211 protein-coding genes, 2 tRNA genes and 1 riboswitch (2 of these 214 only partly in view) are annotated in these 230686 nt (G+C 41.2%); of the genes, 110 read left to right on the top strand and 103 right to left on the bottom strand.

Translation table 11 applies throughout. The features are described from left to right. Together ACEQZT_RS12950 and ACEQZT_RS12955 are read left to right on the top strand one after the other, a co-directional pair. Nucleotides 1-204 carry the 3' portion of a hypothetical protein gene (locus ACEQZT_RS12950; RefSeq protein WP_370089869.1) on the top strand. Its footprint begins 303 nt before the window's first position, so the window shows 204 of its 507 coding nt (coding positions 304-507); the start codon falls outside the window, past its left edge; it ends in the stop codon at nt 202-204. Then, the gene (locus ACEQZT_RS12955) at nt 197-352 is read left to right on the top strand and encodes an Arc family DNA-binding protein (RefSeq protein ID WP_370089870.1); all 156 of its coding nucleotides are present in this window, start codon (nt 197-199) and stop codon (nt 350-352) included. Before ACEQZT_RS12950 ends, ACEQZT_RS12955 begins: the two co-directional genes overlap by 8 nt. Nucleotides 353-391: 39 nt before the next feature. Here ACEQZT_RS12955 and ACEQZT_RS12960 read toward each other — a convergent pair whose 3' ends face one another. Then, entirely contained in the window at nt 392-2890 is a 2499-nt protein-coding gene (locus tag ACEQZT_RS12960; protein WP_370089871.1) for a M14 family metallopeptidase, read from the bottom strand. Nucleotides 2891-3014: 124 nt separating this feature from the next. On the opposite strand from ACEQZT_RS12960, the gene ACEQZT_RS12965 reads away from it, so the two are divergent. Further along, entirely contained in the window at nt 3015-5231 is a 2217-nt protein-coding gene (locus ACEQZT_RS12965; RefSeq protein ID WP_370089872.1) for an ATP-binding protein, read from the top strand. Here ACEQZT_RS12965 and ACEQZT_RS12970 read toward each other — a convergent pair. Further along, nucleotides 5228-6301 (bottom strand): 2Fe-2S iron-sulfur cluster-binding protein, encoded by a 1074-nt coding sequence (locus ACEQZT_RS12970; protein WP_370089873.1) that lies wholly within the window; start codon nt 6299-6301, stop codon nt 5228-5230. The two genes, ACEQZT_RS12965 and ACEQZT_RS12970, sit on opposite strands and share 4 nt — an antisense overlap. Before the next feature lie 132 nt (nt 6302-6433). Between ACEQZT_RS12970 and purB the strand changes: the two genes are divergently transcribed. Beyond that, the gene (purB, locus tag ACEQZT_RS12975) at nt 6434-7777 is read left to right on the top strand and encodes an adenylosuccinate lyase (protein WP_370089874.1); all 1344 of its coding nucleotides are present in this window, start codon (nt 6434-6436) and stop codon (nt 7775-7777) included. Here the strand turns inward: purB and ACEQZT_RS12980 are convergent. From ACEQZT_RS12980 to ACEQZT_RS12995, 4 genes are read right to left on the bottom strand one after another with little or no spacing between them, the layout of a single operon-like run. After that, nucleotides 7774-8697 carry an aspartate carbamoyltransferase catalytic subunit gene (locus tag ACEQZT_RS12980; RefSeq protein ID WP_370089875.1) on the bottom strand — a complete coding sequence of 308 codons (924 nt, stop codon included), beginning with the start codon at nt 8695-8697 and terminating at the stop codon, nt 7774-7776. The two genes, purB and ACEQZT_RS12980, sit on opposite strands and share 4 nt — an antisense overlap. Next, nucleotides 8694-9236, bottom strand: a complete 543-nt coding sequence (gene pyrR, locus ACEQZT_RS12985; protein WP_370089876.1) for a bifunctional pyr operon transcriptional regulator/uracil phosphoribosyltransferase PyrR — start codon at nt 9234-9236, stop codon at nt 8694-8696. The genes ACEQZT_RS12980 and pyrR overlap by 4 nt, the downstream gene beginning before the upstream one ends. A gap of 34 nt (nt 9237-9270) precedes the next feature. Next, nucleotides 9271-10839: a hypothetical protein gene (locus ACEQZT_RS12990; RefSeq protein WP_370089877.1), complete on the bottom strand. Its 1569-nt coding sequence runs from the start codon at nt 10837-10839 to the stop codon at nt 9271-9273. A gap of 33 nt (nt 10840-10872) precedes the next feature. Continuing rightward, nucleotides 10873-11280 (bottom strand): EVE domain-containing protein, encoded by a 408-nt coding sequence (locus ACEQZT_RS12995; RefSeq protein ID WP_370089878.1) that lies wholly within the window; start codon nt 11278-11280, stop codon nt 10873-10875. Between the two features lie 281 nt (nt 11281-11561). Here ACEQZT_RS12995 and ACEQZT_RS13000 point away from each other — a divergent pair, with 281 nt between their 5' ends. Together ACEQZT_RS13000 and ACEQZT_RS13005 are read left to right on the top strand one after the other, a co-directional pair. Beyond that, nucleotides 11562-12395 carry a glycosyltransferase family 9 protein gene (locus ACEQZT_RS13000; protein ID WP_370089879.1) on the top strand — a complete coding sequence of 278 codons (834 nt, stop codon included), beginning with the start codon at nt 11562-11564 and terminating at the stop codon, nt 12393-12395. After that, a complete protein-coding gene (locus tag ACEQZT_RS13005) occupies nt 12396-12881 on the top strand; it encodes a histidine phosphatase family protein (RefSeq protein ID WP_370089880.1) in 486 nt (161 codons plus the stop codon). Here ACEQZT_RS13005 and hslU read toward each other — a convergent pair. The 3 genes from hslU to lon are packed head-to-tail and all read right to left on the bottom strand — an operon-like array spanning nt 12878 to nt 17717. Continuing rightward, the gene (gene hslU, locus ACEQZT_RS13010) at nt 12878-14263 is read right to left on the bottom strand and encodes an ATP-dependent protease ATPase subunit HslU (protein WP_370089881.1); all 1386 of its coding nucleotides are present in this window, start codon (nt 14261-14263) and stop codon (nt 12878-12880) included. The genes ACEQZT_RS13005 and hslU overlap by 4 nt on opposite strands. Continuing rightward, nucleotides 14260-15252, bottom strand: a complete 993-nt coding sequence (porQ, locus tag ACEQZT_RS13015) for a type IX secretion system protein PorQ (RefSeq protein WP_370089882.1) — start codon at nt 15250-15252, stop codon at nt 14260-14262. The genes hslU and porQ overlap by 4 nt, the downstream gene beginning before the upstream one ends. Continuing rightward, nucleotides 15249-17717, bottom strand: a complete 2469-nt coding sequence (lon, locus tag ACEQZT_RS13020) for an endopeptidase La (RefSeq protein ID WP_370090365.1) — start codon at nt 17715-17717, stop codon at nt 15249-15251. Before lon ends, porQ begins: the two co-directional genes overlap by 4 nt. Before the next feature lie 145 nt (nt 17718-17862). Here lon and ACEQZT_RS13025 point away from each other — a divergent pair, with 145 nt between their 5' ends. Then, complete coding sequence (locus ACEQZT_RS13025) at nt 17863-19860, top strand: OmpA family protein (protein WP_370089883.1); 1998 nt, start codon at nt 17863-17865, stop codon at nt 19858-19860. Here ACEQZT_RS13025 and rseP read toward each other — a convergent pair. Together rseP and ACEQZT_RS13035 are read right to left on the bottom strand one after the other, a co-directional pair. Further along, nucleotides 19857-21176, bottom strand: coding sequence for an RIP metalloprotease RseP (gene rseP / locus ACEQZT_RS13030; RefSeq protein WP_370089884.1), 1320 nt, complete (start codon nt 21174-21176; stop codon nt 19857-19859). The two genes, ACEQZT_RS13025 and rseP, sit on opposite strands and share 4 nt — an antisense overlap. Beyond that, nucleotides 21177-22331, bottom strand: a complete 1155-nt coding sequence (locus tag ACEQZT_RS13035; RefSeq protein ID WP_370089885.1) for a 1-deoxy-D-xylulose-5-phosphate reductoisomerase — start codon at nt 22329-22331, stop codon at nt 21177-21179. A gap of 132 nt (nt 22332-22463) precedes the next feature. On the opposite strand from ACEQZT_RS13035, the gene ACEQZT_RS13040 reads away from it, so the two are divergent. Continuing rightward, nucleotides 22464-23894 carry a trypsin-like peptidase domain-containing protein gene (locus ACEQZT_RS13040; protein ID WP_370089886.1) on the top strand — a complete coding sequence of 477 codons (1431 nt, stop codon included), beginning with the start codon at nt 22464-22466 and terminating at the stop codon, nt 23892-23894. Here ACEQZT_RS13040 and dnaA read toward each other — a convergent pair. Continuing rightward, on the bottom strand, nt 23891-25279 hold the full coding sequence (dnaA, locus tag ACEQZT_RS13045) for a chromosomal replication initiator protein DnaA (RefSeq protein ID WP_370089887.1): 1389 nt from the start codon (nt 25277-25279) through the stop codon (nt 23891-23893). The two genes, ACEQZT_RS13040 and dnaA, sit on opposite strands and share 4 nt — an antisense overlap. Nucleotides 25280-25522: 243 nt before the next feature. On the opposite strand from dnaA, the gene ACEQZT_RS13050 reads away from it, so the two are divergent. Genes ACEQZT_RS13050 through ACEQZT_RS13060 form a run of 3 tightly spaced genes read left to right on the top strand, consistent with a single transcriptional unit; the run spans nt 25523 to nt 32645 of the window. After that, nucleotides 25523-26398 (top strand): methylmalonyl-CoA mutase family protein, encoded by an 876-nt coding sequence (locus ACEQZT_RS13050; RefSeq protein ID WP_370089888.1) that lies wholly within the window; start codon nt 25523-25525, stop codon nt 26396-26398. Beyond that, nucleotides 26395-28395 carry a methylmalonyl-CoA mutase gene (gene scpA, locus ACEQZT_RS13055; protein ID WP_370089889.1) on the top strand — a complete coding sequence of 667 codons (2001 nt, stop codon included), beginning with the start codon at nt 26395-26397 and terminating at the stop codon, nt 28393-28395. The genes ACEQZT_RS13050 and scpA overlap by 4 nt, the downstream gene beginning before the upstream one ends. Nucleotides 28396-28445: 50 nt before the next feature. Further along, nucleotides 28446-32645, top strand: coding sequence for a CHAT domain-containing protein (locus ACEQZT_RS13060; protein ID WP_370089890.1), 4200 nt, complete (start codon nt 28446-28448; stop codon nt 32643-32645). 418 nt (nt 32646-33063) lie between these two features. On the opposite strand, the gene ACEQZT_RS13065 is transcribed toward ACEQZT_RS13060, so the two are convergent. Both ACEQZT_RS13065 and ACEQZT_RS13070 read right to left on the bottom strand, forming a co-directional pair. Next, nucleotides 33064-34002: a hypothetical protein gene (locus tag ACEQZT_RS13065; protein WP_370089891.1), complete on the bottom strand. Its 939-nt coding sequence runs from the start codon at nt 34000-34002 to the stop codon at nt 33064-33066. Nucleotides 34003-34037: 35 nt separating this feature from the next. Further along, the gene (locus tag ACEQZT_RS13070) at nt 34038-35285 is read right to left on the bottom strand and encodes a CHASE2 domain-containing protein (protein WP_370089892.1); all 1248 of its coding nucleotides are present in this window, start codon (nt 35283-35285) and stop codon (nt 34038-34040) included. A gap of 137 nt (nt 35286-35422) precedes the next feature. On the opposite strand from ACEQZT_RS13070, the gene meaB reads away from it, so the two are divergent. Further along, on the top strand, nt 35423-36415 hold the full coding sequence (gene meaB, locus ACEQZT_RS13075; RefSeq protein WP_370089893.1) for a methylmalonyl Co-A mutase-associated GTPase MeaB: 993 nt from the start codon (nt 35423-35425) through the stop codon (nt 36413-36415). Here meaB and ACEQZT_RS13080 read toward each other — a convergent pair. Next, complete coding sequence (locus ACEQZT_RS13080) at nt 36412-38259, bottom strand: TonB-dependent receptor plug domain-containing protein (RefSeq protein WP_370089894.1); 1848 nt, start codon at nt 38257-38259, stop codon at nt 36412-36414. The two genes, meaB and ACEQZT_RS13080, sit on opposite strands and share 4 nt — an antisense overlap. Before the next feature lie 76 nt (nt 38260-38335). Beyond that, a riboswitch (cobalamin riboswitch) is annotated at nt 38336-38554 on the bottom strand. 18 nt (nt 38555-38572) lie between these two features. Between ACEQZT_RS13080 and ACEQZT_RS13085 the strand changes: the two genes are divergently transcribed. The 3 genes from ACEQZT_RS13085 to ACEQZT_RS13095 are packed head-to-tail and all read left to right on the top strand — an operon-like array spanning nt 38573 to nt 41447. Beyond that, nucleotides 38573-39658 (top strand): ABC transporter substrate-binding protein, encoded by a 1086-nt coding sequence (locus ACEQZT_RS13085; protein WP_370089895.1) that lies wholly within the window; start codon nt 38573-38575, stop codon nt 39656-39658. After that, entirely contained in the window at nt 39655-40710 is a 1056-nt protein-coding gene (locus tag ACEQZT_RS13090; protein WP_370089896.1) for an iron chelate uptake ABC transporter family permease subunit, read from the top strand. Before ACEQZT_RS13085 ends, ACEQZT_RS13090 begins: the two co-directional genes overlap by 4 nt. Further along, nucleotides 40710-41447, top strand: a complete 738-nt coding sequence (locus ACEQZT_RS13095; RefSeq protein WP_370089897.1) for an ABC transporter ATP-binding protein — start codon at nt 40710-40712, stop codon at nt 41445-41447. Before ACEQZT_RS13090 ends, ACEQZT_RS13095 begins: the two co-directional genes overlap by 1 nt. Before the next feature lie 246 nt (nt 41448-41693). On the opposite strand, the gene ACEQZT_RS13100 is transcribed toward ACEQZT_RS13095, so the two are convergent. Both ACEQZT_RS13100 and ACEQZT_RS13105 read right to left on the bottom strand, forming a co-directional pair. Then, complete coding sequence (locus ACEQZT_RS13100; RefSeq protein WP_370089898.1) at nt 41694-47096, bottom strand: cadherin domain-containing protein; 5403 nt, start codon at nt 47094-47096, stop codon at nt 41694-41696. Between the two features lie 112 nt (nt 47097-47208). Further along, complete coding sequence (locus ACEQZT_RS13105; protein ID WP_370089899.1) at nt 47209-47559, bottom strand: hypothetical protein; 351 nt, start codon at nt 47557-47559, stop codon at nt 47209-47211. Nucleotides 47560-47675: 116 nt separating this feature from the next. Between ACEQZT_RS13105 and ACEQZT_RS13110 the strand changes: the two genes are divergently transcribed. The 7 genes from ACEQZT_RS13110 to ACEQZT_RS13140 all read left to right on the top strand — a co-directional run bounded on the left by ACEQZT_RS13110 (nt 47676) and on the right by ACEQZT_RS13140 (nt 53895). Then, nucleotides 47676-49007, top strand: a complete 1332-nt coding sequence (locus ACEQZT_RS13110; protein ID WP_370089900.1) for an NAD(P)/FAD-dependent oxidoreductase — start codon at nt 47676-47678, stop codon at nt 49005-49007. A 102-nt stretch (nt 49008-49109) separates the two neighbouring features. Next, nucleotides 49110-50663 carry a 4Fe-4S binding protein gene (locus ACEQZT_RS13115; RefSeq protein ID WP_370089901.1) on the top strand — a complete coding sequence of 518 codons (1554 nt, stop codon included), beginning with the start codon at nt 49110-49112 and terminating at the stop codon, nt 50661-50663. A gap of 2 nt (nt 50664-50665) precedes the next feature. After that, the gene (locus tag ACEQZT_RS13120) at nt 50666-51331 is read left to right on the top strand and encodes a DM13 domain-containing protein (RefSeq protein ID WP_370089902.1); all 666 of its coding nucleotides are present in this window, start codon (nt 50666-50668) and stop codon (nt 51329-51331) included. Then, the gene (locus ACEQZT_RS13125; protein ID WP_370089903.1) at nt 51315-52199 is read left to right on the top strand and encodes a hypothetical protein; all 885 of its coding nucleotides are present in this window, start codon (nt 51315-51317) and stop codon (nt 52197-52199) included. Before ACEQZT_RS13120 ends, ACEQZT_RS13125 begins: the two co-directional genes overlap by 17 nt. A 46-nt stretch (nt 52200-52245) precedes the next feature. Next, a complete protein-coding gene (locus ACEQZT_RS13130; protein WP_370089904.1) occupies nt 52246-52569 on the top strand; it encodes a TfoX/Sxy family protein in 324 nt (107 codons plus the stop codon). Nucleotides 52570-52599: 30 nt separating this feature from the next. Beyond that, nucleotides 52600-53394: a DUF6597 domain-containing transcriptional factor gene (locus tag ACEQZT_RS13135; protein ID WP_370089905.1), complete on the top strand. Its 795-nt coding sequence runs from the start codon at nt 52600-52602 to the stop codon at nt 53392-53394. Nucleotides 53395-53451: 57 nt separating this feature from the next. Continuing rightward, nucleotides 53452-53895, top strand: a complete 444-nt coding sequence (locus ACEQZT_RS13140) for a DUF6265 family protein (protein ID WP_370089906.1) — start codon at nt 53452-53454, stop codon at nt 53893-53895. Here the strand turns inward: ACEQZT_RS13140 and ACEQZT_RS13145 are convergent. After that, nucleotides 53892-54674: a J domain-containing protein gene (locus ACEQZT_RS13145; protein WP_370089907.1), complete on the bottom strand. Its 783-nt coding sequence runs from the start codon at nt 54672-54674 to the stop codon at nt 53892-53894. The two genes, ACEQZT_RS13140 and ACEQZT_RS13145, sit on opposite strands and share 4 nt — an antisense overlap. Nucleotides 54675-54777: 103 nt before the next feature. Between ACEQZT_RS13145 and ACEQZT_RS13150 the strand changes: the two genes are divergently transcribed. Genes ACEQZT_RS13150 through ACEQZT_RS13180 form a run of 7 tightly spaced genes read left to right on the top strand, consistent with a single transcriptional unit; the run spans nt 54778 to nt 59909 of the window. Then, nucleotides 54778-55470: a glycosyltransferase family 2 protein gene (locus ACEQZT_RS13150; protein WP_370089908.1), complete on the top strand. Its 693-nt coding sequence runs from the start codon at nt 54778-54780 to the stop codon at nt 55468-55470. Between the two features lie 3 nt (nt 55471-55473). After that, nucleotides 55474-56931 carry a cellulose synthase family protein gene (locus tag ACEQZT_RS13155; RefSeq protein WP_370089909.1) on the top strand — a complete coding sequence of 486 codons (1458 nt, stop codon included), beginning with the start codon at nt 55474-55476 and terminating at the stop codon, nt 56929-56931. Then, entirely contained in the window at nt 56924-58225 is a 1302-nt protein-coding gene (locus ACEQZT_RS13160) for a glycosyltransferase 87 family protein (protein WP_370089910.1), read from the top strand. The genes ACEQZT_RS13155 and ACEQZT_RS13160 overlap by 8 nt, the downstream gene beginning before the upstream one ends. A 9-nt stretch (nt 58226-58234) precedes the next feature. After that, nucleotides 58235-58465 carry a hypothetical protein gene (locus ACEQZT_RS13165; RefSeq protein WP_370089911.1) on the top strand — a complete coding sequence of 77 codons (231 nt, stop codon included), beginning with the start codon at nt 58235-58237 and terminating at the stop codon, nt 58463-58465. Then, nucleotides 58450-58761 carry a type II toxin-antitoxin system RelE/ParE family toxin gene (locus tag ACEQZT_RS13170; protein ID WP_370089912.1) on the top strand — a complete coding sequence of 104 codons (312 nt, stop codon included), beginning with the start codon at nt 58450-58452 and terminating at the stop codon, nt 58759-58761. The genes ACEQZT_RS13165 and ACEQZT_RS13170 overlap by 16 nt, the downstream gene beginning before the upstream one ends. Continuing rightward, nucleotides 58758-59249 (top strand): rhodanese-like domain-containing protein, encoded by a 492-nt coding sequence (locus ACEQZT_RS13175; RefSeq protein ID WP_370089913.1) that lies wholly within the window; start codon nt 58758-58760, stop codon nt 59247-59249. The genes ACEQZT_RS13170 and ACEQZT_RS13175 overlap by 4 nt, the downstream gene beginning before the upstream one ends. A 15-nt stretch (nt 59250-59264) precedes the next feature. Beyond that, a complete protein-coding gene (locus ACEQZT_RS13180; RefSeq protein WP_370089914.1) occupies nt 59265-59909 on the top strand; it encodes a TIGR04282 family arsenosugar biosynthesis glycosyltransferase in 645 nt (214 codons plus the stop codon). A gap of 17 nt (nt 59910-59926) precedes the next feature. On the opposite strand, the gene ACEQZT_RS13185 is transcribed toward ACEQZT_RS13180, so the two are convergent. From ACEQZT_RS13185 to ACEQZT_RS13195, 3 genes are all read right to left on the bottom strand, one after another. Next, the gene (locus ACEQZT_RS13185) at nt 59927-62587 is read right to left on the bottom strand and encodes an FtsX-like permease family protein (RefSeq protein ID WP_370089915.1); all 2661 of its coding nucleotides are present in this window, start codon (nt 62585-62587) and stop codon (nt 59927-59929) included. Further along, entirely contained in the window at nt 62584-62919 is a 336-nt protein-coding gene (locus ACEQZT_RS13190; RefSeq protein ID WP_370089916.1) for a PadR family transcriptional regulator, read from the bottom strand. The genes ACEQZT_RS13185 and ACEQZT_RS13190 overlap by 4 nt, the downstream gene beginning before the upstream one ends. 77 nt (nt 62920-62996) lie before the next feature. Then, a complete protein-coding gene (locus ACEQZT_RS13195) occupies nt 62997-63677 on the bottom strand; it encodes a Crp/Fnr family transcriptional regulator (protein ID WP_370089917.1) in 681 nt (226 codons plus the stop codon). 75 nt (nt 63678-63752) lie between these two features. Between ACEQZT_RS13195 and ACEQZT_RS13200 the strand changes: the two genes are divergently transcribed. The 5 genes from ACEQZT_RS13200 to ACEQZT_RS13220 are packed head-to-tail and all read left to right on the top strand — an operon-like array spanning nt 63753 to nt 66791. Continuing rightward, nucleotides 63753-64283 carry a CopD family protein gene (locus ACEQZT_RS13200; protein ID WP_370089918.1) on the top strand — a complete coding sequence of 177 codons (531 nt, stop codon included), beginning with the start codon at nt 63753-63755 and terminating at the stop codon, nt 64281-64283. A 1-nt stretch (nt 64284) separates the two neighbouring features. Beyond that, nucleotides 64285-64902 (top strand): SCO family protein, encoded by a 618-nt coding sequence (locus ACEQZT_RS13205; protein WP_370089919.1) that lies wholly within the window; start codon nt 64285-64287, stop codon nt 64900-64902. Then, complete coding sequence (locus ACEQZT_RS13210; RefSeq protein ID WP_370089920.1) at nt 64886-65347, top strand: cytochrome c; 462 nt, start codon at nt 64886-64888, stop codon at nt 65345-65347. Before ACEQZT_RS13205 ends, ACEQZT_RS13210 begins: the two co-directional genes overlap by 17 nt. Further along, a complete protein-coding gene (locus ACEQZT_RS13215; protein WP_370089921.1) occupies nt 65347-65904 on the top strand; it encodes a porin family protein in 558 nt (185 codons plus the stop codon). Before ACEQZT_RS13210 ends, ACEQZT_RS13215 begins: the two co-directional genes overlap by 1 nt. Further along, a complete protein-coding gene (locus ACEQZT_RS13220; protein WP_370089922.1) occupies nt 65901-66791 on the top strand; it encodes a PorP/SprF family type IX secretion system membrane protein in 891 nt (296 codons plus the stop codon). The genes ACEQZT_RS13215 and ACEQZT_RS13220 overlap by 4 nt, the downstream gene beginning before the upstream one ends. On the opposite strand, the gene ACEQZT_RS13225 is transcribed toward ACEQZT_RS13220, so the two are convergent. The 5 genes from ACEQZT_RS13225 to ACEQZT_RS13245 are packed head-to-tail and all read right to left on the bottom strand — an operon-like array spanning nt 66788 to nt 70044. Next, a complete protein-coding gene (locus tag ACEQZT_RS13225; protein ID WP_370089923.1) occupies nt 66788-67189 on the bottom strand; it encodes a hypothetical protein in 402 nt (133 codons plus the stop codon). The genes ACEQZT_RS13220 and ACEQZT_RS13225 overlap by 4 nt on opposite strands. A gap of 23 nt (nt 67190-67212) precedes the next feature. Next, nucleotides 67213-67650: a hypothetical protein gene (locus ACEQZT_RS13230; protein ID WP_370089924.1), complete on the bottom strand. Its 438-nt coding sequence runs from the start codon at nt 67648-67650 to the stop codon at nt 67213-67215. Between the two features lie 2 nt (nt 67651-67652). After that, nucleotides 67653-68897, bottom strand: coding sequence for an ABC transporter permease (locus ACEQZT_RS13235; protein ID WP_370089925.1), 1245 nt, complete (start codon nt 68895-68897; stop codon nt 67653-67655). Next, on the bottom strand, nt 68894-69520 hold the full coding sequence (locus ACEQZT_RS13240) for an ABC transporter ATP-binding protein (RefSeq protein WP_370089926.1): 627 nt from the start codon (nt 69518-69520) through the stop codon (nt 68894-68896). The genes ACEQZT_RS13235 and ACEQZT_RS13240 overlap by 4 nt, the downstream gene beginning before the upstream one ends. Then, nucleotides 69520-70044: a DinB family protein gene (locus ACEQZT_RS13245; RefSeq protein WP_370089927.1), complete on the bottom strand. Its 525-nt coding sequence runs from the start codon at nt 70042-70044 to the stop codon at nt 69520-69522. The genes ACEQZT_RS13240 and ACEQZT_RS13245 overlap by 1 nt, the downstream gene beginning before the upstream one ends. Before the next feature lie 270 nt (nt 70045-70314). Between ACEQZT_RS13245 and ACEQZT_RS13250 the strand changes: the two genes are divergently transcribed. Genes ACEQZT_RS13250 through ACEQZT_RS13260 form a run of 3 tightly spaced genes read left to right on the top strand, consistent with a single transcriptional unit; the run spans nt 70315 to nt 72961 of the window. Next, nucleotides 70315-71559 (top strand): cation:proton antiporter, encoded by a 1245-nt coding sequence (locus tag ACEQZT_RS13250; RefSeq protein WP_370089928.1) that lies wholly within the window; start codon nt 70315-70317, stop codon nt 71557-71559. 44 nt (nt 71560-71603) lie between these two features. Next, entirely contained in the window at nt 71604-72662 is a 1059-nt protein-coding gene (locus ACEQZT_RS13255) for a glutaminyl-peptide cyclotransferase (RefSeq protein WP_370089929.1), read from the top strand. Between the two features lie 2 nt (nt 72663-72664). Then, nucleotides 72665-72961 carry an SCP2 sterol-binding domain-containing protein gene (locus tag ACEQZT_RS13260; protein ID WP_370089930.1) on the top strand — a complete coding sequence of 99 codons (297 nt, stop codon included), beginning with the start codon at nt 72665-72667 and terminating at the stop codon, nt 72959-72961. Between the two features lie 2 nt (nt 72962-72963). Here the strand turns inward: ACEQZT_RS13260 and ACEQZT_RS13265 are convergent, their stop codons facing one another. The 3 genes from ACEQZT_RS13265 to ACEQZT_RS13275 are packed head-to-tail and all read right to left on the bottom strand — an operon-like array spanning nt 72964 to nt 79702. Beyond that, nucleotides 72964-73644 (bottom strand): phosphatase PAP2 family protein, encoded by a 681-nt coding sequence (locus ACEQZT_RS13265; protein WP_370089931.1) that lies wholly within the window; start codon nt 73642-73644, stop codon nt 72964-72966. Nucleotides 73645-73647: 3 nt separating this feature from the next. Further along, a complete protein-coding gene (locus tag ACEQZT_RS13270; RefSeq protein ID WP_370089932.1) occupies nt 73648-78621 on the bottom strand; it encodes a C25 family cysteine peptidase in 4974 nt (1657 codons plus the stop codon). Next, nucleotides 78608-79702: a hypothetical protein gene (locus ACEQZT_RS13275; RefSeq protein WP_370089933.1), complete on the bottom strand. Its 1095-nt coding sequence runs from the start codon at nt 79700-79702 to the stop codon at nt 78608-78610. Before ACEQZT_RS13275 ends, ACEQZT_RS13270 begins: the two co-directional genes overlap by 14 nt. Before the next feature lie 259 nt (nt 79703-79961). Between ACEQZT_RS13275 and ACEQZT_RS13280 the strand changes: the two genes are divergently transcribed. Together ACEQZT_RS13280 and ACEQZT_RS13285 are read left to right on the top strand one after the other, a co-directional pair. Next, nucleotides 79962-80309, top strand: a complete 348-nt coding sequence (locus ACEQZT_RS13280) for a PadR family transcriptional regulator (protein ID WP_370089934.1) — start codon at nt 79962-79964, stop codon at nt 80307-80309. A gap of 48 nt (nt 80310-80357) precedes the next feature. Further along, a complete protein-coding gene (locus ACEQZT_RS13285) occupies nt 80358-82787 on the top strand; it encodes a PspC domain-containing protein (RefSeq protein WP_370089935.1) in 2430 nt (809 codons plus the stop codon). An 85-nt stretch (nt 82788-82872) separates the two neighbouring features. Here ACEQZT_RS13285 and ACEQZT_RS13290 read toward each other — a convergent pair whose 3' ends face one another. Both ACEQZT_RS13290 and ACEQZT_RS13295 read right to left on the bottom strand, forming a co-directional pair. Further along, nucleotides 82873-83157 carry a putative quinol monooxygenase gene (locus ACEQZT_RS13290; protein ID WP_370089936.1) on the bottom strand — a complete coding sequence of 95 codons (285 nt, stop codon included), beginning with the start codon at nt 83155-83157 and terminating at the stop codon, nt 82873-82875. Between the two features lie 3 nt (nt 83158-83160). Next, complete coding sequence (locus ACEQZT_RS13295; RefSeq protein ID WP_370089937.1) at nt 83161-83937, bottom strand: S-adenosyl-l-methionine hydroxide adenosyltransferase family protein; 777 nt, start codon at nt 83935-83937, stop codon at nt 83161-83163. Between the two features lie 75 nt (nt 83938-84012). On the opposite strand from ACEQZT_RS13295, the gene ACEQZT_RS13300 reads away from it, so the two are divergent. From ACEQZT_RS13300 to ACEQZT_RS13310, 3 genes are read left to right on the top strand one after another with little or no spacing between them, the layout of a single operon-like run. Continuing rightward, nucleotides 84013-84975, top strand: a complete 963-nt coding sequence (locus ACEQZT_RS13300) for a PhoH family protein (RefSeq protein WP_370089938.1) — start codon at nt 84013-84015, stop codon at nt 84973-84975. After that, nucleotides 84956-85381 carry a GNAT family N-acetyltransferase gene (locus ACEQZT_RS13305; protein ID WP_370089939.1) on the top strand — a complete coding sequence of 142 codons (426 nt, stop codon included), beginning with the start codon at nt 84956-84958 and terminating at the stop codon, nt 85379-85381. The genes ACEQZT_RS13300 and ACEQZT_RS13305 overlap by 20 nt, the downstream gene beginning before the upstream one ends. Before the next feature lie 52 nt (nt 85382-85433). Beyond that, nucleotides 85434-87605, top strand: coding sequence for a ComEC/Rec2 family competence protein (locus ACEQZT_RS13310; RefSeq protein ID WP_370089940.1), 2172 nt, complete (start codon nt 85434-85436; stop codon nt 87603-87605). A gap of 105 nt (nt 87606-87710) precedes the next feature. Here the strand turns inward: ACEQZT_RS13310 and ACEQZT_RS13315 are convergent, their stop codons facing one another. The 10 genes from ACEQZT_RS13315 to ACEQZT_RS13360 all read right to left on the bottom strand — a co-directional run bounded on the left by ACEQZT_RS13315 (nt 87711) and on the right by ACEQZT_RS13360 (nt 99831). Further along, on the bottom strand, nt 87711-88673 hold the full coding sequence (locus ACEQZT_RS13315; protein ID WP_370089941.1) for a ketoacyl-ACP synthase III: 963 nt from the start codon (nt 88671-88673) through the stop codon (nt 87711-87713). Between the two features lie 100 nt (nt 88674-88773). Then, on the bottom strand, nt 88774-90795 hold the full coding sequence (gene uvrB / locus ACEQZT_RS13320; RefSeq protein ID WP_370089942.1) for an excinuclease ABC subunit UvrB: 2022 nt from the start codon (nt 90793-90795) through the stop codon (nt 88774-88776). A 3-nt stretch (nt 90796-90798) separates the two neighbouring features. Further along, a complete protein-coding gene (gene aroE, locus ACEQZT_RS13325; protein ID WP_370089943.1) occupies nt 90799-91536 on the bottom strand; it encodes a shikimate dehydrogenase in 738 nt (245 codons plus the stop codon). Between the two features lie 24 nt (nt 91537-91560). Next, the gene (locus ACEQZT_RS13330; protein ID WP_370089944.1) at nt 91561-92439 is read right to left on the bottom strand and encodes a DUF368 domain-containing protein; all 879 of its coding nucleotides are present in this window, start codon (nt 92437-92439) and stop codon (nt 91561-91563) included. A gap of 72 nt (nt 92440-92511) precedes the next feature. Further along, nucleotides 92512-93267 carry a phosphosulfolactate synthase gene (locus tag ACEQZT_RS13335; RefSeq protein ID WP_370089945.1) on the bottom strand — a complete coding sequence of 252 codons (756 nt, stop codon included), beginning with the start codon at nt 93265-93267 and terminating at the stop codon, nt 92512-92514. Nucleotides 93268-93333: 66 nt separating this feature from the next. Further along, nucleotides 93334-94737 carry a tetratricopeptide repeat protein gene (locus ACEQZT_RS13340; protein ID WP_370089946.1) on the bottom strand — a complete coding sequence of 468 codons (1404 nt, stop codon included), beginning with the start codon at nt 94735-94737 and terminating at the stop codon, nt 93334-93336. Nucleotides 94738-94832: 95 nt separating this feature from the next. Next, nucleotides 94833-95552 carry a tyrosine-protein phosphatase gene (locus ACEQZT_RS13345; protein ID WP_370089947.1) on the bottom strand — a complete coding sequence of 240 codons (720 nt, stop codon included), beginning with the start codon at nt 95550-95552 and terminating at the stop codon, nt 94833-94835. Beyond that, nucleotides 95552-97900, bottom strand: coding sequence for a GumC family protein (locus tag ACEQZT_RS13350; protein ID WP_370089948.1), 2349 nt, complete (start codon nt 97898-97900; stop codon nt 95552-95554). Before ACEQZT_RS13350 ends, ACEQZT_RS13345 begins: the two co-directional genes overlap by 1 nt. A gap of 29 nt (nt 97901-97929) precedes the next feature. Next, on the bottom strand, nt 97930-98682 hold the full coding sequence (locus ACEQZT_RS13355) for a polysaccharide biosynthesis/export family protein (protein WP_370089949.1): 753 nt from the start codon (nt 98680-98682) through the stop codon (nt 97930-97932). Nucleotides 98683-98721: 39 nt separating this feature from the next. Beyond that, complete coding sequence (locus tag ACEQZT_RS13360) at nt 98722-99831, bottom strand: glycosyltransferase family 4 protein (protein WP_370089950.1); 1110 nt, start codon at nt 99829-99831, stop codon at nt 98722-98724. A gap of 66 nt (nt 99832-99897) precedes the next feature. Here ACEQZT_RS13360 and hflX point away from each other — a divergent pair, with 66 nt between their 5' ends. From hflX to ACEQZT_RS13415, 11 genes are all read left to right on the top strand, one after another. Further along, on the top strand, nt 99898-101022 hold the full coding sequence (hflX, locus tag ACEQZT_RS13365) for a GTPase HflX (RefSeq protein ID WP_370089951.1): 1125 nt from the start codon (nt 99898-99900) through the stop codon (nt 101020-101022). A 315-nt stretch (nt 101023-101337) separates the two neighbouring features. Then, a tRNA-Arg gene (locus ACEQZT_RS13370) sits at nt 101338-101409 on the top strand. A gap of 234 nt (nt 101410-101643) precedes the next feature. Beyond that, the gene (locus tag ACEQZT_RS13375; protein ID WP_370089952.1) at nt 101644-102567 is read left to right on the top strand and encodes a DUF4382 domain-containing protein; all 924 of its coding nucleotides are present in this window, start codon (nt 101644-101646) and stop codon (nt 102565-102567) included. Nucleotides 102568-102648: 81 nt separating this feature from the next. Next, nucleotides 102649-105039: a hybrid sensor histidine kinase/response regulator gene (locus ACEQZT_RS13380; RefSeq protein ID WP_370089953.1), complete on the top strand. Its 2391-nt coding sequence runs from the start codon at nt 102649-102651 to the stop codon at nt 105037-105039. Continuing rightward, nucleotides 105039-106397: a sigma-54-dependent transcriptional regulator gene (locus ACEQZT_RS13385; RefSeq protein ID WP_370089954.1), complete on the top strand. Its 1359-nt coding sequence runs from the start codon at nt 105039-105041 to the stop codon at nt 106395-106397. The genes ACEQZT_RS13380 and ACEQZT_RS13385 overlap by 1 nt, the downstream gene beginning before the upstream one ends. Before the next feature lie 124 nt (nt 106398-106521). Next, entirely contained in the window at nt 106522-107025 is a 504-nt protein-coding gene (locus ACEQZT_RS13390) for a hypothetical protein (RefSeq protein ID WP_370089955.1), read from the top strand. Nucleotides 107026-107036: 11 nt separating this feature from the next. Continuing rightward, a complete protein-coding gene (locus ACEQZT_RS13395) occupies nt 107037-107201 on the top strand; it encodes a hypothetical protein (protein WP_370089956.1) in 165 nt (54 codons plus the stop codon). Between the two features lie 12 nt (nt 107202-107213). Further along, on the top strand, nt 107214-108119 hold the full coding sequence (locus tag ACEQZT_RS13400; protein WP_370089957.1) for a hypothetical protein: 906 nt from the start codon (nt 107214-107216) through the stop codon (nt 108117-108119). Between the two features lie 90 nt (nt 108120-108209). Continuing rightward, nucleotides 108210-108812 (top strand): porin family protein, encoded by a 603-nt coding sequence (locus ACEQZT_RS13405; RefSeq protein WP_370089958.1) that lies wholly within the window; start codon nt 108210-108212, stop codon nt 108810-108812. 121 nt (nt 108813-108933) lie between these two features. Beyond that, nucleotides 108934-109263, top strand: coding sequence for a PadR family transcriptional regulator (locus ACEQZT_RS13410; RefSeq protein WP_370089959.1), 330 nt, complete (start codon nt 108934-108936; stop codon nt 109261-109263). After that, the gene (locus tag ACEQZT_RS13415; RefSeq protein ID WP_370089960.1) at nt 109253-111901 is read left to right on the top strand and encodes an ABC transporter permease; all 2649 of its coding nucleotides are present in this window, start codon (nt 109253-109255) and stop codon (nt 111899-111901) included. The genes ACEQZT_RS13410 and ACEQZT_RS13415 overlap by 11 nt, the downstream gene beginning before the upstream one ends. Here ACEQZT_RS13415 and ACEQZT_RS13420 read toward each other — a convergent pair whose 3' ends face one another. After that, a complete protein-coding gene (locus tag ACEQZT_RS13420; RefSeq protein WP_370089961.1) occupies nt 111902-112720 on the bottom strand; it encodes a sterol desaturase family protein in 819 nt (272 codons plus the stop codon). Between the two features lie 56 nt (nt 112721-112776). Then, nucleotides 112777-114231 (bottom strand): asparagine--tRNA ligase, encoded by a 1455-nt coding sequence (gene asnS / locus ACEQZT_RS13425; protein WP_370089962.1) that lies wholly within the window; start codon nt 114229-114231, stop codon nt 112777-112779. Nucleotides 114232-114379: 148 nt separating this feature from the next. Here asnS and rpoN point away from each other — a divergent pair, with 148 nt between their 5' ends. Both rpoN and ACEQZT_RS13435 read left to right on the top strand, forming a co-directional pair. After that, nucleotides 114380-115813, top strand: coding sequence for an RNA polymerase factor sigma-54 (gene rpoN, locus ACEQZT_RS13430; RefSeq protein WP_370089963.1), 1434 nt, complete (start codon nt 114380-114382; stop codon nt 115811-115813). An 8-nt stretch (nt 115814-115821) separates the two neighbouring features. Then, on the top strand, nt 115822-116424 hold the full coding sequence (locus ACEQZT_RS13435) for a hypothetical protein (RefSeq protein ID WP_370089964.1): 603 nt from the start codon (nt 115822-115824) through the stop codon (nt 116422-116424). On the opposite strand, the gene ACEQZT_RS13440 is transcribed toward ACEQZT_RS13435, so the two are convergent. Next, nucleotides 116421-117134, bottom strand: coding sequence for an outer membrane beta-barrel protein (locus tag ACEQZT_RS13440; protein WP_370089965.1), 714 nt, complete (start codon nt 117132-117134; stop codon nt 116421-116423). The genes ACEQZT_RS13435 and ACEQZT_RS13440 overlap by 4 nt on opposite strands. A gap of 162 nt (nt 117135-117296) precedes the next feature. Between ACEQZT_RS13440 and ACEQZT_RS13445 the strand changes: the two genes are divergently transcribed. Both ACEQZT_RS13445 and ACEQZT_RS13450 read left to right on the top strand, forming a co-directional pair. Then, nucleotides 117297-117370 (top strand) — tRNA-Arg (locus ACEQZT_RS13445). Nucleotides 117371-117627: 257 nt separating this feature from the next. After that, a complete protein-coding gene (locus ACEQZT_RS13450; RefSeq protein ID WP_370089966.1) occupies nt 117628-118872 on the top strand; it encodes a site-specific integrase in 1245 nt (414 codons plus the stop codon). On the opposite strand, the gene ACEQZT_RS13455 is transcribed toward ACEQZT_RS13450, so the two are convergent. Then, nucleotides 118862-119056 (bottom strand): hypothetical protein, encoded by a 195-nt coding sequence (locus ACEQZT_RS13455; RefSeq protein WP_370089967.1) that lies wholly within the window; start codon nt 119054-119056, stop codon nt 118862-118864. The genes ACEQZT_RS13450 and ACEQZT_RS13455 overlap by 11 nt on opposite strands. 146 nt (nt 119057-119202) lie before the next feature. On the opposite strand from ACEQZT_RS13455, the gene ACEQZT_RS13460 reads away from it, so the two are divergent. From ACEQZT_RS13460 to ACEQZT_RS13470, 3 genes are read left to right on the top strand one after another with little or no spacing between them, the layout of a single operon-like run. Further along, the gene (locus ACEQZT_RS13460; protein WP_370089968.1) at nt 119203-119976 is read left to right on the top strand and encodes a hypothetical protein; all 774 of its coding nucleotides are present in this window, start codon (nt 119203-119205) and stop codon (nt 119974-119976) included. A 7-nt stretch (nt 119977-119983) separates the two neighbouring features. Further along, nucleotides 119984-120607, top strand: a complete 624-nt coding sequence (locus ACEQZT_RS13465) for a DUF5675 family protein (protein WP_370089969.1) — start codon at nt 119984-119986, stop codon at nt 120605-120607. After that, complete coding sequence (locus ACEQZT_RS13470; RefSeq protein WP_370089970.1) at nt 120600-120803, top strand: hypothetical protein; 204 nt, start codon at nt 120600-120602, stop codon at nt 120801-120803. The genes ACEQZT_RS13465 and ACEQZT_RS13470 overlap by 8 nt, the downstream gene beginning before the upstream one ends. A 387-nt stretch (nt 120804-121190) precedes the next feature. Here the strand turns inward: ACEQZT_RS13470 and ACEQZT_RS13475 are convergent, their stop codons facing one another. Continuing rightward, complete coding sequence (locus tag ACEQZT_RS13475; RefSeq protein WP_370089971.1) at nt 121191-121613, bottom strand: GIY-YIG nuclease family protein; 423 nt, start codon at nt 121611-121613, stop codon at nt 121191-121193. A 387-nt stretch (nt 121614-122000) separates the two neighbouring features. Between ACEQZT_RS13475 and ACEQZT_RS13480 the strand changes: the two genes are divergently transcribed. The 6 genes from ACEQZT_RS13480 (at nt 122001) to ACEQZT_RS13505 (ending at nt 126233) form a co-directional block, all read left to right on the top strand. Further along, a complete protein-coding gene (locus ACEQZT_RS13480; protein ID WP_370089972.1) occupies nt 122001-122132 on the top strand; it encodes a hypothetical protein in 132 nt (43 codons plus the stop codon). Nucleotides 122133-122580: 448 nt separating this feature from the next. After that, complete coding sequence (locus ACEQZT_RS13485; RefSeq protein ID WP_370089973.1) at nt 122581-123678, top strand: ImmA/IrrE family metallo-endopeptidase; 1098 nt, start codon at nt 122581-122583, stop codon at nt 123676-123678. Beyond that, nucleotides 123678-124112, top strand: coding sequence for a hypothetical protein (locus ACEQZT_RS13490; protein ID WP_370089974.1), 435 nt, complete (start codon nt 123678-123680; stop codon nt 124110-124112). The genes ACEQZT_RS13485 and ACEQZT_RS13490 overlap by 1 nt, the downstream gene beginning before the upstream one ends. Nucleotides 124113-124392: 280 nt before the next feature. Continuing rightward, nucleotides 124393-124674 (top strand): multiubiquitin domain-containing protein, encoded by a 282-nt coding sequence (locus tag ACEQZT_RS13495; protein WP_370089975.1) that lies wholly within the window; start codon nt 124393-124395, stop codon nt 124672-124674. After that, nucleotides 124649-125845 carry a ThiF family adenylyltransferase gene (locus ACEQZT_RS13500; protein ID WP_370089976.1) on the top strand — a complete coding sequence of 399 codons (1197 nt, stop codon included), beginning with the start codon at nt 124649-124651 and terminating at the stop codon, nt 125843-125845. The genes ACEQZT_RS13495 and ACEQZT_RS13500 overlap by 26 nt, the downstream gene beginning before the upstream one ends. Next, a complete protein-coding gene (locus tag ACEQZT_RS13505; protein ID WP_370089977.1) occupies nt 125808-126233 on the top strand; it encodes a DUF6527 family protein in 426 nt (141 codons plus the stop codon). Before ACEQZT_RS13500 ends, ACEQZT_RS13505 begins: the two co-directional genes overlap by 38 nt. 95 nt (nt 126234-126328) lie before the next feature. On the opposite strand, the gene ACEQZT_RS13510 is transcribed toward ACEQZT_RS13505, so the two are convergent. The 32 genes from ACEQZT_RS13510 to ACEQZT_RS13665 form a co-directional block, all read right to left on the bottom strand. After that, complete coding sequence (locus ACEQZT_RS13510) at nt 126329-126925, bottom strand: mobile mystery protein B (protein ID WP_370089978.1); 597 nt, start codon at nt 126923-126925, stop codon at nt 126329-126331. Further along, nucleotides 126916-127374 (bottom strand): mobile mystery protein A, encoded by a 459-nt coding sequence (locus ACEQZT_RS13515; protein ID WP_370089979.1) that lies wholly within the window; start codon nt 127372-127374, stop codon nt 126916-126918. Before ACEQZT_RS13515 ends, ACEQZT_RS13510 begins: the two co-directional genes overlap by 10 nt. A 158-nt stretch (nt 127375-127532) precedes the next feature. Then, nucleotides 127533-128180: an ATPase gene (locus ACEQZT_RS13520; protein ID WP_370089980.1), complete on the bottom strand. Its 648-nt coding sequence runs from the start codon at nt 128178-128180 to the stop codon at nt 127533-127535. Nucleotides 128181-128246: 66 nt separating this feature from the next. Further along, the gene (locus ACEQZT_RS13525) at nt 128247-128645 is read right to left on the bottom strand and encodes a hypothetical protein (RefSeq protein WP_370089981.1); all 399 of its coding nucleotides are present in this window, start codon (nt 128643-128645) and stop codon (nt 128247-128249) included. Nucleotides 128646-128716: 71 nt separating this feature from the next. Then, nucleotides 128717-128989, bottom strand: a complete 273-nt coding sequence (locus ACEQZT_RS13530) for a helix-turn-helix domain-containing protein (RefSeq protein WP_370089982.1) — start codon at nt 128987-128989, stop codon at nt 128717-128719. Nucleotides 128990-129077: 88 nt separating this feature from the next. Continuing rightward, complete coding sequence (locus ACEQZT_RS13535) at nt 129078-129899, bottom strand: RteC domain-containing protein (protein ID WP_370089983.1); 822 nt, start codon at nt 129897-129899, stop codon at nt 129078-129080. A gap of 128 nt (nt 129900-130027) precedes the next feature. Beyond that, on the bottom strand, nt 130028-130915 hold the full coding sequence (locus ACEQZT_RS13540) for a cation diffusion facilitator family transporter (RefSeq protein ID WP_370089984.1): 888 nt from the start codon (nt 130913-130915) through the stop codon (nt 130028-130030). 21 nt (nt 130916-130936) lie between these two features. Continuing rightward, the gene (locus ACEQZT_RS13545) at nt 130937-132133 is read right to left on the bottom strand and encodes an efflux RND transporter periplasmic adaptor subunit (RefSeq protein WP_370089985.1); all 1197 of its coding nucleotides are present in this window, start codon (nt 132131-132133) and stop codon (nt 130937-130939) included. Nucleotides 132134-132144: 11 nt separating this feature from the next. Next, nucleotides 132145-136521: a CusA/CzcA family heavy metal efflux RND transporter gene (locus ACEQZT_RS13550; RefSeq protein WP_370089986.1), complete on the bottom strand. Its 4377-nt coding sequence runs from the start codon at nt 136519-136521 to the stop codon at nt 132145-132147. A 116-nt stretch (nt 136522-136637) separates the two neighbouring features. After that, nucleotides 136638-137036 carry a hypothetical protein gene (locus tag ACEQZT_RS13555; protein ID WP_370089987.1) on the bottom strand — a complete coding sequence of 133 codons (399 nt, stop codon included), beginning with the start codon at nt 137034-137036 and terminating at the stop codon, nt 136638-136640. Between the two features lie 46 nt (nt 137037-137082). Then, nucleotides 137083-137484, bottom strand: coding sequence for a Fur family transcriptional regulator (locus tag ACEQZT_RS13560; RefSeq protein WP_370089988.1), 402 nt, complete (start codon nt 137482-137484; stop codon nt 137083-137085). A 9-nt stretch (nt 137485-137493) separates the two neighbouring features. Beyond that, a complete protein-coding gene (locus ACEQZT_RS13565; RefSeq protein WP_370089989.1) occupies nt 137494-137706 on the bottom strand; it encodes a GDCCVxC domain-containing (seleno)protein in 213 nt (70 codons plus the stop codon). Nucleotides 137707-137710: 4 nt separating this feature from the next. Then, complete coding sequence (gene merTP / locus ACEQZT_RS13570) at nt 137711-138322, bottom strand: mercuric transport protein MerTP (protein WP_370089990.1); 612 nt, start codon at nt 138320-138322, stop codon at nt 137711-137713. A gap of 41 nt (nt 138323-138363) precedes the next feature. Next, nucleotides 138364-138567, bottom strand: coding sequence for a hypothetical protein (locus tag ACEQZT_RS13575; protein WP_370089991.1), 204 nt, complete (start codon nt 138565-138567; stop codon nt 138364-138366). Nucleotides 138568-138599: 32 nt separating this feature from the next. Then, the gene (locus tag ACEQZT_RS13580) at nt 138600-138992 is read right to left on the bottom strand and encodes a metal-sensing transcriptional repressor (protein ID WP_370089992.1); all 393 of its coding nucleotides are present in this window, start codon (nt 138990-138992) and stop codon (nt 138600-138602) included. Continuing rightward, nucleotides 138989-139360, bottom strand: a complete 372-nt coding sequence (locus ACEQZT_RS13585) for an ArsR/SmtB family transcription factor (protein ID WP_370089993.1) — start codon at nt 139358-139360, stop codon at nt 138989-138991. The genes ACEQZT_RS13580 and ACEQZT_RS13585 overlap by 4 nt, the downstream gene beginning before the upstream one ends. A gap of 86 nt (nt 139361-139446) precedes the next feature. After that, a complete protein-coding gene (locus ACEQZT_RS13590; protein WP_370089994.1) occupies nt 139447-140676 on the bottom strand; it encodes an exo-alpha-sialidase in 1230 nt (409 codons plus the stop codon). Then, nucleotides 140673-141140, bottom strand: coding sequence for a TlpA family protein disulfide reductase (locus ACEQZT_RS13595; RefSeq protein ID WP_370089995.1), 468 nt, complete (start codon nt 141138-141140; stop codon nt 140673-140675). The genes ACEQZT_RS13590 and ACEQZT_RS13595 overlap by 4 nt, the downstream gene beginning before the upstream one ends. Next, complete coding sequence (locus ACEQZT_RS13600) at nt 141137-141721, bottom strand: DUF2911 domain-containing protein (protein WP_370089996.1); 585 nt, start codon at nt 141719-141721, stop codon at nt 141137-141139. The genes ACEQZT_RS13595 and ACEQZT_RS13600 overlap by 4 nt, the downstream gene beginning before the upstream one ends. Nucleotides 141722-141729: 8 nt before the next feature. After that, nucleotides 141730-144216, bottom strand: a complete 2487-nt coding sequence (locus ACEQZT_RS13605) for a heavy metal translocating P-type ATPase (RefSeq protein ID WP_370089997.1) — start codon at nt 144214-144216, stop codon at nt 141730-141732. Between the two features lie 71 nt (nt 144217-144287). Next, nucleotides 144288-144848, bottom strand: coding sequence for an AraC family transcriptional regulator (locus ACEQZT_RS13610; RefSeq protein WP_370089998.1), 561 nt, complete (start codon nt 144846-144848; stop codon nt 144288-144290). A gap of 14 nt (nt 144849-144862) precedes the next feature. Beyond that, the gene (locus ACEQZT_RS13615) at nt 144863-147160 is read right to left on the bottom strand and encodes a multicopper oxidase domain-containing protein (protein ID WP_370090366.1); all 2298 of its coding nucleotides are present in this window, start codon (nt 147158-147160) and stop codon (nt 144863-144865) included. 91 nt (nt 147161-147251) lie between these two features. Next, a complete protein-coding gene (locus ACEQZT_RS13620) occupies nt 147252-147746 on the bottom strand; it encodes a nuclear transport factor 2 family protein (protein ID WP_370089999.1) in 495 nt (164 codons plus the stop codon). Nucleotides 147747-147764: 18 nt separating this feature from the next. Then, a complete protein-coding gene (locus ACEQZT_RS13625; RefSeq protein WP_370090000.1) occupies nt 147765-148208 on the bottom strand; it encodes a heme-binding domain-containing protein in 444 nt (147 codons plus the stop codon). Nucleotides 148209-148210: 2 nt separating this feature from the next. Continuing rightward, a complete protein-coding gene (locus ACEQZT_RS13630) occupies nt 148211-148780 on the bottom strand; it encodes a DUF3347 domain-containing protein (protein WP_370090001.1) in 570 nt (189 codons plus the stop codon). Between the two features lie 32 nt (nt 148781-148812). After that, a complete protein-coding gene (locus ACEQZT_RS13635) occupies nt 148813-150618 on the bottom strand; it encodes an efflux RND transporter periplasmic adaptor subunit (protein ID WP_370090002.1) in 1806 nt (601 codons plus the stop codon). A 1-nt stretch (nt 150619) separates the two neighbouring features. Beyond that, a complete protein-coding gene (locus ACEQZT_RS13640; RefSeq protein ID WP_370090003.1) occupies nt 150620-151843 on the bottom strand; it encodes a TolC family protein in 1224 nt (407 codons plus the stop codon). Continuing rightward, nucleotides 151840-155652, bottom strand: coding sequence for an efflux RND transporter permease subunit (locus ACEQZT_RS13645; RefSeq protein WP_370090004.1), 3813 nt, complete (start codon nt 155650-155652; stop codon nt 151840-151842). The genes ACEQZT_RS13640 and ACEQZT_RS13645 overlap by 4 nt, the downstream gene beginning before the upstream one ends. Nucleotides 155653-155741: 89 nt before the next feature. Then, nucleotides 155742-156158, bottom strand: a complete 417-nt coding sequence (locus ACEQZT_RS13650; protein ID WP_370090005.1) for a hypothetical protein — start codon at nt 156156-156158, stop codon at nt 155742-155744. 266 nt (nt 156159-156424) lie between these two features. Then, nucleotides 156425-156760 (bottom strand): hypothetical protein, encoded by a 336-nt coding sequence (locus tag ACEQZT_RS13655; protein ID WP_370090006.1) that lies wholly within the window; start codon nt 156758-156760, stop codon nt 156425-156427. A 128-nt stretch (nt 156761-156888) separates the two neighbouring features. Then, nucleotides 156889-157542 carry a response regulator gene (locus tag ACEQZT_RS13660; protein WP_370090007.1) on the bottom strand — a complete coding sequence of 218 codons (654 nt, stop codon included), beginning with the start codon at nt 157540-157542 and terminating at the stop codon, nt 156889-156891. Continuing rightward, nucleotides 157529-158887: a response regulator gene (locus tag ACEQZT_RS13665; protein WP_370090008.1), complete on the bottom strand. Its 1359-nt coding sequence runs from the start codon at nt 158885-158887 to the stop codon at nt 157529-157531. The genes ACEQZT_RS13660 and ACEQZT_RS13665 overlap by 14 nt, the downstream gene beginning before the upstream one ends. Before the next feature lie 87 nt (nt 158888-158974). Here ACEQZT_RS13665 and ACEQZT_RS13670 point away from each other — a divergent pair, with 87 nt between their 5' ends. Next, the gene (locus ACEQZT_RS13670) at nt 158975-159571 is read left to right on the top strand and encodes a LuxR C-terminal-related transcriptional regulator (RefSeq protein ID WP_370090009.1); all 597 of its coding nucleotides are present in this window, start codon (nt 158975-158977) and stop codon (nt 159569-159571) included. Here ACEQZT_RS13670 and ACEQZT_RS13675 read toward each other — a convergent pair. Beyond that, nucleotides 159555-162812 (bottom strand): PAS domain S-box protein, encoded by a 3258-nt coding sequence (locus ACEQZT_RS13675; protein WP_370090010.1) that lies wholly within the window; start codon nt 162810-162812, stop codon nt 159555-159557. The genes ACEQZT_RS13670 and ACEQZT_RS13675 overlap by 17 nt on opposite strands. A gap of 346 nt (nt 162813-163158) precedes the next feature. Here ACEQZT_RS13675 and ACEQZT_RS13680 point away from each other — a divergent pair, with 346 nt between their 5' ends. The 4 genes from ACEQZT_RS13680 (at nt 163159) to ACEQZT_RS13695 (ending at nt 167296) form a co-directional block, all read left to right on the top strand. Next, entirely contained in the window at nt 163159-164184 is a 1026-nt protein-coding gene (locus tag ACEQZT_RS13680; protein WP_370090011.1) for a Fe(3+) ABC transporter substrate-binding protein, read from the top strand. Beyond that, complete coding sequence (locus ACEQZT_RS13685) at nt 164165-165739, top strand: ABC transporter permease (RefSeq protein WP_370090012.1); 1575 nt, start codon at nt 164165-164167, stop codon at nt 165737-165739. The genes ACEQZT_RS13680 and ACEQZT_RS13685 overlap by 20 nt, the downstream gene beginning before the upstream one ends. Before the next feature lie 2 nt (nt 165740-165741). Then, a complete protein-coding gene (locus ACEQZT_RS13690; protein WP_370090013.1) occupies nt 165742-166746 on the top strand; it encodes an ABC transporter ATP-binding protein in 1005 nt (334 codons plus the stop codon). Between the two features lie 361 nt (nt 166747-167107). Beyond that, nucleotides 167108-167296 (top strand): PspC domain-containing protein, encoded by a 189-nt coding sequence (locus ACEQZT_RS13695; RefSeq protein WP_372530161.1) that lies wholly within the window; start codon nt 167108-167110, stop codon nt 167294-167296. On the opposite strand, the gene ACEQZT_RS13700 is transcribed toward ACEQZT_RS13695, so the two are convergent. The 7 genes from ACEQZT_RS13700 to carB form a co-directional block, all read right to left on the bottom strand. Continuing rightward, nucleotides 167293-168432, bottom strand: coding sequence for a formimidoylglutamase (locus ACEQZT_RS13700; protein WP_370090015.1), 1140 nt, complete (start codon nt 168430-168432; stop codon nt 167293-167295). The two genes, ACEQZT_RS13695 and ACEQZT_RS13700, sit on opposite strands and share 4 nt — an antisense overlap. 48 nt (nt 168433-168480) lie before the next feature. Next, nucleotides 168481-168816: a hypothetical protein gene (locus tag ACEQZT_RS13705; protein WP_370090016.1), complete on the bottom strand. Its 336-nt coding sequence runs from the start codon at nt 168814-168816 to the stop codon at nt 168481-168483. 157 nt (nt 168817-168973) lie between these two features. Further along, nucleotides 168974-169312 (bottom strand): hypothetical protein, encoded by a 339-nt coding sequence (locus ACEQZT_RS13710; RefSeq protein WP_370090017.1) that lies wholly within the window; start codon nt 169310-169312, stop codon nt 168974-168976. Nucleotides 169313-169483: 171 nt separating this feature from the next. Beyond that, the gene (gene nqrF, locus ACEQZT_RS13715; protein ID WP_370090018.1) at nt 169484-170779 is read right to left on the bottom strand and encodes an NADH:ubiquinone reductase (Na(+)-transporting) subunit F; all 1296 of its coding nucleotides are present in this window, start codon (nt 170777-170779) and stop codon (nt 169484-169486) included. Nucleotides 170780-170905: 126 nt separating this feature from the next. Then, complete coding sequence (gene accD / locus ACEQZT_RS13720) at nt 170906-171745, bottom strand: acetyl-CoA carboxylase, carboxyltransferase subunit beta (RefSeq protein ID WP_370090019.1); 840 nt, start codon at nt 171743-171745, stop codon at nt 170906-170908. A gap of 92 nt (nt 171746-171837) precedes the next feature. Beyond that, nucleotides 171838-172086 (bottom strand): DUF4834 family protein, encoded by a 249-nt coding sequence (locus ACEQZT_RS13725; RefSeq protein ID WP_370090020.1) that lies wholly within the window; start codon nt 172084-172086, stop codon nt 171838-171840. Nucleotides 172087-172097: 11 nt separating this feature from the next. After that, on the bottom strand, nt 172098-174914 hold the full coding sequence (carB, locus tag ACEQZT_RS13730; RefSeq protein ID WP_370090021.1) for a carbamoyl-phosphate synthase large subunit: 2817 nt from the start codon (nt 174912-174914) through the stop codon (nt 172098-172100). Nucleotides 174915-175076: 162 nt separating this feature from the next. Between carB and pcaF the strand changes: the two genes are divergently transcribed. Genes pcaF through paaZ form a run of 4 tightly spaced genes read left to right on the top strand, consistent with a single transcriptional unit; the run spans nt 175077 to nt 179633 of the window. Continuing rightward, a complete protein-coding gene (gene pcaF / locus ACEQZT_RS13735) occupies nt 175077-176282 on the top strand; it encodes a 3-oxoadipyl-CoA thiolase (RefSeq protein ID WP_370090022.1) in 1206 nt (401 codons plus the stop codon). A 1-nt stretch (nt 176283) separates the two neighbouring features. Then, nucleotides 176284-176877 carry a transferase hexapeptide repeat family protein gene (locus ACEQZT_RS13740; RefSeq protein WP_370090023.1) on the top strand — a complete coding sequence of 198 codons (594 nt, stop codon included), beginning with the start codon at nt 176284-176286 and terminating at the stop codon, nt 176875-176877. A 32-nt stretch (nt 176878-176909) separates the two neighbouring features. Further along, on the top strand, nt 176910-177527 hold the full coding sequence (locus tag ACEQZT_RS13745) for a deoxynucleoside kinase (RefSeq protein ID WP_370090367.1): 618 nt from the start codon (nt 176910-176912) through the stop codon (nt 177525-177527). A 54-nt stretch (nt 177528-177581) separates the two neighbouring features. Then, complete coding sequence (gene paaZ, locus ACEQZT_RS13750) at nt 177582-179633, top strand: phenylacetic acid degradation bifunctional protein PaaZ (protein ID WP_370090024.1); 2052 nt, start codon at nt 177582-177584, stop codon at nt 179631-179633. A gap of 102 nt (nt 179634-179735) precedes the next feature. Here paaZ and ACEQZT_RS13755 read toward each other — a convergent pair whose 3' ends face one another. From ACEQZT_RS13755 to ACEQZT_RS13765, 3 genes are all read right to left on the bottom strand, one after another. Next, entirely contained in the window at nt 179736-180416 is a 681-nt protein-coding gene (locus ACEQZT_RS13755) for a response regulator (RefSeq protein WP_370090025.1), read from the bottom strand. Next, nucleotides 180409-181200, bottom strand: a complete 792-nt coding sequence (locus tag ACEQZT_RS13760; RefSeq protein ID WP_372530162.1) for a sensor histidine kinase — start codon at nt 181198-181200, stop codon at nt 180409-180411. The genes ACEQZT_RS13755 and ACEQZT_RS13760 overlap by 8 nt, the downstream gene beginning before the upstream one ends. Nucleotides 181201-181845: 645 nt before the next feature. Beyond that, the gene (locus ACEQZT_RS13765) at nt 181846-182355 is read right to left on the bottom strand and encodes a hypothetical protein (RefSeq protein WP_370090027.1); all 510 of its coding nucleotides are present in this window, start codon (nt 182353-182355) and stop codon (nt 181846-181848) included. 252 nt (nt 182356-182607) lie between these two features. Here ACEQZT_RS13765 and ACEQZT_RS13770 point away from each other — a divergent pair, with 252 nt between their 5' ends. The 6 genes from ACEQZT_RS13770 (at nt 182608) to ACEQZT_RS13795 (ending at nt 187877) form a co-directional block, all read left to right on the top strand. Continuing rightward, entirely contained in the window at nt 182608-182883 is a 276-nt protein-coding gene (locus tag ACEQZT_RS13770) for a hypothetical protein (RefSeq protein WP_370090028.1), read from the top strand. Nucleotides 182884-183348: 465 nt separating this feature from the next. Further along, nucleotides 183349-183663 carry a hypothetical protein gene (locus ACEQZT_RS13775; protein WP_370090029.1) on the top strand — a complete coding sequence of 105 codons (315 nt, stop codon included), beginning with the start codon at nt 183349-183351 and terminating at the stop codon, nt 183661-183663. 77 nt (nt 183664-183740) lie between these two features. Then, the gene (locus tag ACEQZT_RS13780) at nt 183741-184502 is read left to right on the top strand and encodes an enoyl-CoA hydratase/isomerase family protein (protein WP_370090030.1); all 762 of its coding nucleotides are present in this window, start codon (nt 183741-183743) and stop codon (nt 184500-184502) included. 42 nt (nt 184503-184544) lie between these two features. After that, a complete protein-coding gene (locus ACEQZT_RS13785; RefSeq protein WP_370090031.1) occupies nt 184545-185333 on the top strand; it encodes a hypothetical protein in 789 nt (262 codons plus the stop codon). A gap of 72 nt (nt 185334-185405) precedes the next feature. Further along, on the top strand, nt 185406-187475 hold the full coding sequence (locus ACEQZT_RS13790; RefSeq protein ID WP_370090032.1) for a transketolase C-terminal domain-containing protein: 2070 nt from the start codon (nt 185406-185408) through the stop codon (nt 187473-187475). 9 nt (nt 187476-187484) lie between these two features. Then, nucleotides 187485-187877 (top strand): hypothetical protein, encoded by a 393-nt coding sequence (locus tag ACEQZT_RS13795; protein ID WP_370090033.1) that lies wholly within the window; start codon nt 187485-187487, stop codon nt 187875-187877. A 1444-nt stretch (nt 187878-189321) separates the two neighbouring features. Here the strand turns inward: ACEQZT_RS13795 and ACEQZT_RS13800 are convergent. The 4 genes from ACEQZT_RS13800 to ACEQZT_RS13815 form a co-directional block, all read right to left on the bottom strand. Then, a complete protein-coding gene (locus ACEQZT_RS13800) occupies nt 189322-189657 on the bottom strand; it encodes a hypothetical protein (RefSeq protein ID WP_370090035.1) in 336 nt (111 codons plus the stop codon). Nucleotides 189658-189700: 43 nt separating this feature from the next. Next, on the bottom strand, nt 189701-189952 hold the full coding sequence (locus tag ACEQZT_RS13805; protein ID WP_372530163.1) for a hypothetical protein: 252 nt from the start codon (nt 189950-189952) through the stop codon (nt 189701-189703). Nucleotides 189953-190017: 65 nt separating this feature from the next. After that, the gene (locus tag ACEQZT_RS13810) at nt 190018-191142 is read right to left on the bottom strand and encodes a histidinol-phosphate transaminase (RefSeq protein WP_370090037.1); all 1125 of its coding nucleotides are present in this window, start codon (nt 191140-191142) and stop codon (nt 190018-190020) included. Nucleotides 191143-191150: 8 nt separating this feature from the next. Next, the gene (locus ACEQZT_RS13815; RefSeq protein WP_370090038.1) at nt 191151-192425 is read right to left on the bottom strand and encodes a hypothetical protein; all 1275 of its coding nucleotides are present in this window, start codon (nt 192423-192425) and stop codon (nt 191151-191153) included. Between the two features lie 75 nt (nt 192426-192500). On the opposite strand from ACEQZT_RS13815, the gene ACEQZT_RS13820 reads away from it, so the two are divergent. From ACEQZT_RS13820 to ACEQZT_RS13865, 10 genes are all read left to right on the top strand, one after another. Further along, nucleotides 192501-193325, top strand: a complete 825-nt coding sequence (locus ACEQZT_RS13820) for a DUF3667 domain-containing protein (RefSeq protein WP_370090039.1) — start codon at nt 192501-192503, stop codon at nt 193323-193325. A 3-nt stretch (nt 193326-193328) separates the two neighbouring features. After that, a complete protein-coding gene (locus tag ACEQZT_RS13825) occupies nt 193329-193682 on the top strand; it encodes an arsenate reductase family protein (RefSeq protein WP_370090040.1) in 354 nt (117 codons plus the stop codon). Nucleotides 193683-193712: 30 nt separating this feature from the next. Then, nucleotides 193713-194285 carry a hypothetical protein gene (locus tag ACEQZT_RS13830; RefSeq protein WP_370090041.1) on the top strand — a complete coding sequence of 191 codons (573 nt, stop codon included), beginning with the start codon at nt 193713-193715 and terminating at the stop codon, nt 194283-194285. Between the two features lie 175 nt (nt 194286-194460). Next, nucleotides 194461-195303, top strand: a complete 843-nt coding sequence (locus tag ACEQZT_RS13835; RefSeq protein ID WP_370090042.1) for a hypothetical protein — start codon at nt 194461-194463, stop codon at nt 195301-195303. Between the two features lie 23 nt (nt 195304-195326). Next, entirely contained in the window at nt 195327-196331 is a 1005-nt protein-coding gene (locus ACEQZT_RS13840) for a helix-turn-helix transcriptional regulator (RefSeq protein WP_372530164.1), read from the top strand. 3 nt (nt 196332-196334) lie between these two features. After that, nucleotides 196335-196823: a DUF4440 domain-containing protein gene (locus ACEQZT_RS13845; RefSeq protein WP_370090044.1), complete on the top strand. Its 489-nt coding sequence runs from the start codon at nt 196335-196337 to the stop codon at nt 196821-196823. Nucleotides 196824-196911: 88 nt separating this feature from the next. After that, a complete protein-coding gene (locus tag ACEQZT_RS13850) occupies nt 196912-197538 on the top strand; it encodes a GyrI-like domain-containing protein (protein WP_370090045.1) in 627 nt (208 codons plus the stop codon). A gap of 7 nt (nt 197539-197545) precedes the next feature. After that, nucleotides 197546-197914 carry a VOC family protein gene (locus ACEQZT_RS13855; RefSeq protein WP_370090046.1) on the top strand — a complete coding sequence of 123 codons (369 nt, stop codon included), beginning with the start codon at nt 197546-197548 and terminating at the stop codon, nt 197912-197914. Beyond that, nucleotides 197911-198270, top strand: a complete 360-nt coding sequence (locus ACEQZT_RS13860) for a DUF1801 domain-containing protein (protein ID WP_370090047.1) — start codon at nt 197911-197913, stop codon at nt 198268-198270. The genes ACEQZT_RS13855 and ACEQZT_RS13860 overlap by 4 nt, the downstream gene beginning before the upstream one ends. A gap of 139 nt (nt 198271-198409) precedes the next feature. After that, nucleotides 198410-200161: a tetratricopeptide repeat protein gene (locus ACEQZT_RS13865; protein ID WP_370090048.1), complete on the top strand. Its 1752-nt coding sequence runs from the start codon at nt 198410-198412 to the stop codon at nt 200159-200161. A 2-nt stretch (nt 200162-200163) separates the two neighbouring features. On the opposite strand, the gene lpdA is transcribed toward ACEQZT_RS13865, so the two are convergent. The 3 genes from lpdA to ACEQZT_RS13880 are packed head-to-tail and all read right to left on the bottom strand — an operon-like array spanning nt 200164 to nt 205912. Next, entirely contained in the window at nt 200164-201558 is a 1395-nt protein-coding gene (gene lpdA / locus ACEQZT_RS13870) for a dihydrolipoyl dehydrogenase (RefSeq protein WP_370090049.1), read from the bottom strand. A gap of 38 nt (nt 201559-201596) precedes the next feature. Then, on the bottom strand, nt 201597-203156 hold the full coding sequence (gene odhB, locus ACEQZT_RS13875) for a 2-oxoglutarate dehydrogenase complex dihydrolipoyllysine-residue succinyltransferase (RefSeq protein ID WP_370090050.1): 1560 nt from the start codon (nt 203154-203156) through the stop codon (nt 201597-201599). A 41-nt stretch (nt 203157-203197) separates the two neighbouring features. Then, nucleotides 203198-205912, bottom strand: a complete 2715-nt coding sequence (locus ACEQZT_RS13880) for a 2-oxoglutarate dehydrogenase E1 component (RefSeq protein ID WP_370090051.1) — start codon at nt 205910-205912, stop codon at nt 203198-203200. Nucleotides 205913-206210: 298 nt separating this feature from the next. Between ACEQZT_RS13880 and ACEQZT_RS13885 the strand changes: the two genes are divergently transcribed. The 13 genes from ACEQZT_RS13885 (at nt 206211) to ACEQZT_RS13945 (ending at nt 218117) form a co-directional block, all read left to right on the top strand. Continuing rightward, nucleotides 206211-206873 (top strand): 30S ribosomal protein S16, encoded by a 663-nt coding sequence (locus ACEQZT_RS13885; RefSeq protein ID WP_370090052.1) that lies wholly within the window; start codon nt 206211-206213, stop codon nt 206871-206873. Nucleotides 206874-206879: 6 nt separating this feature from the next. Next, nucleotides 206880-207401 carry a ribosome maturation factor RimM gene (gene rimM, locus ACEQZT_RS13890; RefSeq protein WP_370090053.1) on the top strand — a complete coding sequence of 174 codons (522 nt, stop codon included), beginning with the start codon at nt 206880-206882 and terminating at the stop codon, nt 207399-207401. Between the two features lie 9 nt (nt 207402-207410). Further along, nucleotides 207411-208085, top strand: a complete 675-nt coding sequence (trmD, locus tag ACEQZT_RS13895; RefSeq protein WP_370090054.1) for a tRNA (guanosine(37)-N1)-methyltransferase TrmD — start codon at nt 207411-207413, stop codon at nt 208083-208085. A gap of 88 nt (nt 208086-208173) precedes the next feature. Continuing rightward, nucleotides 208174-209025, top strand: coding sequence for a hypothetical protein (locus tag ACEQZT_RS13900; RefSeq protein WP_370090055.1), 852 nt, complete (start codon nt 208174-208176; stop codon nt 209023-209025). 143 nt (nt 209026-209168) lie between these two features. Further along, the gene (locus tag ACEQZT_RS13905) at nt 209169-209714 is read left to right on the top strand and encodes a hypothetical protein (RefSeq protein ID WP_370090056.1); all 546 of its coding nucleotides are present in this window, start codon (nt 209169-209171) and stop codon (nt 209712-209714) included. 149 nt (nt 209715-209863) lie between these two features. Beyond that, a complete protein-coding gene (locus tag ACEQZT_RS13910; protein ID WP_370090057.1) occupies nt 209864-210343 on the top strand; it encodes a hypothetical protein in 480 nt (159 codons plus the stop codon). Then, nucleotides 210336-211106 carry a sensor histidine kinase gene (locus tag ACEQZT_RS13915; protein ID WP_370090058.1) on the top strand — a complete coding sequence of 257 codons (771 nt, stop codon included), beginning with the start codon at nt 210336-210338 and terminating at the stop codon, nt 211104-211106. Before ACEQZT_RS13910 ends, ACEQZT_RS13915 begins: the two co-directional genes overlap by 8 nt. Continuing rightward, entirely contained in the window at nt 211103-211720 is a 618-nt protein-coding gene (locus ACEQZT_RS13920; protein WP_370090059.1) for a response regulator, read from the top strand. The genes ACEQZT_RS13915 and ACEQZT_RS13920 overlap by 4 nt, the downstream gene beginning before the upstream one ends. Before the next feature lie 75 nt (nt 211721-211795). Next, the gene (gene rplS / locus ACEQZT_RS13925) at nt 211796-212161 is read left to right on the top strand and encodes a 50S ribosomal protein L19 (RefSeq protein WP_370090060.1); all 366 of its coding nucleotides are present in this window, start codon (nt 211796-211798) and stop codon (nt 212159-212161) included. A 62-nt stretch (nt 212162-212223) separates the two neighbouring features. Continuing rightward, the gene (dapF, locus tag ACEQZT_RS13930; protein WP_370090061.1) at nt 212224-212994 is read left to right on the top strand and encodes a diaminopimelate epimerase; all 771 of its coding nucleotides are present in this window, start codon (nt 212224-212226) and stop codon (nt 212992-212994) included. 110 nt (nt 212995-213104) lie between these two features. After that, a complete protein-coding gene (gene secA / locus ACEQZT_RS13935) occupies nt 213105-216458 on the top strand; it encodes a preprotein translocase subunit SecA (RefSeq protein ID WP_370090062.1) in 3354 nt (1117 codons plus the stop codon). Next, nucleotides 216440-216934 (top strand): SPOR domain-containing protein, encoded by a 495-nt coding sequence (locus ACEQZT_RS13940; protein ID WP_370090063.1) that lies wholly within the window; start codon nt 216440-216442, stop codon nt 216932-216934. Before secA ends, ACEQZT_RS13940 begins: the two co-directional genes overlap by 19 nt. Then, on the top strand, nt 216927-218117 hold the full coding sequence (locus tag ACEQZT_RS13945) for a M20 family metallopeptidase (RefSeq protein ID WP_370090064.1): 1191 nt from the start codon (nt 216927-216929) through the stop codon (nt 218115-218117). Before ACEQZT_RS13940 ends, ACEQZT_RS13945 begins: the two co-directional genes overlap by 8 nt. 2 nt (nt 218118-218119) lie before the next feature. On the opposite strand, the gene ACEQZT_RS13950 is transcribed toward ACEQZT_RS13945, so the two are convergent. Beyond that, on the bottom strand, nt 218120-219289 hold the full coding sequence (locus ACEQZT_RS13950) for a porin (protein ID WP_370090065.1): 1170 nt from the start codon (nt 219287-219289) through the stop codon (nt 218120-218122). A gap of 225 nt (nt 219290-219514) precedes the next feature. On the opposite strand from ACEQZT_RS13950, the gene ACEQZT_RS13955 reads away from it, so the two are divergent. Genes ACEQZT_RS13955 through ACEQZT_RS13970 form a run of 4 tightly spaced genes read left to right on the top strand, consistent with a single transcriptional unit; the run spans nt 219515 to nt 223140 of the window. Beyond that, the gene (locus tag ACEQZT_RS13955; RefSeq protein WP_370090066.1) at nt 219515-221230 is read left to right on the top strand and encodes a Na/Pi cotransporter family protein; all 1716 of its coding nucleotides are present in this window, start codon (nt 219515-219517) and stop codon (nt 221228-221230) included. A gap of 29 nt (nt 221231-221259) precedes the next feature. Next, nucleotides 221260-222402: a Na/Pi symporter gene (locus ACEQZT_RS13960; protein ID WP_370090067.1), complete on the top strand. Its 1143-nt coding sequence runs from the start codon at nt 221260-221262 to the stop codon at nt 222400-222402. 23 nt (nt 222403-222425) lie between these two features. After that, nucleotides 222426-222785 carry a hypothetical protein gene (locus ACEQZT_RS13965; protein WP_370090068.1) on the top strand — a complete coding sequence of 120 codons (360 nt, stop codon included), beginning with the start codon at nt 222426-222428 and terminating at the stop codon, nt 222783-222785. Then, nucleotides 222763-223140, top strand: a complete 378-nt coding sequence (locus ACEQZT_RS13970; protein ID WP_370090069.1) for a hypothetical protein — start codon at nt 222763-222765, stop codon at nt 223138-223140. The genes ACEQZT_RS13965 and ACEQZT_RS13970 overlap by 23 nt, the downstream gene beginning before the upstream one ends. Here ACEQZT_RS13970 and ACEQZT_RS13975 read toward each other — a convergent pair. The 6 genes from ACEQZT_RS13975 to panC form a co-directional block, all read right to left on the bottom strand. Beyond that, nucleotides 223137-224051 carry a helix-turn-helix domain-containing protein gene (locus ACEQZT_RS13975; RefSeq protein ID WP_370090070.1) on the bottom strand — a complete coding sequence of 305 codons (915 nt, stop codon included), beginning with the start codon at nt 224049-224051 and terminating at the stop codon, nt 223137-223139. The genes ACEQZT_RS13970 and ACEQZT_RS13975 overlap by 4 nt on opposite strands. Before the next feature lie 114 nt (nt 224052-224165). Further along, the gene (locus ACEQZT_RS13980; protein ID WP_370090071.1) at nt 224166-225305 is read right to left on the bottom strand and encodes an acyl-CoA dehydrogenase; all 1140 of its coding nucleotides are present in this window, start codon (nt 225303-225305) and stop codon (nt 224166-224168) included. 120 nt (nt 225306-225425) lie between these two features. Further along, entirely contained in the window at nt 225426-226118 is a 693-nt protein-coding gene (locus ACEQZT_RS13985) for a zinc metallopeptidase (protein ID WP_370090072.1), read from the bottom strand. Between the two features lie 101 nt (nt 226119-226219). After that, nucleotides 226220-227206, bottom strand: coding sequence for a lysylphosphatidylglycerol synthase transmembrane domain-containing protein (locus tag ACEQZT_RS13990; protein WP_370090073.1), 987 nt, complete (start codon nt 227204-227206; stop codon nt 226220-226222). 5 nt (nt 227207-227211) lie between these two features. Beyond that, nucleotides 227212-227562: an aspartate 1-decarboxylase gene (gene panD / locus ACEQZT_RS13995; protein ID WP_370090074.1), complete on the bottom strand. Its 351-nt coding sequence runs from the start codon at nt 227560-227562 to the stop codon at nt 227212-227214. A gap of 7 nt (nt 227563-227569) precedes the next feature. Continuing rightward, on the bottom strand, nt 227570-228421 hold the full coding sequence (panC, locus tag ACEQZT_RS14000) for a pantoate--beta-alanine ligase (RefSeq protein ID WP_370090075.1): 852 nt from the start codon (nt 228419-228421) through the stop codon (nt 227570-227572). Between the two features lie 113 nt (nt 228422-228534). Here panC and ACEQZT_RS14005 point away from each other — a divergent pair, with 113 nt between their 5' ends. Together ACEQZT_RS14005 and ACEQZT_RS14010 are read left to right on the top strand one after the other, a co-directional pair. After that, a complete protein-coding gene (locus ACEQZT_RS14005; RefSeq protein ID WP_370090076.1) occupies nt 228535-229344 on the top strand; it encodes a glycogen/starch synthase in 810 nt (269 codons plus the stop codon). Beyond that, nucleotides 229337-230686, top strand: partial view of a DUF4270 family protein gene (locus tag ACEQZT_RS14010; protein WP_370090077.1) — the 5' portion only. 15 nt of this gene lie beyond the right edge of the window; 1350 of the gene's 1365 nt are visible here — the first part of the coding sequence; its start codon is at nt 229337-229339; its stop codon lies off the right edge, out of view. Before ACEQZT_RS14005 ends, ACEQZT_RS14010 begins: the two co-directional genes overlap by 8 nt.

Consider the following 230686-nt stretch of genomic DNA (forward strand, 5'->3'; position numbering starts at 1 on the left):
CGTCAATACAGCCCAATCATGGAATATGGTGGCTGGGGCTATCGAATCAGCATTAGAAATGGTAAAGCATTGAATGTGGTAGGAAATACCGGACTTCAGCTCGTTACCAAAAATGACAAACGAATTTTACTGGGAACTCAAAAATCAGATGAATTGGAGAGAGCTGTGCGGAGGTTGAAAGAAAACTGGGGAATAGATGGCTAAGAAAAAACCATTTGCGCTTAGGCTAAACGAAGAAACCATGAAGGCTTTGGAAAAATGGGCTGCAGACGAATTTCGCTCAACCAATGGACAGATCGAGTGGATTATCCATAAGGCACTGAAAGAGAATGGAAGATTGAAAAAGGAGTAACAAGCGATCCTGCTCACAGACCGCTTGCTCCATTAAATTTTATTGTCCCACAAAAAACATTGCATTCACCATTAAGAGCTTCCCGTTTTGCCAGAAAGAACGAAACAGCGGATTATCGACAATATGAATAATCTGCCCCCTACCCTTATTCTCCACTCCAAACACCAGTGATTCAGCCATGTCTTCTTTAGCATACTGACCGGCAAATCCACTTAGCAAATCTTCTTTATTAACCACAATGCCCACATTGTTTCCATCAAGATATGCCACCTTGTTTGAACCCGTTTTCAGCGTGTAGTAGGTATCTCCATACCCAAATGCTAATGGGTGAGTTTTATCCATTTTCACTTTGTAAATAGCCCCCGGAGCAAACCCTTTAATGAACTCTCGCTCCTGCTCCTCGTATGGCACAAGCCTTGCGGCCTCTTCTCGCTCCTTATCATTTTTCTCAGCAGCCTTCTTTGCATCCTCATCCACATATGCAGTAAGTGAGGAGTAGTCGCTATCCTTTAGTTTATTCAAGGCACCTTCAACAGCTATCAGCCTGCCTCCCGCAGAAACCCACTCGATAAGCTTCTTCATTTCACGCTCACCAAAATTCCCATACCATCCACTCTGCATGATAATAACATTATAATCGGACAGATCAACCCTTCCAAAGTAATCAGATCCTAAAATGGTAACGGGATAATCAAGTTCCTGCTCCATAAAATGCCAGGTGGCACCAAAAGCCAGCGATGAGGTGCCCTCACCTCCAATCAGCGCAATTTTTGGTCTCTCAAGGTATCGAACATCGGAAGACCCAACATCTGGTCCTCCATCCATAAATCCACTTTGAATAACAGCCAGTGATCTCTCGTATTCATTTGCCATCTCTGTAATCCTATCTTCAAAACCTTGAAGATTTTTGTTATCGCGCTTAGCAATAATCAGACTTCCTCGATCAAAAGATTCGCCCTTATAATTCATAGACTTTTGAGTAAACCTCACCTTCACACCCTCTTTCAATAGGGCAGCAAGAAATCGTGCGTCATCCATGCTGTTCCACTTGCTGATAAAAGCATAAGCTTTCTCTGGAGCGCTCGCTACTTGAAAAGGTTTGGGATTCTCCTGACTCACAGAAATTGATTGCTCTGAAGCATAGGCTTGAATTCCATAAGCATACGGCACACCCCATGCTGTGATGTCGTATGTAACCGAATCAACCAACTTTGTTTTAGGCTCAAACAAAATGTGAGCAAGCGTAGCTTTAGGTTGATTGGTGGTGACTACCAGGTCATTGGAAGAAATAGAAAAGTCAGTAGTCCTGCCTGTGGCATAGTCATACCCCTTCATCTTTCCGGTAGCTCTTCCATACCTAATACCCTGATCATCAAGCCAGGATTTAAGTGCATTAAACTTATCATCATTCCCGTCATACTTTAGTACAAATGTCTTGTACTTCAATGCTGAATTATCTCCAAAAAATCGTGAAAACTGATTCAGCAGACGTTCAGAGTGCTGAACGGCAATTTCGACCGTAGACAATCCTGTTGTATAATGGTGAGCTATTCGATCTTTCAGCGTGAGGGAGTCGCCCTCTTGCTTTATAATACCAAGCCCTGCACGTCCATGACCAGCCTGCTCATAGGTCATACCAATAGCACCACTATAGGTCGGGTAGGTATCTCCATAGCTCGGATAGAGCAGGTCAAAAAACTGCTTCGTGAAGTAAAACCAGTTGTTCTCATCGAAATATTTGGCGTGATTTCTACCAATTTCGGTTTGGAAATTTCTTTGAAACTCCGTGATCAACTCGTGATACGGCTGTGCGGCAGGCGCAAAATAGTATGGAGAGTTTATACCTTGCTCATGAAAATCAACGTGGATTTGAGGCAACCACTGGTTATACACCTTAATTCGACTTTTGGTCTCTATTTGTGTTTGCCATGCCCAATCCCTGTTCAAATCAAACAAATAGTGGTTTGGGCGACCCCCTGGCCATGGCTCATTATGCTCCAGCGCATTTGGATCAGGGTTGTATGGCTGGCTTGCATTCTGCCAAAAGAAATTGACATATCTATCCCTTCCATCCGGATTGATACATGGATCAATGACTACTACTACTTTTTCAAGCCAGTCACTTTTGTCGGAACCATTCCTGATTAACTCATAGATAGTAGCCATAGAGGCCTCCGTAGATGAAGATTCATTTCCATGCACGTTGTAGCTGAGCCACACAATTGGAATATTAGTGGATGGCGTCCCCTCCTCTATTCCGGCTCTTTTGAGATTGTCAAGCCTGATATTCTCTAAGTTTTCCAGATTTTCTTTGGACGAAACAAAGGCGAGAAGAAGTGGGCGATCCTCATACGTTTTTCCGTATTGAATAAGGGTTACTTTTTCTGATTTTTCGGATAAATGAGTGTAGTAGTCCACGACCTGATGATGTCGAGAGAATTTTTCACCTAATTCATACCCTAAAAATTCCTTGGGACTTTGAATCTGCGCTGAAAGAAAAACAGGGAAGGTGAGTAGGATGCTATAAAATATTTTCATTGCTTTTTGTTTAACGTCACCAAAATAAACCGCAATTCAAATCCATCAAACATAAAAGTGTTGGACGGTCATTTCCTACCCTTTTACCAATAGATTATATTTGGAATACCAGCTTTACAAAACCATGAAGAGAACTTTTCTAATCGCCTCATTTCTATTCGCTACCTGGACAGGTTTTGGCCAAAGCAATGCTATTGATAGTCTTAAAGCTGAGATTTCAAAAGCGGAATCGGATACAGCCAAAATCACACTATATATTTCTCTGGCCTATGAGCTGACAGATTCTGCACAACTGGCAGCCGCCAAATCTGCGTATGAGCTGGGGAAGAAGGTTGATGACCCAAACTATGTGGGTAGATCTCAGGCAGTACTGGGGTTATTCTACTCCTATTTCGATCTTGATTCTGGAATCACGCTTATTTCTCAAGGCATTGATACCTACCTTCAAAATGAATTGACTGAGAAAGCTTCAAATGCAGCCTGGATTAAAGGGCTGCTCTATGAATCCTCTAATCGATTAGACTCTGCGATTCAGTCACACCTTTTTGCGCTCAAGATTGCCGGCGATGAAGACTACAAAGAGAAAGGTCAAGCCAGTAGCTCACTTGCTAGCATATATAATATTCGAGGGGAAAATGTTCTTTCTCTACAATACTCAATGCAAGCCTTGGATGCCTATTCAAAAGGCGATATGCGAAAAGAGGTCGGGCAAACCCACAACCTAATTGGAATCATTTATGATCAAAAGGGACTCTACTCAAAAGCGCTGGATCACTACCTACAGGCACGTGATATTGCCATTCAGACCAAGGATATCAATGGAGAAATTTTGATCAGCAACAATATGGGCGTCATCTATGACAACATGAATGACCTTGAAAAATCAATGGAGTATTATGGAGATGCCCTCGAGAAAGCTCGCATTCAAAATCTGGAAGATAGCGAGGCTACACTCCTCAACAATCTATCCTACATCCACCTGAAAAGGGGTGACACTTCCAGAGCTATTAATTTCTTGCGGAAATCATTGGAAATTGATCTTTCGGACAATTATCCATGCTTTGAAAGCTACCCACTGGAAGGAATGGGGGCTATTTATATAGCACAAGACAAGCTTGATTCAGGTGAGTACTTTTTGAAAAAAGCTTTAAAAACAGGTATAGAATGTGAAGACGCTGCTATCCTAGCAGCTGTATATCGCGGATTGGGCGTGCTCTATTCCAAAAGAAATCAAAATGAAAACAGTCTGAATGCGCTGCAAATGGCACTCTCTATTAGTGAAAAATCCAACCTTCAGACAGACACCAAGGAGTCGCTACATGAGCTATACAAATTCTTTAAAAGCCGTGGAAATACTGAAATGGCCATGAAGCATCTGGAGAAATACCAGACGCTTGTTGACTCTATTTATGAAGCCAAGAACGTGGAAAAAGCTACTCAACTTGCTGCAGAATATGAATTCCGCAAGCAGGTGGCTCAGATGGAGCAGGAAAGATTAGAGGCTGAACAAAAGTACGCTGAAGAAATTGAAGCTAAGTCGAAACAAAACAGGCTTGTGCTACTTGCACTGATACTTTTCTTTTTGCTGGCGCTTACCTTGGGCAGATCATATTTCTTAATTCAAAAGCAGAATAAAAAGCTAAAGTGGCTAAATGATGAGAAGAATAAACTCATGGGTATCGTGGCACATGATCTCCGAAATCCGCTTAACCTGATTGTTGGATTGATGCCGCTCTTTGAGGATGCCATCAAAGACAGCACGGATGCCAACTTGAAAAAGTATGTTGAGCTGTTAGAGGCCTCATCTGACAGAATGCGGAACATGATCGATCGTGTGCTAGACATCAGCGCCATTGAAAATATGAAAGTGAATCTTAAAGTAGAAAAGACCGATCTTTCATCACTGACATATCAATCCATTCACAATTTTGATATCATAGCTGCCCAAAAGCAGATTAAAATCGTGGACAACATTGATAAATCCACGGAACGCTTTTCTAATGTTGATCCAAACTATCTGGTGCAGGTGATCGACAATCTGCTATCAAATGCGATCAAATTTTCTGAGCGAGGAAAAGAAATTGAAATCTCATTAATATCTAATGAATCCACTCACAAGATCGTGGTAAGAGATCATGGACCGGGAATTTCAGAAGAAGAGCAAAAGAGCTTATTTCAGTCATTTAAAACGCTAAGCTCAAAACCTACAGCGCAGGAGCGTTCAACAGGTTTAGGCCTCTCCATTGCCCATAAATTTATTGCAGCTATGGGTGGCACGATTGAATGTGAAAGTAAACTTGGAGAAGGGACAACCTTCAGTTTGGTATTCAAGAAAGCTTAACCCATCTCTACACGAACACGATCCGTAATTGGCTTACCGATACATGTAAGTACATAACCCTCATCTAGTTCGTCCTGAGAAAGTCCTTCAGCTTCATCTATACTAATTTGACCTTCTACACACTTTCCTCGACAGGCGGTACATAGACCACTCTGACACGAATATGGCATGTCCAGATCATTATCCAGAGCAGTGTCTAGGATAGAAGCAGTTTTCTTAACCGTGATTGAGTATTCTTCACCATCCAGCAATATTGTAACCTCACTTTCAGACGCTCCTTCTTTGTCAATGATTTCGGAAGGTGAAGTCTTTCCAGCTTCAAAACTCTCCATCCGAACATTTGTCTCAGGGAATCCAGCTTTATTAAGTCCTGAGGATACAACATCCATCATAGGCTGAGGACCGCATATATAGAATTCGGTGTTTTTATCACAGTTGGTTTCCTTGCAAATCTCTGCGATCATCTCATGTGTAGGTCTGCCACTATATCTTGTATCTCCCTCTTCTAAAATGTGTATAGCCTGAAATCTGTCAGTGTGTTTAGCTTCTAACCCGGCAATCAACTCTTTAAAAATGACAAATTCCTCTCGCCGGTTTCCATAGACCAAAGTAGTCTTACTATTTGGCTCCTTTAGTAGAATCGATCTGATGATGGACATGAGAGGCGTAATTCCACTTCCTCCTCCAAAGAATACAGCGTGTCTGTTATTATCAGCTTTAAACTCCGTGGTGAACATCCCCATCGGCTCCATGATCTCGAGTTGATCTCCTGCCTTAGCATTATCATTCAGATCATTGGACATGGCCCCACCTTCTACCCTTTTCACGGTTACAGCAGGATGCTCATCTTCGAATGGAGTAGTACAAAGTGAATAAGCTCTTCTAATCTTCTTGCCATTCACTTCTTTGATGATCGTGATAAATTGACCAGGCTCGTATTCAAAAGAATCCGGCTTTTCAAAAACAAGATTTACCGCATCTTTTGCCACATTTACCACCTCTTTGATGGTTAAGGTTTGATACCTGTCGTCTTTCTTGCTCTTTTTCTTTTTGAATAATGAAAATGCCATATTGTCAATTTTAAGGGCGCAAAGATAGTTCGCTCATGGAGGTAAGGCAAGTAAACTTTCCTTTGAACTCTTCTTTCCTCAAGTAAACATGATGAGGTACTTTTGTGTTCGATTTTCATCAAGCATAAATCCATGAATTTTAATCCACTTGAAGGGATATCTCCAATAGATGGCAGATACAGATCAAAAGTTTCTCAACTAGCCGACTACTTCTCGGAAAAGGCACTTATTCAATATCGGGTAAAGGTTGAGATACTTTATTTTATTGCTTTATATGAAAGCGGGATACCTCAGCTTGAAAAATACGATCCTGAAAACAATGACGCACTCCAAAATATCTATGAGAGCTTTTCGCTTGATGATGCCGATGCAATAAAAGAGATAGAAAAGACCACCAATCATGACGTGAAGGCTGTGGAATACTTCATCAAGGAAAAATTTGATGGTCTAGGCCTTTCTCAATTCAAAGAATTTATCCACTTCGGGCTTACATCACAGGATATTAATAATACTTCTATCCCGCTATCACTGAAAGATGCTTTGGAGCAATCATTCCTGCCAAAACTAAATGCGTTGGTGGTAGAGCTTGAAGCCAAGGCCAACCTTTGGTCAGCAATTCCTATGCTTGCCAAAACTCACGGGCAACCTGCATCTCCTACCAGACTCGGTAAAGAAATCATGGTTTTTGTGGTGAGATTGAAGGAACAACTAGAACTTTTAAAGCAAATCCCATATGCAGCAAAATTTGGAGGTGCCACTGGTAATTTCAATGCACACAATGTGGCCTACCCATCTCACGACTGGCACTCTTTTGGAGATAAGTTCGTGTCTGAGAAACTACGCCTCAAAAGAAGCCACCCCACTACTCAGATTGAACACTACGATCATATTGCCGCACTTTTTGACGGACTGAAGCGGATCAATACAATCCTTATTGACTTTAGTAGAGATATATGGCAATACATCTCAATGAACTACTTCACCCAGACAATTGCAAAGAATGAGGTGGGCTCATCTGCAATGCCACACAAGGTCAATCCTATTGATTTTGAAAATGCTGAAGGAAATCTGGGAATTGCCAACGCACTTTTCGAACACCTAAGTTCAAAGCTACCTATCTCAAGACTACAGCGAGACCTTACAGATTCTACGGTTCTTAGAAACATCGGTGTGCCGATTGCTCATTCATTTATCTCATTGCTATCGCTTGAAAAAGGTCTGTCAAAAATCAATGCCAATGAAGCTGCAATCAAGGCAGATCTGGAGGATAACTGGGCAGTGGTTGCAGAAGCGATTCAGACAATTCTGAGAAGAGAAGGGTATCCCAAACCATATGAAGCACTCAAGTCATTGACCAGAACCAACGAAGCGATTACTGAGAGTTCTATTCAGTCTTTCATTGAAAGCTTGGATGTTTCTGAGAAAATTAAAAGTGAGTTGAAAGCAATAACTCCTTTTAATTACACCGGGAGCTAAGCCACTCCCGCTAGCAGGTACAAAACAGCCATTCGGATCGCTACACCATTTTCTACCTGCTGGAGAATGATTGCATGCTCTGAGTCAGCAACATCACTTGTGATTTCCACTCCTCGGTTTATCGGGCCCGGGTGCATGATGGTTATCTCCTTTTTTAAGGAGTCGAGTAACTCCCTATTGATTCCGAAGTATTGAGAATATTCTCTTAAGGAAGGAAAATATTTCATTTGCTGCCGCTCCAGCTGGATCCTAAGAACATTTGCAATATCACACCACTCCAGAGCCTTCCTGATATTTGTTTCCACCTTCACTCCCATCTCCCCGATATGCTTTGGCAACAAGGTGGCGGGTCCACAGACCATGACCTCAGCTCCCAATGTTTGTAGTGCGAAGATATTTGAAAGAGCCACTCTTGAATGGAGAATATCCCCAACGATAACCACCTTTTTACCTTCCACCTGACCTAATTTTTCCTGAATGGAGAAAGTATCAAGCAAGGCTTGCGTAGGGTGCTCGTGTGTGCCATCCCCTGCATTGATAATATTCGCATCAATGTGTTTGGAGAGAAAGTGTGGTGCGCCGGGACTTGAGTGCCGCATAACAACCATATCCACTTTCATTGCCAATATGTTGTTTACTGTATCCAGCAATGTTTCGCCCTTCTTCACGGAACTTCCTGATGCGGAAAAGTTGATCACATCTGCCGAAAGTCTTTTCTCTGCCAATTCAAAGGAGAGCTTTGTTCTTGTGGAGTTTTCAAAGAAGATGTTTGCTACCGTTACATCTCTCAATGATGGCACCTTCTTGATCGGACGGTTGATTACTTCTTTGAAATTAGTTGCAGTTTGAAAAATGAGCTCTATATCCTCTCGGTCGAGGTTCTTAATTCCTAGGAGGTGTTTGGTTTTCAGTTGACTCATTCTTTTTTTGTAATTAGCCAAATATGATCTTCTTCCTGATTTTCATCCAACTCTACCAATACTTTCTGCGACTGAATCGTATTTACCTTCCGCCCCACATAGTTTGCCTCTACCGGAATATGTCTGCTATAAAGTCGATCGATCAGCACCAGTAATTCCACTTTTGCAGGTCTGCCAAACGTGTTCATTGCGTCAAGAGCTGCGCGGACTGTTCGTCCTGTAAATAGTACATCATCTACCAGAATTACATTTTTATTTTCAATCAAAAATGGGATTTTCGTCTGGCTTGGCGTGATGGGTTCGTCCCGTCTTCTAAAATCATCTCTGTGGAATGTTGTATCCAAATAACCTAGATGAATCTCCTTGCCAACAAGCTTTTCCAATCGAGCTTTTATCCGTTCAGCTAGAAAAATTCCTCGCGGCTGCATCCCAATAATGACCGATTGGGAAAAATCTTCATGTACTTCAATGAGTTGTTGACACAATCGACTGATTGTGACTTTGAGTAGTGGGCTATCAAAAAGCAGTCGCTTTTGCATAGGTTATTGTTCCCACAAAGGTAATGCGTTCAACTTAATTAGGCTGGCGATTTAAGTTGTATTGGATTTTATTGATGTAAAAAACTTTTCTGGTTGTTTTGCCTCCTACACCACTTTCATTCTTGATATTCTGCTCCCCATAAGCAAAAAGAGTTTCACCATACCACTTTTTCAATCCTTCCACATTGGGATCTTTAGTTTTCAACTCGTCAGTTTCATATGAGAGTTTTACAGGATTGAATGTTCTCCCCTCTACTACCTCATTCTTTTCTACTACTTTGGATCGAATCTCATTTTCCTCCACATACATCAAAATCACTCGATCTCCCGATGCACTCACGACAACATTCTCCTCAAGCGAATAGGTCTGAATATCATCAATTTTGAATGTCTGATCCCAAAGAATATTACAGTTTGGATCGAATCCTAAGACAACAGCGTGAGTATATTTATAACCAAGAAAGTAGGGATTACCTCTCGAAAAACCTGGTGTATATCCGGGTCCTCCGTAAGGACTAAAGCTATTTCCGGTAGTGGAATAATTGTATCTAGGATAGTATGCTTCAGCAATCATTATGTACTCCCCGTCTCTCTCGAGGATTTCATGCACAAGCAGTCTATAATTGAATTTTTTCACTTTGCCACGAGCTCTTTTTTTCTCAATTCTATTTTTTATGCGTTGCTCTCTTTTTGGCTTCATGTGCCCGAAGAAATTATTCAAATCAGCAAAAGCAAAGTACTTATTGAACTGCTGCTGCCCGTTGATGAATTTACTCAGGTAAAAACCTTGACTGTATTGCAGTGACTTCCTGGAGTGTGTGCCTGCCAGGTATTGAAGTCCGCCAGCAAACGTGGTACTTGCGGCATCTAAAAGACTTTTTCTCTCTCCGGGATTTACAAGATTGTCCTGAATGATATCTCCTTTATCCGTGAACGTCCGCACTCTGACTGTATATTTTTTATTACGCATCTTTTCAGACATAATGACGCTGAAAAGCTTAGACTCCTCGTCTACCACAAGATCTAAAATATCATTCTTGTTGTCATAGAATCCCGGAACAACCCGTGGAATCCTATCATTGATGTTGTAGGTGATTACAACTGGACGAAAGTTTGCATACCCGGCCAATAGGATGGTTTCACCCACCGATTCAAAATGGGTGATTTCAATCGGGAAAACTGTTGTTATTTCATAGGCAATATGATCAGTAGATTTGGCCGATAGCTGATAGACGATAAGATCCTCACTCCGATATCTGTTTTTGCTAAAAAGAAGATAAAACTTACCATCGAAATACTCATAGCCCAAAATTGAGCCATCAGCAGGTATCACTAGGGTTTGAGACCATTTGATTTGAAGAGCAGTGTCAATCATATGAAGCTTCCATTGATAGCCGCCTCCCTTTGCAGGCTCTAACGTTTCCTCTGCTACCAAAATTCCATCCAGCCCGCCTTCAACCACAAAGAATTCAGATCCATCTCTATTCTTTTCGAATTCTATTCGGTTTGGCTGCATGATAACAGCACTTGTGTCCCTGTCCTTTTTCTTTTGGCTAAAGGATATTGCAGGTATCAACGAAAGGATGATGAGTAATTTATACATGGTCTTCATACAACAATTACGAGACGAAGCTCCCTATCGTTCGCTCATTTCTAAAATGATGTCAAATTCTTCTTTCTTGACTACTTGAACTGAAAGTCTGGAATATCGAACCAACTGCATTTCGCTCAGCCGATCATCTGCCTTCACTTCAGCTAAGGTAACTGGTCGTTTTAGCTTTCTAACAGGCACTACATCCATCACATACCACCTATGATCGTCTGTTGTAGGATCTTTATAATATTCCTTTACTACCTCTGCAATGCCTACAATCGACTTCTCATTCACACTATGATAGAACAGACACAAATCCCCAACCTTCATCTGTTTGATATTGTTTCGAGCCTTGAAATTTCTAACTCCATCCCAATGATCTCTACCAAGTTTCACCAGATCATCCCATGAGTATGTGTTGGGTTCACTTTTAATCAGCCAATAATTCATAATCGTCAGTTTTAGTTAAAACTAATAAAAGCCTGAATTGCTTTTCTCGAAAGAAAGATCAATTTCTTAACATAAATGACTTTTAAACAATATTCATTTAGATCACTTTTACTGAAATGAAAGTCTTAATCATATGCTTTTCTTCCTTTAGCAAAATCCTTTTTTGCACACCTGTTATAAGGGCACTAAAGACGGAACTAGATTCAGAGGTTCACATTATCACAAAAAGCAAGCATCTCTCTCTCTTAAATGGTAATCCCTATCTGGATAAGATTCATGAAATGAAAGGTACCAAACAGACTTTAAGGAATCTAAAAGCGGAGCATTTTGACCTGGTTATTGATTTGCAGAACAATCTGAAAGCAAAAAGGATTAAACTTCATTTGAACAAAAAAGCCTATTCGGTGAAGAAGCTGAATTTCAAACAATGGCTGTTTGTAAACTTCAAAATCAATCTATTGCCGAAATCTCATGTGGTGGATCGATTTCTAGATGTAATCAAACCCCTGGGAACATCTAGCGATAATTTGGGTCTGGATTTTTTCATTCCGGAACGCGATGAGGTTGATAAAGACTGGCTTCCCGAAACGCACGCACAGGGGTATGCTGCAGTGGTTCTCTCTGCAAGGTATAAGACTCGCCAATTGCCCACTGATCGCTTAATAGAGCTTTGTGACCGAATAAATAAACCGATCATATTGATTGGAGGACATGAAGATGTAAATACGGCAAATGAAATAGAGGCCTTTTTTAAACACGGCTCAGCGCATGAGGAAAAGGAAATCGAAGAACTAAACAAAAAGGCAGTCATATTTAATGCATGCGGAAAATTCAATTTCAATCAATTAGCCTCACTGATAAAATCCGCCAATTGGGTATTTACCCACGATAACGATATGATGCATGTAGCCGCTGCTTTTAAGAAACAGATTTATTCAATCTGGGGTAGCACCTCACCAGCCTTTGGTGAATATCCATACAGAACGAAGTTTGTGATTTTTGAGAATAATAAACTTAGCTGCAGACCCTGTTCTAAAAGAGGATTTAGCAAGTGTCCAAAGGGACATTTTAAATGCATGAATGATTTAACTTTTGACTTCTATTTACCCGACTAAATGAAGACTCTTTACCTCATCCGGCACGCCAAGTCATCCTGGGCTTTTGATCTTAGCGATCACGATCGCCCCTTGGGCAAGCGCGGGAGGAAGGATGTAATAAAAATGGGGCAACATTTGGCAGCAAATCAGCTGAAGCCCGAGGTACTAATTTCCAGCACTGCGAGTAGAGCTTTCTACACTGCACTCCATCTGTGTGATCAAATAGGCATAGATGAAGGTCAGATACGCTTAGACAAGAGTCTCTACCATGCCGGAGCATCAGATATCTTGGAGGTAATAAAAGCAGCTCCAAACTGCGATAGACTAGCTGTTTTTGGTCACAATCCAGGATTTACGAGTGTTGCAAATGCGCTAGCAAACCTAAACTTTGACAATGTGCCCACCTGTGGGGTAGTGGGCATCAATTTCAATGTCAAATACTGGAAGGATGTACAGTTTGGCAAAGGAATGCTTTCCTTCTTCTACTTTCCGAAAGAGATTTAAAGAATATATCTGCTCAAATCTTTATCCTTCACTAACCCTGCTAGTTTCTCCTCTACCATTTTCTTATCAATCACGATTTTGGCATTCGGACCAATGGTGTCCGGAATGTCAAACAAGATTTCATTCAACAGCTTGCTCATGACCGTATGCAGTCTTCTAGCTCCAATGTTCTCAACTTCTTCATTGATCTGAAAAGCCATTTCAGCAATTTCCTCAAGGGCCTCATCTTGAAAGGTTAATTCTACTTCTTCAGCAGCAACCAATGCTTCATATTGTTTCGTTAGTGCATTTTTCGGTTCAGTCAAGATTCTTAAGAAATCAGCTTTGGTCAGGTTATCCAGTTCTACCCTGATCGGGAAACGTCCCTGTAGCTCCGGGATCAGATCAGATGGCTTACTAAAATGAAAAGCGCCTGCCGCTACGAAAAGAATGTGATCGGTATTGATGATTCCATACTTTGTGTTTACGGCACTACCTTCAACTATAGGCAGCAAGTCCCTTTGTACTCCTTCCCTGCTCACATCTGGCCCTTTGCCTCCATCGCCACCCTTTGCGATTTTGTCTACCTCATCAATGAAAATGATGCCTGTATTTTCAGCTTTGAAGATAGCTTCTTCTTTCACCTCATCCATGTCGATCATCTTAGAGGCTTCCTCCTCCAAAAGAATCTTTCGGGCTTCAGAGATGGTGACTTTTCTCTTCTTTTTCTTCTTTGGCATCATGTTGCCAATCATCTCCTGAATATTGATCATTGAAGCCTCATCCATTCCTCCACCAATCACTCCCATATTTCCACCCGGAGTTTGGGTTACATCTATTTCAATCTTACGATCATCCAGTTCGCCATTTCGGATTTTTTCTCTGAAACGAGCTCTGGTTTGTTCATTTAACTCAACTTCATTTTCCGGCTCATCACTTCCTATTTTTGTCGCATAGGCATTAGGACTTCCCTTAAGAGGCGGAATCAAGGCATCAAGAATAATACCCTCGACTACCTCAGCAGCCTTCTCCTTCACCTCTTCTTTTTTCGCAACCTTGACCATGTTCACAGCTTGCTCCACCAGATCACGCACCATGCTTTCCACATCTCTCCCTACGTATCCAACCTCGGTGAATTTAGACGCTTCAACTTTCGTAAAAGGTGCATCTGCAATCTTTGCCAGCCTCCGGGCTATCTCTGTTTTTCCAACCCCGGTTGATCCAATTAAGAGAATATTGTTAGGCACAATCTCTCCTTGAATCTCCTCCTTTACATTCATCCGTCTCCATCGGTTTCTAAGTGCAATTGCGACATTCCGCTTTGCATCTTTTTGTCCGATGATGTATTTATCCAACTCACCGACTATCTGTTTGGGGGTCAAATCGTTTTTTATCGTACTCATAAAATCTTCTTAAAATCGTTCAAATCTGTTCGCAGGCTAATGAAACTACTTCCTCCTGCTGCATGATAGGTAGCCCTTGAAAATCGAAGTTCAATTCGCTTCACCTTCACCATTAATCCATAGGATAAACCAGCACCTCCTCCAGTGTCCTCAAGTCTCAACTCTTGTTTTCGCTTATGATTATAGCCAATCAATACATGAAAATTATCACTCAATAACAGTTCAGCTCCTATATTTATTCGTTTCCACACCCGATCTATTGCACCGGTAGATCGCCCACCTGAGGTTTCCTCTTCTTCTGAATTCTCTTCAGTCAGAGAGTTTGAAGTTAGTGTAAATCTCAAAGGCATATACTGAGGTTTAAATGTTGTCCCCAATTTCACATCAAAAGGAATGGTTGGGGAGCTAAAAGCCGAGTATTCTGAAATTCGGCCACCTATGTTCTCAAAAACCATCGCAGCTGTCCAGTTTTTATTGATCCTGAATACACCTCCAATGTCCATTAAAATGGCTGTAGACCCATAACTTTCAATGGATGAGTGTGCCAGCTTCAAATTGGCACCCAAAGTAAATGGACCAACCTGATGTGCTTTTCCAAGCGTTATCGTGTAATCCTGAGCTCGAAACTCACCAAGCTGATTACCCGTCTCATCCGTAAGATTAAAAGCCCCATAGTTGATATAATTAATCCCTGAAGCAAACGTGCCCATATTTTTCAAATTGAATGTGTATGCTCCCGAATAGACGAACACATCTGCAAAATATGGATTGAAATGAAAGAAAATATTGCTTGTCTCCACCGAATCCAATGTGGCGGGATTTTCGAAAAACTGAGAGATATCGCCATCGGCAAGGGAAATAGTGGTTCCTCCTAGTGCCGCTGCTCTTGGATTTGAGGTCAGGTTTAACGACTGATACCCTGACTGCCCTCCAATTTGACACCATCCTAAAAATGGAGATAGAACTGCTATGAGTGCTAAAAATTTCAATCTTTCTTTTCTTCTGGAAGGATGAATTCGATTGGGTTGCTGACCTTTTGTTTGGTTAACGCTATTTCCAGTACTTCAGGTACATACTCCACGAAGTGGATTTTCAAGCCCTTTAGGTATTTAGGATTAATCTCTTCCAAATCCTTCTCATTTCGCTTGCACATCATTATTTCCTTAATGCCGGCTCTACGTGCTGCAAGAATTTTTTCTTTGATACCACCTACAGGCAATACTTTTCCTCGTAGGGTGATTTCACCAGTCATTGCCAACTGCTTTTTCACTTTTCTCTGCGTGAATACTGAAGCCAAGGACGTAAGCATGGTGATCCCCGCCGAAGGGCCATCTTTTGGAATAGCTCCAGCTGGTACGTGTACATGCAAATCGTAATTATCAAATACACGATGATCTATGCCAAGCATCTCAGAATGGGAGCGTAAATATGATAGAGCTGCCACGGCAGATTCTTTCATCACGTCCCCTAATTGTCCAGAAAGCGTAAGTTTTCCCTTTCCTCTGCTTAGAGAAGACTCGATAAATAAAATATCCCCGCCAGATGGGGTCCACGCAAGACCTGTAACCACACCGGGCACAGAATTATCCTCATAGTTGTCTTTGTCAAAAATCTCTGGCCCTAGTATTTCTCTAACTCGTATATCTGTGATCTTTGAATCATACTCCTCCTCCATAGCAACCGATTTTGCTATTGAGCGGATTACAGCAGCCACCTTTCGCTCAAGGCTCCTCACTCCAGATTCCCTGGTGTAATCGTTGATTAGCTTACTGATGGCCGATTTATCGAAAGTAATGTCAGTTGCCTTCAGGCCGTGTTCTTTTCGTTGTTTTGGAATCAAATGCTTCTTTGCTATTTCCACTTTTTCTTCCAAAGTATAGCCCGTGATATCTATGATCTCCATCCTGTCTCTAAGGGCTGGCTGGATAGTATCAAGTGAGTTTGCTGTTGCAATAAATAACACCTTGGAAAGGTCATAATCAACCTCCAGATAGTTATCCTTAAATGTTGCGTTTTGCTCCGGATCTAACACTTCCAACAATGCTGAAGATGGGTCCCCTCTGAAGTCAGAACTCACCTTATCAATTTCATCCAGAATGAATACGGGATTTGAGGACTTAGCCCGATTCAAATTTTGAATAATCTTACCTGGCATAGCTCCAATGTAGGTTTTTCTATGCCCTCTTACTTCAGCCTCATCATGCACCCCTCCTAGTGACATACGTACATACTTACGATTAAGGGCATCTGCTATTGATTTCCCCAGGGAAGTTTTACCAACTCCCGGAGGGCCATAGAGACACAAAATTGGGCCCTTCAGGTCTTTTTTAAGCTTTCTGACAGCCAGGTATTCTATAATTCGCTCCTTAACCTTTTCTAACCCAAAGTGATCTCTATCCAGCACTTTTCGAGCATTCTTTAAATCAAAGTTGTCTTCAGTAACTTCATTCCAAGGCAAGTCTACTAGCAGCTCAGCGTAGCTCATCGCCACAGGAAACTCTGCTGCTGCAGGATTCATTCGCAAGATTTTATCCAGCTCTTTATCAAAATGCTCCTTTACCTCCTCAGGCCATGCTTTTTTTTCACCTCTTTTTCTTAATGCCTCCACTTCCTGATCCGGGCCATCTTGGCCCAACTCATCTTGAAGGATTCTGATCTGCTGACGCAAAAAGTAATCTCGCTGCTGCTGGTCGATATCGGTATGTACTTTCTCTTGAATTTCCTGCTTCAGTTCCAGCATCTGAAGATCCTTGAGCATGAACTGCAATAGTTTTTCAGCACGTTCCTTCGGGTCTTCCATTTCAAGCAACATCTGCTTATCGCTCACCTCAGCATTTACATTGGAAGAGAGAAAGTGAGTTAAGAAATTGAAGCTGTCAATATTATCTACAGCCACTCTTGCCTCCTTCGGAATCTCAGGACTCAGGCTCATGATCTTGGTGGCTGTATCCTTCAATGACTGAATGATCGCTTTTTGCTCTTTTTTAAGAAGTGTATTTTTTAAATCCGGAAGAGTATTGAAAGTAACAATGTGATGTGGTTCTTCCTGAATCTGCTCTGAAATCTTAAATCGACTTTGCCCCTGAATAATGATTGTGGTATTACCATCCGGCAGCACAATCATTTTCAAAATTTTGGCAATGGTCCCTACCTCATATAAATCCTTAAATGAAGGTTCCTCGGTCTTTACATTCTTCTGAGCCACAACCCCGATAATTCGATCCCCTCGATAAGCCTTCTTAACTAGTCTGATGGACTTAGTTCTACCTACAGTAATAGGCAAAACCACCCCTGGAAAAAGTACGGTATTCCTGATTGGGAGAATGGGGAGATTCTCAGGGTAGTCAGACTCTGCCATCTGATTATCTTCTGGTGAGATAATTTGAATTAACTCTTCAGAGTCTTCGTCCACAAATTCAGGTATAAAAATTGATTTCAAATTAGCGTCATTCATAAATGCCAATGTGTCAGATAAATTGTACACATCCCTACGTTTATAGGAAAGGTACATAATTGTCAATCGCTATGCCAAAGTGGATGCAGAGGTTAAATAGTGCTAACTTTAAATTAATTTTAATTTTTACTGACGAATCGACAGCATGCGCCGTAATTTTCATCGCCATATTGGACTTTTCTTAGTTCTTGCCTCGCTTTGTGTTTCTGCACAAAGAGGGAGGAAAGAGGTGCAAATATTAGCCGATTCAATCCCTAAAGATGTGGTATTCAATGCGTATGAATTTAAGGGAATAAACAAGTACCCCGAATACTACAATAAGCAAAAACTGGAGCGGATCATCGATCTCGATAGAAACGAGCAATGGGAAGAATTATATGATGCATTAAAAGACTATGTAGGCAGATTTGGAATTCGAAACTTTTATAAAGACACCAAGCTTATCTGGCGACTTGCAAAAATGACAGAGCTGTTTGGCGATCCGGATGAAGCTATGACGCTTTATCGAATGGTACTTAGGCACCACTATCAGGGCATCAATATTGAGGAAATTGAGTTGTATTATGACTCACTCAACCGTCAAGCCGCTGAGCAATTTGTACCCATTGATTACTATTATGAGCTGGTAGAGCATCGAAAACTGATAGATACACTTCAGCCTCCAAGAGGCGTTTTGCTCAACATGGGAATGCTTGTGAATAGCGCCAGCGCCGACTATGGGCCTTCGCTTAATATTCACAATGACATTTTGGTCTTTACCTCAAAGCGAAAGAAGGTAGATGAGACCATTCGCTTTCGAGAAGATGAAGACTTGTATTACAGCCGAAAAGATCCTTATGGAACCTGGTCGAAAGCAAAGCCAATCACGAAACTCAATTCGCATTATAATGAAGGGTCCCCATGCCTAAGCGGAGATGGTAAGACCCTTGTTTTTTCCCGTTGCGATTCTCCGGAATCGTACGGTGACTGTGACCTCTTTATTGCAACCCTTCAAGAAGACAGCACCTGGACAAAACCTATGAATCTGGGTGTGACAGTAAATAGTATAGCGTGGGATTCTCACCCTGCTCTTTCTCATTCTGGCGATACAATCTTCTTCTCTTCTGATCGACTTGGCGGATTTGGGCTTGCTGATATTTACTACACTATACGAGATGAAAAAGGCCGATGGTCACCGGCTCAGAATATGGGGCCGGTAATCAATACAAGGCAAAATGACGTAAGCCCGTTCTACCACCCCGTGTATGAGGTTTTGTACTTCAGCTCAAATGGTCAGCTCTACAACTTCGGTGAGTTTGACATCTACAAAGCATATAATGTGAATGGATACTGGACAGAACCTCAAAATATTGGTCCTCTTGTAAATGGCAGAGGTAGTGAATTCTATTTCACAATCGATTCTAAATCTGAGCTTCTGTTCTATGCCCGATCTTCCACTCGAGACCTGAACAAGCAAGACATCTATTCCTTTCCCCTTCCAATGGAAGCCCAACCTGAGGCTACTACAACGGTGACAGGAACCCTGACCGACTCCCTGACTGGGGCCCCCTTCCAAGGGATTGTTTCCATCATCGATCTGGACAAAGGGCACGAGGTTGCACCCAAGTTTTTGAAGCAAGATGGATCTTTCGAGTTTGAATTGATCAATCAACGAAATTATTTGCTCATCCTACAGGGTGATGATTTCTTTAGAATTGAAGAAGTCTTCTACCTGGATGGACCGATGGAGCTCAACTCTGTAACTGAGCCCATTGCTTCAAAAATGAAGTTTGAGTCCATCGAATTTGATGTGGGGAAGGCGGAACTCAAGACAGAGATGTATGCTGACCTGAACAAGGTGGTGAATTTTCTGTACGACAACATTGATTTTAAGCTGCGAATTTCCGGACACACAGATTCCGTGGGTGATCCTGAGAAGAACCTACAACTATCAAAAGAACGGGCCCAAAACATCAGGGACTACATTGTAATTTTTGCCGGGATATTCGAGGGACGAGTACAAGCCGAAGGATTCGGAGATACAAAACCCATCGTGCAAAATGAGGTTACCGAAGCGGATAGAAAACTAAACCGACGTGTAGAGTTCGAAATTTATAGAGAAGTTCCCCCAACTGAAGAGTCAGGGGAAATCAAAGATTTTTAGAAAGGCAAAATGCTAATGGTGTCATTGATGATTACAAATGCCATCAATGAAAGTAAGATTACCATTCCAACCTTTTGAGCGTTTTCAAGGAATTTATCTGAAGGTTTTCTTCCTGTTACAATTTCCCAGGTCAAGAACATTACATGACCACCATCGAGTGCAGGAATGGGAAGGAAATTCATAAAGGCAAGTACCATAGATAGTAACCCAACAATTCTCCAGAAATTATTCCAGTCCCATGTGCCTCCAAAAAATGTAGCAATTCTAATTGGGCCTGAAAGTGATTTTCTTACATCCACATCTCCAGCAATCATTTTTTGAAAGCCTTTGATATTAAGCCACACTACAGCGAAAGCATTGTATGTTCCTTCTCCCACGGCCTCTCCGAAAGTGAAATCACGAGAAACGTAATCCAACTCACGGTTTTGATAGAATCCTATAGTTCCATCCTCACCTACTGCAATTTCAAGATTGATTTCTTCTCCGCCTCTCAATACTCCGAATGATGCTACTGCTCCTTTCAAATTATCAAGTGAAGAACTCAGTTCATCAAAGTACTGAATAGGCTGTCCGTTAATTGAGGTGATACGATCTTTAGCCTGAAGTCCTCCTTTTTCAGCATTGCTACCGGGAGCAACCGATTCCACGGAAAACGGCCATCTCGGAGCAATAACATTCACCCTATTTTTCTTATCGGCAAACTTGTCAATAAAATCATTTGGCATGTCTACCCGAACTTCTTTACCATCACGGAGAACTGTGTAGTAATTATCTGATCCCAGCAACAAATCAGGACTTAGCAAATCTGAAAACCGCTCATAATCCTGTCCATTAATAGAAAGTATTTTATCTCCGGTCTGAAAACCAAGTTGCTCTCCAAGGTCATAAGCAATGATTCCATGCTTATTGAGCTCTTCTTTAGGTAAATATGCTTCACCGTTCGCAAGGGCCAAACCTATGAAAATGATGATTCCGGTAATTACATTCACAATGATCCCCCCCATCATTACAATCAACCTTTGCCATGCCGGCTTAGCTCTAAACTCATATGGCTCAGGTTCGGCACTCATGTTTTTTGTATCCAATGACTCATCGATCATCCCGGTTATTTTCACGAAACCACCCAAAGGAATGGCTCCTATACTGTATTCCGTCTCTCCAAACTGCTTACCCCATATTTTAGGAGGGAATCCAATCGAAAATTTCTCCACACGCATGCCAAATGCTTTGGCTGCCACCATGTGACCCCACTCATGCACTCCTACTAAAATCGACAGCCCCAAAAGGAGCTGAGCTACCATTATTAATGTCTCCATTTATTTTATCAATTCGAGCGCTCTTGCTCTTGTTTCTTTATCAGTTTGAATAAAATCATCCAATTCAGGATTGCGAATATAGCTCACCTTTTTCAGGCAGTTTTCAATCACATCTGAAATCTCGAGGAATCCAACCTTATCTTCCAGGAATCCCTGAACAGCGATTTCGTTTGCAGCGTTCAAAATACAAGGCTGATTTCCACCTTCCTTGGCAACTTCAAATGCTAGACTTAGGTTACGAAAAGTTTTCATATCCGGTTGTTCGAATGTGAGTTCCGGATAGTCTAAAAAATTAAATCTTGGGAAATCTGCCTTCAGTCTTTGAGGATATGACATGGCAAACTGAATGGGTAAGCGCATATCCGGAAGTCCCATTTGAGCTTTCATAGATCCATCTTCAAACTGAACCAACGAGTGAATGATAGACTGTGGGTGAACCACCACTTCAATTTGGCTCAGAGAAACACCAAACAACCACTTAGCCTCGATTACCTCGAGCCCCTTGTTCATCATAGTAGCTGAGTCTATGGTGATCTTCGCACCCATATCCCAGTTTGGATGCTTCAACGCCTGCTCCTTGGTCACAGTGGCCAGAAGCTCACGATTTTTTCCTCTAAACGGGCCTCCTGAAGCAGTAAGGATCAGCTTTTCAATAGGATTATGAAATTCTCCTACAATGCACTGAAAAATTGCCGAATGCTCAGAGTCCACCGGCAAAATATTCACTCCTCGCTCTTGCGCAAGTCTGGTGATCATTTCACCTGCCACCACCAAGGTTTCCTTATTCGCAAGGGCGATGGTCTTTCCAGCATTTATCGCTTTAACGGTTGGCAAAAGGCCTGAATAGCCCACAAGCGCGGTTAGAACCATGTCTACAGATTCCATTTCAACAACCGAAGCAAGGGCATTTTGTCCAGCGTACACTTTTATATCATGAGGATCCAATGCATCAAAAACCTGCTGATAAAGTCCTTCATTGGCAATAACTACACAGTTTGGTTTTACATCCAATGCCTGAGTGATCAGTAAGTCTGAATTGTTTTGAGCCGTCAAAACTTCAACCTGAAAATGATCTGGATGCCGCTTTATCACATCCAGTGCCTGCGTTCCAATAGATCCTGTAGAGCCAAGAATGGCTATATTTCGTTTCTTCATTTCGTACTTTCTCCGCACCCTGCTACACATGGTGACCGGCAAAGGTAAGAGTTTGCATTTTTTAACAATCAGATGGAATAAAATTTGATCGCATTCGGTTTAATTTCAAGAGTTCGTTAAACCCCGATCCCAATGAAGACATTAAAAGTTATACTTATCGCTTTTTGTTCAGGTGCCCTTGGAGCATTGCTAATAGATCAGCTCTCTCCCCAACCCAGTAAAAATACTCCTCGAGAGGAGCAATTAAGCTATTCACAACCGAGCAATCCGGTTAGTCATGTGACCTATAATTCATCCATCCCGAACGAAAATTTTGTAGAAGCTTCAGAGAAAAGCACCGGAAGTGTGGTCTTTATTCAAACACTTAGTGAGGTAGAATACCGAACTGGCGGGTGGATGGACTGGTTTTTCGAACCACGATCATCTCAGCGTGTGGGTAGTGGATCTGGGGTCGTTTTTTCGAACGATGGATACATTGTGACCAACAACCATGTGATCATGGATGCTGACGAAATAACCGTGATTGCGGGTAAAAGAAGCTTTGAGGCAGAGTTAGTTGGTCGTGATCCCAGCACTGATCTGGCCGTGATTAAGATAAACTCAAACGAGCTTCCAGCCATTGAAAAAGGAAATTCAGAAAATGTTAAGGTGGGTGAATGGGTACTTGCCGTAGGAAATCCATTTAACCTGACCTCAACGGTAACCGCCGGAATTGTAAGTGCAAAAGGAAGAAACATCAACATTTTGCGTGACAAGTTTCCTATTGAGAGTTTCATTCAAACGGATGCGGCAATCAACCCGGGTAATAGCGGTGGTGCGCTGGTTAACTCTGAGGGTGAACTCATCGGCATAAACACAGCCATACTTTCCAGAACCGGATCATATGCAGGATACGGATTTGCCATTCCTGTCAACATTGTAAAGAAAGTCTTCAATGATTTAGTAAAGTATGGCGAGGTGCAAAAAGCATTTACAGGTGCTGATTTTATTGATGTTGACAGTGAATTAGCATCTCGAATTGGGGTGAGCGATCTTGATGGTGTGCTCGTGACTGAAGTGAAAAGTGGGAGTGCCGCAGATAAAGCGGGGCTGAAAAAGAGAGATGTGATTCGAAAAATCAATGGTCAGCAAATAAAAAGTAAAGCGAACCTTGAAGAGTTGATTGCAAGCAGCTACCCTGGCGATAAACTGAGTGTTCTAGCAGAAAGAGATGGTGAAATGATAAATAAGGAACTGGTACTCACAAATCGAGAAGGCACCACATCAATCATTATAAGAAATATTTATTATGCAGAAGAGCTGGATGCAAGCTTCGAGAGTGTATCTAAAGTGGAAAGAGACTTGCTGGGAATTAATAGCGGAGTGAAAGTGATTGACTACAAAAACAATGGTTTTTTTGCAGGACTTGGTATTCCCAAAGGATTCATAATCACACAAATCAACAATAAAGAAATCAACAAGCCTGAAGAGCTTGCTAAAATTCTTGAAAACATCAGAGGTAGATTTGATGTGATCGGGATGGATGAAAGAGGCAGAAAGGTCTATTTCCCTTTTAGACGCTAGGCTGTACGCATCTTCAGCTTTTTCTTCAGTTCGTCCACTGAGTAGCGAAACTTAGCGTCCGTATCCATCATGTCATTTACAGACTGTAAAGCATGGATTACGGTGCTATGATCTCGTCCACCAAAGTGGTAGCCTATAGATTTAAGGGAATGATTTGTATAATCTTTTGAGAAATACATGGCTACCTGACGTGCAATTACAATTTCCTTCTTTCGGGTCTTAGCTTTCAGGTCATCCTGGCCTACATGGAAATAATCCGAAACGGTCTTTTGGATATAATCTATACCTACTTCGGAATCAATCTCCTTAACTATGTTTTTCAGAACTTTCTTAGCCAGTTCAAGATCAACTTCGACACGCATTAGTGAAGCGTGAGCTATCAAAGAAACAATCACTCCCTCAAGTTCTCGGATGTTTGTATCCACAGTATAAGCGATATACTCAATCACTTCTTCAGGGATGTGAATACCATCCTCTTGTATCTTTCGCTGAATGATAGCCATTCGGGTCTCGAACGCAGGCTGCTGTAAATCTGCAGTTAGTCCCCATTTAAATCTGGAAACCAATCTTTCCTGCAGACCCTTCAAATCTTTAGGAGCGCAATCACTGGTCATAACGATTTGCTTCCCAGCCTGGTGCAAATGATTAAAAATGTGAAAGAAAATTTCCTGAGTTTTTTCTTTATCTCTTAAGAACTGAACATCATCCAAAATTAAGATGTCAACTTCTCTATAGTAAGAGATGAAGCTTTGTACGTTATTGTTCTTTAATGAATCAATGAACTGATTTGTGAATTTTTCAGAAGCTACATAAATAATCTTCTTCGAAGCATCCTCTTTCTTGATGAAATTTCCGATAGCCTGCACAAGGTGGGTCTTGCCCAATCCAACTCCCCCATAAATCATGAGTGGGTTGAATGAAGTAATGCCTGGCTTTTTTGCCACGGCATATCCAGCAGACCTTCCAAGTCTGTTGCAGTCACCTTCTATAAAGTTGTCGAAATTGTACGTTGGATTGAGATTGTTTTCATTCTTAAGATCATCAATAAATGCAGTATTGATACCCTTAGCATTACTTCCATTTCTATCAGCTAGGTTGTTGATTTTCAGCGAAGTGGGAGTTGTTTTTTTGCTTTCCTCATTTTCAACAACAACAGAATATTCCAATCTGGCATCATCCCCCATTTCCTTAGCAATGGCTTCCTTGAGAATATGCACGTAGTGCTCCTCTAACCATTCGTAGAAAAACTGACTAGGAACTTGAATAGTAAGAACGTTACCCTCTGTCTTTAAGGGTGTTATAGGATCAAACCAAGTACTAAAACTTTGATTAGGAATGCGCTCTTTTATGTACTCAAGGCAGTTTTTCCATACTAATTCATGCATTTTCGATTAGAGTTAAATAGTGGTTTATGTTGGCTTAGGTGACCCTTCTATTTTCGAAAGGGCATCAAATATGTTTCAATTTTTTTTCTTAAAAAAATGACTTTTAGCCTTGACTTTTTCAAATAGTTTCCTATGTTGAAATAAGGGCTATTTCGATTAAAAAAACTTTGAAAAATACAATTTTTCTTAACATACTTTTTCTGGCCTAATTTCGTGATTTCAAGCTCCCAACCAAAACATATTTTGAAAGATCTAGATCTAAGTATATTTCCAAGAGTCGATAAAAATCATTGGACTCAACTTGCTGAAAATCAATTGAAAGGAGAAGATCCAGGTGAAGCATTGAGGTGGGAAAGCGCTGGTATCTCACTTAATGGATACTATGATTCTTCCGACATCTCTGAGCTACAATATCTAACGGATTTCTTCTCCGCAATAGAGCCACATCGATGGAAGCTGTACGAGCAAATAGAGGTAATCAATGAAACAGAGGCTAATAAAAATGCACTCAAAGCACTTATGGGTGGTTGCGATGGAGTGATCCTCAACTTGAATGACACTCAGTCATTGGGTACTATCCTTAAAGATGTTGACCACAACATATGTGACATCTGTTTCATTTCAGAATCAGAGATAGAGGTGTCGGGATTTACAGGGTTCATCCTTGCGCCTAATGGCAATTGCGTTTCAGGTCTAGACGCCAATCCAATAGATCAAATCTGCAACTTGATTAAAAATCAAGACAAACAAAAGCATATTTATCGCAATGCCTTCCCTGACTTTTTCCTCGAAATTTCTACTGTAAGGGCATTGAGGTATTTGCTGACCACAAAAAATTTTAAGGAAGTTCAAATTCACACTCATGTCCCTATGCATGCTTCTGAGGAACATCAGTGGTTTCTAAACACCACCGCCGGGCTCGCCAGCATTTTAGGAGGATCACACTCAGTTGACTTTTCTACTGCTATTGGTGATCCGAGAATCAGCAGAAATACTGGCAATTTAATCCGGGAGGAAAGCGGGATTTCTGAGTATTCAGATCAATGTGGTGGATCATACTACGTTGAGGTGTTAACAGACAAAATCATAAAAAGTGTACTTGAAAAGCTGAGCAAATGAGTGAGAGAAAATATATACAGGATGGATTTTCAGCGGGTGCTGCTCCTTTTTTAAGGGGGCCGTACGCCACCATGTACACTTCTCGTCCGTGGACCATCCGGCAGTATGCAGGCTTCAGCACAGCAGAGGAATCAAATGCGTTCTATAGAAGAAACTTAGCCGCCGGACAAAAAGGGCTTTCTGTTGCGTTCGACCTGGCCACTCACCGAGGGTATGATAGTGATAATCCCAGGGTAAAAGGAGACGTAGGTAAAGCAGGTGTAGCGATTGATTCTGTTGAGGACATGAAAATCCTCTTCGATCAAATTCCGCTGGATAAAATGTCCGTTTCGATGACCATGAATGGTGCGGTTATTCCAATCATGGCATTTTTTATTGTTGCTGCTGAAGAGCAAGGTGTATCCCCAGAACAGCTGACCGGAACCATTCAAAACGACATTCTGAAGGAATTCATGGTTAGGAATACGTATATCTACCCTCCTGCTCAGTCGATGAGGATTATTGCGGACATCTTCAAGTTTACATCCTCCAACATGCCAAAGTTCAACTCTATAAGCATAAGTGGGTATCATATGCATGAAGCTGGTGCTACAGCGGAGTTGGAGATGGCATTCACACTGGCGGATGGGTTAGAATATGTGCGAACAGGTATTCAGGCAGGAATCAACATAGATTCTTTTGCCCCAAGGCTTTCTTTCTTTTGGGGAATAGGCATGAATTTCTTCACCGAAATTGCCAAAATGCGAGCTGCCAGAGTTTTATGGGCCAGAATTATCAAAGACTTTGATCCTAAAAATGAAAAGTCTATGGCACTGCGAACTCACAGTCAAACTTCAGGGTATAGCCTGACAGCTCAAGATCCTTATAATAATGTAGCCAGAACTACCATAGAGGCACTTGCTGCTGCGCTTGGTCACACGCAATCCCTTCACACCAATGCGCTGGATGAAGCCATCGCTTTACCAACCGATTTTTCAGCCAAGATTGCCAGAAACACGCAGATTTATCTTCAAAAAGAAACCAACATTACCCGTGTTGTGGACCCAATGGGTGGATCGAGACATGTAGAAAAGCTTACACATGATTTAATAGAATCGAGCTGGAAAATCATCCAGGAGGTAGAGGAAATGGGCGGAATGTCAAAAGCTATAGAGGCAGGATATCCGAAAATGAAGATTGAAGAGGCTGCTGCCCAAAAACAAGCTAGAATAGATTCCGGAGAGGAATCGATTATAGGTGTAAACAAGTTTATAACAGACGAAAAAACCGAAATTGAACTTCTGGAGGTTGACAATGATCAGGTTAGGAGAAAACAAATCGATCGGATCAATCAGATTAAAAGTGTGCGAAACGAAGCTGAAGTACAAAAAAGTTTAACGAATCTCGAAAATGGAGCTAGAGGCTCAGAAAATCTGCTTGAACTAGCCATTGAAGCTGCTAGAAATCGGGCAACTTTAGGAGAAATTTCACTAGCCATGGAAAATGTTTTTGGTAGATTTCAGGCCACAAACAGAACTATTTCAGGCGTGTACTCCTCTGCAATAAAAAACAACGAAGATTTTAAAAAGGCACTCGAGCTATCAGACAAGTTCGAAGAATTTGATGGTAGACGCCCTCGAATTATGATTGCTAAAATGGGCCAAGACGGACATGATCGTGGTGCCAAGGTGATAGCAACCTCATTCGCAGATTTAGGCTTTGATGTGGATATTGGACCTCTTTTTCAAACTCCTGAGGAAGTAGCTAAACAAGCAATTGAAAACGATGTACACATTGTTGGAGCTTCATCTCTTGCAGGTGGTCATAAAACACTGATTCCTGAGTTGATCGAAGAACTTAAAAATCAAGGGAGAGGCGATATTCTTGTGGTTGCTGGAGGCATTATCCCAGAAAACGATCATGAAGAACTGCTCTCAAAAGGTGTGACGGACATTTTTGGTCCTGGGACTATTATTTCGAAGGCGGCAATAAAAATTCTTAACAAGCTTATGAGCTAATAGTTCTTTCATTTTCAATAACTTTATTCATCAGAAGAATCCAATTGAAAATGAAAAACTTCCAATCCGCTATAGTGGTAATACTGATGCTATGTTTCAGTGTTACAAATGCCCAATATCAGAAATCAATAGACAAGGCTGACGACAAGTACGAGTCTGGAGATTACTCATCAGCACGAAAAGAAATTGCCAAGCTTAAGAAAAAAGCAACCAAAAGCCTCGGATACAACAATCCATACAATGCAATTGCGCTTGTAAAGGAAGCCAAAATCAATGTTGGCTTAGGTGAGCTGGTGAGCGTAATGAAGCCACTTGAAGAGGCCATTGCGATGAGCGAGCAAGTAAACGGTGCAGAAAGTGCAGAGCACGGCTTCATCTTAATGGAAGCTTCCGAGGTACTCATTACTTATGGTAATTTTTTACTGGCCGGACAGTATATTGATAAAGCTACAGAAGCATTTGAGGCTTCAGGCTCCCTCATAGAGGATATTAAGGCCAATTTGGATGTCCAAAGAGCTCAAGTACTTTCAGGGAAAGGTTTTTACAGAGATGCTGTAAAACTGGTGGACAAACAAACAGATTATTACCTGGGCAGAGCTCTCTCCCCAAGTGGAGATAAAGACCAGCAGGAAGAGCGAAAAGAAGAATTCGCCAAAATGATGATTGTGAAGGCAAACTCTTTGAGGCATATGGGTGATTATCAATCAGCCGACTCTGCCTTCATCACCAACTTGAAATGGGTGGATGATAATCTTAAGAAAAGCCATTTGCTCTGGTCACAAAATGCTTTCCTAAACGCAAAACTTTTGGAAGAAAATGGACTGGCTGTAGAAGCGCAAGCCAAACTATACGAAGATGCTTATGTGTGGGCCATTCGGAAGTATGACCTTTCTCACAATACAGTCATGACCATGCAAGCTAATCTGATGCGAGCCTACTATAGAAATGGGCAAAATGCCAGATTGAAAATTACGCAGGCCGACTTCAAAAAGTCATTAAAAGAATTTGACAAGACAAGTATTTTCAACCTGGCTGAAGACAAAATGGACTTGACTTTTGACCTGGCAGATCAGGACATCAAAAAGATGGAAAATAAAATCAATGCCATGCTTTCTAGTCCCACCATTCCTGAGTTTCATAGTGAGCGAGTGGAGTTACTTGAACTAGCTAAGCGAGTGGCCCTCTATGCCGGAAATCACAAAAACACAGAGTCTTACGACAATCAAATTCTGAAAATCAAAGAAAATCTACTTGGAAGTGACGCTCCGGAATATCACTTAACCAAAGTGAAACTTGCCAACTATTATGTAGACTTCACTGACAAGTTTGCAGAGGCTAATAAAATTTATCAGGAAAGTTTTCATGGAATAGTGGAGCCAGAAATCACCAAGGGTCATGTTGACTACCTGGAGATTATGAACCATCTGGCTAAATTTTATGAGGAAACAGACAACTACACTAAGGCATCCAGCATCCTCGATGAAGCCCTACTCGCTGCTCGTGTGAAATACGATAATCAGGATATTGAGTATGGTAAAGAGCTGGAGAAAATTGCCGGACTTCAGATCAACATTGGTGAGTACGATAAAGCCACCAAAAACCTTGAATCTGCCATTAAAATAATGGAGGATACCAAGACAGCTGAGGCCACTGCTTACCTTGCTTCTGCATTCATTACAAAAGCAAAGCTCCTCTCTATAAAAGGGGAGTATGATGAAGCTGAAGATCACATTTATGATTCTGAAGATTTAAGAAAAGCAGGAGCTCTTACTGCAGATGGAGGCGGGTTGAGTTACCGGGATGATTTAGGTGGGCTTTACACCAATATTGGTCGCTACTCAGATGCAGCCGAGCTGTTGACAGCATCTTTAAAGGAGAAGCGAAATCAATTTGGAAATACAAGCCGTCATTTGAATGAAACTCTTGTGCTCAATGCAAGACTTAATCTAATCCGAGGTGACTATACAGCAGCGGAGCAGCAGGCACGAAATGCAAATACAATCGCTATCAGCACATTCGGTGAAAGATCTTCTAAGGTTGTACCTTCCATGCTGCAACTAGCTGATGTGTACACCACCATTGGTGATTATGATAAAGCTGAGTCTTTGCTAAAAAATGCCATCCGAATACAAAAAGACAAATTTGGAGCGGAGCATGTTGATGTTGGTAAATCCACTTCAAAATTGGCGCTCGTATACTTCTACCAGGACAAGCCCCTCCCACAGATTCAATCACTCTTCCAGGAGGCTGAAGGAATCATTGGTAAAAAGCTTGGATCCAACAACCCAACGTATGCTGAGATCCTAAAAAACATGGCGATCGCAAACATAGCGGCTGGAAACTATTCGCTTGCATTTACTTACCTGAATCAGGCAGAAAACATCTGGAAAGCGAAAATTGGTAAAAGAAATAACATCAATGCTGCAACTGCACAGGTATTGAAAGGAGATATTTATTACAAGCAGAAAAACTACGCTGAAGCAGAAAACTACTATGAGAATGCTCAGAAGCAATATCAGAGAGTTTTTAATGATACGCACCCTGAATATGTAAAAGTGCAGTCCAAGCTTAGCAAGACTTATTTCATGCAGGCGAGGTATAAAGATTCACAGGATGAAATGGAGAAGGTACTTGCCAACTACAAGAATTTCATTCGCGAGTACTTCCCGGCATTGAGTGAGCGAGAAAAAGCAAAATTCTGGAATACCATCAAGGGAGATTATGAGTTTTATAACACGCTCATCATCAATAGAAATAGAAGTGCCAAATACATTGGAGAGCTTTATAATAATGCACTCCTTACCAAAGCACTTCTGCTAAACTCCTCCATTAAGGTTCGTCAGAGAATCATGAACAGCAACGATGAAGAGTTGATCAACATGTATAGCAAGTGGATCGATGATAAGGAGTTGTTAACAGCCGCGCTCTCTATGAGCACACAGGATCTTGCTGAAAATGGAATCAACCCTGTTCAGTTGGCCAACGATGTTGAGTTGCTCGAAAAAAATATCAGTTTAAAATCGGAGCTATTCTCCCAAAGTGCTGACAGCCGTCAGGTTGTTTGGGAAGATGTGAAAGGAGCCTTGGGTGAAAATGAGGTAGCAATTGAGATGGTTCGCTTCAGGGTGTTTGACCATACTTTCACTGACAAGGTGATGTACGCTCTTCTTTATGTTAAAGGTGACAAACGATCAGAGCCTAAGATGATTTTACTGGAGAATGGGGAAGAACTTGAAAACAAATTCTTAAAAACTTATAGAAACAGTATCAAATACAAAATCGGAGATAAATTCTCATATGACCAATTCTGGTTCCCGATTGAAAGAGAGATTGGAATTGTAGCCACAATATACCTATCTCCGGATGGAGTTTATAATCAAATCAACCTGGAGGCTATTCCTACACCGGATGGAAAGTATGTTTTAGATAATTCGAATATTATTCTGGTCAGCAACACCAAAGATTTGTTCATGAATAAGATCAAATCCAAGGTGGTGTCTGAAAAACAATACGCCATGATGTTTGGTAATCCTGAATTTTACGTGCAAACCGAGCCTGGTCAGCCATTACCTAGCTCTGGTTTAACAAGATCGACCGCTGAAGTTGTATCGCCTCTACCAGGTACCAAACAAGAGATTGAAGAATTAAATGACCTTTTGGATCGAAAGGGCTGGAGCATTGACAAATTCACAGAAGCAAAGGCAGACGAACCCTCCATTAAGCAGGTATCTAACCCACGAGTTTTCCATGTGGCCACCCACGGATTCTTCAAGGAGACACCTAAAGCCTCCGCTCTTGATCAGGAGTATAACGAAACAGCAGCTTATGAAAACCCATTATTGAAAACAGGATTGTTGTTGGCTGGTGCGGGAGACGTACTCAACCAAACACAGTTCAACTATAATGTGGATAATGGAATCCTGACGGCCTATGAGGCTATGAACCTAAACCTCGATCAGACGGACCTGGTTGTGCTCTCAGCATGTGAAACAGGTCTTGGTGAAGTCCAGGCCGGTGAGGGTGTGTACGGACTTCAACGAGCCTTCCTGGTGGCTGGTGCCAGAACGATTGTGATGTCACTCTTCAAAGTAAGCGATGAAGCCACTCAGCAGCTAATGGTGAAGTTTTACCGCAAGTGGATTGAGACGGGCAACAAGCGTCAGGCATTTATAGATGCGAAGAAAGAAATCCGAAATGAATACCGAGATCCTATCTACTGGGGACCATTCGTGATGATTGGATTGGATTAAGGTTTTAGAAATCGAATAGAATAAAAAGGGCACCTGATGGTGTCCTTTTTTGTGAGTAAACTCAATTCAAAATGATTTAAAACTTACTCTTTCACTGTCAACTCCTAATTTCAATACTCAGAACTACTATTAGGATTGAAATTAGAAATAGCCCAATTGTTAATTGAATATTTGAGAAGATAATACCTCCTTTTACTACGTTGACTAGGATGAGTGATACAATTGCGCTTCCAATTCCTATCAAATATTTCATCCCTTTTGAAAGTGGTTTAGTAGGCATAGCAAAAATTTAAATATGGTCCTGAAAGGCCAAGGTAATCTCAACGGATTGAAACATAGACTAGTCTTCGATTTCAAAAACAAAAAACCCTGATCCATGCGGATCAGGGTTTCTGAGAATTAGTTTCTATGAAGAGGCTTATTCAGTCTCTTTGTAAACTTTGATACCATTTCTTTCGATGATATCCTTCTTAAGAATTTTGAAGTCTTCTACTTCAGGATTCATTTTGATCGCCTCTTCGATAGCTGTTAAAGCATCTACAATCAGACCGTTTTCTTCGTAGAAAGAAGCATAGATCACTTTATTAAGCGGGCTATTCTCATCTACTTCAGCTTTTAGGCTGTTTAATCCTTCAGCATACTGAGATGGATTTTCAGGTCGCTTGATCGCGATATCTCCTGAAGTCACATCCTGATTTTCTTTTGCTTTCACGTTGATGATCCAAAGACCTTCTTCGTTTTGCATTTTACTGTCTGTGAAATTAAGCTCAATGGCATTTCCAGACACTTCTTTCTTCATGATCTCCTCATCGAAGATGTTTTTCACGGTAACGATGAACGTGTTTTCTTCCATTCCTTCAGGAGTATCCCAGTTCAAAATGGCATTGTCACCCAATACGCTGGCATCCTCCGCAGGAATCAATACCTGAATCTGCTCATCACCGGCAAGCGCTCTTGAAACCGCTCCAGTAGCATTCAGTCTGGCTCGGTAGTCAGGATTCTCTTTTTCGTTCATTTTATTAGCAAGGAATGTAGCATATCGGCTAGACACACTAGCAGATTTGGTATTCACCATTTTAGCTAAATCCTCAACTTTCTTCGTCCCCGGGGTTCTTACTTCCAAGGTTTTACCGGACTTGTGCATAAGCCCAATGTATGCACCCTGAGATGCAATCAATTCATCACCGTCGCTCAGTGTAGCTCCGGTTTTAAGAGCCACAGCAGTGGTAGCTCCGTCTTTTTTTACTTGGTTCTGACCCTTATTGGCCAAAACTCTGAATGTGTATCCCTGGCCGTTGGCAATGCCAAAACCAAAAACAAGCATAGTCGTGATAGCGATAGAAACAAACTTTCTCATAATAGTTCCAATAATATTTGGCGTTTTTCTAAAATTTATAATCGTGATACTTTAAATAATTCTTTTCTTCCTTCTCTGGATAGTGAATTTTTCACCACCCCATAAAATACTTCCAGACCATCGCCCGAAAGGGCTACTGCGAACAGTAGATATGTAAGATCCAATTTCATACTGAAGATATCCATGAAGTAAACCATAAGATAGATCAGTCCAACAAACTCAATTACCTGAATAACCTTGGTAATTCCGTCGTACCATTTTGGTAGTTTTTTGTAAATCCATGAGAACACCATGATGTTCAAAAAAAGTCCAATAAATCCTACCAATATTTTCTGCCAATCTTTCAGGTAGAAAATGTAATCCTCGTTCATGATCATGGAAACGATGTTCGCATGAATCACTCCTCCGTACATATCAGGGAATGCCCTTCCAATGTATACTTCATTCAATGGAGTGAAAAACTTATCCTCAAAATTTTCTCTGTCACCAAGGTATTCGCCCAAGAAACAGAAAATGACCACTTTATCTTTTATAATGTCAGGGTAGTAATTTCCCCCAAAAACATCTCCAACATCTAGCGCAAAATACTTGTTGCCAAATTTAGTCGCGCCATAGTCAAGCACGTTACCTCTATAGTTAATCACCTCCACTTCATTGCCTCGATCAACAAAAGCTTTGGCTTTTTCCGGTTCTACATATGATGCTAGTTTAACGGCAAACGCCTGATGAACAACCGAATCAGCGGTAGTGAGTGTTGGATTAAACTCCCTGCACATTTTCAAGTCCTCCTGTACATCTGCATCTGTAATTAGATTAGCAAATGCAGGTTCAGCATTGAATGTGAACCATGGCCAAGACATATGAACTGAATCAAATTCCTCAGTGTCAGGATTAAATAGAACTTTGGTAACCATAACCAAATTCTCTACCCTACTCAATGCATCCATAAGCATCATATCCCCAAGCGTATCTTCCTTTGGATAGTCAAAAAATGAATCTACTCCAATCACTGCTGGGCCATGTTGGCTTATGGAATCAATCATCATGGCAATACCTGCCCTGGATTCTAATCCCATATTTACCAAGACCACATTTTCGTCAGCAATTGGGTCATCGAGCAATTGCGAAAAATAGATGTCCGTAAACTCCATGTCCGCAAAGGCATCTCCAATTGGATCAAACATGTCAAAGACCTTGAAGGCTGATACTGATCCGATAAAGACCATCAAGCCTATGATAAAAAACGTTCCCAGGATTACATCCCGCCAGAATCTTCTAAACATTGTCTATTCGTTGGTGAGTTAGTCGGTTAAGATTATATATGCAATTAAAACATTTATCAGCAACGATCACAATCGATATATTAGAAGAATTCAATTTTTTCTTCAAATTACGCTATAAAAACTCTAATAATCGTCCTATGGATTCAACTTTTCGGCGAACAGGTAATATTCATCTACAAGACTTAATCGATGGTCTATTGAGCGGAAATAGGGCATTTTTGAGTAAAGCAATCACGCTTGTGGAAAGTAAAAGGTCTGATGATAAAAAACTCAGCGCTGAACTCATCGATCAAATTCTAAAGCCAACCAATAAAAGTTTTAGAATAGGAATAACCGGGGTGCCAGGTGTAGGTAAGAGTACCTTCATTGAAGCGTTTGGAAAAATGCTTACCGCAATAGGTAAAAAGGTGGCCGTATTGTCCGTCGATCCGAGTAGCAACCGAACCAAAGGAAGCATCCTCGGAGACAAGACACGAATGGACGAATTGTCGAAAGACCCGAATGCATTTATACGTCCCTCTGCCTCTGGATCAAGCCTGGGGGGTGTGGCTCATAACACGCGTGAAGCAATTTTACTTTGTGAAGCTGCAGGATTTGATGTGATAATCATTGAAACGGTGGGTGTAGGGCAAAGTGAGACCTTAGTGAAAGATATGGTTGATTACTTCCTACTACTAATGCTGGCAGGCGGTGGGGACGAACTTCAGGGGATAAAACGAGGCATCATGGAAATGGCCGATCATATTCTCATTAATAAAGCTGACAGAGACAACCTGAAAGCTGCAAAACGAGCCCGGGAAGATTATAAAAATGCAGTCCATCTGTTTCCACCAAATGAAGCAGCATGGGAGGTACCGGTAGGTTTGTGTTCAGCGATTGAAAAAACCGGAGTTAAAGAGACATGGGGGGAAATTGAAAAATTCTTATCACAAACTAAATCAAATGGTTGGTTTGATGAAAACAGAAAAAGACAAGCCCTGAAATGGTTTCATGAACGTATCCAGGCTCGATTGGAAGATCATTTTTATTCGAAACCCGAAATAAAGCAAGAGATAAAAAAAAGGGAGGAGTTGATCTCCTCCCAAAAATTATCAGTTCGTAAGGCTGTAGATGAATTATTTAAAGATTAAAAACTGTAATTCAGGCCGATATTATAATTGCGCCCTGCCACATTATACCCTGCAATCGCCACATAATCTTCATCAAGGATATTGTTCAATGATGCTGAGAATCTGAGACTATTGAGGGTGTAAGAAGCCTTGAAGTCTAGCAAACCAAATGCGTCTCCTGTCACTTGAACGGTTTGGAAGGTATTACTATCAAAATATTGAAGAGGTCGATCGCCGGTATATAGGTAGCTCAAGCGGGTTGACAGGTTTTCAACAGGACTTACAGAAATAGCAGTCCCAAACTTATGCTTTGGTATACGATATGCGGTTTCATTGCTTAACCTGCGAGTATAAGTGTAGTTGGCTGACCAGCTTATCTGATCTGTGATTGCATAACTGCCACTCACTTCAACCCCATCGGTTTCAATTTCTCCCTCTGCATTAGCATATTGGAATTCAGAATTGTATATGATCAGGTTTTCATCCTTTCGGTAGAAGTAGACAATATCTGATTTAAACTTATCACCTAGAAGTGAAAATCCACCTTCAGCCGATTGTGACTCCTCAGGATTGAGATCGGGATTTGCACCAAAAGGGCCGTAGAGTTGTGTCAATGATGGAGCAATAAAGGCAGTAGCATATGAGCCAAAAACCTTAACATCAACTGTTCCCGATTCGATCAGATAGGAAGGATTGAAATTCCAAACAAAATTTTGTCCATAATCGCTGTGAATGTTCAGCCTTCCTCCAAGTTGTACAGTGAGGTTAGCATTGTCATAAATAAACGTGGTGTATGGATCAAACATGCTGAAATCAAAAGTTTCGAAATCCGGCTGCTCACCATATTGAAAACGCTGGTAGTTTACCCCTCCTATTATTTTAATCTGATCAGAAAGATTTTGATTGACGACCACATCTGCCTGATGGTTTTTTGCATCATAATCTGAAATCCCAAAATCTGTTTCAAAAAAGCGATCAAGCTTGTTGATGAAAAATTTACCATGAATATTTCCATCATTCCATGTGTATGACGGTCGGATGCCTCCTCTCAGCTGGCTGTATTCAGAAAAATTAGTCTCTGAATCTGCAAATGCACTCGCGTCAAAATCAGAGGTAAAGTCATCATAAGAAATGGTGGCGCCAAGTGTAAATCGCTCAGTCAATTCAATATCGTACTTAGCCAGAAGGTTGAAACCCTCAAATCCATCATTATCAAAGTCACCATTCTCATTTTCATCTTTGGCAGCAGAAAAACCGTCTGACTTTTTGTATCCTCCGTTGAAGACAAACGAAGAATTGCCTGCTGTTCCTGAAAGATTGGCAGTGGACTGAAATGTATTGAAGCTGCCATAGTTTGCACCCACATTTCCACCTAGTTGATCACTTGAAGCCTTTTTAAGACTAATGTTGATCACACCCGCCGCAGCTCCTGTTCCATAAAGTGTGCTAAGACCTCCCTTAAGTACCTCGATGGATTCTACCTGTTCAAGATTCAATAATCTTAGATCATAGGTTTGATCAATACCTGAAGCATCATTAAATGGTACTCCATCGATCAAAATCAATGTGCTTTTACTTCTTGCCCCTCGAACAAAATAATCAACATTAGTTCCAAGCGGGCCAAAGTTTCCATCCATTTGAACCCCCGGAACTTCATTGAGAAGATCGGCAACAGACCTGGCGCTGCTCTGCTCAATATCCTTTCGTGTGGTTTTAAAAATGGATTTACCTGATTTTTCAACAGGAATTTCTGATTTGGTGCCTGTGATCACCACTTCATCCAGCTGGACGGTTTTGAGGGTGTCCTGTGCCTTGACAGTCCATCCCATGCATGCAAATGCAATGATTAAATGTAATTTTCTCATAGGAATTATTGATTACTATGAGCCTCGTAGAAAGAATGGAGCTAACCCCTTCCTCTGCTTTCACCCGAAGCTTAGAATTATTTAAAATGACCGTGGCAGGTCTCCTGGCTTGTCTGGTTTTGATTTCCTTCCCATCCGCCAGCAGCGAACAGTGGATTTTGATGTGATCAAAACATTCTTCAGACTTACAGTTGCGGGGACAGCTCCCGAATTTCACCATATGGCGATCACGAGATTCCCATTTTAATTCTCTCCGCCAGTTGGCGGATCAGAAACCATAGTCAGGCACAAAACTAAATAACATAACCAGTCGATGCGCTACTTTTGGCCCATGATCAGACTTGTTTTTGGAATTTTAATTGTTTTAAGTGCCTGTACTACCGAGAAAAAAGAGGAATCTTCGGTTTCTACGAATGAGGTGAAGTACGCAAAGGGCTTTCATTTTGAAGAAGAAGGAAGTAATAAATACTTGGTAATAGATGAGCCCTGGCCAAAAGCCAGTACACCTATTAAGTATGAACTTAATGCAAGTCCAAAGCGAATCGTTTGTACCTCCACTTCTCACCTTCCCTATTTTGAATTGCTGGGAGCAGAAGAACTGGTTATCGGCTTTCCAAACCTGAATTATATAAGCTCAGAGGTGTTTATCGAGCGAGGCAATGAAGGTTTGCTGACTGATCTTGGACCAGATGGAAATATCAATATAGAATTGTTGCTTGGTATAAATCCTGATGCAGTGGTGGCATTTGATATGGGAGGGGAATCCCTGACTTTAGACAAGATTGAGGAGTCGGGAATTCCGGTTTATTATAACTCTGATTTTTTGGAACAAAGTCCACTTGGGAGAGCCGAATGGATCAAGTTTTTTGGAGCCTTACTTGGCAGAGAAAAGGAAGCAGATTCTATTTTCTTAGCAATTGAAACTGAATATTTGAGATTGAAAAACCAGGCCTCTGCAACCGCAGATAGGCCAACCATATTGAGCGGTGTGGTATATGGCGACACGTGGTTTTTACCCGGTGGAAATAACTGGGCAGCTACTTTTTTCAATAATGCCGGAGGTGAGTATTTATGGGACGATGACACGACTTCAGGATGGCTGGAGCTTAGCTTTGAATCAATTTATGAAAAGGCCAATTCGGCAGATATGTGGATTGGCACCTCTACTTTAAACTCCATGAACGAAATGTTGGGGCAGGATGACCGATACACTGCTTTTGAGGCTTTTAAAAATGGCGATGTATACAACTACAACAAGAAAATAGGCCCCAATGGAGGTTATGATTTCTTTGAGTCAGGATACTCCAGACCGGATTTAGTATTGTCAGACCTGATCAAAATCCTGCATCCCGAATTGCTCCCTGAGTACGAAACTGTTTACTTTCAGAAGCTGAAATGATTGAATCACACTTAGATGAGTCTAGAAAGAAGTGGCGCTTAGTCTTTATTTGTTTAACGCTTGGACTATGTCTATGCTTCCTTCTTAGCATCTCGCTCGGTTCTGTCAATATTCCATTCGGATATATCATTCAGCATTTCTTTGGTGAGCCAGACAATCAGATTTGGTCCAATATCATCCAGAATTTCCGCATTCCTAAGGCACTCACATCCATACTGGCTGGGAGTGCTTTAGCTATTAGCGGACTGCAAATGCAAACCCTTTTCAGAAATCCGCTTGCCGGCCCTTTTATTCTGGGAATTAGCTCAGGAGCAGGACTTGGCGTTGCTCTTGTGATCTTTCTCGGGGTATGGCTGGGTGGATTCATAGGGATGTCTGGAATAGGCAGAAGCTGGCTGCTCGTAGGTGCTTCTGGAGTCGGATCATTTTTGGTGCTCTCAGTTGTGCTAATTGCATCATTCAGAATTCGATCAGGTGTTTCATTGCTCATTATTGGGTTAATGTTTGGTTCAGCGGTGAGCGCGCTTGTTAGTATACTCCAGTATTTCAGTCAGGCTGAAAATATTCAGGCGTATGTTATATGGTCATTCGGGAGTCTGGGAAGCCTTTCCTGGACAGAATTGCGGATTATGGCTCCAGTTATCTTTTTCTCTCTTATCCTTTCATTTTTGCTTTCAAAACCTCTGAATGCGCTTTTACTGGGAGAAAATTATGCGGAATCCCTTGGCTTGAATTTGAAAAAAGCTCGCATGCTCATTATTATCAACACAAGCTTGCTCGCAGGAACTGTTACCGCCTTTTGTGGACCAATCGCCTTTATCGGACTGGCAGTTCCACATATTGCCAGAATGCTTTTCAATACCGGCAATCACTTGCTGCTTACCCCATTGGTGATCTTGCTTGGAGCAACACTTTTACTCGCATTCGACATTCTAGCCCAACTGCCAGGCATGCAGGAAACGCTTCCAATCAATGCGGTTACGTCCTTGTTTGGGGCACCATTTGTTATCTGGCTGATTATGAGAAAATCCAACCTTAATTACCGATTCTGATGGAGTTGCTGAAAATTGATCGACTAAGTATTGGGTATGGCTCTGAAAAGATTTTAGCTGACGGGATTGATCTGACTATAGAAAAAAGTAATCTCATTGGTCTGGTGGGACAAAATGGCGTGGGTAAATCTACACTCATTCGAACGATCTGCGGGCTGCAATCCGCTATGAGTGGATCTATCCAAATTGACGGAATCGATCTCTCTCAGCTTTCACCCAAGGTAATTGCACAAAAAATAAGTGTAGTGCTAACTGGTAAGCCCGACTCACTCAACCTGTCCGTGTTAGAGCTTATTGCGCTTGGGAGGCATCCCTATTCCGGCTGGCTGGGCAATTTGAGCAAAAAAGATAAAGAGGTTATTGACAGAGCTATTTCTCAGATGGAGATTAACTACCTGGCAAAAAAACGATTATACGAACTTAGCGATGGACAGCTTCAGAAAGTGATGATTGCTAGGGCCTTAGCTCAAGACACTGAGTTGATCATACTAGATGAGCCTACCTCCCATTTAGATCTAAAAAATAAAATTGAGGTGCTTGATCTATTGAAAAAGATAGCTGATTCAGGAAAGGCAATCTTAATTTCAACTCACGAGATTCAGCTTTCAGCAAAAGTCTGTAATCAATTTTGGTGCATGGATTTTGGGAAGGATTTGCTAATTGGAAATCCTGTGGAGCTTATTAAGTCCGGTGAATTGCAGAATTATTTACATATCCCGCGAGAAATATTGACATAAAAAAGGGACCCTGGCGGGTCCCTAAATATGGGTGAGATAATCGTAACCTAACCTAACCGAATAGAAACGTGCCTTTGCACGCTAACCCACCCATTTCACCTAATCACCATTAATAGGTACGTAATAAACCAAAAAATGATTAGGAAGGTTTAAAGATTTTTTGTCTTGATTTTGACAAAATGACACACAAAACAAAAAAGCCCTTCTAAAACATCAGAAGGGCTAAAATTGATTATACTACTCCTCTTACTCCACTACTATTCTCTTGAAAATCTTATCCTGCTTGGTCTCAATGGTCAGAATATATATGCCTTTGCTCATGTTGGAAACATTCAGGTTCAGGGACATGCCTTTCTTGTATTCTAATCCATCCATCGTAGTACGACCGTTTAAGTCAATCATTTTCAAAACCGCTTTATCAATAGATTCATCCAATGTTACAATCATAAACTCTGAGGCCGGATTAGGATAGATTGAAACCATTGCCGCATTATCCCCCAATCCTAGCGGATCATCCACATCAATAATTGATATCGTTACCGTTTCGCTTATTTCTTCGCCATTCTGATCAGAAGAGGTAATGGTTATTTGGTAAGAAGATTTAGTCTCAAAATCAAAGATTTCGTTACTCAAAAGCTGATTACCCTCTAGTTTGAAACTTTGAGCATCCGCACCTGAAATCACATAGTCAAATGAATCTCCGCTATCCTCATCCTCGGTAGAAATTTCACCAATCAACGTCCCGGACTGTAGATTCTCCTCAATGCTATTCCCCGAAAGATTAAGTGCGGTTGGTGCATCATTTACATCTCGAACAACGATCGTAAAATCTTGTGATTCAGTAGTCATTCCGATTTCAGTGATGGAGACAGTAATTTCATAAATAGATTTAGCTTCAAAATTGAATGATTCGGCTGTTTGAAGCTCATTTCCGTCCTCACCACCAAGCTGAAAGCTGGCTGCATCCGTCCCAGAAAGAGCGTAAGTGTATGAACCTAGCGCATCCCCTTCCGGGATGATAACACCAACCGCTGATCCATTTGGCTGATTCTCATCTATTGAAGACCCGGATAGTAGTACACCCGTCAAAGGTTCATCAATATCATTGACGGTTATAGTAACATCTTCTTCATAGGTAAGACCGTCTTTGTCTGTTACGATCACGGTAAACGAATAACTGTCCTTGTTTTCGTAATCAATAGGCTCATTCGTATAGATATCGGTAAAACTCAAAACCTTAAAGCTTGCTGCATCTGCTCCGGTCAACTCTACAGTATGAAACTCTGAGGCATCCTCATCTGTCACAAGTACAACCGCAACAAAATATTCATTGCCTGGATTCTCGTCAAAAGAAGTTTCGGTAAGGACTATATCAGTCGGCGCTTCAGGTTCATCAGTGATAGTAATGGTGAAATCATCATCATCGGATGCTCCTCCACTATCGGTCACTCGTATGTTGATGCTGTAACTAGCCGATGATTCAAAATCGAAGCTTTGCAGCGCGATCAAGTTATCATCCACCACATCAAACAATGCAGCATCTGTCCCGGTAATTATATACGTGTAAGTGTCCGAAACATCTTCATCATTCGTTGTGATCTCTCCAATGACAGTTCCTGCCACGAGATTCTCTGCAATAGAAGCATTGCTCAATTCTACCACTCCAATAATGTCATTGGCATCCTCAATTGAGATTGTGAAATCGGTGGATACCATCTCAGTACCGTCTGTTGCGGTAATAGTAATCTCATACGAATTGTCATTTTCATAATTAAAAACAGCATTCGTTTGTAGCTCATCATTTGAGGCTCCACCAATCTTAAATGCACTCGCATCCGTGCCTGATATTGAATAGATAAATGGTCCTGTCAGATCATCTGATTCTACAGACAAAGCACCTACAAGTGTTCCTGTTGACTGATTTTCTGCCACTGAAGCATTAGAAAGGACAACTGACAAACTTTGATCCTCGATAGTGATGGTAAAGTCTTTGTCTAGAGATGCCCCATTTTCATCTGTTGCAGTGATCGTAATTTCATAGGTTGCCTTCGTTTCAAAATCAAATACCTCATCTGAAACTAAATAGTATACATCGTCCACCACTTCATAGTCAAAGCTGGCTCCATCTGTTCCTGCAACAGTAAAAGTCATGTCGTCATTCTCCGGATCTACTCCACTGATCACTCCTACAGTGGTACCAGCAGGCTGATTCTCAGCAATAGAACCGGAAGAAAGTGTAATTGTGGTAGGCCTAAGATTGGTTACTATTTCAACACTATTCCTTATCAAAGTAAGTCCGGGAACTGCACTATTAGTAACGGTAGCATGATAGAAAGCATCTATATCAGCATTTGCCCCAATGATCTCCAGTGTTGAGTTCGTTTCTCCATCAAAGACCTCATCGTCAAAATACCATTGATATACATTGCCAATAGCATCTCCGCTGATGGTAATGGTATAGTCATCTCCTTCATTTAGTAGCACAGTTTCTGTGTTATCTAAATTGGCTTGAGGGCTCACCGTCAGATTAGTTGCAGTTGGTAGGTTACCCACCAAATCGCTAAAATCCAATTCATTGTTTTCTATGGAAAAATCTATTAGACTGAGGCCTGAGTAATCCCTCAAGATGGTCATCTTATTATCATCTGCATACAGATGTGTCAGGTTGGTCAATAATGCCAGACTTGACGGGAGACCATAAGCAATGTCATTTCCACTCAAATCGATTTTAACAAGAGAAGGAATAGCCATTTCTTCTGCAGTAGCATCTGTTAGTAAATTTTCAGACAGGTCTATTTCCTGCAATGAAGAAAGCCCATTAATATCCTCTGGAATCCAGCCGGTAACGTTGTTGTTAGGTAGTTCTAATTTAATCACTCTACCATCTCCATCTACTGTCAGCCCATACCAGGATGAGAAATCAGCCGAGGTACCCCAATTGGTTGAATTAGTCCAACTGGAACCTCCATTGTTTCCATAAAAAGACATCAACGTTGCATAATCTGGCCTGGTGGTGTGATCTGTATTCGATACCGTCTCTGTCAGACTGTTGTTACTTTCATCTTCATCTCCAGCCAAAGTAAGCGACACTGTTACGGAATAGTCACCGTAGACAGACAGATCCACTGTGGTCGAAAAATTATGAGTGTAAGTGTCTCCAGCCATGATGGTAGAACTGATATTATCTGTGACAATATCTACTCCATCCACACTTAAGGTGAGCGAATAGGCGTTTTGGTCGTCGGTTCCATTGTTGGTGATCAGAGCGGAAATGCTTTCTGAGCTGCTGAGTGCTCCGTCAGAAGGAACATTTACTGCAGATACTTCCAACTCATCAACCGGTGGAATCACAATGTCATATATTGCAGTGAAAACACCATTTCCGTGCGTCCCTACAACCATCGTTCCGTCAGACTTGCCAACCATGTGCTCCACCACAACTTCTCCGATTCCTGTACCATCTTCCTGCGTCCAGACAGTAGAGGTGCCACTCAGTGAGGAAGTGGAATAAAGTCCGGTACTTGTACCTGCAAAATATTTAACTCCATCTCCCAAGATAGCCACCGTTCTAACCGATGGTCCATCTCCAGAGCCATCGCTGTTTTCTTCCAGCGATCCGCTTACATCAGCCCAAGTACTACCTGCATCTGAGGAATGCCAGACACTTTTAACACCGTAGTTCGAAAATGAGACAAGCAATTCATCATCATTTTCAGGATTTACTCCAATACCAGAAACATAGCCTGAAGGAAATGAAGCAGATGTAATCTCATTGAATGACTCTGTTCCGTGCGCATTAGTGACTTTAAATACTTTCCCTGTGCTGGTTCCTACATATACTGTTCCGACAGTACTCGTAAGTCCAAATTCACTGATCTTTCCGGAGGCTAGTACAATTGACTTCCAGCCTGTTGAAGTAGTACTTGTTGACGCCTGGGTATTTACATACAAAGTGCTAGTCCCACCCATGTACAGAATCTCATCATCATTTGGATCTAAATAAAGTGGAGCTATGAAAAGTGAACCAGAATATCCACTAGGTTTTACGTTGGTATAGCTATTGGGCGTTTGATCATTCGCATTGGAATATCCGATTCGGTATACCTGACCATTTTGAGCTGAAACAAAACGGACAGTGCCATCTGAATTGAAGGCATTGTAAGCTCCATCGCCGCTAAATTGATCTGTCCAGGTAGCGTCCGAATCAGTAGCAATAGAAAGCCAGGTGCTATTATCCTGAAAGCCAGCCATCACCTGATCGCCCGGCCCGGAAGATACAGCATACACCTGTGTGGTTAGGTAGCCGTTGTTCAATGGCGTCCAGGAAACCTGCTCGTCATTGGCATTCGTGGCAGTGATATCGCTTGTGTACTGAACACCACCGTCATTACCAGAAAGGGCTGCATTGCTAGACAAAAAAACAAACGAATGCTGGTCTGCATGATGATTGGTGTATTGTCCGTAAGAATTGATATTTGAAGGTGAGTATCCACCAATCCATGAAGTATTGGTTGTTGTAGCAAAACCATCCGTAGAACGGAAAAGACTGGTACCTCCAATGATTACGAAATCTTCATCAGTAGGGCTAACCTTAATCAATAGATCATAGCCTCCCTGAGAATCAAAATTACCGGTTGCTCCACCCAGTTGTGGGATTTGATCTGACCGATCTGTCCAGGTATCTGTTGATTCATTAAAGTGCCACAATTCATGGCCTGAAGCATGCGATCCTCCTTCTCCTAAAAGATAAAGGCTATTGCCATTTCCAGAAATGGCTAATTCTTTCCGTTCATACTGAACTGCTGACATGGAAGGTGTAATATCTGTCCATGTAATTGCATCATCTGTTTTGTACACTCCCAAGCCATCCAATACGGCATATATTGTTCCTGTAGAGGATATTACCACGTCAGTCCAGTAAGCAGCATTGGAACCACCTAGCTCAACACCGAAACTTGTACCTCCATTTGTGCTTAGGAAAATACCATCGTAAGTGGCTGCATACACATCTCCGTTGGTAGGGTCAACGGCTATTTCATTGATGAAATCAAAACGATTGTCAAAAGTAGACGGAGTATTGGAAGCAGTGGATGAAAGTAAGCTCCAGGTAACGCCATTATCTGTTGATTTATAGATTCCATTTCCATAATAGGTGGCTCCATTTCCACTTGCGCTGTTGCCTGCAAGTTCACCGGTTCCGTAGTACCAGATGTCTGGTGAATTTTGATCCTGAGCTATGCATGAAACACTTTGAAGCTCATTGCTACCTGTCGTTTTAGTCCAGGATACTCCTCCATCTGTGGACCTCCACATTCCCCCGGATACACCTCCAGCCAAAACAATATTTTCATTTCTTGAATCTACGGCTAATGCTCTTGTTCTTCCGCCCACATTGTGCGGCCCTCTGTTATACCATGCAGTTGTTATTTCCCCGAGAGCAAAAGGCTTAATTAAATCAGACTCCTGGCTCCTCATAAATTCAAGTTCTCTTAGCCGAATACCCGAGGGTACTTCTCCCGTGGAGGGATCTTTAGTTTTTAGAATCTCAAAGTCCAGTCGTTCATTCGGGCTGTCTTTTTGAATAGTGATCTGTTGAGCCTGTCCTAAAAACGAGAAGACAAGCAATAGAATAGTAATGATTTTGTTCATTTTAGTTTTAGTTGATTGACGGATAGATAGATGACGGGCAAAGCCCAAAATACCCTCCGATCAGCTATCTGTTAGCTCAATTTTGTTGTGGTTTTTGAAAGATGGTGGCTGTCTATTTTAGGATTCTGATCATTCTAAACATGGGTTGGTTAGCATTCAATGCTTCTATTTTTTGAATGATCGCAAGGCTGGAATTTTGATTAACTGCTTCATTGGAAAGTATTTCCAGCATTTCAATGGCATTGAACTCCACATTGAATCCAAAACCTGCTTTCTCCACAGACTTGATTTTTGCCATAAATCCCACTTCAGTCTTTTGAATCCACTCAAATTCAACAATCGCCTGATCAGGTGAAAGTTGAATGTTTTCAAAGTCAACTTCCTGATCGTTTGGAGCAGAGGGGCTGGGCTGCACTTTACATGCTATTGAGAATAAAAAGCAGAGTAAAACGGTTAATCTCATCTTCAATTTTAAAATTGCTAAACTATGTCAATGGCTTGACAATCCTTGGTTGTTCTGAGTAACTTCAAAGCCTCCAGTCACACAAAGACGTATTATTGACCTGTTAAACTCACTCAATGCAAAAAATAGTCATCATTGGAAATGGAATAGCCGGTATTACTGCAGCACGGCATATAAGAAAGCTATCCGATGATCAAATCACCGTTATTTCAGGAGAAACAGATCATTTTTTTTCCAGAACCGCGCTCATGTATATCTACATGGGTCACATGAAATATGAGAATACCAAGCCGTATGAAGACTGGTTTTGGGAGAAGAACAAGATCAATCTGAAAAGAGCGTGGGTAAAAACCATTGACTTTGATAAAAAAGGAATCTCTTTTGACTCGGGTGATTCAATGAGCTATGACAAGTTAATTCTGGCTACAGGAAGTCAGTCCAATAAATTTGGATGGCCCGGCCAGGATTTGGAGGGTGTGCAGGGACTGTATTCCTATCAGGATTTGGAGCTGATGGAAAAGAATACACAAAATGTAGAGAGAGCAGTCATAATTGGAGGTGGCCTGATCGGTGTGGAAATGGCTGAGATGCTTCACTCACGACACATTCCTGTGACTTACCTTATACGCGAAAATCATTTTTGGGACAATATGCTTCCGCAGGAAGAAGCCACTTTGATTGACAAACACCTATACAAGCATGGTATTGATTTGAGACAGGAAACCGAACTAGAAGAAATTTTAGATGATGGAAATGGAAGAGTAGAGGGAGTCAAAACGAAATCTGGAGAAGTCATTGATTGTCAGTTTGTGGGGCTCACTGTGGGAGTGCACCCTAACATCAGTTTGGTCAAAGACTCAAAAATCGAAACTGATAGAGGGATTTTGGTAGACAAGTATCTTCAAACCAGCTTACCTGATGTCTATGCTATTGGTGATTGTGCACAGTTAAAAAACCCTCCTCCTCACCGAAGAGCTATTGAAGCCGTTTGGTATGCCGGACGGATGATGGGCGAAACGGTAGCTAGAACGATAACCGGAACTAAAACTGAATACAAACCTGGCATCTGGTTCAACTCTGCAAAATTCTTCGATATCGAATATCAAAACTATGGGATTGTTCTTCCGCAGTGCCCTGAAGATGCTGCTTCATTTTATTGGGAGTGCGATGACGAAGAAAAGTGCATGAAAATCATTTATAAAAAGGAATCTCTGGAGGTGCAGGGTGTCAATCTTTTTGGTATCAGAAACCGGCATGAAGTCTGGGACCGGTGGTTGAACGAGAAACGAACATTAGACTACATCATCGGACATTTGCCAGAGGCAAACTTCGACCCGGAGTTTTTCAAACATTGGGAAGGTGAAATACAAATGAAGTTCAATGAGGTGTTTCCAGATAAGAAAGTGAGCGTCAGAAAAAAGGGACTTTTAGAAAGAATAATGGGATAACCTTAACCGCAGAGGGAACAGAGTTATGAACAGAGAATTGGGTAAAAAACATCCCCATACCCCCCTTCAAAGGGGGAATACATCTATACATTAAGCATCATTATGAAAGCAATCAGATATACAGGCCTTATTCTATTCCTCTTTTCCCTCGGGTTATTTTTGGGGAGCTTTTTCATGTCAAGTTTCACACTGACTGAAGATACTTTTAAAGAGATCGTGAAGGCAGAACATCAAGAGATTCTACAACCAGCACTCTCTAGTGTCATTGACAAGGAATATGCTCATAGCATTCCTTTTGTGAATGACATTCAAGGAGCCGTAGAAAAAGTAAATGAAGAAGCCAGAGCCAAACAGCAATGGGACAAAGTGATTTATGACGACTATGCAGGTTCCTTAACCAGAGCATCTGCCAAAGGCTATGTCCCAAACAATAAGCTTCTTGTATTCCTGCTAATTTACGTGGTTGGAGCACTGGGAGCTTTAATGTTTATTGTGCCTCAGATAAAATTGAGCGGCCCTCCGGGGATTAAAAACAATCATATTTTTCAGCATGCACTAAACAGTCGCGGCTGGATGGGAATTGTAACTGGTGCGCTTCTAATTGGATTCTATATCCTCCTTTACTTTTTCCCAGCCTACATCACCAACTGGATCATCATTGTTGATCCGCTTCAAAAACTGATCAACCCTTCAGCTACTTCAAGTCAATGGTTCCTGTACGGATTCCTGTACACGTTCGCGGTTTTAGTGATGGGCGTTCGTATGATTATCAAGTATCGTCATAGCAAGTACCAGATTTTCAGAACCTGCTCCGTCATGTTTTTTCAGCTGGCCTTTGCTTTTCTGCTTCCAGAAATTTTAGTGCGATTGAACCAGCCCTACTTTGATTTCAAAAACATGTGGCCCCTAGACTATGATTTCTTTGATGCCTGGCATATCAACACACTGACATCTTCAGGCGGAATTGGCATTTTCATGTTTGTATGGGGCATTACTCTTTTTGCGGTAGGTGTTCCGGTATTCGTTTACTTCTTTGGTAAGCGCTGGTATTGCTCATGGGTTTGCGGATGTGGGGGATTAGCGGAAACTGCAGGAGATCCATTCAGACATCTCTCAGATAAATCATTAAAAGCCTGGCAGATTGAACGCTACCTTGTGCATGCAGTTCTTGTTTTTGCAGTAATTATGACCATAGGTGTTCTTTATACGTTTATTACCGGTTCCAACACTATCTTAGGAATTGACACCTATACCTATTTACGAAAGCCTTACGGATTTGCAATTGGATCCATCTTTTCCGGAGTTGTTGGGACGGGCTTTTACCCATTGATGGGCAACCGGGTTTGGTGCAGATTTGGATGTCCACTGGCGGCCTATCTTGGGCTGGTACAGCGATTTAAATCCCGGTTCAGAATTACCACCAATGGTGGACAATGCATTTCATGTGGGAACTGCTCTACCTATTGTGAGATGGGGATTGACGTTCGTTGGTATGCGCAGAGAGGCCAAAATATTGTTCGTTCTTCGTGTGTGGGCTGTGGGGTATGCTCCGCCGTTTGTCCGCGAGGCGTCCTTAACCTCGAAAATCGAAACGAAGATGGGCGATTTAACCAACCTATTTTGCTCGGTAACGATAGTTTTACCGTAACTAAATAATCATGAAACGATTAATTCTTCTATTAACTCTTTCGGGCTGTGTTGGTCAGGACATAGTGTTGGATGAGGTACCTCCTGAGGTACGCATCACCAACGCCATTTCCCAAATGGAAATAAATACCTCGTGGCAATTTAAGTACATGTATTTGGATAATGTGGGTGCTGAAAGTACTCCTGATGAAATTACCTGGTCTACCTCAAATGCGGACATTGCTATTGTTAATCAGGATGGTCTGGCTACAGCTTTGGACTATGGTAATGTTGAGATCACTTTAACTGCAACCATGGATGAAGTGACTGTTGACACGACTATTGCCTTTGAAGTAACGGACAACCCTACCATGATGTCTCAAAGCACAAGAAGCGGAACAATAGCAACAACCAGCAGCTATGAACTGACTGGAGATTTTGAAATTTCGATGGATGGAAACGATCTCATTATCGAGTTTGAATCCAATTATGTAGCAGATCAAGGCTTACCAGGGCTTTATGTATACTTGACAAATAATCCGAACACACCGACAGACGGGTATGAAATTGGTGCTGTACAGGTCTTTTCAGGTGCTCATCAATATCGAATTCCTGACATTGATCTGTTTGACTATGATTACCTATTCTATTACTGCAAACCATTTAAAGTGAAAGTTGGCCATGGCGATATCGAATAACTTTAGAAAGACATCATTATTAATCTTACTTCTAAACCCTCTTCTATTAAGTGCCGGAGGTGGGTGGACCAAATCGAAAGGAACAGCCTATTATAAAGTTTCACAATGGTGGGTGGAAGCAGCAAAACACTACACAAGCAATGGTGGCATTGACCCTAACGCCACAACCGGGATTTTCAATTCTTCATTTTATGGCGAATATGGTATCACAGATAGAATTACTGGTATTGTATACTTCCCGTTTTTCAGCAGGACGTACCGAAATGAACAAGTGTCCGGTACTACTGGGATGGTCACTTCTCCGGGAGAATCAGTGAATTCCATAGGAGATACGGATATAGCAGTCAAGTATGGGATAAGTAAGCCTGGCAGCAAGTTTGTTTTATCAGGAACATTGCTTCTGGGTTTACCGCTAGGAAAAAATGATGGAGGAAGTGATGGCTCGCTTCAGACAGGAGATGGTGAATTCAACCAGATGGTTCGGTTTGATTTGAGTCGATCATTTTCAATAGGAAGCGTAAATGCGTATGGAAATGTTTATACGGCTTTTAACAACCGAACTCAAAATTTTTCGGATGAATTCCGAACAGGTGGAGAAGTAGGTGCATCATTCTTAAAAAGTAAGCTTTGGACTATTTTAAGGCTGGATGCAGTGGAGTCCCTCCAGAACGGACTGAGTTCAGCCGAAGGCAGTAGCGGAACGACGATTTTTGCTAATAATACTGAATTCGTTTCTTATACCTATGAAGTGGCTTATTACGCTACAGAAAAGCTTGGATTCTCAGCTTCTTATAGTGGAGCATTTAGTGCACGCCTGATTTTGGCGGCTCCCTCCTATTCTGTTGGGGTATTTCTGGATTTGAAATAATTTGTCCAATTCATAGGTATCTTCTCGTCTCATATTAAAAAAACTCATGGGACAAAAAGGAGATAAGCATACCAATGAAGCACAGCTTTCAGCAGAACTGATTCTAGAAAAGCTTTCATCAATCAATGGAATAACTTCGAAGAAAATGTTTGGTGGACATGGTATTTTTCATGAGGGCAAAATGTTTGGGATTATCGACTCAAAAGGGAAAGCTTTTTTAAGAACCAACGATGATAGTAAAACTGCCTTTATAGAAAAGGGTGCTGAGCAGCACTCTAAAATGCCTTATCATTCTATTCCTGACAGTATTCTGAATTCGGACAATCTCATTAAGTGGGTTGAAAAATCTATCAGGATTTCGAAACAATAGGTGTGAATTGTTGGAGAATTCTTATGTTGCATGATGCGCTATGAGAAACTTGATCCGTCAGACAGATTAAGGGAATTTGTTAAGGAATACTGGATTTATGAAAATGAGGAAAGTATCCCTACCGTGCAAAAGATCATTCCGGATGGATTTAGTGAGATCATCGTTCATTATGGAGATCCATACAAGATAAAGCTGAAGGATTCATGGCAAATTCAAGCTCCACTCCTTTTCTCAAATCAAATAAGCAAATACTTCTTTCTAGAAAATACCGGCACCACTGGTATGTTAGGCATAAAACTTCATCCTACTGCATTTTATGAAATTTTTCAGACAGGAATGGAGCACCTCACCGATCAGGTGCTTGCACTTGATTCTTTGGTGGATATCTCAGGCTTAAAATCGATTCAGCAAACAGAATCAATCGAGAGTATAGTTCAGCTTGCTGAAAACTGGTTGATAAGCTATCTGAATAATGTAGTTCCCCAAACTAAAATCAGAATATGTCTGGACACAATCTTCAGTTCTCATGGAATGGTAGATGTCAACGATCTGGCTAATAATGTACAGCTTAGTACACGCCAATTGGAACGTCAATTTAAAAAAGTGATAGGTCTTACCCCAAAGTTTTACTACCGCATCATTCGCTTCAATTACATCTTCGAAGTGATGAAGGAGCATAAGGATTCCTGGGTTCGAACCGCACTTCAATCTGGCTATTTTGATCAATCTCATTTCATAAAAAACTTCAAAGAATTTACCGGTGAAGAACCCTCTGCTTATGGTTTTGATGAGGTAAATCTGGCTAATTTTTTTCTTCAGAAATAGGTGTCGGTTTTTTACAATATTCCAAATCAGTCGCTTAGTATCATTGCTATAAAAAAGATGAAAAGAATAGCTCTACTACTACTCGTTTGTTTTGGTGCTCAGGTAGGATACACTCAATCCATGGCAGATTTTTCCTGGCTGGAAGGAAAATGGGAGCGCCACGATGTGAAACCCGGTACTTCTGCATTTGAGGTTTGGGAGAAAACAAAAAACGGATACTTTGGACAAGGGGTCTCGCTGAAAGGAGTGGATACCACGTTTGTGGAAAAGCTTAGTTTAATCGAAAAAGAAGGGAACTTATACTATGTGGCTGATGTGGCTCACAATCCAGAACCGACTTATTTTGAGATTACCTCTTATACAAAAAATGGATTTGTGAGTGAAAATCCACAGCATGATTTTCCTAAAAAAATTGAGTATATACTTGAAGGAGAAAGAATGACAGTCATTATTTCAGACGGTGATAAAAAAATGGGGTTTGTTTTTGAGAGAAAAGATTAAATCTCGGTGAGGATAAATAGCAACATAAAAAGGACAAAAAATCCTGGTACTAATCCACAGGAAAGTCGAAAATCCGTGTATTCTTTATTTCGAATTACAATAGCAGAAAATATCAATATGATAACAGAGAATGCATTTCTAAAGGCATATATGGATCCATTCACAATGTAGTCCTCTGATCCACTCATTGACTTAACCCTTACCGGAATATCAAACAGGCCAGAATATTTTATTACGACCTGATTTCGCTTGTCTTTCATAACCACATCGTAAAACGTGCCTGAAGTTGAAATATGAGTGCCTTCTTCTGTGATCAATGTAGTGGCAAATGGCTTATTCTTTATTTCTTTGATGCCCTCGATCTTTTGATCAGGCTGATAATAATAATCAACGGTTAAAATAATGGCTATTACAAAAAAGGCCTTATTGGCCATTCTTTGATACTTGTAAAAACGAGTTTTTAGCTTAACCAAATAAATAATTTTGTCTCGCTCTTGTTTGACCCTTTTGGCTCGGTACTCTTCTTTATATCGTTGATAAGGAGTTGCCTCCTTGATATCCGTTTTAACTGGAACACCACTTAAAAACAAGTCATAAAGATTTCTTGAGGTAGGATTTGAAAGCACCTCATATGCATCATTAATAATGACCATTTTGTCAGCTGCAGATAAATCGGCATTGATATCAGGGTGATACAACTTGACCAGCTTCCAATATGCTTTCTTTATTTCACTTTGTGTAGCTGAATTTGATACGCCTAGTACTTCGTAGTGATTCATGAAAGCATAAAACTAAAACCAGAATTTTATGTGACTGTCATTATTAAGTCATTTTTAGTCTCACCATAAACCTACCTTTGCGCCTCACTAAAGAAGCGCACATTTGAACAAGCCAGACATACGTGTAATTATTCCCGCATTTAACGAACAAAATGCCGTAGGTCTGGTCATCGATGAAATCCCCAAAGATTGGGTTGCTGAAATTATCGTGGTGGATAATGGCTCCACGGATGACACCTTTGAACAGGCCGTTTCAAGAGGTGCAACTACTCTAAAAGAGCCAACTCGAGGCTATGGAAATGCCTGCCTCAAGGGTATGGATCATATTGCTTCATCACCAACTAAACCGGATATCGTTGTTTTTCTGGATGGGGATCACTCCGACTACCCGGAACAATTAATTGACTTAGTAAATCCAATCATTGCCAATGAAGCCGACATGGTAATTGGCTCCAGGGCATTGGGACGGAAAGAAAAGGGTAGCATGACTCCCCAGCAGTTTTTTGGAAACTGGCTGGCTACCCGCCTCATTCAGCTTTTTTACCGAAAAAAGTACACAGACCTTGGGCCTTTCCGAGCTATCAGATATGAAAGCCTCTTGACAATTGGTATGAAAGATCGCACCTATGGCTGGACGGTAGAGATGCAATTAAAGGCAGCTAAGCTAAATTTGCGCACGAAAGATATTCCTGTGAATTATCGACAAAGAATAGGTGTTTCGAAAGTAAGTGGCACAGTCAGGGGTACTTTAGGTGCCGGATATAAAATTATCTATACAATCTTTAAATATCTATAAGAGGTGGAGTGGTTAGTGATCGTGCTTTATGGAGTCACACTATTGATTATTTGCCTTTTCAGTCTGGGTCAATTCAATCTTACCTGGCATTATTTACAAGCCAAAAAACTAAAAGAAGAAACCCCTGAAGAGCTCACCGAATATCCGATGGTTACGGTGCAACTTCCAATCTTCAATGAATTGTACGTGGTTGAGCGACTTATTGATGGAGTAACTAAAATTCAATACCCGAAAGACAAACTGGAAATTCAGGTATTGGATGACTCTACGGATGAGACTCTTCAGATCGCGGAGAAAAAAATAAATGAATATACTGCCAAAGGCTGGAATATCTCTCACATTAGAAGACCAGATCGTTTAGGTTACAAAGCAGGCGCTCTTGCTTACGGGCTTGAAAAAGCTAAAGGAGAATTCATCGCCATCTTTGATGCCGATTTTGTGCCCAACCCTCAGTTTTTGCTTCGCACCTTACCTAAATTCAAAACTGCAAAAGTGGGCATGGTGCAAACCAAATGGAGTCACCTGAATACTGATTATGGCTCACTCACCAAGATTCAGGCGTTCTGGCTGGATGCTCACTTCACTGTCGAACAAAAAGGTAGGGAACACGCCGGGAGCTTCATCAACTTCAACGGCACGGCCGGAGTATGGCGAAAGAAGTGCATTGAAGATGCCGGAGGATGGCAATATGATACTATTACGGAAGACTTAGACCTTAGCTATCGAGCTCAGCTTAAAGGGTGGAAGTTTGTTTATCGCGAAGAAATTGAGTCACCTGCTGAATTGCCAGTGCTAATTCCGGCCGTAAAATCACAACAGTATCGCTGGAATAAGGGAGCAGCAGAAACAGCTCGAAAGACATTGGGGAAAGTGCTTACTTCGAATATTGGTTGGAATCACAAAATACGAGCTGTATTTCATTTACTGAACAGTTCTGTATTTCTCCTGCTCCTTATCGCTGCAGTGCTAAGTATACCTATGCTTTACATCAAAGAGTATAATCCGGATTTAGCATTGGTTTTTGATCTGGGTAGCATTTTCATCATCGGATTTCTGGCCATGGGTTTCTTTTACTGGGTGGCAGCAAAAGCTACTCATCCGGAATATACCTTCCGTTACTTCATTAAAAATTTTCCAATCTTTTTGGCTTTTTCCATGGGGATGGCACTTCATAATTCTGTTGCAGTGGTGGAAGGGTATCTTGGAATAAAAACTCCTTTTGTCCGTACACCAAAATTCAATGTGCAATCCAAAGGTGATTCATGGAAAGGAAATCAATACCTCAGTAAGGTACTGACACCAGTGACTTTTATGGAAGGATTGCTTTCCATTTACTTCATCTATGGCATCTTTTCAGGCTTCAAGCTGGAGGATTACGGACTGATGCTTTTCCATGGAATGTTGGCCATTGGTTTTGCCTATGTTTTTATCTTGTCGGTGAAACCGATCAAGCATGCCTAGCCAGCACAAAACAGGACATTACACCTTCCTTTTTGTCTACATCTTAGCCATCTTCTCTATTGGCAACTGGATAGAAAGACACAATACGCTACCACTTTTGTTAGCCTATTCAAGTGCTTTTTTTGGATATGTTTTTCTCCTTCAAAAAACCAATGAATCAAGGCTCCTTTTTAGTGCGGGAATAGTCATCCGTATATTGCTATTCTTTAGCCTCCCCTCTCTTTCCGACGATTTGTTTCGATTTATTTGGGATGGGACATTGCTAAAAAATGGAATACACCCATTTAACGAATTACCTGGTTATTACCTAAATCAGAATATACCCGGATTAGATCATCAGCTTTACGACAAGCTTAACTCACCCAAATATTTCACCATCTACCCCCCTCTCAACCAATTCATTTTTTGGCTGAGCGCTGTAATAGGAAATGAAGATTGGCTGGTATCTGCCAATGTGATTCGCCTCATCTTGTATGCTGCAGATGTGGGATCGTTTTTCTTATTGAAAAAATTGTTGAAGCAATATCGCAAGTCTGAAAACCTGGCTTTCTGGTATTTTTTGAATCCGTTAGTAGTTCTGGAGTTTACGGGTAATCTTCATTTTGAAGGACTGGTTGTTTTCTTTCTCCTTGCCGGAATTTATTGCTATGAAAAGAACAAAAAGTGGCTATCTGCAACTGGGTTTGGGCTAGCGGTTGGCACCAAATTGTTGCCCTTGATTTTTCTTCCTTTTTTATTTTTAAAAGGAATCACACAAAAAAAATGGTCAATAGCAATCATTGCCGGAAGCATAGGATCATTAACCCTGATACCAATGTTGAGTGAAAGCTTTGTGAAAGGTATGATGGAGAGTCTGGATCTCTACTTTCGGTCTTTCGAATTCAACGCCAGCATATATTTCATAGCCCGTCAAATAGGCTATTGGATATATGGCTATAACAATATTGCATTGATCGGGCCTCTATCATCATTCGCTTCATTACTTACGATTCTTGCCATATCGCTGATTGGGACTAAGAGAAAGTGGTCAATTCCCAAAACCTTCCTGTTTATTCTAACTACTTACCTACTCTTCGCTACAACTGTTCACCCATGGTACATTCTGCCTTTGATTGTCCTTTGTACTCTATCGGGATTTTGGTATCCGATCGTTTGGTCCCTTTTGATCTTTCTGACGTATATCGGCTACACCAAAAATGGTTTTGAACTTCCCATGTATATCGTTGTTGTCGAGTATATGATTGTGTTCTCTACATTTTTAATAGAAATTCGTTTTAGCGATAGAAAAACTTAATTTTATAGTATGAATGCTGACGCGAAGCTTGAGTTGATTAATTCGATTGCAAAATCAAAAAACCATCTCTTACTGGAAGAAATTAGAAAGTTGATTGATCTTACAGATGGTAGCGAAGAATACGTGCTCTCAGAGTCCCAGCTTGCTGCACTGAAGGCTGCCGAAGAAGACGTCCAGTATGGCAAAACTTTATCTCAAGAAGAGGCAAAAGAAGCTACTCAGAAATGGTTCGAGAAATAATCTGGACTCAAAAAGCTCACCTTCAAAAATTGGAAATTTTTAGATATTGGAATGAGCAAAACGCTTCCGATTCGTTCAGTCGCAGTTTGGATGATGCAATCAATAAAGCCATTGATTTACTGTCAAAATTTCCAAAACTTGGAATTAAGACTCAAGTAAAAAATGTTCGAGTCAAGGTTGTCAAGAACTATTTACTCATTTATCGTATTGATGAAGAAATTTTATACATTCTTCTTTTCTGGGATAGCAGACAAAATCCTAATGATTTGAACAGGTTATTGAATTTATATCAATGAAAAAATACCTCCCACCATTTATTCTTTTTTTAGCGTCAGCACTTACCTCCTGCGGTCAAAAAACCTTTGATGAGAAGATGGAAAGCTTGTACAAAAAGACCGTTCCTCTTATTAAGGCCGATTCCCTTAAACCAAAATTATCTGAAGTGGTGATCCTGGATACCAGAGCCAGAGAAGAGTTTGAGGTAAGTCATATTTCTAGTGCCAGGTTAGTGGATTATGATGGTTTTGAAGTGGAACAGGTAAATGATATTCCGAAAGACAAGGAAGTAATTGTTTACTGCTCTGTTGGATACCGCAGTGAGCGTGTGGGGGAAAAGTTGCAAAAGGCCGGGTACACCAATGTTAAGAATTTATACGGCGGTATTTTTGGCTGGAAAAATGAAGGTAATGAGGTGGTCGGAATGAACAATCTGCCGACAGACAGTGTACATGTATACAACCGGCTATGGGGAAAGTGGCTATTTAAAGGAACTAAAGTTTACTAAAAGAAAGTATTTGACATGAGTGATAGCTTGCTAATGATTTTTGTGAAGAACCTGATACCCGGTATGGTAAAAACAAGGCTTGCGGAAGATATCGGGATTGACAAAGCGCTGGATGTGTACCAGGAGCTTGTACATCACACACACAAAATCACTAAAAAAATCGAAGTAGATAAGACGGTTTATTACTCAGAATATGTAGAGATAGAAGATATCTGGGACAATGGAGATTATAAACTCACCTCCCAAAAAGGATTCACACTTGGAGAGAAGATGTCCAATGCTTTTGATGAGGCTTTTGACTCTTACAACAAGGTGGTCATTATCGGCAGTGATTGTTATGATCTTTCATCTAAGCATATCAAACTAGCCTATGAAATGCTTGAGGAAAATGATGTGGTAGTTGGCCCTGCAAAAGATGGTGGATACTACCTACTTGGAATGAAAGAGTTTCTCCCCCAACTATTTAAAGACAAAGAGTACAGTACTGATACCGTTCTTCAGGAACTCCTACAGGAAGCTGAAGAATTGGAACTTTCAGTTTATAAACTCCCGGAACTCAACGATATCGACACATTGGAAGACCTGAAAGAGACTAACATCGAGTGGGAAAAGCTGGGTGCTGACGCTGAAATAGACATAGATGATGAAGAGGCCTATTAAAGCCTCTTCATGATTTCTTATTCATACCTCAAAGAATCTATCGGATTTGCGCCAGAGGCTTTCCATACCTTCGCTCCAATGGATGCCAGTGCAATGAGTACTGACATTATTCCTCCCAATACATATACCCACCAGGAAATTTCTGTTTGATATGCAAAGTCCTCCATCCACTTGCTGATGAAGTAGTAGGATATGGGTGTGGAAATAACAAAAGCCGCCAGAATTAAAAGAACAAACTCTTTGGATAAAATTCCACCAATTTGCAGGAGGGAAGCACCCAGTACTTTTCGTATACCCAGCTCTTTGGATTTCTGTACGATTGTAAATGATATGAGTCCAAACAAACCAAGACATGAAATCAATATGGCAATACCCGTCGCAGTAGAAGCCAGTTTTGAAGTCCTTTTCTCGGTTTTATAAAACTGCTCAATAGTTTCATCCATGAAGTAAACCTTCAATGCATTGTCAGGATATACCTCTGACCATTTATCCGTCAGTCTGTCAATCGTCGGTTTTAGCTGATCATCTATTGTCAGTTTCAGAGCAATGCATCTGGAATCTTCCTGATAATAGTACATCATTGGCTCAATCGGGTGATGAAGAGATCTAAAATGAAAATCTTCTACAACCCCTCTAATGGTGTATGGTTTTTCGCGAAACTCAAAGGTGGTACCAACAGCCACTTGCGGATCATCAAAACCCAAATCCCTCATGAATGTCTCATTTATCAACAAATGCGGAAGCGTATCATTGGGCAGTAGGTTTTGACCTGCCAGCAAGTCGATATCATAAAATCTGAGGTAGGTTGTATCCCCAGATTTTAGGTGGGCACTGGTCACCACCTCTCCCTGAGGTGATTGGTATTTTACTGTGGACGTAGAATAGCCATTCTGCACAGGTGGCGTATTTTGGAGACTATACTCTTTCACCTCAGGCATTTTGTTCAGCTCGTTGAGAATGAGATCCTGTTTTTGCATGCTCTCATAGTATGGAGTGTAGAAGTAGATCACGCCTTCCTCTTTGAAACCTAAATCCTTGTCAAGCATAAAAGAAATCTGCCAGGCTATAGCTAATGTCCCAACAATCAAAAGCTGAGAAAAAAGAAACTGAAAAAGAATCAGTGTTTTTCGTATAAATGAACCACCAGGATTATTCGAGGTGGATCCAGATCTCAATGCTCTTACTGGTCTAAATGACGAAATAACCCATGATGGATAAATTCCAGCAATAACACCGACCACCAATATCAGAACTACCAATACCAACCAAAACAATGGGTTACCATAATCAAGTGCTACTCCTTCCGGCAGAAATTCGTTGAAGTAAATAAATCCATAATGAGCAATTGGAATGGCTAGCACAACGGCAAAAAATGAAATCAGAATACTCTCCGTCAGAAATCTTCCTACCAGCTGTCTTCGAGGGCTTCCAAGGACTTTTCTTACACCTACTTCCTTAGATTTACTCGTTGACTGAGCTGTTTCTAAATTCACAAAATTGAAAATAGCGATGAGCAAAATGGCTATGGCAACCACGCTTAAAATAGTGAGTGTAGGAAGGTGAGCTGTGCTCCTTCCCCCATCAAAAATTCCTAATTCGGGGCTAAAATGAAGATCAGCTAAGTCTTGCAGTTTGTAACTCTGCACCCAATCTGCATCTTTCGTTTGCTCCGCCACATGAGCATCCAGCTCTTCCATCTGAAGTATAAGATCAGCTTTGCTCGTGTGTTCATTTCTTTTTACCCAAAGTTGAGATGAGCTATTGGTGCTCCCCCAATCATCGGATCCAAACCGTTCTTTTAGCCAGGATTTGTCAATGGTCGCATGGGAAATGAAATCAGTAAACTCAAAATCCGTGTTGTAGGCAGGTTGCTGAACAATCCCGGAAACAAAAAGATTGAGAGAATCCCGATAAATAAGCTCCCTACCCATCATTTCCTGCCAATCCTCACTTCCAAAATACTTCAATGCCTGATCGGTTGTCAAAACCACTCTGAATGGTTCATTTAGGGCCTCCTCGGGTGATCCCGCAAGCCATTGATATTGATTGATCACCTTAAAATAAGATGGTGTGGCCACAATAAAACCACCCTGTCCTTCAAACTCTTTTTTATCCCCGTCAGCCTCCGGAACGTCTACCTGTGCCCAGAAAGTGTGGAAATAAGCAACTTCATCTAAGCCTAAAACGGTCTCCTTTACATGCGGTCCAATAGGCACTGACACGCCTTTGTTTGTAGAAGTGAATGAGCCTGTATAGGAGGTGTACACTCTATGAATTTTTTCTCCTTCCGGTATCTCTGTATTGAAACTCAACTCAAACTTCACAATACTCAGAATAGCTAAAAATGCTCCAACTCCGATCGCCAGGCCGAGCACGTTGATGACAGCTGTTGTCTTGTTTTTTCGCAAATTTCTCCATGCAATCACCAGGTTGTGTCGCAAAAAAGTCATTGAAGTGTTTACCTTGTTATTTTTCATTTTAGTCCTTTTAAGTGCAAATGAGCGGAAGCTTCTGAATACAATCCACCAATAGAATAGACCAGCAAATCGCTTCCCTTTTTCTGCTATGTATTCATTGTATACCTCGTATAGATCGCCTTCCAACTCTTCCAATCGTTCGTCAGAACAGTAGAATCGAAAGATCTTTAAAGGAAGCTTCGGTGGCTGATTGGTACTCATCCTAGATTTTCAAATGCGATCTTGGGGATCTGATTTCTCATTCGGTTTCTCAATTCATTGGCTGTTTCCAACGATGCTTTACCAGCTTTGGAGATCGTGAATAGCCGCTTGCGTTTTCCTCCCCTTTCGCTCGACATCTCCCCCATTCTGGAATTCAATAGTCCTTTTTCTTCCAGACGATATACTGCCGCATGTACAGAGCTTATACTGACCTTCCTATCTGTTTGCTTGTTTAATTCCTGCTGAATAGCCACACTGTAGGCATTGTCATACAAAATGCCCACGGTCAACAGCACCAGCTCTTCAAACTCTCCAAGATTCGTTCCTTTCATTTTCTTGAAATATTAATTTCGTAAATGTAAGTATTATACAGGAAAAGAAAAGGAAGGTTACAAACCCTCCTCCTTTTTTATGCTAATTTCTCCAAATCCCGGATGAGAATTCTGCGCCTGTCAAAGTTGATCAGGTTCTTGTCGCGAAGTTCATTCATTACTGTGGTCACCGTCTGCCTGGAAGTACCGGTTAGGCTGGCGATATCCTTATGTGTCAGGTGATTTTTGATCATCATTTCAAACCCGACCTTTTGGCCTTTTTCTTCGGCTGTTTCACGTAGAAAATCCACGATTCTGGTGCGAGCGTCTTTAAATACGAGAGATTCAATTTTACGCTCCATCTTGCGCAACCTGAATCCTACAATCTTCAAAATTTTAAAACTAAGTTCCTTATTATCCAGCATCAAATCTTGGAGATCATCGATGGTCATTGCACAAACGCGAGTATCATTGTCCATGGCCTGAGCAAAATCCTGACGTTTCTCCTCCCCGGCCAGCGCAAGCTCCCCGAAAATTTCTCCTCGAGTAAGGATTGCTTTTACAATTTCCTTTCCATCCGGACCATATGTCCCAATCTTCACGCGACCATTCGATACCATATAGATATTCTCAGAGGACTGATCTTTGAAATAGATAAATTCATCTTTTTTGTAAAGCCCTGGAGTGTGCTTTTCCTCCATATGAGGAGTCTTCTTGGGGCACAGCACCTCAAATAGGTCCGTGTCTTCAAAATACCATAGATTTCTTTCGGCGCTCATGATCTTGTGAAGTAGGGATTATGCAAATTTGCAACAACCACGGGTTAACAACAATTATAACAAAAAAGCTCCCGGATGGATTATTTATATCTGAAAGCTCTCCATATCATATTCGTAATAACCTGGTTCGCCGGATTGTTTTATATCGTCCGGTTGTTCATTTATCACACCGAAGCACTTCAAAAGCATGAACCAGATCGATCCATACTATCGGATCAGCTTGCATTGATGAGTAAAAAACTCTGGTACATCATCACCTGGCCATCTGCTATTATTACGATTATATTGGGCACCTCTCTATTGATTTCGCAACCCTCCTGGCTGAAGATGCCATTCATGCATATCAAACTAGGTTTTGTTTTTCTCTTGATCCTGTATCATTTGGGTTGTCATGGCATATTCAGGCAGCTTCAAGCACGTAAAGCGAAATACACCTCCATGCAGTTGAGAATATTTAATGAAGCTGCCACGCTGATTCTTTTTGCAGTTGTATTTCTAATTGTACTGAAGAATGAGCTTAGTTGGGTATGGGGCACAATGGGACTTGTTAGTTTTGCAGTAATACTCATGATTGCAATTAAACTCTATAAAAGACTTAGATCTTAAAATGAAAAAATTACTTCTCCCGTTCATCATTTTTGTTGCTTGTGACCAACAATCTTCGTCAGAAAAGTTACCCTTCCTGGGCAACACCATTTATGAAGAAAATGACACCATATATCATACAGTTCAGGATTTTCAACTGGTGGATCAGGACAGCAGTATTGTCACCAACGAGACTTTTGCCAATCAGATTTATGTAGCAGATTTTTTCTTCACCTCTTGCCCTACCATTTGTCCTACCATGAAAGCTCAAATGCTAAGGGTATATGAAAAATTTGAAACCAATGATCAGGTAGCCATCCTTTCCCATACCATAGACCCCAACTATGATACAGTGGCACTATTGAGGGACTATGCCGAGCGATTAGGTGTGCGATCGGATAAATGGAAATTTGTGACCGGAGATCAGGATTATATTTATGACCTGGCCGAAAAGAGCTACATCTCTCTGGCTGATGAAGACGGAAATGCACCGGGCGGATTTGTTCATTCCGGAGCTTTTCTTTTAGTAGACAAGGATCGACGAATCAGAGGCTTTTATGATGGTACAGTGCCGGAGCAGGTGGATGTTTTGATGAATGACATTGAAAAACTTTTGAAAGAATATGAAGAACCTAACTAAAACTTTGCTGGCATTAGCTGCAATCCTACTTTTCTCTTGTGGAAGTGGTAGTGAAAAGAAAGAAACCTCTTCCACGCTTTCTTCCAGAGATCAAGTCAGGTTGAAACAATATCAGGTGCAGGGCGCGAAGGTTTACACCACTTACTGTGCTAACTGTCATCAGCAGGATGGCAAGGGCCTGGCTTCACTTTATCCACCGCTGGCAGGATCAGATTATTTGATGGAAGATATGGCCAGAGCTGCCTGCATCATCAAAAATGGCCAGAGCAAAGAAATAGTGGTGAATGGCGTGACCTACAACTCCATGATGCCGGGCAACCCCATTACTAATCTGGAAGTAGCCGAAGTACTCACATTCATCGCCAATGCGTGGGGCAATGAGGGCGGCTTGATTGGTGTGAAGGATGTAGATAAATGGTTGGAAGAATGTGAGGAGGGGTATTGATGAGAATTTTTGTTGCCCTTCTATTAACTGTTTCTTCGATATATGTTTTTGGCCAATCAAGAATTGGCTTAAAAACTGGACTAAATTTATCCAACCTTGGAGGCGATTCGAAAAACACCGATTTTAAGTTAGGATATAATTTCGGATTATATGGAGAACGTGAGATCAATGAAAACCTTTTCCTTAGACCCGAACTTTTCTTTTCATCGCAAGGAGCAAAAATTGAAGATTTAAGCTATAGATATTCCTATGTCAATCTTCCAGTTCTGTTGAAAATTCAGATTGATCCTAATTCTGCTTCATTATACATAGGTCCTCAATTTGGACTACTCTTCAATGCAGTTGCAAGAGACAATTCAGAAAAAGAAAATATAACGGCAGGTCTAAACAATGTTGACTTTTCAGGTACGATTGGATTGATTGCTCCTGTAAATGATGAATTCGCAATTGATTTTCGTTTCAATCATAGCTTTAGTTCTACCTCGTCAAAAATTAGCGATGATGATTTCATTCCTAACCTAGTGTTGTCTATTTCATTAAACTATACAATAAAATGAGGGTTCTAATCTTTAGCTTATTGGCCTTTATATCAATAAATGGAATAGCACAGTCTGTTGGAGCAATAAATACATATCACTATGATCTAAAAATCATAAATCCGTCTTTAATTGGCCTAGAAGAAAGCCCTTCTTTCAACATCATTTATAGGGATCAATGGTCAAACATATCAGGTAGCCCGAAAAGCATACTTCTCTCATATGAGCAAGGTATCAATTCATTAGGAGGTAATGTTGGGATTATGTTTTCAAGCATTAAGGCCGGAATTCATAGTCAAAATAAAGGAAGTTTTATTTTTTCAAAAGAAATCTTCCTTTCAAAAGACAGCTATCTCAATATAGGATCCAATCTTATTTTTCAGTCTGACAATGTATATTTTGATGATCTTCAGATTCTTAATCCAGATGATGAATTAATTGCTGGGGCAACCACCAATAATGATTTTAATATGGATGCTGGGGTCTCCTTTTCGAAGGATCAATTTGTCATTGGTATAGCTTTGCAAAATATCCTGAGAAATTCTTATGATGAATTTTCTCCTGCTAGAGATATTCAATTTTATAACCTATATGCCCATTATCATTGGGATTATTCAACCTCTATTGCCCTAAAACCATACGCTTTCTACCAAATCGTTGATACAGATAACTCCTGGAGGTTTGATGGAGGGCTAGATGTAGAGTTTTTTGATCTAATTACCATCGGCGGACGCATTAGAGTTTTTGATGAAGATCAATTCTACTACCTTATCGCAAGCCTTTCTGCAAAAGATTGGTTTAATGTTTATATGATCTTGTACGACCAGAGCATTCAAGAATTCAACTCTGGCAATACAGATTTCGGGAACAACTTTGAAATGGGTATGAGGGTGTTTATACCTGATTAATCTCCCAAAACCTCTTTTCCCTTAGCCAGAGACTTATTCATATCTTCTTTCACCTGCTGGATGGCTATTTTTTGATCTTCAAGGTATTGTCTGATTTCATCATCCGTTCCTTCAAATTCCGGCTCAAAATCTCGCATCCACTGCATCATCCCCTCATTAGCATCTCCAATCTGAGTAGCAATAGTGGTGAGCAAGGCTGCTCTGGCTGAATCTACAACTATAAGCGAATCGGCCTGAAGTAAAAGATCCTTTCTAATTCTTCGCAACTCCCCCATTTTTGGCATCACCTCATCATGGATCGTCATGACCTCATCTTTAAGCTGCTGAAGTTCTTCTTCCTGCGAAGGACCGCATGATACAATAAAGAATAATGTGGTTATTAATAATAGGTTTTTCATTTCAGTTGGTATCAGGTTTATGGTTAGTCAATTTTTACTTCAGCGTCTTTCAGGATATACATGAGTTGGTCATAGTCAGTATCATTCAGTTCCAATCGTCCGGTTACAGTCACAGGTTTAGCTGTATACTTCACTTCCTCTTTGAGATAGGCCTCTGCTACCGTCTCCGGTCCACTGCCACCGCAAAAGAAACAAGCTGCAATAGGAAGTGATGATATGATGATATGCTTTGGTTCGAACATCCCCTCAAAAGGAATAATGAACCCTTTTAATGAAACCGTCTTCCCACTCATTTTCTTTACATCATCACCAAACTTTGGCACATAGATCTCACCATACTCATCTTGTGATTTTTCGTACTTCACATCTGCCATGGTTTCCCAGTTCTTGCTGGAATCGGTAAATTGTGCAGAAGCAGCAACTGAAATCAAAAGAGCTAGAAGAAATATATTTTTTTTCATAGTTATGCTTTTGAGAGCGTTTCCGAGATATCTGACTTATACGCAAGAAATGCCGGAATGATGGAGGCAAAAATACCAACGGTAAGACTTCCCAGCATCACATAATATTCATCATCCACAAAAAACATTCCACTGCTCTGAATTTGTTCCATTGTGTTAGTCAAAATGCCAAACCCTAAATGTGCCAGACCAAATCCACACAGGCTTCCGATGATTGTGAGAACGATTCCTTCTGTAAGGATGAGCAGAAATATTTTTAATTGGCTGGCTCCCATAGAACGCATGATAGCCAACTCGTACTTTCGCTCTTTAAGTGAATTGATGAGTGCGATGAAAACACTGGTGGCACTCAGAATGATGATGACCAAACCAAGCACATTCACTACATCTACTCCTACTCCGATGATATTGAATAATCGAGCAGTTTCATAGGGTGGAGATGCTGCCTGAAGGTTGCTCGTGCCATTAACAATCCGTGGAAGCTGCACTGCTGCCATTGGTGAGCGGTATTTTATCAATAGAGCTGTGATATCTTCATTTGCTAGCTGTTCGTTTGTTACTTCTATTCCCAGACGATCCAACGATACTATCTCATGATGATCACCCCCCTCTTCATGATCATGTTCCTCATGACTTCCATGAACCGCCCAAACACTTTGAACAGAAACCAAAATCAATTGATCCATGACTGATCCAGTCGGTTCCATAATCCCAACTACTTTAAAGGGATGCTCTTCATGCCCGCCTGCCCCTTCAGACAATCCATGTGCACTCTCGAGTTCATCGCCTATCTTAATTCCCAGGTTTTTGGCAATGGTGGATCCAACTGTGGCTGTCATTTCGTCACCAAACCATGCTCCTTCAGCAAGAGTCGCTGCATATAAATCAGCATAAGCTTTTGATGTACCTACTATCCGATATCCCTGGTAACTGTCACCAAGCGAAAGTGGAATTGCCGATGCGATCAGTCTGTTTCTGGTTAGATTGTTTGCGTCCTGCAATGAGATATTTCCTGTAGGAAAATCGATGTGAAAAATGCTGGCGAGAATGATTTGCAACGGACTCCCCTTGGCTCCCACCACCAAATCTATGCCTTGTGCATTTTTATTAATCTCATTTTTTAAAAATGTGCTGGTAAGTAGAATCGACACAATAATTGCCACCCCAAAACCAAACAAAAGCACACTCAAAAGCGAGCTCAAGGGCTTAGCAAATACATTTTTGATACTCAGTGAAAATAAGTTCATAAGGCCAGCTGATTTTTAAATTCACTTTTCACACGATGATCATGCGTAGCAACTATCAATGTAGCACCCGTTTCCTCCGCCTGAGATTTGAGTAGATCAATTACTTTCTTGCAGTTTTCATCATCCAGACTGGCGGTTGGTTCATCGGCAAGTAGCAACTTCGGAGAATTGATCACTGCTCTTGCAATTGAAACCCGCTGCGCCTGTCCCTGACTTATCTGGTGAACTTTACGGTTGGCAAGCTCTTTGATCCCCAATTTTTCCAGCACTTCATCGGTGCGCTTTTTATTTATTTTCCTTTGCCCCAGATACTGTGACAATGTAAGGTTTTCTCTGACGGTGAGAGACCTTACCAGATGCGGCTTTTGGAATACAATGCCAATATGCTCCCCTCGAAACCGATCCAGGCTGGCATTTCCCATTTTGCTAAGGTTTTCGCCCGCTACTTCTAAAGATCCTTCCTTCGGAGGCATCAAGCCGCCAATAAGGTGGAGGAGTGTGGTTTTTCCACAGCCTGAATTACCTAAAATGATGGCATGATTTCCCTTTTCTACATTCCAGTCCGGATAGCTAATCATTGCTTTCTCGTCATACGAATGTCGCAACGCTTTTATTTGTAGCATTAAAGTCCCAATTGTTTTTTGATACGATTGATTTGATGCACGTGATGAATTTGGTGATAGATAAACGACTCAACAGCCCGCTCCAAATTCTGTCTACCACCCATCGGGTGCTTGTAAACAAGTCGATTGAGCCATTGTTCCGGGTATTCATCAACAAACTGCTGAATTCCCTTTCTGGTTTCAGTCCACTTCGATTTAATTTCTTCCAGCTCATAAGCTGGAGGATTAGAAATATAGGATGGCGCTCCCCACTTCAATGGGCTTCTCAACGCCTGGTTGGTAAGCCACATTCTGATAGCGTTTCCAACACCTGATTTATTCATTTTATCTCCTGCTTGCATCTTTTTTTGCATGTACTTTAGCGAAGCAGTTTCTGCATCATTCAAATGTGAAAAAACCTGAATAATGCTCCATCCATAGCTCTGATCACCCAATTTTTCAGCAGGGATTTTGTCAATAGACTCATAAATTCTCTCTGTTTCCGAATTGAGCCTTTGCAGCTTTTTGTTAATCGATTCTTTCACCAATATTCCTTTTTTGCTAAAAAATATAAAAAAAGTTATCTTCGTTCCTGTAAATCAGCCTTTTATAAAGGTATAACCCACCAAAATGAGCCCTTCAAATCAGGGTCGGTACTAAAAGAAGTACCAAATTATAAAGTATTCTACAATCGCCTGATGTATTCTTGTGATGGAGTGAATGCTAAAAAGTCTCTCTCATACGCTTGTATAATTGTTCGTACTGTTAGTTTTTAAAATTAATATTGCGTTGAATCACCTTTAAATTACACGGAAGTGAGTATTCTCGACATTATCGCCTTATTTATCTTCCTTTCGGGAGCATTTATTTTCATAAATACCTTCTATCTGAAGCTGCCATCATCCATCGGATTGATGATCATGGCACTCGTGCTTTCGGCTATTGTGTATTGTGTAGGTACTTTTTTCCCGGAGCTTCACCTGGCAGAACATGTCAAGGAATATGAATTTGAAGAGGTGCTATATCAAATAGTATTGAGCTTTATGCTCTTTTCAGGGGCATTAAATATTGACTTTAGGAAGCTGAGCAGTCAGCGAAGCTCGGTTCTTGTGCTGGCTATTGTTGGAGTACTTATTTCCACATTGGTGATAGGTACGGGAGTATATTTTATGCTGGATGCAATGAGTATCCACCTAGACTACCTGTATTGCCTGGTATTTGGCGCGCTCATTTCTCCTACTGATCCTATAGCAGTCACCAAAACAATCAAACGATTCAACCTTTCCAAGGAGCTCGAAATAAAGATTGCCGGCGAATCCCTATTCAATGATGGAATTGCCGTGGTACTGGCTCTAACCTTGTTAGATATTGCTCACGCTGGTGAGGATCACACTTTGACTCTTTTCGAAACGGTTTACATAGTGGTTGCGGATATCGGAGGTGGTATTTTCATAGGACTATTGCTTGGATACATCGGCTATCGATTACTTAAGTATGTAGACAATGACGCTGTTGAAGTTGAGGTATTAATAACCCTTGCTCTGGTTCTAGTTGGATCGCAGCTTGCTGACTTTATCCACGTTTCTGCTAAGCAAGCTGCCGTGGTAATGGGACTGGTAGTAGGGAATGAAGGAAAAAGTACGCATGTCGCTAGTGCCGCCGGTGATTACGTCTTTAAGTTTTGGAAGCTTCTGGAAGAGACCTTCAGTGCCATGCTTTTTGTACTCATTGGTTTGGAAATGCTAGTGCTGGATCTAAGGCTGGACTTCATTGCAGCAGGATTCTTCGCCATATGCATCGTTCTATTTGGGCGATGGACCAGCGTTTTCGTCCCAATAAAGATGATGTCTGTCAAGAAAGATTTTGCCCCAAATACCATTTCAGTACTCACCTGGGGTGCGCTCAGGGGTGGACTACCGATTGCTCTATCATTATCCCTTACTGATTTCCAGGGTAAAGATGTGATTGTAACCATGACCTACATTGTGGTAGTATGTTCGGTTCTTTATCAAGGACTAACAGTACCTACACTTATGCGTTCGAGCACATCAAAGTCCTAAGGCTTATAGACAATGATTTCAAGGGTATCTGCTAAATTTATGGCATGATAAGACTAAGCTATGTGTTTCTTGTCCTGCTTCTGATTTCATGCACAGACAGCAAGGAGGAAACAAAAAAACCATCATCTCCCAGAATCAGGAAATCGACAAGTGTCGAAAATCCTGCACAAAACCAAAATGTAACACGAGGAGAGCAAATCATTGTCGAGTTATCCTCAAGCGAGGATATCAATATCGATTCGGTTGAAGTGACAGTGGGGGATGTGACCAGCACATACTACCAGCAAACTTTCAATATAGACATTCCTACTCGCAAAGTAGGAACGTGGAGATTGCTGATCAAAGCTTATAGCGGGGAAAGCTCAGAAACACATTATCGAAAAGTGATAGTGCTTCCTGAAAATGCTCCAGAGGAGTTTACCTACACCATTGAAAACACCTACCCTCACGATACCGATGATTACACGCAAGGTTTGTTAATCAAGGATGGCATTTTATATGAAAGCACCGGGCAAAACGGTAAATCAACTTTCAAAAAGAAAAACCTGACAACAGGAGAAACTCTACAAGTAGTCAACCTTGCTTCTAATCTGTTCGGGGAAGGCTTGGCCTTGCTTAATAACGAATTTTATCAGCTGACCTGGACGTCCGGAAAAGGATTTGTTTACAACTTGAATATGGAGCAGATCCGTACATTCAATTATCAGGTACAGGGCTGGGGATTGACAACTCTAGGCAATGAATTGATTCTTACCGATGAGACCGAGAAACTTTATTTTATTGAGCCGCAAAGCTTTACTACTCAGCGAGAAATTGAAGCATACACCAACGAAGGCAAAATTGATTCTCTCAATGAGCTGGAGGTAATAGATGGACTGATTTATGCTAATGTCTACCAAGAAGATTTCATTGTTGTGATTGATCCGGAAACGGGGGAAGTGCTTCAAAAAATAGATTGCTCAGGAATGCTAACAGCTGAGGAAGCAGAGGAAGCCGATGTACTTAATGGCATAGCCTATGATTCAGATACAGGGCGTATTTATATCACTGGGAAATGGTGGCCAAAACTATTTGAAGTGACTTTTCAACCAAAAACCATATAACCATGACTTTAGAGGAAATAACCGCAAAAATTCAAAAACTCGCTGATAAACATAGCGGCCAGTTTAATGGTAAAGCGAATTTTAAATTTGATGAAGGAATCGTTCACCTGGATGATACCGTATCCCCAACACTGGTAATCAATGAGGAAAGAGAGGCCCCATTTGCAATAAAAATGTCTGCTGAAAATTTCAACCAAATTTTAACCGGCGACCTGAACGTGATGATGGCGTTTATGACTGGTAAACTGAAGATTGAAGGGGACAAGGGTGCTGCTATGAAACTGACGGCATTGTTTTAAGCTTACTCAATTTCTTCATCCAAATTCATATCTTCAAGGTCCTGATCAGGTGTTTTTGCTTGATCATGGTTCTCGTCATTTAGGTATTTTTCAAATGCCATGTAGAAAGAGGTGGCAATGATTACTCCCATGAGTGATCCGGCCATGATGTCAATTAAGAAATGTTGTGCCAGATATACCCGGGATATTGCTGCCAGACATCCCGCAATCAGGAGCAACATTGAGTAATTGTTGTTTTGAAGAATCAATGCAACAAATGTCGCCAACGCAAAAGCTGTCATTGCATGACCAGAAGGAAAAGAGTACTGACTTAGCAAATCAACTCCTTCAACAAATCTTAAAATCTCCTGATCTCTGAAAAATATACTTGGGCGAGGTGCGGTGGGAAAGAGCACCTGCTTAAAAAATAGTGAGGTAAGCCCTACACTAATCCCAATCAGCGACAGCACAATCCCAAATTTTCGCTTTAGAATCAAAAGTGCAATTGCAATCACAGAAAAGAAAATTCCGTCACCTGTGTGTGTCCAGTATTTGAAAAAAAAATCCCAAACAGGATTATGAAGACTATTGAGCCACAACACAAATGCGCCATGACTTTGATAAAAAAAGAAAATCATACTCAGGCCGAAAAGAACCAGGTATGGAATGTAAAAATGACTCGTGTTTTTTAGTCGATCTATCATTGCTTAACGCAAGATATACAGTTTACCAAATCCATGCTTAAATGCACGATCGGCACTGGTAGATCTCCGCTCGATGGCGTTTCCATTGGAGTTGACAAAGACCTTGTAGAAATACACTCCGTTGGCTAACTGGTCTCCATATTCGTCTCTACCATCCCACGCATACGTGGTGATGTTATTCCCAATTCTAATTGGCCCAATCTCGTCTTGGGTGATTTCACGAACAACCCTCCCCGAAACAGTCAGGATCTGAATTTTAATCTCATCAGGTATCTCGCTACCTGTTAGAGTAAAAACAAATCTGCAATTGGTAGAAAAAGGATTTGGATAAGGATAAAAGTGCGTGATGGTAGATTCATTGATTACCTCAAAATTGATTTCATAAGGCTCTGCACCCGCCTGATTTCCAGACTCGTCCTCTGCTTGCACTTGCATGGCGTGCATCCCATTTTCAAGTGGGCCGGGCAAATATTCTATTTGAAAATCCTGATTTTCTGAAGCCGGTGTATAGGTCAGCCGTGGATCAGAAAAGTTCACTCGCTGAAACTGGCTTCCCTCGTCAGGTAGCTTCAAAGAAATATTTATTCCGGTGGTATCCGTCTTCGAGGCAAATGGATTGTCATCCCTCATTTTCACAATGATGGTAGGATTGGGAGAAACTACATCCCCATCCAAAATATGATAACCATCGAACGTAATATCCAAAACTGGATTTGTTTCATCAGCCTGAACTTCTATCAAGTTTGTAAGGGTGATTCTGTTGTTGGAAGTATAAGCTTCATTTTCATTGGCCATCACTTCCACCACCAGACTATTAGATCCTGCTTTGTTGAATGATGGAAATGTTGTGGTAAATGATGTCGTATCATCAGCTAATGGGGCCGCTATCTTAAAACTTGATTCCAACAGGGATCCATCATTCTGATTTATCAATGTAGCCATAACGGAAAGTGAATCGGCAAAGTCCACATCGGAGATATTATAGAAATAAAAATCCCTGGTAATCTCGGCTCCCTCCAGAACAGATGTTACCCCCTTTCCATTGGGGAGAATCAGTCCCTCTGGAGGAAACTCATAGTTGACTTCCCAAAAATTTAGCTGAGATGGTGTCTGGTCAGTTTCATCATCAAACGAAAAAGAAAGCTCCAACTGCGGATAAAGAATAGGGTCTGTTCCGGCAATGTTAATCGTTTCTGCTCTCGCACGTGATTCCAGCGTGGTGAGGTTTCCATCTCTATCTACGCCATAAACATCTATGGCAATGTTATCATTTATTTCCTCGGTTATGTTGTACGAAAAAGCACTCCAACTCTTCGCCGGACCTATTCTTCTACTTCGTATTTCACCGCTGACGAATTTACCCGTCACATCATCCTGCAGATCTATACTTTGCTCTCGCCGTGGAGTAGCAGATTCATTATCAATAATGGTAGTGGCTGTACCTGGAGCATCTCCTTTTCTTCCAAGAAAAATTACTGGTTGTCCGTCTACTAAAGATGTAATAGTGGCGGTACTTACCCCAAGTGAATTAAGTGTTGCTTCCACATTTGCATCCCAATTCGAATAGTCCACATTTCCAATGTTGAACATTACAATCATATCCCCCACTCGCATATTGTCTACCAACACCTGGAATCGACGATCAGTACCTATCATATCAGATTCCTGAAATTGATAGATTCTCTGGGGTAGTCTCCCACAAACTTCCCTGTTAAATACGTCGATCTGGGTGGTCTCGATTGGGCGGTAAGGGTCGCCACTCTCCTTGTCAAAAGCGATTGCGTTGAAGGTGTTTGTTTCGCAAACCGGATCAATGGTGTTGGAAGTGATGAAAAAATCCAATCCTCCAATAATCGCCTGCATATCTTCATAAGTGAAGGTGGAATTATCCACACCAAAAGTGAAAATATCAATTGGGGTAATGGTCTCAATAAACTCCCATCGGTTAGTCAATTGATTGTAGCTCACCCCGGTTATACTTCCTTTTTCTGCTTGCTCAGGATCATATTGTCCCCATCCTTCTCCAATATTGTTTACCAGGGTAAAAGATGTTTCTACCCACTCGTTGGTTTCTTCAGGTAGTGGATTGGTAAGTTTTGTGCGCCAATAAATAGTGGATGAGTCTGGTAGGGAAAAAGCCGAAAAATCAAAGCTTTGTGAGGAAATCACTTCACTTGAGATTGTGAACTTTCTATTGTTAGGACCAGAAAAATCGGCCTGCGTATCTATCTCCAAATCAAAGCTCCGCTCGTCTTCCAATAAATCACTCGACTGCCAGATAAATTCCACCTCCGAACTTGCTAGAGTACTATTATCTATTGGGTAGAGATGGATGGTATTTCCACTGAAAATAGGAACAGTCAGCGTTGCTGAGTTATTCGTCTCATTGAGCTCCGGAGTATCATTCTGTGGGTCTAAAATGACCGTAAATAGGTTTTGACCATCATTATTTTTTGTAGGGTCATTGGGAATATAAAATGTGAGGGTATCCTGCCGTAGAGGTCTCAAAAACTCTTCCACGTAAGTTTCCTGACCTCCATCAGGGAAAGTGCGGTTTACCTGTACGATCAGAGAGTCTAAAACTGTTCTTCCGAAATTCTTTACTACCACATCCAGTTTAAAAGAATCCTGTGAGGCCAAAATCTCACCTCCATCAAGTGCAGAGGCGGACAGTACGTTACTATCAATTTGATAATCGGGATCATTAGCACCAAAAACCCTGTAGGCAGGGTCACCTTGAAGTGTCATTTGCTGAATCTGTGTGAGATTAATATCTGAAGAGCCATAACTATTCAGGTACCTTCTAGAAACCTCAAGCATGACATTACCCACAGTCTCACCTATAAAAACATCATCACCAAATCCAAGTGCATAGAACAAATCACTCCATCTTTTCAAAGTACTGGAAATAGCCACATCTGAGTGAGCTATAAAACCAATGGCGCCTAAATCGGGAGTGATCATCCAGTCTTCTCCAAAAGTAAAATTGGAGCCATAGATTTCTCCGGCTTTACACCCATTGACAAGGAAAATCGGATACTTACCCTTATTTGAAAATCCAAAAGATGGATTGCTAACTCGTCCAATTTCAATATCAGTGACTGTACCACTGGAATGGCCGAAGAAGGTGACATATCCCACTCCTTGGTTTATTCGGTCAGTCACATCTACATATTCTACTGCATCACTCGTTTCCTTACCCGTATTGAAAGCACGCCCACCGATGAAGTCGTTCTCCAATACACTTGTAAAGCCTTGCACAATACCGATGAAATTTGAAATCTCCGACTGATTGATTCCACCACTCAACTGCAAAAAGTCTTTTCGGAATAGGTTATCAAACGGTAAAGCCTCCATCTCAATGATTTTATTGAGGTATGCCGTGACATCAGCAGGTGTAAAGGCATTTAGCCTGCCAATGGGAATCCCGGGGAGGTTGGCGTCTACTCCATTTAATCCCATGACATACATCAGGTCACTTCCAGGAAGTCCGTAAGTCGGCACATTCAATTCCGTCTGCGCACCTCTATAGTAGTTGGTATTTAACGTGAATCCCTTTCCGATAATAAAGACATTACTTATCGGGTTTTGATTATTTGCATCCAATATAAAATTTGAAATGGCAAGTGGGGAGGGATCCCCATAGCTGTATAAATTGTACAAATCATCAATGTTACCTATCTGAACATTGAAAGAACCACCTGCTACTGATTCACGATAAGTCTTATAATTGTTTACAGGATCACCACTTTTTCTAAGATCCGAATGTGTGACGATCAGGTAGTCCTTACTGCTTAGGTTATAATTTGGTAAACTCACTGGCTCAATTGAACCCACAGTTTTCGGGGTGGTTACCGCCAGCACCTTATGCCCGCTTGTGACAGCCGGGATCACCGCTTCCACTCTGGTTGAAAAATTGGTAGTAGCAATTCTAATGGCGTTATAGGGATCGGTTATGTCAAAAATCCGAGTGCCAGATGCATTAGTAGTGCTTATTTGTAACCAGGCCTTTGCGGTAGAAGGATTACTGATTGTAAATACTTTATTCTCGTTTACCCCAAGCTGAATATCCTGCGGATACTGAAGTCTCATATATGCAACAGATAGTCGTTCACTAAATTCCGGATAGCCTTGAGCAGTCACACGAACCACAAACTCACCTCCACTACCAATGCTAGAGCTTGCAACCGAACCTGAATAGAATTCTTTACCCCACCCATCAAACTCCACATTTGCCATTAGACCTAATGAACTGGTATTTTGACCAATCCTGATTTCCGCATTATGATTCAGGCTGTTTCCTCCTATGATCACAGTCTCTAAAACCGGGTTGATCCCAGAAGACACATAGTTCTCGAGTGTAAAATTGAAGTCCTTAAAGGCGTTTTTGGATTGAAAGTTTCCGGTCCACCCCTCCCCATTATCATATTTACTCAAGCTAAAAGATGAGCCGGTTCCAAACCTCACTCCTGCCGCATAACTAGATGTAAAAAGCTGGATCGTGTCCTCGATATGATAGGCCTCTGGTGTTAATCCTGTAGTGTTTTTATCTGAGGAAAAAGCCATTCGTTTACCACTTTCGCTACCAAGCTTATAGGTCAGAAAATAGCTTGCAGTATCTGAGTAGAGATTATAAAATGTATGAGGTTGATCCCCCGGATCATATAATGGAGAATCACTAACACCATCATTTTTCATCCCATAGAATTCAAAATAATTGAGCGTCCCATCACCATTTGCATTCACATTCAGTGCCACCTCAGTGCCACGTCTAAATAGCTGCACTCTACTGGCCGGAACACTCGAAATGGGGAAGCCAATGGCCTGCAATTGTTCCTGGGTCACTCGGTAGAAGCCATCCTCACCCACCTTAATCTTATAATAAGACTGTGTGAAATCAATCCACTCATTACCTACCTGCCCAAAAGTGGTGAAGGAAACAAAAAACAAAAGCGCTATGATTCTATTTCTCCACATTGAAATCTACTTTGATTGAAAAAACATGTGAAAAAAGTCCTGGTGCTAAATCGCCAATATCAGTGAGTGCGTAATCAATTGTCAATTCATTGATGTTAACACCTAAACCGAGATTGGGCTGAAATGTCCATGATGAGGAGCCATCAAAATCCTTGATTTTTTGAAATTGATTGATCCCTATTCTGAGAAAGGCCAGCTTCTTATAATCAAACTCCGCCCCTGCCTTTGGGTCTATGGAAATCAGCCCTGTTCTGATCAGGGTATTTCGCTTTCCATCAAAAGTCATATCCAAATCCATGGATGCCATGGCTCCAAATTTATCCGTGATACTAAACTCCCTGGAACCACCAATTATCACCCGAGGAAGTGTGATTTCCACTGAATTGATGGGCACATCATTTCCGGTGAGAGCGTAAATTTCTTCTACCTCTGATGCATTATGAGACCATGCATTAAAAGTGCCCAGAATGTCTCTTGCTACCACCCCAAGTTTCCATTTATTTATTTCTTTCTGGGCACCTACATCAAACCCAAATCCCCATGCCTTGGAAAAATTACCAACTGTGCGATGGATTACTTTCAAGTTTCCACCAGCATCAATCCCTCCAAACACAGGAAGTTTTCTGGAGTAGGAAAGTAAAAAACCATAATCAGCAGAGGAGAAAAACTGGATGTTATCATAATTTATTGATCCATTCACATCAACCAGATATCGGGTGTCCGGGATATCATCTACTGAAAATCTGATTATAGAGAGCGCGATTTTACTTTCATCATCTACTGAAGTTGCAAATGCAACATAATCGTAATTTGCCAGTCCTCCGAAATAAGACGAGTGCATTAATGCTAGCTGGTGATCTGATTTTAGCTTATTTAGTCCTGCTGGATTCCAATAACCAGAAGTAACATCGTCAACGAAAGATACGGCTGTAAACCCCATCCCAAACGACCGGGCACTCACCCCAATATTCATAAACTCATTGCTATACTTAGGCGTATTGTCACGGGTTTGTGGTTCATCTTGTGCCAAAACAAAATGAAAAGAAAATGTAGCTAAAAGGATAAATACCAGATACCTCATACAATCAGAATCAAAGGCAATTTAGCCATAGCGGATGGATTGATATAGCGATCATTCGTTCAATAATAACTTATATACGACAAAGGAGTTAAAATTTCATTTCCATAACTTATCTAAGAATTCATGTAACTATATAAAGAATATCGCGGGTATCTCATAATTTTTCATCAAGTACTTGGCCATGCCAAGTACCTTTACGTATATAGCACCGAAACCTATCCATGTAAACAATGAAAAGTTTGACCCGAAATGAGAGTTTATGAATATTGAAAACACACAAGTTCAGATGAGAAAGGGTATCCTTGAATTTTGCATCCTCCACATTATTTCCCGAGGTGAAGTTTATGCCTCGGACATGTTGGAGGAGCTCACCTCAGCCAAAATTATGGTGGTGGAAGGAACCCTTTATCCTCTATTGACACGCTTACGAAAAGCAGGATTGGTAGACTATAAATGGGTAGAATCCAAATCAGGGCCGCCCAGAAAGTACTATACGCTGACAAAAGAAGGTGGGGATTTCCTCGATGGCCTGGATCAAACCTGGACTGAGCTTGTCGGTTCCACCAAAAAAATCATCGCTAATAAAAACACCAAGAAGAAAGCATAGATGAGCCCATGGGCAAATTGTATGTGATTCAACATAAAGACACAACACATGAAAAAGAATATAAGTATCAACATTGGCGGCATCATATTCCATATAGAAGAGGACGGATATGATAAACTCAAAAACTACCTCGATTCGGTCAATAAGTACTTTTCCTCTTTTGAAGACAGTAAAGAGATCATTGACGATATAGAAGGCCGAATTGCGGAAATCTTCCTTTCCAAACTCGACGATGGCAAACAGATTATCACCAAAGAAGATGTGAATGATTTGATCGCCACAATGGGAACAACCAAAGACTTTGAAGCTTCTATTGAAAGTGAACCGGAAGAAAAGCCTGAAGAGGAGCCAGAAAAAGACGAGAAAAAAGAAGAGGCTCCAAAAAGTGAATATGAAAAAGCTAAGCGACTATATCGAGACAATAAGCGCAAGGTAATCGGTGGGGTAGCTGCCGGCATTGCCAACTATTTTGGTATGGATCCGATTTGGGTTCGTCTGCTCATGCTGGCTTTCCTATTCAATATCTTCTTCTGGGGATTGAGTGGCTTCACTTTTCTTGCCTATATCATCCTATGGATAGCGGTACCTGCCAGCGACAAGTTGGATGATGACAAGGCAGTGAAAAAACTATTCCGAAGCACTGATGATCGTGTTCTGGGAGGTGTTTCAGGTGGTATCGCCTCTTATTTTGGTGTGGATGTAGTTGTGATCCGTGTAATTTTTGTAGTCTCCATTTTCCTAGGTGGTGCTGGTCTGCTAGTCTACCTGATCATGTGGATTATCACACCTGAAGCCAAGTCTATTACTGAGAAAATGCAGATGCAAGGAGAGCCTGTTACGATCTCAAACATTGAGGAGAACGTGAAAAAGAGCCTGAATGTAAAAGAAGGTGAAGAAAATGTCTTTGTGAAAATTCTTCTATTCCCATTCAGACTTGTGGCAATCATATTTAAGGCACTAGGTGAAATCCTGGGGCCACTTTTAAGGTTTGCAGTCGAGGCATTGCGAATCGCCTGTGGCGTATTCCTTGTATTCCTTGGCTTTGTATTGATGATTGCATTCACTATCTCATTAGCCGTTCTTTTAGGAGTAGGTGGAGCTATGGAAACCTGGGTTCACTTTGGAGACTTCCCAACACGTGAGCTATTCAGCTCAATGAGCACCATAGCAATGATATCTTCCTACATTGTAGGTCTGGTACCTTCTGTAGCCATCTTGCTTGTAGGTCTAATGATCATTCTGAAAAAGAAAGTAACGAGTGCCGTAGTTGCCTGGGGACTATTTGGAATATGGCTACTTGGCATGATAGGACTTGCGATATCTGTCCCTACTATCATACGAAACTACAGTGTGGAAAGTACCCATAAAGAGGAGCGTACTTTTGAAATTACTGAGGGGATAGCGGAGTTGAGACTCAATGAGCTCGATTGGGATAACTACAACAGTGTAGATCTTAAAATCAGAGGATATGAGGACACTACGGCTTTCTTGCTAGAGTTGGAAATCGACTCCAGAGGTAGCTCTCGAACCAATGCCCGTGAGAATGCCGAAGCGGTAGCATACAATGTAAAACAAGAGGGCAACATCATCTATTTTGATTCAGAAATTACTTTCGGTGATGCACCTTTTAGGTTTCAGGATGTATCTGCCACTTTTTATGTCCCTTATGGTAAGGTCTTCAAAATGGATTATGAGCTTAGGGAAATCCTGAGGAATACCCTATGGATTCACGATTATGATGCTGGAGACCTGGGTGATAACGAATGGGTGTTTGACAAAAGTGGCCTGAGATGTATTACCTGCTCTGACTCAAGCAGTAGTACTTATAAAAGGAAAAGTTATGGATCAGATAGTCAGGTGTATCAGTTTGAAGATTTTGATGAAGTACAATTGATCTCGCTTTTTGATTTTGAAATAATCAAAAGCGATTCCTATTCCGTGAGGTTGGAAGGTGATGATGAAGATCTGGATGAAGTATATCTGAGCCAAAATGGAGATGAACTGGAAATCAGATATGGCCGAAATAGCGACTGGTGGAAACGAAGAAAAAACAGGGATAAAGTACGTGTATTTATTGAAATGCCTGAGCTCCAGTATCTGAAGGCAACTGGCGCATGTGAAGGAGAAATAAGGAATTTCACAGATGATGATATTGAATTTGATATCCAAGGAGCATCAGAGGTTTGGGCTGATATTTCACCAAATTACCTGGAGGTAGACCTAACGGGTGCTTCTGAATTGATTTTGGTCGGAAGAGCAGAAAATTTGAAAGCGGAACTAAACGGAGCATCAGAGTTGGATGCTTTCAATTTTGAGGTGGACTATGCTGACATCAATGCGTCAGGAGCTTCTACGGTAAAAGTTTATGTAAGAAATGAATTGGAAGCGGATGCATCAGGTGCGAGCACGGTGAGGTATCGCGGAAATGCCCGAGTCTCTTCGGACAGCAACGGACTAAGCTCAATAAAAAAGGATTAAAAACATCTAAACTGGTCGCGAGTCAACTAACTGACTCTGTCATTTAGGTTTTGGTATCCCTCGCTTTTGGTCGGGCGAGGGATTTTTATTGTGGGTCCAGCGAATATGCCAATGGCTTCCCTCCAAACAAGACTTTAGTCTTTGCCCAGGTATCTTCAAAAAGCTCCGAGCGTCTGTATTTCTCCAGATCGTTCTCACTATCCCATTTACTGAATGTATAATAAACATGATCAAGCGATGCATCCTTACAAAGCTCAAGGTGATTGCACCCAGGAAAAGAAGCTATTTTCTCTTTTACAGTTTCAAACAAGCTCAAAAAATCATTCACTTTTTCAGGATCAAAATCCATCCGTACGATACGTATTAGCATAGCTTATCCATTGGAAAATTCAATAATAACCGGAGCATCCTCAGAGAGGCCAAGTAGCTCAGAAGCATTCCCCTTATTTATCCCTATCTGCAACTGGCCGGAAGAATTAAACAGCACAAAACAATCACCTGAGTCTACATCGCTAAAATAGCCGTGCGTACTTTGAAACTGCTCCCGACCGAACCTTATCAGATACCGAACTCCCGCTCCATTTATCTCCAAAATCTTATCAAACTCTGTCTTACTAATATTTGTGATCAAGTTTCCAAAGTGATCCACGCTCACCACATTTCCAGCTATCTCTCGCTTAGTCACCTTTAGCTGTCGGCCGTAAAGTTCGGTCATCTCACTGACCATCGTCCCCACATCCTTGAGTGACTTCCCATTGGCCAACTGCAGAGCTGTCTTTGCTAAAACATCCTTGGCAGGAAAGGTGGACTGCCCATTTTCCAACACGGCAATCTGATCCGGCCTTTTTTCTGAAATAAGGCTGAAAATCCCGGAATCAAACCCCACGAACAGGTGTCCATCCAATTCGATAGCAAGGGCCTTCGATTTTTCTTTCATAGAATCTACCGCAACAATGTGAACCGTTTTCTGAGGAAAATCCTTGTATACACTCCGGAGAACATTTGCGGCATGCGATATATCAAATGGCCGAATATTATGCGTAATATCCGCTATTGGCTGACTCGGAGATTCGGAGACAATGGCAGCCTTTACAGCAGCCACATAGTGATCCACCGTTCCAAAATCAGACATGAAGGTTATTAACGCCATTTGCGGGAATTACAGCTTACATTTGTTCTCACAAAGCTATAAATTTTACCTTCGAAGGATTAACAGAAATATCTATTGCTGGAAAAAATTATTACACTCGAAAATGTTTCGCTGGTTGATTTCCTTGGGATTGAAAATCAGAACATAAAAACCATTGCTACAGCGTTCCCAGATAGCAAAATTGTGAGCCGTGGCAATGAAATCAGAATTAAAGGATCCGCTCCGCAAATTCTCAAAATCAATGAAATCCTGAATTCTCTGCTAGCCCACTACCATGAGTATGGAAAAGTGACTGCCGAAAATGTAAAGGATTTTGTAGATAATGAAGAAAATACCATCCAGGCGGGTGGCAATTCTGCTGTTCTTGTGCATGGCACACGTGGCACACGAATCGTCCCAAAGACGGTTAATCAAAAGAAGCTAGTTGCTGCTGTAGAGAAGAATGATCTGGTATTCGCAATCGGTCCGGCAGGAACAGGTAAAACATACATTTCTGTAGCGCTTGCTGTCAAGGCACTGAAAAATAAAGAGGTCAAAAAAATTATCATCACTCGACCGGCCGTTGAGGCTGGTGAAAATCTGGGGTTTTTGCCCGGTGACCTCAAGGAGAAGATTGATCCGTACCTGAGACCGATTTATGATGCCCTGAGCGATATGATCCCTGCGGAAAAGCTGAGATACTATAAGGAAAATGGGATCGTGGAGATTGCCCCTCTGGCATACATGAGAGGACGTACACTCAATGATGCCTATGTGCTACTGGATGAGGCGCAAAACACCACTCCTATGCAGATCAAAATGTTTTTGACGAGGATGGGACCACAGTCCAAGGTGATCATTACCGGTGATCAGTCTCAAATTGACCTGCCGAAGAAACAGATTTCGGGACTTATCGAGACCATGAAGGTGCTGAAAGATGTCAAGGGAATCGGCTTTGTGCACCTGGATGATCGCGATGTGGTGCGACATAAGCTGGTGAAAGCAATCATAAAAGCATATAATAAGTATGACGTTCAGGGTGATACCAGCGACAAGTGAGGAGCTGAAAAAGAAATCATTTATAATTCGTGAGGAGGTCTTTGTGGTGGAGCAAAAGGTGGCAGCACATGAGGAATTTGATGAATTTGAAGATGAGTCTCATCACTTTGTAGCCCTGGATGAAAACGACAACCCCATAGGATCTGCACGCTGGAGGTATACCGAAAAAGGCATTAAGCTGGAGCGATTTACCGCCAAGAAAACCATGCGTGGCATGGGTCTGGGTACCGCCATCGTAAAAGCCGTGATGGAAGACATAGAACAGAAAGCTGAGAAAGGCACCTACCTCTACATGCACGCTCAGCTACCTGCCGTGCCGCTTTACCTCAAGTTTGGCTTCCAGACCAAAGGCGACCAGTTTGATGAGTGTGGAATTATGCATTATTTGATGTGGAGAAATTTGTAATACCGCTTTTTGCATTTTAAAGAAATGATTGCCATCTTTATTATGCAACGGTATGTATTTCTGGAACACATATCCTTTTGTGCGACTTACCATCGCATTAATCTTTGGTATCGCCTGTTTTGATCACTTCCCATCTCTTTGGGCAAATCCATTCTTAAAACTAGGCATCCTCATTCTACTCCTAGTTTCTTCGGTAATAAGCTCTCACAAGTTTGGATTTTATAAACTGAGAAGGCTAAATGGTTCCCTTGCTCTACTTATTATATTTTTTCTTGGAGGCTTCTATGTTAAAAACTCTTATCATAGTTATGAAAGCAGTCATTACCTAAACAACCATGAAGCTATCAAGGGATTTTCAGGAACGATCACCAGTCCAGTAAATGAAAGAACCAACCACTTCAGGTATGACTTTGAATTGGATCAGCTTGTCACAAATTCTGATTCCATTATCAAGTCTTCGGGGAAGGTTCATCTCTATATAAGGAAAGATTCTCTTGCTGAACCTTTAAACTATGGGGATCACCTCCATGTTCTTGGTAGATTTTATACTGTTCCTGGTCCTGACAATCCCAGTGAGTTCAACTACAAAAAGTATTTGGAAAGACAGGCAATCTATAGTCATGCTTTCGTCAAGTCAGAACATGTACAAGTAGCTTTCAATAATCCTCCTAGTCGATTCCTAAAATGGGCTTACCAGATTAGGGAGAAAGCTTCAGAAATCATTGACAAAAACATACCTACTCCGCGGGAAAATGGGATAGCCAAAGCGTTGCTGCTAGGTATCAAAGATCACCTGGACAATGATATCAAAAAGGCCTATTCTTCGGCTGGCGCGATGCATGTGCTGGCTGTGTCCGGCTTGCATGTCGGAATTATTTATTTACTCATCCAATTGGTTTTTGGAAAATTAAGACAATCAGGAAAATGGGGAAAGCGGCTCTTTGGAGTCATCAGTGTAACCATCATTTGGACATATGCAACAGTTACTGGGCTTAGTCCGTCGGTGTTAAGGGCCGCAACCATGTTTTCATTGGTGGCCATAAGTCAGGCATCTGCACGTGAAGGTAACATATACAATACCTTAGGTTTCGCTGCTTTTGTTCTTCTTTTATTTGATCCATATCTCATCTATTCCGTAGGTTTTCAGCTGTCATTTGCTGCCGTCATCGGGATTGTATACCTCCAGCCAAAGCTTTACAGATTGCTAGATTTTAAAAATTTAATTTTAGATAAAGCGTGGGCCATAACTTGCGTTTCAATCGCAGCACAGCTGGCTACATTCCCACTCTCTGCTTACTATTTCCATCAATTTCCCACTTACTTTCTGGTTTCTAACCTTGTTGTAATCCCAGCTTCATTTCTAATGCTGGTGGTTGGCGTCTCCATGCTTTTAATTGATCCAGTTTTCTCAATTATTGGTGAGGGGGTTGGTTATGTATTACATAAGTTCATGTGGCTTATCAATGAAGTAATCAGCTATGTGCATATACTTCCAGTAAGCCTTATTGAGTGGATTTACTTGGATCAGGCGGGGCTAATCCTGACTTACATGATCGTCCTTACATTTATTGCCGGACTTCATTATCGATCTTTCAAAACACTGGTAATTTCTACCTTTTTAGGAGTCCTCTTTATAGGGTGGATTACTTTTTCCAATGAGCAGCAATCTAGAAGGAATGAATTAGTGTTCTATGAAATATCAGAAAAGATGGCCATTGATCATATTGATGGACATCAGGCCAAACTTTACCTGGATAATTATGACCCTTCAGAACTGGAGCTTCTTTCGTTTCAAATCAACCCTCATCGGCTTTCTTCTCACCTCGCACCAATCAGTAAATCAATAAATACATTAGCAGAAAAGCAAAAGGAATCAATTGATGCTGTGAATTTTATACAAGTAGCCGGAAAGCGGATCATCGTTTTTGATTCAACAACATTTCATTTGGAATTCAAACAGCCGATCGAATCTGATTACATCCTCATTAACAATCAGGCTATCAAAAGCATGAAATGGCTGACGGAAAACTTTAATACCAATTTGGTGATCATCAGTAATCAAAATTCTAATTTCTATTCAAAAAGGATGAAGAGTCAGGCTAAAGAATTAGGGATGAGCATTCATTCGTTAAAGGAAGATGGGGCGTTGGTGATTCCTTTAAATAAAAGCATAAAAAAAGAGCGGACAATTCAGTCCGCTCTGTTCACCACCAATCCCGACTAGCATCGGGAAAAAACTTACTACCGCCTAGTAGTATCACAAATGTATATACAGATGGCTATCTGCCAAACATTATTCTGAAAAAAAAACAGACTATTTTTAATAAAATCACCACTTAAGGATGGCTCCCGCAAAGGTTAGTCCACCACCAAATCCAATAAGCAGCAATGTATCTCCCTTCTTAATTTTTCCATTCCTCTCAGCCTTGGCTATAGCCAATGGAATAGAGGCTGAGGATGTATTCCCAAACTCTGTAACACTCTCAGGTATACGATCCATAGGATAGTTCAAATCCTTCGCAATAGCTTCAATTATACGAAGATTGGCACTGTGCGGAACTATATAATCAATATCATCAAGTGTCAGTCCTGCTTTTTCCGCCAGCTCCCGAACTTTATTTGGAATATTGCCGACCGCCCATTTAAATACCGACCGCCCATTCTGAACGATCTTACTGTTCGGATTGATCCCTACACCATTGATGCTATTTTTCTTGTGGCTGAGGTAAAGGTCATGCCCCAAATCTCCATTTGTTCCAGAATTGAACGCCATAAAATGCTCCTGCTCATCTGGCTCCACCAAAGCAGCTCCTGCACCATCACCAAAGAGGATACAAGAGGTACGATCTTCCATGTCTGTAATTTTGGTCAGTGTTTCTGCTCCTATTACCAATACTTTTTTGTAAACCCCTGAATTCACAAATCCATGTGCCATTTGGAGTCCATAGACAAAGCCCGCACACGCAGCATAAATGTCATTGCACCCCGCATTTTTAATTCCCAGCTTGTACTGCACGCGAGATGCGGCGTTGGGCATGGGCTGATCAGGTGAAGTGGTGCACACCACGATGAAATCAACATCACTTACATCTTTGCCACTATTAGCCATCAGATTTTCCACTGCTTTTACGGAAAGGTCGCTGGTGTACTCTCCATCTTTGGAAAAGCGTCGGGTTTTAATTCCTGTCCTGGAAGTTATCCATTCATCATTGGTGTCAATGATTTCTTCGAAATAATGATTGTCTACGATTCTTTCAGGCACATAAGTGCCAAATGCGGTAATTTTTGACATAACAAATACGGGGGATTTAGGTTTGAAAAAGATTAATCTTTTGGGATTGTTGTCTATTTCAAAAGCAAGTTGAGGTAGAGGGAATTGAAATCCAAAGAAGCTACTTGTTTTCTTTTAGTAATTTTTCAACCTCTTGCAATTCATCCCTAAGTCTTGCTGCCTCCATGAAGTCAAGATCCCTGGCAGCCTTTTCCATCTTGCGTCGGGTTTCACCAGCAAGCTTGGTCAATTGACCCTTTGACATGTAGGAGACAACAGGATCGGCAGCCAGCGAATGCTCTTCTTCCATGTAGTATTTTTTGGCTCCTTTTTTCTTGTCAGCCACACCAGTCTGTCTCAGTATTTCTTCCTTGTTCTTCTTCAGAGAAATCGGTGTGATGCCGTGCTTTTCATTGTATTCCATCTGGATACTCCTACGCCTGTTGGTCTCATCTATCGCCAATTTCATAGAGCCCGTTACCTTATCGGCATACATAATCACCTTCCCCCTATCATTTCGGGCTGCCCGACCGATGGTCTGCACCAGTGACCGTTCGTTTCTTAAGTAACCCTCTTTATCTGCATCCAGAATAGCCACGAGCGATACCTCTGGCAAATCGAGACCTTCTCTTAGAAGATTTACTCCCACCAAAACATCGAAGATCCCAAGACGCAACTCACGTAAAATTTCTACACGATCCAGTGTATCCACTTCTGAGTGAATGTATCGGGTTTTAACTCCAGCATTTAAAAGATATTTGGTTAGCTCTTCAGCCATCCGTTTGGTCAGTGTAGTCACCAATACTCGATCTTCCAGTTCTATTCGCTGCTGAATCTCCTCCATCAAATCATCAATTTGATTCTGGCTTGGACGGACATCTATCACCGGGTCTAGTAGACCAGTAGGGCGGATAAGCTGTTCTATGATCACTCCCTCTGATTTCCTTAGTTCGTAATCCGCTGGTGTGGCGCTTACAAACACGACCTGATTAAGCATATCTTCAAATTCATTGAAAGTCAGCGGACGATTGTCCATCGCCGATGGCAACCTGAAACCGTAATCAACAAGGTTTACTTTTCGAGCTCTGTCTCCTCCCCACATTCCACGAACCTGGGGCACTGTAACATGACTTTCGTCAATGACCATGAGAAAATCATCAGGAAAATAATCCAGTAAGCAGAATGGACGACTTCCCGGGTTCCTTCTATCAAAGTATCTTGAATAATTTTCAACACCGGAGCAGTAGCCAATCTCCCTGATCATCTCCAGATCAAATTCAGTACGTTCCTTTAGCCTTTTCGCTTCTAGAAACCTTCTTTCATCCTCAAAAAACTGCACCTGCTCCACCATATCGTCCTGAATCTCTTTGATGGCCACCTGCAACTGATCCTTTCCCGTAACGAAAAGATTGGCTGGAAAAATGGTCACAATTCGTTCATCTGATTGCTTCTCCCCTGTTACTGGGTCTACTCTTTGAATAGATTCTATTTCATCGCCCCAGAAAATAAATCGGTAAGCAAAATCAGCATAGGCGACAAAGACATCAACCGTATCTCCCTTTACTCGAAAGGTTCCTCTTTTAAATTCTGCTTCCGTACGACTGTATAGAATATCCACCAGATCGAACAAAAACTTATTTCTGGGAATGGAGTCTCCTTCCTGAATCCGAATCACATTTTTGCCAAACTCCTCCGGGTTTCCGATACCATATATACATGAAACCGACGCTACCACTATCACATCCCTCCTACCAGAAAGAAGAGCTGATGTGGCACTCAAACGCAATTTTTCTATCTCATCGTTGATGGAAAGATCTTTCTCTATATAAACATTACTCGTAGGAAGGTATGCTTCCGGCTGATAGTAATCGTAATAAGAGATGAAATACTCGACTGCATTTTCCGGGAAGAATCGCTTAAACTCACCATAGAGTTGAGCTGCAAGTGTTTTATTATGGCTGAGGACAAGAGTAGGTCTCTGTACCTGGGCAATTACATTTGCAATGGTGAAAGTCTTACCAGAACCGGTAACTCCGAGCAGCGTCTGGGCAGGCTCTCCATTCTGGACTCCCTCCACCAATTGCTTGATCGCTTCAGGCTGATCGCCTGTAGGGCTATATTCAGATGTGAGTTTAAAATCCATTAACTAGCTGCTCCAGATTTCCCATGATTTTTCTGCCTGGAGCTCCAACATCTCCAATCCATTTTTAGTTTTGGCACCATTCAATTCCCCTTGCTTCATAAAAGCAGTTTGATCAGGATTGTAGATAAGATCATAGAGATAACACCCCTTTGTCAAACGCTTGTATGGCAGATCAGGCAAGGAATCATTGTTAGGAAACATCCCCAATGGAGTGGTGTTTATAATCAGCATAAACCTGCTTAAGATGTCAGGGTTGCTTTTTAGTTGATCGTAGGTGTAGTCGCCCCCCTTACTCGTTCTGCTCACTTGATTGTATGGAATATTGAGATCGGACAATGCTGCTTGAATTGCTTTGGATGCACCTCCTGATCCAAGAATAAGAGCTTCGCCTTTAAACTTACCAACCCAACCCTCTAGCGACTCTCGAAACGCCATATAATCTGTATTGTAACCGACGAGCTTACCACCTTGCTTGTGAATCACATTCGCAGCACCTACTTTAATGGAGCTCGTGTCAAGCTTGTCCAAATATTGGATTACCTTCTCCTTGTGCGGAACAGTCACATTTACACCTTGAAGTGTTGGATTCTTTAACCATAAGGCAGGAAATTCATTCAGGAATTCCATTTCAAAGAGATCGTAGGAATGATCTTTCAGTCCCAATTTTTTAAACTTCTTTTGAAAAAAATCCTGGGAATAACTGTGACCAACAGGGTATCCGATTAATCCGTACTTTTTCATGCGAAGGATAAAGTTACCTTGAAATTATTCTTTTGATTTTCCAAAACGCTCCAACATCACAACAATTATACTTCCTGCCACACAAAACAAAATGGCTAGCACGAATTGACTGGGTTGACCGGAAAGATTAGCGTAATCAGCAGGCAATAAATTTTTGAACGATTCACCAGCCACTTCTTTCCATGGCCATATTTTATTGAGTGACCCCAACATAAAACCGGCCAAAGCTGCCATTGTGATGTCTTTATATTTCTGTAACAGCCAGTGAATAAATTTTGAAAAAGAAAGCAAACCAACAACACATCCCAAACCAAAAACAACAATCACCACAAGGTTAAATGACTTCACGGCCTCAAGGACATATTCGTACTTTGCGAGTAGAATAAGAATAAATGACCCGGAGATGCCTGGCAAAATCATGGCACAAATGGCAATTGCTCCTGCTATAAACACAAACCATAAATGATCAGGGCTGGAGGTAGGGCTAAGTGATGTAATCAGGTAAGCAATGCCAGCTCCTAGCACTCCGAAAAGACAGGTTTTCCAATTGATCACTTTGGGGAAAACAAAAAAAGTAGAAGCTAGAATTAGCCCAAAAAAGAATGACCATAAGATGATTGGCTGATTCTCCAGCAGGTAACTAATAGCCTTAGCAAGGGTGAAGATACTTATTAGCACCCCGGAAAAAACACTGACTAGAAAAGCTCCATTTATATGACTCCAAAAGTCTTTGAACTGCCCCCTCAAAACGTACCTGAGTGCAGTATTATCCACCGACTTAATCGAATTGATCAGCTCTTCATAAATTCCTGTGATAATTGCAATGGTACCGCCTGAAACTCCCGGGATTACATCTGCACTACCCATAGCGAGTCCTTTCAATAAGAGTCGAAAGTTTATCATAGTGCGAACTTAATCACTTCACGTGAGTAACCACCCACACCTATTTCACAACCGGGATTTTATTAAAGTATCTTATAGGAAGTGGCTGAATGTATCCCCTCTCAGCCCTAGCCTAATTGTTTCAAGAGGGATTACTTCATTTGGAGCAATGTTTCCAAGGTTTACATTTGGCCCACTAAGCTTGATAAACCAAACTTGCTGAGCCTTTTGAGGAGCTTCCCAAAGAATTTTTTCTGAAGGTATTTTAGTTAGAATTTCTTCCACAAGACCTTGTCTCACCTCACCAGAATCACGGAAAAGGCCTACATTCCCACTCTCACGAGCTTCACCGATCACCTTCCATGCACCAGCCTCCAATTCAGTTTGCATTTGCTCTATCCATTTATATGGAGGGATGATTTTTGCAGCATCCTTCGATCCTACCTCACTAAGTACGGTCACTTGCTTTGCCAAAGTGCTGATGTACTCACACTTTATATCATGATCCATCTCAATAGACCCATCTGAAACCTCAGCGTACTCAAGACCAAACTCATCCAACACCTTCTGGTAGTCTGCAAACTGATCTCTGACAACAAATGCTTCAAACAATGTACCTCCAAAATAACATGGAATGCCAGCTTCTTTATAGAGAGCTATCTTTTCCTTCAGCTTTGGATACACAAAAGATGTAGCCCAGCCAAACTTTATAATATCTATGTAATCGCCGCTTGATTCGATTAAATCCTCAACCTCCCGTAAACTGAGGCCCTTATCCATCACCATGGTGTAGCCTTCATTTCTAGGTTTTGCAGTTCTTTCTGGGAGGTTATTTAAATGATAATTCATGAATGCTTGAGAGGTCTTTTTAAAAACAAGCCCCAAAAATCACAAATTATCCTTAGACGGCAAAGATTATTTGTTGTCCTGACGGAATTGATCAATAATTCTGTACAAAGCTTTTTGAGTAGGTAGGTTTGGAAAGAAATCGAAAAGCACCTCATGCCCTTCGAAATCAAGCATTAATGCAGTCTCTAGTCTATTGATTGCATTTTTATAGCTTCCAGATCCAATCAGATAGACCACTCCTCGATAATACATTTCTGCATTGTCAGGACACTCGTCTAGCCCAGTTTCAAGAACGGATATAGCCTGGGTATAATCTCCTTGCTCATAATATACCATGGACCAATCCAGCCAAATCCTCGGATCATCAGCATCCATTTCGCTGGCCTCACGATAGGCCTCCAAAGATGAAACCAGATTTCCGGTCTTGTATTCAGCGTCAGCTACTGCTTTCCAATAATTCACATTTTCAGAATCCAGTTTTAGAGCCTTATTGAGAAAATGGATTGCTTCGTACCACTTGTCTTGCAGGGCCAAGCATACTCCCACTCCATACCATGCCTCGTGATACATCTGATCCAGCTTGGTTGCTTTTTGATAGTATTTTATCGCCAGCTCCAATTGCTGAAGTTTTTCATATGCAGCACCTATGTGGCAGTATGTCTCAGGAGAAGCACCTTCCTGATCGTATGTTTTGAGGTAGGCTGCAAGCGCTCTATCAAACTTGCCTAGATTCATAAGGGCATTACCCATATTGAACCAAGCACTGCTAAATTCTTCGTCAATGGCGGTGGCATATTCATAAGCGTCTACCGCCTCTTCAAACTTGCTGAGCTTGTTGTAGACTATACCGAGATTGTACCAGGCATATTCAGAATAGGGATCCTGATCGATAAATTTTTGATAATAAGATAAACTGCTCTCCAGCTCTCCGGAAACATCCAAACAATAGGCAAGCTCATACAGTGCATTTTCATTTAGCATATTTATCTCAATGGCCATTTTATATTGCTTCGCAGCTTCCTTGTACTTGCCCATTCCTTGGTATGCCATCCCTATGCTAAAATACACTTCATCCTTCTCCTCTACATTCATTAATGCTGCCTCATAAGCTTCTACTGCTTCTTCAAACTCTGATAGCAGACAGTGAATTGCACCCTTTTGAAGTAGAAGTTCCGGATCGTTTGGTTGGATATTGAGCGTCTCTTCGAGCAAATCAATCGCATCATCAGATTTTTCCATTTTCACCAGCACATCAGATTTTTCAATCGTGATATCAATGGAAAAAGGGAATTGTTCTAGCGCAATATTGGCAGCTTTCAACGCTTGATTCAGTTTGTCATTCACACTGTAATAGCAAATGATCTGAATCATAGCTTCCTCATCAAAGAAATGATTCTCCCTGTTTTTAAGGAATGCTTCAAACTTTCTGATCAACTCTCTCTCTTCCTTGCGTTTATGTTCCTCTGCCATGCTAAAAGATTAAATTTCGGTGGTAATGATTAAAGGAATTTACTCGAAATTGGTCCTAAATTCCTCAGGAAATCGACGAAAAAGTTTTCCACATCCTACTGTAGAAGGTGATTTTTCAATTGATTTTCTTTAATTGATTTTTGTACTTCTTTTGATTTTAGTCCTTTGGCTAGAAATTCAAGATGACTGTATCTATGCAAATCCGAACCAAGAAAATCTACCATTTCTCTTTGTAATAATTGCTTCCCCAGCTTTTGAGGAATGGAGCCATAATAACCCCCAATCGACCCCAGCGTAACCTGCAACATCACACCCATACTTTTGAGTTCCTCTAGCCACTCCATTCTACCTTCTAAAAACTGATAACGCTCTGGGTGTGCTAATACAGGCTGATATCCTTTGGTTTTAAGATCAAACAAAACTGATTCAAAAAATGCAGGCTTGTTTATAAACGAAGATTCTACCAAAACATATTTGTCACCAAATGAAAGGATTGTATCGTCTGCTTTTACTTTTTTCATGAAAGCATCATCCACATAGTATTCAGCGGCTACCTCCATCTCCATTTCAAAATCCAAACTGGACACTGCCGCTTGCAGCTTTTCGAATCCATCCATAATGATTTGAGGAGTATTGGGATACCTAGGGTGAATATGTGGAGTGGTGATGACTTTCTTAAAACCAAGCTTCACCAACTCACGAAGCATCTCTATACTTTGCTCAATTGATTGCGAGCCATCATCAATATTATGAATAAGGTGCGAATGAATATCAACTTCCAGAGGAGCAAAGCTCTTCTTCCCAAAAAATCCCATTAGAACAGGTTTTTAATACTTGAGGCTACTTTTTTAGCTTTAGAAGATTCGTCTTCAGTATAATAACCGTAACCATAGCCATAACCATATCCATAACCAGGAGTAGAGTCTATTGAGTTCAGGATGGTAGTCATACTTGAAAATTGCCCTGTAGCTTTCAGATCATTCAACACTTTAACGAAGCTTCTTTTTGAATAATCAGCTCTTACAATGTACAGCTGTATATCACAATGTTTCATCACCAGCCTACCGTCTGTTACTAACCCAACCGGTGGTGTATCAAGTATCACCACATCATAACTCTTTTTCAACGTAGACAACAACTCGATAAACTCAGGCTGCAAAAGTAGCTCTGATGGATTTGGCGGTGTAGGGCCAGCCGACACAAAGTCCAGCCTTTCTATTTCTGTTTTTTGAACACTTCCTTTTACCGTACTTTTCCCCGACAAGATGGTACTCACACCATCCGAGCCGCTAGCTGCACCAAACGCGAGGTGTACCTTAGGTTTCCTCATGTCAATATCGACAACACAGACTTTTTGGCCTGTCATGGCCATGATTGCTCCCAAATTCGCTGCAACAAACGTTTTACCTTCTCCTGAAATAGTTGAGGTGACACTTATAGACTTTGAACCTTCCTTCGAATGAATGAAATCCATATTGGTTCGAATCGTCCTGAGAGCCTCACTCAAAGAGCTTTTGGAATCTCGTTTTACCACCAATGAAGTATGGTTTAGCGACTCATTTTTATAATGAGGGATCGCTCCTAACACTGGTACATTTACCAGTTTTTCAAGCTCGCGAACACCTGCAACTTTATTATGGGCAAGGTATCTAATCAACAAAAACACCACACTGATGATCACACCAATCATGAATGCCGCCCCCATAATTAGTGCTTTTTGAGGCTTAACAGAACTCTGAGGTAAAGACGCAGGTGAAAGAATCACATTTTTTGTTACCGTGCCTGCCCTGGTAATCTCCAACTCCATTTTGGATGTTTGAAGGGTGAGCATAAACTCCTCCTGTATGTCATAAAGCCTTCTATTCTTTCCATATTCTGTTCCCATGGAAGGCATCTGGGTGAGATTACTTTCTAATAGGTTTCGCCTTCTCACTACTTGAGAAACACGATCAGATAAAGACTGATCATAGGAATCAAGTAATTCTTCAAGCAGATTCTTAGATTTTTCCAGTTGAATATCTAATTGCTCAATTACATATGAAGACTCGTTATATGATGAAAGTTTTAATTCGCGCTGCTGTTGGAGCTCAGAATATTCCGTTATCGACTCGCCTAGCATTTTTGGTAGTTGCTCCAAAAGAAGAGGATTTACGGCAATGGCACCCTTCTCACTGACTTGTTTTCTTATAACCTTTAGGTCACCAACATTTTTTCTAAGTTGGTATCGCTGAGAATCCAGGGCGGCCAGTTGCTCAATCGTACGATTCAAATCGTCATTTAGGTTTGTAGTTCTGTTTTGAATCGTGAATTGCTCAAAATAATTTTCATACTGTGAGAGTTTTGCCTCAGTGCTTTCTATCTGTTCATTCAGAAACTCAATCTTCTGTTCAATAGCCAAATTTTTGACCTCTTTCGTGTAATCGAGGTATAAAGAATCAATTAAATCAACCAGATCTCGAGCCTTATACTTATTAAAGTCAGAAAAGGAAATCTTGATTGTTTTTGCATTGAAATTTTCAGGCAGCACCTGAAGGTTGGTTTGCAATGAATTAATCAGAGCATCTTTGCTACTTATGATGAAGAAATACTTACTATCATCTTCCGGGTTGAAATAGCTAGTCCGCTCAACCAACAAATTGAAGTTTTCGGTTTTAATCTCTTCAGCAAAAGAGTAATCTTTCTCAACCGTTCGCCCATTCACCTGATAACTAAGACTGAAAGAATCTTCAGCTCCAAACTGAATGTCAAATGGAATGTCGTAATAGTTAGGGTTGTGAATTTTGTATGACACAATAAAGGGCGAATTTCGATATCGCTCGTCTGTCAGGTACCTCCCATAAACATGGTAAGAAACGTCTATTTTGGCTGCCTCTACTACTCTGGATAAAAACAACTTGGACTTGATCAATTCAATCTCACCCGAAATCTCATTTCGCTCCTGATTGTTGACCACATCCGCAATCCCTAAAACATTTGCTTCACTTTCAAACTCAAGCTTAATGATCGATTCAGAGTTGTAAACTGGCTTTGTGTATCGAACGTAAACGTAGGCGAGAGCTGTGGTGAATATCACAAACCCAATCATCCAGAACTTGCTACGCTTCAGCACATACCAAAATCGCTCTAAGTCAAATGATTCTAAGAAATCATTCTCGGTATCCATTTTTTTTTGTGGTGAGTGATTGTTTTCCATTACAGGTTCTGAACTACAACTACTAAGGTAAGTACACTAGATAAGAGACTTAGCGCAGGAGAAACGTCTCTCAAAGTCTCCAGCCACGGCCTTCTCCAAGGCTCCACATATATGATATCCCCGGGAGCCACGAGCATGTTTGTAGATTTCATACCGCTGATCGTCCCCAGATTTATTTGATAAACATTGTCTCCTCTGATGAGTTTTATGTTTTGAGCTTTGGCTCCAAGATCAAGCCCTTCTGCTGCGGCCAGCACTTCCACAATGCTTGTATTCTCATTGGGAAGTGGCACTACCTTTCCTCCGGGTGCTCCCAATACAAAAACCCTACGATTGGTTATTCTAAGTTTCACAAATGACCCTTTATAAACAGCATCAAATTTTTCTGCCACTGCAAGCTCAGCTTCAAAAAGTGTCATGCCTGCCAGATTCATAGCCCCAATCATTGGAAAAATGATAGAACCATCCACCTGAATCACATATTGAAATCGATCTTTAAATTGCTGCTGCTGCTGAGCGGGGTTAGTCACCATTTCCAGATTTGGATCGATCAGTCTTTCACCTTCATTGGTAAAGACATCCAACAGCAAAGCATCGTTGGGTCTGAGCTTATAATTACTTTCCAACTCTCCAGTAGCATTAGATAAATCTTCCTCAGTGAAGTTTTTATCGAGCTTAAACATGATATCCTGCTTATAGGCTTTGCAGCTACTTAAAACAGCGATTAAAACAATTAATACTAAACGGTTCACAGATAAGTGTTTATAAGTCGTAAAAATAGAAGAAATAATCTATGAAGGCTTGATGATTCGATGTATAACTTGATCATATGCACGAATGACTATTTCCTCATCAAAAGTCTCCTCTACTAACTTACGAGAATTGGCCGCCATCTGCTCTCTCTCATCCTTATTTAGTGATAGAAATAGCTTTATCTTATCTACCATGCTTTTAGCATTTTGCACCTCGAAGAGGAATCCGTTATAACCATCCCTTACAACCTCTTTACAGCCCGGCACATCAGAGGCCAGCAGTGGTTTGCCCAATGCAGCCCCTTCCAATAAAGTTCGAGAGGTACCTTCCCTATATGAGGGAAGTACTACTGCATCGTGTTCATTTATGACATCTATGATTTTATCCGAATGAGACCTGTAGCTTAGCCATCCTTTTTCAATCCAAGAGTCCAGCTCTTTTCTTTCAATAGACCTGGTATGCCCATCATCAAATTTCCCAATTAAAGTAAAATCCACTCGCTCATCATCCTTAAAATAAGAGGCAGCCTCAGCATACTCCCGCACACCTTTTTCGACTATCAACCTTGAAATCATCAGAAACCTTACTTGATCTCTAGTTTCAATTGGCCCTGGTTTAAAGTGGGCTAGATCAATACCCGAGCCTGGAATGATATTCACTTTTTCATCATCAACCTTTATCATGGATGTGAACAGATTGCGATCATCCAAATTCTGAAAAAAAATGTGACCGCTGTATTTAAAAGCAATTCGATATAGCATCATAGCCATTTTACCGGCTATACCTTCCACAAGAAAAACTGTTCCCAATCCACTAACATTACAAATTACAGGCACTGATGAAAATTTGCCTGCTAGCGATGAGTAGATGTTTGACTTAATAGTAAATGTGAGCGCGATATCCGGCTTCTCATGTTTGAAATGCTTCAAAAGCCTTCTCATATACTTCAAATCCTTCACAGGATTGGATCCGGTGCTGTCAAGAGGTGTATTTATCCATGTCAGCCCCCACCCTACAATCTTGGATGTGTACTTATCTTCTGGAGCCAATACGATTACATCATCTCCTTTCGAAAGAAAGTGATGAACGAGACCTTTACGAAAATTGTAGATATTCCAGCACGTATTGGCAACAAACGCAATCTTCACTGTGTAAACTCTTTGTGTAGCAAACTTTTGTAAGCTATGGTTTATTAGCAAACTTTGCGACAAATTATGATCGAAACTGCAAAAAAGAATGAACGAGGTATTCTCGTAGCTGTTGGCTCCAAGTCTGAATCGGAGGAGCGAATGGAGGAGATGATGGATGAGCTGGAATTTCTATCTCAGACCCTTCAGATTGATATTTTAGGAAAAATCACTCAGCGTCTAGAGCACCCTGACACAAAAACTTTTGTAGGCAAAGGCAAGCTTGAAGAAATCAACTCGATCTGTAAAATGGACAAAATCGATGTAGTGGTTTTTGATGATGACCTTACACCATCGCAGCTAAGAAACCTGGAGCGAGAATTGAAAGTAAAGATTTATGATCGAAGCTTATTGATTCTTGACATCTTCTTAAAGCGCGCCAAAACAGCCCAAGCCAAAACACAAGTAGAGCTAGCGCGGTATCAATATTTACTACCTCGTCTTACCAGAATGTGGACTCACCTGGAAAGGCAAAGAGGGGGTACCGGAACCAGAGGTGGTGCAGGTGAAAAAGAAATCGAAACGGATAGAAGGATCATACGCGATCAGATCAACGTATTGAAAAAGAAGCTTGAAAAGATCGAAAAGCAATCAAATACGCAACGCAAATCACGCAGCGGAATTGTAAGGGTTGCATTGGTTGGATATACAAATGCAGGTAAATCAACTCTGATGAATCTTTTGAGTAAGGAGAAGATCTATGCAAAAGACGAACTCTTTGCAACGGTGGATTCAACTGTAAGAAAAGTGGTGCTTAATCACATTCCTTTTCTCCTTTCTGATACAGTAGGATTTATAAGAAAACTTCCACATTCTTTGATAGAATCATTCAAGTCTACTCTAGCCGAGGTAATGGAAGCGGATATTTTACTACACGTAATAGATGCTTCTAACCCATCTCATGACGATCACATTAAGGTAGTAGATGAAACACTAGCTGAAATTGGCGCCAATGATATCACAACAGTAAAAGTTTTTAACAAGATTGATAAAACGGATCAGCCGGTTCCAAACAATGGCAAAGGACTTTCGATTCAAATAAGTGCTAAATCGGGTCAGGGAATCCCCGAACTCAAAGAGCTTCTTTTTCAGGAAGTAAAGAAAGTACACATGAAAATATACCCACATTTCATGCAGCACGAGACATATTAAAGAATTTCTGACAAAATGACCTGTTTGTAAAATTCTGGAAGTCAAATGAACATTTGGAAAGAAATTTGAATTGAGGACTCCAAAAAAGGAGGTTTTATGGGAAAACTTGCTTTAGGATTATCGATTATCATTTTTATAGGAGCAGTTCTATTTCTCGCAATCATGACTTCAACTGGCATGATTGAGTCTAAAGATTTCAAACAGTTGAAAAAAATAGTAGTGCCTTCTAGTGACAGAAGGTTTAAAAAATCGAAAGAGGATCAAATACACTTATAGCTTCCTATCGCTAAATCATATTTTCTATTTTTGCTCTTTGGCCTCTTAGTTCAAGGGATAGAATAGGCGTTTCCTAAACGCTTGATCCAGGTTCGAGTCCTGGAGAGGCTACTTTCCCCTCAATCACAAGCTATTTCGAGCTATTCCTAGCTCTCACATTGGGCTTTCATTTCTGAAACTTTTCTCATAATCAATTACGTTTTCTCATTTTGAGAAAAAAATAAAAAAATCTAATTTTTATAACTATTTGATATTCAGTGATTTGTGTTTCTATATGCCCGATGGCATGGCCTTGGCAACTAAGGTTGGCAGGAATAAAATGTAAAACACTTAAAATTTAATATCATGAAAAAGTTAAGAATAACATCGAAATTATTAGGAATTGCGCTTTTAGCAGGCCTATTCGCATGTGGAGACGGAGGTTCAGAAGTGACTTCTAATGGTAAAGCAAGCATCTCCATGACTGATGCAGCAGTAGATGCTGAGAATGTGAGCAAAGTAATGCTATCTGTAAGTGAGGTTCAGGCAACTGCAAACGGACAGTCAAGAACAGTAGCTACTTTCAGCTCTCCAAAACAATTTAATTTGATGGCATATCAAAATGGTGAAACCTATTTCTTAGGTGAAGGAGACCTTGAAGCCGGATCATATTCAGACCTTAGATTCATTCTTTCTGGCGAATCTGATTCATATGTAGAGATGAAAGATGGTTCTACTAAAGAGCTAATCATTGAAAACGCAACTACAACTGGTTATCAGGTTAGCGGCGCATTTGATATTGCCGCAAACAGCACTACTAATCTTGTGGCAGACGTAGACTTGAGAAAAGCACTTGTTGCTCAATCTCAATCAGCATCTGAGACTTCATTTAAATTGAGATCTACAGCAAGACTTGTTGTGTCTGACTTGACTGGTGAAATCAAAGGTACTGTTGACGGTGAAATGGATGCATCAAGAAGATATGTGGTATATGCTTATTCTAAAGGTTCATTCTCTGCTTCTGAAGAAGCTGAGCCTGCAGAAGGAAGAACTAGGTATGAAGGATCTATCAACTCTGCAGTAGTAGCAAATGATGGGTCATATACTCTAGCATTTATGGAGGAAGGTGACTATGAAATTATCGTAGCTTCTTACTCTAACCAAGATAATGATGCAGACCTTGAGTTTGAAGGAAGAGTGTCTTCAGATCTAATGATAAACGGTTCATTATTCAATACAGTAAGCGTTACTTCAAACACTTCTGTTACAGCTAACATTATGCTGAAATAAGAATAAATTTCATAGGGGGCAGTTTTTTGCCCCCTTTTTTAGTTACCACAAACATTTCCACCTTTGTCCAAAAAAACATCTTTGAAAAGAAACAGATTCCCATATATACTGGGATCAATCCTTATAGTATTAACCGTTGGTGTGTCGCTTATCGGTTTTTTGGCGTATAAGAATATCAATCAAATCATTGGTACGCTTGAAAAGGAATCACAGCCTAACGTTAATCTCTTACTTCTCAATAACATTTCACTCGAGCTTCAGGAAGTGGAGCATACTGTTGAGCGATTCGTTTATACAGGCGAACAAATCCACATGGACAACTTCCGTGAAAGCATTGCCGCCTCTGTATCCATATTGGACACATTAAAGGCCGAAAATCAGGAGCCTCAGATTCTTTTTTTCATTGACTCACTGCGAAACCTTATACTCACCAAAGGAACCATCCTTAGCCAGGTTGCCAGCCTGGACTATGAATCGATGGAAGAGACTTTTGCTAACCTGAAAAATCAGCTGAATGACATTCAAACAAAACGCATTCTAGAGGATACAATCCTCAGGAAAAAAAGAGGTTTCCTGCAGAGTCTTTTTAGTAAGGAAGAGCCAATTATTACTTCAGATACCGTAGACATACTCGGATCTGATGAGTACAAAAGCATTGTCAATATGCAACTCGACTCTCTAGCCAGCCAATCTCAGCGAATGGCCTATGCGCAAAAACTTAAAGAATTTACCCTTCAAAGAGACCACCAGGACATTCAGGAAAAAATTGCAGGGCTCCTAACTGAAATGGAAAGGTGGGAGCTAAACAGAATCCGCTCCCAAACTTCAGATGCAAGTAGTATAGCTGCTAGCACCAACAAGTATGTTACCATGTTCGGTGTGGCAATTCCACTCCTGCTGCTAATTACACTTACGGTGTTAATCATCTACATTATGCGCACCAAAAAGCATCAGGAAGCCATGGATTCTTCCAGAAAAAGTGCGTTGAAACTGGCAAAGGAAAAAGAGCAATTCCTAGCCAACATGAGCCATGAAATTAGAACTCCGATGAACGCTATCGGAGGGTTTTCCAAAATTCTTCTGAAAAGTGATCTGGATTCAGAGCAGCGAGAATACCTATCAATCATTGATAAATCTACAGAGCACCTCACACACATTGTCAATGATGTGCTTGATTTCTCAAAGCTTCAAAGCGGTAAGATCAAACTTGAAACAAAACCTTTCAATCCTGCAGAGTTAGTTGAAGAGACCATAAAGCTCCTTGAGGATAAGGCAGATGAGAAGCATTTACGCTTGGAGTTTGAATCTCACGACTTACCTAAGATGGTAATTGGTGATCCATACAGGTTGAGGCAAATCCTGCTGAATCTTATTTACAATGGCATCAAATTCACTGAAAAGGGCGGAGTTTATGTGAGTGTGAAAAAGGAGAAAATGACCAAAAAAGGAGTTCAGTTGACTTTTGAAGTCATGGACACAGGAGTAGGAATTCCCGCTAGCTATCAAAAACACATCTTCAATGAATTTGAGCAAGTAAATAGGGACGATAAAAAGAAAGGAACCGGTCTGGGTCTCTCAATCACCAAGAAGCTCGTATCTATCCACAGAGGAAAAATCAAAGTAAACAGCACAGAGGGAAGAGGAACTACATTTTTCGTAACAATTCCATATTTACTGGCTGATGAAAAAGCAGTAGAAAAGAGCACAAGGTCTTCAAGTACACCTACTCTTTCCAATATGCATGTTTTGATTGCCGATGATGAAGAGTTTAACAGAAAGCTACTGATGACAATTTTCAAAGAGCATGACATCACCTACGACTTGGCAGAAGATGGCGCTGAAGCTTATGAGAAAATGACTGCTGTGAAGTATGATGTAGTCCTGATGGACTTTAGAATGCCCGAAATGAACGGTCCTGAAGTTGCAGAAAAGATCAAAAAAGAAGGGGGACTCAATAAAGACACAACAATTATTGGTCTGACCGCAACAGTATCTGATCAGGACATGGAGCTAGCTAAGCAATCAGGCATATTCAAAGTGATGAGAAAACCATTTGACACCAATGAACTTTTAGGTCTTATGCAAGGAACCAATACTTCTACCAATGAACCACTTGAACCTAATCAATCAGACAATATTGAGTTTGATCTGGAAGGTCTCAAAAAAATGGGCGATGAAGAGTTTGTAGCTGATATGGTTGAGACGTTCATTACTGGCACCAAAGCAAATCTGGAAGAGCTGGAGCAGCACTATCAAAACAAGCGATGGAAAGATGTTGCAGAAGTTCTTCACAAAATCATTGCACCAGCAAGGCATTTCAAAGCTACTGAGGTAGTAGATATGCTCAAAAAACAAGAATTGAATACGAGGAAGGGCAATCCAGTGACCTCAGCAGAATATGAAAAGCTGAAACAAACTACCCTCAATCTTGTTGAAGCTCTTCGATTACATTTACATCAAAACAAAAAATAATGAGTGAGCAGTCTTTCAAAATTTTTGTTGTAGAGGACGATGATTGGTATCGAAAATTACTCGTTCATACCTTAAGCTTAAATCCTGATCATCAAGTAAAGGCATTCCCGGACGGGGAGTCGATGCTAAAAGAACTAAAAGAAAAACCTCAGTTAGTTACCCTTGACTTTAGGCTGCCCGATTATAGCGGATCTGAGCTATTTGACAAGATTAAGTCTGTAGACCCAACGATTGAGGTTATTATCATTTCCGAGCAGCAGGATATTGAAACTGCTATCAGCCTTCTGAAAAAAGGGGCCTATGATTATCTCACAAAAACCGATGATATCAGGGATCGTTTGATTCATGTTTTAAACAAACTTGGAAAGAATAAGAAGCTTGAAGCTCGAGTAGAGTCACTTCAAGAGGAAGTAGAAAAGAAATACGAATTTCAGTCCAATATCATCGGCCAAAGTGCCGGCATCAAGCGCGTATTTAAGCTGATAGAAAAGTCCATAAACACCAACATCACAGTGATGATCACTGGTGAAACAGGGACAGGAAAGGAAGTGGTAGCTAAATCCATCCACTATAATGGAAAGCAAAAAACTAAGCCTTTTGTCCCAGTGAATATGAGTGCCATTCCTAAAGACCTGGTAGAAAGTGAGCTATTCGGTCATGAAAAGGGGTCCTTTACAGGAGCCACAGGCAAACACATCGGCAAATTTGAGCAGGCAAATGGTGGCACTCTGTTTCTAGATGAAATCGGTGAGATGGAAATTTCACTTCAGGCAAAATTGCTCAGAGCCTTGCAGGAAAGAGAGATTACCAGAGTAGGCGGATCATCACCTATCAAAGTAGACTGTAGGGTAATTGTAGCTACGCATAGAAATCTACAGCAAGAGGTCAAAAATGGAAACTTCCGAGAAGACCTGTACTACCGCTTATTTGGCCTGCCGATTGAGCTCCCTCCACTAAGGGAGCGAGACAAAGATGTCATCATTCTGGCAAAACATTTTGCAGTGAATTTTGCCAAAGAAAATGGACAAAGTCCTAAAGCATTCTCAAAGGAAGCCCTACAAAAGCTGATGAACTATTCTTTCCCAGGTAATATCCGAGAACTAAAATCTATTGTCGAGCTAGCGATGGTTATGTCTGATGGGGATGAGATAACACCCGATGACATCACTTTTGCCCAGAAAGACGTACTAGCTGATGTACTCACCGAAGAGATGAGCATGCGAGATTACCAAATGCGTATCATCCATCTTTATCTCAAGAAATACGATGATAACATCAAGCTTGTAGCCGAAAAGTTAGACATTGGTCAATCTACCATTTACAGGCTTTTAAAGGAAGAAAGTCAATCCTCTCAATAAGATATATTTTCTCAAAATGAGAAAATAAACTAAAAGCTGAAAATTATAACTTATTGATTTTCAGCTTTTTACTTTACAGGCATACCTATTGGTTATTCATAGTCGGAATAAAACAAATACGACTATGAAAATATATAAGTCAATAGCAATCCTAACACTGAGTGTTTTTCTGGCCGCACCGGCAATGGCGCAGCAGCTTAAAACCGGAACATCTTATAATACAGCCATCGGTGTGCGAGGGCTAGGAACCTCGGGATTGACAATTAAACATTTTACAGGAGCCAATAAAGCTCTGGAGGGTATTATCGGATTTTATCCCAATGCCTTCTCAGCCACTTTATTGGTAGAGCGATACGCACCGGCATTCGATGAACCCGGACTAAACTGGTACTATGGTATCGGCGGGCACATAGCCACACAGTCTGATGTGATTCGAAATGACGGTATTTACCGAAGAGAAACCTCTGAAGTAGGTTTTGGAGTAGATGGAATCTTCGGGATAGAATACAAAATACGAGAAGTACCTATAGCTATGAGTCTCGATTTCAAGCCATTCTTTGAAGTGGCCACAGATGGAGATGCATTCATCGCTCTAGACCCGGGCTTAGGTATCAAAGTAACCTTTTAATCAAATGAATCATGGAACTAATAGCAATAGCATACATCCTTTTAGGAATTACAGTCTGCAGCATCGCTCACCTGAGCAGCTATGGAGACACATATAAGGAACGAGTTCCAGTGATATTCAGACTATCGAGTCTTAAAAGGTGGATTAAATCAGTAATTAATAAAGTAAACATCTAAAAAATAAACGTTATGAAATCTAGCACTAAAAACATACTTGCAGTGGTGATAGGCCTGGCCATTACCATTGGGCTTGCAGCGATGTTTATATCGATGCAGGATGAGAAAGAAAAGCTCACTGTACAATCCGTGCAACTGGAGCAGGAACTACAGCAGAGAGATTCTGCCTACAATGAAATCATAGATATCATGTATGGGGTGGAAACAAAGATTGATAAAATCAAGCAGCGTGAAAACCTTCTATCAGATGTAAGCGGAGGAAACGATTTTTCTAAAGCAGATAAAAAACAAATGATAAAAGATATGAGCATGATCGACAGTCTGATCGTGGAGACAAACGAGACAGTAGCTCGATTGGTATCTAAACTTGACAATGCAAACATCAATCTTAACTCTTTTAAAAGCAGAGTAAATCAGCTCTCAAAAGAGCTTGAAGATCGCAAACTATCGATCGCATCTCTAAGAGATGAACTGAAAGCAAAAGATGTAGAGATAGCTGACTTGACTACAGATTTGAAATCATTAGAGTATACAGTGGAAACTCAGGAAGGAACTATTGAAACTCAAATGACTAAAATAAACATGCAGCAAGAAAAGCTAAACAAGGCATTTTTTGCAATCGGCTCTGAAAAGTCACTTGTGGAAGATGGACTTGTCTCTAAAGAAGGTGGATTCCTTTGGTTTGGCAAAACCAATGAGTTGGACCCTGACGCTGCAAAAGACAAATTCAGCGAGATAGATATCCGAACCACAAACAGACTGATTGTGGACGCTGAAAAAGTAGATCTGATCACGGAACACCCTAGTGACTCTTATGAGATCGTGAAGGATGGAAACATGATCAGGTACATAGACATCAAAAACCCGGACAAGTTCTGGGAAATTTCAAAATACCTGGTAGTAGCTGTAAAAAGCTAAGACCAGTTATGGGTTGTGGTGACTCAAGGGTTCGCGTCCTGCGAACCCTTATTTTAAAAACAATTTTAGAAGGAATAAAACAATACGATTATGAAAACGAAAGCAATATTCTTTAGCATACTATTACTAACATCCGGACTACTGATGGCACAGCGAAGTGGTATCAAAGGCGGGGTGAATTTTGCCAACCTTTATGTAGATGATGTAAGTGATGAGAACATGAAACTAGGTCTAAACCTTGGCTTGTGGCATCAGGCAGCAAATGGTGCATTTCAGGCTGAGCTAAACTACTCGAATAAAGGTGCACAGATTACCTACAACAACTTTGCGGGTGGTAGTGGTAAATACAGATACAACCTAAACTACCTGGAAATGCCTCTTCTTTTTGTAGGGCACGTAGGAGCACTTAATCTGCATGTCGGACCTTACATAGGTGTGTTGGTTGGAGCCAATATCAAAGATGTAGACTCTGACGGAACGGTAAATGGAGTAGCTTCTTTAGATAGAAATGACTTTAACACATTCGACTATGGCCTGGCCGGAGGTGTAGGTATCGATTTTGATGCTAGCCAGATCGGCGTAAGATATAACTATGGATTGAGGGAAATAGGCAAGTCAGGATCCTTTGCTGGTGAAGCCGCCAATAATGCAAAGAATTCAGTATTTCAACTTTATGTTGCTTTAGACTTCTAAGACTTGTTTTATTCCTCACCTAAAAAAGCTCGTCTGCCTTTGGCGGATGGGCTTTTTCATTTTAAGACAGTTTGTTATACAATTAGGAAACTAATTCAAGAAAGCAACGTATCACTTTTCCATGAAGCATACTCAGCTAGGTGAATTTGAAGAATTAGTACTTCTGGTTGTAGGATCACTCCATGAAAATGCCTACAGCATCTCAATAAAGAATGAACTGAAAGAAAAAACAAAGCGAAATCCAAGTATTGGTGCTCTTCATTCTGCACTAAATCGGCTGGAAAGGAAAGGATTCATTCATTCACATGAAGGTGGTGCTACTACAGAGAGAGGTGGGAGAAGGAAGCGATTCTATGAAATCACTGCTTTTGGTCGCAAGGCATTGGATCAATCCTACCAGCTGAGAACATCTCTTTATCACACCCTTCCCAAAACTAGCTATGCAGGCTAAAGGCACTAAAAACAAATATTGCCCTCCAAAGTGGCCAGACGCATTCCTCTGCTGGTTTTGTCATGAAGACCAGTTGGAAATACTGAGAGGAGATGTATACGAGCTATACGAAGAGCGCATTCAGCGCACCAAAAAATGGAAGGCCGATTTTCTATTTCTCATTGATATTCTAGGACTCTGCAGGCCCTTTGCTTTCAAAAAAAGACATCAAAACTCAAATCAAATTGCGATGATCAAGAATTATTTAAAAATCACCTACAGAAACTTTATCAAGCAAAAAGTTTACTCTACACTCAATGTAAGTGGACTTGCCATTGGTATAGCTTGCTCCATCCTCATCCTGATGTACATCAACGATGAACTGAGCTACGATAAATTTCACAGCAAATCCCACCGAACCTATCGGGTGGTTGAAAAATTTGAAAGCGAGGGTGTAGGTGAGCACTCAGCCTCTCTGCCATTTCCTTCCGGACCGGCACTTAAAAACGATTTTGAGCGACAGGTAGAACACATGGTCCGGTTTTTCAACTTCCAATCCCCATCTCTGGCGCTGGCAAACAAAGCTGCTGATAAAGGTTTTAACGAATCAAATATCTTCTTTGCGGATTCTACCTTCTTCGATGTTTTTGATTTTAAACTTATAGCCGGGAACAAAGAAACTGCTCTGGATGAGCCTAATTCCATCATCATCACACGATCGATGGCTAAAAAATATTTTGTCGAGGAAGATCCAATGGGCAAAACACTGGAGTTTCAGGGTAATAAAAATCTGTTGGTCACTGGTGTGATGGAAGACACACCCAAAAACGCTCATTTCCAAATAGATTTTGTTGTTTCGTTTTCCAGCTTGAAACAAAACTTTGGTGGCGGATACCCCACTACATGGTATTGGAATCCATGCTGGACCTACATAGTTCTGGAAGAAAATACGAGCAAAGAAGAATTTGAAGCCCAATTCCCGGATTTCGTCCAAAAGTACTTTCCTGATTTTGTTAAGGATGACATCACACTACAGCTTCAGCCAATTGAAGACATTCATCTGCATAGCAAACTTGACTATGAAATTGCTGCCAATAGTGACGTGAAGAATGTATACATCTTCGGCATGGTTGCCATTTTTGTGTTGCTCATTGCCTCTATAAACTTTATCAACTTAAGCACTGCCAGAGCAAACAAACGAGCTAAAGAGGTAGGGGTGAGAAAATCCTTGGGCAGTGCCAAATCACAACTCATCAATCAATTCATCATTGAGTCTATCCTTCTGACTTTTGTTTCACTTTTGGTTGCAGTGGCTATTGTGGCTTTGGTTTTACCTGCATTCAACCTGCTCACAGAAAAATCTGTTCCTCTTTCAGTTTTGTTAGAGCCTTTTTTCTTGTTTGGATTGATTGGTTCAGGACTTATCATTGGTTTGCTGTCTGGATTCTATCCTGCATTTGTGCTATCCTCCTTCAAAACAGTACTTGTCTTGAAAAACGGGCACCTAAAAACCAGCGGATTAAACTTCAGGAGAATTCTTGTAACGTCACAATTCTCCATATCTATCATGTTGATCATCGGAACAATCATCGTGCTGAACCAGCTGGATTTCCTTCAAAACAAAGATGCCGGATTCAATGATGAGAATGTCGTGATGGTTCCTGTGATACAATCCCCGATGGGTCATCACTACGAGAATTTTAAAACAACTGCTTTGCAAAGCCCATACATACGCTCTATGACGGCTGTCGAAGAAATAGTTGGAGCGAAATTTCAAGTAGGTAACTATCAGTTTGAAGGGATGGAAGAGTCTAAACCTTTTCCGCGATTCAATGTAAGACATGAGTTTATTTCCACAATGAACATACCCTTAGCTGCTGGAAGAGCATATGATCAAACCATACAAACAGATGATTCGCTAGCGCTTGTCATTAATGAAACCATGGCAAAAACGCTTGGGTGGAGTGCTGAGGAAGCTATCGGTAAACGCTTTAAGTTCAAGGGAGAATTTAGAGGTCAAATTGTTGGAGTGGTGCAAGACTACAACTTTGCCTCCAAGCATCATCCTATTGCCCCATTAGTGATTACGCTGAATACAAACCCTGGCGCATTCAACTTATTTATCAAATACGTGGCAGTAAAAATTGATGGTAGACAAACTCAAAATGCTGTTTCTGATTTAGAAAAAGCCTGGCTATCAGTCATGCCTGAGCGACCATTTGATTTCTTCTTCCTAGACGATCGATTGAATGATTCTTATAAATCTGAGCAAAAACTGAGTAGTGTAACATTGGTATTTTCTTTACTTGCTATCCTTGTAGCATGTCTGGGATTATTTGGTCTGGCAACATTCAGCGTAGAGCAACGCACCAAAGAAATTGGAGTGAGAAAAGTTCTGGGGATAAATACTTCTCAAATTATGGCGCTCCTTTCCAGGGAGTTTATGATACTAATCGGGGTTGCTTTTCTTATTGCCATTCCACTCTCCTATTATTTTTTAAACGAGTGGCTGAATGGATTCGCGTTTAGGATAAACATCGAGGTATGGCCATTTATCATAGCGGGAATCATCACATTCCTAATCTCCATTGTGACGGTGGCCTATCATGCAATGAAAGCATCGCTCATAAACCCAGTGGATACGCTGAAATATGAATGATCAGTAGTCGGTCTTTATACTCTTATTCAGAGGCAGCCCAAGCTGATAGCTGATGCTTTCATCTTTGGTTTCGTCGGCTACATCCAGACCATACTTGATTTTGCGAGGATCATCGTAGACGTATGTCCCAAAGATTCGATCCCACAAAGAAAAGATATTCCCGAAGTTGGTATCGGTCCATGGACGTTCAAAATGATGATGAAACTTGTGAACATTAGGAGTAATAAACATCAGACTTAGTGGCTTATCCAACCAAAGTGGCAATGAGATATTAGCATGTGAAATGTAGGTGAAGAAAATCGTGCAAATACGATAGAACACATAAAAAGAAACAGGAATACCGAAAACAATCACAGTCGCTATTGCAAAACACTCCCTCAGTAAATAATCCCCAGGGTGGTGTCGGGTTCCTGTAGTTGCATCTACTTTGGTGTCACTATGGTGAACCATGTGAAACTTCCACATCCACTTTACCCGGTGAAGCATATAATGCACCACATACTGTGCAATAAAATCCAGCGCCATTACTGCAATGAGCAGCTCAGTCCATAATGGCAATTCGACCATTTGCAGAATACCAATATTGGACTCACTCACCCAAAAGAAAACCCCAACTGTGGCAAGTCCTACGATGACATTGATCACTAAAGAAAAGGATAAAAAAATCAGGTTGATACCGTCGTGTTTCCACTTCTTGTAATCGTGACGAACCAGAGGTATGAGTGCCTCCAGAATCCACACAAAAAGCAAACAACCGGCAACCCAAATTAGCTTTTGGATGGCTGGCATATTCTCAAAAACAGACAGGAAATCCTCCATAGTATACTGGTTAAATCATTAACGAATATACAACAGAGGACTTGAAATGTTTGCTATTAGAACTCGCAGTTGCCCGGTGTACGTGGGAATGGGATTACGTCACGAATGTTACCCATACCAGTCACAAACTGTATCATTCGCTCAAATCCAAGACCGTATCCACTGTGGGGAACCGTTCCAAACCTTCTGGTATCCAGATACCAGGAAAGTTCCTCTTTCGGGATGTTCATTTCATCCATACGAGTCTCCAGATTGGATAGACGCTCCTCACGCTGAGAGCCTCCAACGATCTCTCCAATACCAGGGAAAAGTACATCCATGGCCGCTACGGTCTTATTGTCATCATTCTGGCGCATATAAAAAGCCTTGATGTTTTTCGGGTAGTTAAATAGTATCACAGGCTTTTTGAAATGTTTCTCCACCAAAAATCGCTCATGCTCCGATTGAAGATCTGCTCCCCATTCATCGATCAAATACTGAAATTTCTTCTTCTGATTCGGTTTCGACCTCTTCAGGATTTCAATGGCATCAGTATATGACAGCCGCTCAAAATCATTGTCCGCTACAAATTGAAGTCTTTCCAGGAGTGACATTTCACTTCGTTGATTTTGAGGTTTAGTCTTTTCCTCATCTTCGGCTCGTTTGTTTAAAAATGCCAAGTCATCCTGACAGTTGTCTAAAGCATGTTTCACCACATATTTCAGCATTTCCTCAGCCAAATCCATCGTATCATCCAGATCGTAAAATGCCATCTCTGGCTCTACCATCCAGAACTCTGCCAGGTGGCGAGTGGTGTTGCTGTTTTCGGCTCGAAAGGTAGGGCCAAAGGTGTAAATCTCAGATACAGCCAATGCCGCAAGCTCTCCTTCCAGCTGTCCTGAAACGGTCAGGTTTGTCTCCTTTTCGAAAAAGTCCTGCTTGTAGTCAACTTCTCCTTCGTCATTTTTAGGGACATTGTTGAGATCCAATGTGGTCACTCTGAAGGTCTCCCCTGCTCCCTCAGCATCGGATGCAGTGAGGATTGGAGTATGTAGATTTAAAAATCCTTTTTTATGAAAAAATGAATGAAGTGCATAAGCCATCTCATGACGCACCCTCAAAATAGCCCCGAAAGTATTTGTGCGAGGACGCAAATGAGCAATCTCTCTCAAAAACTCAAGCGAGTGTCTTTTTGGCTGAAGTGGATATACCTCCGGATCAGCTTCTCCAAGCACCTCTATTTTTTCTACCAAAACTTCAAAAGCCTGGCCAGCACCCTGAGATTCCGCTAGTTTCCCAATTACTGAAATACTTGCACCAGTGGTGATCTTTCGGAGTACCTTTTCGTCCGTCTTTGGCACATCTAAAACCAATTGCAAATTATTGATAGTAGAACCATCATTCAAGGCCACAAACGCTACATTTTTACTTTCACGTTTTGTCCTTACCCAACCTTTTACACATAATTCCTCTCCAGATTTTCCATCTGTAAGAATTTGCCTGATTTTTGTTCTTCTAATTTTATCCACCATCGTTAAATATTTGCGCCGCAAAAGTAACGAATGTGATATTTTTGACTCACATAGTGAGGCCTTTTGCTTTTAGGCTTGCCTATCAGAAAAGACTTTGCTAACTATAACACCTCAGAGGTGACTCTGAGAAAAAGATTAGGATTAAAGAATGCAAAAACTCTCTCTTACTCAATCGCTTCAGCAGAAACTGTCTCCACAGCAGATACAGTTTATTAAGCTCTTGCAAGTACCTACGGCAGAGTTGGAAGCACGTGTTGAGGAGGAGTTAGAGATAAACCCCGCACTGGAAGAAGGAAAAGAAGAGAGTCCTGATGATCAGGCGGATGATTATGAGGATGAATATGAGAGTGCCACCGAGGGAATCGAAGATTATCTTCAGGATGACTATGCCGGCTACAAAATGCAAGGTGATGGAAGAAACCCAGATGAGGAAGACAAAGAGTCACCTATCTCAATGGGGAAAACACTCCATGAGCATCTCATCTCACAGCTTGGCTATTTGAAACTTGATGAGCGACAGGAAATTTTAGGCCGACAGTTGATCGGAAGCATCGATTCTGATGGATACATTCGGAGAGAAATTGAGGCAATTGTGAATGATCTTGCATTCTCTCAGGGAGTGGAAACAGATGAAGAAGAGCTGGAAAGTCTGCTCTATAAAATTCAAACATTTGACCCGGCAGGTATTGGAGCAAGAAACCTTCAGGAGTGTCTGTCTCTTCAGTTGGAGAGGAAAGATGACGACAATGAAGTTGTTCAGATTGCACGAAGGATCATTGACAATTGCTTCAATGAGTTTTCAAAGAAGCATTACGATAAAATTTCCCGAAAGCTAGGGATCGAAGACGAAGACTTGCTAAGAGAGGCGATCTATCTAATTACCAAACTCAACCCGAAACCAGGCGGAACAGGTGACGAGGTGGCCAAGACTCAGTACGTGATTCCTGATTTTATTTTAGTCAATAATGACGACAAGCTTGAGCTCTCCCTCAATTCCCGAAATGCGCCACAGCTAAAGGTGAGTCGGTCTTACTCTGAGATGCTCCAGGCTTATGACAAGAGTGACAAAAAAGATAAAAAGCTTAAGGAGACAGTTTCCTTCATCAAGCAGAAACTGGACTCTGCCAAGTGGTTTATTGATGCGATCCGTCAGCGGCAAAATACACTTCTAAATACTATGCAGGCCATCATAGACTTCCAGTATGAGTATTTTCTGGAAGGTGATGAGAGTAAATTGAAACCTATGATTCTAAAGGATATCGCCGATAGAATCAACATGGATATCTCTACAGTTTCCAGGGTAGCCAGCAGTAAGTCAGTACAAACCGAATTTGGCGTTTTTCCTCTGAAATACTTCTTTTCAGAAGGTATTGCTACAGATTCAGGTGAGGATGTAAGCAGCCGGGAAGTAAAAAGTAAGCTAAAGTCATTTATCGATGAGGAGGACAAGTCCAAGCCTCTTTCGGACGAAAAACTAGAGAAAGCACTGAAGGAGTGCGGCTACAACATCGCTAGGAGGACCGTAGCGAAATATAGGGAACAGTTAAATATACCTGTGGCGCGCCTCAGAAAGGAACTTTGAGAATCATAATGAAGATAGTCTCGGTGGTGTTTCATCCACTGCTCATGGCCACCTACCTCAGCGCTGTGCTTTTTACCAAAGCACCTGAGCTTTTTCCCAGGGTGATGCCTCAACTAATACCACAATTTATTCTGGTCATATTCATTACCACATGCATCATGCCCGCTCTCAGCATCTTTCTCTTGCGGACATTTTCATACATCTCCAATCTGGAATTAACCACAAGAAGTGAGCGAATACGTCCTTTTATCTTTATTGCGCTGTACTATGCAGCCTCCTCGTATCTTTTCGGAGAAAAACTGGAAATGGGCCCGGTGTTTATGACAGTCATGATAGGTGTATCTGTCCTTATCGTTCTCTTACTGATTATTACTGCCTGGTTTAAAATTAGCATTCACGCAGCGGCTACCTGGAGCGGTGTTGGGTTTGTAAGTGCGTTAATACTGAGTATGGGAGTAAATCCCGGCTGGTACTTCTACTTTTTGATTTTGGCAGCTGGTATCACCAGCACTAGCAGATTGTATTTGGGCTATCACCAACCGAAAGAAGTGTGGTCAGGTGCTATACTTGGTTTTGTGTACAGCTTCCTGACCATCATTATTTTTCTTTAGAATCCGGTAACGTTGATGCCTACGGTGGTCAACACGGGGCTGGTTCCATCCTGGAATGAATCCTTGAATACATCTGATACAAATCTTTTGTAGAAGAAGTGAACTCCTCTAAAACCAAATCTTACCTGGTATCCGTATCTGAATGAGTTTAGATTATATTTTCCAGAAACTTTATCTCGAACCGTCTCTCCCTGATAATCATACTTCTGCTTGATGTGGCTGTTCAATCTCAACCCAACGATCCCACCCACACCAACAAATAAACCTTCGCCATCTTCGGTACCCATTGGATGAAACCTGAACTCTACAGGAATATCCAAATAAGTGGTTGCTAGTTTGTTTTTGCTAAATGCCAGGGTATCTGATAATGGAGAAATCAAAACCGGTTCTAAAGTTTGATTGGTGCCAGATCCAACAAGTCGATTGCTAATCAAAGTTGATGAATCTCCAAGACTCATTTTTTCCAAACCTAATCCCACTCCGTAGTTGAAAGACAACTTCCCGCTCAATGGCTTTCGCTTGGTATAGTACAGAGCTATTGACTTTGAAGACCATGTTTTGCGCTCAAGAGCACCTGGCATAGAAGACCACACATTAAATCCCACATCCACCATCAACTCTCCAGGAATGTCTGGACGCTTGAAGCCCCCATCCTGTGCACTAGCTGTCATTACCAAGAGTGTAAATAGCACCCCGTATACATATCTCATATTTCTTATCATGTTTCCTGCAAAGAAGTGGCTTTTTCTCTTTTTAAGTTCTTAATGAATGTTAAATGATGAAAGCCCCTGTTAGAAAAATTTCGGCAAAGATAGAATCATGGAGCAGTAACGAAAATTTTAAAGCATAATTGTTACTTTTGCGCTCCTGTTGGACTCGTAGCACAACTGGATAATGCACCTGGTTACGGCCCAGGAGATTGGGGGTTCGAATCCCTCCGAGTTCACTTTTAGAACATCAAATTGTTCATAACCCCTCATATTAAATGTATGAGGGGTTTTTTATTTAATAGCCTATCCAAACTATCTAAGTATTTTCATATTATTGGTGACCTATTCGGTTACCTCAATAATTGGTCACCGAATATCCTTTTATGCATCAAAAAGAGGTATATTGATGCTTTTTGAGTATATTTATATAGGGATCAAGGGTTCTGATCCACCCCAAATTGCTCAATAAAGTTCAATTTTAATCATTTCAATTATGCAACATACATTCAGTGTCCTATTCTGGTTACAAACGCAGAAAATCAGTAAAAAGAATGGTGAAGCTCCGATCTGGGCAAGGGTGACTGTGGATGGTAAAAGAGCTGAAATATCGACTGGAAAGAAGACGTCTCCTGAGAAATGGAACGTCAATTCAGGTCGGATTAGAGGGAATACGGAGGAGGCTAGAACTATAAATAGTCACTTGAACAAGATGATTGTTAAGCTAGAAAAGATCTTTGATCAATTAAATGAGAACAATCAGTACGTCTCATCTGCTACAATCAAGAATATATTCCTGGGCAAAACGAACAAACAACACTACTTACTTGAGTTATTCAGACATCACAACAATCAAATTGAAGCTCAAGTAGGAAAGCAGTATTCTGCTGGAACCCTGGAAAGATACAAGTGTGCTTATCGACAGGCAGAAGCATTCATAAAGCATCAATTTGGACAGGAGGATTTTGCTTTAAAGGATCTCAACTATTCATTCGCAGCTGAGTATGAAATGTATTTGAAAACAGTCAGGAACATTGGGCACAATACGGCCATCAAATACATCAAGCAAATGAAGAAGATCATCTTGATGGCAATCAAGAATGAGTGGTTAGAAAAGGATCCTTTTGCTCGATTCGAAATGACAATGAAAGAAGTGAAGAAGGGATACCTGACTAAAGAAGAGCTCAGCTCTCTATACAAGGGTGAGTTCGAGTTCCAAAGATTGGAGCAAGTCCGGGACATCTTCTTATTCTGCTGCTATACTGGCTTGTCATACTCCGATGTGAAGAAGCTTACCCGGGACAATATCTCTAAAGGCCTTGACGGTGAATATTGGATTTTTGTGGATCGAACCAAAACAGGCTCAGCTTCCAATGTACCTCTCCTACCCGTGGCTGATGAGATTGTGAAGAAGTATGAAAATCATCCGGAAGTTGTAAACTCCGGAAAGCTGTTGCCGGTGATATCCAATCAGAAAATGAATGCCTACTTGAAAGAAGTAGCTATCGTGTGTGGTATCAAAAAGCACATCACTTTTCACATGGCCAGACACACCTTTGCAACTACGGTGACTTTATCGAATGGAGTAGCCATTGAATCTGTGGGTAGTATGCTCGGCCATAAAAATTTAAAGACCACTCAGATTTATGCGAAAGTGGTTCAGGAAAAAGTGAGTGAGGACATGAAAGCTTTGAAGGATAAACTTGGCGCAAGTGGATTTGGAAAAGCTGTCAATCAATAAACTCTTCAATGAGTTTCTGATCAATTCCAGAATAAAGCGAAAACTCATGGATGGTCACCAGTTGGTGATCATCTTTTTTTAATTCTTCTTTAATTCGTTTAATAATTAGCCTACCGTAGCGCTCACTTTTGCCAGTGATGCGCTGAATATCCTTCGGGTAGATTATGATTCGTTTTAGCTTCATTTAGCGTCTTTCATACTCCATCTATGCTTTATCCATGAGGCATCTTCGGCAATAAGTGTCAGATGCTATCAAAGCCGGAATACGGTAGTTGTCATCTCTTTTTAAATATGCGTTTTTTCAGCCATTAACCAAATTTTTTACATGTTATGGCTCGACAAAAGGGTATCATTAAACTAAAGGGAACCATCGGGGATGTGTCCTTTTACAAATCAAAAGATGGCTATTTAGCCAGAGAAAAAGGTGGCGTGGACGGTGATCGAATCCGCAATGATCCGGCCTTCCAAAGGACCCGTGAAAACGGTTCAGAATTTGGACGTGCTGGTAAAGCCGGAAAGATCCTGAGAAACGCACTGCGGCTGCTTTTGCAGAACGCTTCTGACTCTAAAGTCACCAGTAGGTTGACTAAAGAGCTGCTTCGAATAATCAAAACCGACACGAACAGTGCACGGGGACAAAGGTCAATCGCCGAAGGTGATTTGAACCTCCTCGGTGGGTTTGATTTCAATGCTAATGGGAAGCTAGGTGCTACGATGTATGCGCCGTATCAATCGCAGATTGATAGAGCATCCGGGGCATGTGGCGTGACGATTCCAGATTTCATTCCAGGTAACACTATTGCCTTTCCTTCAGGTGCGACGCATATGAAGTTTTTGGTAGGTGCTGCCGGTGTTGATTTTGAAACTGAAACGTTTGAGTTTCAGCAAGAGGATAGCGGTGAATTGGTCATTGGACCGGATGTGGTCAACCAACTGGATTTGGCTGTGAACCTTTCTGCAGGTAGTGAGCTGGATATCTTCCTGGTATTGGGTATTGACTTCTTGCAAGAGGTGAACGGCGTGATGTATCCATTGAAAAATGGATCCTACAATCCACTGGCTATTGTGGGGATTGATCAATTCGTTCAAGCACCAGCGGAGTAAGTGACACATGGAAGTCATTCTGAAAAGAACCTACCATGAGAATGGAACTAATGGGAAGCTCTACTATGGGAAGCAGCTGGTCTGCTTCACCATAGAGCTTCCCTGGCTTCAAAACCGCAGGAATGTTTCCTGTATTCCTGAGGGATCTTATGAGATAAGAAAACGATTCACAAAGGCCCGGGGAAACCATTTGATCTTGGAACAGGTGCCTGACAGATCAGGCATTTTATTACATCCAGCCAACAATGCCCTGAAAGAACTGAAAGGATGCATTGCTCCAGTGAGCAAATTAGATGCTCCAGGAATCGGGTCTTTATCTCAAAAGGCTACAGAGAAACTTCAAACCCTCCTCTTTGAAGTTTTGGATCGTGACCAGGAGGTGATTCTAACTATTCAAAAGCAAATCGATATGAACGTTGTAGATAGAGTGAAGGCACCCACTCCTAAATTTTTTAAGGTGCTTAGAACTATTGGGTTAAGTCTGGCTGCAGCTGGTGGAGCAATCCTGGCATCTCCAATTGCACTACCTGCAGGTATTGTCACTGTTGGTGGCTACCTGGTGGCTGGTGGAACAGTACTCGGTGCTGTTAGTCAAACAGCAGTCGATGATAAATGTGAGGAAGATGAGTGATCATCAAATAGCATCAGGTACAAAAGCAGGGACTGTAGGTGGAACACTCTTAAGTGTGGTTATGAACATAGATGCCGGAGACATTCTTCGGACAGTGATTTTGGCCACCGTCGGAGCAATTGTAAGTTTCACAATTTCGGTACTTCTTAAGTGGCTGGTCAGATCCTCGAGGAGGAAAAGAGATACTGCAGAGTAAAAACCAAAGCCCTCAAAATAATGAGGGCTCATTTTTTGGGAAGTTATTTACTTGATGTGCCTGGCACCAGACGAACAACCTAATGTACATCCTCCTCTTATTACCCACAGGTAGATTTAATGCTTTGTCCTTGATAAACTCCAAACATTCCTCAAACTCCTGTTGATTCATTCTACCCAGGACACTTGTGATAACTGATGGATTCATGTGATTGAAAAAGCCTTCCATATAATTCATTTCTAAAAGAAAAAAAGAAAAAAAAGAAAGCTTGCTTGAGAAATGGCGTGGGTAAAATGCAAGGCTTTGGTTCAGCGAGGGATGTGCCGGCATTGCAATTTTAATTGGTGTGGCTGGGGGCGTGGAGCCACTTATTTTTGATTGACTTTTTTACTTCCGATTTACTACGTTCTTCTTTTTAATGAACTCATGGTTACCGGTACAGTTTACTGTGGTCTTGTCATAAGGAAATGAATCCTTGTATTCTATGTTTAAAGGTGGTTGATTCGAATTTATCAAAGCAGCTTCAACTCTTTCATTATTAGACTTATCAACAAAGGAGTAGCAAAAACAAATTTGTTCTCCTGATTTCAACTTTCTGCGCCAAACATCCCAATCTTCATGATTATTGATCCTTTTATTAAGGTCATCAGCTTTACCTATGTACAATAGTTGGATTAGAGTTACCGTTTTTCCTTTTTCATTGTATTTACAACGATAAACACCGTAAACACCGGGTTCGTTAGAAAGAGATTTGATATTAGGCTCTCGTCTGTAACCATTGAATTCTTGATTATAAGTCTTTTCAGCCATCGTGATAAGGATTTAGATTTCAATTATTGCGTATGGCACTCGCGTGAACAATGCCAGCAACCGTTAGTTTGGGTATAGTGCTTTTTAGCTTCGGCTACTGCTTGCCAGCAGTTAGAGAAATCACCTAGGTACTTTTTGTTTGAAGGCATCACATGGCAACCTGATTTGTGAACTTCATGATCGCCATTGTCATCGGTATTGTTGTTTACATAATAATCAGCCATAATTGATGTGAATTAAAGTAGAGCAACTAAGGTATCTGTAATAATACATAACATCAATACCCAAAACTGGGTAATTTGTATTGAATGCAGGTAAAAGAGCCTTCAGCTTGCGGACGGCCTATGCGCTGCGAGCCGTCAACGGAGCGAAGGTGGCCGGAACGCAGTGGAGGCACATCCTGAGTGGAGTGCGAGTGCGAAGGAAGCCTGCCAGAAAAAGACCGGACTGAAAGGAGGACGACTGGTGGTGTGGATCAGCTTTGGATTGAGGGAAGGTGGTGGGGCTGATCCTATCTGACTGAGCCCGCAGGCGAGCCTAAACACGGGCAGTGACTGGACTGGGAGCTGGACGGGCGGATGGATATTGAAGGAAGAGATCGAGGGTTCTGTGGGTGCTTGTGGGTGGATTCTCTCGATGCTTCCGAAATAGATTGGCTTAGAGGCCTGCTCCCAGAACAGGGAGAACTGCCGTGAGGAAGATGGCAGCCAAAGCAGATGGCATGACAGGCTGGCGATAGCCACTGAAAGCGAACCATGTGCTGAGGTACGAATGCTCATGGTGAGGCCTGGCGTGACAACTGCTGGCAACTGATGACGAACACCGCTTTACCTGCTTTTCGTATTTTTCACAACAAAATATTTTTAACTTCGTAAGACATTAATGTCACCTATTTATATTTTTTGTTTTTAGTGACATTTTTATTATCTTTGAATCTCAACGATGCAATCAAATACAAACTAATAATATGAACTCCGTAAGTCCCATAAAAACATTTGCCAGGAACCTATCATATTTGAGAGATTCCCAAAATATGACCCAGGCCGAGTTAGCGGAATTAATTGGAGCAAGTCCCAAAACTGTTCTTCGGTATGAGAGTGGATCTTTCAATCCCAAAATGGATTTAGTGGCTTCTCTTGCAGATGCGTTGAAAGTTAAAGTTGAAGATTTCTTTAACGAAGACCTAAAACGTGATTCATTATTCAATGTTGAGTTTGAAATAACTGGGGTGTCGAAGAAGAAATCTGGCTTTGAGTATCGAGAAGAGGATAAAATCTCAGCAGACCTAAAGGAGTCTATTAGAGAGATAACCATTGACCGCTTGGTCAAATTTCATGAACTTTTCGATCTATTAGATTATGACATCAAGTTTGCTAATCCTCTCGAAAATTTCAAAATAATTAAGACTCGTAAAGATGCCGAGAAAGCTGCAGGAAAGGTTAGAAGGAAATGGCAAATTGGTAAGACTCCTATTTTATCCGTTGTAAGTACACTAGAAAATCATGGCGTAAATGTCATAGATGTATCGGTACCGGAAGAATTTGAAGGATTGAGTGCCTATATCAATGATCTCCCAGTGATTGTACTCAACAATCAAGTCCATGAAAAGACTAGAAGGCGATTCACCGCACTTCATGAGCTAGGTCATTTGATTCTTGAAATCGATGATAGTCTAAGCTATCAGGATATTGAAAGGATCTGCGATGCTTTTGCCGCGTCTATGCTTCTACCAAGAGAGTTGTTAATTGTAGAATTAGGTCAGAAAAGAACTAAGATTTCAAGAAAGGAGCTTAAAGCTCTTAAGCAGAAATATGGAGTTTCTGTAAGATCATTGCTTGTTGGTGCAGCATACTCGGGTATAATAGACTGGGATGAATATCATGAAGTTAAAGATACCCTAGTTGACTTAGGCCAATATGAAGGAGAAGAAATCGCCAGTAAATACCAGCAGTTGGTATATCGTGGAATCACGGAGGGTCAGCTATCCCCTGGAAAAGCCAAATACTTTACTGGAATGAATAAAAGCGCCTTTGATAGTATTAAAAATAATTTGGAATTTGGCTGATGGAAGTTGTTGTTAACGATACCGAGCTTTTACGCAATTTTATTACCAGGGGTATATTGACCGACACCTGTGAATTCGACTATGTAGTTAGCTCGGCTATAATTGATAATAGTAACCTCATTGAAAAATTCATTCTAAAACGCTTCATCAGTTCAGGTAAAATCAGAATAGAGAAATTCGGTAATCTGACCTATTCTGATTTGTATCATTATACGAGTACCTATGGTACCGATCGATACACATACTATGAGTTCCATTCGATTGAAATTGCAAAAAAATATAACCTAAGATTGGTTACAGATAATAGTGCAATGAAGCAGTTAGCTCAATCGGAAAATGTCAAAATATTAACCCTCACTCAAGTTGAGGATATACTTATTAGAAAAATTAAAATTGAAGATGTAATCAAAATAAAAAAGCCAGACAACTTGTAATTACCTGGCTCTAAATCTTAGTGGACAAAGTCTAGGAAACTTTGACTTCATTTGATTTGTCGTGAAACAAATGTAGGAATCCCTCCTGAGATTTACAAGAGCAGTTATACAAGCGGTATTGGTGATGTATAACCTTAAATAACTGTAGATCCTTTTTCATTATACAATTTGTAAGCCTAAAAGAGCTGACAATTAGATTGTCAGAATAGGACTGCTATAGTATTGACCTAAGCTATGGTATGAAAACCTAGGTCATTTATAAACATAAATAAATATCAAGATGATAGATATAGTCAAAGAAGGTGCCTCAGGCACCAAAGACAAGGTCAAGGTGGCCTTGATAGTGAATGGTGAAGAGAAAGAATGGAATTCCAAGGAAATCAGCTTCGAAGAGGTTGTTATCCTGGCGTTCGATTCAATTTCTAATAATCCGAATATATGCTACACTGTAACCTATAAGAGAGGTCCCGGGCAAAACCGAGAAGGCTCGATGGTGAAAGGTGATGTAGTACGTGTGAAAAACAAAATGGTTTTCAATGTCACATCAACTGATAAGTCGTAGTAAGGATCTAAAACGCCTTCAGGATGAAGGCTTTGAAATCCAGGTAAGAGACGGTTACCTGATTGTGCATAGTATTCCCTATGTCAACAGTAACCGAGAGATTAAGTTGGGCAAGCTAATTGCCCAACTTTCTATTGCAAACGAGCAGGTATCAAAACCTGTGACTCATGTAATACATTTCATGGGAGAAATGCCATGCAACAAGGATGGTACGCCAATCCTAGGCATACAGCATGGCAATCCTAATACCAAGTTGTTTGATGATGTCACTATGAATTATTCATTCTCGAATAAGCCTAAAAATGGATATAGTGATCATTATCAGCAGGTGACAAGGTATGAGGAAATAATATCTGCTTCCGCAATATCAATGAAGCCAAATTTGACATCAAGGACTTTTAAAAAGATGCAAGAAGAGTACGCTGGCGCCTTTAAGTATTTCGATACGAATGCTAGCCGAGCTAATATTCTTCCATTTTTAAGACAGTTCAATGAACAACGGATTGGGATTGTTGGTGTTGGAGGAACTGGGTCGTATGTTCTAGATCTGATGGCTAAAGTACCTGTCAAAGAAATCCATTTATATGATGGAGATCTAATGAGACAGCACAATGCCTATCGGTCACCTGGAGCAGCTCGTGAAGATGAATTGGATGTTCCTAAGGTTGAATATTTTGGAGACATTTATTCGAGGATGCATACCGGAATAGTGCAGCATCCATATTTCATTGATGAGTCTAATCTTGCAGATCTAAAAGATAAGAGCATCGTATTTCTATGCGTCGATAATAACGACGTAAGAAAGCTGATTATCAATTATCTCAAGGAGCATGGTGTTACAGTCATTGATATTGGCCTGGGATTAAATAAGGTAAACAATTCCTTAATTGGTACAATTAGAGTCACAACAATTGATGCGACTCATAGCGATCATGTGGAAAAAAGAGTGCCTTTGGAAGAACCAGGTGAAAATGAGTACGCACCGAACATTCAGATAGTTGAACTGAATGCATTCGGAGCTGCCATGGCAATAATTAGGTGGAAAAAATTGCTTTCGTTCTATCAAGACTTGGAGCGGGAGTATAATGCTACCTATACGATCAATGTATCTCAACTTCAAAACGATGAATGTGATGTCGAAAGTGATGAAGACGATGAGATTGCAGCATGAGTTTTGTGAATTTGTACCGGGTAATTTAAAGCCCGGTACTCTTTACATTTCTATGGAATATGGAACAGCTGTACATCTGTGCGTTTGCGGCTGTGGGCAAAAGGTTGTAACACCTCTTTCTCCTACAGATTGGAAGCTGATTTATGACGGAGATACTGTTTCACTCGATCCATCAATTGGCAACTGGAGTTTTGATTGTCAATCGCATTATTGGATCAAAAAGAACCGTGTGATTTTCTCGAAAAAGTGGACCGATGATGAGATCAAAGAAAATAGAAAGTTTGACCAGGAAGTCAAGGCTGACTATTTCAATGATTCTAAAAGGGTTATTCCAAAAAGCGAATCCGGATTCTTTGAGTTTGTGAAGGATTTGTTCCGGAAAAAGTAAAGTTTTAGAGAGAAGGTGCAATTACGCCTTCTCTCTATTCATTATGCGGCATAATGTCTTACTAGGATGAAAATACGTTGAATGTATTGCTCATCTTAGCTTTTTGCGAACTCTATTAAGGGTAAAAACTTTCCATTATCGGCAAGCTTTACTGCTCTTAAATATTGCTCTCTCCCTTCATTATTGTCAGAGAGGTTGCTTGCGCCCCAGGAAAAGACTTCCTGACTAAATATTTTTTCAATGATCACATCTGCCATTAGCCTGCTGTGGCGGCCATTGCCATTAGAAAAACAGTGAATACTTACTAAGCGATGTTTAAATCGAATGGCTAGCTCCTTTGACTCAAAGGTCTTCTCACTATGCCAGAGGAGCACATCATCCAGTAGCATTCGTAGATCTACAGGCACTTGCCAGTAATCCGACCCCAAGTTCTTCTGTGTAGTTCGGAACTTTCCTGCCCATTTCCAGACGTGTCCAAACATTCGTTTGTGAATATCTAGTATGAATTTCTCGGTGAATATTTTTTCTGCCGTCAATGATCTAGCCATCAACCATTGTATGGCTTCCTCAATGTTTTGCTGTTCAAATTCATCCAGCTCCTTTTTTGTGGAAATGGAAGGAATAAGCAACCCCTCTAGTTCTTCTTCATCCAGAGGGGTTTGTCCTTTGATGTACTCTAGATTTAATCCCATAGAATTTTCGGCACCTCGCGTTTCAATTCATCCGCACGTTGTTCAATAGCCTTCCGGATTCGCTGCTCTGAGTTTTCTTGATCCTCGAGCTTCATAGTAGTAGAAGTTCTGGAAACAATTTTAGTCGCAAGTTCCCTAGCTTTCCGATCTATCAAATGATCCAAAGAGCCATCTTTAGGAACAAAGCCGTAAACCAAGTTCATGTCCAAAGCGATGGCTGCCTCTCGAAGTGATTTTAGTGTAATGGTTTCTTCTATTTCCCTCTGCTCGATCTCCGCTGCGCTTTGCTTCGTAATGGAAAGTTTGTTAGCCATTTGCTGCAAGGATATTCCCAATGCTGTACGAATGGCTTTAATCCATCCAATGGAAGGAATTGCCTCATCTTGCAGTGATTGAAATCCTTTCAATCTACGATCAAGTTGTTCTATTTGGAGCTGCTGCTTTTTCATATCGTAAGGTTATAGCCTGACAAAAATATGACAAATGTAAGGTTATAGCCTGACAAAAAGAAATATTAAGTCAGGTTATAGCCTGACTATTCGAACAAATTACCACTCAGGGCAGAAACAGGTCTATACTAAGTCCGTACCAACTCCTATCACACTCTTTACTTTCGTTTGTCAATGGTAGACCCATCAAAAGAAATTAGATTACATGTTTCTCTTAATCTACTCCTTACCCTGCTTCCATATAGCTTTTCAATTTCATCACTGTCCAGATTAGTAGTAATATGCGTAATCATCTTATGTGATATGAAATAGTCATAACGAGATAGCAGAATCTCAGTCATCACGTTACAATCATTCCCGTAGTATTTTAGGCTGTTTTCAACACCAAGATCATCAAAGCAGTAGTGTTTAGGAATCCAGACATCCGTTTTGAATTTGAAAGACCGGTCACTGTATTTTTCAATCACCTGGTAACCATTCTGAATGAAGTCATAAGAGATTTTCCGAGTAGCTATCATTAAATGCTGATCATCCTGAGAACGTATAAATCTCATGATATTCATGAGTGAAGTTTTACCACAACCTATCGGACCCATAAGGAGGATCCCTTTTGAAAGATCCATATCGAGGAGGTTAGCGTTTTCTTGGTCACGGAAAAAGTAGGTGAAGAGTTTGAAGATAATCGGATGATCCTCCCCGATCACTTTGAATTTTGGACCATATATTTTTTTGCCTGTTCCCTCCAGAAATGAAAGACATTCTTCGAAGTAGAATTTATTAGATTTATACGTAATGGTTTTGGGCATAATTAGGACTTATTCAAAAGGCCTTGATAGAGATTCCGAAACAAATCTGGAATAACGGCCATTGGGTTAAAGCGGCTGGTCATATTTTTTTTTCAAATTGGAATCATTGTTTACTTGTTTAGACTGTTTACTACTGTTTATATAAGGTCGCAATGCTGTTGCACTGGTTGTATCATAAGTTGTCTTGGTAGTTGTATCAAAAGTGAACATGTTCACTTTGCTTCCTTTGATCGGATCATGTGAAGGAAAGTATTCCAAATAGCCCCAGCTGTCGAGCTCCCTTAGGCACTTCGCATAGGTGTTGTTTGAACCAATTTTTGAAAGCTTCATAAGTTCTGATCTTGCTACCGAAAGTGGATTCCTAAACCTGTTGGAATTCCAAATTTGAAAGAGAGCCAGGTACAAACTGATGTGACTGGGATATAGCCTCTCATCAGCTTGTACTTTGGCAAACCAGTTATTCATGTGATGGATGTAGTTAACACCCCCCGACCGTCGGTCACCCCCCTCAAGGGGGGAATTCCCAGCGCTCATGGTTACGCATTATTGAATTTATTCTCCTCCAGTATTCTTAGGATGTCGTGATAATCGTAGTAGATAACTCCACCGATTTTAGTGTATGGAAGTGTCCCGTTTACCCTAAGATTCTGAAGAGTTCCTGGAGAGATCTTCAACATCTTTCTTAGTTCACTGGACCTTAACCATTGCTTATTTTGCGTACTATCTTCTGATAAGACTTGTCTGATGTCCTGGAGAAGCTCCATTTTAAATTCATGTAGATCGTCGGTTGTAATAATTGTTGCTGCCATCTTTTGATTGTTATTGATTTTCGATGGACAAAGCTGTTGTGGCTTGTATTGATTTATTCACAAGATGATCCCAAGTTGGGATAAATAATTATTGATTTTCAGTCCTGATCTTATCTAGTAGGCTGGTTTTCAATACATCTAATAGTGAATTGGGATTCTTTTTTAGTTTGATATCGGTATAAAGCCGATAGTAATTCCCAACATCAACATTCAAAGCTTTCTCCATTACTAAAAAGGAATGTTTGAGGTCTCCTTTTAGCTTTCCTGCGGCGTGGAGGGCGTAAATTAATTCTACCAGATCTGTTTTTGATCCATGCCAGTCCAGCGTTTTCTGAGAATCCCAACTTGGGTCCAAAGATGGATTCTTCAAAGTAAACTTCTGATCCTTCAGAAACTGCATGTATCTATCCGCAGCTATAAGACAGGAAAGAGTTGGATCAACCGGTGAGCTGAAGTCAGGATCACTCGGATACTCAAAGCTCCCGTGGAGCTTTGGACAGTAGTCACGATTAGTAAAGTACAGCTCATCCAAATGATCAGATTGCATGTTCATGTAGTTTCTAAACTCACAATGTTTAATCATAAATGAGGAGGCCTTCTCCATACACTCATTGATGTGTTGACCTTTGAGCTTCTTACTTCCCCTCGGGCGCTCTTTGTAGTAGTTCAGCACTTCTAAGTTGAAATGAAGCTCAGAAACGAATTTTGGCTTGATCGTTTTGAAGAAATGTATCTGTTGGTTTACTGTTTCAAGTGAAGCCTGAAAATAGAGTTGTCTGAGTGTCTTGGTTAGATCTTGGCAAAGAGTGATTTTGAGCGAGCATTTATCGATAGGTGATCTATTGTTATTATCTATTTCCAATAATCGATGCTCCAACTCACTGAGTAAGTCAAAACAAGGGTTTTTCAACGTGTTGGTGATTAGCTGTTTCCAGCACGTGAAATTATAAATCTGTCATATTATTTGAAATAAAACGGATAGATAAATGTGGGTTTGTGTGGATTTGTAACGTTTGAGTTCACTATTTACATAGTAAATTAACAATCCTCCAACCTACAATTTTCGTTCTGTCCTTCAAACTCAATCGTGATGTGGTTGATAGACTCATCTTTCAGTTTTGATCGGACTGTTTCTTTGAGCTCTGCTTGTTCAGATAGCTTGTAGTCCTTGTCTAGTTTTAGGTGAATTGTGAGAATATTATATTCCCCGTCCATTGACCAGGCATGACAATCATGCACATCAGTCACTTCAGACATGGTCCTTAGTTTTTCTCTAATCTCCTTGATGGATACTTCTTCTGGTATGCCCTGAAGAATGACTAACAAACTCTTTTTGAGATTTCTGTAAACGTTGTAAAGCACAAATATTGAAATGAGCACAGAAAGTAACGGATCAATAAAAGGTGCATCCACATACATCATAATAATACTGCCGATGAGCACAGCTACCCATCCCAAAACATCCTCTAATAAATGGAGTGACACGACTTTTTCATTGAGTGATTCCCCTTTTCGAAGTTTGAGTACCGCTGCTCCATTCACTACTATTCCCAGAATAGCGAGGTAGAGCATTCCCTGAACGTTTGTTTCCTCCGGGTTGAATAGTTGTGGAATTGCTTTAGTAAGAATAAAGATTGATCCTGCTACCAAAACGATAGAGTTAATGATGGCACCCAACAATGAGAATCGTTTGTACCCGTATGAGAATTTTTTGGTTCTTCCTTTCTTAGCCAGTTTTTGAAAATACCAAGAGAGACCCAAACTCAGGCTGTCTCCCAAGTCGTGCAACGCATCAGAAAGGATGGCTAAGCTATTGGTATATAGTCCTCCAATGACCTCAATGATGGTAAATGCCAGATTGAGAAAGAAGGCAACTTTTACATTGCCTTCTGAATGATTGTGTGAATGATCGTGATTATGTCCCATAAACTTTACGATTCTTTTAAATTAATGTCCATGACCACCTTCTTCCTCGGTGTTTTTAGCTTTTGCCAGCACAGTGAATGCTCCTTTTGTAACCAACTCTATGGAGGCAATATTGATAGATGAATCGATCAATGTTATCTGAGTAAAACCATCTTCACTAAAGCCTTTGTTTACTTCAACCATTTCAAAATCGAACATTGTTTCTCCATTTTCCATTCGCTTATTGCTAAGTGCGAAGAGGTAATGCTTGCCTCCATATCTTACGATTGATTCCTCAGGAACTGCCCATGTTTCATTGCTGCCTGTTTCGATTTTTGCAGACACATACATACCAGGCATCAAATCATCATCCTTTTCTTTCAAATGACCATGTACGGTGACTGACCGATCCTCACGAACACCACTTCCTACCAGAAACACCTCTGCTTCCCTCCATAGATCGGGAGTATTGGCCAATGCAAAACGAATTCTTTGACCTTCTTTGATCAGAGGAATATCGTTCTCATAAACTGTTAGTTCTACATGCAAGTCTTCTGTACTAGTCAGATCCATAATTACATCCTGAGGGTTGATGTATTTACCCACATTGGTGTAAACCTCCCTCACCTGACCAGTCACTGGCGCATAAATACTGACATAAGAAATCACCTTCCCTTCACCTATTTTGGAGGGATTAAATCCGATCATTTTTAGCCTTGCTTCCATGGCGTTTATTCTAGCTTCATTGGCGAAATAGGCGCTCTTGGCTTGTTGAAAGTTTTTCCCGGAGGCGACCTTCTCGTCGTACAGCTTCTGTTGTCTTTCAAATTCAGCTTTCAGATATTCCTGATTTGCCAGACCTTCCAGGTAATCCTGCTGAAACTGGATGAAATCAGGATTTTCAATGGTCACCAATAGTTGGCCTTTTTTCACTGAAGTTCCCGGAAGCATATCCGTGTATTTCACAAAACCTCCATAAGGCATGTTGATTGAGATATTGCTTTGCGGAGGCACATCAATGATTCCACTCACTCGCAGCTCCGAACCCATGACACGCTTTTCAATTGCTCCAATCTGAATATTAGCCTGTTCAAACTGAGCTTGCGTTAGCTCAATGCTACTTTCATCCTCGTGATGCTCTTCAGGTTGATCTACTGTTTTTGAACTGCATGAAACTACGATCATGCTCAATATGCTGATCGAAAATATGCTGATGATATATTGATATATAGTGTTCATTGTCTTTGTATTTATTGAATTCCGGAAATGAATTCGATTTGAATAATGGTCTGATTGTATTGATTGAGAATGTCCAGATAATTGAATCGTACGTCCAATGATCTGCTAAGCCCCTGGGTGTACTCCACATAACCTATGTCTCCACTTTGAAATCCTGCTTGCGCTTGCTTTAGAATAAGTGAAGCTTGCGGTAGAGCTGTTGATCTGTAATAACTCAGGCTATTTTGAAATTTGTAGTATTGCTGAAGTAGCGCTTGTAATCGTCCTTCCAATTCGTTGTTGACTGACTGAACAAGCGCCTCGCTTTCTTGCTTCTTTAATTCGATTGTCTTTATAGATGCAGCTTGCGATTTTGCCCCAAAAATAGGGATGGCAATGCCTACCTGAAATCCAGTAAATCGATCACTCGAAGTATAATTGACCGGATTGCCATTGATATCCTGATTAGGACCAATGAGTGACTGATTAAAATAACCAATCATCAGATCCGGCATCAACTTCGATTTTTCAACCGACTTTTCTCTTTCTGCCACCTCAATTTGTTGCCTAAACCAAGCCAATGTAGGATTGCTATCAACATTGGCGTCACCAATTAAGCCAGCTACATCCCTTTCAATAAGGCTATCTGCAGCCAGATCAATCAACTCGTCTGTATTCAGTAAGGTTTTTAAGGCTGTCTGATAAATCTCGATATCCGCCTTGTTTTGCTCCATCATCACTTTGATTTCTGCCACCTGAGATTCGGCAGTTGCCTTTTCAAGAAGGTTCGTTTCACCCGTCTCATACCTAAGATTTGCTGCTCGCGAAAAACTGCGATAGATACTATCCTGTTCAATTAGTAGCTTTCTCTTGTTCTTTTCCATAAGCAACCTATACCAGGTTGATTTTACCTGCTGAACCAATTCATTTCTGGTCATCGCTTCCCTCCATTCACTAGATTCAACTTTTGCATTGGCCAACTTGCTCTGGTTGGCGTAAACTGTGGGGAATGCTATCGACTGACTTACGTTGAATTGATTGTCATTATCAAAAACACTGTTGTATTGCCCATGCGTCAGGTTAAAATCAGTTTTCGGGAGATTCCAGCTGGCTCCCTTCAGTGCCTTTTCCTGTTGCGTTCTTAAGTCAGCAGCACGAAGGCTTGGATTGTTCTTGATGGCAGTCTCAATGGATTCCTCAAGTGTGTAATTCCTTGACTGCCTTTCTTGGGCTTGCACTCCATTCACTTGAAACATTAGCGCTCCCACCAACAAGATTGGTAATACAGCACCTGGTTTAACTCTCACTCCCTTCTCAAAATAGTAGTATAGGATAGGGAGTACAATCAATGTTAAAAATGTTGCAGTGATTAACCCACCAATCACAACAGTAGCCAGAGGCCTTTGAACCTCGGCTCCACCGGATTGTGATAGCGCCATTGGTAAAAAGCCAAGTGAGGCCACAGAAGCAGTCATAATCACCGGTCGCAATCGGGTTTTTGTTCCCTGGTAGATGCGATCAAATATATCTGTCACTCCTTCTTGCTTTAGGTGGTTGAATTCTGCGATAAGCACAATGCCATTAAGGACAGCAACCCCAAACAGTGCAATAAACCCAACCCCGGCAGAAATACTAAAGGGCATGCCTCTTAAATAAAGCGCCAAAATTCCACCAATGGCTGACAAGGGAATTGCGGTGAAAATCAGAACACCCTGCTTTACCGATTTGAATGTAAAATAGAGCAATACAAAGATGAGCAGAAGCGCTGATGGAACGGCTACAGCGAGTCTTTGTCGGGCTTCTATCAGATTTTCAAATTGACCTCCATAGGCAATGGAATAACCGGGAGCAAAGACCACAGACGCTTCAATTTTTTGCTTAAGCTCAGTAACCACACTTTCAACATCCTTATTTCGAACATTGAAGGCAACCAGGATTCTACGGCGAGTATCATCCCGCTGAATCTGGTAAGGCCCGTCCTTGATCTCCACGTTGGCCACCTGATAAAGAGGTATCTGGTGTCCATCTTTACGCGAGATGTAAAGGTTTCTAACTGATTCCACATCATTACGATTGGCCTTCTCCAGTCTCACTACCAGATCGAATCGTCGTTCATTTTCATAGACCAGACCAGCGGAAGCTCCGGCAAATGCCGCCTGCACAGATCGATTCACATCCAGAATACTCAAGCCGTATTTAGCCAACTGATCACGCTTATAGGTAATGACTATCTGAGGAATTCCAGTTACTTCTTCAATGTACAAATCCACCGCACCTTCAACCCCTGATGCAATGTTCCCAATTTGATCGGCGTATTCAGACAGATCGTTCAGATTTTCACCATAAATTTTGACTGCTACATCCTGCCGAACACCAGTCATGAGCTCGTTAAAGCGCATTTGAATGGGCTGTTGAAATCCGAAGGTTACACCTGGAATGATTTCGAGTGCTTCTGCCATTTTGTTGGCCAACTCCTCACGGTTAGAAGCACTAACCCACTCTTGCTTGTTCTTTAGAATGATCATGAGGTCTGCTGCTTCAATGGGCATTGGATCAGTGGGTATCTCTCCTGCTCCTATCTTGGACACAACCTGCTCTACCTCTGGAAATTGATCCAGAAGTATTTTCTCTGCCTGGGTAGTCGCTTTAGTAGTATTCTCCAATGAACTCCCTGTCATCACGCGCGTCTCCACAGCAAAATCTCCTTCTTCCAGTGTGGGAATAAATTCACCTCCCATATTTGAAAAAAGCCACAAGGCGCCTACAAACAGGCCTGCCGTCAGTCCAAGCAAAGGCAACCTTTTATGCATCACCCACCGAATGGTAGGATCGTACAATCGATGAAAGAAGTTCATGATACGGTCAGAGATGTTCTTTTTGTATTCTGTTTTCTTGCTGAGAAAGAGTGCAGACATCATCGGAACGTAGGTTAGTGACAAAATGAATGCACCGAGAATGGCGAAACTCACCGTTTGTGCCATGGGCCTGAACATTTTCCCTTCTGTGCCCACTAGTGCCAGAATCGGCAGATAAACGATAAGAATAATGATCTCACCAAAGGCCGCTGAGTTTCGAATTTTGCTGGCTGATTTATAGACCTCCATATCCATTTCATCCTGTGTTAATTTCCTCCCCAGCTTAAGCAACCCAAGATGGTGCAAGGTGGCTTCTACGATAATTACAGCCCCATCCACTATCAGCCCAAAATCTATAGCCCCCAGACTCATCAGGTTGCCAGAAACTCCAAAGAAATTCATCATTCCAAAGGCGAAAATGAGTGCCAAAGGAATAACGGAAGCCACGATCAGTCCTGCACGGAAATTGCCTAGCAGCAACAACAAAACGAAGATGACAATCAATGCTCCTTCGGCCAGATTTTTAGTCACGGTTCCTATCGCGGTATCTACAAGCTTAGTTCGATCCAGAAAGGGTTCGATTGTCACCCCTTCAGGCAAAGACTTACGGATTTGTTCGATCTTTCCCTTTACATTTTCTATGACTTCTGCTGAGTTTTCTCCCTTTAGCATCATGACAATTGCGCTGACTACTTCGCCTTCTCCATTCCGAGTAGTTGCTCCATAGCGCACTGCATTCCCCAATTGCACTTTAGCCACATCTTTAATCAGTACAGGAATACCGCTTTCATTTGTTCGAATATTGATCTTCCTGATATCATCAAGATTACCGACAAGGCCTTCTGTTCGAATGAAGTAGGCATTCAGATTCTTTTCAATATAAGCGCCACCGGTATTTTGATTGTTTTCCTGAAGGGCCTGAAATATATCAGCAATGGAAACATTCATGGCCTTTAACCGATCTGGCTTGATCGCTATTTCGAACTGTTTTAGATAACCTCCAAAACTGCTCACGTCTGCTACTCCAGGAGTACCCAGCAGTTGTCTCCTTACTATCCAGTCCTGTATCGTTCTTAACTCACGCGCATCATACTTCTCCTCATAACCAGGAGATGTACCAACCACATACTGATAGATTTCTCCCAAACCTGTTGTGATGGGAGCCATACCTGGCGTCCCCACTCCTGATGGAATTTGTGATTGTACTTCAGGCAAGCGTTCACTTACCTGTTGACGAGCCCAATAAACGTCAACATTTTCCTTAAAGACAATGGTAACAACCGACAATCCGAAGCGGGAAAATGACCTGATCTCATCTATATCAGGAATGGTCGCCATGGTGATTTCAATAGGAAATGTAATGAGCCGCTCTACTTCCTCAGCAGCTAAAGAGGGAGATGCGGTGATGACCTGAACCTGATTGTTCGTGATATCAGGAACAGCATCTATCGGTAATTGAGTGAGGGAATATCCTCCCCAAATGACCAGGCCAAGCGTAAGTAGGCCAATAATCAATTTATTTTTCACTGAAAAGTGAATGATTTTATCCAGCATTTTTATTTGGATTTAAAAATTCTAAATGATTTGAGGGTGGCATGTTGCCAAACATGTAGACACACACTGTGTGGGCTAAAAGCACACAGATTTGAAAAAATAAGTGTCTTGAAAAACTAGGCCTGAGGAGGCTGGATTAGCTTATCCAGATATTCTGAAGAAATTGAAAACTGATAGAAACTGCCTTTGGTCTGAAGAGAAAATGATTTGTTTCCTAATTCGATGTTTGAGAACGTGTATGTGAGATAAATAGGTGCATGATTGCACTGATGTTGGCCATGAAATGGCAGATCATCATCCTTATCATGGTCGTGATGGCCTTCACTGTTGTCGTCATGATGTACATAATCTTCGACCAAAAATTCAAAAAAGGAATCTCCATCAAACGCCTTATGCTCCTCAAAATGGGCAAAAAGGGCAGGAAGTTTCTCCAATTCGCAACACATGTCCATGTTTGGAGCAAAAATTTGCACCACAAAAATCATCGATAGTGATATGGACGTTAGACGATTCATCTGAGCAAATGTAATCATTTAGGCATGCAACCAATTTGCATTGTTTCTATGAGCAATTGGCGCAAGTGCCCTTGTAAACCATACTGGCGCTAGCTGCTTTAAAACCCGATGGGATGTGCGTTTGTGGAATCTTAGACTGAGTCAGGCAATATGTCTCACCACATTGAACACAGTGAAAGTGGATGTGTTGGTCTTGTGGTTCACATTCACAACCTTCTTCGCAAAGTGCGTACTTGACCGAACCGGTGCCGTCATCAATGCTGTGAATTAGCTTCTTGTCTTCAAATGTCTTCAGGGTTCGATAAAGGGTTGCCTTATCCGCTCTTTCAAACTTGGCTTCTAAATCACTGAGACTGATCGCTGCGCCCGATTCCACAAGCTTTTTGAGTACCAACATCCGCATGGCGGTTGGCTTGATGTCACGATCTTCAAGTTTTTGTTCGAGCATGTAGCTAAATTAGCAATTGCAAGTTCCATTTTGCATTGGTGGACACTTCTTGGTCCCATAACTGCAATACACGCAGCAATCTCCTTGCTTGGGTTTTACTACTTGATTACAATTCTCACAATCATAGAAGTACTGGCATGCATCCGTTGGCATGGTTTCCTCTTTCCGGTGACCACAATGAGGGCAAGTGATGGTTGACGCTAAAACTGCTTCTTTCTCCATGTTATTAATCTTTTGGCTTTTCAATCACTGTATATCCGGTTTTATTAATCACATCTATGATTGTTTGCTCTTCAAGCTTTGATGGCAAATACTCAATGGTAGCTGAACCCTCAGCATAGATGGCATCAACTGATTTTACACCGTCAAGAGCGCTTACTTCATGCTCAATATGACTTTCACATCCCGCACAAGTCATTCCCTTTACTTTCAGTACAATCTTGTGAGTTTTGGTCGTGTCTTGTTCAGCGAATGTAGATGCACCCAGATCACCTCCATTAGAGTAGAAAATATGTGCGTAGCTTGGAAACGAAAGCATTAACCCTGCAAACACCGTGATGATTCCTAAGAACCTTTTTGAGTGCCAAAAGGAAGGTTTCAGGTCCTCGTCACATGCACAGGCGATTTCTTCGGCAGTTCTGGGTCGTAGTTTCTGGTACCATGCAAACCCTAAAACTAAAAAAGTGACACCAACAAAAAAGGGTCTCGCAGGATCCAGCCAGGAAAAAGTGGAGGCAATGCCGCTAACACCAGCCAATAAGGCAAGCAAGGGAGTAATACAGCAAAGTGAACTTAACAAAGCTGCCAGAATACCGCTGGTCAAAAGGGAATTTTTCATTGTTCAGTCAAATAAAAAAAGGAGGGCTTGCCCCCTCCATGTTACTTTTTCTTACAGCATGCTGGTAATTCAGCCGCTTTCATATCATATGGGCATTCCGAAGTACCTGCCAAAGGGCAGTTAATTTTCGGACATTCAGAGGTTCCTTCCAAAGGACAAACATTTGAAGAGGAATTGAACCCGAAAGCAAGGCCGCCAATTGCGAGAATACTTACTGTGGCCAAAATCATTAGTTTATTTTTCATATCTATCTTTTTAATGAAACATGAACCAAAGATCAGTTACGGGGGGAGGGGGTATCCAATTTTTTTCGTGACAAATATTCCATTAGTTGCTTTTCAAGGAGTTTAGCCTCTCTGAGTTTAGAAGGAACATCTTCTGCGGCAATATCTGGAAATAATAATCTCAGAGATTCTATGGTATCCTCCTGCCCACAATTACCAGGACAACTTGATGCTGTAGATGAAATTTTTTCCGCTAAAGCTTTTCTGTACGAATCGTCAAGTAATTCATAGGTGGTTTTTGAAAGCATTGATTGAACCGCTTTTAGCTGGAGTAAAATGTTTTCTGCCTGATCTTCCTCGTCAATTTTATCATAGATATATCCCAATTGGCCCTGAGCAGTTCTGAGTGAATGTTTAATGCCCTTTATTAAATCAGCTGCTATCATGATAAAATGGTTTTAGATTGATTGGATAGAATTTGAAGAACAGGGAGTAATAATTGGGTGTTTTCAGGGATCATCGTGTAAAACACCGTTTGTCCCACCTTCTTATCTCGGACCATTCCTGCGTCTTTCAATTTTCTTAAATGTTGAGATACACCTCCCACAGAGATTCCTAAAATGTCGCTGAAATCGCAGGGGCACATTTCACCTTCTTTATGAAGTAGAAAAAGGATTTTCAACCGTGCTGCATTTCCTGCCAAGTTGAAAATTTTAGTAGTCAAATCGAGTTGCCCTTCCAGTCTGCTGAGGGTTCCCTTACATTCCTTGATTTGGACTGGATCGGCCAATACTCTGATACACGTAGTACTCATCTTTTAATATTTTAGTAATTGCTAAAACGTAAAGATAGAGAAATGGTTCAGTATTTAAGTAAATGCTAAAATATCTATGTGGTTAGCTAATTAAGCTTAACTCTCTTGATTAAGATAGATGTGGATTGTTCTTGAAGGTTAGTCCAAGCAAAATACAATGTTCCATCAACCATTTCCATTTGAGGAAATCCACTCCCTCTTGAGGCGCTGGTTTCGGAAACTATTACCGGATTACTCAAAGATCCATCCTTGGAAACATTTCTAAATTTTATAAGCGGTGTTTCGTCTTCTAAATCTAGCCAACTAACAATAGCAGTTTGACCATCAGCCATAACAATATCTACTCTTCCCACTGACACAGAATTGTCAACAATAATTGGTTCATTGAAAGATTCTCCCGAATCATCCATAAAAGCGACCTTCACTTTAGCAATTCCTTCTGCTGCAGTAAACCAAGCTGTAGCTGTAGTATTATCATTCGATGCGATTCTTGGGCCATTTACTGGGCATCCCGCAATCTTCCAGCCATCATCATTCACTGCTTTTGGCTCGGTCCAGCTATTGTCCACCCATCTTACAAATGACATGTCTCTCATTTCTTCATCAGATCGATCACGGTAGACGATCACCGGACCATTTGAAGTCATGGTGCCTCCTGTTTGACAGCAGTCGCATACTCGCGAATCAAGTTCTGCTTCCTGTTTAAGATTTCCAGTCATGTCGAGTGTTGAGGTTCGGATGGTCATCGCTCCACCACCTCCATGACCGCCCGAATCGTGATCTCCGCCTCCAGTATTTCGACCGTCTAGCCAGGCGAGCAGAAACGTACCGTCATTATTTGGTAGCAAGGTCACAAAACCATGCTCGGTAGGAGTCCCATCCTTATGAGGAATAACCGGTTCTGACCACTCCCCTCCGGCAGGTTTATAAACCACATTTACATCGTAGGAGTAAGTGCCTGATGAACTCTTTGCCAGGAAATGAGCAATCATGTTTCCTTGATTATCTACAGCCATCATAGGATAATCTGCCCAGTTGACAAACCAGTCGTTTCCTGATGCGATGACCTCAGGCTGTTGCCAATTATCATCTTTCAGAGCTGAATACTTTAAATCGATCCATCCGGAATCTCTTTTTTCCACCCATGACATGTACAAGAGATTATCACCACCCTTAACCAGATAGGGCAATGAAGCATTGCTCCCTGCAGGTGATTCAATGCTTTCAAGAGCGGTAGTTTCTTTCGTTTTTTCCGTACCCTGCTGGCACGATAAAAGAGCGATAGCGATGAAGGTTAGTAAGGTTAATGATTTCATTTCAGGTAGGTTTTAAGTTGTTCAATTTGATCAGGGCTGTCCCATTTTCGGGCACCCACCAATGTTTCTAATAGTTGACCGTCTTTGCCTATAACGAAAGTCGTCGGTAAAGAATAGACACCTAAAGATTCCACTGAAGTCTGAATTTGTGTGAAGGTGAGATCGAAAGGTCGTTTCTCCGTGAATTGACGAATCTTTTCCGGGGATTCATCTGATGCAAGTATGAGGACAAAATCATTCGGTAATTCAGTCTGCATCTTCACAAGGTCAGGCATTTCCCTGATACATGGAGTGCACCAGGTAGCCCAAAGGTTAAGAATGACCACTTTGTTTTTGAACTGCTCAGAATCGAAGGCTTCACCTTGCAGGTCTGTCAATTTAATTTTGCTGAGAAAGGTCTCCTTCGGAGGTTGGCATGAGAATAATCCGCTTAGAATTAATGATATGATCAATAGGTTTCTCATTTGTTCTCAAATCCAAATGAAACAGCCGTCTGATCCCATTTGATAGAGATTTGACCTTTGCCATCACTCATTTCTACCACTTCAAAAGTGAGTGACTCAGCTACCTCATCAAGTTTATGGGCAGGAACGGTGACCCTCACAACATCATTTGCTTGATCGTAATCATCGGCCAGGTGCATGTCCCAATCTTTGCTGATAATAACAGTCCATTCGCTCTCGCCGGGAATAGTAAAAAGCCCGTATTTACCAGCCGAAATACTCGTTTCATTGATCTTCACATCCTTATCAAAAGAAATGGTGGTGGCTTTATGAGCGCCTGTTGCCCAAACTGTACCATATCCAACCAATCCCCCGAAAATCATTCGACCTCTTTTGCTTGGAGATCCGTAATCAATGTGGACGTGATTAGATCCAATCATAGCCATAGCCGAAGTTCGAGGACTCAGTGGCTTTTTAGCCCCTTCCTCTTTTTTAGCATCATGCTGGTGTTGAGTGTGATCTTCAGTTTTCTCATCTTTCTTTTCACTGGTGCTGCACCCCATCAGGGCAAGCACGGCAATTGTGAACATTAGGTTTTTCATTTTCATATCTATCTTAATCTTAAACTATTGCCAATTACTGAAACGGAACTGAGGCTCATGGCTAATGCAGCGAGCATTGGGCTTAACAAAAGACCAAACACAGGGAAGAGAACGCCTGCTGCTATCGGTACTCCCAGCACATTGTAGATAAAAGCAAAGAACAAGTTCTGCTTAATGTTTCTCATCACATCCGTACTCAATTTTCGAGCCCTTACTATTCCATCCAACTCACCTTTAACTAATGTAAGACTTGCACTCTCGATAGCTACATCTGTTCCTGTTCCCATTGCAATTCCAACATTTGCCTGAGCCAGTGCAGGAGCATCATTGATTCCATCTCCGGCCATTGCAACTATTTTTCCCTCTTCCTGAAGAGCTTTCACTTTCTCGTACTTGTTTTCCGGTAAGAGATCGGCTTCATATCCATCGAGTCCAAGCTTGTCAGCAACCGCTTTGGCAGTGTTCTTATTATCACCTGTGAGCATAATCACTTCCAATCCTTGGTCTTGCAAATGCTTAATTGCTGAAGCCGATGATTCTTTAATAGGGTCAGCTACACTGATGAATCCAGCTATTTCATTTTCAATCACTACAAACATTACGGTTTGGCCTTCTAGCTGTCGTTGTTTTACATCTTCTTCATGCTCCTGCTCAAGAGTAAGGTTAAATTCTTCCAATAGCTTTTTGTTGCCAATGGCAATTTGGAGCCCATCCACTTTTCCTGTAATCCCTTTTCCTGTGATGGAATTAAAATCATCTACTTTTTGTGGCTTTAATCCCTTATTCTCAGCACCCTGAACGATAGCGTGTGCCAATGGATGTTCACTGCTTGATTCAAGAGAAGCGACATTTTTGAGAATCACATCTTCACCGTGTTTATCATTAATGGACTTCACATCCTGAAGTGATGGCTTGCCCTGTGTGATTGTGCCAGTTTTATCAATAACCAATGTGGTCACCTTGTGCATTTCCTCAATGGCCCTGGCATCTTTCACCAAAATCCCTTGCTTCGCGCCTTTCCCGGTTCCAACCATGATGGACATAGGAGTTGCCAAGCCTAATGCACAAGGGCAGGCTATGATGAGTACGGTAACTGCACTTGTAAAGGCATAAACCAGTTTTGGATCTGGTCCCCAAATCGCCCAAACTGCAAATGCAATGAGCGCTATTGTCACTACTATAGGAACGAAATAGCTGGATACTTTATCTGCAAGATTTTGGATAGGCGCTTTTGTTCTGCTGGCCTTATTGACCATTTCAATGATCTGTGAAAGCAACGTATCACTTCCCACTTTCTGCGCTTTCATCAGAAAGGTGCTTGTCCCATTGATGGTACCACCAATCACATTGTCACCTTCAGATTTTTCCACTGGAACGGGTTCACCAGTAATCATAGATTCGTCGATACTGCTTTTTCCTTCTGTGATCTCTCCATCCACCGGAATCTTTTCTCCTGGCTTAATCTTAATGATGTCATCCAGCTTCACATGCTCCAATGGAATGGTCATTTCTTCACCGTCTCTAATGATCGTTGCTTCTGGTGGCACCAAATTGAGCAGCTCCTTTATTGCAGAGTTGGTTTGGCTTCTTGCTTTAGCCTCTAGCAGTTGTCCTAACAAAATCAAGGTAAGAATGACTACAGCCGCTTCAAAATATAAATGAACAGCTCCTCCCTCAGATTTGAATTGGTCAGGGAAAATGTCAGGAAATAGTAATGCTACTATGCTGAACACATAAGCTGCACCTGCTCCCAATGTGATCAATGTCCACATGTTTGGAGAGCGATTGATGATGGATTTGTACCCCCGAACAAAGAAATTCCAGCAAGAGTAAAAGATGACTGGTGTGCTCAATGCAAATTGTACCCAACCCCATGCCCTTTCACTGGCTATTCCTGTGAGAGAAATGCCAATCATCTCACTCATTGCAATGAAGAAAACGGGAATTGTGAAAGCGACAGAAATCCAGAACTTGGTGAGCATCTTCTTGTATGCTTGATGTTCCTCAGAACCTTCCTCTGCGGAAGCCTTTTTACGTTCTAAATCCATCCCGCACTTTGGGCATGAGCCTGGATGGTCTTGCTCGATTTCAGGATGCATTGGGCAGGTGTAAATGGTTTTAGAACTTTCCTCTTTTTCCAAATCCATTCCGCATTTTGGACAATCGCCTGGCTTATCGTATTTCTTATCGCCCTCGCAGAGCATCGGGCAATAGTATTTGCCAGATCCTCCAGTATCTTTTTTCTTAGATTGAGCAGGGGCATGATGGTGGTGATCATGAGATCCGGGAAGATGAATATCATAGCGACCTCCATCCTTTTTCATGGCTTCTTTCAATTTCTCCAACGGCACATGTTCATCCATATGGACAACTGCTTCTTTTTTCTCTAAATCGACAGAAACATTGGAAATACCCTCAACCTCTTTGAGTGTTTTCTCTACATGACTCTTGCAACCATTGCAGGTCATTCCCGAAATTTGATACGTGTGTTTCATCTCATTATACATTTGATGAAACAAAGTTCGTAGGAGCAAAACTGAATCGATTTCATAATCATGGATTTGATTTACACAATTTTGTCGAGCGGTTTTCGATCCCTATTGATCATCGATTTGTACTCTGACATACTGAGCCCTGTTTCCTGTTTGAACTGGCCGGATAAGTGATTGATGCTTGAATAATCGAGCATAGCTGCAATCTGAGAAAAGGAATGGTTACCGTCTTGAATCAACTCTTTGACCTTCTCTAGTTTCAACCGTAAGAAGTATTTCTCAATGGTCAAGTGTTCTCTTTGAGAAAATACTTTGCTTAGCGAAGAGTAGTCCTTCCCCAATTCATCTGAAATCATAGTCGACAATTTGTGCTTTCTCTGCATCGGAAGCTTGTCAATGATGGATATGAGAAACACTTTTATCCGTTCGACAAGGATTTCTTCTTTACTTTCTATCAATTCAAAACCATGCGCTTCGATTGTTTTGGCAATTGCTTCAAGATCAACAGATTTTGGGTCAACCTCGAGTACGCCCAATTCAATAGAATGCACCTCCACACCTAAGGCCGTTAGCTCGTCATTGATCACTTTCTTGCAGCGATCACAAACCATGTTCTTTATGTGGAGAGTGCTCATAATTACAATCTTCTTTAAAACCTTATCGACAATCCTCCGCCACCACCAAAGCGATTGTCGTAGCTTCCCATCAAAGAGAAGTTTTTAGATAACAAATATTCCGCTCCGGCATTCCAGACGATTTCTTTTGTAAAGTCTGTATTATTTTCCAGCTTGTTGACCAAGCCGGCATCTAACTGATATTCATAATAACCAAATACTGAAAATCTTGGGAAGAGCATAAGCGATCTTCCGACACCAATTCTAGGTCTTAACTCATTATCAATTCGAATGTCCACATTGAACATATAAGGTGAATACCATCTGACACCCGCAATAGCAGTCGTCTTAATATCATTCAGGCTATTTCTGGTGGTGTTCTCCACATTTACCCCTCCAAATACACGTAGATAATCATAGAGGTAATATTCATAGGAGAATTCGGTCTCTATGTTTTCGTTCCAGCCATATTCTACACCAAGATTGAATTGGTTTCTGATATTGGACGTCACAAAGTTTAATGCACCTGTATGGGAGGCAATATCTGCCATGCCCCATGAGTAGAATCTGTTTGTCTCATGTACCAGTTTAGCAATAGGATATGGTTCCATGCGTGGGTCTTCGGGTGTGTCATAACTGACTACCCTGGCCATACCGCCCATCATGTGATAGAGGATATGACAATGGAAAAACCAGTCACCATATTCATTCCCATAAAACTCGATGGTAACTTTTTGCATCGGAGGCACATTCACTGTGTGCTTCAGCGGTGAGTATTCACCATTCTCATTGATCACTCTGAAGAAATGTCCGTGCAGGTGCATGGGGTGGTGCATCATGGTAAGGTTGTTGAACGTGATTCGAGTCACTTCACCTTCATTGATCTTGATCTTATCAGTTTCAGAAAGCGGAATCCCGTTCATGCTCCAGATATATCGGCTCATATTACCTGTGAGATTAAGCAACACCACTCTGACAGGCACATCTTTGTCATAAGTCGTAGCATTCGGTGATTTTAAATAATCGTAGTTGTACTCCGAAAACAAGCTCATATCCATTCCGTCCATGGGCTTACCTTCTGTATTAATCATGTCCATCTTGGCCATTCCGGACATCTTTTGCTCATCAGATTTCATTCCTTCCATACCAGAATGATCCATTTTTTCTGACCCCATCTTCATATCACCATCGCTCTTTGGCGTGTCTTTCATTTGCATGCCCCACTTGCTCATGAGTTCTTGAGGATCGTCTTTTTTAGGTCTAAATTTTAATGCTGGTGCACCCATACGCATATCCATCTTGGCCATTTTTTTCATCATGCCTATTTTATCCGGGCGAGACACCTCAGGAGCCTCCATTGCTTCGCCTTTCCCAAAATATGCGGAAGCTGTCCCGGAACCATCCTGCGCTGTGGTTCTAAATTCTATTTTTCCCTTTTCAGGGATGGTAATAATGAAATCATAGGTTTCTGCGATAGCAATGAAGGTTTTGTTGTGCTCCACCGGAACAACATTAAGGCCATCAGCCGATACAATCGTTGGGTTACCGCCTCCAAAAGTCATCCAAAAAGAGGTGGACGCAGCTCCATTAATTATTCTGAGCCTTACTTTTTCACCTGGTTTAAAATCCGGGTATTCTTGTGTTTGCTGTCCATTGACTAAGAATGCCGGGTAATAAATATCAGCGATATCAGCACTTTCCATTCTTTGTCTCCAAAAGTTGAGCTGTGCACCCAGTGCTCCTCGTGCAATGACCTCATTGAGTGGGGTGGCGGTACCTTTTCGCCAGTTGTACCATTCTGTGCCTCTTTTTAAAAAGCGCAATACGCTCATGGGATTTTCATTCGTCCAGTCGGATAGCACCATGACCAACTCCTTGTCGTATTCTAGTGATTCTTCTTTAGGCTCTATAACGATCGAACCATAAACACCACTCTGCTCCTGAAGCATGGTGTGTGAGTGGTACCAATAGGTTCCGGATTGCTTAATAGGAAACTCGTATTTCTGAGTCTCACCTGGGGGGATAGGTGGAGTAGTCAGGTAAGGGACTCCATCATAAAAGTTTGGTAGAAGCAGGCCATGCCAGTGCACCGAGGTTTCTTCCTCCAGTTCATTTTTCACATATATCACCGCATATTCACCTTCCGTAAAACGTAAAGTTGGGCCCGGTATGCTGCCGTTGATGGTCATGCCCATCACTTCCTTTCCTGCCTTCACCACTTTCTCGGCTCGAATGGTTAGGCTGTTCTCTCTGACCGGAAGGTTGTCTACATTCCCCTCAATTGATTTTTCTAAGAGGTCTTGTGCCTTTCCAAACATACTACTCATGAGCATAGTCACAATCAGTAAGATTTTTGGAAAGCCTTTTCTTTTCTTTTTATTTAAATACATTTTCACGGTCTTAGCAAAATTTAAAGTTTCATTATTATCTCACTGCCCTAGATGAACTGTGTGTTTTTATAATCTTCCAGCTACCATCGATCTTTTTAAGCACGGATGTGGCCGCAGCTTTTCTTTCCACTTTCCTGAATTCTTCTTTTAAGACAATGTTGTAGATGTACGATTCAGTGGTGAAAGCATAAGGCATATCCACGATAACGCTGATCTCATAGTCGCTGAAAGTGAACGACTCGAAATGTCCCAACTCAGGACCGATGTGATTAGCAATGTAATCCCGATAAGTACCTTCAATTTTACCTTGCTCTAATACTTCCGATTCTTCAGAAAAAAGTGCATAAGACTCAGTAACATCCAGGCTTTCAAGTGTTTCCTTATAGGTCTTCATTACTTTTTTGATAGCATTTTCTTCGGCTGTCAAATCAATGACTTGTTCCGGTTTTGTCTTAGCTGTTTCGCCCTGACTTGAAGTTGAACAAGATGCCAGAATAAGAATGGCTGATAGGTATGTTATGTTTTTCATCTGTGTAGGTAGTTTTAATTATTGGGTGTTGAGGTTTTCAAAAAATTGAATTAACTGCTCAGTTTCCTTTTCAGATAGTTTCGCTTCAGGATGCATCCAGAGATATTCTTGGAGAGGCATTTCTCCATCCCTCACTTGAGAAATCATGGAGCGAATTTTCTCTCTTTTCATACGTCCTGAGTAGTCCTGAAAGTCAGAGAAGTTTAGATCCTCTTTTCCTTCCCTAATGTGCTTTTGTAGAAACCAAGCAAATGGACGTACACGGCCATACCACGGATAATTGGTGTTATTGCTGTGGCAGTCATAGCAGGAGGCTTTCACTACCTGCTGTATATTCAATGAAGCCTCTACAATTTGGAAGAAATCCGTTTTTAGAATTTCATCACTTTGATTGATGGGTACAGGAATGAATTGTATTCCTGCACCCACTATCAAAATAATTAAAAGTGCTTTTTTAAGCATTTTTATAGCTTAATCACTTCCTCTACTTTTCCACATTTAAGCATGGAAGAGCCAAAAAGTGGATTTCGAACTTCCTCGTTAGCGCTCAGCCACATACCCCCTTTATTTCCATTGTACATAGGGCAATACTGGTGATATAGCGTTCTGTCTGTTCCAACAATTCCAGCCAAATCTTTAATATCCTTACTTAGCGCTTCAAAATGTTCACGCTGATGCGCAATCTCGCTCTCTGAAATATGCTCACCATGGTTCTTTGCCACCTCCACAATCTCCTTTAATTCGGCTTGCTTATCTGAATCGAATGTGGACAAATCCAATGAGCCTAATGCAGTGGCCAGGGTTCCGCCTGCTTTTGCGGCACCTTCCTGGTTATCATTGACCAACGCATCTTTTACTGCCAGATAGGCGTCAAGAACAGGCGTCAATGCATTTCCATTTTGCTCTTCAACGGCAGCTGTTTTCTCAACTTTGGCTATAGGTTCAGCTTTAGTCTCAGCTTTTTCTTCTGTTTTTGTGGGACCACAGCTAGCAATAAGTACAGCAAGTCCAAGTGTTAATAGTGTTATTTTCATCGTATTTAAGTTTAAAAGTTTATCTAATTAATTCATTTAAGTTCTTCTTCAACATTCCCGCAGGTGAGCATCGCATCCCCGAAATATGGGTTCAGGATTTTATCTGAATCACTGAGCCAGAATGCTCCCTTATTATCGAAGGCCATAGGGCAGTATTGGCGATAGCCGTCAACTTCTATCTGGAACTTTTTGAGTGTATGAAAAAGTTGATCGCTCAAGGGAGAAAGCATCATTCGAGCCATTTCGACATCTGTTTCATTCCTGATTGCATCAGTAGCTTTCTGCAGCACCGCCAGATCCTTCATCCATTCAATGTGGGCTTCTTCTTTGACCAATTTCATATCTACTTTATCAATTGCAGCCTGAAGACTCTTAGCTTCTCTGCCTGCCGTTTTTGCATCACTTTGAATGAGCGCATCTTTTACAGGTAAATAAGCCGTGAAGACAGCTTGTATTTGCTCCTTAAACTTAGGATTGCTTGTATAGGCCTGTTTAGATTCATTCACCTCCAATTGCTCACTCATTTGATGTTGCGAGTGATCTGGTTGTGAGGAACTTTGGTTCGTTCCTCCGTGATTATGACCTGTCATAGCTGCTCCACCTTCTGGAGACATCATACTTGGTTTACCCGCCAACTGCGCAGCAGCATCAATACTGAATGTTCCATTCACGGCAATTTCCTCTCCTTGCTCCAATCCAGCTTCAATGACGTATGCATTGCCTAATGCAGGTCCAAGTGTCACTTCACGCATCTTGAAATGCATACCCTGATCAGTAGATTGTTTCACATAAACCACGGATCGTTTACCGGTCCACATGACGGCCGATTTAGGAACTGTTATTTCATTCCCAGTACTACCCAATGCAGCTTTGACCTCCCCTGAAGCAAACATTTCTGGTTTAAGGTTCCTGTCCTCGTTATTGACAACTACTCTGGCTTTTGTCACACGAGTTTTAGAGTTGATCACTGGATCGATGTAATCAATCTTACCTTTGAAATTTTGTCCCGGTAATGAACTAATAGCGAACTGAATGGAATCTCCCTTCTTGATCCAGGAAAGATCGTTTTCATACACATCGAATAGGACCCAAACACGTGAAAGGTTTGCAATTTCATAAAGGATTTGGCCCCTGTTTACATAGTCTCCAAGGTTGACTTTTTTACTAATCACATAACCAGACTGATCTGCGAGAATGGGAAACTGATCCTTCACTTTACCAGTAGATATGATCTGGTCGATTTGATTTTCTGATAGTTTCCAGTTTTTCAGCTTTTCCCTTGCTGCTCGATATAAATTAGGCTGGCTTTCTCTGATTTTATAAGCCTCAAACAACTCCTCTTGAGCTGTCACCAATTGAGGTGAATACAGATTGGCAATCACACTTCCTTTACTGACCAATTCACCTGTGAAATTCACAGAAAGCTTTTCAATTCTTCCAGGAAAATGAGTGGACTGACTAAATATCAGGCGCTCGTCTTCCTGCACTTTGCCATTCAATCGAATCGTTTTCATAGCTGATTCGCTACCAACTTTTGCAGTGACTACATCGGCAAGTTGCATAGCAGTTGGTGACATGGTAATGGCCATTGGATCAATACCTTCTCCATTGTCATCCTCTAGTGGGATCAAATCCATTCCACAGATTGGGCAGCTACCCGGTTCGCCCTGACGAATTTGTGGGTGCATCGAACAAGTCCACACAGTCTCTCCATTGATAACTTCAGTGTGCGAATGATCTGTTTCGGAACTTCCACCATAAAAAGCCCTCCCAAGTAGCAAACCACCGGCAAGGGTCGCTACCATCACAATAATTAGTGTTCTTATAGAAATTTTCATTTTAATACTTTTTAGCTGTCAAATAGTTAAGCTGGGCTACTGCAGTGTGATAATTCATCAGAGCTGTAGCTTTCATTTTTTTGTACTTTAAGAGTTGCTGTTGTGTCCGCAATACCTCTTCGAATTCCTTTCCTGAGTTGCCGTAAGCAGAAAGTAAAAGATTAAGCACCTGTTGTATTTCGGCGATTTGCTCATCGTATAGTTGCAAAAGGTCCAGGTGTTTTTCACGATCAAAATCAGCCATTTCATATCCTGTTATGAGTTGATTGATCCGTTCTTCCTTTTGAAGCGAATAACTTTCTTGCATCAACTGAGCTTCCTTCTTTGCTGCCTTATACTTCCCTCTGAAAATTGGGATTCCAACAGTGACCATAGGCATGAAAGCGTTTCGTCCATTATCCGCAACTGCCATGTCTGTTCGCTCTCCTACAATCACATAATCAAGTCCGACTCCTAGCTTGGGTAAGCCCTGCTTTTCGGCCAGCTCCTCTTGTTTTTTGCTTGCTTCTAATCGAATATCCAGTTCGTCAAGTATTGGATTATTCGTCAAAAGAGAATCGCGATTGATCACGATGCTGGAGACCATAAGGGAATCAGCTACAATTACTTCTGCTTTCTCGTCTTGATTCAAAAGCTTATTGAATGACGTAACTAAAGGTTGCTTTTTCTTTTTTAGAATTTCCAGATTGGTCTGCGCATCTTTCAACATTAGATCCACCCTGAGCACATCGACCAATGTTCCTTCGCTATTTTCAAATCTGGTAGTGGCAATGGTCTTATAAGACTCCAGAATTTCAGCATTATCGCTTTCAAGCTCAATCCATTTTTCCAATTCATAAAGTGGATAATATGCTGTAGCGACCTGATAATAAAGCCTATTTCTGGCGTCCAAAAAGGTCTGATATTGTGCTTCTGCATTCAGGGTTGCTACATCACCACTTGCCTTCAATGTACCAAACCAAGGAAACATTTGAGTTAATGAAAATCTTGCTCGTTGCGGACCTACACGTGTTTCAACTGGCGAAATAAAGTATCCAAATGAAAAGGTTGGATCTTGCAAGCTGTTGGCCTGAGGGATTTTTTCCAATGCGGCTTCAAAGGTTTTGTATTTGGCCTGAAGTCCTGGATTATTTTCTGCAGCAATCTGAAAGTAATCTTCTAAAGTTTGAGCACCTCCTGGAAGTACCACACTCAATGTTATCAATATGATTAGATACTTTTTCATTGCTTTTTCAATTTTCGTTCTTCACGCATACAGTACAATACCGGTACCACGAAGTAGGTAATTGCCGCCACGGCCATACCCCCAAAAGCAGGTATCGCCATTGGAATCATAATATCAGATCCTCTTCCCGTTGAAGTAAGAATAGGCAGCAAGGCAATGATGGTGGTGGCAGAAGTCATCACAGCTGGTCTAATTCTTCGCAATCCCGCTTCTACTACTGCATTTCGTATTTCTGGGATTGTTTGTGTCCGATTCCGATTAAAACTTTGATCCAGGTAGGTACCCATTAATACCCCATCATCGGTAGCTATTCCAAACAATGCGATGAAGCCTACCCAGACAGCTACACTCAGGTTGATCGTTTTAATTTGAAAGAGGTCTTTAAAGTCAATTCCAAGTAGTGTGAAATTGAAAAACCAGTCCTGTCCATAGAGCCAGATCATAATAAAACCTCCACTAAACGCCATGGCAATTCCTGTAAACACCATGAGGGAAGTCGTAGTTGATTTGAATTGGAAATAGAGAATCAAGAAAACGATACCCAGTACCACGGGAACAATGATGGCTAATCTTTTCTCAGCTCGAACCTGGTTTTCATAGCTTCCAGAGAACTTGTAGCTGATTCCAGAAGGAACATCGAGCTCACCATTGTCAATTCGCTCCAGAATGGTTCGCTGCGCATCATTTACCACGTCCACCTCAGCATAGCCATCTCGTTTATCAAAGAGGACATATCCCACTAAAAACGTTTCCTCACTTTTGATGGCTTGCGGCCCTCTCACGTACTCAATTTCTACCAACTGCCCTAGAGGAATTTGCACTCCGGTTGGTGTCGGGATCAACACCTTGGCTAGTGATTCTGGATCATCACGAAGTTCGCGTGGATACCTCACTCTTACTGGAAATCTTTCTCGCCCCTCTACTGTAGTGGTAACCTTCATTCCGCCAATAGCAGTTTCTATGGTTTGCTGAACATCCTCAATGCTGAGTCCATATCGTGCGATTTGTTCTCTGTTGATGTTCAGATGCATGTAAGGTTTCCCGACTATTCGATCAGCAAATACAGCTTCTGTTTTTACAGAAGGAACTTGCTTGAGTATTTCCTCGAGCTGTAATCCAAAATCCTGAATGGTCTGCAGATCGGGACCATATACTTTGATTCCCATAGGTGCCCGCATACCTGTTTGTAGCATTACCAATCTTGTTTCGATAGGTTGGAGCTTAGGAGCAGAGGTTACACCTGGGATCTTCGTTACCTTGATGATTTCATTCCAGATATCATCCGGAGATTGTATTTCAGGTCGCCAGTTACGAAAGTATTTACCATTGTCATCTTCTATCAACTGGTCTTGTTTGATTCCCTTTTGTAAGGCATCCTCATTGCTTACAAACGACCCATCTTTCAATTCAAATCGTCCTTCATCCACTTTGAATCGTACACGGTGACCACTTTGATTGACCATGTACTCCGGCTTGTAGTTGATGACGTTTTCGTACATGGAAATGGGTGCTGGGTCAAGTGCAGATTCTACCCTTCCTAGTTTTCCGACAGTTAGATCCACCTCCGGAATATTTGTTAATAACATATCCAGCTGGCCAACTACTTTTCGATTGTACTCTATACCTGAATGCGGCATGGATGTTGGCATCAGAAGGAAACTTCCTTCATCCAGTGATGGCATAAATTCTTCTCCAACGCCAGGAAAGGTATGTGCTAGTGTAGACCAAACTTTGGTTGGTTGAATCTCCACTCCAATAGTATCAAAACCTTTGGCAAGAAATCCAAACACTGAATTGAATCCCAGCCAGATATTAGCAGCCAAAAGGATGAGTAGAGTGGGCAAGAGCATGAACTTTATCTTATTGTCCAGGCACCATTTAAGAATAGGCTTGTAGTAGTATTGAAGTAATGTGAATGCCCCAAGGATGACGCCAACAAGAAGGGATACAAAAAGAACGTTAGTAAATACACTGCTACTAGCGCCTAGAGGCAACCAATATTTTCCTAGCAGCCAAACCACTCCGATAACCGCCAGAATTAATTCAGCTTTATCAATTAGACTGCTGTACCATTTTTCAGAGCTTTCTTTCTTTTGATACCAGGTTTTGAAGAATACAATTGAACCAAAAAACACCAACATGATTCCACCCCAAATTTGTCCGAATATCAAGCCTCCAATCCCAATCAGGATCAATCCGATATTCACTATTTTCTGTACTCTCTCATTCTTGATTCTTGCTCCAAAGAACCAGTAGGCCAGTGTCGGTAAAATGAGGAGTGAAACAATTAAAGCAGCAACCAATGCAAAGGTTTTAGTAAAGGCCAAAGGCCCGAACAATTTGCCTTCCGCAGCTTGCATAGTGAAGACAGGAATAAAGCTGACAATGGTAGTAGAAACTGCAGTGAGTATCGCTGTAGCTACTTCCGCAGACCCATTGTAAATGGTCGTGATCAACTTCTGTTCTGCTGGAGCTTCGTCCAGATGTTTTATGATGTTTTCAGAGAGGATTATTCCCAGATCTACCATAGTACCAATGGCAATGGCAATTCCGGACAGGGCGACAATATTGGCATCCACGCCAAAATAGCGCATGGCAATGAACACCATGAGTACCGAAATAGGCAAAATACTTGAGATCAGAAATGAAGCTCTAAGATTATACACCATGACAATCACCACTAAAATGGAAATCAGTATTTCAAGAGAAAGTGCTTCCTCCAATGTGCCCAATGTCTCATAGATCAATTGTGATCGATCATAGAAAGGCACAATGGTTAATTGGCTCTCCGTCCCATCGGCAAGCGTCTTCTTTGGAAGACCTGGAGCTATTTCTTTGATTTTATCTTTGACATTGTTGATGACCTCTAATGGATTGGCACCATATCTGGCTACTACAACTCCACCTACTACTTCTGCACCGTCTTTATCCAATAATCCCCTTCGAGTGGCAGGACCAAGCGACACTATACCAACATCTTTTACTCGAATCGGCACATTGTCTTGCACGGCAACAACTGCTTTTTCCAGATCCTCCACTGACTTGATGTAGCCCAAGCCTCTAACCAGGTATTCGGCCTGATTTATTTCAATGGTTTTGGCTCCAACATCTTTATTGGATTGCTTCACAGCCGTCATCACTCGGTGAAGTGGAATATTGTAAGCCAAAAGGGCATCAGGATTTACGTCAATTTGATATTCCTGCACAAATCCACCGATGGAAGCTACTTCTGACACTCCTTCAGTGGCATTCAATCCATACTTCACATAGAAATCCTGAACGGTCCGAATCTCGTGAAGATCCCATCCTCCTGTAGGATTTCCATCACCATCTCTGCCTTCAATGGTGTACCAATACACCTGACCAAGTGCTGTAGCATCTGGTCCCAGTGTAGGTTGAACGTTCTCCGGAAGCAGTCCTGATGGAATGGAATTCAGTTTTTCGAGAATTCGTGATCTACTCCAGTAGAATTCAATATCTTCATTGAATATGATATAGATACTAGAGAACCCAAAAATAGAGGAGCTACGGATAGACTTTACTCCAGGTATACCCAAGAGGTAAGTAGTCAATGGATACGAAATTTGATCTTCAATATCCTGCGGTGACCGTCCCTGCCACTGAGTAAATACAATCTGTTGATTCTCCCCAATATCCGGAATGGCATCAACAGGGACAGGATCAGAAGGCAAAGCACCGACTTGCCATCCGAATGGAGCTGTCACTATACCCCAAGCAATGAAGCCAATGAGGATCAGAACGGTTACAAGCCTGTTTTCTAAGAAATATTTTATGATTCGATTGAGCATAATATGTTTTGAAATGAAACTGAAACATCAGTCCAAAATGGGTGTTGATTAACCCTCCTGACAATTTTTGTCAGGACATATTATGCGTATTATATTATGAAGACCTGGTGAAGGATCGATATGTCCTCCGTGACCAGAGGTGGGTCATACTCCGCGAGTTGTCCATTTTCCTCATCAACAGAAAAGAAATCAAGGTATGAGACTACAAATGCTGCGACAAACTCAAAACTGAGAGCAGTTTGTTCAACACTCGGCTTAAACTCATCCTCTACCTCAATGGTGAGGTATTCGTTTTCACAGCAAGGCGACTTATCCAGATAGGTTTTCCCATCTGACTTTCGTTCACACTCCTTATCCATATCTGCCATACCACAGTCAAGATGCTCATGTCCAATCATCAATTTAGCTTCTACTGCCAGACCCCCACAGAAGTGAGTTCCCACAGCAAAGCCCAGATGACTTGTTAGCATCAGGAGTGCAAGCGATATGGAAATAACCTTTTTCAACCTAACAAATATACGAAAAGCAAAAAGGAAGGATTTACAGAATTATGGAAGAGAGTTATATGATTTCTTTTCAAACCCAATTACAATCCATACTAATTGAGCCTAAATCACTCGGTTACCTATTCGGTTACCATAACAAGAGAATGATTTATAACTAATTGATAATCAATATATAAAAATGAAGGTTCATGTTCCTCCGAGTTCACAAAAAGGCTAGCGTTTGCTAGCCTTTTTTATTTCTGTGCATGGTAGCCCTAGCTATTTTCTTAAAAAACTGTCGCTAAAAGGCACTCTTTCACCATTTCCATTTGGTCAGCAGTATATTGTTTTTGCTGTGCACAAAGGCCAATGTATGTGTTTTGACTAATCCGTGAGATTTTAACATCCGACGTATCATCCTGATGATGATAATAGTTGGTTGTCTTTGTCAACTTGTCAATACCATGGACTTTGTCAAGAGATATGACTCGTTGCTCGCAATCCGGACTTTCTTTTGATTTGAATAGAAAAGATCTATCCGTGGTATCCAGAATGAACACGAAGCTGTCAGGAGCTAGTTCGCGTAGTGCGTTAACTTTTTGATGAGTATCAGATATTACCATAGTGGTGCTTTTAAATTAAAATAATCGGTGATTTTATTTTAACTCAGCATATCACTAAAGTAGACATCAAACAGGTTTAAATGACTTAAGGTAAATACGGCTCTTTAATTAGTAATTATACCTAATAATCAGACACTTATGAGACCAAGATTCATCGCCTTTTTTATCAATTCTGCCATATTTTTCGCATGCAGTTTCTTCATAATATTACCTCTATGAGCCTCAACGGTCCGCTCACTTATAAATAGCTTATCAGCTATTTCCTGACTTTTCAGTCCGTCAGATATGTCGTTTAATATCTCAAGCTCTCGCTTTGTGAGCTGGACGCTCTCTGACTTTTTCTTCTCCTTCTTGATCTCTTTGTAAGAGTTGAGTGCGGTATCAATAACCTCCCTGCTAAAGAATTTTCCTCCTTCTATCACTTTTTCGATGGCAATCAAAATCTCATCTGCCACACTATCCTTTACCACATAGCCCGCTATGTTAAAATTCAACCCTTCCATCACATACTCTTCGTCTTTGTACATACTCAGAATAATGATTCTAATATCAGGATACTTTTCTCCAATCACTTTAGATGCTTCAAGACCAGTCATTTCAGGCATGGAAATATCCATCAAAATGATATCTGGAGTGTTTCCCTCAGCCAGTGCGTCAATAGCTTTTGCCGCACGATCATATTCGCCAATGATATCAATGGACTCGTCCATGTCTATGATACTTTTTACGCCCTTGCGTACAAGCTCGTGATCTTCGACCAGAAATAGTTTAGTCTTTTTCATTGAATGGAATTTTAATGCTTATGAAAGTACCCGAACCTTTTGAGGTATCAATATTACACTCGGCATTTAAAACTTCAGCTCTGAACAAAATGTTTTGAATACCGTGATGAGAAGTGCCCTCAGTATAATCTCCAATCTCAAACCCAACGCCATCGTCTTCGATCGTCATTTGCAGGTGATCCTCAAATCCATAAAGCTGGATAGAAGCATTTTTGGCTTGGGAGTGTTTGATAATATTTGAAATATTTTCCTGTGATATTCTGTAAATATTCACCTTGTGTTTCATGTCGAGCTCCGGCAGATCTTCGGCATAAAATTCAAATTTAATATTGGAACTATTGCTGGCTTGATCTACAATTTTTCTGAGGCACACCTCAATTGGAAAATCGCTCAGTAAAGTCGGCAAAAGACCGTCCGTCACCTTCCTCATTTCATCCAGAAACTGATCTACCATATCCACAAGCTGCTTACCTGTTTCTCCCTTTTTCACCGATAATTTGATCATGTTGGCGATCTGTCCTACGCCATCGTGCAAGTCCCGAGCAATTCTCTCGCGCTCCTTCTCCTGCCCCTCAATAAAGGAAAGTAACCTCCGATTCTTTATATCTTCATTGGCCTCCCTAATCCTAACACGCTCGGTGATATCCTTAAAGAAAAAAAGCGTGTACTCCTCATCCAGAGACACGTTGTGAGAGTAGAAATCACCATAGACCCGATCGTCTCCCGCCAGCATCAGTTCTTTTTCCGAAGCGTCTTCCATCCCCACAATATCCGAATAGTCGCCTCCCTCTCCACATACAAAGTGGATGACTTCTTTGATGTTTCTATTGACAAGTTGGTCAAAAGATTTATCAACAATGTCCTCTACAACTGAGTTTGTGTACTTAATCGATCCCTCAGCATCTAGTAAAAAAATCGCCTTGTCTATGGAGTTGATGATAGCCTGAAAAAGCTCACTATTTTCTTTTATTTTTTTCTCCGCCTGTGCTTTAAAAAGCGCAACGTCGATATTAGAAAGTAGCTCAGCTTCATTAAATGGCTTGACTACATATCCGTATGGCAAGCTGAATTTTGCTTTTTCTATAGTCGGCTCATCTGTAAGAGCTGTCAAAAAGATAATTGGTATGTCCTGTCTCTGCTTGATTTCAAAGGCTGCATCGATCCCATCGGAATTGGTCTCCATCATGATATCCATCAAGATTAGATCAGGCTTTTCCTTTGACGCAACGTCTACAGCTTCTTTTCCAGAGTAGACGGAAACAACAGCGTGCCCACCCGATTCCAGTGCATGTTTAATGTGTTGGTTGACAATAAGTGAATCTTCAGCAACTAAAATTTTTCCCATAGTTAGTTTTGGACATTTAACAATTTATAAGATTTTGCCACATATTACAATACGAAATATGGCTGAGTGCTAAGAAACGGTCTAGAAATGAAAGAGCTATTTGTTATTTCAAAAAATCCATCGCTATCCAACTATATTTTCATGCTGGTGAAAGAAATCGTGCCCAATAGTTGCTCATTGGCTCCTGAGTTTTCGACCAATCTTGATTTGGTAATAGTTGACTCTGACACCACTTCACCACAGGAGGTAATTCAGTATGGGATTAAATCACCCATTGTACTGTATGCCAATGAAATCAAGCCATTGATCATTCAGTATACAACTATTCTCGACATAAACGGAATTATATCACTCAGTATGGAGGCAGATGACATTTTAAAAACTATGAGGTCTGCTTTTGAGAATGATATTTTTTACAATGAGGCAATGATCGCCATGCTTTTTTCAAATAAAGCAAATGACACGGCTGAGCGTATTTCGTCTCTTACTAGTCGGGAAAATGAGATTTTACAGTTGATGATGAAAGATATGACAAATGAGGAAATTGCTGAAAAGTTGGATTTGAGCGTACGAACTGTCAATGCTCACAAGGGTAATGTAATGCGAAAGATAGGCGCAAAAACCACCAGCGGTCTCATTCAAACGCTGCTGGACTACTCCCCAAACTTTAAAAGCTCACTGTAAAGCCATTATTTTCTGTTGTTACTATTTTGCCGTTTAGCTGTTTCACAAACGTTTTAACGAGCGAAACCCCTAATCCTGTGCTTCGCTGCAAAACATCTACCGGTATTTTAGCCCCATCATTTACCACCGTTAGAGAGTAAAGATCATCCTTTTTCTTAAAGATAATTTCGATCTTGCCCCCCTTGCGATTTACAAATCCGTGCTTAATAGCATTACCAACAAGCTCGCTCACCACCAAGCCAATAAGCAGGGCTTTTTCCACGTCTAGAATAATATTATCGGATTCAACTTTGATTTTGATACCCGTCGTTCCCTGAATAATCTGAAGCTTGCTGGAAATGCTTTTTAAATATTCCCCAATGTCTATCTCCGACACATTATCGAATGTATAGAGATTGTCATGAATGACAGACATGGCTTTTATTCTCAAGTTGATTTCTTCAAAAATGACTTTCGATTTATCATCTTCCAGCTCATAGGATTTTAATGCCAGGATTGATGAAATCAATTGCATATTGTTCTTTACCCGATGATGCACCTCCTTGATAAGCACGTTCTTCTCATCCAGCGAAGACTCGAGCTGCATTTGAAGCTTCTTATCGATTGTGATATCATAAATCACTCCTACCATACCACGAAGCTTGCCGTTATGATCACGAAGGATTCTTGTGAAAGATCGTAGGTACTTCACTTCATCCTGTATGTTTAGTCGCATTTCTCCCTCCAGAAAGTTTATTCCTGAACGAATCAAACGAAGACCCTCAGTTACAAACTCTTTGTCAGAGTCAACAAAGTTTGCCTGAAGTTCCTTGAGAGAAAGAGGCTCTTTGGTGTTGGTAAAAATGGCATACATCTGGTCTTCCCAAAAGATTTCATCTGTCTCTCTATCATATTCCCACACTCCAAGATTGGCTATCTCTGTGGCTAGCAAAATCCTGTCTGTAAGCCGCTTTATTTTCTGTTCTGCAAACTTCTGTTCGGTTATATCCTGTACCGTTCCGATCATTTTCACGACCTTCCCCCTCTCGTTCTTTATCATCTTACCGCGACCAGAGATCCACTTGATCTTACCTGTTCGTAAATGCTTTATTCTATAGATATGAAAAAAATCTTTCCCCTCCCTAATACATTTTTCAAGCTTAGTTGCGAACTCAGTAACGTCTTCCGGATGTATAAGCTCTTGAATAACTGAAATGTCTCTTTGATCTTTAGAAAAACCCATCATCGCCACCATTTCGTCAGATGGTTCAAAATCACCTGTCAACGTTTCATATTCGTAATTGGCGATTTTTGAAATCCGTTGGGACTCCAGCAACTTAAACTGACTCTCTTGCAGTTTTTGCTCCGCTGCTTTTAGATCGGTTACATCGAGCATTCCGGTAATGGATCTTTCAAAGTTTCCGTTTTCGTCATATTCGGCAACAGCAGAAAGAAGAACATTCATCAGCTCACCTGATTTTTTCCTATACTTATATTCTACATTCTTTACAGATCCTTCAGAAAAAAGCTTCTTGAGATTTCCTGCAACAGCACTCATAGAATCTTCTGATAGAAAGTCCACAGGAGTCTTCCCAATCACTTCATTTCGCTCATAGCCCATTTTCTCCAGCCAGAAATCACTCACACTTACGATCTCCAGTTTTTCATTGATGGAGTGCATCATCACCGGTGCTTTGTTGTAGATATTCCTATACTTCTTAAGCGATTTTTCCAGTGCCATCTCGATCTCTTTTCGGGTGTTGATGTTCTGCCAGGCTATAACAGCTCCGAAGGGTGTATCCAGCGGGGTAGCCCGCATGTTATACCAAATACCATCTCCTAGTTTCACTTCATGATCCAGCACCCTGATCTCCTGACTGAGAATAGACTCCAGGCCACTTCTTAAGAAATCACTATTATCAAGAAACTTAATGAAGTCAAATACTGACTTGCCAATACTCAGCTCAGAAAAAGACCGGTTCTTCACATATGCCTTCAGGTTTTTATTGATACTGATCACTATTCCACTTCCATCTACCACTAGTATAGCCTCATCCAAAGCATCCAGAACACCCTGCTTTAATGCCTCTTCCTGCTTGATCTTCTCTTCAGCTTCAATATTTTCAGTAATATCCTCTGTGATATAGACCACATTGTCCAGTTCATTTTTACTGTTGAACAATGGGTAATATTTGATTCTGTAGTGCCTGGAATCACCAGAGTGAGTTAGGGGAATTTTCGTAGTTACCTCACCACTTAGTCCACTGAAAGCACGATTGATCGTATCTATTTGGGATTGTTTAGTGAAGAGGTCATTCTCATGAATATTAAACTTACCTATATACTCATTTAGATCCACCTGCCAATACTCTTCACACTTTGAATTAGCAGCTATCAACAACCCATCTTTATTATAAATTGAAATGGCATAGGGAGCCTCGGTAATCATCTGCTTATACCGCTGTTCACTTTCTTTGAGCTGCAATCTGGCATTTTTCTGATCAGAAATGTCCAGCATCAGTCCCCTCAAAATACGGGGCTCACCGTCCATTTTAACTACCTCTACCAAATCACGAACCCAAATCAAACTACCGTTTTTATGAACTATTCGATATTCAAGCTGATAATTATCAACGTCAGAGGCCTTATGCCTTTCATATGCAATTACATGCTCTTTATCATCTTCATAGATTCGTGACTGCCAAAAACCCTCTTTCAACCATTCATTTTGAGGAAAACCAAAGAGTTCCTTCACTTTAGGACTGATATAGGAAAATGTCTGCGAACCAATATTGGTCTCCCACACAACAGCGTTTATATTCTCAATCAAAATTCGATAGCGATCAGCATCCTGTTGCTGCTTCTCACCTTCTGCAATTTTATCAGTAATGTCAGCAAAATTCGAAATTCCACCCACCAGTTCGTTCGCGTCGTTGTAGATAGGGGCAGCATTCACAGAAAACCACCGCCGATGGCCATTTACGATAGCTCCCTGAATGCGTGACGTGATTACTTTCTCATGATTCAGAACTGCATATAGTGAATGATCCTGCTTCCGAAGTGGTTTACAATCCTTACCAAATTGATCCCATTGGAATGATTCATAATGTACACCAACAAGATCCGATTCATTTTTAACACCAAGGAGTTTAAAGGAAGAGGCATTGGCATAAATGACAATTCCGGAAAGATCAACCTGGATCACACCAAATGGCATGCTTTCCAAAACATTTTTATGTGATATTTCTATTTGACTTTCCAAGAATTTTAGCTGGTAGTGAAAATTTTCGTCACTTATAAATTTATCAGAATAAGGTGAAAGTATCATGGACTCTCCAGACAGATTCAAATATTAAGCATTTTAACTAAACCAAATTCCACACTAACACGGGGTGTCATTCCTTGCTAAAGTTGGTCTATTTGTAATCGAAAGCGAAACAAAACATACAGATTAAAGGGTAGAGTTTATTTAGCTCCCCTCATAAGAGTACAGTGCGTTAAAGCAGTGTGATTAGGTGATTAGGTGCCTCCATCGAGGTACCTTTTTTTATGTTCAAAAACTTTATTTAGATCGATTCTAAATAGTACATTTGCCGAAAAACAAGACTATGCGATATATAAAACTATTATTACTCTTACTAACGATAGCCTGTACAGGCACTACAGAAAATAAAGAAGAATCAGGTTCAGAAGCAGTTTTGAACGTATACTCTCACAGACATTATGATGCTGATAAAGCTGCATTTGAAAGATTTACCGAAGAGACCGGAATAAAAATAAATCTGGTAAAAGCAGGTGCGGATGAGCTGATCAGCAGGTTGGAAATGGAAGGTGAGAACTCCCCCGCGGATGTGCTCATTACTGTAGATGCAGCTAAGCTAAATCGTGCGAAAGCTATGGGGCTACTTCAACCAGTTGAAGCCAAGACTAACAATGATGATAAGTTTATTGATAGTGATAAAACCTGGTATGCAATCACTTATAGAGCCAGAGTAATAGCTTACGATAAAGAAGATGTGGACGTAACAGAGCTTTCCACCTACGAAGACCTTGCTAATCCGAAATGGAACGATCGAATCCTTATCAGATCTTCGAGCAGTTCATACAATCAGTCTCTTATGTCATCAATTATTTATGAAAATGATGAAGAAACTGCTCGTCAGTGGGCATCTGGAATTGTAGAAAACATGGCTCGTGAGCCTAAAGGCGGAGACAGAGATCAGATTAAAGCAATCGCATCCGGAGTGGGTGATATTGCCGTTGTGAACACTTACTATGTTGGCTTGCTCTTAAACTCTGACAACCCTGAAGAAGTACAGGCAGGACAAAGAGTAGGAATTTACTTCCCAAATCAAGACGGACGAGGCGGCCACATCAACATCAGTGGCGTTGGTGTGACTAAAAATGCACCTAACAAAGCCAATGCAATCAAGTTCATTGAGTTCTTGACAAGTGAGGAAATTCAAAAGTTCTATGCCTCTACTTCATTTGAGTATCCCGTGAATAAAAATGTAGCTCCAGACTCAACAATTGCTGCATGGGGAGACTTTAAAATTGATAATCTGGACTATGCGAAAAATCCGGATCTTCTAGATCAGGCTATCAAAATATTTGATGAAGCTGGCTGGAATTAAAAGACCCAGGCACCTTTATTGGCGACTCGCTACTAATATCATCCTTGCAGTACTACTACTGCCTTTGATATTGGTGGCGAGTCGCTCCTTTATGCTGGACACCTCAAATCTGAGACACATTGCTACCAGCGTACTTCCACTTTACCTATGGAATACCTCCATCCTCGTTCTCGGCACTTCTATTCTCACCCTGATCATCGGTGTTGCCACAGCATGGTACGTCACAGTTTATGATTTTCCTTTCAGAAAACAATTTGAGTGGATATTAATCCTTCCACTCTCCATCCCCACATTTATCAATGCGATAGCATACGTAGGGTTAACAGACTATGCCGGACCAATTCGGATATTGATGAGATCGCTTGGAACTGATATTTACCTGGATGTAATGAATCATGCAGGAGCCATTTTTGTAATGAGCCTTGTGCTCTATCCGTACGTTTACGTTACCTCCCGATCGGCATTTCTACTCCAATCAGCCTCCCTAATTGAGGTTTCACGATCATTGGGACAACCGATGAGCAAAACATTCAGAAAGGTGGTGTTGCCTCTCGCCTGGCCAGCCATCTTTGCGGGGCTTATACTGGTCATCATGGAAGTCCTGAATGACTATGGAGTAGTTTCATATTTTGGCATCCCTACCTTCACTGCTGGCATTTTTCGGTCATGGCTTGCCTTAGGTGATTTATCAACGGCCATCTTCCTCTCTGTAATCGTGCTCATTTTTGTTGTCATCCTTTTGGTCGTTGAATTCAGAGCGAGCAGAAACAAAAAAATCACACATGATAAAGCTGAAAGAACTTTCACAAGGCTTAAACCATCTAGGAAATGGTTGATGTTTTTAGTGTGTTTAATGCCTGTACTATTCGGATTTCTAATCCCTGTGGCTCAGCTAAGCTGGTGGTTTGTACTTGCTTATTCACGTAACATCTGGACTCAACTAATTGAGTTGGCCGGAAACACTGCATTACTTGGTACCATATCCAGTTTAATCGTCGTATCCTTAGGAATAGTTCTTGCCTATACTTTTCGGTTAGTAAATAAAAGAGGATTCAGAAAGGTCATCTCTAAATTGCCCATGCTAGGGTACGCTATGCCTGGGGCTGTGATTGCTGTAGGTATCGTAGCATTTATTTTATATGTCAACCCTAACTGGATATATGCTGGAACAATTGCCCTCATTTTTGGGTATACTGTTCGGTTTTTTGCAGTGGGATATGGCTCTATAGAATCTGGTCTCGAGAAAATTCCATCGCAAATTGATGATGCGGCTGTTTCTCTGGGAAGCAATTCGTTTCGAAATCTTTTTAAGGTTCATCTACCTGTTCTCCGACCCGTACTGCTTGGAGCCTTGATCATGGTTTTTGTGGATGTAGCAAAAGAGCTTCCACTTACGTTGATACTTCGTCCCTTCAACTACGAGACACTAGCCACAAATGCTTTTCAATATGCCAAAGACGAGATGGCTCCAAGGGCAGCATCTCCAAGCTTGCTCATTATTTTTGCAAGCGCAATCCCCGTTTACTATCTAAATCGAATTTTGCACAGAAAGTGATATTGAGAGCAGAACATATCAGTAAAGAATTTGAAGGCAATCGAGTATTGAGAGATGTCTCGCTCCAGGTGCAAAAAGGGGAAATACTATCACTTACTGGTGAAAGTGGGTGCGGTAAAAGCACACTGCTACGCATCATTTCCGGATTGGAAATACCGGATAAAGGAGCCGTATACTTTGATGATAAGGAAATCACTTCCTGGAAACCAGAGAAACGGAAATTTGGGTTTGTGTTTCAAAACCTTTCTCTCTTTCCGCATCTCACGGTAAAAGACAACATTTTCTATGCGCTAAAAAGGAGTGATAAAGAGGCCGCTAAACTGGCGGAATTGCTTGAAATGACGGGGCTTGCCGGTCTGGACACCAGATACCCCCATGAGCTATCAGGTGGACAGCAGCAGCGAGTGGCGCTGGCCAGAGCATTGGCAATCAACCCGAGATTACTCATTCTGGATGAACCATTTAGCAGTCTGGATGAGCTATTAAAAGCAAAAATAAGAGAAGAGATTTTTGATTTGCTTCGATCATTGGAGATCACAACAATTCTAGTTAGTCATCAGGCATCAGATGCTTTCCTAATCGCAGACAAGCTAGTGGTGATGAAACATGGAGAGATTCAGCAAACAGGCACTCCCTCAGAAGTATATCAGCATCCTGTTTCGCCATATGTTTCAGAATTTTTTGGTGCGAGTGTAATACTAAACGCAAAATCAATTGATGATACAAAGGCTGAGACCCCTTTTGGTACGTTGAAAATCCAAAATGGGAATAAGAGCAAACTTCAGCTCTTCATCCGTCCGGAGAATATCGAAATTTCAACGCAATCGGATTTCAATCTTACTGGTGTGATCAGAAAAAAGGAATTTAAAGGGCCCCATGACGTGTTAAAAATAGGCACTTCAAGTTCTGAGGATCTGATAAGCCTGGAAACCGAACGGGTGACCCAAAATGTGGGCGATACCGTGTACCTAAAAGTTCCAGAGGAGAAAATTCAGATTTTTAAATAGTGTTCGCTCTTCCCTAATGGCTGTTCGATTTTGTACAAAAGCCCAATCAAATAATATTATAACTTACTGATAAACTGATTGTTACAATTATTGGCACGCACTTTGTAAAACTACAAGCATGGCGACCAACCGAACCAACATACGATTTAATCGCACTTTGCTCATACTGCTGGGCATCCTCCTAGCGTGTCTACTTACACTCAATGCAAAATCACTTTATTCTGCTGATTTGCTGAGTGACCCGACCAATACTTCGACAGTGGACAAAACCTCCCCCAAAACCTTTTTTGACAAAATCGAAGCGATCAACTTTAAGAGTTTTACGAAAAAAATTTCATCTTTAAAGTAAACTTTTATGGAAATGACAAAAAGGCTCTTTAGATCAAATGACAGAATGCTTGGTGGCGTATGTGCCGGAATCGCAGAATACCTGGGATGGGATCCAACACTTGTCAGAATCGCCTACATAATCCTTTCGATTGCAAGCATTGGATTTCCAGGAATGCTCGTCTATATAATCCTCTGGATTATAATGCCGCCTAGGTACTAGGCTTTGTTGTAAAAGTTCATCCAGCGATCAGGGAGCTCACCTTTCAGAGCCAAATCATAATCACTGTAGTTGCAGGCAATCATTCTATTCCGATTGAAAAGTCCTTCTGCTTCTGGATTTGGTACCTCCATCCACCAGCGCTCTGAGAGTTTGCTCTTATAAAAACGAATGGTTTCCGGGTCTCCCCCTAGGTGAACTTCGTACATGAGATAATCATTCGATTTAAAGTTTTTATCTCCCTTTCTATGGTAATATCCTTCAATGAAGTACCAAATCATGGTGCTTAATACAAAGGCAGTTTTTCGATCTTCAGAGTCGCGGGAAGCGTTGTAGTTGTAAAAGCCAACCGAACTCATTTTCTCATTCTGGCCAGCATACCAGGAAAGCTGGCAAGCTTCTTCTCCTGTAAGTCCATAAACCTTTGAGTTGCTCGCCCCAGGTGAATAATGCGCCTGCAACGCAGATAAATCAAATGACATCATATCGGCATCCCTTACCATCGGCTCAATGTCTTTTATATTTTCCTTTACTACACCAAGTCTCACAGACTCAAAAGATAGCTGCTCTAGTAACTCAATAGACTTTTGATTGGTGAGGTAGCTTTGATACGCCAGATGGTAATAGCTGAAAAGAAAGTTGGGGCTATGTTTAAATATCCGATTGACATGACTTTTGGAGGGAGCTCCATCGTCAGACAAATCAATTTCATTGTCAACATTCAGTACTGAGATTAATTTCTCTGTGGTTTCGTATGCATAATATTGACCAAGATCTAAATCATGACTCCCGCCGAAAAGCACAGGAATGATGCTCTTTTCCATCAAGTAAGCACATACTTCTTTGAGTCTTAAGTAAGTATCTTCAAGGGTGGGTCCATTCCTGAAATTGCCCAGATCTATTATTGCATAGTCGCCAAATCCTTTTTTAAGCTTATACATCTGCTTTCGGATCTCATCTGCTGATGATTGGTCAGCTTTTTCATCTTCACCACGGTATTCAGTTAGTCCGATTAAAGCGATATCCATGCCCTCATGATCAGGCATTTTATGTCTGTTTATGTAAATAGATGACTGGAATGATGTTGGGTCTGAATCTACATCAACCTCAGTGGGATTAAAAAAGAGTTTTAAGTCCATGAGGCTAAGATAGGTATAGTCACAAAATGAATACAGACAGTAGAATAACTATCTTATAGTCAATCCAAACGTCTCTGTATCATCACCAAGCTCAATAAGGATTGTGTAGGTCCCTGGACTAAAATCAATCAACTTATTTAGCTCAATGACCTCTGAGTTTATCAATACATCCAATGAATCATTTATGACAACCCTCACTCCATCCATATTCGATTTTCTAATTAGTGTCGCTTTTAGATCCTCCGTAAAAACAGGTTGACCACTCTCGTATGAAACAGACTTTTCAGAAAATACAACACTGGCGGATCGTTCCGTTACTTTTTTCTTTTTGGTCTCACCATTTGTCAATAAAACAACGACTAGAATAATAATGAACTTAAACATGACTGAATCTTTATTTGATTAATTGAGATCAAAATTAGATTCCACATCAAGCTTAGACAGGAGTGAAATACGGAATATGAATTATACGGGTATTACTTATCACCAAACAAAAAAGCCTCGCATCTCTGCAAGGCTTTTAATCTACTGCTGGCTAAACTTATCTTATAGTAAACCCAAAAACCTCTTCATAATTTTTTCCCTGAATAAGGACTGTATAGGTGCCTTCAGAAAAATTGATAAGGTCTGATAGCTCTACCTGATCTGAGTCAGTGAAGATATCAACGGAATCATTGATGAAAATTCTAACCTCATCAGATTCAAATTTATTTAGAGTGGCATCCGTATCCTTTGAAAAAACTGGCTGACCACTTTCAAAATCTATTGCTGGACTGGAAAATTCGATAATGGGCATACTTTCCACTCTTTCAGATGGTGTGTTTTCTTTTAGGGAATCTCCCCAAAAAGCAACGGCAAGAACTAGGATGAACTTATGCATTGTATAGTGTATTTTTCTTATTGAATTACACTACAAAATTGCAAATCAATTCAGCATCAGAAAGGAGTCTAATACCGAAATTGAACTAGGAAAAATGCGTAGTTCCTAAATCATAGGACACAAAAAAAGCCCCACAGTAGGTGTGAGGCTTATTTTAGATATTTGTTTCAATTACCCACCGAAATCATCGAATCTGATGTTTTCGTCAGGAATTCCAAAATCTTCTCCCATTTTCTGAACGGCCTGGTTCATCAATGGTGGCCCACAGAAATACAGCTCGATCTCCTCTGGATTGTCATGTTTGCTCAGATAGTGATCTATTACTGCCTGGTGTACAAACCCGGTGAACCCATCACCCTCATCTTCCATACTATTCTTTGCCTTCCAATTGTCCTCCTCCAGGGGCTCAGAAAGCACTACGTGAAACTGGAAATTCGGGAAATTTTTCTCTAGATCGTAAAAGTGGTCCAGGTAAAATAACTCTCTCTTGGAGCGACCACCATACCAGTAGCTTACTTTTCTACCAGACTTCAATGTTTTGAACAAGTGATAAAGGTGTGACCTCATAGGTGCCATACCTGCACCTCCACCTACATAAAGCATTTCTGCGTCTGATGGATTGATGAAAAACTCTCCATAAGGACCTGAAATAGTCACCTTGTCTCCGGGTTTCAATCCAAAAATGTACGAAGAAGCAATCCCAGGATTCACATTCATCCAGGTATTTTTTGCTCTATCCCATGGTGGAGTAGCTATACGAACGTTTAGCATGATCTCACGACCTTCTGCAGGATAAGAAGCCATTGAGTATGCTCGCTCTATCGTCTCATCATTTTTCATTTTCAGATCCCACAGACCAAACTTATCCCACTCAAGCTGGAATTTCTTTGGATCATCATGCTCTTCTGGGTGAGCTGTGATGTCAATGTCTTTAAAGTCTACCTCACATTTTGGAACCTCAATCTGGATGTATCCTCCAGCTTCATAGTCCATTTCTTCAGGTAGCTCTACTACAAATTCTTTGATGAATGAAGCTACGTTCCAATTTCTCACAACCGTAGCTTCCCATTTCTTAATTCCAAAGATCTCCTCTGGAATTTCAATCTTCATGTCATTCTTCACCTTCACCTGACATGCAAGTCTTACGTTTTCTTTCTGTTCAGTTCTGCTTAGGTGACCCACCTCTGTAGGGAGTACATCTCCTCCTCCTTCGAGCACAGTGCACTTACACATGGCACAGGTACCTCCACCACCACATGCTGATGGTAAAAAAACACTCTTTTGAGAGAGGGTAGAAAGTAATGTCGATCCGGCAGTGGTAACCATAGGATTTTCCGAATCGCCATTTACGGTGATTTTAACCGGACCGGACTGAACAAGCTTAGATTGCGCCACCAGCAGGATTAATACCAAAAGAAGGATTAATACTGTGAAGGCGATGATTGAAGTAATGACAATTGAAGACATAAGTCTAAAACCTTTTTATTTAAAAAATCAGGGCAAATATAGCTTATCTCGCATACCATACTCACCGATAAATAGAACCTTTTTTATATCCTAAACTCCTAACACATAGTGTCAGAAAATGTTATCTCATTCAAGCATTTTCAAAAGCATAGTCAAGCGAGATTTTAGTTGTCGCCTGTCCACTATGAAATCCAAGAATCCATGATCCAACACAAATTCTGAACTCTGGAATCCCTTTGGCAAATCCTTTCCAATCGTCTCCCTGATCACCCTTGGACCTGCGAAACCGATTAGAGCTTCAGGCTCAGCGATGTTAAAATCTCCAAGCATTGCATAAGAGGCAGTAACACCACCGGTAGTTGGATCAGTCAAAAGAGAGATGTATGGGATTTTCGCTTCTGAAAGTAGCGCAAGCTTGGCAGAGGTTTTAGCCATCTGCATCAAAGAAAATCCTGCTTCCATCATTCGTGCTCCACCCGATTTTGAAATCATCAGGAAAGGAATCTTATTCTTCAATGAATAGTCAATTGCCCGTGCAATTTTCTCCCCCACTACGGAACCCATAGAACCTCCAATGAAAGCAAAATCCATGCATGCCACAACGATGTTGATTCCGTTCATTTTGCCTGTAGCACTTCGTACCGCATCTTTCAATCCAGACTTTTTCTGAGTCGCGCTAATACGATCAGGGTATTTTTTAGTATCCTGAAACTTCAATGGATCGCCTGAAGTCAGGTTTTCATCTAGTTCAGTAAACTTGTTATTGTCGAATAATATTTCGAAATACTCTTTAGATCCAATCCTAACATGGTAATCATCATCTGGACATACATAGGAGTTGTTTTTCAACTCGCGCATGTGAATGATGCTGCCGCTAGGAGTTTTATACCAGAGCCCGTCAGGGACTTCTTTCTTATCTTCTGTCTTTGTGAGTATTCCTTTGTCTTGTCGCTTAAACCACGCCATTCGAATTCTTTCTCAGTGAATGGGCAAAGCTAAATGATAATTGCTAAAAGGGGTGCTTGAATTTGCCCATCAATTTTTAAATAATCAGTGATTTATTTCACTTCCTCATAATCCACATACTCTCCTCCAGAAAATCCTCCGCTTCTTTGCGATTTGCTATTCGGTACATCATCAATATTGAGATTGCTGTTGCGTGCACGTCTGGAGGAGCGTTGATAGTGCTGGTGCTGACCAAACTCCTGATGTCTGGTGAAGCCTCTGAACATCCCCGAAAAAAGGAAATTCGTGACTCTGTAAAAAACGTACCCAATCAGGATTAATATGATTATTACTTTCAACATGCCTATTAAACCTATCGACTTAAGTACAAGTTTCGCTCAGCATAAATTTCCATGAAATAATCATCCATGAGGTCATCGATGAAGTAAATCGCCTCTCCTGTCGATTTCATCTCCGGACCTAATTCCTTATTTACATTCGGGAACTTGTGAAAGGAGAATACCGGCTCCTTGATAGCATATCCCTTTTTGTAAGGTTTAAAATCAAAATCTGTCACTTTATTTTCCCCTAGCATCACCTTAGTTGCATAATTCACATACGGCTCCCGATAGGCTTTACAAATAAATGGTACAGTTCTGGACGCTCTTGGGTTTGCTTCGATGATGTACACCTTATCATCTTTCACCGCAAACTGGATGTTGATCAGACCAACGGTTTCAAGTGCGATTGCGATCTTCTTTGTGTAATCTTCAATCTGACGAATCACCAGGTCTCCTAAGTTGTATGGAGGAAGTACCGCATAAGAGTCTCCAGAGTGAATACCGGCAGGCTCTATGTGCTGCATGATACCTATGATATACACATTCTCACCATCGCAAATGGCATCAGCCTCTGCTTCAATCGCACCCTCAAGGAAATGATCCAATAGAATCTCTCCGTCAGGCTTGTCCTTCAAAATATCAACCACATGTTGCTCAAGCTCCGTCTCATTGATCACGATCTTCATGCTCTGTCCGCCCAGAACATAACTTGGGCGAACCAGCAATGGAAAGCCTAGCTCCTTAGAAAGCTCAACGGCATCCTCGGCGGTTTCAATGGTTCCGTAAAGTGGGTATGGAATATTTTGCTCCTTTAGAAGATCTGAGAATCGACCTCTTGCCTCGGCCAGATCAAGAGCTTTAAAGCTGGTTCCAATGATCTTAATACCATAACGTTCTAACTTCTCTGCCAACTTCAATGCAGTCTGTCCACCCAGCTGAACGATGACTCCTTCTGGTTTTTCATGGAGGATGATGTCATATATATGCTCCCAGAAAACCGGCTCAAAGTAGAGCTTGTCTGCCACATCAAAATCTGTGGAAACAGTCTCCGGGTTACAGTTGATCATAATCGTCTCATAGCCACACTCTTTAGCAGCCAGAACTCCATGCACACATGAGTAATCAAATTCAATCCCCTGACCAATTCGGTTGGGACCAGAACCTAGAACAATTATTTTCTTTCTGTCCGAAACCTCTGATTCATTCTCCTCCTCGAAGGTTGAGTAATAATAGGGTGTCTGAGCTTCAAATTCTGCCGCACAGGTATCCACGAGCTTATACACTCGCTTGATTCCAAGGTCATTTCTTTTCTTATAAACTTCACTTTCCAGACATCCTAATAAGTGAGCAACCTGTCTGTCCGCATATCCCTTTTGCTTGGCCTCCATCAAGAGTTCTTTCGGAATTGACTCAACTTCATATTTTCCAATTTCCTTTTCCAATGTAATCAACTCCTCAATCTGGTTTAGGAACCATGGGTCAATCTTGGTAAGCTTGTGAATGGTTTTGAATGGAATGCCTAGTTTAAAAGCATCATAGATATGGAATAGTCTGTTCCAGCTTGGATTCTCCAAACTATGCAAGATTGCTTCCTGATCTTTCAGCTCACGCCCATCTGCACCTAGCCCATTTCTTTTTATCTCCAAAGACTGACAGGCTTTCTGCAAGGCTTCCTGGAAATTTCTCCCGATTCCCATGGCTTCTCCTACTGACTTCATCTGAAGACCCAGCTTTCGATCTGAACCTTTGAACTTATCAAAGTTCCAGCGTGGTACTTTAACTATTGTATAGTCGATTGCCGGCTCGAAGAATGCCGAAGTTGTTTTCGTGATTTGATTTTTGAGTTCATCCAGATTGTAACCAATCGCCAGCTTGGCAGCAATCTTTGCAATAGGATATCCGGTTGCTTTGGAGGCAAGCGCTGAAGATCTTGAAACCCGTGGATTGATCTCAATTCCAATAATATCTTCAGTGTCAGGATTGACAGAGAACTGCACATTACATCCTCCGGCAAAGTGACCAATCCCATTCATCATCTTCTTGGCCAAGTCCCGCATTTTCTGATATACCGTATCAGAAAGTGTCATCGCAGGTGCAACAGTGATCGAATCACCTGTGTGAACACCCATCGGATCGAAGTTCTCAATAGAGCAGATAATGATGATGTTCCCAAGATTATCTCTCAGCAATTCGAGTTCGTACTCCTTCCAGCCCAGAATACTTTGTTCAACTAGTACTTCGTGTATTGGAGAAGCCTGAAGGCCCGCATTTAATGCATTATCAAATTCATCAGGCGTATTTACGAAACCACCACCATAACCACCTAGCGTATAGGATGGTCTGATCACCAATGGAAATCCAATTTCCTGAGCAATCTCTTTTCCTTTCAAAAACGAAGTAGCTGTTTCTCCCTTACAAACACCGACTCCCAACTCGATCATTTTGTGGCGGAATTTCTCACGATCTTCGGTTGTCTCAATCGCATCGATATTCACACCAATCATCTCCACATTATACTTTTCCCAAATTCCAGCCTTATCACAATCAATTGCCAGGTTCAGGGCTGTCTGACCTCCCATGGTAGGAAGCACCGCATCGATTTGTGGATGTGCTTCCAGGATTTCCCGGATCGATTGTTTGGTTAGAGGCTTCAAGTACACATTGTCTGCCGTAACCGGATCAGTCATGATCGTTGCAGGGTTGGAATTGATGAGTGTTACTTCAATTCCCTCCTCTCGCAAAGAACGTGAGGCTTGAGATCCTGAGTAATCAAATTCGCAGGCCTGACCGATGATGATTGGACCGCTTCCGATAATTAAGACTGACTTGATGTTTGGGTTTTTAGGCATTGGATGAGTGTATTTCCTGTGAGTTAATCAGGTTAAAACAAATTCCGGCAAAATTAAGGTATGAAGGATGGGCGACAAAGGAATTTCTTAATTAGTAATGTGGTTAATTGGTAGGTAAGTCAGAAGGCTGAATATTTGCACCCCGAACATAACCCACAGGAGATGAAAGAAGCATACATTATTGATGGAATTAGAACCCCAATCGGAAACTTTGGAGGAACACTTTCTGCCGTGAGAACCGATGATCTTGCAGCATTAGTGATTAAAGAACTGATGAAAAGAAACTCAGAAATTGATCCATCAGCTATTGATGAGGTGATTATGGGGTGTGCCAATCAGGCTGGAGAAGATAATCGAAATGTAGCCCGAATGGCTTTACTGTTAGCCGGCCTGCCGTTTACTGTTCCCGGTGAAACGGTCAATAGATTGTGCGCCTCCGGAATGTCCGCTATTGTTCATGCGAACAGAGCTATAAAAACTGGAGATGGTGATTTGTTTATTTCCGGAGGAGTTGAAAATATGACTCGAGGACCGTGGGTCATTTCAAAATCTGCCAAACCATTCGGAACAGATGCTCAGATGTATGATTCCAGCTTTGGGTGGAGATTCATCAACCCAAAAATGGAAGAATTGTATGGGACTGATGGTATGGGAAATACTGCTGAAAATTTGGTGGAAATACACAAAATCAGTCGGGAAGATCAGGATGCTTTTGCCTACCGTTCTCAAATGAAAGCTACAGAAGCTCAAAAAAATGGTAGGCTGGCTGAAGAAATTGTTGTCGTAGAAATCCCACAACGAAAAGCTGATCCTATCATCTTTGACAAAGATGAATTTGTAAAGCCAACAACTTCGATGGAGGTCCTGGGCAAGTTGAGAGCTGCATTTAAAAAAGACGGATCGGTTACAGCCGGAAACTCATCCGGTTTAAATGATGGTGCTGCTGCAGTTTTAGTGGCGTCAGAGGATGGTGTGAAAAACCATAACTTGAAGCCACTTGCAAGAATTGTATCTTCAGCAGTTGTGGGTGTAGAGCCAAGAATCATGGGAATTGGCCCTGTTGAGGCTAGTCAGAAGGCACTCAAAAAAGCAGGATTGACTTTGGATCAAATAGACATTATTGAGCTTAATGAAGCTTTTGCCGCACAGTCTCTGGCATGCACACGTACATTAGGTCTTGCTGATGATGACGAAAGAATTAATCCTAATGGTGGTGCAATCGCGATTGGTCATCCACTAGGGATGACCGGTGCAAGAATTACTCACTCAGCGGCACTTCAGCTTCAAAAAACCGGAAAGAAATATGCGCTCTGCACTATGTGTATTGGTGTAGGTCAAGGGTATGCAGTGATTTTAGAAAGGACGTAATATGATCTACGAATTCAACAACCTCCGCCCCGTCATTCATCCCTCTGCATTTATCCACCCACTTGCAGCAGTAACGGGTGATGTAATTATTGGGAAGGATGTGTATGTTGGGCCAGGAGCGGCTATCCGGGGAGACTGGGGTCGCATCGTAATTGAAGATGGCTGCAACGTGCAAGAAAACTGTACCATTCACATGTTCCCCGGCATCACAATTACCTTAAAAGAAAGCGCACATATTGGGCATGGAGCAATTGTACATGGGGCTAATATTGGCAAGAATGTCTTGGTGGGAATGAACGCTGTAATTATGGACAATTCGGAGATTGGAGATGAAAGCATCATTGGTGCGCTGGCATTTATAAAGGCAGATTCAGTTTTTGAAAAAAGGAGTCTTATCGTGGGTAATCCTGCCAAAAAAATAAAGGAGGTTAGTGATGAAATGATCGTCTGGAAAACGGAAGGCACAAAACTTTATCAACAATTACCCAAAGAGTGTTTCGAAACACTAAAAGAATGCGAACCTTTGCGCTCGATCGAACCAAATAGGCCTATTGCCTCGGCGGCCTATAAGACTTGGAACGAATCCAAAAAATAACCAACCATTCTGTCTGAATGAACGAAAAGAATATGCACATTGCCGTTTCCGGAAACATCGGCGCAGGAAAAACCACGCTCACCGAAATGTTGGCCAAGCACTATGGATGGCAGGCAGAGTTCGAATCGGTGGAAGACAATCCGTATTTGGAGGATTTTTATGGGGACATGCATAAATGGGCATTTCACTTACAAGTTTATTTCCTGAATAGTCGATTCGAGCAAATAAGCAAACTGAGAGGTGGTGATAAGACCATCATCCAGGATCGAACTATCTATGAGGACGCATACATTTTTGCAGAAAGTCTTTATAAGCAGGGTTTTTTCAAAGAGCGTGACTACAAAAACTATCGAGCTCTTTTCGATTCCATGATCGAATTTGTGAAACCACCTGATCTTTTGATCTACTTGAAATCTGACATCAGTAAGCTTGTGAAAAACATAGAAACCCGTGGACGGGATTATGAAAACCTGATTCGCATCGAATACCTGAAGAGTCTCAATGAACATTATGAAAATTGGATCGCCAATTATGATGCTGGGAAGCTCTTGATCATCAATGTGACTAATCTGGATTTTGTAAAAAATCCTGAAGATTTCTCAGATATCGTTTTTAAAATTGACACGGAACTTCACGGTCTCTTCAGTTAAAATCTCCTTTTCATATCTGTTAACTTTACAAAAAGAATTTAAGAACACACGATTATGTCAATACCTAAGATTAAACACTACATAGCGGGAAAATGGATGGAAGGTTCAGGCGATGGTGAAGTCCTTCGTCACGCGATTACAGGCGAGCCAATTGCCACGCACACCATCGAGGGTATTGATTTCAAGGATGCGTATGATCATGCGAGGAATGTAGGAAATCCAGCTTTGAGGAAAATGACCTTTCAGGAGCGAGGCTTAATGCTAAAAGCATTGGCTTTTCATCTGCTTGAAGAAAAGGAAAAGTTTTATGAGGTGAGCAAAGCCACCGGAGCAACCAGACTTGATAGTTGGATTGATATTGAGGGTGGAATTGGTAATGTGTTTTCCAATGCAAGCCTGAGAAGGCAATTTCCTGACCTCCCCTATCATGTGGATGGTCAAACTGTGCCACTGTCTAAAGAAGGAACGTTCGTTGGCCATCACATCATGGTGCCAAAAGAAGGTGTAGCTGTCCATATCAATGCGTTCAACTTCCCCATTTGGGGCATGCTGGAAAAAGCTGCTGTAAACTGGCTGGCGGGTATGCCATGCATCATTAAGCCTGCAGAACAGACCTGCTACCTCACAGAAGCAATGGTGAAAAACATCATCGATTCAGGAATTCTTCCTGAGGGAGCTTTACAGCTAGTTTCAGGTTATGGCAATGGGATTTTGGATCATGTAGACATGAATGATGTGGTGACTTTTACCGGTTCATTCGAAACCGGTAAAAAATTAAAAACACTTCCTCAGATCGTCGAAAATTCTGTGCCTTTCAATCTGGAAGCAGACTCACTAAACTGTGCCGTATTGGGTGAAGATGCAGTTCCAGGAACTCCTGAATTTGATCTTTTCATCAAAGAAGTAAGAAAAGAAATTACGGTAAAATGTGGACAAAAATGTACTGCAGTGAGACGGATCATCGTTCCAGAAAAACTGGTAGAAGATGTCCAGATTGCTTTGGGTAAAGCATTCGAGAAAACAACCATAGGTGATCCGAGTGTAGAAGGTGTTCGCATGGGTGCATTAGCCGGAAGGGAGCAGTTGGAAGAGGTGACCAGGCGAGTGGCTGAGCTGGCCAAAACTTCGGATCTGGTGTATGGCTCACTGGACAATAAAGGAGAGGCAGTGGGTGCCGACTGGAGTAAGGGCGCTTTCATTTCCCCGATGCTCTTTGTCAATCAAAACCCTATGGGAACGGAGGCAGTGCACAATATTGAAGCTTTTGGTCCGATTAGCACAATCCTCCCATACAAAACCATTGATGAGGCGATAGCCATTTCAAAAAAAGGAAAAGGATCACTCTGCTCATCCATTACCACAGCAGACGACAAAATCGCTCGCGAATTTGTAGTAGGAGCTGCAACGCATCACGGGAGAATCCTGGTGCTAAATGAAGCTTGCGCCAAAGAAAGCACAGGACATGGATCACCCATGCCACAGCTGGTGCACGGTGGGCCTGGACGTGCCGGAGGTGGAGAAGAAATGGGTGGAAAGCGCGGGGTAATGCACTACCTGCAGCGTACAGCAATTCAGGGATCACCAACTACCTTGACAGAAATCACGCAGCAATATCAATACGGAGGTGAGTACAAAGACACGGAGAAACATCCATTCTCTAAGTATTTCGAAGAGTTGGAAATTGGAGACACAGTAATCACAGCGAAACGTACAATCACCGAAGGTGACATTGTCACGTTTGCCAATGTGAGCTGGGATCACTTCTATGCACATACGGACGTGACCTCCCTGGAAGGCACCACCTTCGAAGGACGGGTCGCTCATGGGTATTTCATCTTGTCAGCGGCGGCAGGACTCTTCGTTCAAGCCAAAAAAGGTCCGGTTCTTCTTAACTACGGTCTGGAAGAATGTCGATTTACCAAGCCTGTTTATCCTGGGATGACTATAGGGGTAAGATGTACCGTGAAAGAAAAGGTAGATCAGGAGAAGAAAGACGATATCGCTAAAGGAATAGTGAAATTCCTGGTGGATGTCTATGATGAAACCGGAGAGACTGTAGCCATCGCTACGATCTTGACGATGATTAAGAAGAAGGATCAGGGGTGATTGGCAGGGGTGATTGGTTGATTTGAAGATTTTTCGATTTGGAGATGATCGAAGCTAGAACGTCATGCCGGACTTGATCCGGCATCTTCATATAAAAAAAGGTCACGAAACCTCAATCAACCCTTTTTTAAGCGCATAAAGCACCAAACCAGCCACATTTCTGGAATGTGTTTTTTGTAGCAGGTTATTTCGGTGGCCGTCTACCGTTTTTGTGCTAATGAACAGTTCTTCGGCAATCTCTCCGGTAGTCTTTTGCTGGCAAACCAAACGCAGCACATCTATTTCCCGCTTCGTCAACGCCTCATCCTGGCTCTTCTTAGTACTTGTTTTATGCTTCTGATTCATCTTTTTCTGAATCGCCAACAGCGTCCGGTGATTGATGTATGAGCCCTTGGAATAAACGGCCTTGATGGCCTCTGTCACCTCGTTTGGATCAGAATCTTTGATGAGATAACCATGTGCCCCCCGCTCGATCAACTCAGCAATGAACGCATCATCATCGTGAACAGACAGAATCAGAATCTTAATATCTGGATAATTTTCTACCACGGCATCCGTGACAGCAATTCCATCGAAATCACTATCACCCATTTTGGGAAGTGAGAGATCTACCAGCAACACATCTGGCATATTAGTGCAGCTTGCTAGCTTGTCCATGACAGAAAACCCATCTTCTGACTCGAAAACAACTTCAAATTCATCGTAAGAAGAGAGGATAGCCTTCATCCCCTCTCTAAAAAGAAACTGGTCCTCGACCAGCCCGATATTGATCTTATTATCCATTCGAATTTTCAATTGGTGCCTTTAGCTGAGCTGTAAAACCATCTCCCTCAATAAATTCAATACTTCCTCCTATTGCTTTAATTCTTGCTTCCATATTTTTTAGCCCCAGCCCATGAATCATTTCATTGGGTAGCCCCACCCCATTATCCTTAAATTCTATATACACATTTTCCCAATCTTCTCGATAGTTGATTTCAACTTTAGTCGCTTTTGAATGCTTCAGGGTGTTTTGAATAAGTTCCATAAATATGCGATAGAGACTAAGCTCCTTTTCCCATGAAAACTTTGTTGGGCTTGGAGGCACATTAAGTTCAATCTTAATTTGCTTCGATTCATTTATTTGATCGATCATGCTTTCCAGTGATCGGATAAGCCCGAAAGCTTCAAGTTGATTGGGCATCAGGTGATGACTGATCTGGCGTACTGACGCAATAGACGAATCAATGATGCTTCTGACGTTGCTTAATGAGAGTCCTTTTGACTCCAGGGAAGGGTGCATTTGTTCCAGTCGCATCAGGTGCATTCTGGCAATTGAAAGAGTAGCTCCAAGCTCGTCATGCAGGTCTTTGGCAATTCGCTTGCGTTCAGATTCCTGTGCTTCAATGTTGGATTGAAGTAGTTGTTTTTGGTGCTTATTGCGCAACTCCTCACGCTCCAGCTTTTGCTGGTAGAGGTTTTTCTGAAAGTGCTGATTGAGCAGAAAGACACTAATGGCAATGATGAAAATCACCCCAAGCAGTGGCAGCAGAATATTTAAGAAATCAATTTCCTGGGTCGTTTCCATAAACCAATAAAAAAGCAGACATACATGACGATTAAGAAAATGGTATGTATCGTCCAAGTATACTGATTTAGAACCAGAGAATAGTTTTCTATTAGAAGATCACTGACATAAAATACCAGTAAACTGGATGAATAGTAGATGAATAAACCAGAGTTTATCCAATTCAAGGATTCTACCAGACTCATATCCGTTTCACTTTTTACTATATCATTCAGAAACAACATATAAGTAGAAAGAGATAAAATGATCACAAGAATGGATTGAACCGTCAGGGCATTTGAATTGAAGGTGTAAATGCTTTCAAAAAAAATCGAATTCGCTATTGTGAAACAAGTAAATAATACTCCGATAGTCCATATCACTTTCTTACTTATGAACCTCTCCAATACTTTGGCATAAAACCATATTTGAAAGATAAACCCAATTAAGACATAGATGTGGAGTAGTGGCAAATTATTCAGCCTCATAAACCACATGATTTTTGAAGACACCTCAATAATCAAGGAAAAAATAATAAAGCAGCTAAACACCTTAAGTTCAGAACCCAAATTCCTGAATTTGAACAAGGCATAGGTACCGGTTACAATAACCGGTAACGAAGCTGCCTTTAATATGATTTCTGCCAGAGTCTCCAAAATTCAAAACTTATTCTCCTCCTTGAGGACACGTTTTTGGACATGGGGCGCTAAAGTCCATCATATATTGCCCGTCGCTCTCAGATACATCCCCATTTGAATCCGGAATTCCTTCATAAGGTCCATCAAGAATCACATCTTTCCCTGCCTTGCCAGCACTAAGCTTTGCCCCTTCGACAGGTGTCATATACACCTTGAATTGGTTTGTGGCACTATCCAGTCCAAGATAGATTCTTACATGCTTGTACTTTGATTTAGCATCTGCACTTGGTGGCAACCCGATCGCCTCGATCAAGTCAACTGACCGGATAGTAAATGCTTTTATTGGATCTGTTTTTAGAAATTTATAAGCCATTGTATCATAGTAGGTGATGTTTTTCTTAGCTTCCTCATATGAAACTGCATACATAGAAGGCTCACTATCCTGAACCTCATAGCTACTTTCCATAGCTTGATCTGAGTTTTGTTGCTGGCATGAAAGCGCAAGCAACACGAGCATTACAATTGATAAGTTTTTCATAATAGTCATAATAGTTAGGTTTTTTAACAAGTCTAATACGATCAATGCACATATCATATAGTCTATCACTCGAAATGGTTAATTGTATCCGTAAAAGAATTCAAAACGGGTATTTCTACCTGTTTTTTCAATTGGGCAATTATCCTCTGAAATAACACAAATCCTTTTCCAAATTTTACATATCGATTAATACAAAATCGATGGCGCAATTCCGAAAAGCCTCACGAGTAGGAGTCAGTAAACTTTAAGGTTATGTCTGATATTAAGGTAGACTTTGCAGTGTATGGAGCTTTAAAAAATGGAGTTTCCAACAGCGGTAAAGCCATGGATGTGAGAGCAACATTGCAGAACCTAATCAATCAAAATAATGGTGTAGTGACCATTACCAGTTCTTATCTGGGTGGTGATCCATGCATGGGATTCACCAAGCAATTTGGGGCACAGGTACGGCGCAAAGACGGCACCTTTCATTTCGCTTGTATGGAAGGACAAACCATTGATTTTAGCTGTGGTGGCACCCTGACATAAAAAATTTAAAACCTCATAGTAGTGTACTCAATGCTCCCCGTCATAGTTCGGGTGAGTTAGCTGGTTGGGAACAGCTCTCCAAAAGTGGAGAGCTTTCTTTTTTAGGGGTTAGAAAACTTCGGCCTACTAAAACAAGTAGAAATACCTGTTTTCCGAAACGGTCATTTCTCCTCTAGAAACTTCTGTCATTACTTTTCATCTTTACTTCATAATCCAAGCGGTGGACTATAAACTGGAAGGCTCTCCAAATTTTGGAGGGCTTTTTTTATGATTCCACAAAAATTATCCCCCCATCAGTAGAAATACCTGTTTGTAAAATCCAGCAGTTTTCCTCTTTTACACTCATAACGGTTATATCAATTTTACACCACTGATATCAGCAAACGGTTTACCTGCAACCATAACAGCAGGGGTGGATTCCGAAAAGCCTTACGAGTAGGAGAAAATTTAAAAACAAAAAAGAAAATGGATAGCTCAATTATCAAACAACAATCATTAGTAGGTACCAAATGGTTGGTTCAAGAAACAAAAGGTCGTTTTGCGCCTTTCTTCATAACCTTCCAGGATGGTGGAATAGCTGATGTAGTGACTGTGAATAAGTATTTCTCAGGTCAATGGAACTATGAAGGAGACTATGAAAGTGTGAACTTTTACGGCCACTACAGCGGAAACTCTGAAGAGTACAACTGTATCGGTGAGCCTTCTCAACAGGAGGGTCACTACACAGCTAAATGGTCTGGAGGTAAGCAGATTGGGAAATTTACAATGGTTCAGCAATAACTTATCGTAAGTTCAGCGATTCTAAGAGGGTGTTTTCACCCTCTTTTTATTTGTATCAGCTAGTCTATTTTTGCATTATGAGCAACTACGTAAAACTTGACATAGAAAACGGAATCGGTACCGTAGAATTCTTTACCGAGCAAAGTAACTCGCTTCCGGGAGATATACTGAAAAAGCTTGCAGACACGATTACCGAAGCTGGTAGTAACCCCGATATTAAAGTAATCATTCTGAAAAGTGGTGGAAACCGCACGTTCTGTGCAGGTGCCAGCTTTGATGAACTGATGGCAGTGGACAGTCCGGAGAATGGAAAGAAATTTTTCATGGGCTTTGCCAATGTCATCAATGCCATGCGTAAATGTCCGAAATTTATCATTGGACGATTGCAGGGAAAAGCCGTTGGTGGTGGAATTGGTTTGGCTGCATCAGTTGATTACTGCTTTGCTTCCAAACACTCAGCAATTAAGTTGAGCGAATTGGCTCTTGGTATCGGACCATTTGTGGTAGGCCCGGCTATTGAAAGAAAAGTAGGTCTCTCAGCTATGTCACAAATGGCGATGAATCCTGATGAGTTTTACGATCCAAAATGGGCACATCAGAAGGGGCTTTTCGGGAAACTATACGATGATGCAGCGTCGCTGGATAAGGCCGTAAATCAACTGGCAGAAAAACTGGCAGCATATAATCCGGAAGCCATGGCCGAGCTAAAGAAAGTATTTTGGCAAGGCACTGAACACTGGGATGAGCTCTTAGCCGAGCGGGCAGAGATGAGTGGAAAGCTGGTGCTTTCAGAGTTTACCAGAAATTTTATACAGAAGTTTAAAGAAAAGGCCTCTTAAGGCCTTTTTTTATTGATAAAGTGAGAATCAGTAGCTTTAGGCATGTTTCTACGAAAACTTTTCAAAGCCGAAAATAAATTCACCTGGGTTTTAGTCGACCTGCTTATTGTAATCATCGGGGTATATTGTGCCTTTCTCATTCAGAGCTATGCCGAACAAGAAAAGAATGAAAAAGAGAAGGATCGTGTCATCACAGCTTTGAAGTATGAACTGGAGGCCTTTCGTTTTCAAATGACTGAGTTTTCACTGGGTATGATCTCATATGCACAGGAACTTAGCAGCACGCTAAAAGAAGGGGATTATGCAAATTTCTCTGACTTTCGTTTCATCGAACCTCAATATGATTACCAAACCATACAATATTCGTTGAGTCTGCAAAATCCTGAAATCGTTGATTTTGAACTATATAATACGCTACAATCTCTTTTTGTGGAAATTAAAAAAATGGAGCATGTGGAGCGACTCATCACTGAGACTTCCAGACGGTATCATACGCTCCCTTCCAATCTTTCGAAGCAATCCCCTGAATACAAACTCGCCTGGGCTGACAATTATGACAACTTTAACCGATTTGTTACGCTAATAAACGATCGAGGCAATATCGCTAAGCGTATTGCAATTGCTTCGGAAAATGCCCTACCACTAATCAATGATAGGCTTGGAGAAAAGAAAGCTAAAGCAGTAGAAAAGGATCTGATAACTCAGAACCTCGATAAGGTTAAAAGTGAAGATGAGGCAGTGTTTCTGGCTAAGAAATTATTTCCTGATTTCTCGGAAGAAGAAATTAGACAACTGTACCGGAAAGCCAATGAAGAAAGTAGCTCCAAATGATCAACATGATCTGACAAACGGTTTCGTCGCAAACCATTGCCTTTACTAACTTAGCGCTCCCAAAAATTAGTTATGGCAAAAACAGCGACAGCACCTAAGAAGAAGAAAGAAACTGCGATAGATTGGAAAGAGATTGCATTGAAAATGCTCATCTCCAGAGCCATGGACGATCTCGAAGAGAATAAACTGGTACCTGAGAAAAAGGTACTGTACCAATTCTCTGCCAGGGGACATGAATTGGGCCAGCTAATTCTTGCTAATCTGCTTGACAAACCGAAAGATGCTGCCAGTGCCTATTATCGCTCAAGACCATTAATGATCGGGCTGGGATTGTCGGTGGAGGACGCACTTTCCGCACCATTGACCAGATCAGGAGGCTACAGCGACGGACGAGACATTGGGGTGGTATGTAACATGCCAAAATCTGATCGCGGCTGTGTGGTATTACCGATGGCAGGAGATGTTGGTGCGCAGTATACCCCGGCTATCGGCTGGGCACAGAGTATTGAATACTATGCCAAAACGCTGAAAGACAAGACATATAAAGATTCAATCGCTGCAATTTTAGGAGGTGATGGATCTGTTGCTACTAATGGCTTCTGGTCTGCCCTTACTATCGCGACCACACAAAAATTACCTGTCCTTTTCTATATCGAGGACAATGGCTATGGCATATCGGTCACCAGCGAATATCAAACCCCAGGAAAAAACATTGCAGAAAATTTAGCTTCATTCAAAAACCTGGACATCTGGGATGGAAGTGGGACCGATCCGGAAGAAGCCTACAAACTATTGAAAGCTGGGACCGATCATGTTAGATCAAGAAAAGGGCCGGCGCTTGTCCGACTGACTGTGCCAAGGCTAAATGGTCACTCCTATCAGGACAATCAGGCATACAAAGACGAGAAACTCGTAAAAAAAGAGCAGGCCAACGATCCACTGAAAGCAGTGAAGAAAATGTTTTCCGATAAGGAGTGGAAGGCACTGGAAAAAGAAGCACAGAAAATCGTAGATGAATCCGCTGAAGCTGCATTGAATCGACCACTTCCCGATGCATCCAAAATCAAGAAGTATGTCTTTTCCGAACCGGATGAAGTGCAAGGAATTGGTGGATTGAGAGCTTCAGGGCATGAATTTCCTACCTCCTCAGAAGAACCGAAACCAGATAAGCGTAGAATCAATATTGGTGAAGCGATCAATCTTGCGCTGGATTATGAGTTGAAAACCAATCCAAAGGTGCTGGTCTTCGGAGAAGATGTAGGGATGAAGGGTGGCGTGCATGCCGTGACCATGGGCCTACAATCGAAGTACGGAGAAGATCGGGTGTTTGACACTTCGCTTTCTGAAGAAGGAATCATTGGTCGCGCGGTAGGTATGGCCTATGCAGGACTTATGCCAGTGGCAGAGATCCAGTTCAGGAAGTACGCCGATCCGGCGACTGAGCAGCTAAACAACTGTGGTACGACACGCTGGAGAACTGCCAACCGGTTTGCAGCTCCGATCGTTGTACGGATGCCCGGAGGGTTTGCCAAAGTAGGTGACCCGTGGCACTCGGTAACCAACGAGGTGATGTTCGCTCATGCGATTGGGTGGCAGGTAGCCTTCCCAAGCAATGCTCAAGATGCGGTGGGACTGATCCGATCAGCGATGCGATCCGATAACCCAACCATGTTCTTCGAGCACCGAAACCTGAACGATAATCGGTATGCTCGACGACCTTATCCGGGCGATGAGTTTGTGGTACCATTCGGAAAAGCAAACCTACTCAGAGAAGGAACTGACATTACATTGGTAACATGGGGAGCAATGTGTGAAGCATGCGAAGCTGCCGTGGATGAGACAGGTATCTCAGCTGATGTACTGGACCTGCGCACCATCATGCCATGGGACAAAGAAGCAATTATGCGATCCATCCAAAAAACGAACAGGTGTTTGATCGTGCATGAAGATGCACTTACAGCCGGGTTTGGAGCGGAGATCGCTGCAGTGCTTGCCTCCGAAGGATTCAGCTACCTGGACGCCCCGGTAGAGCGAATCGCTATGCCAGACATCCCTCTGCCGCACAATGTGCCTTTGATGGAGTCAGTGGTTCCAAATGCAGAACGGATTGCTGAGAAGATGCAGGAGATATTGGCTTTTTGATTTAAGAGTATGAAAGAACAGGAAATTCGACAAAAAGAGAGTGAAATAAACTGGAATAGAAAAATTAACTCTCCATTACTTAAAGAAAGATTCCCTCAGGTTGAAAGTATATGTATTTCATTAACAAGAGAATATTCTGGAGCTTATGCTTATTCGGACATTCAAGAATTCACTTTCACTAAAAGTGATAAATCTTATTTTAAAATTGATTGTTTAAATCCAGAGTGCATTTACTCTGATTTAGATTTTGAAGAAGAAATTATCAATGCAGTTAACCAACGAACTCAAAAAACTGAAGGCAGAAAAATATGTCATGGCTGGCAAGATTTTGAAAGATTAAATCAATATAAATGTCAGTCAAGAGTTGATTTCGAGCTGGTAATCCATTTTGTCAAAAGTTGAAAGTAGGTCTACAAAATCAATAGTTCGAGATAAGCTGATATTGACCAACCAAAACAAAAATCCGAATAACAAAAAGTATCCAAAATACAAGATTAAACAGCTTCCAACTATATTTTTTCTCCTTGAAAAAACCTACCAGCCCTATCAAAAGAGGAAAGAAATAAAGAAAAAGTAACTCAACAATAATCCTTCCAGCTAAATAAGAGAATGAGCTATTGTCAGGTAGATAAAGCCAAACTATAAATACAATAATCAAACTTGCCAGAATCTTCATCACTTAAATGTAGTTTATTTATGTATGATACATACTTCAAGTATACCTCTATTGAAAATCACGACATGGTTCGTGTCTCCACGAATCACCATCAGGACTTTGACGAATACAACTAAAAAAAGCTCCCAGGGCAGGGTTCGATACCTACTTGCCTGCCCTTAGCTCAGGCAGTCGCTCTGTTATCCTGAGAGCTTACACAAAATTAATAAAATACAATTATTGATAATTTTCATTAAAATGAGAATCATTCAATAAATATGGATAAAATCATTGTTTTTACAATAATTTGATGCTTTTATATCTAGATATCAACACGATTATGAGATAATCATGATATGATAAAATCAAAAATTCTTTATAAAATACAATTTATATGGAAAATTGAACAACACCATCTCCTAAATAATAAGATCCCGGATCAAGTCCGGGATGACGCACAGAAACAAGAACGTCATTCCTGACGGAGCGCAGCGGAGATCAGGAATCTCCCTAGATGCTTCCTCCGTCAGCCTGTCTGACACAGAGAGGCACGACAGCAGAATTTCGTAAGTAGGGATATTCAAGTTTTAGCACAGAAATAAAATCGGAGCTGTCATCCTGAACGCAGAGAAGGATCTCTTCTTCAAAGTAGTCAGACTCTAAAGCGTCAAACCGTACCCATATTCTTAGATCCCGGAACAAGTCCGGGATGACGCACAGAAAAAAGAACGTCATTCCTGACGGAGCGCAGCGGAGATCAGGAATCTCATACTCATATCTACCTTCTGTTAAACTTTTCCTTCATCCGATAAAAGACGATTGTCATCCGATACAGCTAGTTCAGCATCAAATAAGATATTACCACCTTCAGATGCACTATTCCAGCATCTTTTGCCCTTGGATGATCATCCGATGCGAGTGGACGACCATCTTTTGCGTTCTTCTAGCATCTTATGAGAATTTCCAGCTTCAGATAAGAACGGACTAGCATCTTTTGCAAGATTCCAGCGTCCGATGTGAATGGGTTGGTATCCGATAAGAACTTGCTATCATCTGATACTAAGAAAGTGCATCCGATGATATCGGCTGAATCAAAAACTCCCTTACCCTCCCTACAAACCTTTGTGGAGGAGAAGTCTTAAAATGATAAACCAAATATGTGAAATCTCCAGAAACGAGATACTAAAGAAATCAAAGTGTAACTTGGTATTCTACTGTGTCAAACTTTTCCAATAATATCTCATCAGCATATCTAATATCATCAACATTCCATGTGACAGATATACTTTCTCCATCAGCGAAAAACTGGAAAATTGCTTCCTTTTTATTTGCATCCAGTGTGTATGACTCACTGTAATACCTAGCAAGTATTTTACCGAAAATATCGCCTGTATTCCGAATTATTCCTCCGGACAAGGTGACGTCCAATTGTTCTGAAGAGCCTTGCGGGATGATCAATTTTACATATGCAGCATCGAATGATATCAAGGTATCATAATTATAACCCTTGTTCTGAATGGCAATCACGTTGGTGTTATAATTATCAATAATATACTTGGGGGATTCACTTTTATAAATTGAAGGCAAAAACTTCTTCAGCTTTTGGAAGGCTAATGACAAACTCACCATTCACATCCGAAATACCCGATTTAATTGGAAGCAGATCTAATGGATCATCCCCTCCTAATAAAGAAACCTCCACATTTTCTAATGGTTGTTCGCTATTCGCATCCAAAACTATTCCTGAATATAGTGTTTGATCAGATTCGTCATCCGAGCAGGACAGCCCCACGCAGCTAAGTACCAAAACTAGATTTATCATCTTCATCGGACAATAATAACGTTTTCTAAAAATTTATTAAAGCTTGGCTGAGAATGAAACCTACCTCACACCAAAAACTCCTCCACCGTCTCCACAAACAATCGCATATGCTCCGGTTTACCGATGCTCACACGAACATGTTGGGTCATGTCCGGCCACTTGGTGATGAGGATGCCTTTCTTCTTCATCTTCGCCACCAAATCTTTCTCAAAACGGTCATCCCTGGCATAAATAAAATTGGTTGAGGACGGGTTGTACTTCACTCCCCACCGATCATATGCATCATAAACAATCTGCTTTCCTTCGGCATTCTTAGCCACACACATATTGATAAACTCAGGATCGTCCAGTGAAGCACTCGCAGCAACCAGCGGAGGCCATCCGGCAGCAATCTCTGAGCCCAAATGTCGATCCCGAAGTGCCTGGATATTGCGAACATTGGAGACGGCATAGCCCATGCGCAATCCTGCCAGTCCGTACGTTTTAGAGAAAGTACGCACAATGATGAGGTTCGGTAGCTCATTGACTAAACTGATCATACTGCCCTTTAAGCCTGCATTCGAGTACTCGACATAGGCCTCATCCATCGCGATCAAAACATTTTCAGGAACCCTCCTGCAGAAGCTTCTTAAGTCCTCCGTTAGAAGCTCCGTCCCGGTTGGATTGTTGGGATTGCAGATAAAGACCATTTTGGTTTTGTCTGAAATGGCGTCTAAAACTTTATCCAGATCGATCCGATCATCGGTATCCAAACCTACTCTTTTGATGGATGCTCCCGCTCGCTCGCCAAATCGCAAAGCGGTAGGAAAAGTCGGATAGGGACTCACAATCTCGCCTTTTTGAAGACCCACATGCTGCCCCAGCAAGCTTAGCACTTCCGTAGATCCTGCGGTGAGCAGGAAGTTGGCCGGTTTTAATCCATTTTTATCTGCCAGCTTTTGCTTGAGCTCATTCACCACCTCATCGGGATACCGATTAGCGTATTTCATAGCATCATTTACCGCCTGAACGGCTACATCAGATGGGCCATAGGGATTCTCATTCCAGTTGAGCAGGATAAGGTCATCTTTCTCGCGAAGTTCTTTTGATCGCTCGCTTGCACATCCCTGTGCTGCATGTGGTCCTGCCACCAGCATGGTAGCGGATGCAAGTAAACTTTGTCTGAGCCAGTCCCGTCGATTGATTCCCATGATTTGATTTATTTGATGGTGCTGGCTGTATTCGGATTGCTAAGCAGTTCTTTAAAAACTTCCCATCGCTTTTCAGGCTGATCAGCAGTACCTCCCTGTGCTTCGATGTAGTTGGCCACCAGGTCTTTGCCCAGATTGTAATTGATCACATAGCTACGATACTGATCAAAGAACCTGGTCCGCTGCAGTGCTCGTTCCGGTTCGTTAAGCTGGTACTTCTCCATCCATCTGGCTGCCTCCTCTCGGCTAATCTCACCGTTGAGATACATTCGCGCGGCTTCATTCCCGGCATAGCTGAGCTTCCCAATTAGGCCTTGTATTTCGTAATATTTATCTGCCTGAGATGCATCCAATCCCGCCAAAGGAAACAGAACTTCCTTCTCATACTGAACTCGCTCTTCACCTGGAAATGCTACATCAATTCCATAATTGGCGCTACCCTCTGCAATTAAGGACTGAGGGGAGAAAAGCGGATAAACCGAATACTCTTTCCATCCTTTGTTGTTTACCAGATTTTGCTCCAATAAAGCATTAAATACATGATGCCCCGGATAGCCCTCATGACAAGCCAGATCAATGGCTCGACTGATTTTGATTGGAAGATCGGTGTTGATCTGAATCAAACTCTGGCTGTTGCCCTGGTAGTAGTTGTACCCTGACCAGCTCTTGTCAGTGACGTATTCCAAAACGAAGTTTTCATTTTCAGGAAGATCATACCTGGCCATGGTGCGTTTTCTTGCCTCAGCTATCGCGGTTTGAAAAACTGTATCAAGGTTTTCCTTAGGTATTATGAATTGATCAACAAACTCATTGTATCTATCCGCTAAGCTGCCCTCTCCCGGCAATGCATTTTCCAGGTCAAGTAAAAGACTATCAAAATACGATTCCGGATAGGAAGGTGGCTTAGCATCATACAGTAGCTTAGCTTCTTCATCAAATGGATAAACCTTCCCATTGATAATCTCTACTTTAGTGCGAGCGGCAATTAGTTGCTTCACCAATACAAATTTTCGGTCTTTATCTCCTTCTACCGACTGTATCTGACTGATGAGATTATTGGCTCGTTCAATAAAATCACCAGATGGAAACGTATCTTTTTTTGCAGTAGGTTTCCATTCTTCTGGCCCGTAATAGGCATCAATAAAGTCACTATCATACTGCCCGATTTCCAGCATGAGTTTGACATAGCTTTCAGCAATGTTGTCAATGGTAAGTGGTTGCTCTTGTGGTGTGCACGCCAGTAAAAAGCAAAGCAAAAGACATAAAGGGCTGGTGTTTTTCATATCAATGGTTTTAAGGTTGTATGGTAATTTACTGAATCGAAAGATTATTAGATTTGAAATTATCAATTCAATTCATTGAAAAAGCATAGCTGTAAATCCTGTGGGAATGAGTTTGAAGGCAACTACTGCAACACCTGTGGGGAGAAGGTTATTAATCCTAATGACCGGTCACTTAAATATTTTATTAATGAGTTTGTAAACGCCATCACTTTTGCTGACAACAAACTCTGGCGCACGCTAAAGGTCCTTTTTCAAAGGCCTGGCTTCCTTTCCAAAGAATTTGCGGAAGGTAGACGTAAGCCCTACATGAAGCCGGTTTCCATTTTCTTTCTAGCCAACCTCATTTATTTTCTGTTTCCATTGATCAACACATTCACTACACCTCTTGAAATTCAGAGAACGTCGTTTCACTATAGTCCGCTGGTTGTCGAATGGGTTGAAGATGTCATTGCCAAAAGGGACGTTTCTTACGATGAATATTTGACCGTCTATAACACTAAAACCACAGAACTATCAAAGTTATTGCTAGTAATATTTGCTTATATGCTTGCGATACTTTTCTGGCCTATACACCTGGGAGGCAAGCGCAAATATTTTGCAGACCATTTGACCATCAGTCTTGAAGTAATGACCTTCATTCTTCTGGTCGTAATTCAGCTATATGGATTGATTGGGCTAACTATTAGCCAATTTGGGTATAGACAATTTCTGACTAATATATATTCTACATCATTTGCCTTCCTGGGGCTGTCTTATTTCTTCTACGTAATGGAGCGTACGTTTTACAGATTCAAACCCCTAAGGGCTTGCTTAAACACAGCCCTATGTTTAGCTGCAGTGCTGGTTTGCTTAATCGGCTATCGTGCACTTCTGTTTTTCATCACTTTTTGGTCTATTTGAGGTATGAAGAAAGTCTATTATTTATCTACCTGTACTACCTGTAAACGCATCATGGATGAGCTGGGTGATCTCATTGCTGATTTTGACAAACAAGACATCAAATCTGATCAGATGACTTTTGACCAGATTGATGAAATGAAAAAACGAAGCGGATCTTACGAATCCCTTTTTTCAAGAAAAGCCATGAAGTTTAGATCGATGGGATTGGGTGATAAAAATCTGTCTGAAGATGACTACAGAAAGCTCATTCAGGAGGAGTATACCTTCCTAAAACGTCCGGTTTTCATTGTTGAAGATCAGATTTTTGTGGGCAATAGCAAGAAGGTAATTGAATCCCTCACAAGTTATTTAAGCTAAACCCAATCAATATTAGGGCGTATAATGCTCATGCCCAAATACGCATTTCTTTTGGTTTTATCACTTGCTTCTTGCGGCATTGATCGGGAAATAAACTCAATCTCATCTGTTGATGAAGGTGTCCTTAAAACCTACCAAGAGTTGCCAGAACAAAATCGACTGCAAATTAGCAATCGGGATGAACCCGGTGAGCCACTGATTCTATGCCTGACGTTTGTAGATAAGTCATCAGGCAATCCTCTACCAGATCAACGCGTACATTTCTACCACACCGATACCAGCGGGGAATACAATCCATCGGTTGCGAATGACGAGTCTACTGCCCGCTTAAGTGGATCGGCCATAACAAATAGCAAAGGCCAGATATTAGTTCAGACCATTTTGCCTGGCGATTATGGCAGCTCTGCAGATAACCGTCACATCCACACTACGGTATTTGGCGCTAGGCCGGAAGCGTATGATATCCACTTCAAACAGTATACCGGAGTAATGGGTAGAAACTTCATTGATGGTAGTGATCAGCACTTTCTGGCCGACCTGAAAAGAAATTCGAATGGAAGCCTGATTACTTTTTTATCGATAGAAGTGAAGTCTCCGTATTAGGAAGACAGCTTCTCATCCCCAAAACATTCATTTCACTCAATTTTGGTTAAAGTATTACTTTAAGTGAAATCATCTAGAAGCTAGTAAGTGTATTACCTATGCCAAAATGAGCGTAATTATGAGGTTTTTGCAACTTACCTCCCCCTAAGTTTGTATCGTACCAATTTTAGCAGGTATGGCACTAATTACACTACTTCTGATTTTAGGGTTTCCACTATCAAGTGAGAATACCGGAAACAACCACGACAAAAGCACTTTAAAAAGTGGCAATATCATCATGGAGTCCGTCTTTGACAGATTCCACATCAACTATGAAATGAGCCGTGTGCACAATTTCGGCTATTATCGTGAAACCGTTTCCAAGCGACAAAAGGACATTTATGAAGCTGAGGGCATTATTGATATTTATATCCCTTGCAACTTAAACCAGCGGTTGGAGGCAATGATCAGTCCAATCAAAACTCGCAAGAAATTGTACAGAAAGGTCGATGAAAGCAAGTTGATCGAGGGTCATGCGGCAGAGATGGCTCGCTCCTCGATATGGAGAGGGAATTCTTTTCTGAATGAAAAAGACCGCCTAAGATACGAGTACAAGCATGTTGGCGATACATTCTACAATGAACGAGACAGCTACATCATTACCTTCCGCCCACAGAAGAAACTGGGCAATACACGAGGGACACTCTTTGTAGACAAGGAAAGTCTGGCCATTGTCCACATGCAATACCAGCCAATCTTTAATGCAAACAAGTCAATTTGGAAGTCAATCAAGTGGGAGGAAAATTTCGAATTTATAGATGGGGCTTGTGTGTTGACAGACGTGAAATTTAGAGGAGTAACGTACGATGGCTATATCTACAACTCGCTACTCCATATGAACCAGATTGAAGTGATTAGCAAAATTCCTGAGCACGAACTCTTCCTTCCTATGGGAGCTTCACTTTTCAGCGACTCAAAAGATTTGGATGCTTCAGAATTCTGGGAAGGATTTGCTTTTTTAAAACCAGAATCAGATTAATCCTTAACCTCAACTAGCTGTTTATGCGTAAGAAAGGAAAATTGGATAATTTTCCTTTCATGAATCGCATAGACCGACTTAACGCACTACTTATACACCTTCAAGGCAAGCCGCGTGTCACCCTTACCGAACTGGAAGATCGATTCGAAATAGGCAGACGGACTGTTTTCCGAGATATCCGATCGCTCATGGATGCTGGTGTTCCCATTGGGGGAGATGCCGGTGAAGGCTATTTTATTGTGGATGGCTATCACCTACCTCCAGTAGTATTCAACAAAGAGGAGGCCAGCGCCATTCTGATGGGTGCCAAATTTATAGAGCGTAGTGCCGACACTCAGACTATTGAGACGTTTGAGAAGGCCATGTACAAAATAAAGGCGGTGCTGAAATACTCTGACAAAGAATTTCTGGACAATCTGGAAGATCGCATATCGATACGTCCATCCCCAGTTCCAATCCAGAAAAAAGACTCACATCTTGCAGAAATCCAGTTAGCAATAGCCACAAATCGGGTCATTTCAATGACTTACTATTCTCATTATAATGACAGCACCACCCAACGAGAGGTGGAGCCCCTGGGAATGGTATTCTACTCCAGTCGATGGCATCTGATTGCATTCTGCAGGCTGAGGGAGGACCTAAGAGATTTCCGAGCTGATCGTATCATGAAAGTTCAGGTGCTGGCTGAGGAGTTTGATCCTTCCACGCATCCCAATTATTTGGAGTTTCTGCATGATGCCTTAATTGGGACAGATGCTAAGGAGGCACAGATAATTGTTTCCGCCATGGTGGCTAGATTCATGGGAGAGCAAAAGTATTTTATGGGTTTTGCAGAAGAAACCAAACTTGCGGACGGACGTTATCAAATGAAGTTTGTGACTCCACGATACGACTATTTTGCGAGGTGGCTTATGATGTTTGGCAAAGAGGTTGAAATCATTTCTCCCAGTGAACTACAGGGAATAGCCGCTACACAAGCCAAAGAACTATTGGAACATCACAGCGCCCCATTTTTAACCAATGCTTAGAACATGAAAGTATTAATCGCCCTTATCATCCTTTGCACTTGCATCAGTAGCTCGGCCCAAACCGCCCAAAACGAAATAGATGAACAAGTATGGAAGGCATTTACCAAAGCCTGGGAAGCCAATGATGGCGAGGGATTCAATGCCATTCACTCAGACGATGTGTGGCGCATCAATCCTGGACGATTACTGGTTGGTGATGAATATAAATCCAGAAATGCTGAACGAATGCAAGGACAGAAGAAGGAGCAAATCATTGAATTCTCCTTTGAAACAAGAACTTCCAATGGTGATAATGCCTATGAGGTTGGGTATTATCGCATCACAGATACCTCACAAGACGAACCGAGGTATTTTGTCGGGCGATTTCACGTGGCACTAAAAAAAATAGAGGGGGAATGGAAAATCGTTCAGGACTGGGATACAGGAGAAATCAATGGAGTAACCATTACGCCTGAAAGTGTCGAAAATAGAGAGTTTATTCACTTCGAATAAAAAATTTTCTTCATTTCAAAAATGAGTGACATAAGGCTGTCACTGACACTTATTTCTTTGTTTTCATAATCAAAACTCACACACAATTATGGAAGCAATAATCGAAAAATTTGATCTTCAAAAAGCTGACCCTAACTATTACAAGGTTTCATCAAAACCCGAGATTCGAGATTTAGACCCCTACTACTACCTAACTGTGGAAGGCAGAGGTCATCCGGAATCTGAACCTGTATGGAATGCCGTAAGCCAACTATATGCAGTTGCGTATGGTGTCAAGTTTACATGCAAGGCAGAAGACATGGACTTTAAAGTGCCCAAAATGGAGGGATTTTGGTGGATTGATGGTGGACCTGAAGCCCAGAAAAACTTCACACTAACTCCAAAGGAGCAATGGAATTGGAAGTTTCTCATTCGGATGCCTGATTTTGTAGAGGGGGATCACTTCTATCGTGCCGTTCAAAAAGTAAAAACAAAGAATCCTGAGTTGATCGCAAATGATGAAGTAAAGTTTGAATTGATCAATGAAGGAAAATGCGTACAAATACTACACATAGGAAGCTATGACGAAGAAGAGCCAACAATCATGAAGATGATTGAATTCATGCAAAAAAATGAATTGACCATGAATGGTCATCACCATGAGATTTATCTTAGTGATCCAAGAAAGACTCCAACAGAAAAGCTGAGAACGATTATCAGGTACGCTGTAAAGTAAAAAAATTATGAAAATCTTAGGTTTAAGAACTACCATTTATCACGTACCTGATCTTCAGAAGGCAAAGGAATGGTACTCGATAGCTTTTGAATGCAATGCCTACTTTGAAGAGCCTTTTTACATCGGGTTCAATGTTGCGGGATATGAACTGGGGCTAGTACCTGATGAAACTCCGGCAGATAAAAAGAGTGATAACATCGAATCGTTTTGGGGAGTGGAGGATGTGGAAGAGGCCCACAAACGCCTAATTGAATTAGGTGCTACTGAACATGTAGCACCCACCAATGTGGGCGGAGAAATAGTAGTCTCCAACCTCAAGGACCCATGGGGCAATGTTATCGGATTGATCTACAATCCTGAATTCAAACTACCGTGAACTCCATCCAAAATTTCATTGCAGGACTCGATGGTCAACAAAAGGCCATCGTTTCCTATTTACATCAGCGCCTGACAGACTATCATGGATTGACTCAACACATCAAATATGAGATACCTATGTATTATCAAAAGAGCTGGGTTTGCTATCTCAATCCAATAAAGAAAAATGGAATTGAGCTGGCCTTTCTCAAAGGACACAGACTATCTAATGAGCAAGGCCTACTCTCTCAAAAAAATCGTAAGATGGTGGCTGGAATAGATCTCTTTGAGATGAATAATCTTCCTGAAATCGAGATTGATCAAATAGTCCAAGAAGCACTGATCTTGGATGAGATGGACAAGTCAAAAAAATAATTCATACGCAAATTGACTACTGCATTTGTAAGGGTTGCCCCCTAATTTTCATCTTTCAAACTGCATTTGAATCACTTCTAATCCCCTTTTTATCTCCAGCTAGCTATATTTCTAAGTCAATAAAATCACCTCACCACAGTTGGAGTCAGCATTAACGCAATCTAAGTCTTCCGTCCATTCACTTTTGAATGACGCTTACGAGCGTCGCATAAATAATTTAAAGTCTAGCATTGAGTTGGCCGAGAAGGCACTAGCTATCAGCAAAGATTTGGATGACAGCTCTTGCATTGGGAAATCACTTTCACACCTCTCGCTCTTTCACATGATCATCGGAGATTTTGATTTAGCTATCAATATGGCCAATGAAGCGATTGAGCATTTTGAATTCGAAAATGATGAAAAAGGGATAGCTGACGCTAAGTACAACATTGCCGGAGTGCTCTACAAAACCGATGATTATAATCAGGGACTCACCTACCTGATGGACTGCCTCAAAACCTATAAAAAGCTTAACGATTGGCATAATAAGGCGCGTGTAGAAAAATCGATGGGTACAATCTATGAGTACTTTGGCGATACGGAAAGTGCCATCAAAATATACCAATCAGCCATCGAATCGGGCGAAAAGGCCAATGATCTCAATCTTCAATCAAATGCTTTTAATCCACTTTCAGGAATATATCTGAATCAGGGTAAAATCCGCGATGCAATGGATTTGATTGAAAAATCAATAGCCTACAAGACAGAAACAGGGGACACACGGGGGTTTGCATTCGCTTTGTACGGTCGGGGCAAGATTTACACTGCCACCAAGGAGTACGAAAAAGCAGAAAATGACTTTCTAGAGGCTGAGCGTATTCATCTGGAAATGGGTGAAAAACTTGGAGTAGCCATGTGCTATCATAAACGTGGCGCATTGTATATCAGGATGAATCGTCTGGATGAAGCCAGAGAAATATTAGTAAAAGCGCTAGAGTATAGCAATAAGAATCGAATAATCCTTATCAAATTCAGAGCAAACTTGTTACTGCACGAAATAGCGAAAAAGGAGGGAAATCTTGAGTTGGCGTTGAAATACCTGCAGCAATACATTGATGAAAAGGAAAGTGTAATCAATGATCGAACAGCTAAGGTGATCAAGAGCTATGATGACATCAACAAGATGAATCAGCTGGAGCAAAAGGCCCAAATCCAAAAGGAAAGGGCTAAGATTATTGAGAAAAAGAAGATTGAACTCGACTCTTTTTTCTACCGTATTTCGCATGACCTAAAGGGGCCGATCACCTCGATGATGAGTCTGAGCTATGTAGCCAAGCTGGAGGTCAAAGATGAAACTGCCCTGAAGTTTTTGGCAGAGTACGAGACTCAGACAGCCAGGCTCAATACCATTCTGGATGGGTTGCTAAACCTGACCAAAATGTCTTTCAACGAAGATACGAAGCAGGAAATTGATTTCGAAAAGATCATTTATGACTGTATCTCATCCTATAAATTCTTGACCAATTATGAATTGGTAGAATTTAAAATTTCGGTCGATCCCACAATTAAATATCGAGCCGAATGGGCATTGATCAACACCATCATCCAAAACCTGATCGAAAACGGCATTAAGTATGCCCGCACAGAAAATAACAAACCTCAATTTGAGATTTCAGTCAATCAAAAGGATGACTGTATAGAGATTATATCCAAAGACAATGGCATAGGCATGGATCAGGAAACAGTAGACAAAATATTCACCATGTTCTTCCGCGTCAACAGAAAAATTGAAGGAACTGGGCTTGGGCTTCACATCCTGAAGCGTGCCATTGAAAGGCTGAACGGTGAAGTGAAAGTAGAAAGTGAGCTTGGAGAAGGTTCTACATTTACGATCACCCTCCCCAAACACTAAAATCACATATGTATCGGCCTGTTATCGGTAGCCGCCAAGGCTGCCTCTTTAAATGCCTCCATATAGGTTGGGTGCGCATGCGACATTCTTGAGATATCTTCTGCCGAAGCTCGGTACTCCATCGCGGTAACGCCCGCAGCGATCATATCCGCCGCTCGCGCTCCTATGATATGAACGCCAAGGATTTCATCGGTAGTCTTATCAGCCAAAATCTTCACCAATCCATCCGTATCCATACTTGCCCTGGCTCGCCCAAGTGCCTTGTAAGGAAATTTTCCGGTCTTAAATGATCTTCCCTGCTCTTTTAGTTGCTCCTCCGTATATCCAACTGAAGCAACTTCCGGCCAGGTATAAACTACTCCAGGAATCAAATTGTAATTGATATGTGGCTTCTGACCAACGATAGACTCAGCAACAAAAACTCCCTCTTCTTCAGCCTTGTGAGCTAGCATCGCTCCCTTCACCACATCACCTATCGCATAGATATTATCAACATTCGTCCTCAGGTGATCATCAACTTCCACACGTCCTCTATCATCCATCTTCACACCTGCTTTGTCCAGACCCAGATTGTCTGTATAGGGTCTTCGTCCAATAGATACAAGGCAATAATCACCTTGAATTTCCACACTTTCACCTTTCTTATTCTCAGCCTTAACCGTCACGTTCTTGCCCTTCTTTTCCACAGCAGTGACCTTATGCCCAAGGTAAAAGTCAAATCCGATACCTTTCAGCGATTTTTGAAGTTCCTTACCCATTGTAGAGTCCATCGTAGGAATAATACTATCGAGGTATTCAACAACAGAAACTTTAGCTCCCAGCCTTGCATATACAGAGCCTAGCTCCACACCAATCACACCTCCACCAATCACGATCATGTGTTTAGGTACTTCTTTTAGTTCCAATGCTTCTGTACTGGTGATCACACGATCCTTATCAAGTTTGATAAATGGCAGACTTGCGGGTTTTGACCCAGTGGCTATGATGACTTTTTCCGCAGTGATTTTTTGCTTCTTTTTTCCATCAATCTGAATAGTGTTTTTATCAACAAAGCTTCCCATCCCATGAAAGACATCAATTTTATTCTTCTTCATGAGGTAATCGATTCCCTCCACATTCTGCTTCACCACATCCGCCTTACGCCCAATCATTTGCTTCAGATTCACCTTTGGCTTGCTGATATCGATACCATGAGTTTTGAAGGTATGCTCCGCATTGTGAAAATGCTCTGATGAATCTAAAAGCGCCTTTGAGGGAATACATCCCACATTCAAGCATGTACCTCCTAGCGTGTCATACTTTTCGATTATTGCTGTTTTTAATCCCAGCTGAGCACAACGGATCGCCGCTACATAACCACCAGGACCTGAACCTATTACTACTACTTGATAATCCATTTTATTAGATTTTAGATTGGGAGATTTTAGATTTTAAATTAAACTCCCAAAAGGAGTCTGGTTGGGTCTTCGAGAAGTTGCTTCACTCTAACAAGGAAGCTTACAGATTCTCTTCCGTCAATAATTCTGTGATCATATGAAAGAGCTACGTACATCATTGGTCTTACTACCACCTCTCCATTTTCAACCACCGCTCGCTCAACAATATTGTGCATCCCTAAGATTGCAGATTGTGGTGCGTTGATGATTGGAGTGGACATCATAGATCCGAAGACACCACCATTGGTAATGGTAAACGTTCCTCCTTCCATTTCTTCAATACTCAACTTGTTATCCCTTGCTTTGGTCGCAAGTCGAATCACTTCTTTTTCTATCTGCACAAAGTTCATGGACTCTGCATTTCTAATCACTGGTACTACCAGACCCTTTGGCGCAGATACGGCGATGGAAATATCACAATAGTCACTAAAGACCATCTCATTTCCATCGATTTGAGCATTGACTGCAGGCCATTCCTGAAGTGCTACACAAACAGCCTTAGTGAAGAAAGACATAAAACCAAGTCCCACTTGGTGCTTCTCCTTAAACTCCTCCTTGTATTTCTTTCTCAAGTCCATGATTGGCTTCATGTTTACCTCGTTGAAGGTGGTCAACATAGCCGTCTCATTTTTCACAGAAACCAGTCTACGGGAAACAGTCTTTCTTAACGAGGACATCTTTTCTCTGTGCTGCTCTCTGCTTACCCCACCACTAAACGTAGGTGCTTCAAACTGAGGCTTGGCAGGCTTTTCGTCTGCAGATGACTTGACTGGTTGACTACTCTTTTGAGCTCCCATGGCATCTTCTTTAGTGATACGACCATCCTTGCCGGTACCTTTCACATCAGAAGCAGAGATTCCTTTTTCTTCCAAAATTTTTGCTGCAGCAGGTGATGCATGACCTGTCGCATAGGTCTCTTTGCTCTCACCAGAACCAGATGTTGATGAGCTTTCGGTTGATCCGCCTGAAGAAGCACTGGATGCTGGCGCACCTCCTTCCATCACTTCAATCTTGCAAATCAAAGCACCTATCTCCAACGTGTCGCCCTCTTGGGCCACAATCTGTAGTTTTCCCTGAGCTTCAGCTGTCAGATCAAAAGTGGCCTTGTCAGATTCAATTTCAGCAATGACCTCATCCAACTCCACAAAATCTCCATCCCTCTTGGCCCAGTTGGAAATTGTAACTTCCGTAATAGATTCACCTACAGCTGGCACTTTCATTTCCAGAACCTCTCCTGTAGTCTTTGCTTCAGAAGAGCCCGTTGGTGAGGATTCAGCTTTACTTTCTTCAGATGCACTGCTAGTGGAAGATCCTCCACCGGAGGCACGCTCGTCTATTTCGCAAAGAACCGCACCTATCTCAAGTGTGTCACCCTCTTGCGCTTTTATGCTAAGCTTTCCGGCTGCTTCGGCTGTTACTTCAAATGTGGCTTTATCAGACTCCAGTTCACAGATGACCTCATCCATTTCGACCATGTCTCCGTCGCTTTTTGTCCATGATGCTACGGTCACTTCAGTGATTGACTCACCTACCGCAGGAACTTTCATTTCAAGACTCATTTTCTTCTTGTTTAATTTTTTATGTTTTCAGCTATGCTGATTTATAATTCAAAAGCTTGCTTTACCAATCCTGCTTGCTCCTCCTTGTGAACTTTGGAGAAACCGGTGGCTGGAGAAGCACTAATTTTTCTCGACACTACTTCCAGATCCATATCTACACGCATGTTGATGAAACTCCATGCGCCCATATTCTTCGGCTCCTCCTGTACCCAAACCAATTTAGGGTTTTTGTATTTCTTCAAAATTGCATCGATCTGCTTCTGAGGCCATGGATAGATTTGCTCTATGCGCACAATGGCAACATCCTTTGCTTTCTTCTTTTTCTGCTCTTCTAAAAGATCAAAGTATACTTTACCTGAGCAGAACAATACTTTCTTCACATCCTTGTTTGTAGCATAGTCATCGCCAATTACTTCCTGGAATCTTCCGTCGGTGAAATCCTTCATTGGAGATACAACACCCGGATGTCTAAGTAATGATTTAGGTGAAAATACCACAGCAGGTTTTCTGAATTCCCATGTCACCTGTCTACGCATTAAGTGGAAAATATTTGCCGAAGTAGTCAGGTTCGCAATGATTATATTCTCACTCGCACACATTTGAAGGAATCGCTCCATGCGTGCACTTGAGTGCTCAGGGCCCTGCCCTTCATAACCATGAGGAAGAAGCATTACCAGGCCATTCATCCTTTGCCATTTGCTTTCAGCACTGGTTATGAACTGGTCGATCATAATCTGTGCCCCATTAGCAAAATCACCAAACTGCGCTTCCCAAATAACCAAAGCATTTGGAGTTGCCATCGCATAGCCATACTCGAAACCTAGTACTCCATACTCCGATAGAAGTGAGTTGTAAATTCTAAGGGGTTGTTGCTTTTCCTGAATATGATTTAGCCCACAATAGGGTTCATTGGTATTAGAGTCAAAGAAGTAAGCATGGCGATGAGAGAAGGTACCACGCTTTACATCCTGTCCGGACATTCTAACAATGGTGCCATCAGCAAGTAACGATCCATATGCAAGCAATTCTGCATCTGCCCAACCCAACTCCTTTTTCTCAAAGAAGCTTGCTTTCCTATCCTTCAATAATTTTTCAATCTGACGAAGCGGCTTGAATCCTTTAGGGACTTCTGTAATCGCCTTTGCCACCTTTTTAATCATCTCCTCCGTGATACTTGTATCAGGAGATTTGTCAAAATCTTTCTCATTCGACCTTCTCAGGTGATCCCACTCTTCCTCTATTTTTTGTGGCTTGTATGGAAGCGGGTGTTCCTTGATTTCGTTGAGTCGGTTTTGCAATTGATCTTTGAAATCTTTGTCCAACTTTTTAACAGCCGCATCATCCAAATCTCCCCGCTCAGTTAGATACTTCACGTAAACTTCTCGTGGATTCGGGTGTTTCGCAATTGCATTGTAGAGCTTTGGTTGAGTGAACTTCGGTTCATCGCTCTCATTGTGACCGTGCCTTCTGTAGCACAGCATATCGATGAAGATGTCCTTGTTGAATTTCTGCCGATATTCTACCGCCAGATTGGCACAGAAGTTTACTGCTTCTGCATCATCTCCATTTACGTGAAGAATGGGAGCATCCACAATTTTTGCCAGATCTGTACAATATATACTTGAGCGAGCGTCTGCAAAGTCAGTTGTAAAACCGACTTGATTGTTTATCACAAAGTGAATGGTGCCTCCTGTTTTATACCCCTCTAGAAGGGACATCTGCACACATTCATAAACTATACCTTGACCTGCGACAGCAGCATCTCCATGTATTAAAACTGGAATAGCTTTTCCTAGATCACCCTGGTACTCATCGTCAATTTGCGCTCGTGAATAACCTAAAACAACCGGATCAACTGCCTCTAGGTGAGACGGGTTGGGAGCAAGTTTTACATACATCTTCTTCCCAGCCTGGGTATCCATATGTGAGGAATATCCAAGGTGGTACTTCACATCACCATCGCCCATAGTCAGATCTACTTCCTGATTTCCCTCAAACTCACTAAAGATTTCCTCATAGGTTTTTCCCATGATATTCGCCAGCACATTCAGTCTTCCCCTGTGAGCCATTCCTATGACGATTTCCGCTGCATCCAGCTCTGCCGCTTTGTTGATGACCTTATCCAGTGCCGGAATCATATTTTCTCCACCCTCCAGTGAGAATCTTTTCTGACCAAGGAATTTGGTATGAAGGAAATTTTCGAATACTACTGCTTCATTAAGCTTGGAAAGAATTCTGTGCTTTTCATCTTTAGAAGGATTGATATTAGCACCCTCTTTCTCTACCTTGGTTTTGAACCACTCATGAATATCTGAGTCACGAACGTGGTTGTACTCAAATCCAATATGTCCTGCGTAAACCTTCTTAAGCTTATCTAAAATATTTTTAAGGGATGTCTTTCCCAGCCCTATTTCACTTCCAACTTCAAATTCCGTGTTAAGATCATTCTCAGACAGGTCATAATCTTTCAACTCAAGCTTTGTAGAATGAGGGCGTCTAGCTCTGACCGGGTTCGTGTTGGCAATAAGGTGAGCCCATGATCGATAACTATATATAAGGTTTCTTACAGCCGTTTCTTTAGGAGTGGCTATCTGCTGCCCGGCTCCATCTTCTCCATACTTTTCCTGAGCAAATTCAAATCCCTCGAAAAACTTTTTCCAGGATTCATCAATGCTAGCAGGGTCTTCTTTATATGCTTTGAATAGCTCATCTAGGTAATTTCCATGAGCATTGGCGATGTAGGAATATTTGTCCATATTCATTGTGTTCTGAAACAAAAGTAAGGGTTATTAAGTTTCTTTGAAAATTGTAAAATCGGGTAAGCAAATAAGCATATGTATTTATACTGATCATCACTATGTTATCTCTTTTTGAGTATCAATGAAATTAACTTTGTGAGGATGAGAATTTGATGCAAAATCAACTGACTTGTGGTGTCCAAGGTTTAATGAGAATAGAATGTCTGATTGAATCTTCTCACTAACAGAAAAATACGCTACATTTGCGCTCCATTTTTAAACTTTTGATGGACGAGTTCCATAAACAAAAAGAATTATGCCAGTAAAAATTAGACTAGCGCGTCGAGGACGCAAAAAACAAGCCATGTACGATGTAGTTGTGGCTGACAGCAGAGCACCACGAGATGGTCGCTTTATTGAGAAGATTGGTACTTATAATCCCAACACCGATCCCGCTACCATTGATTTGGATAACGACAAGGCGTTTGATTGGGTAATGAAAGGAGCTCAGGCTACAGATACTGTACGAGCTATGCTTTCTTACAGAGGTATTATGATGAAAAAGCACCTTCAGATTGGTGTGAACAAAGGTGCAATCACGCAGGAAGAGGCAGACAAAAAGCTTGAAGCTTGGATGAAAGACAAAGAGTCTAAGATTCAAGGCAAAGTGGATAAGCTTGCTAAAGAAAAAGCTGCGAAGAAGAAAGCCGCTCTTGAGGCTGAGAAGAAGGTAAGTGATGCTAGAGCTGAGGAGTTGAAGAAAAAAGCTCAAGAAGCTGAGGCTGCTTTAGTTGAAGAGATAAAAGAAGGTGGTGCCGAAGGTGACGAGGATGTAGCTGAAGATGTAGCTGAAGTAGAGGAAGCTCAGGCTGCTGTTGAAGCACCTGCGGAAGAGGCACAAGCAGAAGAGCCTAAGGCTGAGGCAAAGGAGGAAACTCCCGCTGAAGAAGCAAAAGAAGAAGACAAAAAAGAGGGTTAATCTGCTATGAGGCAGGATGATTGCTACCAACTAGGGGAAGTAATCAAGACCCATGGTCTTAACGGCGAAGTTGGCATCTCATTGGATGTAGACTTTCCAGACGAATATCAAAATTTGGAATCAGTTTTCCTTGAACAACAAGGGAAGCTGGTTCCTTTTTTTATTGATACGCTTCAAATCAATGGTGGTAAAGCGTTGGTGAAATTTGAGGATATTGAGACAGTTGATGATGCCCGGAATCTTTTGAAGGCCAAACTCTTTTTACCACTCTCTACACTCCCGTCACTTGAGGAAGGTCAGTACTATTTCCATGATCTGGTCGGTTGTGAAGTAGCCGAGGGACCCAAAAAGCTTGGAATTATCAAAGAGGTAATCGATTTAAATGGAAATCAACTTCTGTCCGTAGACTTAAACGGCAGAGAAATTTTAATTCCCCTTAAAGACGAGATCCTGACTCATGTTGATATTGCGGGAAAAAAAGTTGAAGTAAAACTCCCTGTAGGTCTTCTGGACATCTATAATGATTAACTTCATCTCATGAGGATCGACATCATCACTTGTCTGCCAGACCTTTTTGAAGGTCCCTTAACCCAAAGCATCGTGAAAAGGTCTATGGATAAAGGGTTGGTTGAGCTCGAGATTCACAATCTTCGTGATTATGCAACAAACAAGCACCTTAATGTAGACGATTACGCGTTTGGTGGTGGTGCTGGCATGGTCTTAATGATTGAACCTATTGATAAGTGTATTTCCGAGCTGAAGAGAAAAAGGGATTACGATGAAGTGATCTACCTAACCCCTGATGGAGAAACTTATAATCAATCAATTGCTAATCAGCTCTCACTTAAGGAGAATTTCATCTTGCTTTGTGGACACTATAAAGGAGTAGATCAGCGTGTTCGCGACCACTTGATTACCAAAGAAATAAGTATTGGGGATTATGTCTTGTCTGGTGGAGAATTAGCCGCAATGGTGCTCACGGATTCACTAATACGATTGGTTCCAGGCGTACTGAATGATGAGACTTCTGCATTGTCAGATTCTTTTCAGGACAACCTCCTCGCTCCCCCTGTTTACACTCGCCCAGCAGAGTACAAAGGCTGGAAAGTGCCTGACGTTCTTACCTCCGGGCATGAAGCCAACATCGAAACTTGGAGAAACGAGCAAGCCCTTAAAAGAACCGAAGAAAGAAGGCCTGATTTGCTCAGCTAATCCGTCAAATGGTAATTTAAAATACCCCTAAGTAGGTATTTCAATTGGCTTTGAGACTTCTTGTATTTGTAGTATAAAATTTACTACCATGAAGACTCTTTACAAATCAATCAAATTTTTAAGCCTTGTATTTGGGCTTACCGCACTGACTCTAATTACCAGCTGTGGTGGTGATAGCGATCCTGCACCTGCTGAAGTAGACCCATCCGATGCTGATGCATTAACAGGTGTTTTAGTCATTCCAGGAAGCCAGAATGTAGGTGGTCAGCCACCTGCTTCAAGTACCGACGCAGATGCTCCCAATGTATCAAACAATCAAACATCAGCAACTGTTGTTGCCGACAACACCCTTTACCTACCATTCAATTTTGAATCAGTCCAAGGATATGGAGGGTGCTATGTCCAAGTCAATGGAGCATCGAGCTATTTTGATATCCCTAGTGGCAATTCTTCTACAGATGGTCTGCTTGTAGTTCCAGTCGGAATTCCCGCAAGTGTACAAGAGGGAGATTTTTGTCTGACCTATTGCATCTATGACAACAGTGGCCGGGTGAGTAACTTACTCCAAACTTGCGTAACCGTAGGACCAATTCAGGAATGCCCTGCCTTTACAAGTGGAAGTGATGGTCTTACCATTGCTACCTATGATTTAGGAGATACACCAGGTACCGCATCTATCACCTATGATATGTTCTCTATTCAGGATAGAATCGATGTTTTCTACAATAATCAATGGATTGGTGGATCTGGCTCCAGCATAAGTAGCTCATCATTCCCTCCCGTAAGTAGCTGCGGCGATGGGCAAAATGGATATGTAAGTGGTACTGGCACAATTGATGTGAATTACAATCCATCTACAGCTAGAACGGTTACAGTCTATATGAGTGGCTGCATCGGCGGAGGTACCGCATGGAATTTGAATGTAAGCTGCCCTGAGTAAATCAACCTTCTCTTTAAAAGTCAAAAGCCCTCCAATGGAGGGCTTTTTGTATTTACCCCTAGAGGGGTATTTCTATTATTTGATTTAATGATGATCTTTATTGCAAAACCATAAAATCATTTACTAACCTAAACTTTACAACTATGGACATCAAATCAAAATTGAGGCTTTTTCAAATACTCACAGTAGTTCTAGCTCTTGGATTAATCTACATCGTGCATAACCAATTTAATAGTGAGTTTACGTACGATCGAATTGTTAAAAAGAAAGTTGATGATGCCTTTATTCAGCAAAGTGGTATAAGAAAAATTGGAGGAGAAATCGTCCCTTCTGCTGAATGTAAAGAGAAGTATCAACAATATTTAGATCGTAAAAAGAAAGACATCTTCTACGCAGTGGATAAGCAAACTCATGGATACTTTTTTGATATCGAATCATTTAGACAATTCTCCTATAAAGTCGATTCAATTTATCAATCAAACCCTGAAGGAATAGAAGGAGTAAGAGTATTCAAATGTGTAAATCAAATAGAAGACGAAAGGTACTATGATGCATTTATTGTAGCACAGCGATATGCTGACAGGGATAAATTTCATGGAGGCAATAAACTAATTGATGCCGTCGATGACTTCAATTTTGCTTTAAATACATCTTGGCCATGTCCAGACATGTGTAGTGGCGGATCATGAATACCCAATTTGCAATAGCATATGCTTCGACATTATCGTCGCTAATTCCTTTATTTTTCATTAGAAAGAAACTAATTGACTCTGGAGTTAAGTTCATAATCGTACTTGTGATTGTTTCGTTTCTTTCCGATGCAATTATGTTTCTTCTAATGAAAAATGGAATCAGAAACCTATATCTTGCTCACGTATATGGCCTGACAGAAGTAATTCTTTTATCCGCTTACTTCATCCGAGTGCTTAAAATCAACCAGATTATTTTCAAATCTGTGGTGATAGTTTATTTGATTGCCTACGTTGTAGATTCTTTTCTTATTACAGGATATAACAGCTTCAATGGGGTTTTACGCTTATTAGAAAGCTTTTTATTCATGGCTTTCTGCTTGAGTTATTACTTTAAACTTTATTCTCAAGAAAATATATTCTTTCTTGAAAGGTCAATGAGCTTTTGGATTGTAACTGCCGTGTTTACCTTCTTTTGCGGCGCCTTTTTTTCATTTCTATTAGGAGATATTATCCTATCATCTTCTTCAAGTTGGGCATTCCATAACATGGCGAACGTATTGAAAAATATCATTTTTGCCATTGGTTTTTTCGTAGGAGCGAAAAAAAATAATTACCAAAATGGATAATGATACCTTCTTATTGATTGGTTCAACAGGCATGCTACTGCTTGCATTTTCCATTGTCTTTTTCATTTACCTATATCAACGAAAGCTTATAAAAAAGAATCTTGAGAATCAACAAATCAAAGACCTCCTCCAAGAGCAAGAAACCAAAACCACCTATGCGTTGCTGGAAGGTCAGGACAAGGAACGAAAAAGAATTGCTGCTGAATTGCATGATAGTCTTGGAAGTATTTTGGTGACGCTTAATATGTATGCCGACACATTGATCTCCAAGAAACCTGAAGAGATGGAAAAACTTGCTAAGAAAATCAGTGAAACTGCCCAGTTAGCCAATGAGGAAACTAGAAAGATATCTCACAGCCTTGATTCCGGCATGCTTAAGCATTTTGGATTAGAAGCTGCGATTCATCAACTTTCTGAAGCTGTCAGCGCTGCTAGAAATATTAAGTTTGAAGTGAACATCCAACTGCATGATGCCCTTTCCACCGAAACAAGTCTGGAGGTTTATAGAATCATACAAGAGCTGGTAAATAATACATTAAAACACGCACAATGCTCAACAATAAGACTGGACCTTACTCACATAAAAGGTTCACTGAATCTAATATTTGAGGACAATGGAATTGGTTTCAAAAAAGAAGAAATCCAATTTGGGATGGGACTTAAGAATATTGAAAATCGTGTGAACAAGCTCGACGGAGAGTTAACCATTGACTCGAGTCCTGAGAAAGGAAGTGCTTTCATTGTAGAAATTTCGACTGTATGAGTTCGGTAAAAATATTAATCGCAGATGATCACCAGATAGTCCTTGATGGACTTAAAATGGTTCTTAGTGCCCGAGAAGATTTTGAAGTTGTCGGTGAGGCGTCCAATGGATTGGAAGTCCTTGATTTTGTCACAAAAAATAGGGTGGACATAGTAGTGCTGGACATAAATATGCCGGGGATGGATGGTATTAAGTGCGCCAGAAAGATCAAAACAGATTATCCCAACATCAAAGTCATCATTCTTACCATGTATGCACAAAAGTCTTTCATTGAAGAGATTGTGAAAATAGGGATCGACGGGTGTCTGCTAAAAAACAATACAGGAAAAGAACTATCAGATGCAATTGCGCGTGTTCACAGTGGAAAATCATACTATGATCAAATCCAAAACTTCAGTAAGGATGATAAAGAACTCAAAGAATATTCACTTAGCGAACGAGAAATTGAGATCATCAGAAAGCTTGGCGATGGGTTGACAAGCTCACAAATTGCCGATGCGCTTTTCATATCGGAACATACGGTAAAGACCCACAGAAAGAACATTCTCAAAAAGCTAAATTTGCATAGTAGCTCTGAGCTAATTCAATATGCGCTCAATAATGGAATTATTTAATTCAATATCTTTTTTTCCGATACTTATTTCTATATTTGCACTCCTTTTTCAAAACACTCATCAAGGAGTATAGAAATGAGCACAGAATTATTGAACGTAGTAGCGGAAGAATATAAAGACATCAGAGCTAAGTATCCTTCATTTGGCCCAGGTGATACCATCAACGTACACTATAAAATTAAAGAAGGTAACAAAGAGCGTGTGCAGCAGTTCCAGGGAACTGTAATGTCTATCAACAATAGAAACACAAACGGTGAAACTTTCACTGTAAGAAAAGTTTCTGGTGATATCGCTGTAGAAAGAATCTTCCCCATCCTTACTCCTAACCTGGAAAAGGTAGAGGTACTAAGACAAGGAAAAGTAAGAAGAGCAAAGCTTTATTACTTGCGAGGTAGGAAAGGAAAAGCGGCTCGAATCAAAGAGAAGCTTACCAAAAAATAAAATTAACATCCCTACCAGTCGGTGGGGATTTTTTTTGCTCTTTATCCGTTTAACTTAGTCACATGAAGTTAAACTTCTCAAAATATCAAGGTACCGGCAATGACTTCATCTTAATAGATGACAGGAATGAAGTTTTTCCTCAAGATTCTAATATCATAGCAAAGCTATGTGATCGCAGGTATGGGATTGGTGCCGATGGCTTAATCCTAATCCAGAATCACAAGGAGCTTGATTACAAAATGATCTATTTCAATTCTGACGGCTCCCAAAGCCTTTGTGGAAATGGATCTCGCTGTGGATTTGCATTTGCCCAATCAATAGGAATGGTTAGTGATAGTGCGATTTTTGAAACCACGGACGGAACTCACCAGATTAAACAAGAAAATGACATAATTCACTTCCAATTGTTTGATGTTTCTCAATTCGACGAACTAAACAGTAAGGAATGGTACATAAATACAGGTTCTCCTCACCACATTGTCATTTCTAAAAATGTAGATAACCTGGAAATTGTCTCGGAGGGAAGGAAAATCCGCAATCTCCCATCCTATTCCAGCCAAAATGGCACGAATGTGAACTTTGCACAGCTTTTGCAAGACAAAGTGAAAATCAGAACTTATGAAAGAGGTGTAGAAGATGAAACACTGAGCTGCGGGACAGGCGCAACAGCTGTTGGCCTTATGGCAGGAAAACTAGGATATAAAAGTCCTGTTCATATCCAAACCATGGGCGGAGATCTTAGCGTATCATTTCAGCAGAACGGAGATACTTTCACCAACATATGGCTGGCTGGGCCTGCAAAAAAAGTGTTTGAAGGAAGTGTAACAATCTGATCACTCTTACATTAAACCATTATAACTTTAAGCCCTTATAAAAGGCAGAATTTTTAAAGAACTTAATAGCCAAAACCGCTAGGTCAAGGCTTTAAAAATAATTTTTTTCAATGCTAGACTCGATTACGAAGGGATTCGCCAAAATTTTTGGAACGAAAACAGAAAAAGACCTTAAGGAACTCACCCCATATGTCGGACTGATCAATGCAGAGTATGACAAACTGCGTAATATTTCAGATGATGAGCTTCGAGGAAAAACAACTGAGCTAAAGTCAATTATTAAGGATCGACTGAAAGACATTGATGATCAGATCGAAGCACTTCACAAACAGGTAGAAGGCGATAAATCACTTGACGTTCACCAAAAAGAAGACATCTTCGCTCAGATAGATAAACTCGAAAGCGACAGAGATGAAGAGTTGGAAAAAGTGCTGATGGAAATCCTACCTATGGGGTTTGCTGTAGTGAAGGAAACCGCTCGAAGATTTGCAGAAAATGAAAAAATAGTTGTGCAGGCTACTCAGCATGACAAAGAAATTGCAGCCAAAAAATCGAATGTTGAAATAAATGGAGATACTGCCACTTGGAAAAACAGATGGCTTGCTGCTGGCAATGAAGTGGTTTGGAACATGGTGCATTACGATGTGCAGCTTATAGGAGGCGTGGTTCTCCACCAGGGAAAAATTGCAGAGATGCAAACTGGAGAGGGAAAAACATTGGTTGCTACTCTCCCAGCCTACCTCAACGCCCTTGCTGAGCGAGGCGTCCACATTGTAACGGTAAACGACTACCTAGCGAGACGAGATGCAGAGTGGAATGCTCCCATTTTCGAATTCCACGGTTTGAGAATCGACTGCATCGACAATCACCAGCCAAACTCTGCTGAAAGAAGAAACGCATACCTGGCAGATATCACCTATGGCACCAACAATGAATTTGGCTTTGACTACCTGAGGGACAATATGTCCAGAAGCCCGGAAGAGTTGGTTCAAAAGAAACACCATTATGCAATGGTGGATGAAGTTGATTCCGTTTTGATTGATGATGCCAGAACTCCGCTAATCATTTCTGGACCCATCCCAAAAGGTGACGAGCATGAGTTTTATGATCTTAAACCTAGAATTCAGCGACTGGTTGATGCGCAGCGTAAGTTGGTAGGTGACTACCTGAATGAAGCCAAAAAGCTAATCAAGGAAGGTAATGAAGCAGAAGCAGGGCTTCCATTATTCAGAGCATTCCGAGGCTTACCAAAAAACAAACCTCTCATCAAGTTTATGAGTGAGACAGGGGTTAAGCAAATCCTTCAAAAGACTGAAAATATTTACCTCGCAGACAATCAAAAGCGAATGCCAGAGGCTGATGAGCCGCTCTACTTTACCATTGATGAAAAGATCAATAGTATAGATCTTACCGAAAAAGGTATTGATTTGATCACCGGAGAAGGTGAAGATGCGAACTTTTTCATTCTTCCTGATATTGGAGATGAAATTGCTCAACTGGAAAAAGATGAGACCATTTCTGAAAGTGAAAAACTTCAGAAAAAGGAATCAATTATTCGGGATTATAACATAAAAGGTCAGCGAATACACTCTGTAAACCAGCTTTTAAAAGCATACTGCATGTATGAAAAGGACACGGAGTATGTAGTGATGGATGCCAAGGTTAAAATCGTAGATGAGCAGACTGGTCGTATCATGGAAGGCCGCCGATACTCGGATGGACTACACCAGGCCATTGAAGCGAAGGAGAATGTGAAGGTTGAGGATGCTACTCAGACCTATGCTACCATAACACTCCAAAACTACTTCCGTATGTACCACAAACTGGCAGGTATGACAGGAACAGCTGAAACGGAAGCAGGTGAGTTCTGGGACATCTATAAACTCGATGTAGTGGTGATCCCAACTAACCGCCCTATTGCCAGAAAAGACGAAAACGATAAGGTTTACAAAACCATCCGTGAGAAATTTAATGCCGTAGCTGAAGAGGTTGTGGAATTAACTCAAGCGGGTAGGCCTGTGCTGGTGGGTACCACATCCGTTGAAATCTCTGAGCTCCTGAGTAGGATGCTCAAAATGCGGAACATCAATCATCAGGTATTGAATGCTAAACAACACGCCCGAGAGGCAGATGTGGTGGCCGAAGCTGGAAAGCCTGGAGCAGTGACTATTGCCACCAACATGGCTGGTCGTGGTACGGATATCAAGCTCACGCCCGAAGTAAAAGAAGCAGGTGGATTGGCGATTATCGGCACGGAAAGACACGAATCAAGACGAGTAGACAGGCAGCTGAGAGGAAGATCTGGTCGTCAGGGTGATCCAGGATCATCTCAATTCTACGTTTCATTGGAAGACAATCTGATGAGACTCTTCATGTCTGACCGTGTGGCTAAAATCATGGATAGACTTGGACTGCAGGAGGGCGAAGTGATTCAGCACTCCATGATTACAAAATCTATTGAAAGAGCACAGCGAAAAGTAGAAGAAAACAACTTTGCCATTCGTAAAAACCTCCTCGAGTATGACGATGTAATGAACAGTCAGCGGGAGGTAATCTACAAGCGAAGAAGAAACGCTTTATACGGCGAGCGCCTAGAACTCGACATCTTAAACATGCTCCTCGAAACATGTGAGGACATCATCTTCAATGCTAAAGGTCAAAATGATCTGGACAGCTTAAAGCTCAATGCCATCTCAATTCTTGGACTCGATTTCCACATAACCCAAGAGGAGCTCGAAAAAGGTGATGAGAGTATGCTGGCTGAACGATTATATGAGGAGGCACTCAAAAATTATCAGCAAAAAAATCAGCACATAAAAGATAAAGCACTCCCTATTCTAAAGCAGCTAAACCTTACACGAGGTGCAACACTGGAGAATGTACTGGTACCATTTACCGACGGGAAAAAGCAAATTGGAACTTCTGTAAATCTGAAAAGAGCAGTAGAAACTGATGCGCAAGAAGTGATACTGGAAATGGAAAAGATGATCGCTCTGGCGACCATTGACCTACTCTGGAAGGAACACTTACGAGACATGGATGATCTTCGTCAAAGTGTACGAAATGCTCAGTACGAGCAGAAAGATCCATTGTTGATTTATAAGTTTGAGGGTTTTGAAATGTTTAAGCGCTTTGTGGGTAAAGTCAATGAAGAGACCATTTCTTTCCTCATGAAAGCAGAAATCCCTGTAGAGCAGGCTGACGATGTGCAGGCCGCCCAGCAGCAACGAACTGCTAGAAATTATAAAGAGCAAAAAGAGGAAAGTAGGTCTGCGCTGGCAGGTCCTCAAGGAGGAAATCGTCCACCGGTACAGCAGCAAACACAACCCGTACAATCGCAAAAAATTGCCAGCAGAAATCAGCGGGTGAATGTGCAATATGCTGATGGGTCTGTGAAAAAAGACGTGAAATACAAGACAGTTGAAGACGACATCAAAAACAACAGATGCGTATTAATAGACTAGCAATATTGATCCTTTTGGTTGGTTGTAAGGCTGCCACACTCACATCAACGAGCAAATATTCAGAAGACCTGAGTATACACAGACCTGTGATGATGGATGAAATGAAAGAGGATAATCGTCTTGAGAAGAAAACCTTGGAAGAGGCTTATACTCCCCTGACCGGGCACATCAAAAATGAATTGGACAGCATCGCTAGGGTTGCCTATGCTGAGAATAAAGCCGGGAAATATGTGGATGGCTATGTAATCCAGGTGTACTCGGGAAGTAGTCGGGAAGAAGCCAACAACACAAGATCAAGGATGTATGAGCTCTTCCCGGAATTAGAACCTAAAGTATCTTATCACCAGCCAAATTTTAGGGTGAAGGCAGGCCGGTTTACTGATCGGCTAAAAGCCAATCGCATCCATGAACAAGTGAAAAAAGATTTCCCAAGAGCCTTATTAATTCCGGATCGGTTTCTGCAAAAATATGAGTGACCTGATTCAACAAATAAAGTCACTATCTGAATCTTATTTTGAGGAAATTCTTGAAATCAGGAGGCACATCCATGCCAATCCAGAGCTGTCATTTCAAGAGCACAATACTGCTCAGTTCATCGAGTCTAAGCTGCATGAATTTGGCATCACCAACACCCAAAGGATAGCTGAAACAGGAGTTACGTTTTGTCTCGAAGGAAAGGAAAAAGGCAAGACAATTGCTCTAAGAGCTGATATAGATGCCCTCCCAATCACAGAGGCAAACGATGTGACTTACAAATCACAAAATGAAGGTGTGATGCATGCGTGTGGTCACGATGTACATACGTCGAATTTACTGGGTGTTGCTAAAATTTTATCTCAACTAACCGATCAATTTAGTGGTACGGTTAAGTTTATATTCCAACCTGCGGAAGAAAAATCACCTGGTGGTGCCTCCATCTTGATTAAGGAGGGAATCTTAAAGAATCCGACACCAGAAAAAATCCTGGGTCAGCATGTGATGCCACTAATCCCTGAGGGAAAAGTAGGATTTCGTCCAGGTAAATACATGGCAAGTGCCGATGAAGTGTATCTAACCGTAAAAGGAAAAGGTGGACATGCAGCCATGCCCGAAACATTTGTTGATCCCATTGCCATTGCCAGCCAAATTATCGTTTCGCTTCAGCAGGTTGTCAGCAGGATGGCCAATCCAAAGATTCCATCTGTGCTTTCGTTTGGTAAAATAGCAGGAGGAAATGTAAACAATGTGATCCCAGACGAGGTGAAAATTGATGGAACATTCAGAACATTCGATGAAGAATGGCGAAAAAAAGCGCTTCAAAAGATCAAAGACATTTCTACTTCCATCGCCAGTTCAATGGGAGGATCTTGTGAAGTACACATTGCATCAGGATATCCATTTCTGGTTAATGATGATGACTATACCTTGAAAAATATAGCTGCAGCCAAAGCATACATGGGCGAGAAGAACGTGGTGGAATTAGACCTTTGGATGGCTGCTGAGGATTTCGCCTTTTATACTCATGAGGTACCAGGATGCTTTTATCGTCTGGGCACTAGAAATGAGGATAAGGGAATCGTCTCAGGAGTCCACACGCCTACTTTCAACATAGATGAGAATGCACTGAAAACAGGCATGGGACTCATGGCCTACCTGGCCATTCATGAGCTAAACTCCTAGTTCTAAAGGGCAATTTCTGTCTGAAACCTGAAAATCAAATACTCGGTGGTAGAACCTGGAAAGGTCTGGTAGCTAATGTCACTTTGGAATTTCAGATCATGACCAGAAATATATCGTGACAATCCAAGAGTGTACTCTTTCTGATCATTAAACACCAGCTGCGTGCTCTCAGCATCTATAGTCGTAAACCGACCAGCTATTTCCCAATTGGAAGGGAACAAATAGCCTGCCTGAAAAACGAAACCTGTACCAGTTCCATATAAGTCGGCATTGTTTCCTGCCGAGCGAATTACAAACTCAGACATTGATGAGAATCCATTGTACTTAAACATCATATCAGCAATGAAGGATGTTAAGTCGGTTGGCAAATAATCTCGATCTGTATCTGGTAATTTTACAAAATCACCGAGATTCCCACGTTCTCGAACGGCATTTGTATTAAGGTCTCCAGTGATACCGATTGATAGCTTCGGGGTAGGCTCTCTTTTCAAATCTGACCCAAAGTAGTCCCCTTTCCCTGTGAAGGATCCCATTGGAAGGAACTCTAACCTTCCCGTGATTTGGTATCCCTCAGACGGATTTCTGTCGGTTACATTCCTACCTTGCCCCATAGAGATCGCCAAAATCTGCCTAAACTTATCTCCGGCACTTTTGTGCCTAAGCTGAATTCCGACATCCCGATCAAGGTTGAATCTGGAATTCACCAAACTTCGATCTACAAATTGAAGATTCTGTGAAGAAATTACCCGCTCCCTATTGCCTGGCAGCTTGGTCTGTCCCCACCACACATGCCAATTCTCAGCAAAATTCCATTTTACCACCGCATCCAAAACAATGTTGGCGGTATTGCCTGACTCTATATTATGCCCGCTTCGCTGATCCCTGTTCGAAACCGCTAACTCTAGTTTGTATACAATCTTTGGATCTATAGCCCATCCGTCAAACTTCAATCGAGTTCTTCGCACCAACAGTGCATCCTCATATACATCTGTATTCAGGTTATATCTTCCATCATACAGTGTTTGAAATCTGAAGCCGAATTTGAAAGCAAAAGTGGAGTCGCTGGCAACAAAGCTCAGGCGCTTGCCCCATGTGCTCGATGTTTCGTCTTGAGCTCGCGTGCCAAACGCACCCAACATCAGTAGAAAGAGTAAATATTTAGAAAATTTCATGTTTTTTTAATGATCCCTTCAATTCAGCCGCAATGTTAGAGCTTTAATGTTATTCAATTATTTCCCCTATGTTAAATAGTTAACAGTACGTTAACATTGCCTAAACCAAGAATTCGGGTTCATCGCCATACTCAGCGCTTCTAAAATCAACACCTATACAACACAATTTCTTAACATACACGAAACATTATAGGAATAACTTTGCACCTCAATTAATTAGAGATCATGCAGTACGGACTTTTCGAAATACTTAGTTTAATAGGAGCCCTAGGATTCTTCATCTACGGAATGAAAGTGATGAGTGAGGGTATCCAAAAGGTAGCAGGTAATAAAATGAGGAACATCCTTAGCTCGATGACTTCAAATCGATTTAAAGGAGTTTTTACCGGATTTACAATCACAAGTTTAGTTCAATCATCATCTGCCACTACGGTGTTGGTAGTAAGCTTTGTAAATGCTGGGCTTTTGTCACTTACAGAGTCCATCGGAGTAATCATGGGAGCCAACATCGGGACGACCATCACTGCATGGCTGATCTCAATCGTGGGATTCAAGGTAAAGATCGCCAGCTATGCACTACCAATTATTGCCATTGGTTTCCCATTAATGTTTTTCAACAAGGAAAAGGTCAAGTTTTGGGGTGAAGTACTTGTAGGATTTGCGCTCCTTTTTATGGGGCTTGCACTACTGAAAGATTCTGTGCCAGATCTAAAATCGAATCCTGAAATACTAGAGTTTTTAAGCCGATATACTGATTTAGGCTACCTATCCATTTTACTTTTTGTACTTATTGGAACAGGTCTTACAGTAATCGTTCAGTCATCAAGTGCTGCTATGGCCCTCACGTTAGTTATGGCCAACAATGGATGGATTCCGTTTGAATTGGCAGCAGCAATGGTGCTCGGGGAAAACATTGGCACTACCATCACTGCTAACCTGGCAGCAATTATTGGTAACGTTCATGCCAAAAGGGCTGCTCTTTCACATCTGATATTTAATATCTTCGGTGTATTGTGGATACTTGTTCTAATAAGACCAGCACTCAATCTAGTAGACTGGTATTTGGTATCAAGTGGCTCTGATTCACCTTTTGTTACAGCCACCAGCATTCCGATTGCACTTTCAATCTTCCACTCCTGCTTTAACATAATGAATACACTCCTCCTTATTTGGTTTGTGAATTTCATCGCAGCTACGGTAACGAAAGTCATAAAATCAAGCGGAGAAGAGGAGTTTAAACTGGAGTACATCAGCACAGGGCTGATGAATACAGCTGAACTTTCAATTGAAGAAGCGAGAAAAGAAACTGTTCGTTTAGGTGAAATGACACAAAAAATGTCAAAGCAATTCCAAAACCTGATTGTTGAGGAAAAACCTAAAAAGCAAAAGAAGCTACTTAAGAAAATCCGTGATTACGAAATCATGACGGATCGAATGGAGCAGGAAATCAGCGAATACCTGATGAAGGTGTCATCCGGAACCCTAAGTAATACTAGTACGATTAAAATGACTAGCCTGCTAAGTGCTGTCAATGATTTGGAGCGAATAGGAGATATCTTCTTCCAAATGTCTCGCGACGTTGATCGAATTCTAAAAAGTGGAAAGACCTTTAAAAACAAGCAGGTAAAAGGCCTTCAAGAGATGATGAACTTAATCGATGAAGCGCTTTCTATTATGGTAGCGCATCTTGATTCAACTGGTAAGATTAACTCTTTAGAGACAGCCATGATCGTTGAGGAGAAAATTGACAACCTTAGAAATTCACTGAGAAAAGACCTCACTAAGGATATCAAAAAAGATAAGTACGATCCACAACGAGATGGATGGTACAAGGATCTATTCCACCTGTGTGAAAAGGTCGGCGACCATGCCATAAACGTTTCTGAAGCCATGACTGGTGAAAAAGAAAGGGAATTAAAAGAAGAGCTAGAGGTTGAATGATTAGCAGCGATCTACTCTTGTCATCAGACATGAGAAAAAGTAGCTTCCAAACTATAACGTCAAGGACCATTGTCATTGTCCTGTCGATACTCTTTTTTCTGCTCTCTATTGAGCTGATGGGACTTTCGATTGGGGAAATGACAGGCGGACTGGCAGACACGATTTCCACCGTGACTGCTAATCCATTTATTGGACTTTTCATTGGCTTGCTTTCTACTGCACTATTGCAGAGTAGCTCCACCACCACCTCGATTACCGTGGCAACTGTAGCTTCTGGAGCGATCAGTCTGCAAAATGCTATACCCATTGTAATGGGTGCCAATATTGGTACCACTATTACAAGTACCATTATTTCACTTAGCTATATTTCTAAGCAGAAGGAGTTTAGAAAAGCAGTAGCAGCTGGTACCTCACATGACTTTTTCAACATTCTAACTGTACTCATATTATTTCCAATCGAAGTGAACTATCACTTTCTCGAAAGAATAAGTGCGCACATTTCCTCAGCTATTCACATTGTTGACAAAGTAGAAGTTGGCCAGTCAGGAAGCTACGGGTTCACCTCTATCTTTGACGTAGGAACTGAGTGGATACTATCTTCTTTCGGCCCTATTTTCACACTTCTTTTTGGTGTTATTATACTTTTTGCATGTATAAAGTTCATCTCAAAATGGCTTTATAAAATCCTCATTGGAAAGACCAAGGATCGTTTTGAAAATGTGGTTTTCAAAAACAAGTACAGAGCATTCGGATGGGGGCTGGTGATTACATCTGTTGCTCAGTCTAGCTCCTTGACAACATCTCTAATTGTCCCGCTTGTGGCCACAGGAAAGGTAAAAATCAAGAAAGCATTTCAGTTCATCATGGGTGCAAACATTGGAACCACGATTACTGCCTTGTTGGCAGCAATTTTCCAATCAGATGCAGCCATCAGTCTGGCAATAGTTCATCTGTTATTTAACCTGACAGGGGTAATATTCTTCTTCCTAATCCCTTACCTCTCAAACATTCCCGTTTATCTGGCTAAAAAAATGGGAAGGGTGACGATGAACATAAGACTGGTAGGTTTTGCCTATGTATTATTTGCTTTCTTTTTGATCCCTTTTACACTGATCTACTTTTCTCAGGATGAAAAATCACAAGATCCTGTGGAAATCACAACAGAAGATTAGCTTTGTGACTAAACATCGCTAATATGGCATCTTCGGCAAGAAAAGTGATCGACAACATAGTTGAGTTTATTGAAATAAAAACCGAGCAGATAAAGCTTAGAATTATCTCTCGTGTGGCTAAGATGCTTTCCGGAGTTATCGCACTGTCCATGCTAGCCATGCTTTCACTTTTTTTCCTATTCTTTCTCACCTTTGCTTTTGCGGAAATGATCAATACAAGTCTTGACAGTACTTACCTAGGCTACCTGATCATTGCGGGCGCATATTTGTTTTTGATTGTGGTGGTGGTTCTTTTGGTAAAATCAAGAAAACTGCAACGGTGGATTGAAACGGCTATTGTAAAATTAGAAGAAGCCAAATATGAGCAAGAAAGAAACAATTGAGGATCAGGTAAAAGCACTCACCCGGAGGGAGGAGAAGCTAAAGCTGCAATTGAGCAGTGATTCAGACGAGCTGAAAGAAAAAGCAAAGCATGTAGGTAAAATCGCACTTATTGCCGGGCTTGTAGCAATTGTTGGATACTGGATCTTTACCCTTTTTGCTGATGATGACGAGGAAGAAGATCGGCCAAAAAAGAAGAAAAAGAAAAGCAAATCCGCATCCAATGGAATCTCATCCAGACTCACAGCATTGGCAATTCCATATCTTGAGAAATTTTTAAGTGGGGTAATGGATGATTCGGATGATCCAAAAACACCTTCAAAAGACAAGAAAAAAACTGAAGTGAAAGAAGATTAGACGTTCATCAAGGACTCTCTTCTTCGCATCTTACCGGCAGGAATTCCAAACATCATTTTGAAACGTCTGCAGAAATAGGCTGTATCCTTATAGCCTACCTCCTTACCTATGTCTCTAATGCTTTTCTTACTGGTCCTCAAAAGATTCACAGCTGCTTCCATCCGCTGATACTCGATATAATCCTGCGGATTAATCCCAGTCAACATCTTAAAGTATTGACCAACGTAATCCTCAGATACATTAGCCACATTGGCTAGCACTTTATTAGAAAGATCATCTGACAAATGCTCTTTGATGAAAGTGAAAATATCTATGAGTCGTGGATCCTTAAAGTAAGTGCTGTTGGTGGCCAATTTTTCCACAAACAAACTATTGTTCAGAATGTAACGGATAAGCTCAATCGTCATATTCTCCGTGAGCACTTTAACGATCCTATCACGGCCCGGCATGCTATCCTTCACCTCATCAGTGATTTGTTTAATAAGCCCGGCCAGCTTATAGTTCTCCTCGATTTTAAATGGAGGTATATCCAGAGATGAAAAGAAGTTTACAGAGTCAAATGCCTTGGCGTCAAATGCTACGTAACTATAGTGCTCCTCACTTACCGTGTGCTCACTTGAAGACTTCAGAAACTGATCTTTATTGGTTAGAAAATCATCCTTAGATAAGATGGTAGGCGATCCAGACCCGTAGCTCATCGATATTGGTCTACCTCCAGGAACGAAGATCACATCACCTTCGGTTGCTACCTCTTTTTCTTTACCAAACTTTATTTCTCCGCCTGTTACAAGCAAAAGATAGTTTTCAACCTCATAGTTATTATCAATCGTGACAGGCTTCAAAATATTAATATTTTTAGCCTTTACGAATCGAATTTCAAGAGACTCTATGATCTTATTGTAATCCTCCATTTATGAATAAAGCTGGTTAATCTATTAATAAATAGTAAAATAATAGGACGAATCTAATAATATTCATCCTCAAAACCTAATAAACGAAGGGGGTGAAGAGTTTCGTGTATTGAACTATTTCAATAAACTTCGAGAAATGACGATTCGCTGTATTTCAGAAGTACCCTCATAGATCTGGGTGATCTTAGCATCACGCATCAATCTTTCCACATGATATTCCTTCACGTATCCATATCCACCGTGGATTTGAATGGCTTCTACAGTTTGTTTCATGGCTACCTCAGATGCAAATAATTTTGCCATAGCGCCCTCTCGAGAGAAGTCCTCTCCAGCGTCTTTTTTCTGAGCTGCTTTTAGACACAATAGTCTTGCGGCTTCAATTTGAGTGGCCATATCTGCCAGTTTAAATTGGATAGCCTGATGTTTAGCGATCTCTACTCCGAACGCTTTTCGCTCTTGAGCATATTTTAGTGCCAGCTCCATAGCTCCGGATGCTATACCCAACGCTTGCGACGCAATTCCAATTCTTCCACCATTAAGTGTGTTCATGGCAAACGTAAACCCGAATCCATCTTCACCTATTCTGTTAGCCTTAGGGACTTTTACATCCTGAAACATAAGCGAGTGAGTATCACTACCTCTGATTCCAAGCTTGTCTTCTTTTTTTCCGACTGTGAAGCCCTCCATTCCTTTCTCCACGATCAGCGCATTGATCCCCTTGTGCTTCTTCTCAGGATCAGTTTGAGCCATCACTATATAGTACGAAGCAGAATTTCCGTTTGTGATCCAATTCTTAGTTCCGTTTAGAAGGTAATAGTCACCCATGTCTTCTGCAGTAGTTCGCTGAGATGTTGCATCAGACCCAGCCTCTGGTTCAGAAAGGCAGAATGCGCCAATTTTCTGACCGCTGGCCAAAGGCGTGAGGTACTTTTCTTTTTGCTCCTCATTGCCATACTTTTCCAGACCCCAGCACACCAGTGAGTTATTTACAGACATACAAACCGAAACAGAGGCGTCAATTTTTGAAATCTCTTCCATCGCCAAAACGTACGAAACAGAGTCCATGCCACTACCTCCATATTTAGGGTCGGTCATCATCCCCATGAATCCCAACTCTCCCAACATTTTGATTTGCTCAGCAGGAAACTGCTGTTTCTCATCACGCTCAATTACTCCAGGCAAAAGTTCCTTTTGAGCGAAATCCCTTGCTGCATCTCTTACTGCTAATTGCTCCTCTGTAAAGTTGAAATTCATCTGATTGTCGGATTTAATTAAGAATTGGCCGCAAATATATTCATTGTTGGCTGTGTAGACTATCAACCATAAAAAAAGCCCCAATGTTTGGGGCTTAGTATATCTTTTTTCTCAGTAATCCTAATCGCGACTACCTAGGAAAATCATCACATAATAAAGTAAGGTAGCCAGAGCTCCCAGTGCAGCCACAAGGTATGTTGATGCTGCCGCATTCAACGCATCTTTTGCCATAGCGTGCTCACTATCATCCACAATATTTCTATCCTTAATCCATGCTAGCGCTCTGTTGCTTGCGTCGTATTCTACCGGAAGTGTGACGAATGCAAAAAGTGTAAATACACTATAACATCCAATAATGACTAAAATGGCCAGTTGGAAAGGTATGACCTGTGGTAACAGGAAGGCACCAAAAAACATCATCATGAATACGGCGTTTATCACCTTGGCACTAACATTTTGCACCGGCACCATCGCTGATCTAAACTCAAGCCATTGGTAAGCTTTAGCATGCTGAACCGCGTGACCGCACTCATGCGCTGCTACCGCTGCGGCCGCTGCTGACCTTCCATTGTAGACATCAGGGCTTAGGTTTACGGTCTTGTTGGCCGGGTTATAATGATCTGTCAACTTTCCCTGAACGGAAGTAACTGTCACATCATAAATCCCATTATCTCTCAGCATCAATTCGGCTATTTCTCTTCCAGAAAGCCCAGAACCTAACTGAACCTGAGAATATTTTTTGAATTTATTTTTCAAACGAGTGCTGACTGCCCAACTGGCAATCATGAACACCACAATAATTATTAACAACATTTTTCTTCTTTTTTATGATTTCATAAATCAATGCCAAGTATCGAAAATACGACAATTGATTGTTTAATGTTCCACCAATTTCGAGCCAGATTTTCTATCTGTCATTTTGTCGCCTGCTGCCTAGTCTTCCGCCTAATCATAAAAGAAATAATCAAGGCAATACTTCCAAACAAAGCAACTGCAAGAATCTGAGATGTGTGAAGTAAAGTAGCAAGAAATACACCTGTAGTTTCATCTACCGAGTAGAGTAAAAGCATGCCGGCAATCATACCATGATAAGTTCCAAATCCACTTTGTACAGGTATTGAAAGAGCGATTCCGCCTGTAATAAGAAGCATAAAACCAGCACCAACTCCCAGGTGTGCTGTCTCTGGTAGTGAGAATATAATGATGTATGACATTAAGAAGTACACTATCCACAAAACAGCAGTAGACAGTAAAAAACCAACCGGCCTTTGGATGCTTTTGAGAGAAAGTAATCCAGAGACAAATCCTTTTACTATTTCAGCTACTTTTCCTTTTAGCTTATCCTGCTTCCTCAGGAAAAGAACCAAGGCAACTATACCAATACCCCCAATACCTATTAATGAAATGACCAAATACGATGGAATATTTAAATCCCTGTAGGCGCTAGATAGAAATTGTAAAAGACGATCTGACTCTACAATTAAGCTGACGAGAATAAGTAAGAACAAAGTCAACACATCTATAATTCGCTCTGTAACAACACTCCCAAGCGCGGCAGGAACTTCCACATTGTCGTTCCGTTTCAGCACTCCACATCGCGTTAATTCTCCAAGCCTTGGTAGTGCCAGGTTGGCTAAGTAGCCAATCAGAACCGCCAAAGTTGTTCTTGAGGTTTTCAAATTATATCCGAGGGGCTCCAAGAGGATATTCCATCGATAAGCGCGAGCAACATAGGCAACAATTGAAAGTAGAATTGAAAGTATGACCCAGCTATAATCAACCGATCTGGCACGATCCCAGAATTCAACCCAGTCTATGTTTCTAAATACTAGATATAAAAGTGCTGCTGCCAGTGCAGCACTTACTAAAATCTTGAAAAGTGTGATATATTTCTTGGACATTCAGATTAAGAACCAAGCCGATTCTTTTCATCAGGGAAGATAACAATTGGTTCGTGTGATTTCGCTTCCTCTCTGTCTACAGAGCAATAAGATATAATGATGACGATATCACCAACTTGAGCCTTACGCGCTGCAGGACCATTGAGACAAATTTGACCTGAGCCTCTTACTCCTTTGATCACATATGTTTCCAGTCGCTCTCCATTGTTAATGTTGACGATCTGAACCTTTTCATTCTCAATCAAATTTGCAGCATCCATTAAATCCTCATCTATGGTAATAGATCCTACATAATGAAGCTCCGCCTCAGTAATTTTTACTCTGTGAATTTTTGATTTGAGTACCTCTATGAACATGCCCTTCCTATTTGAGGCGCAAATATAAATTATCGATCAGTCTTACGCCCTCTACATAACCCGCAACACATACAGCAAGTTCAGTCACTGTATCATAAGATTTGATCTCAGATAAATCAGCAGGGTCAACTACTCGCAGATATTCCAAATCAAAGCCCTCAGCACTAAAAAACATTTCATTCACATTCTTCAGTATTGAATCGAAATCCTCTTTTTTCAGAATCCCACTCCTAAAGCGATTAAGCCCTTTGAAAATAATTGTGGCCTCCTTTCTCCCCTTATCAGACAAACGAGCATTACGAGATGACAGTGCCAAACCAGAATCTTCCCTTACCGTCCCCACCCCGATTATTTCTGTAGGAAAATTCAAATCAGTGCACATCTTCCTTATCAGAATAAATTGTTGAAGATCCTTCAATCCAAAATAAGCTCTATCAGGCTGTGTAAGGTGCAGAAGCTTACTTACAACTATCCCAACTCCTTCAAAATGCCCAGACCTGAATTCACCTTCAAGAACTGTAGCCATTTTACCGAAATCAATAGAAACAACAGGCTTCTCTGGATACAACTCCTTTTCTGATGGGGTGAAAACCACATCAATATTTAGCTTCTTTAATCCCTCTAAATCCTGCTCAATAATTCTGGGATATTTGGCTAGATCTTGCTCATTATTAAACTGAAGTGGGTTTACAAAAATACTGACAACCACAACCTCATTTTCATCCTTGGCTCGTTGTATTAAGGAAAAATGCCCTTCATGCAAGGCTCCCATAGTAGGTACAAATCCGATTGATTTACCTTCCTTTTTCAGGGCAGAAATAAGATTGGAGAGCTCGATGGAAGCGCTCAAAACGCGCATATAGACTTTTGTTTTAATCGGCTAACTTATTGAAAGCGTTGATAATAAATCAAAAAAATGGTAAATTTGTGCTCATTTTTAAGGTCCCATCAAGAAATAAATCAATAGCACGTATGGAAAACATTAGAATCCTCTATGTGGCAAGCGAGATCAATCCATTTCTCAAAACCACAGAAGTAGCGGAGTTTGTGAGAAGGCTGCCCCAGGCAATGCAGGAAAGGGGAATGGAAATCAGGATTTTAGTTCCACGATTCGGACTGATAAACGAGCGGAAAAATCGTTTGCACGAGGTTGTACGATTATCTGGAATCAACATTGCAGTTGGTGACGAAGAGAAGCCACTAGTAATCAAAGTGGCATCTATACCTAATGCCAAGTTGCAAGTCTACTTCATTGATAATGAAGATTACTTCTATAGAAAATCTGTGTTCTTTGATAAAGAAGACAACTTTTTTGAAGACAATGACGAAAGAGCAATTTTCTTTTGCAAGGGCGTTTTAGAAACGGTAAAGAAACTAGGTTGGTCGCCTGACATCATTCACTGTAATGACTGGATGACAAGCTTAATTCCTCTTTACACGAAAACGACATATAAAAACGATCCTATTTATAAGGATTCCAAGACCGTTTTCACAATTTATAACAATCGATTCAAGCACAAATTTGGAGATGACTTGTTAGAAAAGGTGAAAATGATCGATATTGACGACCAAATGCTTGACCCATTGAAAACTGCGGATTATGATGGTTTCGTTAAGCTTGGCATGCAATATGCGGATGCTGTGATCAATGCGAAAGAGGAAAACACTGAAAGCTTCAAAAAGCTAATTTCAGATTTAGGAGACAAGAAAACTGACACGATTGAAAAGGATGAAAATTTTGAAGAGTCTTACTACAACTTATACAATGAACTTATTGGCTAAGAAACTCTCAATTAAAAATATGTTGAAACCGGGATTAATGCTTTTGATCCCGGTTTTTTTCGGCTGTGAAACTCAAAATGATCTTGGTATCAAATATGGACTAGACACTGATGCCAATGTTAAATTCGTGGAATTCACTCTTCCAGCGACTAATGTTTATATAGATAGCTTAAGGACGGACAGAGAAAACCGCATTCTAGTTGGCAAGCATTTTGATCCATTAACAGGAGGTGTTTCAGCAGAGGGTTATTTTCAGTTTTCCTACGAAAAAGGGCCACTACCCAGAGGGGTTAACGAATCTTCAGATACAATAAAATTAGATTCAATTATTGTAACTTTCGAAACTGGAGCAACAATTCCCCAAAGAGGTGATACATATATTGAGTTTGATTTATATGAACTTCAGGACACTCTCGAAAATGGTGCCATCTATTTATCAAACTTGCAACAAGCAACTGGTAGTATGATAGGGAGTTATTCCAAATCAATTAATGTGGCACTAGATACTCTATTTAGAATAAAACTTGACAATATATATGCTCAAGAAATATTTTCTCAAATAGGTGATATAGCCGAAGATGATTCAAAGACAATTTCGACATCAGTTTTTAAATCACTAGGCATTATTTCTGGCTCATCATCTGAGAGTATTGCTTCCATGAATCTCCTGTCTGATACAAGTAGGATGATAATATTTAGTTCGCCTGTTGATCCTGATGCAAAAGACACTACCTACTTGACCTATTTCAGGCTCAGTGGAAAGCATTACACATATCTAGACAGGAATAGATTAGGTTCGGGTTATGACGGAATAACAGAAAAGTCTGATTTTGCTCTATCAAATGGACAAACCATCATTGATCCACTTGCCGGAATAAGCACTTCTTTTTCTATCAAAGAACTTGAAGAATTCTTTAAAGAAAACGAAAGAATTTTAATAAATAATGCAATTACTTCATTTGAGTTTATTTCTGAAGATAATCGTGACACATTGGTGAGTTTCATGAGTTATTTCAGAAAAGCTGATAAAGGTATCTACGGCCCTGCAATTCTTAGTAATCCTTTTGGGAACATTGTCATGTCAGACAATGGTTACTTAGGTAGGGAGTCCCTACCTGCTGTTGCTACTTTAAACAGTAATAAAAGTGAGATTTTATTTCCGTCAACACTATTCTATCAACAACTTCTAAATGTATATGATGCTGGCACATTAACTTTTATTAACCCCTCTACAGGCGCATCAATTCAAATAGATGATTTGGTTTTACTTTCTTCTGAAAGTACTTCTCTTCAACGAACTATTTTTAAACCAAATGGTATTAAGTTAAGGTTGTACTATACA

The sequence above is a fragment of the Ekhidna sp. genome (genome assembly GCF_964218185.1).
Classification (GTDB): domain Bacteria; phylum Bacteroidota; class Bacteroidia; order Cytophagales; family Cyclobacteriaceae; genus Ekhidna.

Bases quoted from the DNA above. Each gene is read 5' to 3' on its own strand.
- ACEQZT_RS13495 (WP_370089975.1), top strand. From the start codon at position 124,393: ATGATAGATATAGTCAAAGAAGGTGCCTCAGGCACCAAAGACAAGGTC.
- ACEQZT_RS13825 (WP_370090040.1), top strand. From the start codon at position 193,329: ATGAAGAAAGTCTATTATTTATCTACCTGTACTACCTGTAAACGCATC.
- ACEQZT_RS13590 (WP_370089994.1), bottom strand. From the start codon at position 140,676: ATGAAATCATTAACCTTACTAACCTTCATCGCTATCGCTCTTTTATCG.
- ACEQZT_RS13500 (WP_370089976.1), top strand. From the start codon at position 124,649: ATGTCACATCAACTGATAAGTCGTAGTAAGGATCTAAAACGCCTTCAG.
- ACEQZT_RS13200 (WP_370089918.1), top strand. From the start codon at position 63,753: ATGGATTATTTATATCTGAAAGCTCTCCATATCATATTCGTAATAACC.
- ACEQZT_RS13310 (WP_370089940.1), top strand. From the start codon at position 85,434: ATGTATTTCTGGAACACATATCCTTTTGTGCGACTTACCATCGCATTA.
- ACEQZT_RS13790 (WP_370090032.1), top strand. From the start codon at position 185,406: ATGGCAAAAACAGCGACAGCACCTAAGAAGAAGAAAGAAACTGCGATA.
- ACEQZT_RS13210 (WP_370089920.1), top strand. From the start codon at position 64,886: ATGAAGAACCTAACTAAAACTTTGCTGGCATTAGCTGCAATCCTACTT.
- nqrF (WP_370090018.1), bottom strand. From the start codon at position 170,779: ATGTCTTCAATTGTCATTACTTCAATCATCGCCTTCACAGTATTAATC.
- ACEQZT_RS13135 (WP_370089905.1), top strand. From the start codon at position 52,600: ATGATGCGCTATGAGAAACTTGATCCGTCAGACAGATTAAGGGAATTT.
- ACEQZT_RS13385 (WP_370089954.1), top strand. From the start codon at position 105,039: ATGAGTGAGCAGTCTTTCAAAATTTTTGTTGTAGAGGACGATGATTGG.
- ACEQZT_RS13940 (WP_370090063.1), top strand. From the start codon at position 216,440: ATGCGTATTAATAGACTAGCAATATTGATCCTTTTGGTTGGTTGTAAG.
- ACEQZT_RS13770 (WP_370090028.1), top strand. From the start codon at position 182,608: ATGTCTGATATTAAGGTAGACTTTGCAGTGTATGGAGCTTTAAAAAAT.
- ACEQZT_RS13025 (WP_370089883.1), top strand. From the start codon at position 17,863: ATGCGCCGTAATTTTCATCGCCATATTGGACTTTTCTTAGTTCTTGCC.
- ACEQZT_RS13350 (WP_370089948.1), bottom strand. From the start codon at position 97,900: ATGGATACCGAGAATGATTTCTTAGAATCATTTGACTTAGAGCGATTT.
- ACEQZT_RS13400 (WP_370089957.1), top strand. From the start codon at position 107,214: ATGAAATCTAGCACTAAAAACATACTTGCAGTGGTGATAGGCCTGGCC.
- ACEQZT_RS13625 (WP_370090000.1), bottom strand. From the start codon at position 148,208: ATGCTTAAAAAAGCACTTTTAATTATTTTGATAGTGGGTGCAGGAATA.
- ACEQZT_RS13955 (WP_370090066.1), top strand. From the start codon at position 219,515: ATGCAGTACGGACTTTTCGAAATACTTAGTTTAATAGGAGCCCTAGGA.
- ACEQZT_RS13080 (WP_370089894.1), bottom strand. From the start codon at position 38,259: ATGAGAAAATTACATTTAATCATTGCATTTGCATGCATGGGATGGACT.
- lpdA (WP_370090049.1), bottom strand. From the start codon at position 201,558: ATGGATTATCAAGTAGTAGTAATAGGTTCAGGTCCTGGTGGTTATGTA.
- ACEQZT_RS13095 (WP_370089897.1), top strand. From the start codon at position 40,710: ATGGAGTTGCTGAAAATTGATCGACTAAGTATTGGGTATGGCTCTGAA.
- secA (WP_370090062.1), top strand. From the start codon at position 213,105: ATGCTAGACTCGATTACGAAGGGATTCGCCAAAATTTTTGGAACGAAA.
- ACEQZT_RS13110 (WP_370089900.1), top strand. From the start codon at position 47,676: ATGCAAAAAATAGTCATCATTGGAAATGGAATAGCCGGTATTACTGCA.
- ACEQZT_RS13565 (WP_370089989.1), bottom strand. From the start codon at position 137,706: ATGGAGAAAGAAGCAGTTTTAGCGTCAACCATCACTTGCCCTCATTGT.
- ACEQZT_RS13125 (WP_370089903.1), top strand. From the start codon at position 51,315: ATGGCGATATCGAATAACTTTAGAAAGACATCATTATTAATCTTACTT.
- ACEQZT_RS13755 (WP_370090025.1), bottom strand. From the start codon at position 180,416: ATGGATAATAAGATCAATATCGGGCTGGTCGAGGACCAGTTTCTTTTT.
- ACEQZT_RS13840 (WP_372530164.1), top strand. From the start codon at position 195,327: ATGCGTAAGAAAGGAAAATTGGATAATTTTCCTTTCATGAATCGCATA.
- ACEQZT_RS13745 (WP_370090367.1), top strand. From the start codon at position 176,910: ATGCACATTGCCGTTTCCGGAAACATCGGCGCAGGAAAAACCACGCTC.
- ACEQZT_RS13780 (WP_370090030.1), top strand. From the start codon at position 183,741: ATGAGCAACTACGTAAAACTTGACATAGAAAACGGAATCGGTACCGTA.
- ACEQZT_RS13000 (WP_370089879.1), top strand. From the start codon at position 11,562: ATGAAAGGTACCAAACAGACTTTAAGGAATCTAAAAGCGGAGCATTTT.
- carB (WP_370090021.1), bottom strand. From the start codon at position 174,914: ATGCCTAAAAACCCAAACATCAAGTCAGTCTTAATTATCGGAAGCGGT.
- rseP (WP_370089884.1), bottom strand. From the start codon at position 21,176: ATGGAGACATTAATAATGGTAGCTCAGCTCCTTTTGGGGCTGTCGATT.
- ACEQZT_RS13695 (WP_372530161.1), top strand. From the start codon at position 167,108: ATGACAAAAAGGCTCTTTAGATCAAATGACAGAATGCTTGGTGGCGTA.
- aroE (WP_370089943.1), bottom strand. From the start codon at position 91,536: ATGAAAAAGTACGGATTAATCGGATACCCTGTTGGTCACAGTTATTCC.
- ACEQZT_RS13835 (WP_370090042.1), top strand. From the start codon at position 194,461: ATGGCACTAATTACACTACTTCTGATTTTAGGGTTTCCACTATCAAGT.
- ACEQZT_RS13340 (WP_370089946.1), bottom strand. From the start codon at position 94,737: ATGGCAGAGGAACATAAACGCAAGGAAGAGAGAGAGTTGATCAGAAAG.
- ACEQZT_RS13070 (WP_370089892.1), bottom strand. From the start codon at position 35,285: ATGTTTAGAAGATTCTGGCGGGATGTAATCCTGGGAACGTTTTTTATC.
- ACEQZT_RS13640 (WP_370090003.1), bottom strand. From the start codon at position 151,843: ATGAAAAAGTATCTAATCATATTGATAACATTGAGTGTGGTACTTCCA.
- ACEQZT_RS13285 (WP_370089935.1), top strand. From the start codon at position 80,358: ATGAAAAAGAATATAAGTATCAACATTGGCGGCATCATATTCCATATA.
- ACEQZT_RS13525 (WP_370089981.1), bottom strand. From the start codon at position 128,645: ATGAATAACTGGTTTGCCAAAGTACAAGCTGATGAGAGGCTATATCCC.
- ACEQZT_RS13915 (WP_370090058.1), top strand. From the start codon at position 210,336: ATGGATAATGATACCTTCTTATTGATTGGTTCAACAGGCATGCTACTG.
- panC (WP_370090075.1), bottom strand. From the start codon at position 228,421: ATGCGCGTTTTGAGCGCTTCCATCGAGCTCTCCAATCTTATTTCTGCC.
- ACEQZT_RS13120 (WP_370089902.1), top strand. From the start codon at position 50,666: ATGAAACGATTAATTCTTCTATTAACTCTTTCGGGCTGTGTTGGTCAG.
- ACEQZT_RS13105 (WP_370089899.1), bottom strand. From the start codon at position 47,559: ATGAGATTAACCGTTTTACTCTGCTTTTTATTCTCAATAGCATGTAAA.
- ACEQZT_RS13905 (WP_370090056.1), top strand. From the start codon at position 209,169: ATGGACATCAAATCAAAATTGAGGCTTTTTCAAATACTCACAGTAGTT.
- ACEQZT_RS12990 (WP_370089877.1), bottom strand. From the start codon at position 10,839: ATGTATAAATTACTCATCATCCTTTCGTTGATACCTGCAATATCCTTT.
- ACEQZT_RS12995 (WP_370089878.1), bottom strand. From the start codon at position 11,280: ATGAATTATTGGCTGATTAAAAGTGAACCCAACACATACTCATGGGAT.
- ACEQZT_RS13700 (WP_370090015.1), bottom strand. From the start codon at position 168,432: ATGGACTTAAAACTCTTTTTTAATCCCACTGAGGTTGATGTAGATTCA.
- scpA (WP_370089889.1), top strand. From the start codon at position 26,395: ATGAGTGAGAGAAAATATATACAGGATGGATTTTCAGCGGGTGCTGCT.
- ACEQZT_RS12965 (WP_370089872.1), top strand. From the start codon at position 3,015: ATGAAGAGAACTTTTCTAATCGCCTCATTTCTATTCGCTACCTGGACA.
- ACEQZT_RS13170 (WP_370089912.1), top strand. From the start codon at position 58,450: ATGGTTCGAGAAATAATCTGGACTCAAAAAGCTCACCTTCAAAAATTG.
- ACEQZT_RS13270 (WP_370089932.1), bottom strand. From the start codon at position 78,621: ATGTGGAGAAATAGAATCATAGCGCTTTTGTTTTTTGTTTCCTTCACC.
- ACEQZT_RS13065 (WP_370089891.1), bottom strand. From the start codon at position 34,002: ATGAGAAAGTTTGTTTCTATCGCTATCACGACTATGCTTGTTTTTGGT.
- ACEQZT_RS13620 (WP_370089999.1), bottom strand. From the start codon at position 147,746: ATGAAAAACATAACATACCTATCAGCCATTCTTATTCTGGCATCTTGT.
- ACEQZT_RS13240 (WP_370089926.1), bottom strand. From the start codon at position 69,520: ATGCTACAAATAAAAGCGTTGCGACATTCGTATGACGAGAAAGCAATG.
- ACEQZT_RS13830 (WP_370090041.1), top strand. From the start codon at position 193,713: ATGCCCAAATACGCATTTCTTTTGGTTTTATCACTTGCTTCTTGCGGC.
- ACEQZT_RS13475 (WP_370089971.1), bottom strand. From the start codon at position 121,613: ATGGCTGAAAAGACTTATAATCAAGAATTCAATGGTTACAGACGAGAG.
- rimM (WP_370090053.1), top strand. From the start codon at position 206,880: ATGAGGCAGGATGATTGCTACCAACTAGGGGAAGTAATCAAGACCCAT.
- ACEQZT_RS13455 (WP_370089967.1), bottom strand. From the start codon at position 119,056: ATGAAGCTAAAACGAATCATAATCTACCCGAAGGATATTCAGCGCATC.
- ACEQZT_RS13460 (WP_370089968.1), top strand. From the start codon at position 119,203: ATGGCTCGACAAAAGGGTATCATTAAACTAAAGGGAACCATCGGGGAT.
- ACEQZT_RS13100 (WP_370089898.1), bottom strand. From the start codon at position 47,096: ATGAACAAAATCATTACTATTCTATTGCTTGTCTTCTCGTTTTTAGGA.
- ACEQZT_RS13505 (WP_370089977.1), top strand. From the start codon at position 125,808: ATGTCGAAAGTGATGAAGACGATGAGATTGCAGCATGAGTTTTGTGAA.
- ACEQZT_RS13165 (WP_370089911.1), top strand. From the start codon at position 58,235: ATGAATGCTGACGCGAAGCTTGAGTTGATTAATTCGATTGCAAAATCA.
- ACEQZT_RS13990 (WP_370090073.1), bottom strand. From the start codon at position 227,206: ATGTCCAAGAAATATATCACACTTTTCAAGATTTTAGTAAGTGCTGCA.
- ACEQZT_RS13970 (WP_370090069.1), top strand. From the start codon at position 222,763: ATGAGCAAGAAAGAAACAATTGAGGATCAGGTAAAAGCACTCACCCGG.
- ACEQZT_RS13685 (WP_370090012.1), top strand. From the start codon at position 164,165: ATGAAGCTGGCTGGAATTAAAAGACCCAGGCACCTTTATTGGCGACTC.
- ACEQZT_RS13760 (WP_372530162.1), bottom strand. From the start codon at position 181,200: ATGGAAACGACCCAGGAAATTGATTTCTTAAATATTCTGCTGCCACTG.
- ACEQZT_RS12960 (WP_370089871.1), bottom strand. From the start codon at position 2,890: ATGAAAATATTTTATAGCATCCTACTCACCTTCCCTGTTTTTCTTTCA.
- ACEQZT_RS13290 (WP_370089936.1), bottom strand. From the start codon at position 83,157: ATGCTAATACGTATCGTACGGATGGATTTTGATCCTGAAAAAGTGAAT.
- ACEQZT_RS13975 (WP_370090070.1), bottom strand. From the start codon at position 224,051: ATGGAGGATTACAATAAGATCATAGAGTCTCTTGAAATTCGATTCGTA.
- ACEQZT_RS13845 (WP_370090044.1), top strand. From the start codon at position 196,335: ATGAAAGTATTAATCGCCCTTATCATCCTTTGCACTTGCATCAGTAGC.
- ACEQZT_RS13315 (WP_370089941.1), bottom strand. From the start codon at position 88,673: ATGTCAAAAATTACCGCATTTGGCACTTATGTGCCTGAAAGAATCGTA.
- ACEQZT_RS13510 (WP_370089978.1), bottom strand. From the start codon at position 126,925: ATGGGATTAAATCTAGAGTACATCAAAGGACAAACCCCTCTGGATGAA.
- asnS (WP_370089962.1), bottom strand. From the start codon at position 114,231: ATGGTGGATAAAATTAGAAGAACAAAAATCAGGCAAATTCTTACAGAT.
- ACEQZT_RS13335 (WP_370089945.1), bottom strand. From the start codon at position 93,267: ATGAATTATCATTTAAATAACCTCCCAGAAAGAACTGCAAAACCTAGA.
- ACEQZT_RS13600 (WP_370089996.1), bottom strand. From the start codon at position 141,721: ATGAAAAACCTAATGTTCACAATTGCCGTGCTTGCCCTGATGGGGTGC.
- ACEQZT_RS13765 (WP_370090027.1), bottom strand. From the start codon at position 182,355: ATGAAAAACTTATCAATTGTAATGCTCGTGTTGCTTGCGCTTTCATGC.
- ACEQZT_RS13260 (WP_370089930.1), top strand. From the start codon at position 72,665: ATGACTTTAGAGGAAATAACCGCAAAAATTCAAAAACTCGCTGATAAA.
- hslU (WP_370089881.1), bottom strand. From the start codon at position 14,263: ATGAGTACGATAAAAAACGATTTGACCCCCAAACAGATAGTCGGTGAG.
- ACEQZT_RS13545 (WP_370089985.1), bottom strand. From the start codon at position 132,133: ATGAACACTATATATCAATATATCATCAGCATATTTTCGATCAGCATA.
- lon (WP_370090365.1), bottom strand. From the start codon at position 17,717: ATGAATGACGCTAATTTGAAATCAATTTTTATACCTGAATTTGTGGAC.
- ACEQZT_RS13775 (WP_370090029.1), top strand. From the start codon at position 183,349: ATGGATAGCTCAATTATCAAACAACAATCATTAGTAGGTACCAAATGG.
- ACEQZT_RS13575 (WP_370089991.1), bottom strand. From the start codon at position 138,567: ATGAAAAATAAACTAATGATTTTGGCCACAGTAAGTATTCTCGCAATT.
- ACEQZT_RS13670 (WP_370090009.1), top strand. From the start codon at position 158,975: ATGAAAGAGCTATTTGTTATTTCAAAAAATCCATCGCTATCCAACTAT.
- ACEQZT_RS13395 (WP_370089956.1), top strand. From the start codon at position 107,037: ATGGAACTAATAGCAATAGCATACATCCTTTTAGGAATTACAGTCTGC.
- ACEQZT_RS13585 (WP_370089993.1), bottom strand. From the start codon at position 139,360: ATGAGTACTACGTGTATCAGAGTATTGGCCGATCCAGTCCAAATCAAG.
- ACEQZT_RS13465 (WP_370089969.1), top strand. From the start codon at position 119,984: ATGGAAGTCATTCTGAAAAGAACCTACCATGAGAATGGAACTAATGGG.
- ACEQZT_RS13740 (WP_370090023.1), top strand. From the start codon at position 176,284: ATGATCTACGAATTCAACAACCTCCGCCCCGTCATTCATCCCTCTGCA.
- ACEQZT_RS13850 (WP_370090045.1), top strand. From the start codon at position 196,912: ATGGAAGCAATAATCGAAAAATTTGATCTTCAAAAAGCTGACCCTAAC.
- ACEQZT_RS13880 (WP_370090051.1), bottom strand. From the start codon at position 205,912: ATGGACAAATATTCCTACATCGCCAATGCTCATGGAAATTACCTAGAT.
- dapF (WP_370090061.1), top strand. From the start codon at position 212,224: ATGAAGTTAAACTTCTCAAAATATCAAGGTACCGGCAATGACTTCATC.
- ACEQZT_RS13330 (WP_370089944.1), bottom strand. From the start codon at position 92,439: ATGATAAACTTTCGACTCTTATTGAAAGGACTCGCTATGGGTAGTGCA.
- purB (WP_370089874.1), top strand. From the start codon at position 6,434: ATGAATTTTAATCCACTTGAAGGGATATCTCCAATAGATGGCAGATAC.
- ACEQZT_RS13515 (WP_370089979.1), bottom strand. From the start codon at position 127,374: ATGAAAAAGCAGCAGCTCCAAATAGAACAACTTGATCGTAGATTGAAA.
- ACEQZT_RS13410 (WP_370089959.1), top strand. From the start codon at position 108,934: ATGAAGCATACTCAGCTAGGTGAATTTGAAGAATTAGTACTTCTGGTT.
- ACEQZT_RS13115 (WP_370089901.1), top strand. From the start codon at position 49,110: ATGAAAGCAATCAGATATACAGGCCTTATTCTATTCCTCTTTTCCCTC.
- panD (WP_370090074.1), bottom strand. From the start codon at position 227,562: ATGTTCATAGAGGTACTCAAATCAAAAATTCACAGAGTAAAAATTACT.
- ACEQZT_RS13195 (WP_370089917.1), bottom strand. From the start codon at position 63,677: ATGAGCGCCGAAAGAAATCTATGGTATTTTGAAGACACGGACCTATTT.
- ACEQZT_RS13375 (WP_370089952.1), top strand. From the start codon at position 101,644: ATGAAAAAGTTAAGAATAACATCGAAATTATTAGGAATTGCGCTTTTA.
- dnaA (WP_370089887.1), bottom strand. From the start codon at position 25,279: ATGCATGAATTAGTATGGAAAAACTGCCTTGAGTACATAAAAGAGCGC.
- ACEQZT_RS13560 (WP_370089988.1), bottom strand. From the start codon at position 137,484: ATGCTCGAACAAAAACTTGAAGATCGTGACATCAAGCCAACCGCCATG.
- ACEQZT_RS13655 (WP_370090006.1), bottom strand. From the start codon at position 156,760: ATGGTAATATCTGATACTCATCAAAAAGTTAACGCACTACGCGAACTA.
- ACEQZT_RS13405 (WP_370089958.1), top strand. From the start codon at position 108,210: ATGAAAACGAAAGCAATATTCTTTAGCATACTATTACTAACATCCGGA.
- rplS (WP_370090060.1), top strand. From the start codon at position 211,796: ATGAGCACAGAATTATTGAACGTAGTAGCGGAAGAATATAAAGACATC.
- ACEQZT_RS13230 (WP_370089924.1), bottom strand. From the start codon at position 67,650: ATGAAAAAAAATATATTTCTTCTAGCTCTTTTGATTTCAGTTGCTGCT.
- ACEQZT_RS13040 (WP_370089886.1), top strand. From the start codon at position 22,464: ATGAAGACATTAAAAGTTATACTTATCGCTTTTTGTTCAGGTGCCCTT.
- pyrR (WP_370089876.1), bottom strand. From the start codon at position 9,236: ATGCAAAAGCGACTGCTTTTTGATAGCCCACTACTCAAAGTCACAATC.
- ACEQZT_RS13420 (WP_370089961.1), bottom strand. From the start codon at position 112,720: ATGGAGGATTTCCTGTCTGTTTTTGAGAATATGCCAGCCATCCAAAAG.
- ACEQZT_RS13530 (WP_370089982.1), bottom strand. From the start codon at position 128,989: ATGGCAGCAACAATTATTACAACCGACGATCTACATGAATTTAAAATG.
- meaB (WP_370089893.1), top strand. From the start codon at position 35,423: ATGGATTCAACTTTTCGGCGAACAGGTAATATTCATCTACAAGACTTA.
- ACEQZT_RS13540 (WP_370089984.1), bottom strand. From the start codon at position 130,915: ATGGGACATAATCACGATCATTCACACAATCATTCAGAAGGCAATGTA.
- ACEQZT_RS13885 (WP_370090052.1), top strand. From the start codon at position 206,211: ATGCCAGTAAAAATTAGACTAGCGCGTCGAGGACGCAAAAAACAAGCC.
- ACEQZT_RS13610 (WP_370089998.1), bottom strand. From the start codon at position 144,848: ATGAGCACTCTCCACATAAAGAACATGGTTTGTGATCGCTGCAAGAAA.
- ACEQZT_RS13145 (WP_370089907.1), bottom strand. From the start codon at position 54,674: ATGAATCACTACGAAGTACTAGGCGTATCAAATTCAGCTACACAAAGT.
- ACEQZT_RS13435 (WP_370089964.1), top strand. From the start codon at position 115,822: ATGAAGATAGTCTCGGTGGTGTTTCATCCACTGCTCATGGCCACCTAC.
- ACEQZT_RS14005 (WP_370090076.1), top strand. From the start codon at position 228,535: ATGGAAAACATTAGAATCCTCTATGTGGCAAGCGAGATCAATCCATTT.
- ACEQZT_RS13945 (WP_370090064.1), top strand. From the start codon at position 216,927: ATGAGTGACCTGATTCAACAAATAAAGTCACTATCTGAATCTTATTTT.
- ACEQZT_RS13295 (WP_370089937.1), bottom strand. From the start codon at position 83,937: ATGGCGTTAATAACCTTCATGTCTGATTTTGGAACGGTGGATCACTAT.
- ACEQZT_RS13005 (WP_370089880.1), top strand. From the start codon at position 12,396: ATGAAGACTCTTTACCTCATCCGGCACGCCAAGTCATCCTGGGCTTTT.
- ACEQZT_RS13795 (WP_370090033.1), top strand. From the start codon at position 187,485: ATGAAAGAACAGGAAATTCGACAAAAAGAGAGTGAAATAAACTGGAAT.
- ACEQZT_RS13225 (WP_370089923.1), bottom strand. From the start codon at position 67,189: ATGAAAAACCTATTATTAATAACCACATTATTCTTTATTGTATCATGC.
- accD (WP_370090019.1), bottom strand. From the start codon at position 171,745: ATGGCGTGGTTTAAGCGACAAGACAAAGGAATACTCACAAAGACAGAA.
- ACEQZT_RS13605 (WP_370089997.1), bottom strand. From the start codon at position 144,216: ATGAAACACACGTATCAAATTTCGGGAATGACCTGCAATGGTTGCAAG.
- ACEQZT_RS12970 (WP_370089873.1), bottom strand. From the start codon at position 6,301: ATGGCATTTTCATTATTCAAAAAGAAAAAGAGCAAGAAAGACGACAGG.
- ACEQZT_RS13180 (WP_370089914.1), top strand. From the start codon at position 59,265: ATGAGTGATAGCTTGCTAATGATTTTTGTGAAGAACCTGATACCCGGT.
- ACEQZT_RS13275 (WP_370089933.1), bottom strand. From the start codon at position 79,702: ATGAGGTATCTGGTATTTATCCTTTTAGCTACATTTTCTTTTCATTTT.
- ACEQZT_RS13785 (WP_370090031.1), top strand. From the start codon at position 184,545: ATGTTTCTACGAAAACTTTTCAAAGCCGAAAATAAATTCACCTGGGTT.
- ACEQZT_RS13725 (WP_370090020.1), bottom strand. From the start codon at position 172,086: ATGTTGAAAGTAATAATCATATTAATCCTGATTGGGTACGTTTTTTAC.
- rpoN (WP_370089963.1), top strand. From the start codon at position 114,380: ATGCAAAAACTCTCTCTTACTCAATCGCTTCAGCAGAAACTGTCTCCA.
- ACEQZT_RS13160 (WP_370089910.1), top strand. From the start codon at position 56,924: ATGCCTAGCCAGCACAAAACAGGACATTACACCTTCCTTTTTGTCTAC.
- ACEQZT_RS13580 (WP_370089992.1), bottom strand. From the start codon at position 138,992: ATGATAGCAGCTGATTTAATAAAGGGCATTAAACATTCACTCAGAACT.
- ACEQZT_RS13220 (WP_370089922.1), top strand. From the start codon at position 65,901: ATGAGGGTTCTAATCTTTAGCTTATTGGCCTTTATATCAATAAATGGA.
- ACEQZT_RS13130 (WP_370089904.1), top strand. From the start codon at position 52,246: ATGGGACAAAAAGGAGATAAGCATACCAATGAAGCACAGCTTTCAGCA.
- ACEQZT_RS13215 (WP_370089921.1), top strand. From the start codon at position 65,347: ATGAGAATTTTTGTTGCCCTTCTATTAACTGTTTCTTCGATATATGTT.
- pcaF (WP_370090022.1), top strand. From the start codon at position 175,077: ATGAAAGAAGCATACATTATTGATGGAATTAGAACCCCAATCGGAAAC.
- ACEQZT_RS13520 (WP_370089980.1), bottom strand. From the start codon at position 128,180: ATGCCCAAAACCATTACGTATAAATCTAATAAATTCTACTTCGAAGAA.
- ACEQZT_RS13175 (WP_370089913.1), top strand. From the start codon at position 58,758: ATGAAAAAATACCTCCCACCATTTATTCTTTTTTTAGCGTCAGCACTT.
- ACEQZT_RS12980 (WP_370089875.1), bottom strand. From the start codon at position 8,697: ATGAGTCAACTGAAAACCAAACACCTCCTAGGAATTAAGAACCTCGAC.
- ACEQZT_RS12955 (WP_370089870.1), top strand. From the start codon at position 197: ATGGCTAAGAAAAAACCATTTGCGCTTAGGCTAAACGAAGAAACCATG.
- ACEQZT_RS13255 (WP_370089929.1), top strand. From the start codon at position 71,604: ATGATAAGACTAAGCTATGTGTTTCTTGTCCTGCTTCTGATTTCATGC.
- ACEQZT_RS13415 (WP_370089960.1), top strand. From the start codon at position 109,253: ATGCAGGCTAAAGGCACTAAAAACAAATATTGCCCTCCAAAGTGGCCA.
- ACEQZT_RS13595 (WP_370089995.1), bottom strand. From the start codon at position 141,140: ATGAGAAACCTATTGATCATATCATTAATTCTAAGCGGATTATTCTCA.
- trmD (WP_370090054.1), top strand. From the start codon at position 207,411: ATGAGGATCGACATCATCACTTGTCTGCCAGACCTTTTTGAAGGTCCC.
- ACEQZT_RS13265 (WP_370089931.1), bottom strand. From the start codon at position 73,644: ATGATAGATCGACTAAAAAACACGAGTCATTTTTACATTCCATACCTG.
- ACEQZT_RS13345 (WP_370089947.1), bottom strand. From the start codon at position 95,552: ATGGGATTTTTTGGGAAGAAGAGCTTTGCTCCTCTGGAAGTTGATATT.
- ACEQZT_RS13950 (WP_370090065.1), bottom strand. From the start codon at position 219,289: ATGAAATTTTCTAAATATTTACTCTTTCTACTGATGTTGGGTGCGTTT.
- ACEQZT_RS13450 (WP_370089966.1), top strand. From the start codon at position 117,628: ATGCAACATACATTCAGTGTCCTATTCTGGTTACAAACGCAGAAAATC.
- uvrB (WP_370089942.1), bottom strand. From the start codon at position 90,795: ATGGATTTTAAACTCACATCTGAATATAGCCCTACAGGCGATCAGCCT.
- ACEQZT_RS13980 (WP_370090071.1), bottom strand. From the start codon at position 225,305: ATGAATTTCAACTTTACAGAGGAGCAATTAGCAGTAAGAGATGCAGCA.
- ACEQZT_RS13615 (WP_370090366.1), bottom strand. From the start codon at position 147,160: ATGCTCATGAGTAGTATGTTTGGAAAGGCACAAGACCTCTTAGAAAAA.
- ACEQZT_RS13185 (WP_370089915.1), bottom strand. From the start codon at position 62,587: ATGAGTACCAATCAGCCACCGAAGCTTCCTTTAAAGATCTTTCGATTC.
- ACEQZT_RS13060 (WP_370089890.1), top strand. From the start codon at position 28,446: ATGAAAAACTTCCAATCCGCTATAGTGGTAATACTGATGCTATGTTTC.
- ACEQZT_RS13805 (WP_372530163.1), bottom strand. From the start codon at position 189,952: ATGATAAATCTAGTTTTGGTACTTAGCTGCGTGGGGCTGTCCTGCTCG.
- ACEQZT_RS13235 (WP_370089925.1), bottom strand. From the start codon at position 68,897: ATGAACTTATTTTCACTGAGTATCAAAAATGTATTTGCTAAGCCCTTG.
- hflX (WP_370089951.1), top strand. From the start codon at position 99,898: ATGATCGAAACTGCAAAAAAGAATGAACGAGGTATTCTCGTAGCTGTT.
- odhB (WP_370090050.1), bottom strand. From the start codon at position 203,156: ATGAGTCTTGAAATGAAAGTTCCTGCGGTAGGTGAGTCAATCACTGAA.
- ACEQZT_RS13660 (WP_370090007.1), bottom strand. From the start codon at position 157,542: ATGAAAAAGACTAAACTATTTCTGGTCGAAGATCACGAGCTTGTACGC.
- ACEQZT_RS13960 (WP_370090067.1), top strand. From the start codon at position 221,260: ATGAGAAAAAGTAGCTTCCAAACTATAACGTCAAGGACCATTGTCATT.
- ACEQZT_RS13985 (WP_370090072.1), bottom strand. From the start codon at position 226,118: ATGTTGTTAATAATTATTGTGGTGTTCATGATTGCCAGTTGGGCAGTC.
- ACEQZT_RS13190 (WP_370089916.1), bottom strand. From the start codon at position 62,919: ATGAAAGGAACGAATCTTGGAGAGTTTGAAGAGCTGGTGCTGTTGACC.
- ACEQZT_RS13910 (WP_370090057.1), top strand. From the start codon at position 209,864: ATGAAAAATGGAATCAGAAACCTATATCTTGCTCACGTATATGGCCTG.
- ACEQZT_RS13035 (WP_370089885.1), bottom strand. From the start codon at position 22,331: ATGAAGAAACGAAATATAGCCATTCTTGGCTCTACAGGATCTATTGGA.
- ACEQZT_RS13490 (WP_370089974.1), top strand. From the start codon at position 123,678: ATGGAAGTTGTTGTTAACGATACCGAGCTTTTACGCAATTTTATTACC.
- ACEQZT_RS13390 (WP_370089955.1), top strand. From the start codon at position 106,522: ATGAAAATATATAAGTCAATAGCAATCCTAACACTGAGTGTTTTTCTG.
- ACEQZT_RS13635 (WP_370090002.1), bottom strand. From the start codon at position 150,618: ATGAAAATTTCTATAAGAACACTAATTATTGTGATGGTAGCGACCCTT.
- ACEQZT_RS13470 (WP_370089970.1), top strand. From the start codon at position 120,600: ATGAGTGATCATCAAATAGCATCAGGTACAAAAGCAGGGACTGTAGGT.
- ACEQZT_RS13920 (WP_370090059.1), top strand. From the start codon at position 211,103: ATGAGTTCGGTAAAAATATTAATCGCAGATGATCACCAGATAGTCCTT.
- ACEQZT_RS13630 (WP_370090001.1), bottom strand. From the start codon at position 148,780: ATGAAAATAACACTATTAACACTTGGACTTGCTGTACTTATTGCTAGC.
- ACEQZT_RS13555 (WP_370089987.1), bottom strand. From the start codon at position 137,036: ATGAATCGTCTAACGTCCATATCACTATCGATGATTTTTGTGGTGCAA.
- ACEQZT_RS13085 (WP_370089895.1), top strand. From the start codon at position 38,573: ATGCGCTACTTTTGGCCCATGATCAGACTTGTTTTTGGAATTTTAATT.
- ACEQZT_RS13900 (WP_370090055.1), top strand. From the start codon at position 208,174: ATGAAGACTCTTTACAAATCAATCAAATTTTTAAGCCTTGTATTTGGG.
- ACEQZT_RS13705 (WP_370090016.1), bottom strand. From the start codon at position 168,816: ATGTTTAAGTTCATTATTATTCTAGTCGTTGTTTTATTGACAAATGGT.
- ACEQZT_RS13280 (WP_370089934.1), top strand. From the start codon at position 79,962: ATGAATATTGAAAACACACAAGTTCAGATGAGAAAGGGTATCCTTGAA.
- ACEQZT_RS13205 (WP_370089919.1), top strand. From the start codon at position 64,285: ATGAAAAAATTACTTCTCCCGTTCATCATTTTTGTTGCTTGTGACCAA.
- ACEQZT_RS13090 (WP_370089896.1), top strand. From the start codon at position 39,655: ATGATTGAATCACACTTAGATGAGTCTAGAAAGAAGTGGCGCTTAGTC.
- ACEQZT_RS13645 (WP_370090004.1), bottom strand. From the start codon at position 155,652: ATGCTCAATCGAATCATAAAATATTTCTTAGAAAACAGGCTTGTAACC.
- ACEQZT_RS13485 (WP_370089973.1), top strand. From the start codon at position 122,581: ATGAACTCCGTAAGTCCCATAAAAACATTTGCCAGGAACCTATCATAT.
- ACEQZT_RS13815 (WP_370090038.1), bottom strand. From the start codon at position 192,425: ATGAAAAACACCAGCCCTTTATGTCTTTTGCTTTGCTTTTTACTGGCG.
- ACEQZT_RS13810 (WP_370090037.1), bottom strand. From the start codon at position 191,142: ATGGGAATCAATCGACGGGACTGGCTCAGACAAAGTTTACTTGCATCC.
- ACEQZT_RS13440 (WP_370089965.1), bottom strand. From the start codon at position 117,134: ATGAGATATGTATACGGGGTGCTATTTACACTCTTGGTAATGACAGCT.
- ACEQZT_RS13965 (WP_370090068.1), top strand. From the start codon at position 222,426: ATGGCATCTTCGGCAAGAAAAGTGATCGACAACATAGTTGAGTTTATT.
- ACEQZT_RS13855 (WP_370090046.1), top strand. From the start codon at position 197,546: ATGAAAATCTTAGGTTTAAGAACTACCATTTATCACGTACCTGATCTT.
- ACEQZT_RS13710 (WP_370090017.1), bottom strand. From the start codon at position 169,312: ATGCATAAGTTCATCCTAGTTCTTGCCGTTGCTTTTTGGGGAGATTCC.
- ACEQZT_RS13550 (WP_370089986.1), bottom strand. From the start codon at position 136,521: ATGCTGGATAAAATCATTCACTTTTCAGTGAAAAATAAATTGATTATT.
- ACEQZT_RS13665 (WP_370090008.1), bottom strand. From the start codon at position 158,887: ATGGGAAAAATTTTAGTTGCTGAAGATTCACTTATTGTCAACCAACAC.
- ACEQZT_RS13680 (WP_370090011.1), top strand. From the start codon at position 163,159: ATGCGATATATAAAACTATTATTACTCTTACTAACGATAGCCTGTACA.
- merTP (WP_370089990.1), bottom strand. From the start codon at position 138,322: ATGAAAAATTCCCTTTTGACCAGCGGTATTCTGGCAGCTTTGTTAAGT.
- ACEQZT_RS13140 (WP_370089906.1), top strand. From the start codon at position 53,452: ATGAAAAGAATAGCTCTACTACTACTCGTTTGTTTTGGTGCTCAGGTA.
- paaZ (WP_370090024.1), top strand. From the start codon at position 177,582: ATGTCAATACCTAAGATTAAACACTACATAGCGGGAAAATGGATGGAA.